Raw genomic sequence first — 222,946 nt, forward strand, 5'->3', positions numbered from 1 at the left:
CTTGCCGATGCCGCGCTGGAGGGTGTTGTCGATGTGCCGCGCTTCGCAGCGCCCGTTCGCCATCGGCTGACTGCGCCGCAGGCCCCCATCCGCAAGGCGCCGGAGGCGGATGCCGTCGCGGTGAGCGAGTTGCTTTCGGGCGAGGCGTTCGACGTTCTCGACGTGTCGGGCGGCGTCGCATGGGGCTACAGCGTTCACGACCATTATGTCGGCTATGTCGATGCCGCGCTTCTCGCCGAAACCGCTGAGGTCCAGACACACCGGATCGCCGCGCCGACCGCGCTCGTTTTCGCGAAGCCCGACATCAAGTCCACGGTTATCAGCGCGCTGCCGATGGGGGCGCTGACCCGCGCTGCGGCGCATGACGAGAAATTCGTGTCCGCCGCCGGGGGCTATGTTCACAGGCGCCACATCGCCGTGATCGAAGACTATGCCGCCGACCCGGTCGCGGTCGCCGAACTGTTTCTCGGCACGCCCTACAAATGGGGCGGACGCACGCGCGGCGGGCTCGACTGTTCGGGGCTGGTACAGGTCGCGCTCGGCGCCTGCGGCATCGGCTGCCCGCGCGACAGCGACATTCAGGCCGCGCTTGGGCGGGAAGTCGAGGATCGGCGCTATCGGCGCGGCGACCTCGTGTTCTTCCCCGGCCATGTCGGTTTCATGTTCGACGAGACGCGGCTGCTCCACGCCAACGCCTTCTTCATGTCCACGGTGATCGAGCCGCTCGACGACGTGGTGGGCCGCCTGCTGCCGCAGTACGACGCGCCGGTGACGGCGGTGCGGAGGCTATAGCTCGCCGCGTTCCCGACGGATCGCGCGCCACTTCACGACATTGGCATTGTGCTCGGCAAGCGTGCGCGCAAACACGTGGCCGCCGGTGCCGTCCGCCACGAAATAGAGCGCGTCGGTGGTTTCGGGATCGAGCACGGCTTCGATCGACGCGCGCCCCGGATTGGCGATCGGCCCCGTCGGAAGTCCCGCCTTCGCATAGGTGTTGTAGCCGTTGTCAGCACGCAGTTCGGACTGGCGGATGCGGCGGCCGAGCGGCTTGCCCTTCGTGATCGGGTAGATGACCGTGGGATCGGCCTGCAGCATCATGCCGATACGCAGCCGGTTCGAATAGACGCCCGCGATCGTACGGCGTTCCTCCGCCTTCGCGGTTTCCTTCTCGACGATGGCGGCGAGGTTCACGGCTTCCTCGGGCGTCTTGACGACTGACGAGGATTTGCGCGCCGGCCAAAGCTCGGCGAGCGTCTTCGCCATCGCGTCCTGCATTCGCCTCAGCACGGCGGCGCGCGGCTCGCCACGTTCGAAGCTGTATCCGCCGGGCAGCACCGAGCCTTCCGCCGGAACCTCCACATCGCCGGTGAGCAGGTCTTCGGCCATCAGTTTTTCATGGACGAAGATCGACGGCAGGCCTTCGGGCACGACGATGAGCCGCTGGAGCGGCTCGCCATGCTGGAGAATACGCAGGATCGCCGCCGCGCTGCTGCCCGCCGGGATACGGAACTCGCCCGCCTTGACCGGCGCACCGGAGCCGAGAACGCGCGCCATCAGCCGGAACGCGTCCGACGAACGGATCGCGCCTGCCTTTTCGAGCTGAACGGCTGTGGCGGCGAGCGACGCTCCGCGCGGCACGATGATGTCCGCGTCCTTCGCGAGCGGACCGCTGGCGGTCCACTGGAAAGCAAGCACGGCAGCAGCCGCCAGCGCCGCGATGACGATGGCGACCAGCAGCTTTTTCATACGGTCAGAGTGCCTTGACGATCAGCGAGGCGTTGGTGCCGCCGAAACCGAAGCTGTTGTTGAGCGCGGCCTTGATCTTGCGCTCGCGCGCGACGAGCGGGACGAGATCGACACCCGCGCAGCCGTCGCTCGGGTTTTCGAGGTTGATCGTCGGCGGCGCGATCTGGTCGCGGATGGCGAGCAGACAGAAGATCGTCTCGACCGCGCCGGCGCCGCCGAGCAGGTGCCCGATCGCGCTCTTGGTCGAGGACATCGACACCGTATCCATCGCGCTGCCGAACAGGCGGCGAACCGCACCGAGTTCGATCTCGTCGCCGAGCGGCGTCGAGGTGCCGTGGGCGTTGATGTAATCGATGTCGGCGGGGTTCATGCCCGCCTTCTTCAGCGCCATCTGCATCGAGCGGAATCCGCCGAAGCCTTCCGGGTGCGGGGCGGTGACGTGGTAGGCGTCGCCGGTAAGGCCATAGCCGACGACCTCGCCATAGATCATTGCGCCGCGCTTCTTCGCGTGCTCATACTCCTCGAGCACAACGACGCCCGCGCCTTCGCCCATGACGAAACCGTCGCGGTCCTTGTCGTAGGGGCGGCTGGCACGTTCCGGCTGGTCGTTGAAGGCTGTGGAGAGAGCGCGCGCCTGTGCGAAACCAGCGATGCCGAGCGGACAGATCGCGCTTTCGGCGCCGCCCGCGAGCATGATGTCCGCATCATCGAGCGCGATCATGCGCGCGGCGTCGCCGATCGAATGCGCGCCCGTGGAGCAGGCGGTGACGACGGCGTGGTTCGGACCCATCAGGCCGTACTTGATCGAGACCTGACCCGACACGAGGTTGATGAGGCGGCCGTGCACGAAGTGCGGGCTGACGCGGCGCGGGCCCTTTTCATGGAGCACGATCGATTCGGATTCGATGCCCGGCAGACCCCCGATGCCCGAGCCGATCGAGCAGCCTGCACGCAGCTTCTGCTCATCGGTGAGGTTGGCGAGGCCCGCGTCCTCGATTGCCTGGCCGGCGGCATCGATGCCGAACTGGATGAACAGGTCGACCTGGCGCTGGACCTTGTGATCGACGCGCTTCGAGACGTCCCAGCCGTCCTCGCGGCCGTCCATCTTCACCTCGCACGCGATGGTGCAGGCCTGATCCGACGGGTCGAACCGGGTGATGCGCGCAGCGCCCGACTTCGAGGCAAGGATATTGCGCCAGCTGGATTCAACGTCCCCGCCAAGCGGTGTGACAAGACCCAGTCCGGTGACGACGACGCGGCGCATTCGGTTCTCCCGTGTCCTGATAACAAGCGAGCGGCCCTCCGGCTTTTCCGGGGAGCCGCTCGCGATTCCGTGCCGTTTGGTCCGGCAAGCGTCCCCGTGTCAGGCGGCGCTGTTTTCCTCGATGTAGCCGATCGCGTCCTTCACGGTGAGGATCTTCTCGGCGGCATCGTCAGGGATCTCGACGCCGAACTCTTCCTCGAACGCCATCACCAGCTCGACCGTGTCGAGGCTGTCCGCGCCGAGATCGTCGATGAAGCTCGCGTCCTCGGTCACCTTGTCCGGCTCGACGCCGAGGTGTTCGACGACGATCTTCTTCACGCGTTCTGCGACATCGCTCATATAATGGTCCCCTCAGAAGAACAGGATTACGTTTGATTTGGCAGTAGCCGGGTGGCCGTGGCCTTGCAAGTCCCCGTGTAGCTCAGATCATCGCCATTCCGCCATTCACATGAAGTGTCTGGCCGGTCACATAGCCCGCTTCACGGCTGGCGAGATAAACGACGGCGCCCGCCACATCCCCGCCTTCGCCGAGGCGACCGGCCGGAATCCGGCCCGTGAGCGCCTCTTTCTGGGCATCGGGGAGCGCATCCGTCATCGCCGATTTGATGAAGCCGGGCGCGACGCAGTTCACGGTGATGTTGCGGCTGGCGACTTCCTGAGCAAGCGCTTTCGACATGCCGACAAGGCCCGCCTTCGACGCGGCGTAGTTCATCTGCCCGGGGTTGCCGGTCGCCCCGACCACCGACGTGATCGAGATGATGCGCCCGAAACGCGCCTTCATCATGGGCTTCAATGCCGCGCGCGACAGGCGGAAGGCGGCTTCGAGGTTGATGCGGATCACGTCCGACCATTCCTCGTCCTTCATGCGCATCGCAAGATTGTCGCGCGTGACACCCGCGTTGTTGACGAGGATATCGATGCCGCCCATCGCCTCGACCGCCTGCCCGACGAGCGCATCAACCGCCGCGCTATCGGAAAGATTGCAGGGGAGGATGTGCGTCGTGCCGCCGATTTCGGCCGCGACCGCCTTCAAGGCCTCCTCGCGGGTGCCCGAAAGCGCAACCGTCGCACCCTGCTCGCCAAGCGCCTTCGCGATCGCCGAGCCGATGCCGCCGCTCGCGCCCGTGACGAGCGCCTTCATGCCGGTGAGATCGAACATGCCTTGCCTCCCCTAGAGTGTCTTCGCCGCCGCTTCGATGTCGTCCATCGAAACGAGGCTCTGCGTTGCCGCGTCGGGCGTGATGCGCTTTATCATCGGACCGAGCACCTTGCCGCCGAACTCGACGAAGCTGTCGACCCCGAGCCCGGTCATGGCAATCACGCTTTCGCGCCAGCGCACAGTACCGGTGACCTGCTCCACCAGAAGACGGCGGATTTCGGCGGGATCGGTGACGGGCGCCGCGGTGACGTTGGCGACGACGGGCACGAAGGGCGCCGCAATGTTCGCGCCTGCCAGCGCTTCCGCCATCTTTTCGGCAGCGGGTGCCATCAGCGAACAGTGGAACGGCGCGGACACCGGCAGCAACATGCCGCGCTTTGCGCCGAGCCCCTTGGCGATCTCGATGGCGCGCTCGACAGCGGCCTTGTGGCCCGAAATGACGACCTGCCCCGGCGCATTGTCGTTCGCAGCCTGGCAGACTTCACCCTGAGCGCCTTCCGCGGCCGCCTTCACGGCAGCGTCGAAGTCGAGACCGAGCAGCGCGGCCATCGCGCCCTCGCCCACCGGCACCGCCGCCTGCATCGCCTGCCCGCGCAGCTTCAGGAGCCGCGCCGTCTCGGCAAGCCCAAGGCTGCCGGCCGCGCACAGCGCCGTGTATTCGCCAAGGCTGTGACCCGCCACGTAGGCGGCCTTGTCCGCAAGCAGCAGCCCGCCTTCCTTCTCGAGCACGCGAAGCGCTGCGATGGCGTTCGCCATGATCGCGGGCTGGGCGTTCTCGGTGAGCGTGAGATCGGCCTCGGGGCCTTCGAACATCAGCTTCGAGAGGTTCTGCCCGAGTGCCTCGTCGACCTCCTGAAACACCTCGCGCGCAGCCGCGCTCGCAAGGCTGAGCGCCTGCCCCATGCCGACCGACTGGCTGCCCTGCCCCGGAAAAATGAATGCGCGTGCCATAGGGGCCGCCCCTTCTTCGTTGGTTACGATGCCTGCGGCAGGCGCTTAGTGATGTCCGTGCGCACGCGCAAGCGACAGAGGAATGTTGCGATTCGGCTCCGAATCGTTAAGGTTCGCGCGGTTTTCATTCACCGTGATGAATGGCCCGTTCAGATGCAGGCCATCATTGCCGTGTAATAAAGCATGGTCAAAGGCTTGGAGCGGAGGGCCCTCTTCAGGCGTTAATGGTGCCTTGATTCGGCACGCTGGACCCGAAACTGGGAGTGGAAGGATTACGATGACGTTTGTTTCCCGCTTGACGATGGCTGCCGCGTTGGCGCTCGCGGTTCCCGCAGCCCTTTCGGCCCCCGCCGTGGCACAGGCGCTCTCACCGAGCGTCGGCAAACCGCTGCAGGAAGCCTCGAACCTCGCGAAAGCCGGCAACCTCGCCGCCGCAACGGCGCGCGTGAACGCCGCCCGCAGCGCCGCGAGCACGGCGACCGAACGCCGCAAGGTCGCCGAAATGGCCGCCTTCGTGCACACCAAGGGTGGCCGCTGGGCCGCCGCCGCGCAGGAACTGGAGGGCATCGGGGCGCCCGCCTCGCAGCTGGCGCCGCTTTATTATCGCGCCGGCCAGCTCGACAAGGCTATCGCGCTCGGCAAGAAGACCGGCGGCGTGCAGGGCCAGACGATCGTCGCCCAATCCTACTTCCGTCAGGGCAACTTCAAGGGCGCTGCAGGCGTTTACCAGAACCTCATCAAGCAGCACGGCGCGCGCGAGGGCTGGCTGCAGAGCCTCGCCAACGCGCAGTACAAGATGGACGACAAGAAGGGCTACCTCGCCACGACCGAGCGGCTCATCAAGATCGATCCGTCGCCCGCGCGCTGGCGTGCGCTCCTCGTCGACATGAAGAACGGGCAGATGCCCCGCGAAGCGAAGCTCGCACTCTTCGAGCTGATGGAGCAGACGGGCAACATCACGAAACCTGAAGATTATCAGGAATATGCGAAGCTCGCGATCGTCGCGAACCAGCCTGCCGTCGCCAAGCGTGCGCTTGAAGCCGGCATGAAGTCGGGCGCGGTGGCCTCGACCGACACGATGAACGTCAAGCTGCTCGAAGCGGCTTCCAAGCGGGCCGCGGCTGCTGCGGCCGGCGCTTCGAAGCTGCCGAAGAATGCAGCGGGCCAGCTCCAGGCCGCGAACATCGCGTTCGGTGCCGGCGATTATGCCAAGGCCTCGTCGCTTTACAGCGCTGCCGCGAAAGCGGGCGGCGCCACGGCGGACCAGGCGAAGGTGCTGGGCGGCATCAGCCAGCTGCGTGCGGGCAACCGCTCGGCGGCAGCGGCGACGTTCAAGAGCGTTCCCGAGGCAAGCGGCTTCAACGGCGTCGCGGCGCTCTGGGCGCTCTACGCATCGACCAGCGCAGCTTAAGCTGCACTTGCCTTTCCGGCGCTTTTGCGCCATAGGGCCGTCACCAGCGGCGGGGAGCCCAGCTTCCCGCCGCTTGTTTTTGTATCCCGTAGCCAGCCGGAGGGGCGGCGGATTGCCCGTCGTCAGCGATCGGTATTTGAGGAGAAGATAGGACCATGCCCTCTTACGAGCATGTTTTCCTGGCGCGCCAGGACCTGTCCACCGCGCAGGTGGATAGCCTTGCCGAAACGTTCACGAAGATCATCGAGGACGGTGCGGGCAAGGTTGCAAAGACCGAATACTGGGGCCTGAAGAGCCTCGCCTACCGCATCAAGAAGAATCGCAAGGCGCACTACGTGCTGCTCAACATCGAGGCCCCGGCCCCGGCGGTGCACGAGCTGGAGCGCAACATCGCGATCAACGAAGATGTGATCCGCTACCAGACGATCCGCGTCGACGAGCTTGAAAAAGAGCCTTCGGCGATGATGCGCAAGAGCGATCGTGGCGACCGCGACTCGCGTGGACCGCGCGGTGATCGTGGGGATCGCGGCGACCGAGGAGATCGCGGTGGCGATCGTGACCGCGGCCCGCGCCGCGAGCGTGAAGGAGAATAACGATGGCACGCCCGTTTTTCCGTCGCCGCAAGACCTGCCCGTTCAGCCGGGCCGATGCGCCGAAGATCGATTACAAGGACGTGCGCCTGCTGCAGGGCTTCGTCTCCGAGCGCGGCAAGATCGTGCCGAGCCGCATCACCGCGGTTTCGGCCAAGAAGCAGCGTGAGCTGGCCAAGGCGATCAAGCGCGCCCGCCACCTCGGCCTGCTGCCGTTCCTCGTTCGCTAAGGAAGGATAAGACCCATGGCTATGGACATCATCCTGCTTGAGCGCGTCGAGAACCTCGGCGGCATCGGCGACGTGGTTTCGGTGAAGCCCGGCTACGCCCGCAACTTCCTGCTGCCGCGCGGCAAGGCGCTTCGCGCCAACGACGCCAACAAGGCGAAGTTCGAAGCGAACCGCGAGCGCATCGAGAAGGAAAACGCCGAGAAGCGTTCCGGCGCTGAAACCGACTCGAAGAAGCTGAATGGCGCGAAGATCGTGCTGATTCGCGCTGCTTCGGACGCCGGTCACCTCTACGGCTCCGTCGCCGCGCGCGACATCGCCGACGCGCTGACCGAAGCAAACGGCATCGCCGTTCACAAGAACCAGGTGGTGCTGAACACGCCGATCAAGGCGCTCGGCATTCACAAGGTCCGCGTGGCGCTGCACCCGGAAGTCAGCATCGAGATCGAGGCGAACGTCGCTCGCTCGAACGACGAGGCCGATCTGCAGGCGCAGGGCGTCGACGTGCTGGCCGACATGTTCGAAAAGGACGTGAGCGGCTTCACCGAAGAGCGCGACCCGAACCTCGAGCCGGGCGAGTTCGCCGCCGAGGCCGAGGCTGAAGGCGAAGCGAACGCCTGACATCGGGCTTCGTGACGAAAAAGGAGCGGCGCGGGGGCAACCTGCGCCGCTCTTTTTTTGTGGTCAGCGTTTGCGGAAGATGAGCGACAGGTTGTTTGCGGGCATTTCCACGAACGCTTCGAAGACGAGCCCGTGCGATTCGGCCTCAGCCTGCACGTCCTCCAGCATTCTGAGGCCCCAGCGCGCGTCGCGGCTTTTCAGTTCGGCATCGAAGGCTTCGTTGCTGGGCGCGGTCGGCGCATCAGCGCGGCGGAACGGCCCGTAGATGTAAAGGAGGCCGCCACAGGCAAGACGCTTGCCCACGCCCCGCATCAGGCCCTGCGTGGCCTCCCACGGGCTGATGTGCAGCATATTGATGCAGACCGCGGCATCAAAATCGTCCACGGGCCAGTCTTCCGCCGCCGCATCGAGCGCAAGCGGTGCGCGCACGTTCGGCAGGCCCTCGGCCTCAGCCCATGCGGCGATCGATTCGCGCGCTTCCGGCGACGGATCGCTCGGCTGCCAGACGAGATCGGGTCGCGCCTGCGCGAAGTGCACGACATGCTCGCCCGTTCCGCTCGCGACTTCGAGCACCAGCCCCGCTTCGGGCAGCAGCGGCCCCAGCACCTCCAGAATCGGATCGCGGTTGCGCGCGGTTGCGGGGGCGAAGCGGCGGCGTGGCGGCGACATGTTCGGCATCGCCTGCTGATAACAGAAAAAGCGGATCAGCGCCGCGCGGCGTTTTCCTCTGCGAGGCGCAGGACGCGGAGCACGTTGCCGCTCCAGATTTTCTCGATGTCCGCATCCGAGAAGCCCTCGGCGCGCAGGCGCTCGGTGACCTTGGGAAGGCCGCCGATATCCTCGAGGCCCTTGACGCCGCCGCCGCCGTCCCAGTCCGCGCCGATGCCGACATGGTCGACGCCCGCCACCTTGATGATGTGGAGCAGGCTTTTCATGAAGGCTTCGAAATCGGTGTTCTGGATCGGCATCACCGCATCAAGCGCGCGCGTTTCGCGCGTCAGCTTCGCCTGTTCCTCCGGCGTCATCGTGCCGATGTGTTCGAGCTGCGCGAAGAGCGCATTGCGTTCCGGCGTGAAGTTCATCGTCGCGAGGAACACGGTGGTGACGCAGATCACGCCGCCCGCTTCGGCAAGCTTGCGAATGCGCGCGTCATCAAGATTGCGGGGCTGATCCGAGATCGTCTTCGAACCCGAGTGCGACAGAATGAGCGGCGTCTTCGACAGCGCCAGCATCTGATCGAAGGCGGCATCCGACGAGTGGCTGCCATCGATCACGATGCCGAGCCGATTCATCTCCGCCACCCACTGACGCCCGAGCGGGCTGAGGCCGTTCCACTGCGGCGTGTCGGTGGCGGAATCAGCGAACTGGTTGTTCTTGCTATGCACCGGCCCCGCCAGACGCACGCCGAGATCGTAGAACGTCTTCAGCAGCGAAAGGTCTTCGCCGATCGGGTAAGAATTCTCGATGCTGAGCCAACCGAAGCGCTTGCCCGCGGCATCCATGCGCTTCGCATCCGCCGCGGTCGAAATGAGCGCGATACGATCCGGGAACTTCGCCAGCGTCGTGCGGATGAGATCGGCGCGGCCGAGCGCGAATGCTTTCGCCTTGGCAAAACCCTCCGGCGTCACCGGGCCCTGCTCCGTGTAAATCACGAAGAAGCCGCCATCGAGATCGCCTTCGTCCATGCGGCCCAAATCGACCTGAACGAGATCGGTATCGTAGCTGTGCTTGTCGCCGAAGCTCCAGCCCTGGCGCGCGAAGTGCATCGGCGTATCGAGGTGCGTATCGAGCGTCAGCGTGCGCTGGTGCAGCGTTTCGGCATGCGCCGGCACCGCGGCGGCGAGGAGGACGGAGGCAAGAATACGCTTCATTTCAAATCTCCCTTTTCACCGCAGCGAACGGCTTGCCGGTCGATCGGATCCGATAACATCGTCCCGGATCGACCGGCACACGCTCGCCGAGTTTCGAATCCCGAGGCCCTGGGACAGCGACGGGTTATCGCCCTCGGCGATCGCGATGGATGCAGCAGTGTTCACGCCGTCACGGTTCGGTTCCCGAGAACACGCACGATGCCGAGCGTCAGCAGCGGAACGACGAACACTGCAAGCATGATGTAACCAAACGCGCTGTAGCCCGAGGCGATCAGATCGATGAGGCCGATGCGTGCCGCCACGAACGCGCAGCCTACGAGGACGGCGACCGAAATGCCAAGGCGGGCGACCGGTGAGAAGCTGCTGCCGCGCGCTTCAACGACGCCCGCGATACGCTCGTTGAGCGCATTCACGATGCCGACGCCGGTTTCAAGCAGTGCGCAAAAGATCATCAGCTGGAACACGATCTGCAACCAGGGCGCATCCATGCGGCGCAAAAGGAAATCGGACGGCAAGGCCACGGAAGAAATCTCGGGATAGAAGGCGACCATACAGAGGAAGAAAGCGATTGCCGGAATCATGGCAAGCGGACCGGCAACGGTACCTGCGATCACCGCGTCGCGCGGACGCGTGAAATTCGGCACGAACGAGAGCACGGCAACCGCGCCGATCACGTTGTAGCTGGCGTAGGTGAGACCGCCCGTGACCCAGCCCGTCGTCGGCACATCGAGCGCCAGCGCCGGCATGATCTGGTTTCCGAACGTCGAGAGCGCGAGGACGAGGAATATGGCATACGTGACGTAGATGAAGGTCGAGGCATATTTGAACACATGCTCGATACCCGCATTGCCGAAGCTCGCCGTCGCCGCGATCGAAACGACGAGGAACAGCGTGCCCACAATTTGCGGCAAACCGAATACCTCCGCACCGATCGTGCCCGCCGCCGCCGCGACCACGGCAAGCACGAGCACCAGCAGCATCAGATAGGCGATCTCGAACACGACCCAGCCGGGGCCGAGCAGCGCCTTGAAGAAAGTGCGGTAGTCATAGACCGCGAAACGATACGAAAACAGGAACGTCACCGCGCACACGGCGCTCCAGACGAACATGGCGAGCAGGATGCCCATGAGCCCGCCGAACGGGCCGCTGCCCAGAAAGAATTCGGCAAGCTCGCGGCCCGTTGCATAGCCGCCGCCGATGACAACGCCCTTGAAGACGAGACCCGGAAGCAGAAAACGCTGGAACCACGACGGCTGTGTGGTTGTCGTGGTTGTCATCAATTTTATCCCAGGCAGTTGTCGACAAGTTTCTGGAAAGCGGCTCCACCGCGGATGGGGTCCGCGACCGGAAGGCCGAGACGCTTGCTTTCGGCTTCCATGAGCGCGTCAGCCTCGGCGGCGTCCATGCCGCTGGTGTTGAATGCGATACCCGCGCAGCGGATCGCCGGATTGGTGCGACGCCCCAGCAGCAGGTTGAGCTCGATCGTCTCTTCAAGGCTCGGGATCGCATAACCCGGCGCGCCGATGATCTCCGCGCGCCCCGGCTGGTGACACACGACGATCACGTCGGGCTGGCTGCCATGCAGAAGGCCGAGCGAGACCGCCGCATAGGCCGGGTGGAACAGCGAGCCCTGCCCTTCGATCACGTCCCAATGGTCCGACGCCGCATCCGGGCTCAGCACCTCGGCCGCGCCCGCCTCGAAGTCCGAAACCACCGCGTCCATCGGGATGCCGCCGCCCGCGATCATGATGCCGGTCTGGCCGGTGGCGCGGAAATCGGCGTCGACGCCGCGCTCCGCGAATGCGTTTGCGAGTGACAGCGCCGTGTATTTCTTGCCGAGCGCGCAGTCCGTTCCCACCGTCAGCAGGCGCTTGCCCGTCCGCTTGCGGCCGGTGCCCACCGGCAGACCCGCCGGCGGGACGCGCACGTCGATCAGGCGCCGTCCGTGCTTCGCCGCCGCCTCTGCAAGCTCAGGGACATCCCCGAGCCGAACGTGCATCCCGCTGATAAGATCGAGGCCGGCCTCCAGCGCTTCCACGAGCGCGGGCACCCACGACGGCGCAATGCCGCCGCCGCCCGGCGCAACGCCGATCACCATCGAGCGGGCGCCCCGCGCATAGCCTTCCGCAGGCGTCAGCTCAGCCAGACCCGCCGTCACCGTTCCCGCCGCAAGCCGGTACTCCCCCACGCACTTGTCGCCCGCCCAGTCGCGAAGACCAAACGCCGTCTTCGCGTAACCACTTTCTACAGTGTCCCCGAGAAACAGCAAATACGGGGTCGGAAGCCGAAGCTGGGCATTACCGGGGAAAGACGACATGTGCATGGGGACCAGTCTGTTCTCTTGGCTAGAATGAAAGATCGAGCGCAACACCGATGGTTCGGGGCTGCAGCGGGATCATGTTTTGATAAGCGGGGACGTTGAAGGCGTTGCGCGTATACCCACGCGAGGTAGCAGCCTCCTTGTCCAGAAGGTTGCGTGCATAGAGACGCACAGTCCAGTGCTCATCGACGGTAACGGCGGCGTTGAGATCAACCGCCGTATAGGCATCCGACCAGAGGGCATCCGGAGCACTGCTCGCTGCCGAAAGAATCTTGCCCATGCGGCGGACACCACCGCCGATCTTGCCTTCCAGACGATCGCTGATCGCGAAATTATAGTCGGCAGAGAAGGAACCGCTGAACTTCGGCACATTCTGCAACCGGTCGCCGTCGACAGCATTGATTTCCGGAGCATCGGCTTCAAATGTCGCATCGGTGTACGCACCATTCAGGCCGAGCGTAAGACCGGCCACCGGACGCCACGAGAGCGAACCTTCAATACCCTTACTCAAAGCCTTCGGGCCATTGGTTTGGCCGGTAACACCGCCGAAGTCCTGAATGATCTGGATATCCTTCCAGTCCATGTAAAACGCGGCAACATCGACCGAAAGCGAACGAGCAAACAGGTTGGCCTTGAAACCGACCTCGTAGTTGACGAGCGTATCGGCATCGACCTGCGGCGGCACGCCCGGGAACGTGACGTTCGGACCACCCGGGCGATAGCCGTTGGCGACGCGCGCGTAGATCATCGCATCGTCGTTCAGGTGGAACTGCGGGCTGATGCTGTAGATGAACACATCTTCCTTCGACGAGCCCGGATCATCCGCAAAGCCAATGAACGGGCCATCGCTGATCTGACGGAACTTCTGCTTGTTCTGCGCCCAGCGAACGCCGGCCGAGAGATCAAAGCTGCCGAAACGGAGCGTCGCGTTACCGAAGATCGCGTATTCCTTGAACGTCGACGGTAGCGAGACCACGGCGCCGGGATCGAAATCGTTCGGGGTGCCATCGAAATTCAGCGTGCGCACGAGCTGATGGTTCGAGCTGTCTTCCTTGGTGTAGAAGCCCCCGATCATCCATTCGAACGCGCCGCCGGACGGCGACGACAGCCGGATTTCCTGGGTGAACTTTTCAAGACCGAGGTCAAGGATGAACGGGGCAAGTCCCGCCGGGACGTCGGGATCGAGAAATGGGTAGATAATTCCGAAGACCAGCGATGCATCCTGCACACTGTGCGTATTCGTTTCGCTGTATGTCGTCGCCGAACTCAGCGTCGCGAAATCGAGATCATAGTCGATCGACGCAGAGTAATAATCGATGCTCTTGCGGAAGGGCTCATGAACGAAATTGTTGTTTGACCAGCCGTTTCCGTCTGGCACCCCGTCAACGTCGGCCGTGAGCGTGTTCGTCCCTTCGGCACGAATCGACTGCCAGATACCACCGAGGCGCACCGAAAGAACATCGCTCGGTTCCCAGAGCAGGCTCAGACGCCCGCCGGTCTGCTCGACATCGTTCTGATCCTTGAGATCGGCATTGTTGATCGTGTCCGTGTAACCCGGCGTCTTGCGCCACGCGAAGCTCGCCGTCATTCCGAGCTTACCTTCGACGATCGGGATGTTGGCCATCGCCTGCGTCGCCCAGCCCGGATTGCCGGCGTGGTTGATCGCGAACAATTCGCCGCCCGCCTTGAAGCTGAACTTCTCGAGGCTCGGCTTCACGGTGACGTACTTCAGAAGGCCGCCGATCGAGCTGGCGCCGTAGAACGTACCCTGCGGACCGCGCAGCACTTCGATACCCTGAATGTCATAAGGCATCAGATCGAGCGAATAGGTTGCGCTCCGCGCGTAGAGGCTGCTCGAACCTACCGGCGCGTCATCGAGATAAATGCCCACGGACTGCGCAGAACCCACGGGCGCAATACCGCGCAGCGAGATCGTCGAGGTGCCTGGCTGACTCGAGAGCACCGTGAGGCCGGGCACATAACCACCGTATTCGACAAGCGATGCCGCGCCCTGCGCCCGCAGGTCTTCGCCCGAAAGAACGCTGATCGAGATCGGCACGTCCTGCAGGTTTTCCGTGCGCTTCTGCGCGGTCACGATGATTTCACCGGCCTCGACATCCGCTTCCTGCGCCGATGCGAACGATGCTGAAAATACAAGTCCAATCGCTGTTGTGACGGCGAGTGCGCCGCGCGTATGTTTTTTCATTATCCCAGTCCTCTCCCTGCTTTTTTCGCCCGGGCTTTATGCCCAGGTCGCACCCAACAGCCGCCTGAAATTCCCCCCCAGGACGGCAGTGATGTTCTCGTTCGAATATTTGCGGCGAATGAGTTCCTCGACGAGATCGTAGGTCTTCATCGGGTGGTCGAAGCCGTCCGTGTCGATCTTGTCGCGGAACGCGTAGCTCGACTTGTAGCCGGCCTTCAGCATCGCATACTGATCGGCGGGCATGTCGTCGTAGCCGTTGAGATCGGCATCCGATCCGACGCCGACATGATCGATGCCGATCAGCTTCACGACGTGATCGATGTGATCAACCATGTTTGCGATCGTCGTCGGCTCCTTTTCGCTTACGAACATGCGCACGCCGGTGATGCCCATCACGCCGCCCTTGGCGCCGAGCGCCTTGATCGCCTCGTCCGTCTTCACGCGCGGGTGATTGACGAGCGCGCGGCAATTGCTGTGCGTGATCGCGATCGGCTTCGGTGAAATGGCGATGGCGTCGAGCGTCGTGCGATCGCCGCAGTGCGAGACATCGACAAGCATCCCGACCTTGTTCATCGCCTCGATGATCGCGGCGCCGAAATCGGTGACGCCGCCGTCGACACGCTCCGTACTGCCCGAGCCGAGCAGGTTCTGGCTGTTGTAGGTGAGCTGCGAGCAGCGCTGGCCGATCTCGTAGAACGCCTTCACGTCCTCCACTTTGCGGAAGTGCTCGGAATTCTGGACGCCCATGATGACGGCGCATTTGCCCTCGCGCTTGGCGCGATCGAGATCCTCGGCCTTGCCGACGAGCGAGAACACGTGCGCGTTGCGTCCTGCAAAGCCCTGCCACGCGGCAATCCAGCCCAGCGTTTCCGAATAGGCTTCTGGCCCGCCCGTGCCGACGGCATTGTGGAAGCCGGTGATGCCGCTCGCGCGGAAATCGGCGGCGTCCTTCTCGCTCAGCGGGTTTGCGTAATATTCGGAGCGGAAATCGATCTTGAGCGGCGCAAGCATATCGATGACGAGCGACTGCTTGACGAGATCGACGGCCCGCTTCGAATAAGCCTTCGTTGCCGCGGCGTGAGCGCGGAACATGCCTGTGTTGATCATCGGAAAACCCGTCACGGCTGCTGCCGCAACTGCGCCGCCCATCAGCTGACGCCGCGAAACCCCGGGCAATGACGCCATCGCCGCTCTCCCTGTCCGAACATGTTTTATCCCAATCAGGATTATCAATCCTGATTGGAAAATTGTCAATCAGCTAACGCCAAACCTTCACTGCGCGAGCTTGGCCACCGTGCCGCCCTTCATCACGAAGCTCGTGGTTTCAAGCGCGCGAATGTTGGTGAGCGGATCGCCTTTCACGGCGACGATATCCGCTGCCTTGCCCGGCGTAAGTGTGCCGATCTCGCTGGTGAGACCGGCATGGTCCGCCGCCGAGACCGTCGCCGCGCGGATCGCCTCGAGCGGGGTCATGCCCGCTTCCACCATCAGCGCGAACTCCTGCGCGTTGTCGCCGTGCGCGGAGACGCCGGAATCGGTGCCGAACGCGATCTTCACGCCCGCCTTGTGCGCGCGGCGCAGCGCATCGACCATGAGCGGCCCGACCTGACGCGCCTTGGCGCGCACCGGCGCGGGCATCCATTCCGCCGTTTCGGCGCGCTTCTTCACCGTGTCGCCGGCAAGCAGCGTCGGCACGAGATAGCTGCCCTTCGCCTTGAAGAGCTTGATGGATTCAGCGTCGAGGTAGGTGCCGTGCTCGATCGAATCGACACCCGCACGGAGCGCGGCGTTGACGCCGTCCGTGCCGTGCGCGTGGGACGCGACCTTGCGCCCAAGCCGGTGCGCGGTTTCCACGATCGAAGTGAGTTCCGCGTCGCTCATCTGCTGGCCGAGGCCGGCAGCGGTGTTGGACATGACGCCGCCCGTGGACGCCGTCTTGATGACATCGGCGCCGCTCTGAATGGCCTGACGCACGGCGCGCGCGCAATCGTCCGCGCCCGAGCACAAGGTCGGCGAGCGGTAGAGATCGAGAATTTCCTGACGATAGCCGTGGATATCGCCGTGGCCGCCGTGTGCCGCGACGCCGCCCGCCGCAATGATGCGCGGACCTTCGACCTTGCCCGCCGCGATGGCATTGCGAAGTCCGTATATGGCCTGAGGCTCGCCGCCGAGATCGATCACGGTCGTGAACCCGGCACGCAGCGTGCGCCCGGCGAAGACGACGCCGTCGAACGCCGAATCCGTCGCGGATTTGCTGAGCGCTTCGCTGCGTTCGTTGGGGTTGGATTCGCCCGTGATGTGAACATGGCTGTCGATGAAGCCCGGCATCACGAACGCGTCGCGCAGATCGACGACCTTGCCCTCACCCACATAGCCGTCGCGGATTTCGGCGATGCGGCCATCCTTGACGACGATGGTCTTCGCCGTCTCGACACGGCCGGTGCCGGGATCGGCGAGCAGACGCCCAGCCTGAACGTAGGTGACAGGACTATCGGCCGCGGCCAGCGCCGGAGCCGTCGCGGCCGCAAGCAGCAGCCCGCAAAGAACAGACTTCATGATCTTCCCCTTTTCGATCCGATTGGCTCAGGCGTCCCGGCCCCAGACATTGTCCGGGCAGCGCACATATCCGTCCTCGTAAACGATGCTGGGTTCGCGATCCTTCGCAAGGAAGATCGGCCCGTCGAGATCGACGACATCGCAAAGCTGGCCGACGACATAGGCAGGCGCCATCGCGAGGCTGGTGCTCACCATGTTGCCGACCATGACGCCGAGCCCGAGTTCGCGGGCCTTGCGCGCCATTGCCAGCCCTTCGGTCAGCCCGCCGCACTTGTCGAGCTTGATGTTGACGACATTGAAGCGCCCGACGAGGCCGGGGACGTCGGCGAGCGTCAGCACGCTTTCATCCGCTGCGATCGGGATCGGGCACGAGAAGCCGTCGAGATCGGCTTCCGCGCCCCGGCGGAGCGGCTGCTCGAGCAGCTTCACGTCGGCTTCGACGAGCACCTCGACGAGCGCCGGGAGATCGGCAATGCCGTAGCCCTGATTGGCATCAACGCCGATCCAGCAATCGGGCCGCGCCGCACGCACCGCGCGAACGCGGGCGATATCGTCTTCAAGATCGCCGGTGAGCTTCAGTTTCAGGGCGCGCGCCTGCGCGTATCCAACCGTGGCGCCCTCCGCCATAACTTCGGGCGTATCCGCGCCAAGCGTCATGGTGGTGAGCAGCGGACGCGAGGTTTCGAACCCGGCGATATCCCACACGCTGCGGCCCGTCTGCTTGGCTTCGAGCTCCCAGAGCGCGCAGTCGAGCGCATTGCGCGCGCCGCCAGCGGGCATCAGCGTCTGGAGACCGGTGCGGTCGATGCCGCGTTCGATCTCCGGACGGACGGCTTCGATGGCCTGCAGCATCTCAGGCACATTATCACCCAGATAGTAGACGCCGGAAGCCTCTCCCCGCCCCGAATGGACGCCGTCGGAAAGCGTGACGACGACCAGATCGGAGTGGGTGAAGACGTGCCCCGAGATCCTGAACGGCTTCGCCAGGGGCAGGGATTCGACAGCAACTTCAAGAGAAAGGCTTCCGGCAACCGACATTAGAACTGAACTCCAAAGCTGATGAGATGGAAGGCGAACGCGGCCCATAGGATCACGACCGCAGCGACAAGGACGAGAATGCTCCACAGCTTGGAGAACCAGCCGCGACGACCCGTCCAGACGAGGAGCAGGTTCCATGCCGCGACGGCGACCATGCCGATGAAGCCAATCGTGCCGACGATCTGCAGCAGATAGACCGCCCAGTCCATAGCGCCGCCAAGCAGACTGAAGTCCGACATCATCGAGGCGATCGTTGCCGCCCAGCCGATGAGCACCAGCGTCACCACCGCGGCGAAGCCGCGAACGAGACGGAAGGCCTTCAGCTCCTTGCCGGCAAGGGCCAGCTTTGCGCCGTAACGGCGGCGCGCAATGGCGCCGATCGGCCAAGACAGCGCGGTGAGGCCGAGGATCACGAGACCCGCGATCACACCGGGTGTCAGCCAGCCGGGCGAGGCGTACCACACCGGTCGCTGCAGCATCATAATGGCCGAGATGGCATCGATGCTGACCCAGTCGACCTTGCCGTCCTTGAGCTTGGCGGCGAGACGGCCGTGGCCGCCGACCTCTTCCCAGACGAAGGGCGCTGTTTCCACCCACTTCGAATCCTCGCCGCCGATGTTCTTGAACGGCAGGACGAGATTGCCCTTGTCGTCGACGCCGATCTTCATGCCGCCCGCAAGGTCGAGCGCCTTCATGAAGCTCGATTCCGGCCGGCGCGAGCTGATGTAGGTACCCGCCAGCATCTTGGCGTGCTCGGCCGCAGTCTTTTCATCGACGCCAGCCTTGATCGTGCGCTCCATCGGGAAATACCGATCGGCGAAACCTTCGAACAGCGTGCTGCGGATGGGGCTCGTCACCCCCTCCTTGCCCGAGCTGTTCATCGAAATGTAGATGCCCACGTTCTCTTTCGGGAACAGCATCAAATCGGAATGGAACCACTGCGTATCGCCGCCGTGGCCGATCGCCATCTGCCCATTGATCTGCTGTTCGTAGAAGCCGAGCGCCATGCGGTTGAGCGGCGGCAGGATGGTGAGCGTCGTGGTGTGCATCAGCTTCGCGGTCTCTGGCGAAAGCAGCGGCCCGCCGTTCGCGAGGTGCGCGATCATGAACTTGCCCATGTCCGCGCCGGTCGAAGCGAGGCTGCCAGCCGGTGCGGCATCGATGACTTCGTACGGCTTCGGATCGCCAGAGGCGGTCGCGTAGCCTTTCGACATCAGCGGCTTCAGCTTTTCCGGAAGCGGCTGGCGGAAGCTGGAATGCTCCATGCCGAGCCGGCCGAAGATGTTCTGGTCGATGTAGTCATCGAACGACATGCCCGACGTGCGCTCCACAATGTACCCGGCAAGCGCGGTGGCATAGTTGGAATAGGCGGGCGTCGTGCCGGGTGCGAAGATGCGGTGCGGCGTCCACCGCTTTAGCGTCTCGCCGAGAGGCGCGCCTTTCTCTTTGGCGGATATCAACCCACGCACCGACTCTTCGAAGCCGGCCGTATGCGTCATGATGTTGCGCAGCGTCACCGGCTTGCCTTCATATGCCGGGATCTTGAAATCGAGGTAGGTGTTGACGTCCTTGTCGAGATCGAGCTTGCCTTCCTGGACGAGCTGCATCACCGCCGTCCAAGTAAACAGCTTCGACACCGAACCGGGTCGGAACATCGTCTTTTCCGGGTCAACCGGCGTGCGCTTGGCGACATCCGAATAGCCGTAACCGCGCTGCGTCAGCACCTGGCCGTCCTTCACGACGACGACGACGGCACCCGCGACGGCACCCCGTGCCAGCGCATAAGGCATGTAGCCGTCGAGCCATGCATCGACATCGGCCTTGGTAAGCGCCGGTGCGCCCGGCACCGGGATCGGCACGGCGGGCGCCGAAGCCGTTACCGGCAAGGGATTGACGGGTACGGGCGCAGGCGCGGGCTGGGCCAGCGCGGGCTGGGCGATCAGGGCGACCGCTCCTGCAAACAGAGATTTCAGTGAACCTCGCATATTCCCCCTCCAGAACTCATGTTGCCGCAGAGCAGCATGTTGGATTGCGTGTTTAACGCGGACGAGATACCGTGCGCGCGAACACGTTGTTTTGTCCCATGCAGGCAATAATGATCCTATTTAGAAAATTGTCAAACAGCATGATGCGAGAAAAGCCGTCGCGCGGCATGGGAGAGCCGGCATGAAACCGGACAAACCGACCCTCGGCACGCTGCTGCGCGGGCTTCGCACCCGCAACGACTGGACGCTCAAGGAAATGAGCGAACGGAGCGGCATCCCCGTCTCCACGCTCTCCAAGGTCGAGCACGACCGCCTGACGCTGACCTACGACAAGCTGCTGCAACTCAGCCAGCGCCTCAACATACGCATGTCGGAACTGTTTGCCGAGGAAGACCCGCAGGAGGCCGCCGCAGTCACCGGGCGCCGCAGCATCGGCAGCCAGGACCGCGCGATTCGCGTGAAAACGAACAACTACGACTACTTCTATCTGTGCACCGAGCTCAGGCGGAAGCGGATGATCCCGCTGGTGACGCGCATCCGCGCCAAATCCGTGAAGGAGTTCGGCGAGCTGGTACGGCACCCGGGCGAAGAGTTCGTCTACGTCATCGAAGGCCGCATGGTCGTTCATACCGAATATTATGACCCGATCGTGATCGAGGCAGGCGAATCGATCTACCTCGATTCGAGCATGGGCCACGCCTATGTCGTGGGCGAAGGCTTCGACGAGGCGCTGACCATCGGTGTCTGTTCGGCTGCGGAGGGCGACCTCATGGATTCGTTGATGAGCCTGCACGGCGAGGAACCGGGCGGTATCCACGAGCTCTGAGGCGCGACGGAACTTTCCGGCGCCTTCACCTATATAGCGGGTATGGCCCCGCGCTTTTCATGGATCGAAGCCCACCCGACCGGCATCTACCTGCCGTCGGCGGGTGCCTGGATCGATCCCGTCGTCCCGGCCGATCGGGCGATCATCACCCACGGCCACTCGGATCACGCGCGCGGCGGCCACCGCGCCGTGCTCGCGACACGCGAGACGCTCGCGATCATGGAATGCCGCTATGGCCCCCAATCGGGCCAGGCGCTCGGCTACGGTGAAGTCATTCGCATCGGCGACGTCGATCTGCGGCTCGTGCCCGCCGGACACGTGCTGGGATCGGCGCAGGCCGTGCTGGAACGCGGCGGGGAACGTGTGGTCGTCTCGGGCGACTACAAGCGCCGCCCCGACCCGACATGCGCGCCTTTCGAGCCCGTGCCCTGCGACGTGTTCGTCACCGAGGCGACCTTCGCGCTGCCCGTGTTCCGGCATCCGCCGATCGGCGAGGAGATCGCCAGGCTGCTCGCCGCGCAGCAGGCGCAGCCCGACCGAGCAATCCTGATCGGCGCCTATGCGCTCGGCAAGGCGCAGCGCGTGATCGCGGAGCTGAGGCGCCACGGTTACGATCGGCCGCTGTTCATCCACGGCGCGCTCCAGCGCCTGTGCGACCTCTACCGGGAACTCGGCGTCGCGCTGGGCGCGCTTCTGCCCATCTCCGACCTGAAGCCCGCCGCGCTTGCGGGGGAGATCGTCCTCGCGCCGCCCTCCGCGCTGAACGACCGCTGGTCACGCCGGCTGCCCGATCCCATCACGGCGATGGCGAGCGGCTGGATGCGCGTGCGCCAGCGCGCGCGGCAGCGCGGTGTGGAGATGCCGCTCATCATTTCCGACCATGCCGACTGGGATGAGCTTACGGAAACGATCCGTGAAATCGCGCCCGGCGAGGTCTGGGTGACGCACGGCCGCGAGGATGCGCTCGTGCATTGGTGCCGCGAGCGGCAAATCACGGCACGCGAACTCGCGCTCATCGGGCGCGAGGATGAAGACGACTGATGAAGGCGTTCTCGGACCTGCTCGACAGCCTCATCTACACGCGTTCGCGAAACGCCAAACTCGATCTGATCGGTGCATATCTCAAAACGGCTCCGGACCCGGATCGCGGCTGGGCACTCGCCGCGCTCACGGGCGACCTCTCGCTCCCCGCCGTGCAGCCGAGCATCATCCGCGCGCTGATCGCCGAGCGCGTCGACCCGGTGCTCTTCGGGCTCAGCTACGATTATGTCGGCGATCTCGCCGAAACCGTGGCGCTCATCTGGCCGGGCGCGGACCAGTCGGACGCCGCGCCGCCGCGTCTTTCGGAAGTGGTGAGCGAACTGCAGCTTCTGACACGCGCGCAGGCCCCCGCGGTGATGACGCGGCTGCTTGATCGCCTCGATGCGAACGCACGCTTCGCGCTGCTCAAGCTCGCGACCGGCGGAATGCGCGTCGGCGTATCGGCACGGCTTGCCAAGACCGCGTTTGCCGAAGCCTTCGCGCTCGATCCCAACGATGTCGAGGAGGTTTGGCACGCCGTCTCACCACCCTACACGGCACTCTTCGCCTGGGCGGAAGGCAGCGGCCCGCGCCCCGCGCCCGAAGACGCTCCGGTGTTCCGTCCGTTCATGCTCGCCCACCCGCTCGAAGACCGGGACGTCGACCTCTCGGACTACGCCGCGGAATGGAAGTGGGACGGTATCCGCGTGCAGCTCGTGCACGTCGGCGGAGAAACGCGGCTCTACAGCAGGGCGGGCGACGATATCACGCGAAGCTTCCCCGATGTCGCGGAGAGTTACCGGACGCCGGGAGTACTCGACGGCGAACTGCTCGTGCGCGGAGACGTACAGGGCGGCGAGGCCGCAAGCTTCAACGCGCTGCAGCAACGCCTCGGCCGCAAGACCGTGTCGCCCGCGATGCTGAGGGACTTCCCTGCCTTCGTACGGCTCTACGATATCCTCTTCGACGGCCCCGAAGACCAGCGCCCGCAGCCGTGGACGCAGCGGCGCATCCGGCTGGAAACCTTCATGTCGCGGCTGGACCGCGACCGTTTCGATCTGTCGCCGCTCGTCGACGTCCCCGATTTCGCGGCCCTCGAAGAGCTGCGCCTCGGCGCCCGCGATGCGTCGATCGAGGGCCTGATGCTGAAGCGGCGGGATAGCCCCTATGTCTCCGGCCGCCGAGTCGGGCTCTGGTACAAGTGGAAGCGCGATCCGCTCGTGGCGGACTGCGTGATGATGTACGCGCAGCGGGGGCACGGAAAGCGATCGAGCTATTATTCCGACTATACGTTCGGCTGCTGGACTGAGACCGGCGAACTGCTCCCGGTGGGCAAGGCCTATTCCGGCTTCACCGACGAGGAGCTGATGATGCTCGACCGCTTCGTGCGGAACCACACCGTTGCCCGCTTCGGCCCTGTGCGCGAAGTGGAAAAGACGCTGGTGCTGGAGGTTGCCTTCGATTCAGTCCACGCTTCGAAACGCCACAAGTCCGGCCTCGCGATGCGGTTCCCCCGCATCAGCCGTATCCGCACCGACAAGCCAGCGGCCGAAGCCGACCGCATCGAAACGCTGCGCCGCATGGTGCGCTGAACCGTGTTTACACCGGCGGCAGGATCGCGGGGCGCAGGCTCCGGGCCCGCCACATATCCCGGAGCATCAGGCGCCATTCGCCGAAAGCAAGCGTCAGCGGGTTCGCGGTCGGCGCGCGGTGGGCAAGGCCGTAACGGATCGCCTCGCCGTCCATCTCTCTCGCAAGTGTGCCGAACAGTCGGTCGAACACGATGAGCACACCGCCGTAGTTGCGATCGATATAGGCCGGGTTCGAGGCGTGATGCAGCCGGTGGTGTGCGGGCGTATTGAACACCCACTCGATGGGGCCGAGCCGCCCGACCGCTTCTGTGTGCAGGAAGAACTGGTAGCGCAGGTTGAACGCCAGCAGCGTGAAGACGAGCAGCGGATCGAACCCTGCCATCATCAGCGGCACGTAAACGATCCAGCCCGCCGAGAAAAGATTGGTCCAACCGAGTCGGAGCGAAGACAGGAGCGTCATCTGCTCCGCCGAATGGTGTACCGAATGCGTTGCCCACATCCAGCGGATGCGATGGCTGGCGCGGTGGAACCAGTAGTAGGCGAACTCGACCGCGAGAAACCCGGCCGCCCACGTCCGCCAATCGGCAAGCGGCCAGCGGACGAGCGCATGGTCCCATGCCAGGCCGAATACACCGGCAAGCACGAGGCCGTTGAGCAGGCCGAAGGGAATGTTGCCGAGGACGATGCCGAGCGTTGTCAGCGCCGTGCGGGGGTCGTAGCCGCGCCCGCTCCGCAGGCGCCAGAGCGCCTCGGCGACGACGAGCGCGGCGATGAACCCCAACCAGAGCGGTGAGCGCTGGGGCAGGTCCACGTTACTGCCTCCCGGCCTTCATCATCTCGGCCTTGTTGCGGAAGGTTTCGCGCTCGGCCTTGTCCACCTTGCCGTCCCTGTTCGTATCGGCAAGGTCGAACACCGGGGTTGGTGCGGCATCCATCTCGGCGCGGGTCACCTTGCCGTCGCGGTTCGCGTCCGCCTCCGCAATCAGGCGTTCAAGACGTTCGCTGGCTTCCGGGCGAAACTTCAGTATTCGCCCGAAATCATCCTCGCTGACGACGCCGTCATCATTGCGATCGAGGGTATCGAAGCGTGCACTGCGGTTCTTCTGGAACTCGCTGCGGGTGACGACGCCGTCGCCGTTGGCATCGGCCTTGTCGAATGCGGCGCCGCCGTCACCACCGCCCCAGCGCTGCGCGGCAACGGGGGGCGCTATGAGTGTCGCAGCAGCAAGGGCGATCAGAAATCTGCGGGTCATTGAGGCATATCCTGCGAAAAGGGTGGCCGCGCCCCCGGCGGGGGTTGGGGTGAAGGGGGCGCGGCCAGTCGGTCGGAGGGAGAGGTACGGGTCAGGTTCCTCAATCGTCGCGGGTTACGGTCCCGCTCTTGGTTGTCGTTGAACCGTCGCGGTGCGTGCGCGTCGTCGAATAATCGGCACTGCCGTCGCCGTTCGCGGTCGCGGTGGTGCTGCGGCCGAAGGTGGTGCCGCTGTTGGTCGTCGTCGTGCGGCCGCCCGTGTAGGTGCCGTCTTCGACCGATCTGCTGCGCGTGGACGCGTAGCCGCGACCTTCGCCGCCCTGCACCGAACGCGTTACCGCGCTGTTACCCGGCTCGCGCGAGACGCTGCGCTGCTTCACGACGCTGCCGTTTGCGCCCTGCACATTGACGACACGGGTGCGGTCGCGCGCTTCGGCGGGAAGCGCGGCGGCGGTGAGCACGGTCGTGCCGATCGCCGCGAAAACGAGGAGATGTTTCATCATGGGTCTTGCTCCGGTTCTTCAATCGATGCCGACGGCTCATGTCCGTCTGTGCTCGGTGTAGAAGGCTCGCGTAAGCGGCGTGCTGCGGCAAGGTAACGGACGGTAACAAAGTGTAACGGCGCTGCCGTGACCCGTTCCCCTCACCGCGCGGCTGCGGCACAAACGGGCGCATGGGCAGCAGCTTTATCGCCGTCGTCGAGGACGACAACGAAATCCGCGCACTCGTGACCGGGCTTCTCGCGCGCGAGGGCTTCGAGGTTTCGGGTTGCCGGTCCGGCGCGGAGCTCGACCGGCTGATCGAACGCCAGCGCGTCGACCTTGCCGTGCTCGACATCATGCTGCCGGGGGAGGACGGGCTTTCGATCTGCCGCCGCCTGCGCGCCCGGGGTGACGTCGCCGTGCTGATGGTGACGGCGAAGGGCGAGGACATCGACCGCATCATCGGGCTCGAGATCGGCGCCGACGACTATCTCGCAAAGCCCTTCAACCCGCGCGAGCTGGTGGCGCGCGTCCGTGCCGTCCTGCGCCGCACGCGCGAGACGAACCGCGTTTCGGTCGCCGCCCAGCCATCGGAGCGCTACCGGTTCGACGGCTGGGCGCTCGACGTCGGCGCCCGCGGTCTGGCATCGCCCGCTGGAGACTCTGTCGACCTCACCGGCGGCGAATTCGACCTGCTGCTCGCGCTCGTCACGCACCCCCAGCGCGTGCTAAACCGCGACCAGCTTCTAGACTGGACGCGCGGGCGCAGCGCCGGCCCGTTCGACCGCGCTATCGACGTGCAGCTGAGCCGCCTGCGCCGCAAGCTCGGCGATCGCGGCGGCGAGGCGCTTATCAAGACCGTGCGCGGCGGTGGATACCTGTTCGCGGCGAGCGTTGAGCGGGGCTGAGCGGCATGTCCAATCTCGGGCTTCGAATCATCGCAATCCTGCTGTCGGGGTTCGTAATCATTCAGCTTTTGCTGGTGACGGTGACGGCGCTGCCGACACGCGGTGACGACCGGCGGCCCTACAACCTGCCCCGACCCACGGATGTGCGTGTCCTTGCCGAGACACTCGAAACCGCGACGCCCGCACGGCGCACAGAGCTGCTCGATGTGTTCAACGGATCGCTTTACACGCTGAGGCTCGCGCCCGGCATTCCCGCCGGATACGAAGGCGGCCTTCCGGAGCTTCGCGCGAGCTATGCGGCTGCGCTGCCGCACCGCACGGTGACACTCACCTCGCGGCGTCCGCTCATCGGCCGGGCGCTTCGCGAGCAGCCGTGGGCGGGCCGGCTGTTCGCGCCGGTGCAACTGACGGTGGGCCTTTCCAGCGGCGAAACGCTCGTTATCGAAAGCCGCCCCTCGTCCGTCGTTCGCACCTACCTGCGCCGCCGTGCCGTGATGGGTGCGCTCGGCGGGCTGCTGCTGCTCGCGATCCTGACCGCAGCCGTGCGCCGAGCAACCAAGCCGCTCGTCCGCCTCTCGGCCGGGGTCCGCCGCTTCGGCAGCGAACTCGATGCGCCCGACGTACCCGTGGAAGGCGCGCGCGAAATGCGCGAACTCGCCAGCGCCTACAACGACATGAAACGGCGCATCGCCGACCTCGTCGGCGAGCGCACACGCATCCTTGCCGCCGTCGCGCACGACATGCGTACCTACATCACGCGGCTACGGCTGCGCGCCGATTTCATCGACGATCCCGAACAGCGCCGGAAGGCCGCCGCCGATCTTCAGGAAATGTCGGCGATGCTCGACGACACGCTGCTTTTCGCGCGGCAGGACGCCAGCGACGGGCCCGAGCCCCGGCGCCTCGACATCGACGCCGAGATCGAGGCCGTGGTCGCGGTGCGCCGCGAGATGGAGGACACGGTCTGGTTCGACGCAGGCGCAAAGGGCACGGCGGTGCAGCTCTCTCCGCTCGCGTTGCGGCGCATCCTCGCCAATCTCATCGACAACGGCCTGCGCCACGGCACGGCGGTTTCGCTGAGCACGACGCGCGAGGGTGAAACGGTCGAGATCCGCGTCTCCGACAACGGCCCCGGCGTGCCTTCGGCCGCGCTTGCCCGACTCGGCGAACCGTTCGGGCGGCTTGACCCCTCGCGCGACCGCACGACAGGCGGCGTCGGTCTCGGGCTTGCCATCGTCCGCGCACTCGCCGAGCGGAGCGGCGGCACCGTGCGCTTCGCGAACCAGGACGGCGGCGGCCTCCTCGTCTGCCTCAGTTTTCCAGCAGAGCCTCAAGCGCACGAATAGTCTCGTCGCACCATTCGATCTGCGCACGGGCGCCGAGAATGCCGAAATCGAGCGGCGCAAGCAGGTAGATCAGCGTCTTGCTGGTGCGCCCGGCACGGATCGCATCGTCGTAGCCCGCGCGGAACGCCTCGAAGGTCGCGAGTTCCCGGGCGAGCTGGCGCCGGTAGTCCGCAAGGTGGGCGATGCTCACTTCGGGCGAGACATGGCGGCCGAAGAACAGCTTCAGCAGATACTCGTTGCGGATGCCCGCGCTTGAAACAGGCGCGGCGAGCCAGTCCCTCAAGGCTTCCTGGCCGGTTTCGGTAATCGCGTACTTGCGGCTCTGGCGACGTCCATGCCCCTCCACACCCACGCAGGCCACCAGCCCCTCGGCCTCCAGTTTCTGCAGGATCGGATAGATCTGGCCGAAGCTCTCGTTCCAGAAATAGCTGGTGCTGCGCCCGATCGCCTTCTTGATGTCGTAGCCCGAGCGCGGCCCGCCCGCGAGGAAACCGAGCACGGCGAAGGCCGATCGATTCTTGCCCAGGCGCTTGGCGGCGTTCGTCATCTTGTGGGGCGTCTCCGGTTATTTGACGCAGGTCAAGGTCTTGCCGCTCGAAGAGGACCATGTCAGCCTCAGAACTGCGGCATTCATGCCGACAAAACGGCGGGGACCGGTTATGGAATCACTTACTTTCAAGGCCTTCGGCTGGCTGGGCGCTGCGCTCGTCGCGATCATCGCGATCGCGCTTTCAGCCGATCAGGGATTTGCGATCCACATGGCGATCGTCGCGGCGGCGGCACTGCTTGCGCTCGCGGCGACGCTCTCGGGCGCGGACTATGCGTCCGTCGCGCGCGGCATCCTGAAGGCACCCGTGGACACGGGTCGGTACGATGACGATCCCGTCCGTTGGGGCGTGATCGCGACGGTGTTCTGGGGCGTGGTCGGCTTCCTCGCCGGCCTCTACATCGCGCTCCAGCTCGCCTTCCCGGTCCTCAATCTCGGTTTTGAATACACCACATTTGGACGGCTGCGGCCGCTACACACGTCGGCTGTGATCTTCGCATTCGGCGGCAATGCCCTGATCGCGACGAGCTTCTACGTCGTGCAGCGCACCTGCCGCGCCCGGCTCGCCCTTCCCGGCCTCGCCCGCTTCGTGTTCTGGGGCTACCAGCTCTTCATCGTGCTCGCCGCCACCGGCTACGTGCTCGGCATCACCGAGGCACGCGAGTACGCAGAACCCGAATGGTACGTCGACCTGTGGCTCACGATCGTCTGGGTGGCCTATCTGGCAGTCTTCGTCGGCACGATCCTGAGGCGCCGCGAACCGCACATCTACGTGGCGAACTGGTTCTACCTGTCGTTCATCCTGACGATCGCGATGCTGCACATCGTCAACAACCTGTCGATGCCGGTCAGCCTCCTCGGCTCCAAGAGCTACAGCGCCTTCGCGGGCGTGCAGGATGCGCTCACCCAGTGGTGGTACGGCCACAACGCAGTGGGCTTCTTCCTCACCGCCGGCTTCCTCGCGATGATGTATTACTTCGTGCCAAAGCAGGCGGAGCGACCGGTTTATTCCTACCGGCTCTCGATCATCCACTTCTGGTCGCTCATTTTCCTCTACATCTGGGCGGGTCCGCACCACCTGCATTACACCGCGCTGCCCGACTGGGCGCAGACGCTCGGCATGGTCTTCTCTATCATGCTGTGGATGCCGAGCTGGGGCGGCATGATCAACGGCCTGATGACGCTGAACGGCGCCTGGGACAAGATCCGCACCGACCCGATCATCCGCATGATGGTGATGGCGCTTGCTTTCTACGGCATGAGCACCTTCGAAGGGCCGATGCTCTCCATCAAAGCGGTGAACAGCCTCTCGCACTACACCGACTGGACCATCGGCCACGTCCATTCCGGCGCGCTCGGCTGGAACGGCATGATCACTTTCGCGGCGATCTACTACCTGACCCCGCGCCTGTGGAACCGCCAGCGCCTCTATTCGCTGCGGATGGTCAACTGGCACTTCTGGCTCGCGACGGTGGGTATCGTGCTCTACGCCTCGTCGATGTGGGTCGCGGGCATCATGCAGGGCCTGATGTGGCGGGAGTACGGGGACGACGGCTACCTCGTGTACGCCTTCTCCGAGGTCACCGCGGCGATGCTGCCGATGTACCTGATCCGCGCCGCCGGCGGCGTGCTCTACCTCGCCGGTGCGCTGGTCATGGTCTGGAACGTCTGGCTGACCATCGCCGGCAAGCTCCGCGAGGAGAAGCCGATGACCGAAACCCCGTATGACGCCGCGGCGGACCGTCCGCTCGCCCCGCAGCCCGCAGAGTAAGGACGCGCGCAATGGCATCCCGTTTCTTCGATCACAAACGCATTGAAAAGAACGTCACCCTGCTCGGCGTCGCCGCGCTCGTCGTCGTCGCCATCGGCGGCATCGTCGAGATCGCTCCGCTCTTCTGGATCGACTCAACGATCGAGAAGGTGGAGGGCGTGCGTCCCTACACGCCGCTCGAGCTTGCGGGCCGCAACATCTACATGCGCGAGGGCTGCTACAACTGCCACAGCCAGATGGTGCGCCCGTTCCGCGACGAGGTGGAGCGCTACGGCCACTACAGCCTGGCGGCGGAAAGCATGTACGACCACCCGTTCCAGTGGGGCTCCAAGCGCACGGGGCCGGACCTCGCGCGCGTCGGCGGTCGCTATTCGGACGAATGGCACGTGCAGCACCTCACGGACCCGCGCTCGGTTGTGCCGGAATCGATCATGCCGCCCTATGCGTTCCTGAAGGAGCGCCCGCTGAAGGCCGGCGACATGACGAAGCACCTCACCGCGCTCAGCCGCGTCGGCGTTCCCTACAGCGACGAGGCGATCAAGGCCGCGAACGACGACCTCAAGCTCCAGACGGACGAGTTCGGCGATCTCGAAGCCTTCAACAAGCGCTATCCCAAGGCGCAGGTCCGCGATTTCGACGGCAATCCCAAGCAGATCACCGAGATGGACGCGCTCGTCGCCTATCTCCAGATGCTCGGCACGCTCGTCGACTTCCAGGCCGCCGCGCCGCAGGAGCAGCCGCGATGAGCTACGACACGCTTCGTCATCTGGCCGACAGCTGGGGCCTCGTCTTCATGGGCGTGACGTTCCTGGTTCTCGTCGGCTGGACCTTCCGCCCGAAGGCGCAGGACGATCACAAGCGCGCCGCCAACATGATTTTCGATCAGGACGACCACAATGGCTGAAAACAAGCGCATCGACGAGCCGACCGGCACCGAAACCGTCGGCCATGAATGGGACGGTATCGAGGAACTCGACACGCCGCTTCCCCGCTGGTGGCTGTGGACCTTCTACATCACGATCGTGTGGGCGCTGATCTACACGATCCTATTCCCGGCATGGCCGCTGGTGGAACGCGCGACGGCCGGCGTACTCGGCTGGTCGAGTCACGGCGAACTCGACAAGCAGCTCGCCGCTGCCGATGCGAAGCTGCTGCCGATCCGCGAAGCGATCGGCAGCACACCGGTCGAGAACATCCCAAACGACCCCAAGTTGCTGCAGGCGGCGGTCGCTGGCGGGCAATCGACCTTCAAGGTCTACTGCGTGCAGTGCCACGGCTCCGGCGCGGCGGGCGGCAAGGGCTACCCGAACCTCAACGACGACGACTGGCTGTGGGGCGGCGACATCAACGCCATCCACTATACGATCGAACACGGCATCCGGAACCCGGACCACGATGAAACGCGGCTTTCGATGATGCCCGCGTTCGGCCGCGACGGCATCCTGACCCCCGCGCAGATCAGCAACGTCGTCAGCTACGTTCAGCTCATCTCCGGGCAGGGCAAGGCGTCGAAGGCGACCGAACGCGGCGCGCAGATCTACGCCGAAAACTGCGTATCCTGCCATGGGGCCGAGGGTAAGGGCGACCGTGCGCAGGGCGCGCCGAACCTCACCGATGGGATCTGGCTCTATGGCGGCGATCGCGACACGCTCATCGCCACCGTCACCAACAGCCGCCAGGGCGTCATGCCGCGCTGGGGCAACCGCCTCGACCCGGCGACCGTGAAGATGCTCGCCACCTACGTGCATTCGCTGGGCGGCGGCGAAGCGACTGTGGTCGCGGCGGCGGACCCTGCGCCGGCCGCGGGCGGAGCGGAAAATGTCGCACCCTGAAGACCTGAAGAGCCTCAAGCCCTCACTCTACGAGGCCCGGAAGGGCGTCTACCCGAAAGCGGTGGACGGCACCTTCCGGCGCCTCAAGTGGGCGATCATGGCGATCACGCTCACGATCTATTACGTGACGCCGTGGATTCGCTGGGATCGTGGCCCATACGCGCCCGATCAGGCCGTGCTCGTTGATCTCGCACACCGCCGCTTCTACATGTTCTCGATCGAGATCTGGCCGCACGAATTCTACTACGTCGCGGGCCTTCTCATCATGGCCGGCATCGGCCTGTTCCTCGTGACCTCCACGGTCGGCCGCGCCTGGTGCGGCTACGCCTGCCCGCAGACGGTGTGGACCGATCTTTTCCTCCACGTCGAGCGCTTCATCGACGGTGATCGCAACGCGCAGATCCGCCTGAAGAAGGCGCCGATGGGCGCGACCAAGCTCGGCAAGCGCACCGCGAAATACGCGATCTGGCTGGGAATCGCGATGGCGACCGGCGGCGCGTGGATTTTCTATTTCGCCGATGCGCCGACGCTGCTGCACGACTTGTTCACCGGCAAGGCCGCCTTCGTGGCCTACGCAACCGTCGGCGTGCTTACCGCCACCACCTTCATCTTCGGCGGCTTCATGCGCGAGCAGGTGTGCATCTACATGTGCCCGTGGCCGCGCATCCAGACCGCGCTGATGGACGAGAAATCGCTTACCGTCACCTACAAGGACTGGCGCGGCGAGCCGCGCACGCACGGGATCAAGAAGGCGCAGGCCGAGATCGCCGATTTCGACAAGGTCGGCGATTGCATCGATTGCGACCAGTGCGTCTCCGTGTGCCCCACGGGCATCGATATTCGCGAGGGGCCACAGATCGGGTGCATCACCTGTGCGCTCTGCATCGACGCGTGCGACAAGGTGATGACGCAGATCGGGCGGCCGCGCGGCCTCATCGACTACGTCACCGAGGAAAGCGCCGATCTGGAGAAGGCGGGCAAGCCGCCCAAGCCGGTAATCCGCACACTGCTTCGACCGCGTACGATCGCCTATTTCATGCTGTGGGGCAGCATCGGCCTCGCCATGCTGTTCGTGCTCGGCCAGCGCACGCGCATCGACATCAGCGCGCAGCAGGATCGCAACCCGCTGTTCGTGCGCCTCTCCGACGGGCACATCCGCAATGCCTATACGGTGAAGGTCCGCAACATGGAAAACCGGCCGCGCGAGGTCGAGATCGGCCTTGAAGGCCTGCCAGACGCGATCATGTGGACGGCGGAAGGCACGCGCGATACCGGCGGCCGCACGGTGACGGTTGCGACGCCCGCCGATGCTGTCGCGAAGACCCGCATCTTCGTCGCCGCGCCCGCCGCGGGCGAGCCGCGCAAGGACATCGTGTTCACCGTTCGCGGCCTCGACGCCAAGGGCGGCGAGGACAAGACGCAGGTGTTCTTCGACCGGGAGGCCACACAATGAACGATCGCCCCGCCCGACGCTTCACCGGCCGCCACATGTGGCTGATCATGATCGCCTTCTTCGGTACGGTGATCGCCGTGAACGTGACGATGGCGATGTTCGCGACGGGCACATTCGGGGGCACGGTCGTCGACAATTCCTATGTCGCAAGCCAGAAGTTCAACGGCTGGCTGGAAGAGGCCCGCGCGCAGGAAAAGCTCGGCTGGTCGCTGGGGCTGACGATGGCTGACGATCGCCATCCGATGATCGTGGCCGCCGCCGGCGAGACCCCGCTTACAGGCGCGGTCATCACCGCAACGGCAAAGCACCCCGTGGGCCGCGCGCCCGATATCGCCCTCAGCTTCACGGAAGTGGCACCCGGGCAGTTCCGCGCGGCGCGGCCGCTCCCCGCCGGACGCTGGAACATCCACATGGAAGCCGCGCGCGACGGCGCCGTACTGCGCCGGATCGCCAGCCTTTCATGAAGCATGAAACGCCCGTTCCGGCCGCCGGTGCGGCGATGCAGATGAAGACCTCGGTCTTCGCCGTGCCGGGTATGCGCTGCGCGGGCTGCATCTCGAAGCTGGAGAAGGGACTTTCGGGCGTCGAGGGCATTGCCGCCGCACGTGTCAATTTCGGCGCCAAGCGCGTCACGCTCACACATGATCCGGCGTTCGACGAACCGGCGCTCAAAGCCGTGATCGGCAAGGTCGGCTTCGATGCCGAGCCGCTGCCCAACGATCTCGTCGAAACCGGAGACAGCGAAAGCCGCATGTTGCTGCGCGCGATGGCGGTCGCCGGGTTCGCGGCGATGAACATCATGCTGCTGTCGGTATCGGTATGGTCGGGCGCCGAAGGCGCCACGCGCGACATGTTCCACTGGCTGTCGGCACTGATCGCGATCCCCACGATCGCCTATTCGGGCCGACCCTTCTTCCGTTCCGCACTCGGCGCACTTCGGCGCGGGCGCACCAACATGGACGTGCCGATCTCGATCGGCGTGCTGCTCGCCACCGGGCTCAGCCTGTTCGAAACCGCGATGAGCGGCCCCCACGCCTATTTCGACGGCGCGGTGATGCTGCTGTTCTTCCTGCTCACCGGCCGCTGGCTCGACAGTGTGATGCGCGACCGCGCACGCGGCGGTGTCACGCAGCTTCTCCGGCAGACGGCACGCGGCGCCTATGTGATCGGCGAGGACGGCCGCCATCGCTGGTGCGAGGCGCGGTTACTCGCGCCCGGGATGCGGATGCACGTCGCCGCCGGCGAACGCCTCGCCGCGGACGGCATCATCGAAGACGGCACCAGCGCATTCGACCTCTCACTGTTGACGGGCGAGAGCGCGCCGCAGACGCGCAGCACGGGCGACGCCGTGCTTGCGGGCACGCTCAATCTCGGCGCGCCGGTGGTGGTCCGTGCGAGCGCCGTGGGCGCGGACACCGCCATCGCCGACATCGCGCGGCTGATGGAAAGCGCGGGCCAGTCCAGATCGCGCTACGTGCGCGTCGCGGACCGTGCCGCCCGCTGGTACGCCCCCGCCGTGCACACGCTCGCCGCGCTCTCCTTCGCGGGCTGGATGCTTGCGGGTGCGGGCTGGCACCATTCGCTCGTCATCGCGGTTGCCGTGCTCATCATCACCTGCCCCTGCGCGCTCGGCCTTGCCGTGCCCGCCGCGCAGATCGTCGCGTCCGGCGCGTTGATGCGGCGCGGCGTGCTGGTGAAGGACGGCAGCGCGCTCGAACGCCTGTCCGAAGTCACCACGGCCGCCTTCGACAAAACGGGCACGCTGACGCTGGGCCGCCCGGTGCTGGTCAACCCGGATGTCGTGCGCGAGGCCGATGCGCCCGTGCTGCTTGCACTCGCCTCCGCAAGCCGCCACCCGCTCGCCGACGCCGTCCGCCGACATTTCGAGGGCACCGGCATCGTTCCTGCCGTGCTCACCGAGGTGACAGAAACGCCGGGCGAAGGCGTCACCGGCCGCTATCGCGGACACGAGGCACGGCTCGTCCGCCCCTCGGCCTCCGGCGACACCGGCATGGCGAGCCGTTTCGCTATCGGGGCCGGCACCGACGTGCTGCTGCGCTTCGAGGATGCGCTGCGCCCCGATGCGCGCGCCACGATCCATCAGCTCGGTGCGCTCGGCATCGATTCCTCGATCCTTTCGGGCGACCGCACCGAAGCCGTCGCGGACACGGCGGCGGCGATCGGGATCGGCGCCGTGGCGGCGCTGACACCGGCAGGCAAGCTCGGCCTCATCCGCGCGATGACCGAGGAAGGCGACAAGGTGCTGATGGTCGGCGACGGCCTCAACGACGGCCCCGCGCTCGCCGCCGGGCATGTCTCGATGGCACCGGGCTCTGCGAGCGATGTCGGCCAGAACGCCGCCGACGCCGTGTTCCTGGGGGACAGCCTCGCCCCTGTCGCCGCCGCGATCCGCGCCGCGCGTCGGACGATGGCGGTCGTCCGGCAGAATTTCGCGCTCGCCATCGGCTACAACGTCATCGCCGTGCCGCTCGCCGTGATGGGCCATGTGACGCCGCTGATCGCCGCACTCGCCATGTCGGGATCGTCGGTCATCGTCATCGCCAATGCACTCAGGCTTCGGAACGCGGCGGAATGAACGGCCTCGTCGTCCTCATCCCCGTCGCGCTCGGGCTCGGACTTGCCGGACTCGCGGCTTTCTTCTGGTCGGTGCGCTCCGGACAGTTCGAGGATCTGGACGGCGCCGCCGTCCGCGTGCTGCTGGATGACGACGAAGAGGAGAAGGCAGAGTGATGCGCGGCCTCATGCCCATGCTGCTCGCCGCGTTCGCAATGGCCGTGCCCGACGCTGCGCTCGGCTCGCAGCGGATGATGGAAATCTGCAGCAGCAATGGCGCGCGCAAGATCATCGTCGTCGAGGGCGATCCATCCGCGCCGCAGGATACGCCGCATTGCGACCGCAAGGCCTGCCACGCAGCGTGTCAGAGAAAGCTCTTCGGGCAGCGCTGATTGCCGGTGGCGCCCACCGCAGCCCCAGCCTATCGTGCGGCCGTCGTTCGCATCCATCATGACAGCGAGGACAAATGCCACTCGCGCGCCTGCTTGCTCTCGTCATCTGCCTCGCCGCCTGCATCGGCATCGGCATCGAATTCCAGAACCTCCTCGGCAAGGGCCAGTCGCTTATTGGCGCAGTCTGGTCGCTTGCGGGTTACTTCACGATCCTGACGAACGCGATCGTCGCAGGTGTGTTCGGCGCGATTGCCGCCGCAGCGGGCCGCACGCAAAAGCCGCGCACGGTTGCGGGCATCAGCGCTGCGATCGCGCTCGTTGGCGTCGTGTTCGCATTGCTGCTTGAAGGGACAAGGCCGCTCGGCGGCTCCGTCGCCGTGTCGGACTTCCTGCTGCACAGGTTCACGCCTGTCGCCGTCCCGCTCTACTGGCTGCTGTTCACGCGCAAGGGCGCGCTCACCTGGCGCGATCCACTGCTGTGGGCACTCTATCCGCTCGCCTATCTCGGCTATGCGATCGCACGCGGGTTGTCCGAGGGGCGGTTCGCCTATCCGTTTATCGATGTTGGTGCGATCGGCTGGATGCAGGCCGCGATCAATGCGGCGGCCATCGGCGCTGCCTTCATCGCCGCGGGGCAGGTCATGGTCTTCGTCGACCGGCTGCTCGCCCGGCGCTGAACGCAAAAGAAGACCCCTCCCCGGCATGATACCGGGAAGGGGTTTTCGTACCTGTCAAGCGGATCAGAAGCGGAAGCCGACGCCTGCGCCGACGACGATCGGATCGATATTGATCTTCACGCGCTGGGTTCCCGCCGCGGTCGTATCGAGGCGCGCGGTGGTATCCATGTCGATGTATTTGACGTCGAGGTTCAGGAACATCTTCTCATTGAGATCGATGTCGAGGCCGGCCTGAACGGCCCAGCCGAAGCTGTCCTTCAACCTTACGCGCGTCTCGCCGACGGCGCCTTCGAGCGCGTTCGATGCCTTGTCGTTGTAGAACATCGTGTAGTTGACGCCCGCGCCGACATACGGTCGCACCTTGCCTTCGGGCAGGAAGTGGTACTGCGCCGTCAGCGTCGGGGGCAGCACCCACGTCGAGGCGAGCTTGCCGATGGTTCCGGTCGTGCCCGTCTTGCCGCTCGCCGTGTGCTTGGTCGTGGCGGCGATTAGCTCGAAGCCGATGTTGTTCGTCGCCATATAGGTGAAATCCACCTCGGGCGTCACGGCATTGTCTAGGCTGACTTCCTCACCCGGGAACGCGGGCAGAACGCTGCCGCTCTTCTCGTTCGGCGCGACGACGATGCCGCGCAGGCGCACAAGGAAATCACCCGCCGCGGCGTGAGCCAAATTCGGCGAAATTGTGGCCGCTGCGGCAATGCCCATCAGCATGGCGGCCTTGATACGGGTCATCATGAATCCCCTTCAACGTGTTTGACCTCTTGGCCATACGCCCACAGCGATCCATCACTTTGATCTGCCGCAAACATCAGAGATTTCTGGAACCGATGTGGTTATATTGCGCTGCTGAACCGCTGGGCATCGGGGTGCCGGTAAATATCGAAGCACGCAGCGATCGCCCGTGCGTAAGGCAGCGCGCCATCCTTCAGCGAAATCGCGTTTTCGCCCACGCTGCAAAGCCCCCGATCGACGAACGGCTGCAGGCGCCCGCGCGTGTCGGCATCCGGCGGGTGCCCCTCGAAGGGTGCCCAGCCGCCGCACAGGATCGCTTCGATGATCGCGCCTCGCCGCCTGTCGTCTTCGGTACGGCAAACGCCGAGCGCGCCGGGAAGCTTCCCGTCACCGGCAAGCCCGCGGTAGCGGCCGACGTTCTTCTCGTTCTGCACGAAGCGATCGGGAAAGCTGCTGATCGCGGTAGCGCCGAGGCCGAGAAGGACTGCGCTCTCATCGTCGGTGAAGCCTTGGAAGTTCCGCCGCAGCCGGCCGCTTGCCGCCGCACGCGCCATGCTGTCGTCCGGCAGCGCGAAATGATCGAAGCCGATCGGCTGATACCCGGCGGCGACGAGCATCTCATACCCCCGCTCCGCCATGCGGAAGCGCGCCTCGGCGCCGGGCAGATGCGTGCCGTCGATCCGCCGCTGGCGCGGAATGCGCGAGGGCAGATGCGCGTAGCCGAACAGCGCGATGCGATCGGGTGCGAGCCGGATCGCATCCTCCAGCGTCGCGGCGAGGTCGTCGTCGGTCTGTTCGGGCAGTCCGTACATCAGATCGAAGTTCAGCGAGCGGACGCCCGCGCCGCGCAGCGAATCCACGGTGCGCTCTATCTCGTCCAGCGGCTGCACGCGGCCGATCGCCGCCTGCACGTGCGGCGCGAACGTCTGCACGCCAAGACTGACGCGGCGAAACGGCGCCATCGCGACGATGCGCTCCCACTCCGGCGTATAGCTGCGCGGATCGAGCTCGATCGCCATCTCGGCGTCGAGTGCGCGGAAGGCGAGCGTCAACCGCTCCAGCAGGCGCACGAACGCGATCGGCGGCACCGCGTTGGGGCTGCCGCCCCCGAACGCGATACTCCGCACGCGTCCGCGCCCCTGCAGCGTTCGCGCCACCGTGCCGATCTCCCGGTCCAGCGCCTGCATATAGGCGCCGAGCCGCTGGCGGTGCCCCGCCGCGCCCGTATTGCATCCGCAATACCAGCAGATCGCATCGCAGTAGGGGATATGGAGATAGAGCGAGAGCGGCGTCTCCGCCCCCACGCCTGCGAATCCCGCCGCATGGAAGCCCGCATCCACCGGGCGGAATTCCGCCGCGGTCGGATAGCTCGTGTAGCGCGGTACGGCGCTGCTCAGCAGTTCGGGGTAATACCTCCACATGCTGGCACTTTTCCCTCGTGCGCGCCGGGGGTCATTGACGCAGGTCAATCGACGCTGCGCGCAACAAAGCCGAATTGAAATTGTTCATAAGGCCCGGCGGCGCTACACCGCCCGGCATGAGGGACGATCGCCTGGCCGACATCATCGCGGCACATAGCCACCGCGAGGGCGCGCTGCTGCCCATTCTGAACGACGTGCAGGCGACGTTCGGCTGTGTGGACGAGGACGCGGTACGCAGCATTGCCGCCGCGCTGAACCTAAGCCGCGCCGAAGTGCACGGCGTGGTCAGCTTCTACCACGACTACAAGGCGAAGGCCGATCCGCGCCCCGTCCTGAAGCTCTGCCGCGCCGAGGCGTGTCAGGCGCGCGGCGTGGAAGCTCTGGCGGCGCTAGCGGAAAAAGCGGCGGGTGAGCGTGTGCACATCGAAACCGTCTATTGCCTCGGCCTCTGCTCCGTCGGCCCGGCCGCGATGACGAACGGCGACGTGCACGCAAGGCTGGATGCTGCCCGTCTCAGCACACTGATCGAGGCACTCTAGGCCATGCAGATACGCATTTCCGACGATGCGGCGGCGCTTGCCTGCGGTGCGGACGCGGTCGCTGAAGCCTTCGCTAAGGCAGGTCATGCGTCCGTGCGCGTGTCGAGCTGGGGGATGCACTGGCTGGAACCACTCGTCGAGGTGGACGGCATCGGCTACGGCCCCGTGACGCCGGGCCGCGTGTCCAACATCCTTGCCGGGACCGCCGACGACCTCCTCATCGGCGCGGTTGCCGAGCATCCGTTCATCAAGGGCCAGCAGCGCCTGACCTTTGCGCGCTTCGGCAAGACGCGCCCGCTCAGCCTCGAAGACTATGCCGCGACCGGCGGCTGGAAGGGCCTGGAGCGCGCCCGCGAGCTCGGACCGGACGAGACGATCGCTGAAGTGCTCGCTTCCGGCCTGCGCGGTCGCGGCGGCGCGGGCTTCCCGGCGGGTATCAAGTGGCGCACGGTCGCCGACGCGCCAGGCGCGCGCAAATTCATCGTCTGCAACGCCGACGAAGGCGACAGCGGCACCTTCGCCGACCGCATGGTGATGGAGGGCGACCCCTTCATGCTCATCGAAGGCATGGCCATCGCGGGTCTCGCCGTGGGGGCAGGCAAGGCCTACGTCTACATCCGCAGCGAATATCCGCACGCCATCGCGAAGATGGAAGCCGCCGCCGCACTCGCCGCGCCCTCAATCGCGCCGTTCGAGGTCGAAATCCGCACCGGGGCGGGCGCTTATGTGTGCGGCGAGGAAACCTCGCTGCTGAACAGCCTGGAAGGGAAGCGCGGCGAGGTTCGCGCCAAGCCGCCGCTGCCCGCGCACGAAGGCCTGTTCGGCTGCCCCACGGTCATCAACAACGTGCTGACGCTCGCCGCCGTGCCGTTCGTGCTCAGCGAAGGCGCGAAGGCCTACGCCGACTACGGCATGGGCCGCTCGCGCGGCACCATGCCCGTGCAGCTCGCTGGGAACATCAAGTGCGGCGGCCTCTACGAAACCGCGTTCGGCATCACGCTCGGCACGCTCGTGAACGAGATCGGCGGCGGCACCGCGTCCGGCCGCCCGGTGCGCGCAGTGCAGGTGGGCGGCCCACTCGGCGCCTATATTCCGCCCGCGCAGTTCGATCTGCCTTTCGACTACGAAGCGTTCGCGGTGGCGGACGGTCTCATCGGCCACGGCGGCATCGTCGTGTTCGACGACACGGTTGATATGCTGCGGCAAGCCCGCTTCGCCATGCAGTTCTGCGCGGCGGAAAGCTGCGGCAAGTGCACACCCTGCCGCATCGGCGCGGTACGCGGCGTCGAGACCATCGATCGTATCAGGGCCGGCGGACGCCGCGCCGACGGCGTCGAGACCCTGCCGCAAATCCACAACGCCCCGCGCCGCAAGCGCGCGGCGGAAGACGAGGTCGCGCTGCTGCGCGACCTCTGCGAAACTATGAAGTTCGGCTCGCTCTGCGCGCTCGGCGGCTTCACGCCCTACCCCGTGCTTTCGGCGCTCAATCACTTTCCCGAGGATTTTGTGGTAGAGTCCGCCGCTGAAGGAAACGCAGCATGACCTACGTTCGCCAGAGCGATTTCGGCACGCCCGCCTCGTCCGCGGACGAAACCGTCACGCTGAGCATCGACGGGCGCAGCGTCACCGTGCCCGCCGGCACCACCGTGATGCGCGCCGCCGCCGAGATCGGCACCGCCATCCCGAAGCTCTGCGCGACCGACAATCTCAAGCAGTTCGGCTCCTGCCGCCTCTGCCTCGTCGAGATCGACGGCGCGCGCGGCACCCCCGCCTCCTGCACCACGCCGGTCGCGAGCGGCATGGTCGTCCACACCGAAACGCCCCGCCTGCAGAAACTGCGCCGCGGTGTGATGGAACTCTACATCTCCGATCACCCGCTCGATTGCCTCACCTGCAGCGCCAACAACGACTGCGAGCTTCAGGATCAGGCCGCCGCCGTGGGCCTGCGCGACGTGCGCTACGGCTACGAGGGCGACAACCACCTCGCGCTCGATCTCGATACGTCGAACCCCTATTTCGACTTCGATCCCAGCAAGTGCATCGCCTGCTCGCGCTGCGTGCGCGCCTGCGACGAGGTGCAGGGCACGTTCGCGCTCACCATCGAAGGCCGCGGCTTCGAATCGAAGGTCTCGGCAGGCCTTGGTTCGGACGACTTCCTCGGCTCCGAATGCGTCTCCTGCGGCGCCTGCGTGCAGGCCTGCCCGACCGCGACCTTGCAGGAAAAGTCGGTGAAGGAGATCGGCCTTCCCGACCGCAGCGTCGTCACCACCTGCGCCTATTGCGGCGTCGGCTGCACCTTCCGCGCCGAGATGCGCGGCGAGCAGCTCGTCCGCATGGTGCCGTGGAAGGACGGCAAGGCCAATCGCGGCCACAGCTGCGTCAAGGGTCGCTTCGCGTGGGGCTATGCGCAGCACGCCGACCGCATCCTGAAGCCGATGATCCGCACCAGCATCGATCAGCCGTGGCGCGAGGTGGAATGGGACGAGGCCTTCGCCTACGCCGCCTCCGAACTGAAGCGCATTGCCGCGAAATACGGGCGAAACGCGCTCGGCGGCATCACCTCGTCGCGCTGCACGAACGAGGAAACCTTCCTCGTCCAGAAGCTGGTCCGCGCCGGCTTCGGCAACAACAATGTCGATACCTGCGCGCGCGTCTGCCACTCGCCCACCGGCTACGGCCTCAAGACGACTTTCGGAACATCGGCGGGCACGCAGGATTTCGACAGCGTCGAGCACAGCGACGTCATGCTCGTCATCGGCGCGAACCCCACAGACGGGCACCCGGTCTTCGCCAGCCGCATGAAGCGGCGCCTCAGGCAGGGCGCGAAACTGATCGTCATCGATCCGCGCCGTACCGATCTCGTGCGCTCGCCCCACATCGAGGCCGAGCACCACCTGCCGCTGCGCCCCGGCACGAACGTCGCGGTGTTGACGGCGATGGCGCACGTCATCGTCACCGAAGGCCTCGCCGATGAAGCGTTCATCCGCGAACGCTGCGACTGGGACGAGTATCAGGACTGGGCGGCGTTCGTATCAGACGCGAAGCATTCACCCGAAACGCTTGCCCCCGTCACCGGTGTCGACCCTGCTGAACTCCGCGCCGCCGCGCGCCTCTATGCGACCGGCGGCAATGCCGCGATCTATTACGGCCTCGGCGTCACCGAACATTCGCAGGGCTCCTCCACCGTCATGGCAATCGCCAACCTCGCGATGGTCACGGGCAACATCGGGCGGCCCGGCGTCGGCGTAAATCCCCTGCGCGGGCAGAACAATGTGCAGGGCGCCTGCGACATGGGCAGCTTCCCGCACGAGCTTTCCGGCTACCGCCACATCTCGGACGCCAATGCCCGGAAACTCTTCGAGGACGATTGGGGCGTCAGCCTCGATCCCGAGCCCGGCCTGCGCATCCCCAACATGCTCGACGCCGCCGTCGATGGCGTGTTCAAGGCGCTCTACGTGCAGGGCGAGGACATTCTCCAGTCGGATCCGGACACGAAGCACGTCGCCGCCGGCCTCGCCGCGATGGAATGCGTGATCGTCCACGACCTGTTCCTGAACGAGACCGCGAACTACGCGCACATCTTCCTGCCCGGCTCCACCTTCCTCGAAAAGGACGGCACGTTCACCAACGCCGAGCGCCGCATCCAGCCGGTGCGCAAGGTGATGTCGCCCCTGAACGGCCTGTCGGACTGGGAGGTGACACAGCGCCTCGCGCAAGCCCTCGGCCTCGACTGGAACTATACGCACCCGTCCGAGATCATGGACGAGATCGCCCGTCTCACCCCCAGCTTCGCGGGCGTCAGCTTTGATCGCCTCGACGCGGAAGGCTCGATGCAATGGCCGGTGAACGATGCCGCGCCGGACGGAACGCCCGTGATGCACATCGATGGCTTCGTGCGCGGCAAGGGCAAGTTCGTCGTCACCGACTATGTGCCGACCGACGAGAAGACAGGCCCGCGCTTCCCGTTGCTTCTCACCACCGGCCGCATCCTGTCGCACTACAACGTCGGCGCGCAGACGCGCCGCACCGCGAACGTCGCGTGGCACCCGGAAGATCTTCTGGAAATTCACCCGACGGACGCCGAGAATCGCGGCCTCAAGGACGGCGACTGGGTGAAGCTCGCCAGCCGTTCGGGCGAAACCACGCTGCGCGCGCTGGTGACGGACCGGGTGGCGCCGGGCGTTGTCTACACGACCTTCCACCACCCGGCGACACAGGCGAACGTGGTGACGACCGACTATTCGGACTGGGCCACCAACTGCCCCGAATACAAGGTCACCGCCGTGCAGATCAGTGCATCGAACGGGCCGACCGACTGGCAGGAGGATTATTCCCGCCACAGCGACCGCGCCCGCCGCATCGAAGGCATCGCTGCCGAATGAACAGCCTCGAAAAGCTCGTCTACATGGCAAACCAGATCGCGCGGAATCTGGAAACCGAAGGCGACAAGGCGGCAGAGATGACAGCTGCGCACATCGTCGCCTTCTGGGATCCGCGCATGAAGAGTATGATCCTCAGCCATCTCGATGCTGGCGGCGAAGGCCTCTCTCCCGCCACGCGTGCGGCGCTCGGCAAGGTCCGCGCCGCCGCTCATGCCTGATCCCGCCGCGCGTCAGGCGCTTTTCATGGAGGTTTTCGCAAAAGGCGGCAGCGCCGGGATCACACGTGAAATTCCCGTAGAGGCGCCCGTCGCGCTCGAATTCAACGGCATCGCCTATGCGGTGATGATGGCGACACCCACGGACCTTGCCGATTTCGTCACCGGCTTTGCAATCACCGAAGGGCTTATAAAGCGCGCGAACGAGATCGGCATCGACATCGCCGAGACGGACAAAGGCTGGATCGTCCGCGCCCAGCTTTCCGCGGAGGCCGCCGAACCGGTGATGGAACGCGCGCGCCGCCGCGTGTCCGAAAGCAGTTGCGGGCTTTGCGGCATCGAGAATCTCGAACAGATTGCCCGCCCCCTGCCGCACATCGCCGTGCCGCTCGCCGTAGAGGCGCAGGCGATCTTCGCTGCGCTCGGCGCACTCCGTAATCGCCAAGCGCTCGGCCGCCGCACTGCCGCCGTCCACGCCGCCGCCTTCTGCGATCTCTCCGGCGCCATCCTCGCAGTGCGCGAGGACGTCGGCCGCCACAACGCGCTCGACAAGCTGATCGGCGCGCTCGCCGTTTCCGGCATCGCCGCAGGCGAGGGCTTCTTCCTGCTCACCGCCCGGTGCAGCTATGAACTCGTCGAGAAGACCGTCGTCGCTGGCGGCCGTGCGCTCGCCACCATCTCTGCGCCGACAACGCTCGCCATAGACCGCGCAAAAGCAGCCGGGCTCGCGCTCTATGTGCTGACAAGGGAAGATTCACTCTTGCGCGTCATGTAGCGATTGGTTCTCAGGGGGATATGTCGATGGAATCCAGCAACATCTGCACGCTGACGCTGTCGTGCGCCGACAAGCCGGGCCTCGTCGCGGCCGTCGCCACGCTGCTTGCCGAAAGCGGCGGCAACATCCTCGATGCGCAGCAGTTCAATGATCAGCTTACCGATCGCTTCTTCATGCGCGTCGTCTTCGATCTCGACGCATCGGCACAGGCCGGCTTCAAGGCACGTTTCGCCACACTCGCCGCCATGCACGGCATGGACTGGCGCGTGCGTTCCGCCGCCGAGAAGATGCGCGTGCTGCTGCTCGTCTCGAAGTTCGATCACTGCCTCGCCGATCTGCTCTACCGCCAGCGCATCGGCGAGCTTGAGATGGACGTGGTCGGCATCGTCTCCAACCACCCGAAAGACCCGATCGCGGCGATCAACGGCGGCATCCCCTTCCATCACCTGCCGATCACGAAGGACACGAAGGCCGCGCAGGAAGCCGCGATCAAGCGCATCGTGGACGAAAGCGGCGCCGAACTCGTCGTCCTCGCGCGCTACATGCAGATCCTGTCGGACGACCTCGCGGCGTTCCTCACGGGACGCTGCATCAACATCCACCACAGCTTCCTGCCCGGCTTCAAGGGCGCCAAGCCCTATCATCAGGCGCACGCGCGCGGCGTGAAGATCATCGGCGCAACCGCGCACTACGTCACCGCCGATCTCGATGAAGGCCCGATCATCGCGCAGGACGTCGAGCACATCAGTCACACCGACACGCCCGACGATCTCGTTCGCAAGGGCCGCGACATCGAGCGCCGCGTGCTCGCCCGTGCCGTCCGCTATCATCTGCAGGATCGCGTGCTGCTGAACGGCGCCACCACGGTGGTTTTCCGGGACTAGGCCCCGTGGACTCACCGCCCGAATCTGCATAGCCTCGCGGCCTTTCCGTCAACAGGAGCAGGCCATGAAGATCGATCGCAAGGGTTCCGCGCACTGGGAAGGCGGCCTCAAGGATGGCCGCGGCAGCATCTCTACGCAGAGCGGCGCTCTCGATAAGCGTCCTTATGGCTTTGCGATGCGCTTCGAAGGCGTGCCCGGCACCAACCCCGAGGAACTGATCGGCGCGGCGCACGCGGGCTGCTTCACGATGGCGCTGTCGCTCATCCTCGGCGAGGCCGGGCTGACCGCCGACAGCCTCGACACCACGGCCACGGTAACGCTGGAGAAGCTCGAGACCGGCTTTACGATCACCGCGATCCACCTGAAGCTGGAAGCGAGTATCCCCGGCACGGATGATGCCGCTTTCCAGGAGCTTGCCGCCAAGGCCAAAGCGAACTGCCCTGTCTCGAAGCTGCTGAACGCGAACATCACGCTCGACGCGGCGCTCGTCTGACTTTTAAAGGGCAGGCGTGAGCGACAGCCTGCCCATCCACGCCGTTCTGCCCGCGCTGCTCGCGGCGCTGCGCGAACGCGCGCCCGCCGTGCTTGTCGCCCCGCCGGGCGCGGGCAAAACGACAGCGGTCGCGCCCGCACTGCTCGGCGAAGCGTGGTGCACCGGACAAATCCTGCTGCTCTCCCCACGCCGCCTTGCCGCGCGTGCCGCCGCAGAACGCATGGCGGAGCTTGCGGGCGAGCCCGTCGGCAAGACGATCGGCTACGCAACACGGCTCGACAGCAAGCACGGCAAGGACACGCGTATCCTCGTGCTCACCGAGGGCATTTTTCGCAATCGCATCCAGGCCGACCCCGAACTCCCCGGCGTCTCCGCCGTGCTGTTCGACGAAATCCACGAGCGCAGCCTCGACAGCGATTTCGGCCTCGCGCTCGCGCTCGACGCACAAGAGGCCTTGCGCCCCGACCTCCGCATCCTGCCTATGTCGGCAACGCTCGACGGCGCACGCTTCTCGAAGCTTCTGGACGGCGCGCCTGTCATCGAAAGCGAGGGCCGCAGCCATCCGCTCGATATCCGCTATCTCGGCCGCAGCGCCGAGCAGCGTATCGAAGATGCGATGGCCCCGGCCATTCGCCGCGCGCTCGGCGAGGCGGAGGGCGACCTGCTCGCTTTCCTCCCCGGCGTCGCCGAGATCGAGCGCACCGCCGAGCGGCTGGAAGGACTTCCCGGCATCCAGCTCCACCGCCTGCACGGCAGCCTCGATCCCGCCGCGCAGCGCGCTGCGATCCGCAAGGGCGCACCGGCCGTGCGCAAGGTCGTACTCGCCACGTCGATCGCCGAGACCAGCCTCACCATCGACGGCGTCCGCATCGTCGTCGATTCGGGTCTCGCCCGCCGCGCCCGCTACGATCGCGGCGGCGGCATGACCCGCCTCGTCACCGAACGCGCCAGCCAGGCCGCCGTCACGCAGCGCGCGGGCCGCGCCGCGCGGCAGGCGCCGGGCGCATGTTACCGGCTGTGGGAAGAGGCCGCGACGGCGGGGATGCCGCCGTTCGATCCACCCGAAATCCTCGAAGCCGATCTCTCCGCGCTGGTCCTCGACTGTGCGATCTGGGGCGCCGCCGATCCCGGAACGCTGCGCTGGCTGGACCCGCCGCCCGCCGCCGCCGTGGCGGAAGCACGCGAGCGGCTACAGTTGCTGGACGCGCTCGACGCGGAGAACCGCCCGACGCCGCACGGCCGCCGCATCGCCGAGCTGCCGCTGCCCCCGCGCCTCGCGCATATGATCCTCGCGGCGTCCGCGCGCGGCTGGGGCCACACTGCTGCCGAGGTCGCCGTGCTGCTTTCGGAGCGCGGCCTCGGCGGGAATGACGCCGATCTCGAACAGCGCCTCGCCCGCTGGCGCCGCGAGCGCGGCACGCGCGCCGACGCCGCACGCAGCCTTGCCGGGCGGTGGCAGCGCATGGCGGGCGGTGAAGGCGAAGGCCCCGTCGCCGCCTGCATCGCACTCGCCTTCCCCGACCGCATCGCGAAACGGCGCGGAAACAACGGCGAGGACTGGGCCTCGTCAGGCGGGCGCGGCTTCCGGCTCGATCCCGCCTCGCCACTTGCCGCGAAACCCTATCTCGCGGTCGCCGAAGTGCAGGGCGCGGCCTCCGGCGCGCGCATCCTCGCCGCCGCCGCCATCGCCCCCGACCTCATCGAATCGCTGTTCGCGGACCACATCGAAACCGTGCGCCGCGTCCGCGCCGACGGCGCGGGCGGCATCCTCGCGACGCGCGAACGCCGCCTCGGCAACCTTGCCCTGTCATCGGGCCAAGACGACAGCCCCGACCCCGCAGCCATCGCCGCCGCGCTTCTCGAAGCCGCGCGCAAAGCCGGCGTCGCGGCGCTGCCCTTTTCCGACCACGCCCGCGCGCTGCAACGCCGCGCCGGCTTCGCCCGCCGCGTCGATCCTTCGATCCCGGACATCGGCGACGAGGCGCTCGCCGCCGACATGGACGACTGGCTGCCCCCGCTGCTCGAAGGCAAACGCGCGCTCAGCGCCGTCAGCGCGTCCGCGCTCACGCAGATGCTGGAAACGCGCCTCGGCTGGGCGGGCAAGACCGCCGTCGACCGCCTCGCTCCCGAAGCCTTCGTGTCACCGCTCGGCAGCCACCACGCCATCGATTACGCGGCGGAGGGCGGCCCGGCGGTCGAGCTTCGCGTGCAGGCGCTGTTCGGCCTCGCTACGCATCCCGTAGTCGCCGGAGGCGTGCCGCTCGTGCTCCGCCTCACCTCTCCCGCAGGTCGCCCGATCCAGACCACGAAGGATCTGCCCGGTTTCTGGTCGGGAAGCTGGGCCGGCGTCGCCAAGGAGATGCGCGGCCGCTATCCGAGGCACCCGTGGCCCGATGACCCGGCCGCCGCGGCACCGACGCTTCGCACGAAGCGCGCCGACGCCCGTTAGAAGGCCGCCGTCGTCCCGAGGCCCTGCTTTTTCGCCTGCTCGAAGACGTGCCAGCCCGCAACGAGATCCTGCACGATGTGACCGAGCGACTTGTAGATGGTGATTTCCTCGTCGCTGGTGCGCCCCGCGAGCGTCCCGCCGAACACCTCGCCGATCTCGCCCACGACATGCGCGTCGTCCACCACGCCTGCCGCCTTCGCGTTCAGGAATTCCGAGCCCTGCGCGAGCACGCCCGGCCGATAGTCGGCGATGAAGCGCGACGCCGCGACAAGATCGTTCGCAATCTCCGTAGGCCCGGCGCGGCTCGACCCCACGACGTTGATGTGCGTGCCCGGCTTCACGTCGGCAAGCGCCAGGATCGGCTCCGCCGCCGCCGTCGTCGTGCAGATGATGTCCGCGTCGCGAACGGCGCTCGCCACGTCCGCCGCCGCTTCGGCATCAAGGCCAAGCTCCTCGCGCACGCGCAGCGCGAACCGCTCGGCCTGTTCCACCGAACGCCCCCACACACTGACGCCGGTGATCGGCCGCACATAGCGCACCGCCGCCGCGTGTCGCCACGCCTGCTCGCCGTAGCCGAGGATCGCGAGCCGCGCCGGGCCCGGCCGCGCCAGCGCATCGGTCGCCGCGGCGGATGCCGCCGCCGTACGGATCGCCGTGACGATGCTGCCGTCGATGATCGCAACCGGCGCGCCGCCTTCCGGCTCGAACAGCACGACGATGCCCTGATGCGAATGCTTGCCGAGCGCGAAATTGCCCGGATAGACGCTGACGACCTTCGCGCCGAACGTCCCGCCGAGTATCGCGCCCGGCATCACGCCGAACGCGTTACCGCCGTTCAGGTCAACGATGTTCCTGAGCGGCTGTCGCGTTTCCCCGCGCGAGAGCGCCGCCATCGCCTCGCGCACCAGACGGATGCAGTCCTCATAGCCGAGCAGGCGTTCGGTGTCGGCCGCGCCGACGATCACCAGCGGCGCGCTCATGCGGCCTTCCCGCCGACACGGGCGCGGAACCAGCGGACGAGAAGCAGGGCATTCACGATCATGGCAACTCCATAGATGTTCTGGGTAACGGCAAGCGACAGGCTGTCGAGCACCGTCAGCGTCAGGAAAGTGGCGAGGGTCACATTGTGCACGCCGACCTCGATGGAGAGCGTCATCGCATCCCGCGGCTTCGCGCCGATCCCCGCCGCGAGCAGCAGCCCCGCCGCCATCGCGACGACGTTCAGCACCCAGATCGCGGGACCGGCGCTCACGATGTTCGCCAGCACCATTTCGAGGCTGACACCGACCGCGAAAGCGATGACGCCGATCAGCACGATCATCGATACGGGCCGCAGGCGGCGGCTGAGCGGCTCTGCCACATCCGGCCAGAAGCGGCGCACGATCATGCCGATGCCAAGCGGCAGGATGGTCATCTTCACGAGCTGGAGCATCGTGTCCGGCACCGAAAGCGTGGGCACCGTGCCTTCCAGCCCGAAATGCCGCAGCCCCCACTGAAGCAGCAGCGGGATCGAGAACACGGTGATGAGGCTGGAAAGCGCCGTCAGGATCACCGCGAGCGCGACGTTGCCGCGCCCGATAAAAGTGATCGCGTTCGACGTCGTACCGGCCGGGCAAATGCCGAGGATGAAGAGGCCGAAGGCAAGCTCCGGCGGCAGGCCGAACAGGATGCCGATGGCGAGCGCCAGAAACGGCATGATGATGAGCTGGCCGAAAAGCCCGGTCAGCACGGTCTTCCGGTTCGAAAGCACCATGCCGAAATCGCCGAGCTTCAAGGTCAGCCCCATGCTGAACATGATCAGCATCAGGCCCACGGGCACGAAGGCCGTGTTGACGAAAGCGATCATCGCGTCGGACATGGAACTCCCCCTCGCGCCTCTTTATGCGCCCCAGACGCGCTTTGCATAGGCGACGAAATTCGCGCCGAGGATCTTCTCGATGCGCGCATCCGAATGTCCGCGCCGCCGCAGCCGGTCGGCAAGGTCGTGGAACTGCGACGGCCCGCGCAGATCGAGCACGAAGGGCAGCGTATCGGGGTTCTCGCCCTTCGCGCCGATGCCCGCCGCGCGCCGGTCCGCGATCTCCTTGGCGATCTTGGCCCTGTAGGCGCCGAGATCGTCGATCGTCGTGATACCGCCATCGGTGCCGATGCCGACATGATCCTCGCCGCACACGTTCACGGCGTGCTCGATGTGCGCCACCACGTCGTCGGCGGTCGCCTTGCTGGTGGGGTTGAGGAAGGGCATGAAATAGATGCCGACGAACCCGCCCCGTTCCGCGACCAGCCGCAGCTCCGCGTCGGTCTTGTTGCGCGGCAGATCGGTGAGCGCGCGGCAGCCGGTGTGGTTGATCGAGATCGGCTGCTTCGAAAGCCTCGCAGCTTCAAGGCAGGTCTTCTCGCCGCTGTGCGACAGGTCGACCATCACACGGTTCGCGTTCAACCGCTCCACGACCTCGCGCCCGTACGGTGTCAGGCCCCGGTTTTCCGGTGCCATCGACCCATCGCCGACAGCATTTGCAGGATTGTAGGTAAGCTGAATGATCCGCACGCCGAGATCCGCGAACACATCGGCGCGGCTGGCATCGCTGCCCAGCATCGTCGTATTCTGGAAACCGTAGATGAGGCCGATGCGGTTTTCGCGTTTCGCGCGCAGCATGTCGCCTGCGCTTTCGATCTTCAGAAGATCGTTCGGATAGCGGCGCGCCACCGCGTCCCAGTGCGCGATCTCGCGCACGGTCTGCTCGAACGGTTCGTTCGGGCCGAACACATGGCCGATGGTGATATTGACGGCGGTGAGCCCCGAAGCCCGCGCGTCGTCGATCACGCGCCGATCGATCACCGCATCGGTCGATGTCCAGCCGGACGCCTCCTTGCGCTCAGGCGGTTCGACATTGGGATTGTAAAGTCCGCCGAGCGCGTTCACGACGATTGCGCCTGAAGGCACGCCCTTCTGCGCGGCAAACGCCGGACCGGCGGCGAGCAGCGCGGCGCCTGCACCACCGAGCGCGAGCAGTTCGCGCCGGTTGAAATTCGAAACCATGCCCCGCTCCCGCTTTACGCCCGCCGCCGATAGAGCATGGCGGGCACAGCGCGTAAAGCGTTACGGGGTCAATAGGCAGGCGGATCGCTGGCCGGGAAGGACTCGTCAACCGCCTGATCGACCTTGTCCCACGCGCGCTTCGGCTTGTCGCGCATCGCTTCGTGCCCGGCAGAGCGTGTCTGGTCCAGGTTCTCGGGATCGGCCTCGCCGGGGGCAAAGGCAGGAGCAGCGGCGGGCGCCGTCTTGCCGTTGCGGAAGAAGCGCCATCCGGCGAAAGCCGCCGCAGCGGCGCCAAGGCCGGCTGCAAGTCCGATCAGTCCAGCCCTGTTTCGCGAACCTTCGCGTATCGCCGTTCCGTACATGGCTCATGGTCCTCCATTTGCGGGTATGCACCCAACAAACGCGCGCGCGCGAAAGGCGTTCCCGAACCGCTCAGGATGCGAGCGCGGAGGGCGCGAGCAGGCCGCGTTCGGTGATGAAGCCCGTCACGAGTCGCGCGGGCGTCACGTCGAAGGCCGGGTTGTAGGCAGGCGACGCCGTCACGCGCACGGTGGCGTGTCCATCTCCGCCGGGTCCGGTGAGCAGCGCAAGCTCGTCGGGGTGGCGCTCCTCGATGGCCACGTCCGCGCCGGTGGGCGTCGCGGGGTCGAAGGTCGTGTAGGGCAGCGCCACGTAGAACGGCACCCCATTGTCGTGCGCGGCGAGCGCTTTCAGATACGTGCCGATCTTGTTGCAGACGTCGCCGTTCGCCGTCACGCGGTCGGTGCCGACGATCACGAGATCCACCTCGCCGCGCTGCATCAGGAGCCCGCCGGTATTGTCCGCGATCACCGTGTGCGGCACCCCGTGCCCGGCGAGTTCGAACGCGGTGAGCAACGCGCCCTGGTTGCGCGGACGTGTCTCGTCCACCCACACATGCACGGGCAGCCCCTCATCCTGCGCCAGATAGATGGGCGCGGTCGCGGTGCCATAATCCACGGTGGCGAGCCAGCCCGGATTGCAGTGCGTCAGGATATTGAGCGTCCGGCCGGGGTTCCGCGCATGGAGATCGCGCAGCAGCTGCAGCCCGTGCGCGCCGATCGCGCGGTTCAGCGCCACATCCTCGTCGCAGATCGCATCGGCGCGGAGGAACGCCGCCGCGCCGCGCGCGGACGCGGGAAGCGCGCGCACCGCCTTCGCCACTTCATCGAGCGCCCAGCGCAGGTTCACCGCCGTCGGCCGTGCCTCGGCAAGCAGATGGTAAGCCGCGCCCAGCGCGGCGTCCGATCCGTCCTCGGCAAGCGCCATCGCAAGGCCGTAAGCCGCGGTCGCGCCAATCAGCGGCGCCCCGCGCGTCCACATCTCGCGGATGGCGCGTTCGGCATCGGTGGCGCTGCGCAACTCCACCCACACGATCTCCCACGGCAGGCGGCGCTGATCGAGGATACGCGCGCCCTTCCCGTCCGCCGTGCGCGCGATCGATCGGCGGTGCTCGCCTTCCAGCCTCACAGCGCGATCTCCGCGAACGAGGCGACGTCGCCCTTTCCGGTTTCCCGATCGACGAGACAGGTTTGCAGACCCGCCGCGCGCGCAGCCTCGATTTCGGGCACGCTGTCGGAGAGGAACAGGATATCCTGCACCGGCAGGCCGATTTCAGCCGCGATACGGCTGTACGACTCGGCCTCCTTCTTCGGCCCGGTCGTGGTATCGAAATAGCCCGAAAACAGCGGCGTCAGATCGCCCGCATTGCTGTGCCCGAAGATCAGCTTCTGCGCGGCCACCGATCCCGAGGAATAGACGTAGAGGCGCAGCCCATCCGCGTGCCAGCGCCGCAGCGCCTCGGCCGCGTCGGGATAGACGTGCCCTTTCAGTGTGCCGTCCGCATAGCCTTCCGCCCAGATCAGCCCCTGCAGCGTCTTGAGCGCGGTTTCCTTGCGATCCTCATCGATCCAGCGTGTGAGCGTCTCTACCGGGTTGCCGGGCACGTCCTTCAGGATCGGCGCGGCGTCCTCGGGGTGCGCCGCAATCCAGTCCGCCAGCCGCGCCCGCGCATAGGGGAACAGCGTGTCGGTCACGAAGGCGATGCTGCTCGTCGTGCCTTCGATGTCGGTGAGGACGGCTTTCACCATTCAGGCGAGCGCCGGTTCGTGGCGCGGGAAGCGGTCGGCGATGTCGTCGCCCGTGAATTGCGCCACCCAGCCATCGGGATTGATGAACAGGCGGATCGCCGTGAAGCGCGGTGTGGGGCCCATGTCGAACCAGTGCCGCATCCCGGCGGGCACGGCGATGAGGTCACCTTTCGTGCAGAGCATGTTGAAAACGCGGCCGTCTTCGTGGAGCGTGAACAGCCCTTCGCCGTCCACGAAGAAGCGCACCTCGTCCTCCATGTGGCGATGCTCGGAAAGGAACTTCTGCCGGAACACGGCGCGATCCGGGTGGTCAGGCACCATGCTCACCACGTCGACCGCCTGATAGCCGCCGATCACCTTCAGCCGCTCGATCTCCTCCGCATAGGCCGCGAGCGTATCGCCGCCCGGCACGTCGCGAGTCGGCCAGCGCTCGAAGCGCACGCCGATCTCTTCCAGCGCGTCCGCGATCTCGGCGGCATCCTTGGTTTCCAGAAGCGGCCGCTCCGGCGCGTTCTCTGCGTAGACGGCAAGGTGGCTCATGCTTCCCTCCTCATGCTGCGTTCGGCGACCTCGCACGCGGCGAGCCATTCCGCCGCCTCGATCACGCGCTCGGCCTCCGCGATGTCGCGGCCCCAGCCGTAGAGCCCGTGCCCGCGAATGAGATAGGCGGGCGGCGGCGTTTCGCGGGCCAAATGCGGCGCGATTGCCGCCTCGATCTCGCGCATGTCCTGACTGTTCTCGACGACCGGGAGGACGATTTCCGCCGCGTGCGTGGTCACGCCCGGAAACGCCTTCACAAGCTCATGGCCCCGGATCGCCCAGTCCCCGCCAAGCACGCGCGACAGCGCGACCGCCTGCGCCGAATGGCTGTGCAGCACCGCGCCTGCTTCGGGAAAGCAGCGATAAAGCGACAAATGCAGCGCCGTCTCCGCGCTCGGGCGCTTGCCGTCCAGCGATGCCCCGTTCGCATCCACGCGCATCACCCCGTCCGGTGTCAGGCGCCCCTTGTGCCACCCAGAAACCGTCACGGCGAAGCTGCCGTCGCTGAGCCGCACCGAATAGTTCCCGCTCGTCGCGGGCGCCCAGTCGCGCGCGTCGAATGCGCGTCCCACGGCAACGATGGCTTCCGCAGCCTCGGCGAATGTGCTTGCAACCATGATGTTTCCTTAACCATCACCGTGACGCTGGCGAAGCGGTTTCCGCTCTCCTATGACTCCTTCTCATGAATCCGCTCTACGCCAACCTGCCGACCACGATCTTCGAGAAGATGTCGGCGCTTGCCCGCGAAACGGGCGCGATCAACCTTGGGCAAGGCTTCCCCGACGCGGGCTGGCCGCGCGACGTTCTGGAAGAAGGCGCCCGCGCGCTCACCGAAGGCTATAACCAGTATCCGCCGATGCCCGGCATCCCAGCGCTGCGGCAGGCGATCACCGATCATTACCGCCGCCATCAAGGCATCGATCTCGATTGGCAGACCGAAATCACCGTCACCTCGGGCGCGACCGAGGCGCTGGCCGCCGCGATCATGGCGCTCGTCAGCCCCGGCGACGAGGTGCTGATGATCCAGCCGATGTACGACGCCTATCTGCCCATGGTTCGCCAGGCGGGCGGCGTCCCTCGACTGATCCGCCTTGAACCGCCCGAATGGCGTCTCACCGCAGAGTCTCTGTCGTCTGCCTTCACGCCCCGCACGCGCGTCGTCCTCCTCAACAACCCGCTCAATCCCACAGCAACGATGTTCTCCGACGAGGAGCTCGCGCTCCTCGCTCGCTTCGTGGTCGCGCACGACGCCGTCGTCATCAGCGACGAGGTGTGGGAGCATGTCGTGTTCGATGGCCGCACCCATTCGCCGATCATGGCGCAGCCGGGAATGCGCGAGCGGACGGTGAAGATCGGATCGGGCGGCAAGATCTTCTCGCTCACCGGCTGGAAGGTCGGCTGGATGTGCGCCGCGCCGAAGCTCACGCACGCGCTTGCCCGCGCGCACCAGTTCCTCACCTTCACGACACCGCCGAACCTGCAGGCAGCCGTCGCCTACGGGCTCGGCAAGGCGGAGGATTATTTCACCACGATGCGCGCCGATTTCGCCCGCTCGCGTGACCGACTGGCAAGCGGCCTCGAAGCCGCGGGCTGGAAGACACTGCCGAGCGCGGGCACCTACTTCCTCTCGGTCGATCTCGCCGCCACGGGCATCGCGCTGGACGATGTGAGCTTCTGCGATCGGCTGGCGCGCGAGGGCGATGTCGTCGCGATTCCGGTGTCAGCGTTCTATGCCGAAACACCCGTCACATCGGTGGTACGCTTCTGCTTCGCGAAGGCCGACACGACGATCGACGCAGCGCTGGAACGCATGGCCCGCGCGCGGTCGCTGTTCGGCTAAGGCCTAGCTCCCGAGCTCCGCGATCATCGTCTCGCGCATCACGAACTTCTGCACCTTGCCCGTCACCGTCATCGGGAAGGTTTCCACGATCCGCACATAGCGCGGCACCTTGTAGTGCGCGATGCGGCCCCGGCAGTGATCGCGCACGTCCTCTTCCGAAAGCGCCGCGCCGCCGCGCGTCATCACCCACGCGCACAGTTCCTCGCCGAACCGATCGTCGGGAACGCCGATCACCTGCGCGTCGGCGATGTGCGGATGCGTCAGCAGGAACTCCTCAATCTCGCGCGGGTAGATGTTCTCGCCGCCACGGATCACCATGTCCTTGATGCGGCCCGTAATGCGGCAATAGCCCTTCTCGTCGATCGTCGCGATGTCGCCGGTGTGCATCCAGCCGTCTTCGTCGATCGCTTCGGCCGTGCGCGCGGCATCGTCCCAATAGCCCTGCATCACCGAATAACCGCGCGTGCACAGCTCGCCCGCCTCGCCCCGTGGCAGCGTCTCGCCGTCCGGCCCGACGATCTTCACCTCAAGGTGCGGCTGCACGCGGCCCACCGTGGAGACACGCTCCTCGATGGGATCGTCCATCCCGCTCTGGAAGCTCACCGGACTCGTCTCGGTCATGCCGTAGGCGATCGTCACCTGATGCATCCCGAGCCGGTCGATCACCTCGCGCATCGTCGCGATCGGGCACGGCGATCCCGCCATGATGCCCGTGCGCAGCGACGACACATCGAAGCTCTCGAATTCCGGCCGTCCGAGCACGGCGATAAACATCGTCGGCACACCGTACAGCGCCGTGCAACGTTCAGCCGCCACCGTCTCCAGCACCGCCATCGGATCGAAGGCCTCCGCCGGGTAGACCATCGTCGCCCCATGCGCGAGGCAGGCAAGGTTGCCCATCACCATGCCGAAGCAGTGGTAAAGCGGCACCGGAATGCACACGCGGTCTGCCTTCGAAAGCCCGATACCCGCGCCGACGAAATAGCCGTTGTTGAGGATGTTCCGGTGCGTCAGCGTCGCGCCCTTGGGGAAGCCCGTGGTGCCGCTGGTGAACTGGATGTTCACGGCATCGTTCGCGTCGATGGGGATCGCATCCAGCAGCGCCGTATCCGCCGCGCCCTCCAGATCGCCAAAGCGCAGACAGCCCGCGTGCGCCTCCTCGCCGATCGTCGCGACAAGCCTGAGGTCCGGCAGTGCCCGGGCACGCAGTGTTCCGGGCGTCGCTTCTGCAAGCTCCGGCATCAGCTCGCGCAGCATGGCGACATAGTCGCTCGTCTTGTGCCGCACCGCCGTCACCAGGGCGCGGCAGCCGACCTTCTTCAGCGCGTACTCGACCTCGCTCGTCCGGTACGCGGGATTGATCGTCACGAGGATCATGCCGGCCGTCGCGGTTGCGAACTGCAGGATCGTCCATTCCGCGCAGTTGGGCGCCCAGATGCCGACACGGTCGCCGGGCCGCACCCCCGCATCCAGCAGCCCGCAGGCCACGGCTTCGCTGCGCCGTTTCAGCTCCGCCCACGTCAGCCGCACGCCCTGATGCCGGACGACAAGCGCCTCGCCATCCGGATCGCGCGCAGCAGCAGCCGCAAGCATCGCGCCGATCGGCTTCTCGATCAGCGGCGGTTCGCTTAAACCAACAACGTGGCTCAGCTCTTGCGATTCTCCCCGGACCATTCCTGCTCCCTCAATTCCTTGCGCCGGATTTTGCCGCTCACTGTCTTGGGCAGCGATGCGACGAATTCGATCTTGCGCGGATACTTATAGGGCGCCGTCGTGGATTTCACATGCGTTTGCAAAGCCTCGACGAGCGCATCCGAAGCGGCGTGTCCCGCCGCGAGCACCACGAACGCCTTCACCACCTCACCGCGGGTCGGATCGGGACTCGCCACAACAGCGCTTTCGGCGACCGCCGGATGCTCGAACAGCGCGCTTTCCACCTCGAACGGGCCGATCCGGTATCCGGCGGAGAGGATCACGTCGTCGGCGCGGCCGACGAACCAGAAGAAACCGTCATCGTCCACAAAGGCGCGATCGCCGGTCAAATACCACCCATCGCGGAACACGCTTGCCGTGCGCTCGTCATCGTCGCGATAGCCAAGGAAGAGCCCCGGCGGCCGTCCCTCCGCAACGCGCAGCGCGATGTCGCCTTCCTCGCCCGGCGGCAGGCGCTCGCCGCCCTCGCCGATCACGGCAAGGTCAATGCCGGGCGCGGGCCTTCCCATCGCGCCCTGTCGCTCTGCGCCCTCGCGGTTGCAGCACAGCATCACCGTTTCGGTCTGGCCGTAGCCGTCGTGGATCGAAAGCCCGGTCGCGGCGCGCCACAGGTCGATCACCTCGGGATTGAGCGGTTCGCCCGCGCTCACGCAGCGCCGCAGTGTCTCGAAGCGCCGCGTGCCGAGATCGGAACGCACGAACATGCGGTACGCGGTCGGCGGCGCGCACAGCGTTGTCACCGGATATTTGGCAAGGAGGCCAAGCACCGCCTCCGCGTCGAAGCCCGGCGCGTGATAGGCGAAGATGCCCGCACCCATCATCCACGGTGCGAACAGGCTGGACCACGCCGCCTTCGCCCAGCCCGTGTCGGACACGTTCCACATCAGGTCGCCGGGGCCGAGATCGAGCCAATAGCGCGCCGTGATCTCGTGCGCGAGCGGATAGCCCGCGCCGTGGATCGTCATCTTCGGGTTTCCGGTGGTACCGCTGGTGAAATAGCAGAGCGCCGGATCATCGAATGCCGTGTCGGCGATCTCCGCGAGCGGCTCCGCCTTCGCGGCCAGTGCCGAATAGTCGCCCCAGCCATCGCGTGGCCCACCGATATGGAGCTTCGCGATTGCGTCGTCGCCAAGCGCGGCATCGACGCGATCGGCGATATCCGCACCCGCGATCACGCACACGGCCTTCGCCGCCGTGCGGCGGTAGGCGATGTCCTTGGGCATCAGCTGCACCGTGCCGGGCGAGGCGATGGCGCCAAGCCTCAAACAGCCGAGCATCAGCTCCCACCATTCGAGTTCGCGCGCCAGCAGGATCAGCACGGTATCGCCGCGCTTTACCCCCGCGTTTTTCAGAACGGCAGCGGCCCGCGCCGCCCGTTCGTCAAGCGCGGCAAAGCTGATGTCCTCGACGCGGCCGACCGCATCGACCCAAAGCAGGGCACGATCGGTTCCACGCTCGCGCGCAAGACGCTGCATCCGGTCCCGCGCGAAATTGGTTCGCGCGGGCGGATTCCACTCGAAAGGCACGGTCATCGCGCTTCGTTGATGATCTGCACCTGCGTGAACTCATGCAGGCCTTCCTCGGCGAATTCCACGCCGATGCCGGATTGCTTGGCGCCGCCGAAGGGGATGTTCGGCCCGAAATCGAGGTGCTTGTTGATCCACACCGTGCCCGAATCCATCCGCGTCGCGATGTCGTAGGCGGTGTCGCGGTCCTTGCCCCACACGGAACCGCCGAGACCCCACGGCGAGGCATTGGCGCGCTCGAGCGCTTCTTCCGCATCATCGTAGCGAATGACCGGCAGAATGGGTCCGAACTGTTCCTCGTCCACGATGCGTGTGCCGTCCGAAACGTCGCGCACGATCGTCGGCCGGATGAAATAGCCAGGCCGATCCACGGTCTCGCCGCCCGCGATGATATTGCCGGACGCGCGCGCGTCGTCGAGGAAGCCCTTCACCTTCTCGTACTGCATCTTGTTCTGCAGCGGGCCGATCTGCGCGCCCTGCGCGAGCCCATCGTCCACGATCGCCGCGTCCGCCAGCTTCGCCAGTTCGGCGCAAAGATCCTCATAGATGGAAGAATGGGCGTAGACGCGCTTGACGGCGAGGCACACCTGCCCCGCGTTCATCATCGCCGCGCCGAAGATGCCGGGCGCGATCGTCTTGGGGTCGGCATCGGGCAGCACGATCGCCGCGTCGTTGCCGCCGAGTTCGAGCGTGATGCGCTTGATGCTGGAAGCGGCGCTCGCCATCACCTTCTTGCCCGTCTCGGTGGAGCCGGTGAACGAAATCTTGGCGATATCCGGGTGCGTCGTCAGCTTACCGCCGAGATCGTTCTGGTCGGTCACGATATTGATGACGCCCGCCGGGAAAATCTCCGCGCAAAGCTCGCCGAGCTTCAGCGTGGTGAGCGGCGTAGTCGGCGCGGGCTTGATGACGATGGTGTTGCCGGCAAGCAGCGCCATCGGCATCTTGAAAGCGACAATCAGCACCGGGAAATTCCACGGAATGATCGCGCCGACCACACCCAGCGGCTTCCGCCGCATCTCGACGCGGCGGGTATCGTTGTCCTCGATCAGTTTGCTTTCGAGTTCCAGCGACGCGAGGTAACGCATGAATGCCGCCGTATAGGCGATTTCCGCCGTCGATTCACTGAGCGGCTTGCCCTGTTCCTGCGTCAGCAGTCGGGCGAAGCTATCCACCTTCGCCTCGATGGCGTCGGCGAGTTTCAGGAGCAGATCACGGCGTTCCTGCATGGAACGCCGCGACCATGCGGGGAAGGCGGCCTTCGCGGCGGCGACCGCAGCATCAAGCTGGGCCTCCGATCCGCGCGGACAAACGGCGAGTACCTCTTCCGTCGCCGGGTTGATGACATTCATTGTCATATCGCCCGGCACCAGCGCGCCGCCGATCAGCAGCCGATAGTCGTCCATAACCAATCCTTCCCCAGTATCGTCGTCTTTAGAACTTGTAACCCACAGTCACGCCGTAGGTGCGCGGTGCGGAGATGTGATTATAATCGAAACCGAAGCCGGCGAGCAGATCGACGCGCGAGGTGAAATAGAACTTGTTGCCAAGGTTCTTGCCCCAGATCGACGCGTTCCAGCGTCCGTCCGCGGTCTCGTAGTCGATGTGTGCGCCAAGGATCGCGTAGCTGCCCTGCTGCAACCGCGGCACGTTCAGCACTTCGAAATACTGGCTCGACGAATAGCTCACGTCGCCGTGAAGGCTCAGCTTGCCGCTATCCGAATCCATGGCTGTCACATCCACGCCGCCGTTGAAGGTCAGCGACGGCGCATTCGACAGTTCATTGCCCGATACGTCGACACCGCTCACCGTGCCCTTCTTGATCTTGGAATCGAGAAGACCGACGCCGGCACGGAGACTGAGCATGTCGTTCGCGCGAACGCTGAGTTCAGCCTCGCCGCCCATGATCCGCGATTTATCGATGTTCAGCAGCGTCTGCGCTGCGGTTACAGGATCGACGTTGATGAACTGCTGATTGCGATAATCATAATAGAAGGCCGCGAGGTTGAGCGTAACTGTGCGCCCCGCGAACTGTGTTTTGGCACCGATCTCGTATGCATTCACTTTTTCCGGTTTCGCGATCGAAAGCTCGGATGGATCGAAGAATGCCTGAGCGTTGAAACTGCTCGCGCGGTACCCCCGGCTGTAATGCGCATACAGAAGATTACCGTCTGCAAGTTTGTAATCGAAGCCGATCTTCCCGGAGATATTGTCGGTGCTGTATTTCAGGTTCGATGGCGGGATCAGGTTTACTACCAGCACGCCATTCGGGCCGAGCGCATTCGATTCGAAATCGGTCTGCCGTCCCGTGTCGTGCGTGTAGCGCAGGCCGCCGCGCAGCGTGATCGAGTCGGTGATGTCGTAGTTCATGTCGGTGTAGAGCGCGAAGCTCTTCTTCACCTGGTTGAAGCTGTTCGCGAACAAACAGCCGAGCGGAAGGCCGATCGCGCAGTCCGCATCCGTCACGCCGGGCACGCCGTCTGAATCGACATCCTTGGCGATTTCGAAGGTCGTGCTGTTGAACACCTTTTCGCGATTGTAATAGGCACCGAGGATGAAATCGAACGGACCACCCGTGTCGCTCGTCAGCCGCAAATCCTGCGCGAACTGTTTCGCCTTGTCATAATAGGGAATTTCAAGGAGCTCGGTCGCCGTCCCGTCGGTATCTTCATAGAACGAGAGCTTGCCCTTGTCCCAAGAGGTGATGCTTGTGACGGTAAGCGTATCCGAAACGTCGATATTGCCGGTCAGCGCGAGCGAATACGTGCGCGCGCGGCGACGTTCGGTAACGTTCGCTTCGATCTCGCGCTTGCCGAGGCCGGGCCGGTTCACGGCTTCAGGCTGCGCGTAGATGCCGTAGTTGCGCGGGTTCTGATAGCTCGTCGAACCGCGCAGCACGAACCGCACCCCGTCCGAAGGCTCCAGCAGCACGGAAGCGCGAACCGCATATTCGCGAACGCTCGCAAGGTCGGGCTCGCCCGGCAGCTGGTTCTTGAACCAGCCGTCCGCGCGCGCGAAGGTGAAAGCGACGCGCGCCGCGGCCTTGTCGCCCATGGGCATATTGATGGCACCGCTCGCATCCATGCGGTTGTAATTGCCGTAGCCGAGATTGAGATAGCCGCTCGTCTCGCCGAGTTCCGGCGCGCGGCTGATGAGGTTCACGGCACCGCCCGTGGTGTTCTTGCCATAGAGCGTGCCCTGCGGGCCGCGCAGCACCTCGACGCGTTCAAGATCGTACATCGCAACGCCGAGGAACGCGAAATTCCCCTTGTAGACTTCGTCGTAGTAGGTCGCGACCGGGCTCGACTGATTGAGGCTGTAGTCCGACATCGAAACGCCGCGCAGCGCGAAGATGGGCGTGTTGTCGCCGACGATGCTGGTCAGCTGCAGGTTCGCAACCTTGGTGACGAGATCGTCGGCGTTCGTCACGCGCGATTTCGAAAGCTGGTCGCCGCCGATCGCGGAGACCGAGATCGGCACGTCCTGAAGCCGCTCGGCCCGCTTCGTCGCGGTGATGACGATTTCCGTATCGGCAGGCGCCGCCTCGGTATTTTCCTGCGCGTGCGCAATTCCGGCGGTGCCTGCAAGCAGAGCCGGCAAGATGGTGGCGGACAGTGCCGCGCGTCCTGAAATCTTCATAGTCAAACCTTCCCCTTTTGTTTCCCCGAATTATGTGTCGCCGCCCTCCGCAAGAGCATTGATCTTTTCGACCAGTTCCGCCCGCACGGCAGGCGCTTCGGTGCGGAGCGGCGCCTTGCGCAGCTTGCCGATCTCGCTTGCCGTATAGGGTTTGAAATCCGCCGGAACATGCGCGTTGTCGAAGCGGTAAAGCGTCCAGTTCAGAAGGTCCGCGAGTTCCGTGTCGCTGATCGGCGCGGTCGCGACTCCCGGAACGCGTCCCAGATATTCGCGCCCGCCCGGCACCTGCAGGAACTTCGCCACCACCCCCGCCATCGCGGGCGTCGTCTCGGCGCTGCCGGTCGCATCCGGCCGGTGGCAGCCCTGGCATTTCAGGATCCAGTTCTGCCGCGCGAGCGCCGGATTGGAAACGCCGGTCTCGCGGGTGACACCCTGCGCAGCCAGTCCCGCACCGGCGACGCCGGCGAGAGCGGCAAGCGCGAGGATGCCGCGCAGTATCACTTGATCGCGGCCTTCAGTTCGGCAACCTGCCGCGGGGTCAGCGCCGCGCCGCCCTTGCGGATACCGCCCACCTCATCGGCACTGAAGCGCGTGACCTTCTTGTCGGCCGCAGCGATCGTGTCGAGCACGTGGTTCAGAACCGCTGCAACCTCGTCGTCCTTCATCGGCTGCGCAGGCATCACGCCGCGATAGGTCTTGCCGTCGACAACGATCGGCCCGGAGAGGCCGCGCGTCAGCGCCAGCACCAGGAAGCGCCGCCCGTCCGGCTTGGCCGCGAGCGCCGCGGGTTCCACCTTCAGCGAAGGGAACGCGCCCGGCACACCCGCGCCGGTCGCGAGATGGCACGCCGCGCAGCGCTTGTAGAGCGCCGGGCCGTCCGCGGCCTCGGCCGCCGCAGGCAACGCCATCAGCAGCATCGCGGCCGCGATACGCAGCATCGTCATTTCTCCAGTGCCACGCCGAGGATAACCGCGGTCGAGCAGTTGTAGATCGCGCTCGACGTGCCGAGGCACCAGTTGATGTCGTTGTTCTCCTGAGGCCGCACCATCGGCCGGTCGCCCTCGTTGCGGTTGCACAGGCACCGCCCGCACGAGGATTTGCCGCAGCAGTCGTTGTAGCTGATGATGTAGGAGCGATTGTCCGCCGGGTTGAGGCAGGTGCCGATCCACGTGATCGGCGACATCTCCGTGCCCGGCGGGCAGGTGCTCGCCGTGCCGCCGCAGCATGAGCAGAGGAATCCGTCGATCGCACAGTAGCGCCAGTAGTCGCAGCTCGCCTGATCGCCCGGATCCTGCGGATTGCGCGTCGGCTGCGGCGCGATGCCGCCGCCGGCGCCGCCGTGCGCAGGGTTCGCCGCGGCATAGGCGCGCGACACGGGCAGCACGGGGAACGCCGCGGCGCCGGTGATCGCACCGCCGATCAGCGTCAACAGGCTACGGCGCGAGGTGGTTTTGGCTACCCGGCGGGTGAGCGCTTCGGTGATCTTGTCGATGGCCATGGCTGCGTCCCCCTATCGTTTCGCAAGAAAGTCCTGGAGCGAGGCGACGCCGCGCTCCTTGGCTTCGAACAGGCTTTCGAGATGCTCGCGCGTGTTGACGAGGCCGAGCGAGGCGATCTTGCCATCCTCGCCGATCAGCACGGCGTACGGCAGCTTCGACACGCCGAAGCGGCGCCCGAGATCCTCGGAGAGGACGTAGGGGAAGCCCGCCAGCCCTTCGGCCATCATCAGGCGCCGGTGCGCAGCTTCATCCCCGTCGCTCGCCAGGATCGCGTCGAGCCAGCCGCGCTCGGCAGCGGCAGCCGACTTGAACACCGGCAGCAGCGTCTTGCAGATCGGGCAGTCCGGCGAAAGGAAGAAGACCAGCTGGCTACGGCCCCGCGCGCCGCCGATCACGACAGCATTGCCGCTCAGCGACTTCACATGCATTTCCGGGGCGGCGTCACCGACCTTCACGCCCTGATGCAGCGTCAGCGCGCCCGCAGGCGCGATCCGTTCGTGGAGAACGCCCACCTGCCGCGCCAGCGCCGCGATGAGCACGCCCAGCACGGCAACGGTGATCCAGAGCAGCACCTGCGAGACGACGATCAGGCTCATGCGTGCCTCCAATGAGGTTGAGGGATGGCCGCCAGTTCACCGGCGGCGGACTGCAGGCTGAAAAGCGCAAGCGCCGCGAACAATGGTTCGGGCGACCATGCGCCCGCCGGTAGAAACGCAGCGGCGAGCGCGAGAGCGGCGAAAAAGATGGCGCGCGCCGGAGCAAAGACCCGGGGAGCCGCGGCATGCGCGCCGAAAGTGCAACCGCAATCGAACGCCTCACCGCGCCGCCGCACAAGCAGCACGGCGTAGACAAGCCAGAGCCCCGCGGCGATGGCGGCACCTGCCGGCCGCGTCGCGGCGAACAGCAGTGCGATCGCCGCAAGCAGCTCCACCGCACCCGCCGTCGCGGCGAGCACCCTGCCGAAACCGGCGTTCACGCCTGCAAGTCGCGCCGCCGCACCCGCAAGGCGGTCGGCCTGGAACGCCTTGTGCGCGGCCGCCGACAGCAGCACGAGCGCCAGGAACAGCGCGATGCTGTCGCCAGCGAAGCTCATTTGCCCGCCGCCGTCATGGTCATCGGGTCGTGGACGACCTCTGCGACCGTGTGCAGGAATTCGCCGCTGTTCGCGTCGTAGACGTCGAGATTGCCGTCCGGTCGCGATGCGACGAGATAGGGTTTCGCCCCCGCCGTCACCTCGATCGAAAGCGTGTGGTTCTTCATCGCGACCTTGCGCGCGACGGCCTTCTTCGCGGTATCCGCGACCCAGACCTCGGTGCCGCCGTTCTTGTGGCTACCGTCCGTGCCGTTCGGGTCCATCAGCACGTAGACGTGCCCCGCCGCGTCGGCGGACGTCACCTGCCAGCCGCCGGGGCGATATCCCTTCGCGGCATCGCCCGGCACCATCGCGAATCCGCCGAGATCACGCGGCTTGTCTCCGGAAAGATCGAAGCCGCGCAGCTTGCCCTTGAAGCTGACGAACCACGCCGTCCGGCCCGCCATCGCCGGCATCATGAACCAGGGATCATTGTCGATGTCGTTCACGGCCTTGGTCGCCGTCGTCGATTTCGGTTTGCCCGTCTCGTCGAGCAGCACGGTCATCATCGTGCCGTCCGCACACAGCGAGGAGAATCCGCGCGCGCCGGTGGGATACATCAGTGAACAGCCCGGCAGATCGATGTCGCCGAGGATCTTCCGCGCTTCAAGATCGACGACCGTGACGGATGCGCCCGGCGTGAAGTTGAAGACGAGCATCCACTTCTCGCCGTTCGTGAACTGCATGGCGTTCTTCAGCGTCACAAACATGCCGCGCTTGCCGCCCGGCAGCACGATCTCACCTTTCGGCGCCAGTGTCGCCTTGTCCCAGATCGAGATCACATCGGTGCGCTCGCCGCGCGTCAGGCGCGAGAAGAAGGTCTCGCCCGTGTAAATCTCGCTGCCGGTCGTCGACGGCAGCAGCGTGCCGAACTGCGCGACCGGAACCTGCCCTTTCACCGAGGAAACGGGGCTCGACACGTCGACGATGGCGGCGCGCCCGTCGAGGATGCTCTTGAAGTGCAGGTCGTGCACGAAAACATAGCTGTCGGGATAGCGTTCGGGCAGCGTCGCGACCGCCGGAATCGGCTCCTCGGGTAGCGGCTGCGGAAAGGACTGCTGTGTCTGTGCATTGCTCGTGGCGACATTGCCTGCGGCAAGCAGCAGCGTGGCGGCCAGAAGCCCGGCGCGTCGTGACATGAAACCCCTCCCTCGCATCGCCCTTCGACGAGTCGCACTTCCCTAAAGCGCGAAAATGATTTAGGTCTTGTGTCCAATTTTTGTCAAGCGTACTAATTTGTCGGTGCAAAATCAGCGCGCTAGAGCATCGCGCGGAAAAGCGGGAACCGGTTTTCCGCAAAAGCGATGCGGGCAAAAGAGATAGAGCAACCTGCGCGATTACGGAATCGCGCAGGTTGCTCTAGACGCTCCGGCGAGAGTCGAAGGAGTTCCGTGTTGCCTGAGTTCATTGTTCCGGACCTGAAAGTTGTCCCCCGCGAGGGCGGTTACGCGCGCGGGCAGGACGGCGTGGAGCAGATCCTGCGCGCGGCACTCACCATCCTTGTCGAGCAGGGCTACCGCGCCGTGACGATGCGCGCGATCGCCAAGGCCTGCGACATGAAGCTCGGCAACATCACCTACTATTTTCCAACGCGCGACGAACTCGTCCGCGCGCTGTTCGATGCCGTCATCAGCAGCTACGAGGAAGCGTTCGATGCGATCAGCCACGACGAAGGCACCAGCGTGGAGGAGCGCTTCGAAAGCCTGATCAGGCTGATCCTGGAGGACATCACCACCAAGAAGACGACGCGCTTCTTCCCGGAAATCTGGGCGCTCGCCAATCACGATCCGTTCGTGTCCGAGCGGGTCGACGAGGTCTATCGCCGCGCCCGCGCCGTGCTCAACGAACTGATCGCGGAACTCAACCCGTCGCTGCCCGAAGACGAGCGCGAAACGGTCGCCCTGTTCATTTCCGCCTCGCTTAAGGGCACTACGATGTTCGCGGGCCACGACAAGCCGTGGCGGCATCGCATGGGCTGGCTCGAAACCATCGCCTGCCGCGCTTACGTGCCGCTCGTCAAATCGCTGAAACCGGGCGACATCCGCAAGCCGCGTTGAAAGCGGGGCGCTCCGGTCGCACACCGGAACGCCCCTCATGCCTCACAGCGTGTAGAGAAACGCAACCAGATCCTTCTTTTCGTCCGCTGTCAGTTTCGTCTGCAGCACGATGTTGAAGAACTCGACCGTGTCGTCGAGCGTCATCAGCCGGTTGTCGTGCAGATAGGGCGGTGAATCCTTGATGCCGCGCAGCGGGAAGGTCTTGATCGGCCCGTCCATCGCCGCGTAGCGCCCGTTGATCATCTTCGGCTTGAAGAAGCGTTCGGTCTTCAGATTGTGCATCAGATTGTCCGTGAAATACGGGCCGGAATGACACACCGAACATTGCCCCTTGCCGTTGAACAGCGCCTCGCCGCGAAGCTCTGCCGCCGTCGCTTTCGCGGGATCGAGCTTGCCGAGCACAGTGAGCTTGGGCGCCGGCGGAAAGTCCAGAAGCTCCTGGAACTCCGCCATGGCGTGCACCTGATCGGCGCGATTGAGCGTGTTCACACCTTTCTTGGCCGCGGTCGTCGGATCACCGTCGAAATAGGCCGCGCGCTGTTCGAACTCCGTGAAGTCCTCCACCGTCTTCAGCGCGCGCTGTGATCCGAACAGCCGCTGGATGTTCACGCCGCGTAGCGAGGGCGTGTCGATGCGGTGGCGGAATTCGTTGGGCCTTATGTCGCCAACGGTATGCGTCGCATTGTTGGTGTGGCCGTTCGCATGGCAATCGAAGCAGGAAACGCCGAGGCTCGGCTCCAGGCTCCGGCGATCGTCGGTGTTGTTGAACTGCTGCTGCGGGAACGGTGTCACCAAGAGGCGCAGGCCATCGAGCTGCTTGGGATTGAGCGCATCCTTGAACAGATCGTAGTAGTTCTGCGTCGTCACGAGTTGCCCGCGCGACACATCGCCTAGGTCGGGCCGCGTCGTCAGATAGATCGGCGCGGGGAATTCCGCGAGCATGTGTTCGGGCAGGTCGAAATCGAGGTCGAAGCGCGAAATGTCGCGCCCGGCATCCTTCTTCGTCCGGTCGATCACGTGCTTGGGAAAGATCATGCCGCCCGCTTCGTGGTGCGGGTGCGGCAGCGGATAGAAGCCCTCGGGCCACAGCGCCTTGTCGCGAACTTCGTCCGGAGACATGGCCGCGAGCTGATCCCACGTCGTGCCGGCCGGCAGCTTCACGCGCACGCCCGCCTGCACGGGCTTGCCGCCCGACATGGTGACACCGGCTGCGGGACGGTTGGCAAGATCGTAGCGCGCTGAGAGCAAGTCCTGCTGTCGTTTTGCAAACTTGGGCTTTTCGGCCTGAAGTTGTTTCACCAGATCGGCGAATGTCATGGGATTGGCGGCAAATGTTGCAGCGCCGCAAAACAGGACCACGGCAGATGACAAGGCACCTGCGAGCAACCTCTTCTTCATGAAAACCTCCCCGTTTTTGAAGAATCGGACGTCAACGCTCACACTGTCCGGGAAACAACATACGCCCAGTGCCGCTTTTCCTTTCGGGCATAATTTCAATCAGCCAGATCGAATTTGTCGATAACACCCCCAGCCGCCCGCGTTATTCTCAAAATTGAAACTTGCTCATTTATATATCGTTCGTATATTGAGTATAAGAGATCAGAAACGGCGGGGAGACCGGCGGAGTGTCAGTTGCAAGCCTGGGCGTCCGCCGCGCCCCTGTCCGCTGCGATGCCAGCCTCGGTTTCGGCGAAGCCCCCCTGCGTCCCCGCGCCCTGCTCGTCGACTGGGACGGCTGCCTCGCGATCGGCAACCGCCTCCAGCCCGGCGCAGCGTCTCTATTGTCTTCCTGGCAGGGCCGCGTCGTCATCGTCTCGAACAACAGCACGCATCTCCCCCACCAGATCGCCCGCATCCTTGAAGACGCCGGTCTCGCCATTCCCGCGGATCGCATCCTCCTTGCCGGCTACGAGACGATCCGCATCGCCGCCGAGAGTTCATGGCGCCGCGCGATGATCCTCGGCGATCCGCGCCTGCGCGCCGCCGCCCGCGCGCTCGGCATCAGCGTGGCGCGCGAGGCGCCGGAGGTCGTCGTGCTGCTGCGCGACACACGCTTCACCTTTCGCCAGCTCGAACGTGCCGCGAACGCGATCCTGCGCGGCGCCGCGCTGCTGGTCTCGAACGCCGATCTCAATCACCCCGGCCCCGGCGGCGAGGTCGTGCCGGAAACCGGCGCCCTCCTCGCGGCTCTGCTCGCGGCGACAGGCAAGCGACCGCTCGATTACCAGATCGTCGGCAAGCCCTCCCCGCGCCTCTTCATGCGCGCGTGCGCCCTTCTTGATATCCCGCCCGAAGACGCGCTGATGATCGGCGACAATCCGGACACGGACGTCGCCGGCGCGGCCGCGGTCGGCATGCCCTGCGTCACCATCGGCGGCGCAGCGGGGCGCACGCTCGAATCGGTAGCGGCGAGCCTCAGAACCGCTTGATCGCGAGAATGTCGAACGTCCGCCGCAGCGTATCCGTCGCGCGGTCGTAGTCGGCGAGCGCGAGCGCGGCGATCAGCGCGTCGATCACGCACAGCTGCGCGATGCGGCTCGCCATCGCTTCGGTGCGGAAGCGTGTTTCGCGCGCCATCGTGTAAAGCAGGATGTCCGCGTGGCTCTGGATAGGCGAGCGCGCATAGTTGGTGATCACGACGGTTTTCGCACCCGCCTCGTGAGCAAGACGTGTTGCCGTGAGCGTTTCGTGCGTCGCACCCGTGTGCGAGATCGTCAGCACCGCCACGTCTGGCCCGGTGCGCGAGGCGCTGATCGCCTGGATATGGCTGTCCGTCATCGCACGCGCGTCGAGGCCGATTCGCAGCATCCGGTAGTGCGCATCCTCGGCGATCGGCGCCGAAGAGCCGATGCCGTAGATCTCGATCCGCTTCGCCGCGCGCATCGCCGCCACCGCCTGCCCGAGCGCCTGCGGATCGAGCACCGAATGCGTGTCGCGCAGCGCCTGGATACCGGAATGGAAAACCTTGCGGCACACGGTCTCGAGATCGTCGTCCTTCTCCAGATCCTCGTGGATGAACTGCACCGGGCGCACGATCTCCTGCGCGAGGCTCAGCTTCAGGTGCTGGAATCCCGTGAGGCCAAGGCTGCGGCAGAAATTGATGACACTGCCTTCGCTGGCGCCCGTCGCCTCCGAAAGCTCGGTCACCGACATGCGCACCACACGTTCGGGCTCGGCAAGCACGAAGTCGGCAATTCGCCCGGCGCCCTTGGGCATGGTGGGCCGCGCAATGCGGATTCGCGCCAGCGCATTTTCCACCGGCATCTGATCCCGCACACCGCCCTGCGTCATTGAACACCCTTCGCCTGCAACGATTCCATCCCCGCGACTGAGGAAAGCTCAGCCGAGCGGCAGCGTCAAGCAAAGCACCCTCTGAAAATTATGGCTCAATTTTTATTCATTCTTTAAATGAGTATTTTTCACAAAGCTGTCATCAGCGATCCCTATGGCCGTGGCGAGCGCCGCTGGGGTCTCGCGAATCGGATGGGGGGGAAACCCCTCACCGCTCACGGGCCGAGGCGCGCGTCAACGCGCTTCAACAAGGGGATTCTTCCGTGACGCCCACCCTCTCCCGTGCCGCCCTCCTTGGCCTCGTCCTTACCGGCTGCGCGCTGCCTGCGCTTGCCGCAGCGGACATGGCTGCCGCTGATCCGGGCGACGCTGCCGACAATGCCGAGATGATCGTCGTCACCGGCCGTCAGCTCGAACAGCCGAGCGAGCTCGCCGCGGGCGTCATCGAATTCGGCAACTCAGTGCAGATCGTCACTTCCGAACAGATCGCGATGAGCGGCGCCACCAACTTCGCCGAACTCGCGCAGTTCCTCATCAAGGGTGCCAACATCGGCTATTCGCCCGACGAGGGCGAATACACGATCCGCCTCGACGGCGGCGGCGATCGCGACACGCTCGTCGTGCTCGACGGCGTACCGCTTTACGACCGCGGCCCGGCGCTCGAAGACATCTGGGGCTCGACCACGATCGACCCGCACATGATCGAGCGCGCCGAGGTGTTCCGCGGCGGCAACAGCCTGTTCTTCGGATCGAACGGCGGCATCGGCGTCATCAGCCTCGTCACCAAGAAGCCGGACGGCACCAAGAAGTTCGAGCTCGGCGCCAACTACGGATCGTTCAACACGCGCGAGATCTGGGGCAACGCCTCCTTCCCGATCGATTCCGAAGGCCGCCACAGCATCATGGTCTACGGCGGCACCGTGCAGACCGACGGCCCGCGCATTTTCCATCCCGATTCCTATGTGGATAACGTCGCGGCGGCGGGCGGTGTCCAGGACTATCCGCTCAACCGCAGCAATATCGGCATCAAGTATCTCTGGAAGATCGACGACAAAACCGAATTCCGCCTGAACGGCCAGTATACGCAGATCGAATTCCACGATCCGTTCCCCGACAACGAAACCTATTCGCCGAACCGCGTGCGCTACCCGATCGTCGATTTCTCGCTCGATCGCCGCTGGTCCGACGCGCTCTACACCGAACTTACCGGTTACTGGAGCAATCCCAAGCTCAACAACACCGAAACCTACGCCGAGATCTGCCGTATCCCCACGGGCTGCATCAATCCCGACACGCGCACGCCGGTGGCGTTCGGCAAGGCGACCGGCCGCTCGATCCCCTATGCCAACAAGGGTTTCGGCGATGCGTCCAAGGTCGGCGGCTTCCGCGAGCTCGGCCTCAATTTCCGCAACACACTGACGCTGAAGGATATCGTCGAGGTCGTAGGCGGCGTGCAGGTCGTCTCCTACAAGAACGACTCCGATCCGGTGTTCCCGGTCGGCGACGCCTCCACCACGATCACCGGCCTCTACGCAGACCTGCGCCCGACGATCCCGTTCAGCCCCGATACGAAGATCTCGCTCGCCGCGCGTATCGATTTCGCGAAGGCATTCAGCTCGAAAACGATCTGGAAATTCGGTGTGCGCCAGCCGATCGGCGATTTCTACCTCCGCGCCAACGGCGGCACGTCCTACAGCACGCCGCGCAACACCGAACTCTTCAACGAAAGCCCCACGCTCGTCGGCAACCCCGATCTCAAGACCGAAGAAACGAAAACTTACAATGCCGCCGCCGGCTACAGCCACGCCTTCGGCAACCTGCAGGTGAGCGCCGAACTCGGCTGGTTCACCACCGATATCACCAACCGCATCCAGACCACTTCCGGCCTCACGCCGAACACCTATTTCAACAACGACCGCGTCACCGAAATTCGCGGCCTCACCGCCGAACTCAATCTCGCGCTCGGCCAGAGCTGGACGGCAAACGTCAGCTACACCAAGCAGCAGGCGCGGCTCGACGGCACCACGCTGCAGATCAACGAGACGCCCGAATACATGATCCAGGGCACGGCGGCATGGCACAGCCAGGACCAACGCTTCCACATCACGCTCTACCCGCGCTATCAGGGACCGGAATACGCGACCGGCGGCGTCGGCAATGCGCTTCGGCACAATTTCGGCAACTACTTCGTGATGAACGCCTCGCTCGGCCTCTGGCTCGGCGAGGAGCGCGACCACCGCTTCACGGTCCGCGTCGTCAACGTCTTCGATAAATATTATGCGGAGCGCTACGGCTACGGCAACATGCGCTTCAGCGAAGCCTTCGTCCGCGGCGAAATGACGACGAGCAGCCCCGGATATTACTACGGCTATCCGTTCGAGGGCAAACCGCGCAGCGTCTACGTCTCCTACAGCACGACGTTCTGATGGGAGGATGCGGGCCCGCTTCCCCGGGTCAGCGCGGGCCCGCATCACACACCTGTCATACGCGAATTCTAGGGACTCCGTTTTCAAAGACCCGATGGAGACTCGAATGAGACACTGGCTGACGGCGACACTCGCGACCCTCATCGGCATCGCATCGCCCGCACTCGCGCAGACGGCGGTGAAGCCGCTCACGGTCGTGCTCATCCCGGCCGACGGCGGCACCGAAAGCGGCACGATCGCGGACTATCAGCCGGTGTTCAACGCGATCACGCGCAGCACCGGGGTGCGCTTCGATCTCAAGGTCGCGCAGAGTTACGGCGCCGTCGTCGAGGCGATGTGCGGCGGCCGCGCCGATGTCGCCTTCATGGGGCCGGTCACTTACCTGCAGGCGCAGAAGCGCGGCTGCGCTAAGCTGCTCGCGGTCGGCGTGGAAAACGGCCAGTCCGTCTATTACGCGGGCTTCTTCGCACGGAAGGACGCGCCGTTCAAAAGCGTGAAGGATCTGCGCGGCAAGCGCGTCGCGTTCGGCGACGTGAATTCCGCCTCGTCCTTCGTGTTCCCGATGGCGATGGTCATCGAGGCTGGGCTCGATCCCGTCCGCGATCTCGGCGAGATTCGCATGGCGGGCAGCCACGTCAACAGCCTCGCTGCGCTCGTTCAAGGCCGCGTCGACGCCGCCGCACTCTCTTTCGATTCCTATGAGAAGGCCGTGCGGCAGGGCGCGGTCGATCCGAAGAAATTCCGGGTGATCGCGAAGAGCAGCCCGATTCCCTATCCGCCGATCGCGGTGAACAGCCGCATGGCGCCGAAGCTGCAGGCGAAGCTCCGCGCCGCCTTCGCCGACATCGCGCACGCACCGGGCATGACGCCCGAGATGATCCGCGGCTACGGCGGCAAACGCATTGACGGCTACGACGTGAAATTCCCGGCATCGAAGTTCAACGTCGCCGCATCGCGCATGGCGCTCGTCAACGATGATCTCAAAAGCCGTATCCTCACCAAATCGGCGAACCGCTGAGAATGGACGCGCCCGCGATCAGCTTCCGCAAGATCGGCAAGCGCTACCCGGACGGCACGCGCGCGCTCGATGATATCTCGCTCGATGTTCCGCGCGGCCAGTTCTGCGTGCTGCTCGGCCCATCGGGCGCGGGCAAGTCGACGCTGCTGCGCATGGCGAACCGCCTCGCCGAGCCAACCGAGGGCCGCGTCATCATCGAAGGCCGCGATCTCACGCCGCGCACGATGAAGCCCATCCGTCGCCGCATCGGCATGATCCATCAGAGCTTCAATCTCGTCGGCCGCCTCAGCGTCGCGGCGAACATCATGACCGGCGCACTCCCCGCGCTCGGCCCGGCGCGCGTGCTCGCCGGTCTCTTCCCGGACGCACTGAAGACGAAGGCGTGTATGCTCGCGGCTTCCGTCGGCCTCGACCCCGCGCACATGAGCCGCCGGGCGGACAGTCTTTCGGGCGGGCAGCAGCAACGCGTCGGCATCGCGCGCGCGTTCATGCTGGACCCCGCCATCGTGCTTGCCGACGAACCCGTCGCCAGCCTCGATCCGCGCATCAGCAGCGATATTCTCGCGCTCATCCGCGATCAGGCGCGTGTGCGCGGCGCGACCGTGCTGTGCAGTCTCCACCAGATCGAACTCGCGCGCACCTTCGCGGACCGCATCGTCGCACTGCGTCACGGGCGGCTGGTCTTCGACGGCACCCCCGCCGAACTCGACCGCAACGCGATCCGCGCGATCTACGGAGAGGCGGGGCCGGTCCCCATCGCCAGCGGAGGGCTCGCGGCATGAGCACCGCCGCCTGGACTTATCCGGCCCCGTTCGGAACCCGCACGGTCGCCATCGTCATCATGGCGTTCGCATTGCTCTGGATCACCGGCCAGCGCGTCGAAATGGGACGCATGATTTCGATGACCGGCGAGGCCGCGCTTGCCGCGGTCGGCATCGTGCCGGAATCGGAAGTCGCCGACGGCTTCGGCGCGGTCGCGGGTAAGCTCTTTCCACTGCAAATCTCCACGCGCACAGAAGTGAGCCGGATCGAGAATTTCGATCCCCGGCATCTGCCCCCGTTCGCACGCATCGAAACTGCGGAAACCACGACGCAGGCGCTCAATCCCGATACGCTTGAGATGGAGCCGCACACCGAACGCACCACGGTTCTCGTCGAGCCTGTGGGCTATCTCGTCCACGTCGCCGCGAAGATGCTGGAAACGCTCGAGATCGCACTGTGGGGCACGGTGATCGCGATCCTCGTCGGCTTTCCGCTCGCGCTCGGCGCAGCGCGCAACATCACGCATTCGCCCGCGCTGCGCGGCGTCGCGGGCGCGGCGATCAGCCTGCTGCGCTCGATCCCCGAGATGATCAGCGCGCTGTTCCTCGTCATCGCCTACGGCTTCGGGCCGATCGCGGGTATCCTCGCGCTCGCCTTTTACGGCGCGGGCTATCTCGGCAAGGTCTATGGCGAGGACATGGAGGGTCTGGATGCGCGCCCGCAGGAGGCGCTCGCGGCGGGCGGCGCCACCATGCTCGCGCAGCTTCGCTGGGCCGTGCTGCCGCAGGCGATGCCGCGCTTCATCGCCGCCGCGCTCTATGTGCTTGATCGCAACATGCGCATGGCGACCGTCATCGGTATCGTCGGCGCGGGCGGCATCGGGCAGGAACTCAAGGGGCGCTACGACATGTACGACTACGGCCATGTCGGCACGATCCTCGTTGTCATTTTTCTCGTGGTTTTCCTCCTCGACCGGGCGGCCGCGCACCTGCGCCGCGCGGCGCTCTAACCCCTCAAATGAAAGGCGCACGATGACCGACACCAGCCGCCGCAATTTCCTCCGCACCGCCGCAGCCGGCGCCGCGCTCTCCGCGCTTCCGGCCAGCATCGCGCGCGCTATGGCGATCGCCCCCGCGCGCGTCACGGGCACGATCAAGGACGTGCAGCACATCGTCATCCTGATGCAGGAGAACCGCTCGTTCGATCATTATTTCGGAACGATGCGCGGCGTGCGCGGCTTCGGCGATCGTCACCCGATCCCGATGCGCGGCGACCGCACCGTCTGGCAGCAATCGGACGGCAAGCGCGAGCTTCCGCCCTACCACCTCGACACGAAGACCACCGACGCGCTCAAGGTGCCCGGCACGCCGCACAGTTTCTCGGACGCGCAGGCCGCGTGGAGCCAGGGCCGCTTCGGCGAATGGCCGCGCTACAAGAACCCCTATTCGATGGGCTATTACCGGCGCGAGGACATTCCCTTCCAGTTCGCGCTCGCCGAGAATTTCACGATCTGCGACGCCTATCACTGCTCGGTGACATCAGGCACCGACCCGAACCGCATCGTGTTCTGGACCGGCTCCAGCTTCGATCCGCAAGCGGTCGCGAAGGGCGAGAATTGCACCGATGTGAATTCGGAGCCGAACAATCTCCGCTGCTGGGTGAAGGGCGCGCTCCCGTCGCCGGGCTACACCTATCAGGGCAATCCGCTCACCTGGCCGACGATCCCCGACGTGCTGCAGGATGCCGGCATCGATTGGCGCATCTATCAGGATCCGAACGACAACTGGACGGGCGCGATGCACGGCTGCCTCGGCTCGCAAAGCTTCCGCGAGGCGAAGCCGGGTTCCGAACTCTACAAGCGCGGCATGAGCGAATACACGCTGCTCCAGCTTGCGGACGATGTGAAGAACGGCACGCTCCCCGCCGTCTCGTGGGTGCTGCCGCCCAAGGAATGGTCCGAGCACCCGAGCGCATCGACGCCGCTGCAGGGCGCTGAATTCACTGCGATGGTCCTCGATGCGCTGACATCGAATCCCGAAGTCTGGGCGAAGACTGCCTTCTTCCTCACCTTCGACGAGAACGACGGCCAGTTCGATCACGTGCCGCCCGCCGCGCCGCCGTCCTACGATGTGGAGGGGAATCTCTGCGGCAAGACGACGATGCCGATCGCCGGACATTATTTCAACGATACCGCCGGCAAATACACCGATCCCACCGACGACATCAGCGGCAAGGTCCGCCCGTGGGCGATGGGGCCGCGCGTGCCGATGTACGTCGTCTCGCCGTGGAGCCGCGGCGGCTGGGTTTCGTCCGAGGTGATGGACCACACCTCGATCGGCCAGTTCCTCGAAAAGCGTTTCGACATCACGATCCCCGCGATCAGCCCGTGGCACCGCGCGGTGAGCGGCGATCTTACCTCCGCGTTCGATTTCGCCGCGCCGTCGGACCCGAGCTTCCCGCCGCTGCCGCCGGTGACGGGCGCGTCGGGCGTCGTCCTCGCGCACATGCAGCGCCCGAAGATCATGCCGCCGGAAACCCCGCAACCGCTCTGGCAGGAGGCGGGCACGCGCCCCTCGCGCGCGCTGCCTTATGAGCTTCACGCCGACATGCGCGTCGATGCGAAGCGCCGCGCCGTCACCATCGATTTCGCGAACACCGGCACGGCGGGCGCGGTGTTCCACGTCTACGACAAGCTGAACCTCGACCGCATTCCGCGTCGCTACACGGTGGAAGCCGGCAAGCGCCTTTCCGACGACTGGGCTGTGGAACAGGATGGAACATTCGATCTCTGGCTGATCGGCCCCAACGGTTTCGTGCGCGCGATCAAGGGCTCGCTCGCCAAAAACGACACGCCGCCCATCGTGACGGCCCGTTACGACCGCAAGGGTCCGGCGCTCAAACTCACGTCACGCGGCAATGCGGAAGTTCGCAGCGAGCATTACGGCACGCGCACGGAAACGCTGAAAGCCAGCCACATCTGGCCCGCGAAGGACAGCCAGGGCTGGTACGATCTCACCGTCAGCGCCCCCGGCTTCGAGCAGCGCTTCGCGGGCCGCATCGAAACCGGGCGCCACGGCATCAGTGATCCGGCCTAAAGGAAAAGCTCCGCCGCAGCCTCCACGATCGCATCGGCATCGAGGCGATACGCGCGGTAGAGATCGGGGAGGTTGCCGGTCTGTCCGAAGCGGTCGGTGCCGAGCGGGCTGACGCGGTGGCCGAGGACGCCGCCGAGCCACGACAGCGCCGCCGGAGACCCGTCGAGCACCGTCACCAGCCCCGCGCCGGGTGCCAGCGCGCCGAGCAGCGTTTCGATGTGCGACGTCTCCCGCGCCCGGCCCTGCCAGCGCGCGGCGCGCGCGGCGCTCCAGTCGCGGTGGAGCAGCGTCGGCGAGGTGACGGCGAGGAGGCCGAGACCGGGCAGGTCCGCCTCCAGCAGTTCCCACGCCGCGATCGCCTCAGGCATCACCGCGCCCATCGCGACGACCGCCGCCTCGCTGCCCTCTGCGGGCTTGCGCAGCCAGTAGGCGCCCTTCAGCGCATCCGCCTGCCACGCATCATCCTCGCGCCGCGCCTGCAGGATGCTGCGCGTGGTGAGGCGGAGGTAGATCGATCCGCCGTCCGCCGCCTGCATATGGCGGAAGCCGTGCTCCATCATCAGCGCGAGTTCGTCCGCGAACGCGGGTTCGTAGTGCGTGAGTCCCGGCTGCCCCATCGCGATCAGCGGCGGGTTGATCGACTGGTGCGCGCCGCCTTCCGGCCCGAGCGTCACGCCCGACGGCGTCGCCACCAGCATGAAGCGCGCATCCTGATAGCAGGCGTAGTTCAAAGCATCGAGTCCGCGCGCAATGAACGGATCGTACACGGTGCCGACCGGCATCAACTGCTCGCCGAAGAGATCGCCCGCCAGCCCCAGCGCCGCGAGCATCACGAACAGATTGTTCTCCGCAATGCCGAGTTCGATGTGCTGACCCGCGGGCGCGCCGGACCATTTCTGCGCCGAGGGAATCTTCGCCTTCTGGAACACGTCCGTCAGGTCCTGCCGCCGGAACAGCCCGCGCTGGTTCACCCAGCCGCCGAGGTTCGTCGACACCGTCACGTCCGGCGAGGTCGTCACGATCCGCGCGGCGAGCGGATGCCCGGACTTCGCCAGCTCGAACAGGATTTTGCCGAACGCCGCCTGCGTCGATTGCTCGGCATCGCGCGGCGCCTCCAGCGTCGGCACGGCAATCGAATCGACCGGCCGGTATTCCTTCTTCAGCCGGATCGGCGCGGCCTCCGCCATCGCCTTCGCGGCGGCGGCGGCATTGCTGCCGAGCCCCGCCCACGGCTCCCACTCCTCGCCTTCCGCGATACCGAGGCCGGTGCGCAGCTCGCTCACCTGCCCCGGCGTCATCAGCCCGGCGTGATTGTCCTTGTGCCCGGCGAGCGGCAGGCCGAAGCCCTTGATCGTGTAGGCGATGAACAGTGTCGGCCGATCGTCCTTCGCGCCCTCGAACGCCTCCGTCAGCGATTCGAGGCAATGCCCGCCGAGGTTGGTCATCAGTTCCGCGAGCGCCGCATCGTCGCGCTTGGCGAGCAGCGCCTTCACGCCGCGCACGCCGCCGATGTCCGCCTCCAGCCGCGCGCGCCACGCCGCGCCGCCCTGATAGGTGAGCGCCGCGTAGTCCGCGTTCGGGCAATTGTCGATCCAGTCCGCGAGCGCCTGCCCGCCCTGTTCCTTGAACGCCGCGCGCTGGTGCCGCCCGTGCTTCAACGTCACGACGCGCCAGCCGCAGGTTTCGAAGATGTCGTCGAAGCGGCGGAACATGCGATCGGCGGTGGTCGCGTCCAGCGACTGCCGGTTGTAGTCCACGATCCACCAGCAATTGCGGATGTCGTGCTTGTAGGCCTCGATCAGGCACTCGTAGATATTGCCCTCGTCGAGTTCCGCGTCGCCCATCAGCGCGATCATGCGGCCGGTGTCCGCGTCCGCCATCAGCCCGTGCGCGACCATGTAGTCCTGCACGAGGCTGGCGAACGCCGTGATCGCGACGCCGAGGCCCACCGATCCCGTCGAGAAATCCACCGGGATCACGTCCTTGGTGCGCGATGGGTAGGACTGCACGCCGCCGAGCCCCCGGAACGCCTTGAGCTTATCAAGGCTCTCGTTCCCCAGCATGTAGTGGATCGCGTGCAGCAGCGGCCCCGCGTGCGGCTTCACCGCCACGCGGTCGTTCGGTCCCAGCGCATGGAAATAGAGCGCCGCCATGATTGCGCTCATCGAGGCGCAGCTCGCCTGGTGACCGCCGACCTTCACCCCGTCCACGTTCTCGCGGATGTGATTGGCGTTGTGGATCGTCCACGCGGCAAGCCAGCGCAGCCGCGCCTCGAGGTCTTCGAGCGTGCTCACCGTATCGGGACTGGAAACCGTCACTGCCATCTGTCTGCTCCCCGCTTGTGCGAGCCGTCCATATATTACGCCTGCCTGCGCGCGGTCCTTGCGAAATGGGCTCGACAGAGCAGGCGTTTTGGCAGAAACGATTATCCGAAACCTTCAGGAAGCAATTTTATGCCAACCCAGCCGCTCGACGCGCTCGATGTCAAAATCCTTGAGTGCCTGCAGGCAGACGGCCGCATCACCAATCAGGAGCTTTCGGAGAAGGTCGGCCTGTCGCCGAGCCCGTGCCTGCGCCGCGTGCGCCAGCTGGAGGCGGACGGCATCATCACCGGCTATGTCGCGCTGGTCAGCCCCGATCAGGTCGGCCTCACGATCAGCGCCTTCGTGCGCGTGCGCCTCAACCAGCAGGACGAAAAGCACCTCGACATCTTCGAAACCGCCGTCGCTGATTTCCCGGAGGTGATGGAATGCTACCTGATGACCGGCGAGGCCGACTACCAGCTCCGCGTCCTCGTCCCTTCGCTCTCGGATTTCGAGGACGTGCTGCGACGGCTTACGCGCATCGAGGGGGTGGCGCAGGTGACGACGAGTTTTGCGCTGCGGCCGATCGTTTACAAGACAGCGGTGCCGGTTTGAGGCGATGTTCGCTCTGCGATGTCAGGTATGATAAGTTTTTGATTTTATAATGCTTATGCGCCACTTCTCCTTGGACATATTGTATGGCAATTTCGCAAAAATCGATCAAACTTCTTTGGGCGAATGCAGCGGGCCTTTGCTCATACCCCGAATGTCGCGAGCGTTTAGCGCTGAGCGAGGCCGGTGAGTTTGCCTCACACACAATAGGGGAAATGGCACACATCTGCGGAGACAAAGTCGGCTCGAACCGTCATGATCCCAAGCAATCGATGGAACAACGAGACGATTATCATAATCTAATACTCGTGTGCCCCACCCATCACGCAATGATCGATCGCAAAGAGAACGAGGCGCGTTTTACGGTCGAAATGCTTCAAAAATTTAAGGAAGATCATGAAGCATTCATTCAACAGAGCCTAATTTTCACGCCTAACGCGAGCAGACAAGCCGTCGCCAATGAAATTGCGCCACTGCTTGCACAGAACCATCAAGCTTGGCTCAGCTTCGGACCGTTCTCCGAAATCGCTCGAAGGAATCCGCATAGCGGCTCTGCCCATGCAGCATGGCTCTCTGAAAGGTTAGGCACAATTGTTCCGAATAACCGCCGCATCAACGAGATACTGCGTGCCAATGCAGGCGCATTTTCGGCAAATGACCATCCAGTTGTTGCCGCCTTTCAGCTACATGTACGCAGTTACGAACGCTGGGTGGCAGACGAGATTTCATATGAAGGCGTAACACGCTTTCCCGTAGCATTCGCTGAATTGATCAGGGAGGCTAGTGGTGCCAGCGTATAGCGACACATTCCCTTGGCCCAGTTACTATGGGGGGTTTCCGTTTTTTGAGCAGCGTATGCGCGCACATAGCCGCGTGGCTTCATTGGATGCCGTGGGCGATGGCCTCTACCACCTTAAAAAAAAGGATGGAAAGAGCCTCATCGTCTTCATCTGCGACTGCTATTCATATGGAATGGCACAGTATATAGAAACCACATCAAAAGTAGGAAAAGTTGACGTCGTCATCATCAACTCACAATGGTGCGGATATACTCGCGAACTGAAAATTCAGTGCCGAAAGGAAGCCATCGGCCTGTTCGACGTTCGAGATTTTATGGCAGCGCTAAACCATCGCGATTATTGGCTCTATCTCAATGAATGGGATACAGAACGTTTCAAAGCATGCGGGCTGATTTGAACGAAATCGTCTCCGTATTTGGATTCGGTTCTTTTTTCTGTGGAAAGAAAAACGCCAACGATATCGATCTGCTACTGCTGCACGAATCCACTCGTCCTGCATCTTGTCAGTTTGCAATTGATTGCAAATCCCATTTCCTTCGTTATCTCCCAAGGGCAGATGTGGTGATGCTTTCGAATGCTGAAGCATCACGGAATGGCTTTATAATGCGATCCGCGGCAATCGCCTTGGGCACTATCCACTTCGACAATTGTGAGATGCAGGTGCGTGATATGGTGCAAACGATTTTATCGCGGTCCCCTTATTGACGCTGGATGTTACGCTTGGAGTTGCCTCACCCCTCCCAAGGCGGCACCGGCCTATACAACCCCTCAAGAAAATCCGTAAACGCCCCTACCGCAGGCGCAATTCCGCTGCGCCGTGGCGAGACGGCGTAGATGCCGACGTCGGCCGATCCCTCGCAGTCCGGCAGAATGCGGACCAGTCGCCCGGCGGCGAGGTCGGCGCTCACGTCCCATAGCGATCTGAGCGCGATGCCGACCCCGGCGATGCACAGCTCGCGGACGACCTCGCTCGAATTGGTGCGCACGCGGCTGGTGCCGTCGATGGTCACCGTGCGCGCCTCTGCGCTCCCGCTCGCACCCGTCAATCGCCACGGGAACTGGCCGGTCGCCGCGAGCAGCCGGTGCCGCTGGGTATCGCCGAGCGCCGCCGTGTCCTCCGGCGCGCCGTGCTGCGCGATATAGGCGGGGGCCGCGCAGAGGATGCGGCGGTTGGTCGCCAGCCGCCGCGCGCTCACGCCGCCGCCGACCGTGGGCGTGATCCGCACGGCAACGTCGATGCGCGCCGCCATCAGGTCCACGAACCCGTCCGAAAGATCGAGATCGAGCGTGATACGCGGATAATCATCCAGAAACCGCTTTAGGTGCGGCGCGATGTGCAGCCGCCCGAACGATGTGGGCGCGGACACGCGCAGCAGCCCCGCCGGGCCGTCCTTCTCCCCGCCGACGCGCGCCTCCGCCTCCGCCACCGCCTTCAGGATCGCCAGCACGTCTGCGTGAAACCGCTCACCCGTTTCGGTGAGCGCGAGCCGCCGCGTCGTGCGGTTGACGAGCGCCGCGCCGAGCCGCGCCTCCAGCCGCGCCAGCCGCTTCGAAACCATCGCGGGCGAAAGCCCCACCGCGCGCCCCGCCGCCGAAAGGCTGCCGCTTTCGATGATCTTCGCGAACAGCGCATAGTCGGCATCCATCAGGCGGCGTCCATTCAATTTGTTCCTGTAGTGAAAAGCTGCTTTAATTTTCGTTCGTCTACCGCACGAGTTCGCGCTCGTCTATGAAGCCCGTAAACCCACGCACGGGCAGCAGACGGGATCACGCCATGACGACGACCAGGAACGGCCTCCAGATCGCGGACGAACTCGTCCGTTTCATCGAAGAGCAGGCGCTGCCCGGCACGGGCGTCGCCGCCCATGCCTTCTGGGCGGGCGTTGCGGAGATTTATGCCCGCTTCGCGCCCGAGAACGCCGCGCTCCTCAAGACACGCGACGATCTGCAGGCGCGCATCGACGCGTGGCACACGGCCCGCGCCGGAAAGCCCATCGACGCGGCCGAGTATCAGGCATTCCTGCGCGAAATCGGCTACCTCGCGCCCGAACCCGCGCCCTTCACCGTCACCACGCAGAATGTCGATGCCGAGCTGGCGACGCTCGCCGGGCCGCAGCTCGTCGTCCCCGTGCTCAATGCGCGTTTCGTGCTCAACGCCGCCAATGCGCGCTGGGGCAGCCTGTATGATGCGCTCTACGGCACCGATGCGATTCCGGGCACCCCGGCCGGCAAGGGCTATGATCCCGCGCGCGGCGCGGAGGTGATCGCGTGGGCGAAGGCGTTCCTCGATCGCGCCGTGCCGCTTGTCAGCGGGTCGTGGACGGGCTGGGCAGGCGGCACCCCCGCGCTCGCCGATCCGGCGCAGCTTGTCGGCCATGCAGGCGACAACATCCTGCTCCGCCACAACGGCATCCACATCGAACTCGTGATCGACCGCGCACATCCGATCGGCAAGGACGATCCGGCGGGCCTCGCCGACGTCGTGCTCGAGTCCGCGCTTTCCACGATCGTCGATCTCGAAGACTCGGTCGCCGCCGTGGACGCGGAGGACAAGGTCGCGGCCTATGCGAACTGGCTCGGCCTGATGAAGGGCGATCTCGAAGACACGTTCGAGAAGGGCGGCAAGCCGATGACGCGCCGCCTGAATGCCGACCGCGCCTATACCGCGCCCGATGGCACGGCGTTCACGCTCCCCGGCCGCAGTCTCCTCTTCGTCCGCAACGTCGGCCACCTGATGACGACGCCCGCCGTGCGTCTGCCGGGTGGTTCGGAAGCGCCCGAGGGCATTCTCGACGGTATCGTCACCAGCCTCATCGCCGTTCATGACCTCAAGCGTCAGGGCCGTTTCGTGAACAGCCGCGCGGGTTCGATCTATATCGTGAAGCCGAAGATGCACGGCCCCGAAGAGGCCGCGTTCACGAACCGCCTGTTCGACGCGATCGAGGATCTGCTCGGCCTTGCGCGCCACACGATCAAGGTCGGCGTGATGGACGAGGAGCGGCGCACCTCGGCAAACCTCGCGGCGTGCATCGCGGCGGTGAAGAACCGTATCGTTTTCATCAACACCGGCTTCCTCGACCGGACGGGCGACGAGATTCACACCTCGATGCGCGCGGGCGCGATGATCCGCAAGGGCGACATGAAGACCTCCGCGTGGATCACCGCCTACGAGAACCGCAACGTGCAGATCGGCCTCGCCTGCGGGCTTTCCGGGCGCGCGCAGATCGGCAAGGGCATGTGGGCGGCGCCGGACCGGATGGCGGACATGCTGGAGCAGAAAATCGGCCACCCCAAGACGGGCGCGAACACCGCGTGGGTGCCTTCGCCCACCGCCGCCACGCTGCACGCGACGCACTATCACGCTGTCGATGTGTTCGCGCGGCAGGCGGAGCGCCGCGCCGAGGGCATCGACGGTCTCGGCGCCCTCCTCACCATCCCGCTCGCCGCCGGGCACAACTGGTCGCCCGAGGAGATCGGGCAGGAGCTCGACAACAACGCGCAGGGCATTCTCGGCTACGTGGTGCGCTGGGTCGATCAGGGCGTCGGCTGCTCCAAGGTGCCGGACATTCACGACATCGGGCTGATGGAAGACCGCGCGACGCTGCGCATTTCCTCGCAGCACATGGCGAACTGGCTGCTGCACGGCGTCTGCACCGCGGCGGACGTCGACGCCGCCTTCGCGCGCATGGCCGCGAAGGTGGACGCGCAGAATGCAGGCGACCCGCTCTACCGGCCGATGTCCAGCCACGAAGCCACCAGCCTCGCCTACCAGGCCGCCCGCACGCTGGTGTTCGAGGGTGTGGCCCAGCCGAGCGGCTACACCGAGCCCCTCCTCCACGCCTTCCGCGCCAAGGTGAAGGCGGCAGACGTCCCCGCGCCGCACTGAGGCCGTTTCCCTTTCCCCTGCGACGAATCTGACACTTCGCTGACGACGCGCGTCAGCGACATGCCAGCGAAGGGCTGCTATGGGCAGCGTGCGGTGCCGGCTCCGGCGCCCCGGTTGCATACCCAAAAGGGGAATTTATGACGTACACGTCTCATTTTTTGCGTAGATGGCGCCTGCCCGTCTGCGCGTCGTTGCTGCTTGGAAGCGCGCTGGCGCCCGTGTCCGCGCAGGCCGCTCCGGCCGACGACATCGCCGAGCTGAAGGCCGCCGTCGAGGCGCTCCGTGCCGAACAGACGCGCGCGCAGGCGCGCATCGCCGAGCTTGAAGGCGCGCTCGCAAAGCAGCGCGAAACGCCGGTGGCCGTCGCGGCTGCGCCCGCCCCCGCACTGGGTGCCATCGTCACGACCGCCGCGCCCGTCAGCAGCACGCCTTCGCGCCTCAGCCTCTCGGGCGACATGCGCGTGCGCTACGAATCCAACTTCGGCATCGCCGGCGCGCGCGATCGTGATCGCGGCGTGCTCCGCGCCCGCCTGCGCGCCGCCTATGCGGTGAACGACTGGCTCACCGTCGGCGGCCAGCTCGCCACGGGCGACCCCGACGATCCCAACTCCACCGACATGACGCTGTCGAACTTCGATGACGATCTGCAGGTCAGCCTCGATCAGGCCTATATCCGCCTCACCCCCGGTGATCTCCAGGTCCACCTCGGCAAGATCCCGCAGCCGTTCGTGCGCACCGAGCTCGTGTGGGACGGCGACGTCTCCCCGCAGGGTGCATCCGCCGCGTACAGCGCCGATCTCGGCGGCGTGAAGGTGAAGGCGACCGGGCTTTATTTCCTCGTCGACGAATCCGTCGCCGGGCCGGACAGCCGCATGATCGGCGGCCAGCTCTCGGTGCAGACACCTTCCGCACCGATCCAGGCCGAGCTTGCGGTCGGATACTATGACTACGCCCTCCGCAGCCTCGCAGGCGGTGACGCCGGCGACTTCCGTTCAAACCTGTTCGCGGGCGGGCGCTACCTCTCCGACTTCAACCTGCTCGACGTGATCGCCGCGCTCACGTGGAACGGTCTCGGCGAGAAGTGGCCGGTGCGTATCGTCGGCGACTATGTGCACAACTACGGCGCGGCGACCGATGCCGACACCGGCTTCGGCGTCGACCTCCTCGTCGGCCGCGCCAGCAAGCCCGGCGACTGGCGCTTCACATACGGCTACGCCGAGGCAGAAACCGACGCGGTGCTGGCAGCGTTCAGCCAGGACAACACCAACATCGGCACGAACTACATGCAGCACACGCTCGCCATCGATTTCGTGCCCAAGCACAAACTCGTGCTCAACGCCACCTACTACCACTACCGGCAGAAGGACGGCGTCATCGGCCCGGTCGACTGGCAGAACCGCCTGCGCCTGAACTTCCTCGTGAACTTCTAGGATGCAGCAAGCACCGGCCACGCGAGGCGGACTTCAAGGCCGCCGAGCGGGCCGGTGCCGAGTGCCATGGTGCCGTCCGTCGCGCTCACCAGATCGCTGACGATCGCAAGCCCGAAACCGTGGCCCGGCCCGGCCTCGTCGAGACGCCCGCCGCGCACCAGCGCCGTCGCCGCGCGCGCATCGGCGATGCCGGGGCCATCGTCCCCGACGCTGATCCGAACCTCGTCACCCGCGACAACGCCGGAGACCGCTACCCGCCGCCGGGCGAAACGCGCGGCATTCTCCATCAGCGCGCCGAGGATTTCGGCCAGATCGGAAGCCGCGAACGGCAATTCCAGATCGTCCGGAACGTCGATCTCGAACACGATCCGCTCTCCCGCCTCGGTGCGCTCGATAACGGCAGCAACCGCCTCCGCCGCATCGAGCACGTTCGCGCGCGACGACGCCTGCGCCTCGCGCGCCACAGCGGAGCGCGAGCGCGCGAGCTCGGCCTCAAGCGCCGCACCCGCCGCCGCGATGGCGCGGTCGAGGCCGTCCGCAGCCTCATGCGCCCCCGCCTCGCGCGCGCGGCGGCTCTGCGCGGCGAGCGCGGCAAGCGGTGTCTTCAGGCTATGCGCGAGGTCGGCGGCGCGGCGGCGCGCACGGTCGACGTCTCCTGCGCGCGCATCGGCGAGCGAATTGATCGCGTTCGCCAGCGGATCGATTTCAGTCGGGTGGTCCGCCGATAGCCGCGCGCCCGGATTGCGACGCATCCGATCAAGCTCGGCGCGGATGCGCGCCAGCGGCTTCAACCCCAGCACTACCTGGCCGTATGCCGCACCGATCAGAACCAGCCAGAGCAGCACCAGCGAGCCGACCATTTCGCGGCCGAACTCTCGCTGCGCGTCAATAAGCGCGCTGTCGTCGGTCGCGACCTGCACCAGCACGGCGCGGCCGCTCTGGTCGGGCCGCACCATTCGCTCGATCACCAGAAGGCCCTGTTCAAACCGGCCGGGGATACGCCGGACGCGCCAGTGATCGCGGGGTGTTTCCTTTGCGGCAGGAAGCGACTGGTCCCAGAGCGAGGGCGAATGTTCCTGTCCGGTTGCGGTCGTGACCTGCCAGTAAAGCCCCCCTGCCGGTTCGTTGAAGCGGTTATCGGAAGGCAGTGTGTCAACAAACGGCTTGCCGTTCGTGTCGAGCCTTAAAGCACCCAGAAGCTCCCTCGCCTTTGCCTCCATCGACAGCGCTTCGCGGCGCTCGATATGGCGCTCGAACAGGAAGTTGAGCCCGAAGCCCGCGAGCGCGAGCGCCAGGAAGATCGCCGCAGCGGCGCTCGCCAGCAGCCGAAGCCGCAGCGAACGCAGCGGCATCAGCTCTCCTCCGAGAGGAAGTAGCCGAAGCCGCGCCGTGTCTCGACAACGCCGGGGCCAGTCTTGCGGCGCAGCCGGGTAACGAGCGCTTCGATGGCATTGGTGTCGCCAGAATCGGCGGTGCCGTAAAGATGCTCGGCGATGTCGTGCGCGGCAGCGACACTGCCCTGCTGATGCGCCAGGAATTCGAGGAAGCGGTATTCGAGCGGCGACAACCGGATCGCGCGGCCGTCGACATGCGCGGACATCCGGCTGGTATCGAGCGTCAGACGCCCGACGCGGATCAGCGGTGATCCGTGCCCGGCCGCGCGGCGCAGCAGCGCCCGTACCCGTGCCACGAGTTCGCCCATCGCGAAGGGCTTCGCGAGATAGTCGTCCGCACCGGCATCGATGCCCTCGACCTTTTCGGTCCATTCGCTGCGCGCGGTGAGGATCAGCACGGGGAAGTTGCGTCCGGCGCTCCGCCAGCGTCTCAGAACGCTGAGCCCATCAAGGCGCGGCAGGCCGAGGTCGAGGATGACGGCGGCATAGTTCTCGGTATCGCCGCGATACCACGCATCGTCGCCGGTCACGGCAAGATCGACGACGAAGCCCGCTTCACCCAGCGCGCGGACGAGATCGTCCCCGACATCGGGATCGTCCTCCACCACCAGCAGGCGCATCAATCATCCTCGATCTTGATGAGCGCGCCCGTGCGGGCATCGAGTTCGACCTCGCGTACGCGGCCCTTCTTGGTCAGGATCTTGACCTCATAGCTGAGCACGCCGTCGTCCTGCTCGAGTTCGATCTTCAGCACTTCCCCTTTTACGCGCGCCTGTGCAAGCGCGAGAATACGGGGCAGCGGCAGAATATCGCCGCGCTCGACGGCGGCGCGGATCGAAGTCGCCGCTTCGGCCTTCCTTGCCTGTTTGTCCTTTGCCGGAGCGCCGCCCGCGACGGTCAGCGCCGCCACGGCCGCGAGCGCAACCGGCAAGGCCCGGCGAAGGCGCAAGGATGAAAATGGAGTCATACGCATGTCCAGTAACTAACATCTCTCCGCTGACGCTTGGCTGACGACCCGCGCTGGGCGCGTGTCAGCGACGATTCGCTAGGCATCTCTCCACAAACCCAAGGAGACCCGACCGTGAAACGAATCATTCTGCCCACCGTCCTGCTCGTTGCCGCAGCAACGCCGTTCATCGCGAACGCAGCGGCGCCTGCCGCGAAGACCATGTCGCTCGATGCCGTCGAGAAGCGCGCCGCCGCGCTCGGCGTCCGCGCGCACGAGATCGAGGTGAAGGGCGCCGCAGTGAAGGTGGAAGGCCGCGACGCGCAGAACCGGGAAGTGGAACTGCTGATCGATCGCCGGACCGGCGAAGTGCTTGACCGGCGCTTCGACGACTGAGCGAACGGCGGGAACCGGTCATACCGGGTGTGTGGGGATCGAGGTCAGGGTGAGGCGAAAATGGTGGATTTCGAGAACCGGAGCGCAGCGTACTAAAGGTACGTGAGCACCGGAAGCGCAGAAAGCCGCCGTTTGCAGCCCGCCATGAGCTCGATCCCCGCATACCCGGCGTCCCCCCCTTTCAAATGACCGGTTCCCTGGCCGCTCGATGCAGCTAAGCATCCCCGAACTGGATACGGGGAGACGCACATGGCCTACGAACACATCCTGCTCGAAGAACAGGATGGCATTGCGACGCTGACGATCAATCGGCCGCAGGTGCTGAACGGTCTCAGCACGCACACGGTGGCCGAGATGATCCACGCGGTCGATGCCGTGCGCGATCGCGGCACCGCGCGCGTGCTGCTGATGACAGGCGCGGGCCGTGGCTTTTCCTCGGGCGCCGACCTCTCGGGCGGCAACGCAGGCGCCGCTCCGGACAGCGGATTGCCATCAGGCCCGATGGATGCGGGCAAAGTGCTCGAAACCCATTTCAATCCGCTCCTCGAACGGCTGATGGACCTGCCCCTTCCCTTCGTCACCGCGGTGAATGGCCCGGCGGCAGGTGCGGGCGCGTCGATCGCGCTGGCGGGCGACATCGTGATTGCCGCCCGTTCCGCCTATTTCCTGCAGGCCTTCGTCAACATCGGCCTCGTGCCCGATGTCGGCTCGACATGGATTCTGCCCCGCCTCGCGGGCCGCGCGCGGGCGCAGGCGATGATGATGCTCGGCGAAAAGGTGCCCGCCGCGCAGGCGCTCGATTGGGGCATGATCTACAAGGTGGTCGAAGACGACGCGCTGATGGCGGAAGCGCACGCGCTCGCCGCGCGGCTCGCGAAGGGGCCGACGCGCGCCTATGCACTCATCCGTCAGGGTCTGCGCCAGTGCCTCGACAAGCCGCTCAGCGAAGGGCTGATGGTGGAACGCCGCAACCAGCGGCTTGCGGGACTCACGGAAGATTTCGCCGAAGGCGTCACCGCCTTCCTGCAAAAGCGCCCCGCGAACTTCAAGGGGCGCTAATCAGCCCGTCTGCGAACGCCCCCGGTCGAGCACGGCCTTTCGCCGCGCTTCGACCGCCGCAGCGCCGATCGCACTATTGCCCGCAGATCGCTCCGTCTCCAGCGCCATCGCCTCGCCAAACGGCAGCGCGAAGCCATCGTCGATGAGCGCCTTCAGCGCCTTCAGCATCCCCGGATCGGCGGAGAGCATGTCTTCCGCGAAGCGCCGCGCCGTGGGCATCAGTTCGGCGGGCGCGACGACCCTGTTCACGAGGCCCCAGCGTTCCGCCGTCGCGGCGTCGATGAAATTGCCGGTCAGCGACATTTCCTTGGCGCGGAAGATGCCGATGGTGCGGCTCAGCCGCTGGCTCAGGCCCCAGCCGGGCATCACGCCGATGCGCGCGTGCGTGTCGGCGAAGCGCGCGGTTTCGGACGCGATCAGCACGTCGCAGGCGAGCGCCAGTTCGAAGCCGCCGGTGATGGCGACACCGTTGATCGCGCCGATCACAGGCCCCGAGAAGCGGCCGAGCGCGCTTACGGGGTCTTCTTTCTCCACAGCGTCGGCGAGGCTCGTCGCACCCGACCCCAGTTCCTTGAGGTCGAGCCCGGCGGTGAACGCCCGGTCGCCGGCGCCGGTCAGGATGATGACGCGAATGTCGGGGTCTGCCTCCAGCGTGTCGAAGGTGCGGGCGAGTTCGCTGCGAAGCGCAGTCGAAAGCGCGTTCATCGCCTCCGGGCGGTTCATCGTGACAACAGCGTAACCCCCAGAGCGCTCAACTTCGACAACCGCCATCAAGCTTCCTTCCGGTAGCGGCCGACGAACGCACGTGCGAACGCCTCCAGCCGCTCCTCCGCGATGGCCTGCCGGAGCCCTGCCATCAACTGCTGATAAAAAGAGAGGTTGTGCTCGGTCATCAGCATCGCGCCGAGGATTTCGCCCGATCGGATCAGGTGGTGGATATAGGCGCGGCTCCAACCGTGGCAGACCGCGCAGGCACAATCGGGATCGAGCGGTCCGGTATCCTCGGCGAAGCGCGCGTTCCGGAGGTTGATCGGCCCGTCGTGCGTGAACGCCTGCCCGTTGCGGCCCGATCGCGTCGGCAGCACGCAGTCGAACATGTCGATGCCGCGCTGAACCGCGCCCACGATGTCGTCGGGCTTGCCAACGCCCATCAGGTAGCGCGGCCGGTCCTCCGGCAGCAGCCCCGGCGCATAATCGAGCACCTCGAACATCTGCGGCTGACCTTCGCCGACGGCAAGACCGCCGATCGCGTAGCCGTCGAAGCCGATCTCCGTCAGAGCCTGTGAAGAGGCGCGACGCAGGTCTTCAAACATCGAGCCCTGCTGGATGCCGAACAGCGCCGCGCGGCCCGCGTGCTCATGCCCGTCGAAGCCGTCCCGCGAGCGTTTCGCCCAGCGCATCGACATTTCCATCGACTTCGCGGCAACGCCGTGCGGCGCGGGAAACGCGGTGCACTCGTCGAACGCCATCACGATGTCGCTGCCGAGGTTGCGCTGGATTTCCATCGAGCGTTCTGGCGTCAGCAGGTGCCGCGAGCCGTCGAGGTGCGAGGCGAAGCGCACGCCCTCCTCGGTCACCTTCGTGAGGTCGGAAAGGCTCATCACCTGATAGCCGCCCGAATCGGTCAGGATGGGCCGGTCCCAGCCCATGAAGCGGTGCAGCCCGCCAAGGCGCGCCATGCGCTCGTCGCCGGGGCGCAGCATCAGGTGATACGTGTTGCCGAGGATGATGTCGGCGCCCGTGGCGCGCACGTCCGCGGGCTTCATCGCCTTCACGGTCGCGGCGGTGCCGACCGGCATGAACGCGGGCGTGCGAATCTCGCCGCGCATCATGCGGATCGTACCGGTGCGCGCGCTGCCATCGCGCGCGTGGATGGAAAAGTCGAAACGCGTCATGGCGCGCCGCATAGAGCGAAGCGCGCGTGCAGGAAACCTCTATCCGCTGACGATGTGGATGCTGCCCTTCGCCCCCGCCGCGCCGTTCACCGTCTCGTCGACGAGTTCGACGACGAAGGCGTCGCCGTCCCCGGTCTCGCCGGTCAGCGTGTCGCCCTCGCGTTCGAAGGCGATACCCTTCTGCGTGAAGCGCCGCGCGAACCACCCCGCAACGGTCTTCGCGTCGGCAGGCGCCGTGAAACCGACATCCACCGCGGCGTCGCCCTTCTTGTCCTTGGCGCCGGCATCCACCCGGATATCCCCGATCGTCGAGCCGGGGTAAAGTTTCACGCCGTCGATATCGAAATCATCCGCACCGAGCGCCACCTTGGGCAGCTTCAGGTTGAGGTCGAACCCCGGCGTCGTCACCGTCACCGCCCCCGTCTTGCCGTCCGCCGCAGCTTCGAACACGCGCTTGCCCTGTTCGTTCGCCGCAACGATGGCGACGTCCGCGCCCTTCTCGGGTTGATCGGCGGGCTCGTCGCACGCGGCAAGGCCAAGCAGGGCGAGAGCGGGAATCATCAGCGTCTTCATGACCACCTCATTAACCGTATTATGTATATAATACAGCAGAGGCCAGATCACGGCAAGAGCAGGCTCGAATCGCCGTAGGAGTAGAAGCGATATCCGCCCCCGATCGCGTGCGCATAGGCGCCGCGCATCGTCTCCAGCCCCATCAATGCGCTCACCAGCATGAACAGCGTCGAGCGCGGCAGATGGAAGTTGGTCATCAGGCCCTGCACCGCACGAAAGCGGTAGCCGGGCGTGATGAAAATGTCGGTATCGCCGCTGAACGGCATGATCACCCCATCCTCGCGCGCCGCGCTTTCAAGAAGACGCAGCGAGGTGGTGCCGACGGCGATGATGCGCCCGCCCGCCGCGCGCACGGCATTGAGCCGCGCCGCCGCCTCCGCGCTCACCTCGCCCCATTCGGCGTGCATCCGGTGGTCGCGCGTGTCGTCCACCTTCACCGGCAGGAACGTCCCCGCACCGACATGCAGCGTCAACGTCTCGCGCCCCACGCCCCGCGCGTCCAGCGCCGCGATCAGCTCGGGCGTGAAGTGCAGCGCGGCCGTGGGCGCGGCGACCGCACCCTCCCGCGCCGCGAACATCGTCTGATAGTCTTCTGCATCGCGCGCATCCGCCGGTCGCTTGCCCGCAATGTACGGCGGCAGCGGCATCGTGCCCGCCGCGTGGAGCGCCGCCTCCAGCGCCCCCTCGCATTCGAAGCGCCACAGGATGCTGCCGTCCGCCGCTTTCTCGGTAACGACACCCTCCAGCCCCGCCCCGAAATCGACGCGGTCGCCGGTCTTCAGCCGCTTCGCATTGCGGACGAACGCCCGCCATTCATACGCCCCTTCGCGCTTGTGGAGCGTAACGCCGATCTTCGCCTCGCCCTTGCGGCCGAAAAGCTGCGCGGGGATGACGCGCGTGTCGTTGAAGACGAGCACATCGCCGGGCGCGAGCATCCCCGGCAGATCGCGCACGATGCGATCTTCCAGACCCTGCGGGCGCACGACGAGCATCCGCGCCGCGTCGCGCGGGCTGGCCGGGCGAAGCGCGATCAGGTCCTGCGGCAGCTCGAAATCGAAATCGTCGACGCGCAAGTCAGTTCTGCGGCGGCGGTGCCCGCACGCCCGCCTGCTGCACGGCGGGCGCGGCTTCAGGCGCAGCGATCGCAGGCGGGGGCGGCGGCACGTTGTCGGCCGCGATCGAAGCCTTGAGGATGCGGGAAGGGTTCGCGGGCGGCTCGCCGCGCGCGATCTTGTCCACGAATTCCATGCCGGAGATCACGCGGCCCCAGCCGGTGTAGTTGCCGTCCATCGTGCCGGTCATCGGCATGAACATGATGAAGAACTGGCTGTTCGCGCTGTCCGGCGCCTGCGTGCGCGCCATCGATGCGGTGCCGCGCAGATGCGGCAGCGAATTGAACTCGGCCTTGAGGTCGGGAAGGTCCGATCCGCCCTGCCCGGTGCCCTGCGGGTCGCCGGTCTGCGCCATGAAGCCTTCGATCACGCGGTGAAAGATGATCCCGTCGTAGAAGCCGCGCCGCACCAGCGTCTTGATACGCTCGATATGGTTCGGGGCCATGTCCGGCCGCATCAGGATGGCGACGCGCCCGCCTGTCGAAAGGTCGAGATAGAGGATGTTTTCGGGGTCCTGCGCGGTTGGCGCAGCGACCGGTACCGCAGCCGGAGCCGCCGTTGCCGCCTCCTGCACCTTCATCGCCTGTTCGGGCGACATCTTGCTCGCCTCCTGCGCGGATGCGGGCGACGCCATCGCGACCGCCAGCATTGCAAACAGCGCAGTCCATACTCGTTTCATGCCGAACCCTCGATTTCCAACGTGCTGCACGCCATAGCCCGCAAAAGCTGCATCCGTGCTGAATATCATGATTTGTTCGCGGCAACTTTCGTCTTCACCGCCGCCGCCACTGCCGGCGTCACGAACTTGCCGATCTCGCCACCGAATATGGCGATTTCCTTCACCAGCCGCGAAGCGATCGGCTGCAGCGCCACGTCCGCCATCAGGAACACGGTCTCGATCTCGCTGTTCAGCTGCTGGTTCATGCCCGCCATCTGGTACTCGTATTCGAAATCGGCGACCGCGCGCAGGCCGCGCACGATCATGCTCGCGCCCTGGCTCGCAGCGAAATCCATGAGCAGCGCATTGAACGAGACGACTTCGATCGTGCCGTTCGCGATGCCTGCGGTTTCGCGGCGCACTTGCTCGAGCCGTTCCTCCAGTGTGAACATCGGCGACTTCGACGGGTTCGTCGAAACACCGATGATCAGCTTGTCGACGAGCTTGGCACCGCGCCGAATGATATCGATATGGCCGAGCGTGATCGGGTCGAACGTCCCCGGATAAACGCCGATGCGCATGACGTGTCCCCCTGTTTGCTGGTCTAGCGGTCGCGTTCGATCGCGAAGCGCGCGATGGCGCGCAAGAGATCGCCGGACTGCCCGAAGCCGTGCAGATGCCCGATCGCCTGATCGATCAGCATCTCCGCCTGCTTGCGCGCGCGTTCGATGCCGAGCAGCGACACGAAGGTCGCCTTACCTGCGCCCGCGTCCTTGCGCACGGCCTTGCCCGTGCGGCTGCTGTCGCCCTCCACGTCGAGCAGGTCGTCGGCGATCTGGAACGCAAGGCCGAGGTCGCGGGCGTAGCCGCGCAGCTTCACGCGATTGTCCGCGCTCGCCTTGCCCATGATCGCGCCCGCCTCGACAGCGAAGCCGATGAGGGCGCCCGTCTTCAATTGCTGAAGCCGCGTCGTCGTTGGAAGGTCGAACGTCTCTTCTTCGGCGACGAGATCCATCATCTGCCCGCCCGCCATGCCCGCCGGGCCACTGGCGCGCGCGAGTTCGAGCACCAGCTCGGCGCGCACATAGGGGTCTTCGTGCGTGGCCTCGTCGGCGAGCACTTCGAAGGCGAGCGCCTGCAGCGCATCGCCAGCGAGCACCGCCGTCGCCTCGTCGAACGCCTTGTGCAGCGTCGGCTTGCCGCGCCGCGTGTCGTCGTCGTCCATGCACGGCAGATCATCGTGGACGAGGCTGTAAACGTGCACGCATTCGGTTGCGATCGCGGTGCGCAGCGCGCGCTCCTTGTCGACATGGAACAGGTCGCACGAAGCGACCGCGAGCAGCGGCCGCATACGCTTGCCACCGCCCATCGCCGCATAGCGCATTGCCTCGACCAACTTGCGGCGGGGGTCGCCCGGAATCGGGAGCAGCTTGTCGAAACGCTGGTCGATCGCGGTTCCGATGGCGTCGAGCGCGGGCTTCAGGCTGAGCGAAGCGTGCACCGCGGCGCCTATTCCGCGTCGAAGGGCCGTGCGCCCTTCGGTTCGCCGTCGGGGTCGAGCTGAATGAGCTCGATGCGCGCCTGCGCCGCCTTCAGCTTCGATTCGCAGAAGGCTTTCAATTGCTGGCCCTGCTCGTAGAGCCCGATCGAGGCTTCGAGATCGACTTCACCGGCCTCGAGCTGGTGCACGATCTTCTCAAGCCGCGCGAGCGCAGCCTCGAAGCTCAGCCCATCCAGCGATGCCGTGTCCGCGCCGGTCATCTCACTCCCCATGCACTTTCAGTGTAAGGCGTTTTGGACGGGCGATGCGTGGCGGTCAACAGGGGTTTCGGCTGGCGGCTTGCGCGGCGCACCGAAACACCGCAGCATCCGGCGAAAGGGTGCGGGGCAGGCACGACACGATGATGCAGACGGTCTTCGACATCGCGCACACGCGCTACGAGGAATGGGTCTTCTTCGCGATCCCGCTCGCACTGTTCGCGCTGGCCGCCATCGGGCGCTGGCGGAGCAAGACGCAGCGCTGGTCGAAAGTGCTGCTGGTGTTCGCCGCGCTCACCTTCCTGATCATGCTCATCCCGCTGTGGGACTATCACGCCATGCGGCGCGTGATGGAGGAGGGCCGCGAGATCAAGGTCGCCGAGGGCATCGTCAGCGATGCGTGGACACGGGAGCGCCGCGAAGCCCGCAGCCCGGGCGACATCGGCTATCGTTACCGCACGTGGGAGGGCTTCACCGTCGGCGGCGTCACCTTCGGCTACTGGCGCGGCTTCCAGCCTTCGGGCGCCAGCTTCACGAACCGCGGCGATCCGCCCATTCCCATCCAGAACGGGATGCGCGCCCGCGTCACCTACCACGAACAGTGGGACGACAAGCGCATCCTCAAGTTCGAACTTGGCCCGGCCGGAGGTGCGGGCGGCATCGCCCCCGGCGCCGTCGCCGCGTTCGCACCGGACTGGACCCGCTTCGCCACCGCCGCCGCCACAGGCGACGCCGCGACCGTCAAGGCGCTGACCCGCTTCCCGTTCCTCTTCGAAGGCCGGGAACTCGCTGCCGATCGCTTCGATTCGATCTGGATGGGCCTGTTCACGCCTGCGGTGCGCGAATGCATGGGCAGGGCGCAGCCGCAGACCGAAAAGAATCGCTTCGTCGTGTTCTGTGCGCCCTATGTCTTCTACTTCGATCAAGCCGCTGAAGGCTGGCAGTTCAGCGAGTTCACCGCCGACCCCGAAGGTTAGACGAGCAAGGTCAAGAAAGCGCGTCCGCGCTCGGTCGACGCCGCGACAAGAAGCACGATCTGCACGGCCAAAAGCACGTGGAAGCTTGTCTGAAAGGAAGCCTTGCGCGTCTTGTGGCGTACCAGCCGCATCGCCGCCCACGCGCCGGGCGAACCGCCGAGACAGGCAAGGCCGAGCAGCGTGCTTTCCGAAATCCGGCGTCCGCCCGTCTCGGCCAGATGCTTGTCCCAGACATAGGCGGCGAAGGCGGCGAGGTTCACCGCGATCAGATAGTAAGCGATCGTTCCCATCGCCATCGTCTTGCCATGCCCGCGCTTAACAGGCCGTGCGCCTACTCCGCCGCGATGCTTTCCGGCACCCAGCTCAGCACGGGCTTCCGCGCCGCCAGTGTTTCGTCGAGGCGGCGGCGCGGTGCGAGGTGCGGCGCGGCCTTGAAGTGCTCCACTTCACCCGCCTTCGCACGCGCCACGAGATGGCGCAGCGTCGCGATGAACTGGTCGAGCGTCGCCTTGCTCTCGGTTTCCGTCGGCTCGATCAGCATCGCGCCGTGAACGACAAGCGGGAAGTACATCGTCATCGGATGATAGCCCTCGTCGATCAGCGCTTTGGCGATGTCGATCGTGGTGACGCCGGTGCCTTCGAGGAAATGATCGTCGAACAGCGCTTCGTGCATACAGGGGCCCGACGTGCCGAACGGCGCGGTCATCACGTCGTCGAGGCTGCGCAGCACGTAGTTCGCGTTCAGCACCGCATCTTCGGCAACCTGCCGCAGGCCGTCGGCGCCGTGGCTCATGATGTAGCTGAGCGCGCGCACGAACATGCCCATCTGGCCGTGGAAGGCGACCATGCGGCCGAAGCTGCTCGCGTGCGCGTCGCCGCTGCCATGCGACTGTTCTTCCTCGACCAACTCATAGTGCGTGCCCGTGTGGCGAACGAACGGCAGCGGCGCGAACGGCGCCAGCGCCGCCGAGAACACCACCGGCCCCGCCCCCGGCCCACCGCCGCCGTGCGGTGTCGAGAAGGTCTTGTGGAGGTTGATGTGCATCGCGTCGACGCCGAGGTCGCCGGGGCGGACCCGCCCCACGATGGCGTTGAAGTTGGCGCCGTCGCAATAGACGTAGGCGCCCGCCGCGTGCGTCGCTTCGGAAATCGCGATCATGTCCGGCTCGAAGAGGCCGCAGGTGTTCGGATTGGTGATCATCACCGCCGCGACATCGGCGCCGAGGCGCGCCTTCAATGCCGCAAGATCGACACGGCCCGCCGGCGTCGCCGGGATGTTCTCCACCTCATAGCCGCAGAAGGCGGCGGTCGCCGGGTTGGTGCCGTGCGCCGATTCGGGCACCAGAACCACCTTGCGCGTCTCGCCGCGCGCTTCGTGCGCCGCGCGGATCGCGAGCATCCCGCAAAGCTCGCCGTGTGCGCCCGCCTTCGGGCTCATGGCGACTTCGGGCATCCCGGTCAGCGTCTTCAGCCAGTGCGCGAGGCTGTCGATCAGTTCGAGCGCGCCCTGCACGCTGTCCACGGGCTGCAGCGGGTGAATGTCCGAAAAGCCGGGCAGGCGCGCCATCTTCTCATTGAGGCGCGGGTTGTGCTTCATCGTACACGAGCCGAGCGGGAACAGCCCCATGTCGATCGCGAAGTTCTGGCGGCTGAGGCGCGTGTAGTGACGCACCGCTTCCGGCTCCGACAGGCCGGGAAGCCCGATCGGCTCACGCTCCAGCCCACCGAGGCGGGAGGTGACCTTCGGCGGCGCGGGCAGGTCGACGCCGGTCCGTTCGCTGTCGCCGATCTCGAAGATCAAGGGTTCTTCGAGCGCAAGGCCCCGGTTGCCGGTGAAGGTCTCGATATCGCCGGTCTCGATGGCGCCCGGCGCCGTCTCGCGTCCCTGACGGTTCAGCATGACACGGCCTCCTCATACGCTGCGACAAGTCTGTCGATGTCCTCGTCCGTCTGCGTTTCCGTCACGGCAACCACGACACCGTTCGCGAGGCTCGCCTCGCCCGGATAGAGCCGCCCAAGCGCGACACCGCCCAGCACGCCCGCGTCCGCCATGCGCCGGATCGCGGGCCGCGCCTCAACGGGAAGCCGCAGGGTGAACTCGTTGAAGAACGGCCCGTTCAGCAGGTCGACGTCCGGTATCGCCGCCAGCCGCTCCGCCACCTGCACCGCACGCGCGTGGTTCAGCGCCGCAAGGTCGCGCAGGCCCTTTTCGCCGAGCAGGCTCATGTGGATCGTGAACGCAAGGCTGATCAGCCCGGAGTTGGTGCAGATGTTCGAGGTCGCCTTCTCGCGGCGAATGTGCTGCTCGCGTGTCGAAAGCGTCAGCACGAAGCCGCGCCGCCCTTCCGCGTCCACCGTCTCGCCGCAGAGCCGCCCCGGCATCTGGCGCACGTGCTTGTGGTTGCAGGCGAAGAGGCCAAGGTACGGCCCGCCGAAGCTGAGCCCGCCGCCGATCGACTGGCCCTCGCCCACCACGATATCCGCGCCCATCGCGCCCGGCGAACGGACCGCGCCGAAAGCGACGGCTTCCGTCACCACCGCGATCAGCAGCGCGCCCTTCTCGTGGCAGCGCGCGGCAAGCTCCGAAAGGTCGGCGACATGGCCGAAGAGGTTCGGGTTCTGCACGACGACGCAGCTCGTCTCGTCGTCGATCGCCGCGATCAGTGCCGCGATATCATCGCCCGGCGCGCCGTCCGTCAGCACCGGCACCGCCGTCACCACCTCGTCATCGGTGAAGTGCGTCAGCGTCTTCGCGACCGACACATAGTGCGGATGCAGCCCCGCCGAGAGCAACGCCTTCGCCCTGCGGGTCACGCGCCGCGCCATGAAGATCGCTTCCACGCACGCCGTGGAGCCGTCGTACATCGAGGCGTTCGCCACATCCATGCCGGTCAGGCGCGCGACCTGCGTCTGGAATTCGAACAGGTACTGCAGCGTCCCCTGCGCGATTTCCGGCTGATAGGGCGTGTAGCTCGTCAGGAACTCGCCACGCTGGATCAGGTGATCGACACTCGCCGGCACATGGTGCTTGTAGGCCCCGCAGCCGAGGAAGAAGGGCACGTGCGTGGCGGTGAGATTCTTCCGTGCCATCGCGGAAAGCGCGCGCTCTACCTCCATCTCGCTCATGTGGAGCGGCAGGCCTTCCACCGGGCCGGAAAGCCGCGCCGCGGCGGGCACGTCACGGAACAGGTCGTCAACGCTCGGCGCGCCGATCTTGCCGAGCATCGCGGCGCGGTCGTCGGCAGTGAGGGGCAGGTATCGCATTCGCTACTCCGGTTTTGTGGCCGCGAAGCGCAGCCGCACGTAATCCGCCATCCAGTTGCCGTCCGCATCGCAGAGGATGGGACGGAGAAGCTCGACGGTCTCGTCGATCACCGCCTGCCGATCACTGTCCGTGACCTTGAGCGCATCGAGAAAGCCCGAGCGAAACGTCGTGAGCCACGCCGCCATGCCGCTGGCGAGCGGCGTCTGGCGCGGGATGATGTCGCAAGCCTCGACCGCGAACCCCGCGGCCTCCAGCGCAGCACGTGCCTGCGAGGCAGTCATGTAGACCTGGTCCTCGCGCCCCGGCACGGCATAACCACGCGCCTTCAGCACACCGCGCAGCCCCGCACGGATCGCGGCGATGTTGCCAAAGCCGCCGCACTCCGCAACGAAGCGCCCACCCGGCCTCAAGGCGCGGTAGACGCCCGCGAACACCGCCGCCGTATCGGGCATCCAGTGCAGCGCGGCGTTCGAGAACACGGCATCGAAGCCGCCATCGAACGTCAGGCGCTGGCCGTCCATCACCTCGGCGTCGAGGCCCTTGGCGCGCGCGGCCGCCACCATCGCCGGATCGGCATCGGTGCCGAGCACGCTCGCCCCGGCCTCGACCAGCTTCAGCGTCAGCACGCCGTCGCCGCAGCCAAGGTCAAGGATGCGCTCGCCGGATTTCGGCGCGAGCAGACCCAGCACGGCAGCCCCGAGCGCAGGCACGAACGCCGCGTGGGCGGCGTACTTAGCCGGATCGAAATTGTGCTGCCGTGCCACGCGCTAAGCCTTAGAGGTCCGCGCAGAACGCCGCGTAGGCGTCCGCGTCCATCAGGCCGGAAAGCTCGGCGGCATTGCCGATGCTCATCTTGAAGAACCAGCCATCGGTTTCCGCCGCGCTGTTGACGAGCGAGGGGTCGGCTTCAAGCGCGTCGTTCACTTCGCTGACGCTGCCCGAGATCGGCGCATAGACCTCGCTCGCGGCCTTCACCGATTCGACGACGGCGGCATCCTTGCCCTGCACCAGCGCCTTGCCGGCCGCGGGAAGCTCCACGAACACCACGTCGCCAAGCTGGCTCTGCGCATAGTCGGTGATGCCCACGGTGGCGGTGTCGCCCTCGACACGAACCCACTCATGCTCTTTCGAATAATAGACGGTCATCACTGGCCTCCCTGTCTGACATAACGGTGCGGAACGAACGGCATGGGCGCGACGACGGCAGCGATTCGCCGTCCGCGAACATCGATTTCAAGCGCAGTGCCGTCCGCGGCGTGGCTCGCCGAAACGAAGCCCATCGCGATCGGCGCGCCCACCGTGGGCGCGAACCCGCCCGAGGTGACGACGCCGACCTTCTCGGTCCCTGCGAAAATCTCGGCGCCCTCGCGCGCGGGCAGCTTGCCCTCGATGCGAAGCCCGATGCGCTTCACCGGCGCACCGTTCAGAAGCTGCCCGAGTACGCGCTCGGCGCCCGGAAACCCGCCTTCGAGCTTCCGGCGCTTGGAAATCGCGAAACCGAGGTCCGCCTCGATCGGCGTCGAGGCCGTGGAAAGGTCATGCCCATAAAGCGGCAACCCCGCCTCCAGCCGCAGCGAATCGCGCGCGCCGAGCCCGATCGGCTTCACCTCCGGCTGCGCGAGCAGCGCGCTGGCAACGGTTTCGGCCTTGTCGGCGGGCACGGAAATCTCGAACCCATCCTCGCCCGTATAGCCCGAGCGGCTCACCCACACGTCGACGCCCTCGATGCGGAATGCCCCCGCCTTCATGAACACCAATGTCGAGACCTCGCCCGCGACACGCACTAGCGCATCCGCCGCCTTCGGCCCCTGCAGCGCGAGCAGCGCGAGGTCGGTGCGGTGAACGAGCGAAACGCCGCCCGCAAGCCGCGCCGCGATGTGCGCGATGTCGCCGTGCTTGGTCGCGCCGTTCACGACGACGTAGAAGTGATCGCCCCGGTTCGTCACCATCAGATCGTCGATGATGCCGCCGTTGTCGTCGAGCAGCAGCGAATAGCGCATCCGGTTCTCGCGCAGCGCCAGGAAATCGCCGGGCATCAGACTTTCAAGCGCCTCCGCGACGCCCGGCCCGCGGAATTCGAGCTGGCCCATGTGGCTCACGTCGAACAGGCCCGCGCTCTCCCGCGTCCAGCTGTGCTCGGCCATGATGCCTTCGAACTGCACGGGCATGGCATAGCCCGCGAACGGCACCATGCGGCCGCCGAGGGCGCGGTGCAGGGCATCCAGCGGCAACGCCAGCGCGGTTTCATCAGCTTCAGACATCGAGGCTCCGTTCGTGACACAGATTCCCGACGCAAAGCCGCGCCGGGCCGCCCCCATCTGTCACGGAACCTGAGAGTTTCGCGCCGGTCGAGACTGCTCGAACCCGTGCTTACCCCGTCGGTGGGATGCGCCCGAAGCCGCATCCGCTTTCCAGAGCGCCGTACGAGGTGGCCGCGCGGTCCTTGGGCCTGAGAGATTCCGGGGGCGGTTGCTCCTTCGGCGCCGCATCCCAAAGAATGCGGACTCTCCCGCGCGTCACCGGTGCCGGGGCACCGACGGCCCGGCCTCCATGCGGGGCGGCAGGGATTCTGTCAACGGGAGATAGGGCCCGCGTCCGCCAAACGCCGTTACTTCCCGACGTTGTAGGCGAGCGCCGCGTCGTCGAGCTGGAAGCCGACCAGAAGTTCGAAGCTGGCGTTCTTCAACGCGCTGCGCGCTTCTGGGGCGGCGAGCGGGTCGATCGCGGCGTCGGCGTCGCCCGGCTTGCGCTCGCGGGTCAGCTCGCGCGCGATGTTTTCAGGCAGCGCGGCGGCAGCGCGGCTGATGTCGCTGCGCGCGTAGCCGGTCGTGCGCGCGCGCAGCTGGCCGTCCTCGAAGCGCAGCGTCACGCTGCCGAGCTGCTTCGAGAGAAGCTGATCGCCCGCGCGCAGCACAACCGCGAAATAGGGCAGCGTCACGTCGCGCGCGCCGCTGGCGTTCGCGCGCTGAGCGACGACATCGAACGAAAGCTGGCTGTTCAGCCGCTCCGCCGATTCGGCGCAGGTGGCGCGCACATTGGTGATCGCGGCGGTCACGTCTATCGCGTTCGCGTCGCGGCTCGTTTCCGGCGAGAACAGCGTCACCTCGCTCGCGTACTGGAGCGTGCCGGCCGCGGGGCATGGGCTGCGCGTGATTTTCAGCGGGTTGCCGCCGCCGCAGGCCGCCAGCATGAGGAGCGCAGGCACAACAACGAAAAACTGGCGCACGTGTGACGGTCCTTCCCGCATCGGGCTCAAGACGCCCTATGGCGCCCCTGTCGCCCGTCTCTATAGGAAGCGGCTTTTGAAGCGGCAAGCAATCGCGTAGAGGGGGCGCCGTCATGGCCGACATCGATCCAGAACTGAAGCGTCCGCTCCGGGTGCTCGTCGCAGGCCCGCGCGGCTTCTGCGCGGGCGTCGACCGTGCCATCCGCATCGTTGAGCTTGCGATCGAAAAATGGGGGGCGCCCGTCTACGTGCGCCACGAAATCGTCCACAACCGTTTCGTCGTCGATAGCCTCCGCGCCAAGGGCGCCGTGTTCGTCGAGGAGCTGGACGAAGTGCCGGAAGACGTGCCGGTGATCTTCTCGGCGCACGGCGTTCCGAAAAGCGTGCCGAAGGCCGCCGAGGCGCGCAAGATGGTCTATGTCGATGCGACCTGTCCGCTGGTGTCGAAGGTGCACCGGCAGGCCGAGCGGCTGATCGAGCAGGGGCGGCACATCATCTTCGTCGGCCATGCCGGGCACCCGGAGGTGATCGGCACGTTCGGGCAGGTGCCGCTGGGTGCGATGACGCTGGTGGAAACGGTCGAAGACGCCGAAACCATAGAAGTTGCCGATCCTTCGGGCATCGCCTTCCTCACCCAGACGACGCTATCGGTGGACGACACGCACGAGATCGTCGAAACGCTGCGCCGCCGCTTCCCGGCGATCCAGGCGCCGCGCGGCGAGGATATCTGCTACGCCACCTCGAACCGGCAGGATGCCGTGAAGGCGATCGCTTCCAAATGCGATGTCGTGTTCGTGATCGGCGCGCCAAACTCGTCGAACTCGCTGCGGCTGCGCGAGGTCGCTGAACGCTGCGGCGCCCGCGCCTATCTGGTGCAGCGCGCCGCCGAACTGGACTGGGCATGGGTGGCCGATGCTGAAACCGTCGGCATCACCGCCGGCGCCTCCGCCCCCGAAGTGCTGGTGCAGGAACTCGTGGATGCGCTCGCCGCACGCCGCCAGCTCAGCGTCGAGCAGATCACGACCGCGGTCGAGGATGTCGCCTTCAAACTGCCGCGCGTGCTCACGGAATAACCCAATGGCCGTCTACACCCATGTTCCCGCGGAGGATCTGTCCGCGTTCGTCGCGCGCTACGATATCGGCGAACTCGTCGCCGCCAAGGGCATCGCCGAGGGCGTCGAGAATTCGAACTACCTGATCGATACGACACGCGGGCGCTACATCCTGACGCTCTACGAAAAGCGCGTGGACACTGCGGACCTCCCCTATTTCCTCGCGCTGATGCGCCATGCGGCAGACAAGGGCCTGCCCATACCGCGTCCGGTCGAGGACCGCGCGGGGGAGGCCTTGCAGGAGCTCGCGGGCCGTCCGGCGTGCGTGATCGAGTTCCTCACAGGCATTTCGGTGACGGAACCCACGCCCGCGCTTTGCCATGCCGCCGGGGAAGCGCTCGGGCGCCTGCACGCAGCGACCGCCGATTTCACGGGAACCCGCCCCAATGCGCTCGGCCACAAGGGGCGGCTGGAGCTTGCCGCGCGCTGTCTGCCGCGCGCCGGCGAGATCGACCCCGCCCTCGCGGCGCTGATCGAGACCGAGATGGCGTTCCAGAAGGCGCACTGGCCCACCGACCTGCCGCAGGGGACGATCCACGCCGATCTGTTCCCGGACAATGTGCTTGCGCTGGGCGACACCGTCACCGGCATCATCGATTTCTATTTCGCCTGCACCGATGCGCGGGCCTACGACCTTGCCGTGATGCACGGCGCGTGGTGCTTCAGCAACGATGGCGCGGTTTTCTATTCGCAGCGCGCCGAAGCGCTGGAGGCGGGCTACCGCGCCACGCACCCGATCACGGATGCCGAGGCGGCAGCCATGCCTGTGCTGCGCCGCGCCTCTGCGCTGCGCTTCCTGCTGACGCGCGCGTGGGATTGGCTGAACACGCCTCCGGGCGCGCTCGTCACCCGCAAGGACCCGATGGCGTTCGCACGGCGGCTCCTGCACTACCGCGAGGCCGAATGAGCGCGCCGACCGGTGCCTCCGACGTCGAGGTGTTCACCGATGGCGCCTGCAAGGGCAATCCCGGCCCCGGCGGCTGGGGCGCCATCCTCCGCGCGAAGGGCCAGGAGCGGGAATTGCGGGGCGCGGAGGCGCTGACCACCAACAACCGCATGGAGCTCACGGCGGCGATCGAAGCGCTGAAGGCGCTCAAACGTCCTTGCAGCGTGAAGCTCACCACCGATTCGGTCTACGTGCGAGACGGCATCACCAAATGGGTGCATGGCTGGCAGCGGAACGGCTGGCGCACCGCCGACAAGAAGCCGGTGAAAAACGCCGATCTGTGGCAGGCGCTGATCGCCGCGGCCGCGCAGCACCGTGTCGAATGGCACTGGGTAAAGGGCCACAACGGCCATGCCGAAAACGAGCGTGCCGACGAACTCGCCAATCTTGCGGTCGCAGAGCTTTCCGCGCGCGCATAACGTCGGCAGATTTTACATACGCAGCCGCAACGATCGCGGCGTGTATTGAATCCAAAGCCTTTTTCTCGTCTGGTACATAAATTGCTTGGGAACGTGCAGGTGTGCTTCGGCGCAGGGCGTTTTGTACAGGGGATTGATTGTGAGCAGGTCGAATTCAAGCCGCGCAGTGCTGGGCGCGCTCGCGCTTTCCGCTGCGGCGCTGGCTTCATCGCCCGCCTTCGCTGTCGCCATCGGCAGCCTCGATCTCAGCGGCGGCTGCTCGGTCAACTGCGGCATCGACGGCCCTGACGGCAACGTCCGCACCTTCACCACCACCGCGTCGGACGGCAGCATCGTCAACGTTCGCGCCACGGCATGGACCATCAAGGGCGGCACCTGGAACAGCGGCGATCACGAGCAGGCGTTCCTCGGCTACTATGACGGCGGCCTTGGCGTCACGGCGGCAGGTTCGGTCGGCAGCGGCGGTGACGGCAACGGCACCGGCAACTATGCAGGCGGGGCGCAGGGACGTCACACGACGGACAACGCCGGCTCCAAGGACTATATCGTCCTGCAGTTCGACCAGCTCGTCTCGCCCTCGGCGGTCGTCCTCAACGCCTATGACATGTACAGCAGCGGCAACTGGACCAAGGATAACGACGCGACGATCCTGATCGGCACCGTCGGCACCGGCTGGAACCAGTTCCTCGATGTCGAGGCGGCGTTCCCGGACCTCTCCACCGACCTCCACGAGATCCAGATCAAGACGTCGCCCTCCAGCCCCAATGTCGGCTTCGATGCCGGTGGGCACTACGGCAACGTCATCATCATTGCGGCCGATCTCTACTACGCCGGCGCGTACAAGGATTATCCGGACTCGTTCAAGCTCGCGCAGATGAACTTCTACACGAGCGACGTTCCCGAACCGGCGATGCTCGGCCTCTTCGGCCTCGGCCTCCTCGGCATCGGCGCCGCACGCCGCCGCCGCCAGGCCTGATTTTCAACTGAACCGCTTGGGGGAATAGCGTTCGGGGTCGACCCCGGGCGCGCTCCACGCCGCGCCCGTGATCAGCGCCGCCGCCATCGCCCCCGCCGCGGGCGATGTCTGCACCCCGAACCCGCCCTGCCCCGCACACCAGAAGAAGCCGGGTGCGTCGTGCGCAAAACCATACACCGGAAGCCGATCCGGCGCGAAGCTCCGCAGCCCCGCCCAGGATCGCACCACCCGACGCACCGTCGCGGTCGTCGCGGTCTCGAACCGGTCCACGGCAATCGCAATGTCCAGCTCCTCAGGCTGCACATCACTCGCCGGCACAGGCGTTTCATCATGGGGGCTCACCCACATCATCCCGGCATCGGGCTTGAAGTAAAAGCTGCCCGCCGCATCCAGCACGACCGGCAGATCAGGCTCCACGGCACCGCCGAGATCAGCCACGATCATCGTCCGCCTGAGCGGCTGCACACCCAGCGGCCGCACGCCCGCCAGCACGGCGACCTGGTCGGCCCACGCCCCCGCCGCATTCACCACGACATCGGCTTCAAAGCGCCCCGCCCCGGTTTCGACCCGCCAACGCCCACCGCTGCGATCAAGGCCGCGTGCGCGGGCATCGGTAACAAGCACGGCCCCACGCCGCCGCGCGCCGGCGAGGAACGCCTGATGCAACCGCGCGACCTCGATATCGCTACACCCCGGCTCCCAGAGCCCGCACTGCCGCCACGCGGCGGAGAGCAGCGGCGCCCGCGCGGCCGTCCCATCGGCATCGAGGCGTTCGATCGCAACACCCGAGGCCCGGAACGCGCTTTCCATATGATCGAGCGCACCGTGCGCATCCGGCTCGGCGATATGCAGCGCGCCGCGCGGCGTCACCAGAGGGCCATCCGCGAAAGCCTCCGGCGGCTGGAGCAGGAAGGCCTTCGACGCGGTGGTCAGCGGCTGTACGCCTGGCCCACCGTAGGTTTCGGCAAAGAAGGCGGCCGAGCGGCCGGTGCTGTGCAGGCCCGGATGCGCTTCGGCCTCGATGAGCAGTACGGAGGCCCGTTCGCTCAAAAACCATGCGAGACTCGCGCCGCCGATGCCCGCCCCCACGACAACAACGTCGTACCGACCCGTCATAACGCCACCAACCCGTCAACCGCCGCGAGCACGCCGTCCTGCACCGCGCTCCGCTCGCGCAGCAATTCGTGCGCGGCGCCCGCAATGACGTGCAGACGCCCATCGGGCAACCGCTGAACGAGCCGCCGCGCCGCCGCTGCGCCCACCAAGCGCTCGTTGTCGCCGATGAACACGTCAATCGGCAGCGTGATCGCCTCGGGCACGCCAGGCGCACCCAGTGCGGCGCACGATGTCGATGCCTCGAACACCCAGCGCCAGCTTGCCCCTCCAAAGGCAAGCGCGGCATTTCCGTCGATCCACCAGGCTTCGTCTGCAAACCGCTCCGGATCGCCGGTCAGGATGCGCTGGCGGTGCACACTGCGCGAGCGCTCCCCGTACGGCCCCTGCAACGGCGGATAGGTATCGCCCGCGCCCGCCTTCACGTAGGCCCGCGCCAGCCACGATAGCACGCGCGGCGGCACTCCCTGTGCGGCGATGCCCGCCATCGGTGCGAACAGCGCGGCGCGGCTGTAGCGGGATGTGCCACCGGCCGCGAGATGCCGGAGCGCGAGATGCCCGCCCATGCTGTGTCCCGCCAGCACCATCGGCCCGCCAAGCAATGTCGCCGTATGGGTGCTAAGCCCTTCCAGATCGGTGAGCCATGCGCCGAAATATCCCTCGGCACCGGCCGGGAAGCGTCCCGAAGCCCCCTGCCCGCGCCAATCGAAGGTGAAGAGACCATAGCCCTGGTCCCGCCAGTGCCAGTAGCTCTCCGAATACTTCTCGATGAAATCCGCGCGCCCGTTCAGGAACAGGATCGACGGCCTGCCTGGCATCGGCGCCCAGCTCACCGCACGGATGCGCCAGCCGTCGGCGGCGATCCAGTCCGTCCAGCGGGCGTCCGGGGGCAGCGAGCGGCGGCGGGTCAGGGTATCGTCGGAGAGCGGGTCGGGCGTCACGGCCGCATGGTTACGTTTTTTTCAGTCATGACGTCTAGGACCGGTCGACATGGCCGGGGCTCTTCAGATCATCAGCGTCGCAGTGCTTTTCGCACTGCTTGCCTATGTCATTTACAGTGACGTAACCCGGCGTATCATTCCGAACATCGTCAATGCCGCCGTCGCGCTGCTCGCCGTTCCCTTCTGGCTGGGATCGGGCGAGGCGCTGTGGCCGCTTGTTGGCTGGCAGCTCTTGCTGGCCGTTGGCGTGTTCGCTGTTTTCGCCGGAATCTTCGCATTGGGTGCCATGGGCGGCGGTGACGTCAAGCTGCTCACCGCGCTCGCGCTCTGGCTGCCCGCCATCCCATATCTGCGGATGCTCGTGCTCATGTCGATCATCGGCGGCGTCCTCACGCTCGCCTACCTCGTCTGGCACCGCAAGCGCGGAAAAGCGGGCAATCCGGAGATTCCATACGGGTGCGCAATCTGCCTCGCGACCTTCGTCGCGCTTGGCGAACCGATTGTTAAGCAATTGGCTGGATAGTGCACGCAGGGGTTTTCGCCTGGAGGCTACAGGGGTCATGGACGTAAAGAAGATCATATTGCTGGTCGGCGCGCTCGTTATAGCGGGTATCTCGGCCTTCTTCGTGCGCGCGCTTGTCAGCGACAGCGGCACACAGCAGGTGCAGGCCGGCGAGGTCGAGCAGAAGGGCCCGAAGGTGCTCGTCGCCACCAAGCCGCTGCCGCTCGGCACCATCCTCAACGCCGAGATGTTCAAGCTGCAGCCGTGGCCCAAAGATCTCGTAGAGAACGTCTACTTCCTTGAAGGCGAGACCAATCTCGAAAGCCTGAACGGCAAGGTCGTGCGCGTTTCGGTTCCGGCCGGACAGCCGCTCACCAAGGGGTCCATCGTCGGGCCGGGCGAGCGTGGCTTCCTTGCCGCGGCGCTGACCCCCGGGATGCGCGCCGTGACGGTTTCGATCAATGCCGAAAGCGGTGTCGCGGGCTTTGTCTTCCCGGGCGACCGCGTCGACATGGTGCTGACGCACGGCGTCAGCTATCAGGGCGATACCGAGGAAGGCACGCCCGCCCCGGCGCTGCGCGTTTCCGAGACGATCATGCGCAACGTGCGCGTGCTCGCCATCGACCAGCGCACCAACGAGCTTGGCGGCGAAGGCTCCGGTCCGAAGACCGGCCGCACCGTGACGTTCGAAGTGCCGCCGAAGTTCGTCGAGAAGATCGCAGTCGCGCAGACGCTCGGCCAGATCTCGCTCAGCCTGCGTCCGCTTGCGGAAAACACGCAGGAGCTGGAGCAGATGATCGCCACTGGCGAAGTCCAGGTGAGCGACGATCTGAACGCCTCGCAGGAAAAGCACCTGCAGATCGCGCTCCAAACGCAGCCGAATGATCGCAACCCGTCGTTCACGACTGGCGGCGAGGTCTCGCGCTTCGCATCCAACCTCGATCCGCGCCCGGTGGCGGTGAAGTCCGGCAAGCCGGCGGGTCCGAGCGTCCGCGTGTTCCGCGGCAACAAGACCACCGAAGTTTCCGTGGGGGCAGAATAACATGAAGCTCAAGGCAATCCTGTGCGGCTGCGCCGCCGCACTGTCGCTGGCCGCCATGGCCACGCCGGCGACACAGGCGCAGGACACGACGATCACGTCGGCATCGTCCTCGCTCAACGTGGGCGTCAACAAGGGCACGCTGATCCGGCTGGAACGGTCGATGAGCGATGTGTTCGTCGCCAACCAGAAGATCGCTGACGTGCAGGTCCGGTCCGACCGCCTGCTCTACGTCTACGGCGTCGGCGCCGGTGAAACGACGATCTACGCGACGGACGGCGCCGGGCGCATCGTCTATTCCGCGAACGTCCGCGTCGCACAGAACATCGATCAGATCCGCACGATGCTCGGCCTTGCGATGCCGGGCGCCGCGATCACGGTCAATTCGATGAACGGCATGACGCTGCTCACGGGCACCGTCGCTAATCCCGAAGAGGTCGAGGAGGCCACCCGCCTCGTCAAGACTTTCGTCGGCGAAGGCCAGGCCATCGTCAACAAGCTGCAGACCGCAACGCCTGCGCAGGTGAACCTCCGCGTGAAATTCGCCGAGGTCAGCCGCAGCCTGGTGAAGGAACTGGGCATCAACCTGACCACGATCGACAACACCGGCGGCTTCCTGTTCGGCATGGCGCGCGGCCGGGGAACTGGAGCGCTCAGTTATGATGCGATCGAGGGAACGTGGACGCTGAATCAAAACCCGGGGTCAACGACAATCGGCGGCGTCGCTTCGCTCTTCGGGCTGGACGTGGGTGCCGCCATCGACGCGCTTGAACAAGATGGTCTCGTCTCCCTCCTTGCGGAGCCGAACCTCACGGCACTTTCGGGCGAAACGGCCAGCTTCCTCGCGGGCGGCGAGTTCCCCATCGCGGTCAGCGACGGCAACGGCGGTATCAGCGTCGAATTCAAGGAATATGGTGTGGGCATCGCGTTCACGCCAACCGTGCTCGACGGCGGAAGGATCAGCCTGCGCGTTCGTCCGGAAGTCTCCGAGCTTTCCGAAGCCGGCGCGATCCGCCTCGATAACATCTCCATCCCGGCGCTCACGACACGCCGAGCCGAGACCTCGATCGAACTTGGCTCGGGCCAGAGCTTCATGATCGCCGGGCTCCTGCGCAATCGCGTGGGCACCACGCAAGAGAAGACGCCGCTGCTCGGCAACCTGCCGATCCTTGGCGCGCTGTTCAAATCGGATCGCTTCGCACGGGACGAATCGGAACTCGTAATCGTGGTGACGCCTTATCTCGTGAAGCCGACCAACACCCGCCTTGCGCTGCCGACGGACGGCCTTGCCGTTCCGAACGACGCGGAACGCTGGCTGCTGGGCAAGACGTTCAAGGGCGCCAAGGCGCCGGTCGCCGAAGCGAAAACGGCCGGACCGCCGACGGTGGCCAGCACAGCCGCTCCCGGCTTCTCGAATAATTGATGGAGAGGGGCACAATGACCATGAACACGATCCCGATGCGCCGCCTCGCAACGGCCACCCTTCTCGCTTCATCGCTCGCGCTCGGCGCCTGCGGCGGCGGCACACCCAATCCGGGGATGGCGTCCGCGAAAGCTGCGGTCGTCGCGCAGACGATCCTCGTTCACGACCTCGGCTATGCCGGAACGGACGGGCTTTCGAGCGATCAGCGCAAATCGCTTGCGGAATGGTTCGAGGGCATCGGCATTCGCTACGGCGACCGCGTCAGCGTTGACGACAGCGGCAGCGGCTCGGGCGCTCGCCGTGCAGCGATTGCGTCAGTGCTTTCTGGATATGGGCTTCTCTTGAACGATCAGGTGCCGGTCACGGCCGGCGCAGGCAGTGCCGGCGCGCGCGTGGTCGTGATGCGCGCAACGGCCAGCGTTCCGGGCTGCCCGGATTGGTCGCGTTCGTCGCAGCTCGAATTCGAAGCCTCGACGATGAGCAACTACGGTTGCGCCAGCGAGAGCAACCTCGCCGCGATGGTCGTCGATGCGAACGACCTCGTGTCGGGCAAGCCCCACACGGGCACTGATGCGCTCACCACCGTGAAGGCGATCGAAACCTATCGAGGCAAGGCCGGCGAAGGCACCAGCAAGGTGAAGAGCACCGTCGGCCAGGCCGGCAGCAATTAAACGAGGGGATGCAGGTATGAACGCGCCTTGGAATCCGAAAACCGGCGTCGGTGCACGCGACGCCTTCAACGCCTTCGTCTGCGACGACGAAACTGCTGATGCCGTCAAGGTCGTAGCGGCCGAACTCGGCTGGGCGGTCGAGAAGGTCAACAAGGGCGGCCTTCGCAACGCCGTGCAGACGCTCTCGGTCTCGTCGAGCCCGATGGTGCTGCTCGTCGATCTGTCGGAATCGGGCGATCCGCTGAACGACATCAACGCGCTTGCCGAAGTCTGCGAGCCGGGCACGATCGTGATCGCGGTCGGCATGATCAACGACGTGAAGCTCTACCGCGATCTCGTGGCGAGCGGTCTGCAGGACTATCTGCTGAAGCCGCTGTCCGCCGACGCGATGCGCGAAGCCTTCATGCACGCGCAGGTCACGCTGCAAGGGCCGAAGCATGTGGAGCTCGATACCAGCGACCGCCCGCGCACGACGATCGCGGTGATCGGTACACGCGGCGGTGTCGGCGCATCGACCGTGGCGAGTTCGCTCGCATGGCTGTCGGCGGAGAGCCAGGGCCGTTCGACAGCGCTTCTCGATCTCGATGTCCAGTTTGGTACGGGCGCACTTTCGTTCGATCTCGAACCGGGCCGCGGCCTCACCGACGCTCTCGAGAACCCGAGCCGTATCGATGGCCTTTTCATCGAACGCGCGATGGTACGCGTGGGTGAAAAGCTCGCCGTGCTTTCGGCCGAAGCGCCGATCAGCCAGCCGCTGATCGCAGACGGCAGCGCGCTGTTCCAGCTTCAGGAAGAGATGCGCAACGCCTTCGAAACGGTGATCGTGGATCTGCCGCGCACCGTTGCCGTGCAGCACCCGCACTTGCTCAGCGACGTCAACCATGTCGTCGTCGTGACGGAACAGACGCTGGCCTCGACGCGCGATGCGATCCGCCTGCTCGGCTTCCTGAAGGCGAACGCGCCGCACGCCAGGGTGACGATGGTCGCCAACCGCGTCGGCACGAATCCGCCGCCGGAAGTCGCGCGCAAGGATTTCGAAGCATCGATCGAACGCAAGCTCGACATCGTCATTCCGCTCGATGTCAAGCAGGCCGTGGGCGCTGCAAAGCAGGGCCGTGCCCTCTCCGCGGTCGCGACCGGCAAGGTCGGCGGCGCTCTTCATGCGCTCGCCGTCCAGCTCGCCGGCGAAATCGCCGCCGAGGTCGAGGCGAAAACGCTGATGAGCAAAGTTCGCAGCCTGTTGCCCCAGAAGGGCACCGCCAAGGCTTCAGGCAAGAAGTAATGCTTCCCGGCCGGGTGAACCGGCCGGGCGCACGTGCGTAAACGGGGTAAGGTATGCAGCCCAAGGGGTTCGGAAAACGAAGCGGCGCAGGATTGCAGGTTGTTGGCGACGGTTTCGGACAGAATTCCGCCGCCAGCACCGGCAGGCGGCCGCTTGTTGCCGATTCCGGGGATTTCGGCCTTTCGAAGCCCGTTGAAACGCCGCGCGGGCGCAGCACCGAAAACTGCGTGTGGGAACTGCACGCGATCCTTTCGCCGCAGCTTTCCGAACTGTTTCCGCCTGCAAAGACGCGCACGCGCCGCCGTGGCGAACTCGCCGCGCAGATGGAAGACACCGTCAAGCGTCTTGCCGACATTCAGGGCATGGCAATTGACGACGGGCAGGTGCGCGATACTGTCACCGTTCTTCTCAACGAACTCATCAACCTCGTCGGAGGCCTGAAACCGTCGGGCAGCACGGATACGGCCGAGCGGACCGCACGTGCCGCGAGCGCGAGCACCCAGAGCGTGCTCGCAGCCAAGGAACGTGTCCATCCGATCCTGATGGAGCGGATCGACGCGAGCGTCATCGCAGACCTCTCGCGCGGCGAGCTTGCCGAGCAGATTTCCGACGTCATCTCCGAGATTCTCGTTCAGGAGAAGATCGGCCTCAACCAGCGCGAGCAGCGCGATCTCGTCACGCTGCTCCTCAACGACATGCTCGGCCTCGGGCCGCTCGAACCCCTGCTGAACGACGACGAAGTCAGCGAAATCATGGTGAACGGACCGAACGTTGTCTATGCTGAGCGCAAGGGCAAGCTCGCGCAGACCGAGGTCAAGTTCCGCGACGACGCACACCTGCTCAACATCGCGCAGCGCATCGTCAGTGCCGTCGGCCGCCGCGTTGACGAAACCTCGCCGATCTGCGACGCGCGCCTTCTCGACGGCAGCCGCGTCAACGTCGTGATCCCGCCGCTCGCCATCGACGGCACCTCGATCTCGATTCGTAAATTCTCGAAGATCAAGCTGACGCTCGACCGCATGATGGAAGGCGGATCGATGTCGCCGGCCATGTGCAAGTTCCTCAACATCGCCGGCCGCTGCCGTCTCAACATCCTGATCTCGGGCGGTACCGGCTCAGGCAAGACGACGATGCTGAACGCGATTTCGCGCAACATCGATCCGGGCGAGCGCATCGTCACCATCGAGGACGCGGCCGAGCTGCAATTGCAGCAGCCGCACGTCGTGCGTCTCGAAACACGCCCCGCGAACCTCGAAGGCAACGGCCAGGTCACGATGCGCGATCTCGTGAAGAACGCACTGCGTATGCGTCCCGATCGCATCATCCTCGGCGAGGTTCGCGGACCCGAGGCGTTCGATCTGCTCGCCGCCATGAACACGGGCCACGACGGCTCATTCGGCACACTGCACGCGAACCGCCCGCGCGAGGCGCTGACACGTCTTGAAAACATGATCAATATGGCCGGGCTCAATCTCAGCCCGAACGCCATCCGCCAGCAGATTTCCGACGCGCTCAATCTCGTCGTGCAGATCAGCCGTATGCGCGACGGCGGCCGCCGCATCACGCACATCTCGGAAGTGGTCGGCATGGAAGGCGACGTCATCACCATGCAGGACCTGTTTCTCTACCGCTACAACGGCGAGGACGAGACCGGAAAGCTGAAGGGCGAATACATCAGCACGGGCCTGCGCCCGAATTGCTACGAACGCGCGGAATACTTCGGCCTTGGCCGCGCCTTGATGGAGTGTATGGGATGAGCCGTGACCTGATGATCGCCGTGATCTTCGGCTGTGTCTTCGTGGCGCTGGCGCTGATCATTCTTATGACCGGCGACGGCAATGCGAAGCGCGGCGCGAAGCGGCTGGAGCAGCTCCGCGAGCGGCATTCCTCCTCTCGCGAAGTGCTTGCGCAGGTGCAGATGCGCCGCATCCTCGCCTCGCGCGAGAGCCGGCTCGACAACATGTTCCAGGGCCTGATCCCGAACCGCGCGCTGCTTCGCCAGCGGCTGGACCGCACCGGCAAATCCTGGTCGCTTGGGCAGTATGCGGTTGCGAGCCTCGGCATTCTCGCACTCACCTTCATCGCCATTTCAGGCGCGGGCGCGCCGATGGCGCTCGCAGCCCTCGCCGGGCTGTTCTTCGGCCTGTTCCTGCCGCACATGGTGGTCAGCTTCTTCATCAAGAAGCGTATCAAGAATTTCAACGACCGCTTCCCGGATGCGATCGATCTTCTCGTGCGCGGTCTCCGGTCCGGTCTGCCGATCTCCGAATCGATCGGTGTCGTCGGCAAGGAAATCCTGGACCCGGTTGGATACGAATTCCGCCAAGTCTCCGACAAGATCCGCATCGGCCGCACGATGGAGCAGGCACTTCAGGAAACGGCGAACCGCCTGACGACCCCCGAATTCCAGTTCTTCGTCATCACGCTGTCGATCCAGCGCGAGACCGGCGGCAACCTTGCAGAAACGCTGAACAATCTTGCCGAGGTGCTGCGCAAGCGCGCGCAGATGAAGCTGAAGATCCGGGCGATGTCGTCTGAATCGAAAGCCTCGGCCTACATCGTCGGTTCATTGCCGTTCATCGTGTTCACGTTGGTGTACATGATGAACCCCTCCTACCTTAATCCGTTCTTCACGGATCCGCGCCTGATGGTGGCGGGCGTCGGCGGTCTTATCTGGATGTCAATCGGCGCCTTTATCATGGCCAAGATGGTGAGCTTCGAAATCTGATGGAAGAGAAAACCCTCCTTCTCGGCATGACCGGGACCGATCTCGCCACGCTGCTCGCAGCGCTCGGTGTCTTCGCCATGATGGTTGCGATCTGGTCGGTGGCGACCGTCCGCGATCCGATGCGCGGCCGCGTGAAAGCGCTGCAGGACCGCCGCGAACAGCTGAAGGCGGGCATCGTCGCGCCGCGGCGGCGTTCCAGCCTTGCAGCGAAGACCGAAGCCACCGATTTCATGCGCGGCATCCTCAAGAAGATGTCGGTCATGCAGGACGAGCAGACGAAGCTCGCCGAAACGAAGCTCGTGCAGGCCGGCATTCGTTCCAAGGACGCGGTCGTGGTGTTCATGTTCGGCCGCCTGATCGCCCCGTTCGCGCTCGGCGCCATCGCCGCCTTCTACATCTACGGTCTCGGCATGTTCCCGGATTACGCCTCGTCGACGAAGGCGATGATCGTGGGCGGCGCGCTGCTGATCGGCTACAAGGCGCCCGACATTTATGTGAAGAACCTGATCACGAAGCGTTCGGACGCGATCCGCAAGGGCCTTCCTGATGCGCTCGATCTGCTCGTGATCTGCGCCGAGGCCGGCCTCACCGTCGATGCCGCGTTCAACCGCGTCGCGAAGGAACTCGGCAACGGCTATCCCGAACTCGCCGACGAATTCGCGCTCACCGCGATCGAACTCGGCTTCCTCACCGATCGCCGCCAGGCGTTCGAGAACCTCGCAAACCGCGTCGATCTCGAAGCGCTGCGCGGCGTCGTGACGACCATGATCCAGACCGAGAAATACGGTACGCCGCTCGCCTCCAGCTTGCGCGTGCTCTCGGCCGAATTCCGCAACGAGCGCATGATGCGCGCCGAGGAAAAGGCCGCACGGCTTCCGGCGATCATGACCGTGCCGCTCATCCTGTTCATTCTGCCGGTGCTGTTCGTCGTGATCCTCGGGCCGGCGGCCTGCGCGATCGCCGATAACTTCACGAGCTGAAGGTTCAGCGGCGGGCGTTCGTTTCGACGACCCCCGCCGCCACCAGCGCCGCAATCTCCGCATCGGAAAGCCCGGCGGCGCGCAGCACATCCGCACTGTCCGCACCGAGCTCCGGCGGCGCCTTCGCATAGTCGGGCGGGGTCTTCGAAAAGCGCATCGGCTGCGCCATCGTCCGCACCGTACCCGCAAGCGGGTGCGCTTGCTCGATGACGAGGCCCCGCGTCTTTGTCTGTTCCTCGGCAAAGGCCTGCGCGAGATCGTTGACCGGCCCGGCGGGAACCCCCGCCGCGTCGAGCGCGGCAAGCCAGTGCTCGGCAGGCTCTCGAACGAGCGCAGCCTCGATCTCCCCAACGAGCGCCTCGCGATTGGCGACGCGGCCCGGGGAAGACGCATAACGTTCGTCCGTGCCCCATTCGGGCCGCCCCAGCACCTTCGCGAACGCCCGGAACTGGCCGTTGTTGCCTACGGCAACCGCGATGCGGCGCGTCGCCGTGGGGAAATCCTGATAGGGCACGATATTGGGATGCGCGTTCCCCATCGGCCGCGGCACCTTGCCCGAGACGAGATAGTTCATCGCCTGGTTCGCCATCCAGCCGAGCGTCGTGTCGAACAGCGCCATGTCGATATGCTGGCCCTCGCCCGTCGCATCGCGGTGACGGATCGCAGCGAGGATCGCGATCGTCGCGTACAGTCCCGTCGTGATGTCGGCGATGGCGACTCCCGCCTTGGTCGGCTGGCCGCCGGCGGCGCCGGTGATGCTCATCAGTCCCGCCATCGCCTGGATGACGAAGTCGTAGCCGGGGCGTTCGGCATTCGGCCCGTCCTGCCCGAAGCCGGTGATCGAGCAATAGACGATGTCGGGCTTAAGGGCGGCGAGCCCCGCGTAGTCGAGCCCGTAGCGCGCGAGCCCGCCCGCCTTGAAGTTTTCGACGACCACGTCCGCGCTTTCCGCGAGCGTCCGGACGAGCGCCGCACCGCGCGGATCGGCGATGTCGATGGCGAGGCTCTTCTTGTTGCGGTTCGCCGCGAGGTAATAGGCGGCGTCGCCCTGCGTCCCGTCCGCGCCCGCGATGAACGGCGGTCCCCAGCTTCGTGTGTCGTCGCCCGCGCCGGGCCGCTCCACCTTCACCACCTCGGCACCGAGATCGGCGAGAATCTGTGTCGCCCATGGCCCCGCGAGCACGCGCGAGAGATCGAGAACCTTGAGCCCGGAAAGCGGTCCCATCGCGATTGTCTCCTTGGATTCGGCGGCGACCGCGCTATCAGTTTGGAAGAGCGACGCCAAGCAAGGACAGGATCATGGCTATCGACATCACCGCGCTGCTGACATTCGGCCTGCCCGGCCTTGTCATCGGGCTCGCGCTCGGCTGGGCACTGTTCCGCGGCACGGCGAAGCTGGAACTGCTGCAGGCCGAACACGATCAGACCGCATCGCGGCTCGCAAGCGCCGGCGCGGAGATCGCGCGGCTGGAAAAGGATCTGGCATCCGCCCGCGATCAGGTGAAGCCGCTTGCCGACGAGGTTGATCGGCTGCGCCGCGAGAAGGCCGCGCGCAAGGCCGAAAGCGCAGGTGCCCCGCCGCCCGCCGACAGTGCACCGAGCGCGGCACCGCTCCCCGGAATCGGCTGGAAACCGGGCCGCAAGCTGCCCACCTTCCTCGAAGCGCCGATCGGCCCGACCGACGATCTCTCGCTCCTGAAAGGTGTCGGACCGCGCCTCGCTGCGCGGCTTCGCGAGATTGGAATTTTCTATTTCGCGCAGATCGCGGACTGGAGCCCCGAAGAGGTGAAGCTCGTCGATGCGAAACTCGACAACTTCCGCGGCCGCATCGAAAAGGACCACCTGATCGAGCAGGCGAAGCTGCTCGCGAGCGGCCGTCTCACCGAATACGAAGCCCGTTTCGGCAAGCTCGGCAGCGACTGATGCGCACCGCTCTCATAGCATTTCTCACCACCCTCGCCGCGTGCGGCAGCGCGCCTGAATCCGCGCCCGCGGAAAAGGCGGTCGCGGCAACGGAAGCGCCGCAGGCCCCGGCCGAGCCCACCGTGCAGTTGCCACCGCCGCCGCGCTACGTGGGTCGCTGGGCGGAAACCGCCGATCAGTGCACCGAGGGCTGGTGGCGTTTCTGGAACGATGAACTGCTCACCAAGGCCAGCCTGCGCTGCGACATTCTTCCGCCCGACGCGGCGAGCACAGACGAGAAGCGCCGCATGGTCTGCCAGTCGCAAGGCAAGTGGTCGCGCGAGGAATGGGCCCTCGCCTATCCGGCAGTAGACACGATGACCGTGTCGCGCGATGGCGGCGCTCCGATCACCCTCAAAAAATGCTGATCGCATGAAGCTGTGGCACTGCGCGGGCGCGCGTTCCTTCCGGCCGCTCTGGTGCCTGGAGGAGATGGGGCTTGCCTACGACCTCCGCCTGATGGCGTTCCCACCGCGCTTCACCGAGCCCGATTACCTCGAACTCAACCCCTTCGGCACCGTGCCGACCTTCACCGACGGCGATACGCTGATGACCGAGTCCACCGGCATCTGCCACTATCTCGCGGAGCGCTACGGCCCCACGTCGCTCGCGGTGCGGCCGGATGAGCCCGGTTACGGCCGCTATCTCAACTGGCTCTACCAGTCCGACGCGACGCTCACCTTTCCGCAGACGCTCGTGCTCCGCTACGGCGTGTTCGAGCCCGAAGAGCGCCGGTTGCCACAGGCCGTGGAGGACTACACGCGCTGGTTCTTCTCGCGCCTCAAGGGCACCGCGAAGCTGCTGGGCGACAGCGACTACGTTGCCGCCGAGCGCTTCACGATCGCCGACATCGGCTTCGCCTATGCGCTGCGGCTTGCCGACATCCTGAAGCTCGGCGCCTTCCCCGAAAACGTCGCGGCCTACTGGGCGCGGATGCAGGCGCGGGACGGCTATCAGCGCGCGATCGCGAAGGAAGCCGGCGCGGCGCTCTTCATTTCCTGATTACGCGGGCGCGCAGGTGCTGCGGCGGCGGAGCCCATCGATGCTCGCGAGGTCTTGCGCGTCGGTGACGAGGATGCGGATGAGGGCGATGCCCTTGCCGCCGGGGACGGCGAGCGAGCCGCCTGCGCCGTCTCTCGAAAGCGTGAGCGCGTAGCGATCCGATACGGCGCGGTCGTTTATCGAGAAGATGTTGTCGGTGTTCGCATCGAAGACCGAGAGCGACCAGTAGCGCCGTGGCGGCACGAATGCGTCGATTTTGACCGGCCCCATCGAGAGATCGAACACGCAGATGCTGTAGGCGAGATCAGGGCTGGGGCGGACGATCCAGCGGTTCTCCGCGGTCGGCAGCCCCTGGTGCCGCATCACGTTGATGCCGCCCGTACCGAGCTTCTCCATCGCCTTCGCCATGATGACATGCGGTGTCGCCCAGAGCGCCCCCACGTACGTGACCACGGCAACGAGCGCGGCAAGCAGGGTGGGGCCGAGCCACCTCATGCGCACGAGACCTTCTCGATGCTCGGCAGGTGCGCGCGGTCCGGGCGGCCGATGATCGCGGGATCGGGATTATAGGCGCGCAGCGTGAGGGCGAAGTGCGCCTGCCCGCCCGTCGGCAGCCAGCCCTCCCCTTCGCCCGACGGCGCGACATCGAAGGCAAACGCGCCCTCACCCGTGCGCGGCACATTCCGGATGTGAAAGCTGAACCGCTGCGCGGGGTTCGCGACGAGAAAATGGTCCGCACCGTAGAGCGTGATACTCCACCAGCGCGCCTTCGGGTCCGCGCCGCTCACGCGGTAATGGCACCGCCCGTCAAGCGGCGCGCCGGCGCTGTCTTCCTCCGCGTTGAAATAGATCGCTTCCTTCGCGGAAAGCGCGAGCAACCCCGCGATGGCGACGGTCGCGCGCGTGCGGAGGTCCGCATCGGCAGAGCCGGTGACCGCGGACGTGACCCACGGTCCCGATTTCGCGGACCCGGCGCCGAGCCCCCCACGCACGGAGAGCCAAGCGCCGCCGGACCCGATCCCGATGCCCGCGATAACCGCCAGCAGCCATTTGCCCCACCGCTTCATGCCGCGAAGCATGACATGCGGCGGGGCGATGCCAACTCGCTTATTTGCTGGCCCGAAGCGCCGCCTGCGCCGCCGCGAGGCGCGCGATCGGCACGCGATAGGGCGAGCAGCTCACGTAATCGAGCCCGGTCTTTTCGCAGAACGCGATCGAGGCTGGGTCACCGCCATGCTCGCCGCAGATGCCGAGCTTGAGGCCGTCGCGTGCCGCGCGGCCACGCTCGGCCGCCATGCTCACGAGCTGGCCGACGCCATCCACGTCGATGCTGACGAACGGGTCCTTCGGCAGCACGCCCTTGTCGACATAGGCCGAAAGGAACTTGCCCGCGTCGTCGCGGCTGATGCCGAGCGTCGTCTGCGTGAGGTCGTTGGTGCCGAACGAGAAGAATTCGGCTTGCCCCGCGATCTCGCCCGCCATCAGCGCCGCACGCGGCAGCTCGATCATCGTGCCGACGAGATAATCGAGCCGCTTGCCGCTCGCCGCGAACACGGCCTCGGCAGCCTTGTCGACAACGGCCTTCATCAGCTCGAACTCGCGCGTCGTCATCACGAGCGGAATCATGATTTCCGGCACCACCGCTTCGCCCGTCTCGTCGGCGACGGCGAGCGCCGCCTCGATGATGGCGCGCGCCTGCATCTCATAGATCTCGGGGTAGGTGATACCGAGGCGGCAACCGCGATGGCCGAGCATCGGGTTGAACTCGTGCAGCTCGCCCACGCGCCGCTTCAGCACGTCGATCGAGACACCGGAAGCCTGCGCGACCTCCTGATAATCCTCCTCGCGGTGCGGCAGGAACTCGTGGAGCGGCGGATCGAGCAGACGGATCGTGACCGGCAGGCCGGACATGATGCGGAAGATTTCCACGAAATCGCTGCGCTGTTCGGGGAGCAGGCGTTCAAGCGCGGCGCGGCGGCCCTTTTCGTTTTCCGACAGGATCATCTGGCGCACCGCCGTGATGCGCGCGGGATCGAAGAACATGTGCTCGGTGCGGCAAAGTCCGATGCCCTCCGCGCCGAACTCGCGCGCCACGGCGCAGTCCGCCGGGGTTTCGGCGTTGGTGCGCACCTTCATGCGGCGGCCTTTGTCCGCCCACACCATCAGCGTGCCGAAATCACCCGCGAGCTGCGGCTGGATGGTGGCGACCTTGCCCGCCATCACCTCGCCGGTGCCGCCATCGATGGTGAGCGTGTCGCCTTCGTTGAAGCTGCGCCCACCGATGCGCATCACGCGCTCTTCCATGTTGATGCTGAGCGAGCCCGCGCCGGAAACGCAGGGCCGGCCCATGCCGCGCGCGACCACAGCCGCGTGGCTGGTCATGCCGCCGCGCGCCGTCAGAATCCCGCGCGCCGCGTGCATCCCGTGAATATCCTCAGGCGACGTCTCGACGCGCACGAGGATCACGTCCTCGCCGAGAGCGGCGAGCCGCTCCGCCTCGTCGGCATCGAACGCGATGATACCGGAAGCCGCGCCGGGGCTCGCCGGAAGACCCGTCGTCACCACGTCGCGTACCGCGGCGGGGTCGAGCGTCGGGTGCAGAAGCTGATCGAGCGCGCCCGGCTCGACGCGAAGGATCGCCTCTTCCTGCGTGATGAGGCCCTCTTCGGCCATGTCGACCGCGATCTTCAGCGCCGCCTTCGCGGTGCGCTTGCCGCTCCGCGTCTGCAGCATCCACAGCTTGCCGCGCTCCACGGTGAACTCGATGTCCTGCATGTCGCGGTAGTGCGTTTCGAGGAGATCGAAGACGCGCGCGAGCTCGGTGTATGTCTCCGGCATCGCCTCTTCCATCGAGGCCGCCGTCGCGCCCGCCGCTTCACGCGCGGCTTTCGTCAGGTACTGCGGCGTGCGGATGCCCGCGACGACATCCTCGCCCTGCGCGTTGATCAGGTACTCGCCGTAGTAGGCGCGCGTGCCGATCGCCGGATCGCGCGTGAAGGCGACGCCCGTTGCCGAGGTGTCGCCCATGTTGCCGAACACCATCGCCTGCACGTTCACCGCCGTGCCCCAATCGGCCGGGATATCGTTCAAGCGCCTGTAAACCTTGGCACGCTCGGATTGCCACGAGCCGAACACTGCCGCGATCGCGCCCCACAGCTGGTCCATCGGGTCCTGCGGGAACGGGCGACCGAGCGCCTCCTCCACCTTCGCCTTGTAGGTGCCGACAAGCCGCTGCCAGTCCTCGGCGCCGAGGTCGGTGTCGAGGTTGACGCCCTTATCCTCCTTGGCGATCTCCAGCGCGTCTTCGAAAATGTAGTGATCGATGCCGAGCACCACGTCCGAATACATCTGGATGAAGCGGCGGTAGCTGTCCCACGCGAAGCGCGCGTCGCCCGACGAGGCGGCGAGGCCTTCCACGGTCATGTCGTTGAGCCCGAGGTTTAGCACCGTATCCATCATGCCCGGCATCGAAACGCGCGCGCCCGAGCGGACCGAGACGAGCAGCGGATCGCCGCTATCCCCGAAGCGCTTGCCGGTGATGCCCTCGATATGCGCGAGGCCCTTCGCGACCTGTTCGCGCAGCGAATCCGGAAAGCTCTCGCCCGCCTCGTAATAATGCGTGCACATCGGCGTGGAGATGGTGAAGCCCGGCGGCACCGGCAGGCCGATCGAGGCCATGCCATCCAGATTTGCGCCTTTGCCGCCCAGCAGGTTCTTGTCGCCCTTTCCGCCATCGGAAACGCCGCCGCCGAACCTGTAAACCCACTGCGTCATGTCGCTCGCTTCCTTCAGTTTTTTTCGTCAGCGGATGAACTGCCCGCCGCTACCCCTCAATCCTTGAGAAATCGGCAACGCGGTGCACCGCATCGCGCACGCGCACCAGCAGCGCCAGCCGGAACGCCCGCTTTTCGGGATCGCTGTCGTTGACGGTCACGTCCTCGAAAAACCCGTCGATCGGCGCGCGAAGCGACGCCAGCGCGGCCATCGCCCCCTCGAAATCCTCCACCGCGACGGCCGTTTCAGCCTTCGGCGCAGCCGCGCCGAGCGCGGCGATGAGCGCGGCCTCGGCAGGCTCAGGTGTGTACGCTGGGGCATCCGGCGCAGAAGGAAGCTCGCCCTTCTTCGCCTCGGCCTTCAGGATATTCGCCGCACGCTTGTAGCCTGCAAGCAGGTTCGCGCCGTCGTCCGTCCCGATGAACGCCTGCAATGCCTTCACGCGCGCGAGCAGGCGGACGAGATCGTCCTCCCCGCCGAGCGCGAACACCGCATCGATCAGGTCATGGCGGACCCCCGCCTCGCGCTGCTGGACCTTGAGGCGGTCTGCGAAGAAGTCGAGAAGCACGGGCGGAATGGCGTAGCGCAATCCGTTGTCGGTCAGCAGCCGAATGACACCGAACGCCGAACGGCGAAGCGCGAAGGGGTCTTTCGAGCCGGTCGGTGTTTCGCCAATGCCGAAGAACTGCTGCAAACTGTCCAGCTTGTCCGCAAGGGCAACAGCCACCGTTACTGGCGTGGTCGGCACATCATCGCCCTGCCCAACGGGCTTGTAATGGTCGCGGATCGCGTCGGCGACTTGCGGGTCCAACCCCTCGGCACGGGCGTAGTAACCACCCATCAAACCCTGCAACTCAGGGAACTCGCCGACCATGCCGGTCGTGAGGTCGGCCTTGCAGAGCCGCGCCGCCTGTTCGGCGAGGTCTGCATCCGCACCTTTGACGATGCCTTCTTCGACCAGCCAGCGCGCGAGCTTCGCTACGCGCTCCACCTTGTCCGCAACCGTGCCGAGCTTTTCGTGGAACACAATCTCGGAAAGCTTCTCCGCGTGGCTTTCCAGCGTCTTCTTCTTGTCCTGCTCCCAGAAGAAGCGCGCGTCTGAAAGCCGCGCTGCAAGCACCTTCTGGTTGCCTGCGACGATCGATGCGCCGGCGTCGCTCGCGACGATGTTCGCGGTGCAGACGAACGCCGGGGCGAGCTTGCCCGCCTTGTCGCGGCAGACGAAATACTTCTGGTTCTTGGCGGCGGTGAGCTGGATCACTTCGGGCGGCACGTCGAGGAACGCCGGGTCGAAGCGGCCGAGCAGCGGCACCGGCCATTCGGTGAGGCCGGCGTTTTCCTCGGCGAGCGCCGCGTCCACTACCAGGGTAAGCCCCGCGTCCGCCGCAAGGCGCTCGGCGGTGTCCGCGATGATGCCCGCACGCTCTTCCGACGACACGATCACGTGCGCGGCGCGCAGCTTCGGCGCATAATCGTCCGCGCCCGCGATCTCGATGAGGCCGGAGGACATGAACCGGTGGCCGAGCGTCGTGCGTCCCGATGCGACTCCCGCGATCTCGAACGGCACCACCTCGCCGCCCAGAAGCGCGACGATGCCCTTCAGCGGCCGCACCCAGCGCAGCGATTCGGTGGAAAGGCTCGCCTCGCCCCAGCGCATCGATTTCGGCCACGGGAAGGCGCGCACCACGGCGGGGACGGCCTCGGCGAGCACGTCCGCCGTCTTGCGGCCGGGCTTGCTGATGACGGCGAAGAACACGCCGTCGCGCTCTTCAAGCTGATCCTGCGTCAGGCCGGTCTTGCGGAGGAAGCCTTCGAGCGCCTGCGGCGGCGCGGAGGTGCGCGGGCCTTTCAGCTCTTCGGAAACCGCTTCGGTCTCGGCGGGGAGGCCGCGCGCGATGAGCGCGAGGCGGCGCGGCGTCACGAACGTCTCGACGGCGTTCGCCTTCAGCCCCGCGCCCGCGATTTCAGCGGCGAGCAGGCGCGCGAGGTCCGCGGCGGCCTGCCGCTGCATCCGCGCCGGGATTTCCTCGCTGAAGAGTTCGAGCAGGAAGTCGGCCATCATGCCGTCTCCAGCCAGTTGTTGACCTTCATCCAGCTTTCGCACGCCCCCTTCGCAAGGTCGCGCACGCGGCCGATGTAGGCCTGACGCTCGGCGACCGAGATCACGCCGCGTGCATTCAGAAGGTTGAAGATGTGGCTCGCCTTGATCGCCTGTTCATAGGCGGGGAGCGGCAGATCATTATCGAGCAGCGTCCTGCACATGGCCTGCGCGTCCTTGAACTGGCGCAGCAGCGCCTCCGTATCCGCATGTTCGAAGTTGTAGGCGCTCTGCTGCTGTTCGTTCGCGAGGAACACATCGCCGTAGGTCACGCCGCGCCCGTTGAAATCCAGGTCGTAGACGTTGTCGACGCCCTGAATGTACATGGCGAGGCGTTCGAGCCCGTAGGTGATCTCGCCCGCCACCGGCTTGCAGTCATAACCGCCGACCTGCTGGAAATAGGTGAACTGCGTCACCTCCATACCGTCGCACCAGACCTCCCAGCCGAGGCCCCAAGCGCCGAGCGTCGGGCTCTCCCAGTCGTCTTCCACGAAGCGGATGTCGTGCTTGGCGAGGTCGACGCCGATCTCGCGCAAACTATCGAGGTATGCCTCCTGAATGTCGGGCGGGCTCGGCTTCAGGATCACCTGAAACTGGTAATAATGCTGCAGCCGGTTCGGATTCTCGCCGTAGCGCCCATCGGTGGGCCGGCGCGAGGGCTGCACATAAGCGGCGTTCCACGGCTTCGGCCCCAGCGCGCGCAGCGTCGTCGCCGGGTGGAAGGTGCCCGCACCCATTTCCATGTCGTAGGGCTGCAGGATCACGCAGCCCCGGTCACCCCAGAAACGCTGAAGCGTAAGGATGATTTCCTGAAAACTGAGTGCCACGCGCGTCCGCCCTTCGCAGGTGCAAAAAAGTCGGGTCGCGTCTAACGGCCGCGGGCCGTCCCCGCAAGCGCGCGGTGGCTCAGAGGAGGGTCGCAAAGCCCGAAAGGTGCCGCCGTTTCGCTCAGGCCGGAGCGAAAATGGTGGATTTCGAGAACCCGATACCGCCTTCTGCGTAACATGGCGAGGCCTCGCGCCGCCCGGTCCATCGTCGCCGACGAAGTCGAGGATGCCCATGAGCTCACCGTGAAGCGCGGCATGGACCTCGCCGCGCTTGTCACCGGGGAACAGCACGATCTTGCCGACAAGCGACCGGATATCGGCCGCAGCCTCGGCGCGCGTGGCAGGGTCTTCAAGCGTTTCGACGAGTCGCTCGACCTTGCGCCGGTAAACGTCGGCAATGCCGGGATGGATGTCGGGCACGCTGGCGGGCGCCTCTGACAGCTTTTCATTGAGACTGGCCTTCTGCCGCTCAAGCTCGGCCATCCGCGCCTTCATGGCAGGCTGGTACATGCCGTCCTCGATCGCCGCCATGAGCCCGGCAATGGCCCGCTCGACCTTGCCGAGCGCCTGCCGGTCAGCCTCGGCCTGTGCCCGGCGCTCGCGATTCGCATCGTTGATCTGCTGTGCGTAGGCTTTGACGGCGGCCTCGACCTTCTCCGGCGAGACGAGCCGGTCGCGGATACCGGCAAGCGCGCGTTCCTCAAGATGCGGGCGTCGGATCGAGCGCGGGTTGGTGCAGGTGCCGTGCCGGTTGCGATTGATGCAGCCGTAGCGGTCCTTGACCACGATGCCGTAGACGCCGCCGCACACGCCGCACTCCAGAAGACCGGAGAGCAGATGCACAGGGCGGCGGAGTTCATTGAACTTCCGCGCGCGCGCCGCAACCATCCCCGCCGTCGCCGCCTCGAACCGCTGCGTCAGGACCGCTTGCTGCGCGCGCACCGCCTGCCACAGCGCATCGTCAACAATGCGGAGGTGCGGAACTTCGACCTCGACCCACTCTGCTTCGGGGTTGAGCCGGGCCACCTTCCGGCCCGTGGCCGGGTCCTTGAGGTAGCGCTTCCGGTTCCACGACAGGACGCCGGCATAAAGCGCATTGTTGAGGATGCCGGTACCGCAGCTGGCGTGACCGCGGATTGTCGTGTCGCGCCATGTCCTGCCGCCCGGACCAGGAATGCCCTCGGCATTGAGATCGCGCGCAATCGCGCGCGGGCTCGTCCCGCAGGCGAACGCCTTGAAGATACGGCGTACCACCTCGGCCTCAGCCGGATCGATGGTCCGCTCGCCGCGCACGAGCCCACCCTCTGCCGTCAGGCGGCGCACGATCCTGTAGCCGTAAGCGGCACGGCTCGCGGACAGTCCCTTCTCGATGCGCCCGCGCAGGCCGCGATGCGTCTTCTTTGCAAGGTCCTTGAGGAACAGCGCGTTCATCGTGCCCTTGAGCCCGACATGAAGCTCACTGATCTCGCCTTCGGCGAGCGTGACGAGGGTCACGCCTGCGAACTGCAGGCGCTTGTAGAGCGTCGCGACATCGGCCTGATCGCGCGACACGCGGTCGAGCGCCTCGGCGAGGACGACATCGAACGCACCGCGTTCGGCGTCTCGCAGGAGCTGTCGGATGCCGGGGCGCAGCGTGACGCTGGCGCCGGAGATGGCGGCATCCTCATAGGCCTGTACCTCTGTCCAGCCTTCGCGGCCCGCGCGTTCGCGGCAGATGCGAAGCTGGTCCTCGATTGAGGCCGCGCTCTGCTGGTCGGAGGAATAGCGTGCATAGAGGGCAACGCGGGTCATGCGTCATCACCTTCGGAAAAGAATGAGGCCCGGGCCGGGAGACGCCGTCGCAAGGGGACGGGGACATATGATTGGCGGGCCGCTGCGTGCATCCTACTTGCTGTTACCGTCATTGTCATTGGCGGCCTTGCGGGCGCGGAGATGCTCACGGGCGATATGACGCCCGATCGCCTCGGCGATGCGCGTGAGCGCGGCGTCAACACCGGCAGGGTCGAGAGAAACGGCATTGTCGTTCGCCACGGCAGGCGCTGGTCCCGGCGCGTCATCCCCGGCCATGGCCGGCACCGCAGATATCCTCATTGTCGTTCCCCGCCTCGTAGAACATGGGGTTCTTCATCCATGCGTTGACGGCGGACTCGCGCCAGCCGGTACAGCGCGTGGCGATGCGGACCTGCTTCGGGAAGCTGCCTGCCTGCATCTTCCGGTAGAGCGTCGAGCGACTGAGCCCGGTGCGGTCGAGGACGGCGTGCAAACGTAAGATACGGTCGTGGGACATGGCTGGTCTTCCCAAAAGTGGTTGTCAGCATCCCCTACGCCGCCCACGATGTCGCAAGCTTGGGCGTCGTCAAGAGTGCCGGAAACGGTGCCAGCTCAGCGCAAACAGCCTGGGGGACGGCTTGGGACGTCACCGAACGTCAGCGCACGTCCGTTCGCCGCCAAAGATTTTTTTGCAGCGGAGCGCAGCGATACGGGTCTAACGTCCCATTATGTCTCGTGCGCCTGGTCAGCGCGCGAATCAGGCACCAGGCTTCTGCCCGGCGGCGTGTTTGACCCGTCTGTTCCGGTCGGGAGCGGGCGTCACGGGGCTTAGGCGGACCGCGCCGGCCTGCAACCTGCCTGCGGCAGGTCTTCCACATGCGTTCCAGCCCGTCGGGTGCAGGCCGTCTCATGCGGCCCGCCTGATCCCGTTCCTGCCGCCCGCCCCCGCCCTCCGGCCGGGGCCGCGGCTTTGGCAGGAGAAGGATGATGAACGGCAAATCTGTACCTCAACCCGGCGTGCCGCTGGAGCGCGATCGTCACGCGGTGATGCGGGCATGGCTCAGGAAACTGCCCGAACGGACGCTGCTGGTGTTCATAGCCCACAGGGTCGAAGGCCAGTCTTACGCCGAGATCGCTAAGGACATGCGCATCGGTGAATGGCGCGTACGCTGGCACATGCGCAGGGCCATCCGGCACATACTTAAGATCGGAAAGCCCTACCGGGAGGCGTTCGCGGCACTTGATCCTATAACGCAGCAGGTCATGGAGCTCGCCTGGGACGGGCTCCTCAACGACCGCATCGCGCAACGGCTCGGCCTCACCACCCAAGAGGTGGAAAACCGCATGGCGGCGGCGCTGGTGGCGCTGCATAAGGCCGCAACCCTCTGATCAGGGGGTTGTGATCCTAGCGCCCTGTTCTTGCAGTGCAAAGTCATGCCTCAGTTGCTAGGAAGGTCTCATATGCGCACCGACCTCGATCATCTGCCACCAGCCAAGCAGCGCGAGCTTGAGCGCGTGCTGGAGGTGCTGTTCGCGGGGTTCGAGGAAGCGACTGCACTTGCCACGCAGGCGTGGAAGAAGAAGGGCCGCATCCTCAAGGTCGTGCTCTACGGCAGCTATGCGCGCGGCGGCTGGGTCGACGAGCCGCACACCGCCAAGGGCTACAAGTCCGACTTCGACCTGCTCGTCGTCGTCAACGACAAGCGGCTCACCGACCGCATCCCGTACTGGGAGAAGGCCGAGGACCAGCTGATGCGCGAGTACGGCATCACCAAGACGCTGAAGACCCCGGTCAACTTCATCGTGCACACGCTGCAGGAGGTGAACGACGGGCTTGCGCATGGCCGGTACTTCTTCATGGACGTCGCCAAGGACGGCATCGCGCTCTACCAGAGCGATGACACGCCGTTCCATACGCCGAAGCCCAAGACGCCTAAACAGGCGCTCACCATGGCCAAGGAGTACTTCGACGAATGGCTTCCCAGTGCCCAGGATTTTTACGGTAGTGCCACCGATGCCGTAGCGAAGGGCAAGGGCAAGTTAGCCGCTTTTCTGTTCCACCAAGCCACCGAACGCCTCTACCATTGCGTCCTTCTGGTCTGCACCTTCTATACTCCGCACGTCCACAATTTGGGCTTCCTTCGCACGCAGGCGGAGCGTCTGGACCGGCGCCTTTTCCATGTCTGGCCCCGTGATACGAAGAAGGAACGCGCCCTGTTCGAGAAGCTGAAGGAGGCCTATGTGAAGGCCCGCTACTCGAAGCACTACCGCATCAGCGCCGAGGAACTGGAGTGGCTTGGCGCGCAGGTCGAAGAGCTTGGCCGCGTCGTCCATGCCGTCTGCAGCGAGCGGATTGCTGAGCTCGAAGCCGCCGCAAAAGTTTGAGAAAAGCACCGTCTTTGAGCTACACACCTTGACCGGGTTCAGGTTAACTTGTCAGCTCACCTGGACACCACTGGTATGGCATAAATCGTTATATGAAGGCTTTGTCCGAAATACAGAAGCGGGTACTTGTTTCGCTTATCGAGGGAGCCGGCACAACGCAGCGGTTCGGTCGATGGCCTCGTATTACAGTGGACGCACTTCAACGCCTTGGATTAGTAACCGTAACAATCCTGGATACGCCACCTGATTGCTACCGGTTGGCCCGCGTTGATCTTACATCTCATGGCAGGGCTTTACGCGATGTTCTCTCCCGCGACGTTGAGCCTATCCCATTCCCTGATTACCGGAAGCGTGCGCTGCATGAAATGTGTTGGCATGACCCGCATTACCCAGTGGGTGAATGGCGCTGTCCACTGAAGAAGCATCACGCTGATTTTCATCGCTACATGCCGGTTGATTTGATCACTTGGAAAAAGGAAAGCGAATAAGATCATCTGTGCCGTTCCTAGTAGCAGGTGAATTTCTCGTCTGCTCCCGGCTTCGTGCTCACCAATTAAAGTTTGAAGTCTTACAACTCTGTGTTCTTGGATCGTATGGCCCGCTGCACATGCTCTTTGATCATACTGATTCCATCGCTACGAAGTGATCGTGGAGAACCGATTGACCGCAGATACGCCATCCGCCGAAATGACTGCATGCAGGCTTTGCCAAGAGCGCATTTCAGTCAAAGCAGAGCTTTGTCGCCACTGCCATTCCTATCAGGACTGGCGCCGACATTTGAATTTTTCGGGTACAGTTCTGGCACTTTTAGTCGCACTTGTGTCGGTACTTGGATGGATGCTTCCAGCTGTTGCGACGGCTCTCAGGCCAAGCCACTCGCGCATCACGCTTTCCAATCCCGTTGTTCGTGGTGAGGCGATTTACTTGATCGCGACAAATGTTGGCAGTCAGCCCGGCGTCATCAAGCGCGGACTACTACGCTCTCCCTACATCGATTTGGGTGCTGACCTGTTGATGATCCACCCAGCTGATGCGTTGATCCCACCAGGGGCAAAACAGATCGGACTCAAAGTTCATCTCCAGCTTAGCACCATGGATGCCCATCTCGGTCTGCTAAAAGCGGTTGCAGATAGTTCACGGCGAAATTCGCAGAGGCTAGCCGGTCATGTCGTAGTTTGGTCGCAAGGTTCGAATGGACAGGACGCAGAAGCGCGCTTGGCGATATCCTATCAAGACATAGCCACTCTTCTCGAAGCGCATGCATCACGTTGCAAGAATTCGGCGGCACCTCCAACAATGGAAAATGGTTGCCGCGGAATCCGTGAATTGGAAGCAGACAACAGGCGCTTTTCTCAACAAATTCAAGAATCGCTTACCAAGGCAGCCGACCAATCATCCAAATGAGTTTTGGCCTCGGCTTCAAACGCCCGTTTCCCTTTGCGCCGCCACAGCGCGATGATCTCGTTGCGCTGCTCGCCGTCCACCTGTTGCACGAGCCCGAGCAGCGCCCCGTAGATCGCTGCCCGGTCATCTTCGACAAGCACATCGAGCCTGGCCTTGACGATGAGCCCGCCGAGCTCAATGAGCCGGCGCGTCCGCTCGCGGCGTTTCACGACCCAGTCCCTTGTATCAGCCCGCGCCCGCTGCGCCTGCAACCGATGCCGCAGAGCCTGCATCCGCTGCTCTGCCCTTGCCGTCTTTCGCAGTGCCTGCCGGAGCGTGTTTCCCGCGCAGAAAGAACGCAGTGCCCGCAGTGCGCCATTCCTCCTTCTGCACCATGTCGGTGGTCGCGGCGGCGTTGACCAGCACACCTGCAAGCACATCGACCCCGAGGCTATCTGCGCCAGTCGTCGTGACGAGTTGCCCAAGCTCACGAAGCTTCCGGTCCTGAAGCGCCTTCGCCTTGTCGGCGAGCAGCTTCATCTCGGCATCATAGTCACGGGGCCTGCGCATGGGATGGGGTCCTTCCGTTTGCGGTGATGTGCCCGACGCTACGAGTCGTTCTGGCGGGCGGTAAAGAGGCCGAACCTTGCTGAGATCACCCGGTCCCTCGCGAGATTCGATCTTGTGAGGGCGCGCTTATACGTCGTGCCGACGTGGCTTTCGGGGTGTAGATCGTGTGCCGCCATGGCAATCTATCACTTCAGCGCGAAGGTCATCAGCCGGAGTACCGGCGCCAGCGCGCTTGCGTCCGCCGCGTACCGTTCCGCCTCACGGCTGCACGACCAGCGGCTGGATCGCCATCACGACTTCACGAACAAGGCCGGCGTCATCCACTCCGAGGTGATGCTGCCGGAGAATGCACCCGAGCATCTCTGCGACCGCGAAGCGCTCTGGAACGCCGTCGAGGCGGCGGAGGTGCGCAAGGACGCACAGCTCGCCCGCGAGGTCGAGTTCGCGCTGCCAAGGGAACTGGAACAGGCCGACGCGATTGAAGTGGCGCGCGACTTCGTGCGAACCGAGTTCGTCGAACGCGGCATGTGCGCTGATCTGAACGTCCACTGGGACATCGGCGCCGACGGCATGGCAAAGCCCCATGCCCATGTCATGCTCACCATGCGTGAGGTGGATGAGAACGGCTTCGGCGCGAAGGTGCGCGATTGGAATAGCACAGCGCTTCTCGAACACTGGCGCGAAGCCTGGGCAGAGCACCTCAACCGCGCGCTCGCCGAGCGCGACATCGACGTCGCCGTCGACCACCGCAGCCTCGAGGCGCAGGGCATCGACCTCGAACCCCAGAACAAGATCGGCCCGGCGGCATCGCGCATGGCGGATGTGGGGCTTACCGGGGAACGCCTCGACGAGCACCGCGCCATCGCGCGCGCCAACGGCGAGCGGATCCTCGCGAACCCCGAGGTGGCACTCGATGCGCTGACGCACAGCCAGGCGACGTTCACGCGGCGCGAGCTTGCGATGTTCGTGCACCGGCACAGCGACGGCAGGGACCAGTTCGACCGCGTGCTCGCCGCCGTCGAAGTCTCGCCGGCGCTCGTCGCAATCGGCAAGGACGGCCGCGAGCAGGAGCGCTTTACCAGCCGCGCGATGCTGGGGACCGAGCAGCGGCTCGAAAAGGCCACGGAGCGGCTGCACGCGCAGCAAAAGCACAGTGTCCGCGATGTCTTCCGCGACCATGCCGTTGCGCGCGCAGAGCGGCATGGGCTCGTGCTCTCGTCCGAGCAGCGCGCGGCGCTCGATCATGTCACCCAAGCCAAAGGCCTCGGTGTCATCGTCGGCTACGCTGGAACGGGGAAGTCCGCGCTGCTCGGCGTTGCCCGCGAAGCCTGGGAAGATGCCGGCTACCGTGTACGCGGGCTCGCGCTCTCCGGCATTGCAGCCGAGAACCTCGAAGCGGGATCGCGCATCGCATCGCGTACGATCGCGGCGCAGGAGCACGCCTGGGCGAACGGCACCGATCGTCTGACGCCCCGTGATGTGCTTGTCATCGACGAGGCCGGGATGATCGGAACGCGGCAGATGGAGCGTGTGCTGTCACATGCCAGTGAGGTCGGTGCCAAGGTGGTGCTCGTCGGCGATCCCGAGCAGCTGCAGGCGATCGAGGCGGGCGCCGCGTTCCGCAGCATCCATGAGCGCCATGGCGGGGTCGAGGTCACCGAGATCCGCCGTCAGCATGAAGCCTGGCAGAGGGATGCCGTGCGGCAGCTCGCAACGGGGAGAACATCAGAAGCGATCCACACCCTCCGCGAGCATGATCGAATCCACGCAGCGCCGACCGAAGCCGACGCAAAGAAACAGCTCATCGACCGCTGGGACAGGGACCGGAAAGCGCAGCCGCAGAAGAGCCGGCTGATCCTCGCGCACACGCGTGCCGACGTTGCGGAGCTCAATGCACTTGCGCGGCAGCGCCTGCGGCTCGGCAAACAGCTCGGCGACGATGTCCGTGTGGACACAACGAAAGGTCCAAAGCCATTCGCGCGCGGCGACCGGGTGATGTTCCTGCGGAACGAGAAGAGCCTGGGGGTGAAGAATGGCTCGCTTGGGCGCGTCGAGAACGTGAGTCCGGCCCGCATGGCGGTGATGCTCGATGATGGTAGAGCCATCAGCTTCGACACGAAGCTCTACACCGACATCGACCATGGCTATGCCGCCACGATCCACAAGGCGCAGGGGGTCACCGTGGACCGGACCTATGTCCTCGCCACAGGCGGCATGGACCGGCACGGCGCCTATGTGGCGCTGTCGCGTCACCGCGAGCGGGTGGACCTCTACTACGGCAAGGAGACGTTCAAAAACGAGCAGCAGCTGATCCGCACACTCGGCCGTGACCGCGGCAAGGACATGGTCGGGGATTACGGTCCCATCGCAGACAGGGCAGAGGCATTCGCCGCGCGGCGCGGCATCACGCTTAGGGAGCGGGTCAAGGAAATCGCGGTCAAGGTCCGTGACATGTTCGAGGGGCTGCAACTGAAAAGTACCCCCATCCAGGCGCCGAAGCCGCAGCTGGAGCCTGCGGTCGAGCAGTACGCGCGCACGGTGCACAAGGTCCGCGAGATGGGGCTTGCACGCGTGCCGATGAGCGAACCCTTGCGCGCCCTGCACGAACGCGACGAGGCCGCGCTCGATGCAATCCGGCCCGGTGCGGCGCGCGACCTTCGGAACGCGTGGCGCGCGGACCTGAAACTGCTCGACACGATGGCACGCGGCGACGTGCGGCAGGCGCGTGCGCTCCTCGACGAGGCGGAGCGTTATCGCAGCGACCCCGCCTACCGCGCCGACCGGTTCGTCGCGGAATGGACCCGGCTCAGGAAGCAGCAGGAGCATGCCAGGTTCTGGGGCGAAGAGCACAAGCTCCCGAAGATCAACGCGGGCATGGCCGGCCTTGCGAAGAGCCTCGAACGCGATGCGCAGATGGAATCACTGCTTCGACCACGCGCTCGTGAGCTCGGGCTCGGCATCGGCATGGAACCGGCGCGCGGGCTGTCCCGGGAGCTCTCAGACTGGTTCGGCCTCTCGCGTGGGCGAGGACTCAGCCGTTAGGCTCATGCTCATGATGACCGACTCATCCCCGGCAGAGGCGTTCGAAACACTCAGACGCGAGGTGGCGTTGCTCCGCCGTGCACTCGAAGGGCTTGCCGCAGAGCAGAAGGCGCAGCCCGACTACAGCGGCGTGCTCGCCGGCATCGGGACAAGGATCAAGGAGCAGAACGCGACGCTCGGCGCCATGGCCAAAACGCCGGCGCTTCAGCTGACACCCGAGGCCATGGGGCAGCAGTTCGTGCGCGCCAGCCAGCAGGTGCGGGCCGAGGATGCCAAGCTACTCGGCCATGCGCAGAACGGGATGACCACGGCGGCACGTCAGGTGGTCGAGGCGCTTGCCACCGCGCGGACAGCGCATGAACAGCAAAAGGTTGTCAGGTGGTACGCAGCGGCAGGCGCTCTCATTGGCGCGGTCCTGATGCTGATCGCGTCGCTGATTACGCCGGTCCTGAAAACACAAATTCAAGAGGTCGCAGTCACCAACGCGCCATAACCACACCATCGCAGCGCCCGGAGCGAGACTGCAAACAGCGAGGTCGGATTGCAGGGGGCAGTCAAATGTCTGCCCCCTGCTCCGTTATTAGAACAGACGCGCGAACCCGATACCGCCTTCGGCGATGCGAAGGTGCGGAACCGGGCCTCGATCCACTCCGACTCCGGGTTGAGCTAGCCCACCTTCCTATCGCGAGGTAAGGAGATGCACAAAGTCCTGGAGATAGTCTCGACCCACGAACAATGACCTCACCTCGATCCGTTCGTTCAAGCCGTGCAGACCATTTCCGTCGGGGTTTGCCCACAGGCCGGGTGCGCCGTAGGTCGGAATACCGGCGACGCTGAGGAAGATCGTATCGGTCGCCCCGATCGTCATCGCCGGAATGATCGGTACGCCCGGGAAATATTTGCGGCCGATTTCCTCCGCAGCCTTGATGATACGTGTATCCAGCGGCGGCATTTTGCCTGCAGGCCAAACAGGCGCGACCGTGCTCACGTTCACCATCGGATCGGCGATAACGCGCGCCAGTTCCGTCTGCACCTCCTCCGCGCTGTGGCCCGGCAGGATGCGACAATTCACATTCGCGGCGGCCCGCTGCGGCAGGGCATTATTGGCATGACCCGCTTCGACCAGCGTGACCACACAGGTGGTGCGAAGCATTGCGCGCATCATTGGTTCGTGGTCGATAACGCTTCGCGCGCTCACATCGCCCGCATTGACAGCAATCGCCTGCATGGCCTCGCCCAGAAGCCCCCCTCGCGCCTTACCGGCCCTTTCGAAGAAGGCTCTGGTCGTCGGGTTGAGTTCCAGCGGAAAGTCATGATCGCGCAGTTTCAGCATCGCCTCGGCGAGCCGATACGCGGCATTGTCAGGTACGGGCATCATGGCGTGCCCTCCGGGACTGATCGCTTCGAGACGAAAATTCTGGACGGCTTTCTCCCCCACCTGAATCGTCTGGACAACGAGCCGGCCGCCATCGACGATGCCCTTGCCATCCGTGCGGCCACCGCCGCCTTCGTTCAGCGCGAACTCCGCGTCAATGAGATCACGCCGGTTCTTGACCAGCCATTCCGCACCGTTGAAGGCCCAGGTCGTTTCCTCCCCGCAGGTCAGAGCGATCTTGATTCCGCGCTTCGGTCGGCGCTTTTCCGCAAGGTGTTGAACCAGGAGGTCCACCCAGATCGCCGCCTGCGCCTTGTCGTCATAGGCGCCGCGCGCATAGAAATAGCCGCCATCCTCGACGAGCTCGAAGGGATCGCGCACCCAATCCTCGCGCTTCGCTTCGACGACGTCGATGTGCGCGAGAAGCAGGATCGGCTTTAGGCCCGGCGCGCTCCCCGGCAGCGAAGCGACCAGCCCGCCTTCCTTGGGATGATCGGGCACGGAAAACGGCACGAGGTTTTCCTCCGGCAACCCTGCGGCGCGCAGACGGTTGGCCATGCGGCTCGCGGCAAGCGTGCAGTCTCCGTTCGATAGCGTTGTATCGGTTTCGACAAGCTCCGCATACAGCGCGCGAAACGCCTGCTGATCCGGTCGCAGCGGCTGCGCTGCCGCCGGCGCCGTGAGCAACAACGTTCCCAGGATGAAGCCCTTCGGTTTAAGCATCTTGTCGGTTTTCCTTGATGAAATGCAGTTGAACCCGGATCAATCGTCGCGGCGGATGACACGGCCGGGCAATCGGCCGGTAGCCGCGTCGTTTACAAAGACGAGCGTGCCGTTGACCCAAACGCGGCTTATGCCTTTGGGCATCGCCTGCGGATGCTCGATCGTGGCGCGGTCGGCGACCGTTTCCGGATCGAACAGCAGCAGGTCCGCGAAATTACCGCGCCGAATTTCGCCGCGACCACGGATGCCCATGTGCTTGGCTGCAAGCCCGGACATTTTGTGGACGGCCTCCTCCAGACTGAGCACGCCGTCCTCGCGAACGTAGACGCGCAGCACGCGGGGAAAGCTCCCCGCCCCGCGCGGATGCGGGCTTTCCATAAAGCCGTCGGAGGCGATGTTCGCATGGCGCCATTCGATGAGTCTCGCGACGTCCCGGGCGTCCATTGCCCGGCACACGATCCTGGCGCTGACGCCTGCGGCCTCTGCCCGTTCGGCGAGATCGATGAGCGCGTCTGCCGGGTCGATCTGCCGCGCGCGCGCAATCTCGGCGAGGGTTCGTCCCTCGAGCGCTTTTTCGGGCGGATAGCCGACAAGGCGCAGCGCGTCGGGCGGAGCGATATTCTGGATGATGTAGTCCGCCGTCGCACGATTGCTGAAATCGCGGTTCGGCCAAAGCACGTCGAGCAGGCCGTACCAATAATCGTAGGGATATACATCGGCTGAAACCTCGATGCCTCCCGATCTTGCCTTTTCGAGCACGCCGATCAGGCGATCGGCCTGCCCCCAGAGAGCCGGCATCGCAAGCTTGGCGTGGCTCAGCTGAATGGGCATCCCCGTATCGCGGCCGATCGCCAGCAGTTCATCGACCGCCGGCCAGATATCCCGGTCTTCGCTGCGGATATGGCTGATGTAACGCCCTCCCTCCGCTGCGGCGACGCGCGCGAGCGCGAGCAGTTCGTCGGGTGTCGCATGACGACCCGGTTCGTATTCAAGGCCTGACGAGAGACCAAGCGCTCCTGCCCGCATGTCCGTGTGCACGAGCGCGCGCATCTCCTCGATCTCTCCGGGCGTGGCGGGGCGCGAGGCATCATCCTTCATGACCCGGGCACGGATATAGTTGTGGCCTGAGAACGCCGCGATATTGACCGCGACGGGCGACGCCGTAAATGCCGCGAAGACATCCTCCAGTGGCGCGCTTCCGAAACCGTCCTGATTGATGACGATCGTCGTCACGCCCTGCGCGATAACAGGCAATGCCTCCGGCCGCGCCTCCAGCCCCTGTTCGTGATGACTGTGCGTGTCGATGAAGCCCGGCGCGAGGACCAGCCCGACGGCATCGACGACGGCTTCACCGCGGCGCGGTGCGAGCTTTCCGATCGCGGCGATCCGATCGCTGCGTATCCGAACGTCCGCCGAATAGGCAGGTGCGCCGGTGCCGTCCACGATACGCGCATTGCGGATGAGCCAGGCTTCGCCCGCGGTCGCGGGCAAGGCCGAGAAAAGACAGGTCGCCAGCGCACCGAGCGCGAACGCGCGAACGGTCATGGCGCACGTCGTGCATAAACATCGGCAAGCTCGCGCTTGAGCAGTTTGCCGATCGCCGAGCGGGGAAGCCTGTCGACGATGACGAGGTCGGAGATGCGCTGGAGCTTGCCGAGTCTCGCATTCGCCCAATCGCTGATCGCGTCCGCATCGCTGCCCGGGCGGGCTTCAACGAAGGCGACGGGCGTTTCCCCCCATCGTTCCGATTCCACCCCGACGACTCCGCATTCCGTTACATCCGGGTGTTCGCGCACGACGGCCTCGATATCGGACGGGTAGATATTGAAACCGCCGCTGATGATGAGATCCTTCGTGCGGCCGAGAAGAATGAGGAAGCCGTCGGCATCGAAGCGCCCGATATCGCCGTGACGAATGAAGCGGCGACCCGCTTCATCAAACCATTCCGCGTCGCGCGTTGCTTCGGGCCTGCCGTGATAGCCGTTCATCATCGCGCCGGAGCGTCCGACCACTTCGCCCGCCTCGCCCGGCCCGACCTCGCGGCCCTCCGCATCGATCAGCCGTATATCGCTGCCGGGCGCGGGCCGCCCCACGGTGTGCAGCTTGTCGGGGTTGCCCGTCGCATCGAGGATGCAGGTGCCGCCGCCTTCGGTCATGCCATAGAATTCGACGAGCCGCCCCGGCCAGCGCGTCAGAACGTCCCGCTTAAGTTCGGCATGGAAAGGCGCGCTCGTGCAGAACTTGTGCCGAAAGCTGGACAGATCGAACTGATCGAAATCCTCCAGCGCCATGATGCGCTGATACTGCACCGGCACGAGCATCCCGTGCGTGGCGCCGACGGACTGCGCCGTGGCAAGGTAGGCGCGCGCATCGAACTTGCGCATCAGAACGACCGTGCCGCCCCACGCGAGCGTGGGCAGAAAACTGACCAGCGTCGTGTTCGAATAAAGCGGGGTCGCAATGAGCGTGACCGCCTCGCCGTATTCGAGGTCCGCCATGCGCTGGAAATGTTGCCACCGCATCGCATGGCTTTGCACGATGCCTTTCGGCAGGCCGGTCGTGCCTGACGAATAGATGATGTTGAACGGCGCCTCCGCCTGCGGATGCGCCACGCCGAGCGGTGCGGCGCGCCCAGGCATCCATACTTCCAGCGCGTCGAGTTCGACAACGCGGCCGCCGAAGTCACGCAGTGCGGACACCGATTCACCATCCACGAAAACAACAGGCGCGGCACAATCGCGCAGCATCGCGCATATCTGTTCGGGCGTGCCCGACGGCGCGATGGGCGCCGGTACACACCCTGCACGCAGCGCCCCGAGGAAAACCACCGCATAAGCGATCGTGGGCACCCCGACGATGCCGATCGCGCTCTCCGGCCCGATCCCTTCCTGCCGAAGTCCGCTCGCAAAACGGTCCATCGCCTGGTCAAGCGCGGCATAACTCAGTTGCTCGCCGCCTTGACACAGGGCGGTCTTGTCCGGTCGCGCGCTCGCGTGGTGGGCGATCAGCGCACTTAGTGTGCCATGCTCGCGTGCAAGCAACTCTTCAACGCCGTTCATACGTCACACCTTCTCTTCTTTCACTGCGTCAACGGCATGAAAAACTCTCGGGTCGCGTGACATCGCCGACCCCGTCCCACCGCGCGTGTCGGGGGAAGCGACAGATCGGTCGCGCCGCCTTGCGCGGTCCAGACGGAAGATCGAGCATCGCGGCAAGCGGCGGACCCTCGTGCCATTCGCCGAGAGTGCTTTCAGGCACGATGCCTTCGTTACGCCACCCGTCGAGCGCGTCCAGCATCTGAAAATTGTCGGGGCCGGGGCCATCCGCGCAATGTGAAAGCCCGGGCACCATGAACAACGCCACAGTGTCTTCGGTGCGTGCCGCGCCCATCGTCTTTACGACGCGATCATACCAGTCGAGTGTGAAATACGGATTGATCCCCGCGTCGGCCCAGCCGTGGTACACGACCATCTTGCCGCCGTGCGCGCGGAAGGCCGAAAGGTCGTCTTTATCGGCGTCGAAATCGGCGAACCATTCGCGCATTGCCGGAAAGTCCCGATGGAGATCAAAGCGCGCAGGCGTCCAGCTCGGATCCTGCAGCATCATCGCGCCGATCGTCCCGCGCGCAAATGTTGCGTGGCGCGCGTCCGCCTTCGCGATCCAATGATGCCAGCCGCCGCGCATGGCTTCGGCGCCGACAAGCATTCCCGGCACAACCGTGCGCCCCTGTGCATCGCGAACGCCGTTATAGACGGTCTTGAAGAAGGCCGCTTTGTTCGGGGTCAGGCAGGCTTTATCCTGCCCGGGCGCGCATATCAGTTTGGACGGATCAAAGCGGCAGGCCCGTGGATCGCCGATCAATCCATCGGTGAGACCGTCCGCGGAATCGCATTGTGCCAGCGCTGCATCGCCGACCAGTTTCAGATCATCGGGCGTAGGCCGCGTCGCGGGATCGGCGAGAAGGCTCTGCATCCACGCGCCTGCAGCCATCATGCGCGAATAAGAGGCCGCAGGCGCGCCCGCGACGATCCCGTCATAGTCGCGCGGGAACCGTGTCGCAGCCATCAGCGCCTGACGCCCTCCGCTCGAACAGCCTTCGAAATAGTGCAGGCGCGCAGCTTCACCATAAAAGGCGGCGATGATCTTGCGGGCAGCAAGCGATGTCAGACGGTCGGCACGCCAGGCGTAGTCAATCAAGGCCTCCTTCCGCTGAAACCATCCCGTATCTTCTGCATGGTGACCCATGTCGTTCCCTGCCGCCGCATAACCGCGCAGCACGGCATGGCGCATCGTCACCATGGGATCGGCAAGCGACCCGCCGAAGCCGCCGTTACCCGCCTCAACGAGCTTGCCGTTCCATCGCCCTTCCGTCGGGAGCCACAGCTCCGCGTGGACGCCGGAGCCCGGACCCGCCGAAAGGGAAAGCTCCACACGGCAGAGAGGGGTTGGAAACGGCAGTCGTTCGGCGCCCGGAAACAGCGGCAATCCACTGTCGAAAGTCGTTCCGGCCGCCGGAATGCCCGCCGCGATGACCTTGCCTTCGGTAAGCGACATACCTTCGAGCGCCGCGCAGCGGGCTTCGCTTTCCGGCGTATCCGCCGCGACACGCGCATATGCCGGAGACATGCCGAGCATGGCGACCGCGAGGCAGGCCAGCACGCGTGGTGCGACGAACGCGTGCCGCATCAGCGTGCCTCCGGCGCGGGCGGGCGCTGCCCGCCGATGACCCAGCTACGGAGCAATCCAAGCGCCTCAGCCATCTGCGGCTTCGTGAAACCGCAATGCGCGAGCCCTTCGACACCGAATCGAAGCGGTTCGCGCACATCGGGCAAAGCATACTGAAGCAGAAGCTTTTCTGTGCCGCTCTCGCGCGCGTGGCGCGTCAAGGCCTCTGCCTGCGCATAAGCGACGAGCGGATCGAGCCGATTGTGCACTGCCACCAGAGGCTTGCGGAAGGTGCCGCTTACCTGATGAAAGCGCCGGGCACGCGCAAGCGCATCGATGTCGCCATCGAACCGCTGAACCGCGGCATTGAACGCGGCCGCCTCCGCGTCGTTCATCTCGACCGGGCGATAGGCTTTCTCCCGATTGCCGTAGAATTGCCCGCCGAACGTCGCGCGCATATCATCCGTCCCGAGCGAGATGATGACCAGCGGATAGAGCAGCGAGGCGACATCCTCCGGAAAACCTGCGATTGCCACGAGCTGTCGCACGATGCGCGCTTCCGGCCCTTGCGGCGCTTTGACGGCCGCCGACCAAAGCGCCAGAATCGGCATGGCGATGCGCGCCGACTGCTGTTGCACGAACTGATCGGCGGTGCCCTGAAAATCGGCAGGCGGCGACATCGGCAATGCAGATGCCGTCACGTCCTGGATTCCAGGCAGTGCGTAAGGCGTGCCGGAAGTCAGCACATTATAGGCCGCGCGCATGTCGAAAATCGGCCCCATCTGCGTTTCCCATCCGTCGGTGACGCCGCATCCGGAAAACGCGCCGTCGAACGCATCGGGGTGCTGTTCGATCACCGTCATCACGATGTTGCCGCCCATCGAAAAGCCTGCGGCAAAGATATGCCTGGCACCGATCTGCACAAGAAGATCGCGCAGGCGAAGGCTCGCCGCAGCGCCGCTTTCAACCCCCATTCCTGCCTTGTCGTAGGCGCTGTGCGCAGCCGCATATCCTTCGCCGAACGCTGCCTGAAGAACCATCGGCGCATCGGGTGCGGATGGATTCTCGGCAACCGCCGTGGGCGTGCCGGGCAGCGTGTAGCCGTGCGCATAGACAACCGCATCGCCGTTCCAATCGCCGGGAACGGCGATCGAGAACGGACGACCATCGAGTTTGCCTGTGACGAGCAGGCCCGCTTCTCCCAGACGTCGCGCCTCGACCCCCTCGACACCAAATGCGCCGGCGCGCGCGATCACAGCGGCAGGGGTCGGGCTGGACCCGGCTGCTGCCGGAAACGCAGCGCTTACCATTGCAGCCGTCAACGCGAACATGATGGTCAGCAGACGATGCCGGGCGGCACTTGGGGACATTTCAATCTCTCCGAAGAACGTGAAAATCAGGCCACCGCCTCGAGAAAGCGGTTCAGCAGGATGTTCCGGCCGCACAGGACGATCGCGACGGTCTTGCCGCGCAGGCGGGGCGCAAGCGGTTCGAGCGCCGCAAGCGCAAGCGCCGCCGCGCCTTCGACGATCCAGCGCTCTTCCTCGGCAAGCAGCCGCATGGCCGCCCCGATCCGCGCTTCGGCCACCTCCACTGTTGTCGGCGCCAATTCCATGGCAAGCGGCAGGGTTACGGTATCAGGCTCAAGCGCGCCCGCAGTCGCATCCGCAAGCGTCGGTTTCTCGGCAACGGAAATGATCCGCCCGGCTTCCAGAGCGCGCAGCAATGGAGTCGAATGATCCGACCAGGCGCCGACAAGTTCGGTTTCAGGGCTGCGGGTCGCAAGGACCGCGCCGATCCCGCACAGAAGCCCGCCGCCACCCACAGACGCGACCACGGCGTCGATCGTCCCGCACTGTTCGAGCATTTCGACCGCAGCGCCCCCCTGGCCCGCGATGACTGTGAGGTCGTTATATGGAGATATATAACAGCCCCCCGCCTTCGCGGCGGCCGCGCGCGCCGCGCTCTCCGCGACGAGACAATCGCCATCGTGAAGCACAAGCGCAGCGCCCAGCCGTTCAATGGCATCAAGCTTGGCGCGCGACGCGCCGGCGGGCGCATGAACGGTTGCTGCGATTCCCCGCAACCGCGCAGCCTGCGCGACCCCCAGGCCGTGATTTCCCGAGGACGCCGCCACCACGCCTGCCCCCGCCTGATCCGCGCTGAGCGCCGAAATCCTGGCATAGGCGCCGCGCAATTTGAACGATCCGGTGGGCAGCAGATGTTCGCATTTGAGCAGGATGCGGCAATCGAACCGCCTGGAAAGCCCTGCACTTTCGATAAGAGGCGAAGGCGGTGTGACCATCCGCAGGCCCTCAGCGGCGCGTTCGGATGCGGTGGCCAGATCCGCAAACATCGACCTCGCGGCGACGTTCGTGATTGCCGATTCCCCGCCTGCAACTCTCATCGCGGCTGCTCCCCATCTTGCGGCACTAAGACATTGCCCTTCCTGTCACTTCATGCTATTTCTAATTTAGATTAATTGTCAATCTCTCCAGAATCGGAGCTGGAAATCATGCGAGATCTCACCGATGCTGATCCCTGGACCCCGGCCCTGGAGCCGAGTTTCGCGATCGCGGACGGCATTGCGCTGCTCTTCGCACCTTATGTCGAGGTTGTTGTCCACGACCTCGGGACCGAAGCAATCGCCTATATCGCGAATTCGCAATCACGGCGCACACCGGGCGACCCGTCGCAGCTCGACGATCTTCAGTTCACGCCGAACCAGCGTGTCATCGGACCGTATGAAAAGACGAACTGGGATGGGCGGCGCATGAAATGCCTGTCGATCGTGCTTCGCGACGGCGAAGCTGCAATCGGGCTGCTGTGCATCAATGTCGATGTCTCGAGCTTCGATCAGGTCAGACGCGCACTCGACAGTTTCCTCACCGCACCGCAACAGGACGACGATAATGTTCGCGCACTCTTCGTCCATGACTGGCACGAGCGCATAAACCGGTTCGTGACGGACTGGTGCAGCGAACGCAATACGTTCGTCGGCGCGATCGATCGCTCCAGCCGCCGGGAACTCATCGGCGCATTGCATTCCATCGGGGCATTCGAAGCACGCCGTGCACCGGCATATGTCGCCCGCATTCTGGGGGTGAGCCGCGCGACGGTCTACAACGAGCTTTCCGCACTCAAGCAAGACGACAAAACCGCGTGAGGTCGTTTGACAAGGCGAGCATCGTCGCCGCAATCAATGAAGACGACGCCGTGTCGGCTATCGAACACGCGTTTCGCGATCATTCGAACGGCCGCGTCCACTCATTTCCGTCAGGGCATTTGCGTTTTGACCGACCGCCCGGCGATTTCCACGTCAAGGGCGCGCATATCATCGGCCACCCCTATTTCACCATCAAGATGGCGAGCAGCTTCTTCGACAATCCGAAACGCGGCCTGCCTTCAAGCAACGGGTTGATGTTGGTCTTCAACGCGGAGAGCGGCGAACCGGTCGCCACGCTTCTCGACGAAGGGCTTCTCACCGATTTGAGAACCGCCATCGCGGGTTCGATCGCGGCGCGCCTGATCGCACCAGAGAGCGCGCGGCGGATCGGTATCGTCGGAGCCGGCACGCAAGGTGCGATGCAGGCTCGTTGGGTTTCACGACTCCTCGGCAGTGCAGAGATCGGCATTTGGGCGCGCGATGCCGCGCGTGCGGAGGCGCTCGCGGCGTCGCTGCGCAGCGAAGGCCACGAGGCGAAGGCCGTAAGCGAATTAAACACGCTCTGCGCACAAAACGATGTGATCGTGACCACGACACCGTCAAACACGCCGCTGATAGGCATGGAGCAACTGCGACCGGGATTACGCATTGTCGCGATCGGCGCGGATGCCACGGGCAAGCGAGAGTTGTCGCTCGATCTCGTCGAGGCGGCCGACGTCCTGCTCGTCGATTCCCGCTCTCAGTGTCTGGCCTATGGAGATTGCGCGGGAATCTCGGATCCGACGCGGCTCATCGAGATCGGTGAAGCGCTTTCACGCGGCTCCACATTGGCGCTCTCCGCGGAGTCCATCGCCATCGCGGACCTGACCGGGATCGGCGTACAGGACGCCGCCATCGCCGAACTCGCCTGGCAGCACCTCACCACAAAATTATAGAGTGACTTGGCGGCAGGCTGCACCATAGCCATCGCGTCCGCTACCCTGGGGAAATAAAAAAGGACCGGCACCAACCTCTTTCCGAGGCTGGCACCGATCCCTGCGGGACAATCAGCAACCGAAGTTTAGAAACTCCACCCGAGTTTGATACCGAAGTTACGCGGCTGCACCGGAACCTCGTAGACTTTCGAGCAGACCGAAGGCGTGCACGAGGTAAGGCGCGTCATCTCGCCGCGCTCATCGAACAGATTGCGCACGTAGAACGAAGCGCGCCAGTCACCTCGGCTGATCCCCGCACTCAGATCGACGGTCGTGAAGCCGGGGATCCGTCCGACGACCATACGATCGCGCGCGCGCAGGCTTGGCCACATCGAAGCCTGATATGCGCCCGCCGCCTCGACGAACAGGTCGGAGTCGCCCATCGTCCAGTCATAGCGAACCGACAGGGTTCCCTTGTAGCGGGATGAGAACGGAAGGCGCGTTCCCGCCGCTGCGATCGGTGTCGCGCAATCGGTAATCGGATCGCCGTCGGCATCGATACGACCGCAATAATTCTCCCTGAGCTTGGGATCGAGGATCGAGCCGGCGGCCGAGATGGAAAGACCTCCGGAAAGTGCCGCCCCGAGATCGAATTCAAGACCCCGTACACGGCCGCGACCAACGTTGCGAATCTGCCCGCTTCCGTTTGCGCCCTGCACCGCAATCTGGAATCCATCCCAATTGCTGTTGAACAGCGCGCCGTTGAAGCGGAACCGCCCGCCATCCCAGCTCGTCTTCCAGCCGAATTCATAATTGTCGAGATAGTCCGGCTGATAAGGTTCGACGCGCGGATCGCGGTTGATGCCGCCCGAGCGGAAACCCCGCGAATAGGTCGCATAGATCATGCGATCCGCATCGATCTTCCAGGTCACGTTAAGTTTGCCGATGGCGCCTTCGTTCTTGGCGTCTGCATCCACGTTGGTGCATGGCCCGGTCCCGACCCGCGTGGGGCCGACACACAATGCTTCGTAGGCGCGAATGCCGAACCAGCCGACCAGGCTCTGTTTCGACTTGAAGAGGCGACCGCCGCCGGTGATCGAAAGATTCGGCAGAAGATCGTAGGTCACTTCGCCGAACAGCGCGAGATCGCGATCGCGGCGGCGCTGATCGGTCAGCCAGACAACGCCCGGAAAATTGCGAACCGATACGGCCTCGCCAAGGCCCGCGATCTGATATTCGTTGTGCAGACTATCCTGCTGGAACTGGTAGAATCCGCCGAGCGTGACGCGAAGCGGCTTGTCGGCCGGCGAAGAGACACGCAATTCATGGCTCGTCTTTTTGAATCCGGTCCGCGCGTGCGTGTATTGCGACGGATCGATCGGAACGCCGCCATCGTCAACCCACGTCGAACCCAGGCCGTAGAGTTGATCGTAGTAATAGGAATAATCCGAATAATCGAAATGACTTTCCAGCTTCCGATCAAGATAGGCGCCCGCATAGGTGATATCGAAATCCGCGATCTTGCCTTCGATCGTAAGCGCGGCCTGCCAGTAGCGATCCTTGCGCCTGTCATCGAAAAACCGGCTGACGTTGAGATCGCCGTCCGCAGCCACCTGATAAGGCACGCCGTGCGAATTGGTCTGCTGTCCCATCAGGCTCGTCGTGACGGTCCAGTCTTCATCGAGATCGATGCGCAGCGCCGCACGCGCGCCCGTGACATCGACATCGTTGAAATCGTCCCCCGCGACCGTTGCGTTTGTGCGGGTCACGCCCGACGTCGGGTAGAAGCGCGATGCGGGAACATTGTCGATATAGCCGGCATCATGGCGGCGCCAGGCGACCGTGCGCAAGGTGATGTTGTCGGCGAGCGGAACGTTCAGCATGGCACCGAACGAATAGCCGAGCCCACCGTGAGAGATGGCGTTGCCGTTCACATCGATGCGCCCGGAGAACACGCCCGGTTCCGGCTTGTTGGTGATGATGCGCAGTGTTCCCGATTGGGAACTCGCGCCGTAAAGCGTGCCCTGCGGACCCGCGAGCGCTTCAACGCGGGCTATGTCGTACATGTGGATGTCTAGCGTACCCTGGATCGTGGTCACGGGCTGCTCGTCGAGATAGACGCCCACGCTTGGAAGCGAACCGGAAGCGCCGCCATCGGGTCCGCTCGAAATGCCGCGCATGAAGATGTTGCCGACGCCGGGCGCGACGTGGCGGAACGACACGCTCGGCAGCTGCCGGGCAACGTCCACGAAATCCTTGGCGTTCAAGCGCTCGAGCTTTTCTTCTCCGAGTGCTTGAATGCTGAAGGGAACGCTCTGCAGGCTCTCCTTCCGCTTCTGCGCCGTCACGATAATCTCTTCGAGACCGTTGGCCTCGGCGCCGGCGGTATCCTGCGCATAAGCCGTTCCTACCATCGCCAACAGCGACACGAACCCAAGCGCTGCTTCCAACTGCCTACGGCGATTCCGAGTCATTTTTTGCCCTCCCTGCAACCAAATGTTACATTTCTACTTAATTAAGTATAATGTTACTTTTATTTAAATTTCAAAGCTTACTCTTACATTTTTCTAATTTAGACTATTTGTCAATATCAAGATTGGAGGGAAGGCTCGGCCTAAAAGAAAGTTCATTTAAAACAACGATTAGAAGAGTCAGTGAGGGGAAGGTTCGACTTACCCACGGCCGCGTATTGATGTCGCCTTATCCGTGGCGGCGCGCAAGCAACGGCCAGGCGATGACCGCAGCCACCAACGTGCCCGCCGTCGCGACAAGAACTTCCAAAGGCTGAGTCGCTATGATTGTGATCGCCACCGACGCCCCGGCAGCGCCGAGTGCGACGGAGACATCCGGCCCCTGCGTATTGCCGCTCCGGCGCAGTCGGAAAAGCGCCGCAGCAGCGATGGCATAAACGCACAACATCACTATCACCGCCGCATTGATGACCACCGTGAATTGCCTGGCGAGAGACGCATCCGCGATCAGGAGCGCGATGACAGTCAGAAGCGCGCCGTTTGCCAGGATGTTCGCCGGAGACGGACCGTGTTCGCGTGCTGTGCCCGGCCGCCGGACCATCACCGCAAGCCGGCCCGATTCAGCGGTGAGAAGGATCCAGCCGCCGAGCGTGCCGCAGGCTCGAAGCGCGGCGCAGAGGGCTACGAAAGCGCCAAGCCCGGCACCGAACAGCCGATTTGCGGCGTCGGCGAACGGCGCATCAGAACCTGCGAGCACAGACGCAGGCAATATGCCCGTAATCATCGTGCAGGCCGACAGATAGACGACTGCGGCGCCGAGAACGCCGAGAATGGTCGCCCGGGGCACCGTGACGGCTGGATTGTGAACCATCGCCGCCGCCAGCCCGGCGCTTTCCAGACCGAGAAACGCCCAGAGGATAGTGACCACCGTCGGCGGCAACGCCGCAGACAGCGACGTGCCGGTTACATTCCACGAATCCCGAAAAACGGCCGGATCGAACCAGAACCAGCCGACCGTCGCCGCGATCAACACGGGGATCAACCCCAGTGCCAGCGTCCAGCCCTCCAGCCGTGCCACGAGCCGCGGCCCGAAAAGAGCAAGCAAGGAGAAGCTCCACAATATGCCGAGCGTCACGACGGTCGTGACCTTGCCTGTGATCGCCGGAAAGATGGCCGAAAGATAACCCGTCGTCGCGACCGCGAGCGCGATGTTGCCGAGCACGCCTTGTAGCCAGTAAAACGCGGCGGCGACGAATGCCGTCCGCGACCCGAACGCCTCGCCGATCCGGCTGATGAAATCCGCCCCGCGGCCGTCCGACGCGAGCCGCGCGAAAACCGAGGCGAAAAGCAGTGCCACCGCGATGGCTGTGAACCATGCCAGCAGGCTTGATGACCCTACGGCGCCAAGACTCGCCGGAAGCAGATACACGCCTGAACCCATCATCGATCCCGCGACGAAGAGCGTTGCGAGCCCAAGACCCAACTTGGCGTCCTTCATGCGGTGCCTCCCACGGTAAGGGGTCCGGTGTTCCGCCGTCCCCCTTCCCGGACCAGCGCGCGCGCGACTGCCAGATGGAGACAGATCGTGATGACGATCATCGGAATGAGTGCGACATAGGCGGCAAGCAACGACCGTTCACCGAGCATGGGCCGCGTGAGATCGCTGACCCACCCCATGAACAAGGGGCCGCCGCCGAGGCCGAGAATATTGACGACGAAAAGCAGAGTTGCCCCGGCGAGGGTTCGCCCTTCCGCCGGTGAGCGATTTTGCACGATCGCCAGCGCAGGCGCGAGATAGGTCTTGTGAAGCAGCGCCGGCATGGCCACGCACACAAGAGCGAGCGGCCATGATTCGACCAGGATCAGACCGACATGCCCCGGAATCGAAAGTGCGAAGGCAAGCGCGGGCACCCATGCATACCAGCGCACATCCCGCACCGCGAGGCGATCGACCAGCCATCCTGCACCGAAAATGCCGATGACCCCGGCAATGCCCAGAACCAAGCTGTAGTAGGTTGCGATCTCGGTCAGGCTCATGCCCTTCACCCGGGCGAGAAGCGAGGGATTCCAGTTGAGCATGGCATATCCCACGAAGGAGGACATGCCTCCGGCAAGCGCTGTCAATCTCAGGGTCGGGTCGGCGAAAAAGGCAAGCATCGCGCGCCCGATCGTCGGCATCGGCGTATCGTCCCAGGGTGGCCGGGCGGGGTCGTTTCCGCCGCGCACCGGCTCGCGAACGACAAGCAGCAGGATGAGCGCAAGAAGCACACCCGGCGCACCGATCACGATAAACGCAGTCCGCCAACCGTAATGCGCGGCAATCCAGCCGCCGAGCGCAGTGCCTGCAGCTGCCCCAAGCGGAACCCCGAGCGAAAAGAGCCCGAACGCCCCCGCACGGCGCTCGGGCGGAAAATAATCGGCAAGCAGACTGTAGGACGGCGGCGCTCCGCCCGCTTCCCCTACCCCCACCATCATTCTCGCCAGCGCGAGTTGGACGAAGGACTGGGCATAACCGCAAGCGACGGTGAAAAGGCTCCAGATCGCGCAGGCTGCCGCCATGATTGATACACGCCGATAGCGGTCGCAGAGCCGCGCGACGGGCAATCCGCATATCGTGTAGAAGAGTGCGAAGCCGAGGCCGGACACCAGGCCAAGCTGGGCGTCCGAGAGATCCATTTCGGCACGGATCGGCTCCTGCAGGATCGACACCAATTGCCGATCCATGAAGTTGAACATGTAGATCAGCGCCAGGTAGCAGGTCACGAAATAGGGGTATCGGTCCCGATCCATCATTTTTGCCTCCCCGCCTCGCCGTGCGCGAAAAACAAAAATGTCTAGTTTAGAAATTTTGTCAATTCATTCCATCCGTAGCTCGTGAAGAATGCGTTGGAGCCACCTTGGGCGACCTGGTTGAGGACGCTGAGCCGGCGGCGACCAAGCGGCAACGTTTCCTGGCCCCGGGTTGCTAACAGCGAGGGGCGCCGCCGCACGAATCCTTCGTGGCACCCGCGACTAAATCGGGGTGTTGATATGACAAAAGTGTTCCCGAGAACCGGCGCGCAGCGTACCTAAGGGTACGTGAGCCAAGGCAAGCGGAGAAAGCCGCCGTTTGCAGCCCGGTCTGGGCGAAACGGCGGCACCTTTCCCTAGAAGTGCATCGCCAATGACATGGTCAGCGCATCGTTGGCGTAGCCCGAGCCGCCTTCGCGGTCGTAGTTCACGCCAAGCGCCGTGCGCCCGCCGATGTAGTTCGCGCTCGCGCCCGCGCGCCAGCCGCTGTCGAGCGAGGACTTCGATTCGAGGTAGAAGGCCGCGCCCGTCGCCACGAACTGGCCCTTCGTGCCGATCACCTGATCGCCTGCGAGGCGGTAGATGTAGGCGCCGCGCATCTCCAGCCACAGCTCGCCGTCGCCGAGCGGGATGCCGTAGCCGAGTGCCAGCTTCGATGTGCCGCGCACGAGATCGAATGACACGCTGTCGATATCGAGGTTGAGCGCGTCGGCGCCATCCTCGGTGTAGCCGTCCTGCTTCACCTTCAGGAAATTGATGTTGTTGCTGGGCGTGACCCGCAGCCGCTTGCCGAGCGGCATCTCGTAGCCGACGGTGAGGTTGCCCGAAAGCTGCGAGCCGTCGAACTTCGCCTCTGCTTCACGGTCCAGCCCGCCGAACGTAATGACGCGGCGGCTGCGATAGTTGTTCATCGCGTAGCCCGCGGTCGCATCCACGAACACGCGCCCGAACCGGATCGTCGTGTAGATGTCGCCCTGCAGGTTCTTCACGACGAGCGGGCTGTCCGCAAGCCCGTCCGGATCGATCTCGCTCGAAATGTAGCTGAGACCAACGCCGACCGCCGCCTTTTCGCCCATGAGAAGGTCGCCGCCAACGGTGAGGCCGTAGGAGTTGCCGTCGAAGGCCGGATCGTTGTCCCGCTCCTTCTTGCTGAAGAAGTTGCCGGTCTGCTGGATCCACACGCCGAAGCGGGCGCGCTCCACCGCGTCGATGCCGCCGCCGTGGAACGACTGGCGGATCGTCTGCATCCGGTGGCCGAGCACGCCGAAACCGGCGTCCTGATTGGCGATCAGCACGCGCGCCGCGGCGCTGCCGAACGTCGTCGGCGTCATCTGGCGCACGGCGGCCTGCACCGAGGCTTCGTCGCGAAGCGCATTCACCGCGCTCGTCAGCGCCTGCTCCTCGGCAAGCGCGCCGATCGAAGCTTCGTAGATCTTGCTGTATTCGCTGCTGAGGCCCAGCTCGCTGCCGCCCTTGCGCCGCAGATCGATGCTGATCGAGTCCGCGTCCACGGTCACGTCGTCGACGGCGTAGATATAGGGCACGCTGTCGGCGGTGAGAATCGTGCCCGGGTGGTCGGTGGTGAGGCCGCCGCCGGCACTGACAACATTGATCGTCCGCTCGCCCGCCAGAAGATCGGTGATGTTGAGCTGGATCGTGCTCGTGCCCGTGAAGCTCGCCGCGCCCGCAACGTCGATGCCGGTGAAATCCGTGCCGACGTCGAGGATGATCTTCGAGGCGCCGGACGCGTTCAGGCTCTGGAGCGCAAGGCTGTCCTGCCCCGTAAGGTCGAGCGTGCCGCCGGTCATGCCGAGCGCAAGCGTGCCGCCGGTCGCGGACAGGCCGCCGGAAATCGTGCCGCCGCTGATGTTGAGCGCGTTGGTGCCGCCGCCGAAGCTGATGGCGCCGGTGATCGTCCCGCCCGTGACGTTCATCGTGTCGCTGCCCGCCCCGAGGCGCACCGCGCCGTCGATCGTGCCCGAGTTGTTCAGCGTGACGGCCGTGGCGCTCGCCGAGGTATCGATCGCGTAAGCGGCGACGTTCTCGCCGCTGAAGCCTGTCGCATCGATCGTGCCGCTGTTGGTGATCGTGGAAACGTTCCCGGCCGAATAGATGCCGTAGGCGGTCCGGTTGTTGCCGTTCGCGATTACCTGGATCGTGCCGCTGTTCGTCACCGAATTCACCGCCGCGCCCGAAGCGACGCGGATGCCGTATGCGTTGCCGCCCACGCCGAAGGTGCCGTCGCTGTTCGCGGTGCGGTTGCCGCGCACGGTGATGCGGCCGCCGTTCACGATATCGGGGGCGATGCCGCCGTCGCCGACGCGGATGCCGCTTGCCGACGCATCGATCGCGGAGGCGCTGATGCTGCCGCTCGACTGGTTGTTGATGCCGCCGCCGACGCTCGCCGTGAAGCCGTTGCCGCCCACCACACGAATCGCGTCGGTCTCGCGGCCCGCGGTGCTGCCGCTCACCGTGACCACCGAGCGGTTGACGATGCCGTAGGCGTCCGCGCCCGTGCCGACATTGCCGACGACGGTGTTCGCCGTGCCGGTGGCGCCGGGCGACACGAGGATCGCCGGCGCGCCGCCGAGCGCCGCCACGGTGCCCGCAACGAGCGTGTGCTTGGTGGTATCGACATCCGCCGGTGCGACGCGGTTGCCGTCGGCATCCACATAGTAGCGGTCGTTGACGAAGCCGCCGCCGACCGTGCCCGAGATGAGCACGCTCGCCTTGCCCGCCACGGCGGGAACGACAGTTCCGTCCGAACTCGTCGTCTGCGACACGCCGGTGGCGATGGTGCCCGCGTTCGCGATGCCGCCGCCGACCGCGCCAGTAACCGCGAGCGCAGCGCCGTCCGCGCCGGTCGAAGAAACCCCGCCCGTCACCTTCACGTTGCCGGTAACCTCGCCGGACATGGAAACAGCGGTGGAGCGCGCGCCCGTCACCGAAACGCCGTTCACGCCGAGATTGCCGTTGAGCCGCGAGGTCACGGAAACGCCGTAGGAGTCCGTGCCGCCTACCGTGATCGAGCTGGCTGCGCCGCTCACCACGTTGCCGGTGAACGTGCCAGTGCCGCCGATCAGCAGGCCGACGTTGTTGGTGCCGACCGCGTCGCTCGCGCCGGTGCCCGTCACCTGGATCGTGCCATTGTTGGTGATCGTTCCCGAAAGCCCGCCCCCGGGCGTCACCACAGCGACGCCGGTGCCGTTCGACTGCGTCGTCGTCTTCACCGTGCGCGAGGCGTTCACCGTCACGCTATTGCTGGAATCGACCGTGATCGCCGTGCCGCTCGAAACATCGACGGTACCGTCGACGATGACGTTGCCGGGGCCGCTGTTCGCGTTCGATGTGGTGATCGCCGTATTGCGTGTGCCCGTAACGGTCAAATCCGCCGCGGCGGCCGGCCCGGCGGCAAGCGCGATCAGGGAAACGCTGGCGATAAACGACGAGGTGACGCGGAACGTGCTCATGGGGCCCTTTCAGATACTGCCAACGGCACCGCGCATGACCAGAAGCCCACCCCACTCGGGCCACCGGAACGCCGCACGATACCGCCTCCCTGGCGCTTCGAAACGCTATGTGGCGGATAGGGCCAAGCCCCGCCGCCGTCAATGGTCCGGCCCCTGCCCGCCTACCTGACGAAGCCGCCAGCGTGTCTTTGTGCAACAGCTTTTGATAGCGTTGGCAGCGGGAGGACTAAAATCACCATGCATCCACATGTTTTTGCCGAAAAGACCCCCGACAAGACCGCGATCATCATCGCCGAGACAGCCGAAACGCTCACCTACGGGGGACTTGAAGCTCTATCCAACCGCGTCGCGCAGCTCATCCGCGCGCACGATCTGAAGCGCGGCGACGTGGTCGCACTGATGATGGAAAACAGCCTGGAGTTCATCCCGATCTGCTGGGGCGCGCAGCGGTCCGGCATCGTGTTCACGGCGATGTCGACCAAGCTCGGGCTGGATGAGGCCCAGTATATCCTCACCGATTCCGGTGCGAAGATGCTGTTCGCGAGCCCCGGCCTCGCCGACGTTGCAGCGGGGCTCGAAGTGCCCGGCCCGCGCTTTGCCGTGGGCGGCGCGATTCCGGGTTTCGAGGATTTCGGTGCGGCCATCGCCGCGATGCCGGACACGCGCATCGCCGACGAATCGCAGGGCCGCGACATGCTCTATTCGTCGGGCACCACCGGCCGCCCCAAGGGCGTGATCGGACCGCTTCCCGAAGGCCCGCTCGACGAACCCAGCCCGCTCTTCATGCTGACGAAGATGCTCTACGGCTTCGACGCCGACATGATCTATCTGTCGCCAGCGCCGCTCTATCATGCGGCGCCGCTGCGCTATTCGATGTCGGTGCACCGCGCGGGCGGAACGCTCGTCGTGATGAAGAAATTCGACCCGGAGCGCTATCTCGCGCTCGTCGAGCAATACCGCATCACGCACACGCAGGTGGTCCCGACGATGTTCGTGCGGATGCTGAAGCTGCCCGACGACATCCGCGCGCGCCACGATCTTTCGAGCCTCAAGGTGGCGATCCATGCCGCCGCGCCCTGCCCGGTCGAGGTGAAGCGCCGCATGATCGACTGGTGGGGCGAGACGATCTACGAATATTACGCCTCCACCGAAGGCACCGGCTTCTGCGCGGTGAGCCCGCAGGAATGGCTGAAAAAGCCCGGCACGGTCGGCCGCTCGCTCGTCGGCGAAATCCGCATCCTCGACGAGGAGGACAATGCATTGCCGCCCGGCCGCGAGGGCCGCATCTATTTCGCGGGCGGCGGCGAGTTCGCCTATCACAACGACCCCGAAAAGACGAAAGGCGCCCAGCACCCGGAGCACGGCGCCACGTTCGGCGACATCGGCTACCTCGATGAGGACGGCTATCTCTTCCTCACCGACCGCGCCGCCTACATGATCATCACCGGCGGCGTGAACGTCTATCCGCAGGAAGCCGAAAACGTGCTCGTCATGCACCCAAAGGTGTCGGACGTCGCGGTGTTCGGCATCCCCCACGAGGAGATGGGCGAGGAGGTGAAGGCCGTCGTGCAACCGCGCGACTGGGCGGACGCCGGCCCGGCGCTGGAAGCCGAGCTCATCGCCTTCGCCCGCGCCCAGCTCAGCCATGTCAAATGCCCGCGCTCGATCGATTTCGAGGTGGAACTGCCGCGGCACGACACCGGCAAGCTTTACAAGCGCCTGCTCAAGGACCGTTACAAGGCGGCCGACACGCGTTAATCCCTCCGACAGACGGCTTGTCCTACGGCAGAGCCACGAGAACCGGACGGGAAAGACATGATGGGTCGCATATTGGGAGCGCTCGCGGCGGCGGCGATGCTGGTCGCGTGCACGGGCGAAGCACCGGGCACCGCGAAGGAAAAAGCGGCAGCGCCCGCCACCGGCGCCGCGGTCTCTGCCGCATCGGGCAAGGGCCCGGCGCTGTGGGCGGTGAAGGACGCCGACACGACGATCTACCTGTTCGGCACGATCCACATGCTGCCCGAGGGCACGCAGTGGCTGATGCCGCCGATCGCGAAGGCGTTCGACGCCTCCGACACGCTCGTGCTCGAAGTGCTCGGTACCAACGACGCGAAGGTGACGACGCCGATCATCCTCAAGATGGGCTACACGCCCGGCCTGCCGCCGCTCGCCGAGCGCGTGCCCGCGGACGATCGCGCCGAGCTTGCCGCCGCGATCACGCACGCCGGCGTTCCGGGGCCCGCGCTCGATGCGATGGAAACCTGGCTCGCCACCATGTCGCTCTCCACCGCACGCATCCAGAAGCTCGGCTACGGCATCGAGGGCGGCGTCGAATATCAGCTCTCCACGCGCGCCGCCGCGCAGCGCAAGCGGATCGAAGGGCTGGAGACGATGACCGAGCAGCTCGGCTTCTTCGATACGCTGCCCGAGGCCGAGCAGCGCACGCTCCTCGTCAACTCGCTCGACGACATCACGGACATCGACGCCGTCATCAAAAGCGCGGTGAAAAGCTGGCAGGCAGGCGATGTCGATGCCGTCGCCGAGCTGCTGGAGGACGACACGCGCGATTCGCCCGGCCTCGCCAAGCGCCTGCTCACCGACCGCAATCTCAATTGGGCGAACTGGATCGAAAAGCGCCTCGAAACCACGCCCGGCATCGTGTTCATGGCCGTCGGCACGGGGCACCTTGCAGGGAAGGACAGCGTGCAGTCGATGCTGGAGGCCAAGGGCCTGAAGGTCGAACGGCTGAACTAACCCCGAATCCCTTGCATTTCCGCGCTTCGGCGTGTAGGGGCACCGCTTCCCGAGCGGCTGGTCATCCCTGGAGGCGGCCGCGGGGATTGAGAAAATGGAGAGATACAGATGAGTGAAGCGCTGAAGCTCGCGGCTGAAGCGCGCGACCGGGCAGGCAAGGGAGCCTCCCGTGCAATCCGTCGCGAAGGCCGCGTACCCGCCGTGATTTACGGCGACAAGAAGGAACCGGTGCAGGTCCATGTCGAGGCGAAAGCCCTCGTCAAGATGCTGCAGACGGGCCATTTCCTGAACTCGGTGGTCGAGATCGAGATCGGCGGCAAGGCCGAACGCACGCTGCCCCGCGACGTGCAGTTCCACCCCGTCACCGACCGTCCGATCCACGTCGACTTCCTGCGCCTGTCCAAGAATGCGCGCGTCACGGTCGCGGTTCCGGTGCGCTTCACCGATGAAGAAGAGTCGCCCGGCATCAAGCGCGGCGCGGTGCTCAACATCGTCCGCCACGAGGTCGAGCTGATCTGCCCGGCCGACGCGATCCCCGACGATCTCGTTGCCTCGCTGAAGGGCCTCGATGTGGGCGAATCGATCCACATCTCGGCTTTCAAGCTGCCGGCCGGCGCGAAGCCTGTGATCGACGACCGTGACTTCACGGTTGCGACCATCGTTGCCCCGTCGGCGCTGCGCTCGACCGAGGACAGCGAAGCGGCCGCCGCCGAAGGCGCCGCCTGACTCTAGGACGCCCGGCCTTCGCGCCGGGCGTTTCTACGCGCGATGCAGCTGTTCGTCGGCCTCGGCAATCCGGGGAGCGAGTATGCGCTTCACCGGCACAACGTCGGCTTCATGGCTGCCGACACCATCGCCGATGTCCATCGCTTCGGCCCCTGGACGAAGAAGTTCAAGGGATTGATCGCGGATGGCCGCATCGGCACCGAGCGCGTGCTGATCTTGAAACCGCAGACCTTCATGAACGACAGCGGCCGCAGCGTCGGCGAGGCGATACGCTTCTACAAGCTGTCGACCGGCGACGTGACGGTGTTCTACGACGAACTCGACCTCGCGCCCATGAAGGTGAAGGTGAAGACGGGCGGCGGCGCGGCGGGCCACAACGGCATCCGCTCCATCGCCGCGCATATCGGCGAGGATTTTCGCCGCGTCCGCATCGGCATCGGCCACCCGGGCGAGAAGGCGCGGGTGACGGGCCATGTGCTCGGCAACTACGCGAAGACGGAAATAGAGCCGCTCGCTGACCTCCTCGGCGCCATCGCGCGCGAGGCGAGGTGGCTGGCGGCGGGCGACGATGCGCGCTTCATGAGCGACGTGGCGCTCGCCCTGCAAACGAACGGAAAGGCCTGATCTGATGGGTTTCAAGTGCGGTATCGTGGGCCTGCCCAATGTCGGCAAGTCGACGCTTTTCAATGCGCTCACCGAAACGGCGGCCGCCGCCGCGGCGAACTTCCCGTTCTGCACGATCGAGCCCAACGTCGGGCAGGTGCCCGTCCCCGATCCCCGGCTCTACAAGCTCGCCGAGATCGCCGGCTCGCAGAAGATCATCGAAACGCAGCTCGCCTTCGTGGACATTGCCGGCCTCGTGCGCGGCGCCTCGAAGGGCGAAGGCCTCGGCAACCAGTTCCTCGGCAACATCCGCGAGGTGGACGCCATCGTCCACGTGCTGCGCTGCTTCGAGAATGGGGACATCACGCACGTCGATGGCCGCGTCGATCCGATCGCGGACGCCGAAACCGTCGAGACCGAACTGATGCTCTCCGACATCGAGAGCCTCGAGCGGCGCGTGCCCGCGCTCGTCAAGAAGGGCCAGGGCGGCGACAAGGAGGCGAAGATCGCGGGTGCCGTGCTCGGCCGCGCGCTCGAGGTGCTGAAAGAGGGCAAGCCCGCGCGCATGGTCGAAGCGAAGGACGAAGAGGAAGCCCGCGTGCTCGCGCAGGCGCAGCTCCTCACCGCCAAGCCCGTGCTCTACGTCTGCAACGTCGGCGAAGACGAAGCCGCGACCGGCAACGCGCTTTCCGAGAAGGTCGCCGCGAAGGCGAAGGCGGAAGGCGCGGCGAGCGTCGTTATTTCCGCCGCCATCGAGGCCGAGATCAGCCAGATGGACCCGGCCGACCGCCCCGATTTCCTCTCTGACCTCGGGCTCACGGAAACCGGCCTCGCCCGCGTCATCCGCGCCGGCTACGACCTCCTGCACCTCATCACCTTCTTCACCGTCGGCCCCAAGGAAGCCCGCGCGTGGACGGTCGAAAAGGGCGCCACCGCCCCGAATGCCGCTGGTGTCATCCATACCGATTTCGAAAAGGGCTTCATCCGCGCCGAAACCATCGCCTACGATGATTTCACCAGCCTCGGCGGCGAGCACGGCGCGAAGGAAGCGGGCAAGCTTCGCCTCGAAGGCAAGGAGTATTTGGTGAAGGACGGCGACGTCCTCCACTTCCGCTTCAACGTCTAGTCATCCGCCGGTCACGGGGATCACGCAGGGAGATGAGCATGATGCACAATCGCCTCCGCGCCCTGCTTGCCGCCTTCTCCGTCCTCATCCTGTCCGCCTGCGCGGGCACGCAGCGCCCCGCCGCAGCGGTTGCGGTGGAAGCGCGCGCGCCGGTCACGATCCTCATCTCGATCGACGGGCTGCGGCCCGACTATCTGGACCGGGGCGTCTCGCCCAACATCAACGCGCTCGCCGCCTCCGGCGTGAAGGCGTCGATGCGCCCGTCGTTTCCCTCGCTCACCTTCCCGAACCACCACAGCCTCGTCACCGGGCTTCGCCCCGACCGCCACGGCATTGTCGACAACACGATGGTCGACGCGCGCCGTCCCGACGTGCGCTTCACGCTCGGCGATCCACGCCAGTCGCTCGATCCGTTCTGGTGGGACGAGGCTGAGCCGATCTGGGTGACGGCCGAGAAGGCAGGCGTCCGCACCGGCACGATGTTCTGGCCGGGCTCGGAAGTCGCCATCCACGGCACCCGCCCGCAGGACTGGCTGCGCTACGACAAGGCGGTGAGCGGCACGCAGCGCATCAACACCGTGCTCGACTGGATGCGCCGCCCCGCCGCGATCCGCCCGCGCTTCGTCACGCTCTATTTCGACACGGTGGACACGGCCGGCCATGAGCTCGGCCCCGACGCGCCCGAAACCACCGCCGCATTCGCTGAAGTCGACCGCCACGTCGGTGATCTCGTCGCCGGGTTGAAGGCGCTCGGCCAGCCCGCGAACATCATCCTCGTCTCCGATCACGGCATGGGCGCCACGGCTGACGAGCGCGTCATCCGCATCGACCGCATGATTGCCCCGGATGTCGGCACCATCGTCACCGAAGGGCCGCTCTCCGGCGTCAATGCCCTGCCCGGCAAGGACGGCGCTGTGGCCGCGACGCTGCTCGCGCCGCACGGCCATATGCAGTGCTGGCGCAAAGGCACGCTTCCCGCGCACTTCGCCTACGGCAAGAACCCGCGCGTCCCCGAATTCCTGTGCCTTGCGGCGAACGGCTGGGCGATCCAGGCACGCGACCGCGAACATATCCTGAAGGGTATGCACGGCTACGATCCCGCGGCGCCCGACATGGCGGCGCTCTTCATCGCGGCCGGCCCCGCGATTGCGCCCGGTACGACGCTCCCGGTCTTCGACAACATCGATGTCTACCCATTGCTCGCCCGCCTCATCGGCATCGCACCCATTGCGGACACCGATGGGCGCGCCGAAACGCTGGCCCCCGTGCTGGGGACCGCGAATTGACCCCTCCAAATGTGAATTTGTCGGAAGGACGTGCGCGTTATGACGGTTGTCGTGAAATATCTTGAAGACATGAACGTTGGCGATCACGCGGCTTTCGGAAGCTATGCTGTGACGCGCGAGGAGGTTATCAACTTCGCCTCGAAATATGATCCTCAGCCTTTCCATCTCGACGACGAAGCGGCAGCGGCAACCTATTTCGGGCGCCTCTCTGCCAGCGGCTGGCACACGTGCGCGATGACGATGCGTATGATGGTGGAAAACCTAACCGTCGGTGGCCAGGCGTCGCTCGGCTCGCCGGGTATCGACCAGATCCGCTGGCTGAAGCCGGTCTATCCCGGCGACACGCTGCGCGTGGAAACGGTCATCACCGAAATCCGCCCCTCGCGCAGCAAACCCGACATCGGAACGGTGCACAACGACATCACCGTGTTCAACCAGTCGGGCGAGCCGGTGATGACCATGAAATCGATCGGACTGCTGAAGCGCCGTCCAGCCTGACGGTCAGTGGCCTTCGAACGCCATCAGCGTAAGCGGCTCCACGCCCGCAGCGCGTAGCCGGTCTGCGCCACCAAGGTCGGGCAGGTCGATCACGAACGCCGCTTGGGCGACGACACCGCCTGCGCGGCGGATGAGTTCGGCGCCGGCAATGGCCGTGCCGCCCGTAGCGATGAGATCGTCAACCAGAAGGACACGCGCGCCGGGCGCGCAGGCATCCGCGTGCATCTCCACCCGGTCCTCGCCGTATTCGAGCGCGTAGTTGACGCCGATCACGGCGCCGGGGAGCTTGTTGCGCTTGCGGATGAGCAGCACGCCCGCGTTCAGCCGGTGTGCGAGCGCGGCGGCGAACACGAACCCGCGCGCCTCGATGCCGGCGATGAGATCGAACGGCCCCGCCACCGCGTCTGCCATCCGGTCGATCGTGGCTGCGAAGCCCGCCGGATCGAGCAGCAGCGTGGTGATGTCGCGGAACAGAATCCCCGGCTTCGGGTGATCGGGAATCGTGCGGACGAGCGCGCGAAGGTCTACATTGCGCTCGCTCATTTGAGGACCCGGCCCGCCACGCCGCGCAGCCTCTCCACCACCGGCGGCCGCCAGAGCGCCGGATCGGTGATGATGGCATGGTCGAGCGCATGGTCGCAGCCCTGCGGGCACGCCGATGGCGCCCATGCCGCTGCGACCGCCGCGACAAGCGCGCGGGCGTTTGCGCTGTTGCCGTGCATCACCTCAAGAATGTCGGCGACGTTCGCGCCCTCTTCTGCCGGACGCCAGCTGTCGTAGTCCGTCACCATCGCGACGCTCGCGTAGCAAAGCTCCGCCTCGCGGGCGAGCGCGGCCTCGGGCATGTTGGTCATGCCGATCACGTCGAAGCCCGCCGCCACGTAGGCGCGCGATTCGGCGCGTGTGGAGAATTGCGGACCTTCCATCGCAAGGTACGTGCCGCCCGAAACGAACGGGATGCCGAGCGCCTTCGCCGCCGCCGCGACGCGCGCGCCGAGCGGGCCGCAGACGGGATCGGCAAGGCTCACATGCGCGACGATGCCATCGCCGAAGAATGATTTCGCGCGCCCGCGCGTACGATCGACGAACTGATCGACGAGCACGAACGTACCGGGGCTGAGCGCTTCCTTGAAGGATCCGCAGGCCGAGAGCGACAGCACATGCGTGCAGCCCGCCGCCTTCAACGCGGCGATGTTCGCGCGGTAGGGAACTTCTGACGGCGTCAGCCGGTGGCCGCGGCCGTGGCGGGGCAGGAAGACGAGGTCCGCCTGCCCAAGCCGCCCGAACAGCAGTTCATCGGATGGCGCGCCGAAAGGCGTATCGACGGCGCGCCACGCGACATCGGTGAGCGAGCCCAAGGCATAGAGCCCGCTGCCGCCGATGATGCCGAGCTTGCCCCCCATCGCCCGGTGCCGGGCCTAGTGCTTGATGCCCGCCCAGACCCTGCGATAGCTGAGGTAGGCCAGCGTCGTCAGGATCAGCAGGAAGGCGATCACGCCCACGCCCGCGCGCTTGCGCGCTTCGAGCTTCGGCTCGGCCGCCCAGGTAAGGAACGCCGCGACGTCCTGCGACATCTGGTCGACGGTCGCTTCCGGCTGGCCTTCCGCGTAGGTCACCTGGCCCGCGCTGAGCGGCGGTGCCATCGCGATCGCGAGGCTGTGGAAGTAGGGGTTGTAGTGGAGCGGCGCCTCGGGGCGGCGGTCCGCCGGGTAGTTGGCGGGCACGTCCTGGAAGCCGCTGATCAGCGAGTAGACGTAGTTCGAACCGTCGTGACGCGCCTTGGTGATCAGCGAGAGGTCGGGCGGCAGCGCGTTGTTGTTCGCGGCGCGCGCAGCGATCTCGTTCGCGTAAACGAGCGGGATCTTGTCCGACGGGATCGCCGTGCGCGTCGACGCTTCGCCCGTATCCGGGTTGATCGTCGGCACTTCGTGCGTCCAGTTCTTGGCGATCGCCTTCACCTCGGCCTCGGAGAAGCCGATTTCGCCGAGGTTGCGGAACGCGATGCGGTTCAGGCTGTGGCAGGCCGAGCAGACCTCCTTGTAGACCTGAAAGCCGCGCTGCAGCTGAACGCGGTCGTAGCCGCCGAACACGCCGAGCCCGATCGGGCCGTCCCACGACCAATGCACCTGCTTGGGGTGCTCGTGGAACGCAAGCGTCGGGTCGACCTCCGTTGCTTCACGGGGCGCAAGCGCCGCAATCAGCAGGACGAGGCAGAAAACGGCGCCGATGGCGATTCCGAAAAGACGAACCATGACGTCGTGTCCCTTATTCGGCCGGCTGCGCCGCCGCCGTGGCGGGCGCGGGTTCAGACTTGCCGAGCACGGCTTCGGCGATCGAGTTGGGCAGCGGGAGCGGCCGCTCGATGCGCGAGACGATCGGCAGGATGATGAGGAAGTGCGCGAAGTAGTACATCGCCGCGATCTGGCTGATCCGCACGTACGGCTCTTCGGCCGGCGCGCCGCCGACCCAGCCGAGGATGGCGAGATCGAGCATCAGCACCCAGAACAGCTGCTTCGAGACCGGCTTGTAGCGGTTCGACTTCACGTTCGAGCCATCGAGCCACGGCAGGAAGAACAGCAGCAGGATCGCCGCGAACATCGCGAGCACGCCCCACAGCTTCGCCGGCAGGATGAAGTCCACCGTGAAGGCGCGCAGGATCGCGTAGAACGGCCAGAAGTACCATTCGGGAACAATGTGCGCCGGGGTCGAGATCGGGTTCGCCGGAATGTAGTTGTCCGGGTGGCCGAGGAAGTTCGGCAGGAAAAACACGAACACCGAGAAGAGGATCAGGTAGACGCCCGCGCCGAACAGGTCCTTCACCGTGAAATACGGGTGGAACGGCAGCGTGTCCGCCGGGCCCTTCACGTCGATGCCGGCCGGGTTGTTCGAACCCGGGATGTGCAGCGACCATATCTTCAGGATCACGACGCCCGCAATCACGAACGGCAGCAGGTAGTGCAGGCTGAAGAAGCGGTTGAGCGCGGCGTTATCGACCGCAAAGCCGCCGAGCAGCAGCGTCACGATGCTGTCGCCGACCACGGGGATGGCCGAGAACAGGTTGGTGATCACGGTGGCGCCCCAGAAGCTCATCTGGCCCCACGGCAGCACGTAGCCCATGAAACCCGTGGCCATCATGAGGAGCAGGATGACGACGCCGAGCATCCACACGAGCTCGCGCGGCGCCTTGTAGCTGCCGTAGTAGAGCCCGCGGAAAATGTGGATGTAGACCACGATGAAGAAGAAGCTCGCCCCGTTGGCGTGCGCGTAGCGCAGCAGCCAGCCGTAGTTCACGTCGCGCATGATGTGCTCGACCGAATCGAAGGCGACGAGCGTGTTCGCGCCGAAGTGCATCGCAAGCACGATGCCCGTGACGATCTGGATCAGCAGCGCGAGGCCCGAAAGCACGCCGAAGTTCCACCAGTAGTTGATGTTGCGCGGCACCGGATAGCCCGCACCTACGCTGTTGTAGACGAGGCGCGGCAGCGGCAGGCGCGAATCCAGCCACTGCATGAACGGGTGCTTCGGCTGATAGTGGTTTGCCCAGGGAAAGCTCATCGCCGGTTATCCAATCTGAACGCGCGTGTCGGACGTGAAGGCGTACTCGGGCACTTCGAGGTTCTTCGGTGCCGGGCCTTTGCGGATACGCGCCGCGGTGTCGTAGTGCGAACCGTGGCAGGGGCAGAAGTAGCCGCCGTAGTCGCCGCGATTCTCGCCTTCGGCAGCGCCGAGCGGCACGCAGCCGAGGTGGGTGCAGACGCCGAGCGTGATCAGCCAGTTCGCCTTGCCTTCCTTGGTGCGCTCGGCGAGCGTCTGCGGGTCGCGTAGGTCCGAAACCGGCACCTTGTTCGCCTCGGCGATCTCCGCTGGCGTCAGGTTGCGCACGAACACGGGCTTGCCGCGCCAGTTGAGCTTGATCGCCTGCCCGACCGCGACCGGCGCGAGATCGACCTCGACCGAGGCGAGCGCCAGCACGTCGGCGGACGGATTCATCTGGTCCACGAGCGGCCAGGCGGCCGCCGCAGCGCCAACGCCCACAAAGGCGCCGGTTGCGACATGGATGAAGTCGCGGCGGCGCACGCCTTCATCGGTGATCGGATGACCGGTGGTGTCTTCGACTGTCGTCATTCACTAACCCCGCGCGCGGGAGATATTCGGGCAAGCTCCGCCCGAACGCCCCCTTAGGTTCGATGCTTGGGCGCCTGATAGCCGCCGATGCCCCTTGGCCGCAATGGTCAAAATTGGCGCATTGCTGTCGAGGCATGGCTGGGCTAGCGCAAGGCGCCATGCGCATCGCCCTTTTCCAGCCCGATCTGCCGCCCAACGTCGGCACGCTGGTGCGGATGGGCGCGTGTCTCGGCCTTCCTGTCGACATCATCCGTCCGTGCGGCTTTCCGCTGGGACGTGAGGCGCTTCGCCGCAGTGCGATGGACTATTTCGAGCAGGCGGAAATCCATATCCATGCCGATTGGGCCGCGTTTCAGGATGGCGTGCCCGGCCGCCGCGTGCTGCTGACCACCAAGGCCTCGGTGCCCTACACGGATGCCGCCTATTTGCCGGACGATGTGCTAGTGGTGGGGCAGGAATCGGTCGGCGCCCCCGATTTCGTGCATGATGCCGCCGCGCTTCGTGTCCGTATCCCGATGAAGCCGGGTCTCCGCTCGCTGAACGTCGCGCTTGCTGCCGCGATGGTGGCGGGCGAGGCCCTCAGACAAACAGGATTCTCCCATCAATGACGACTTTCGACGCCCGCCAGACCGCCGCAGCCGATTGGTTCCGAACCCTTCGCGACCGCATCTGCGCGGCTTTCGAAGCACTCGAGGACGATCTTGGCGGCGATGCCGCGCCCGGCCGATTCGAACGCAAGAGCTGGGAACGCGCCGATCATTCGGGTGCCCCCGGGGGGGGCGGCACGATGTCGGTGATGAAGGGCCGCGTGTTCGAGAAGGTCGGGGTCAACATCTCCACCGTCCACGGCGCGTTCGATCCCGAGTTCGCGAAAACGATCCCCGGCGCCGCCGAAGACCCGCGCTTTTTTGCCACAGGCATCAGCCTCGTCGCGCACATGGTGAACCCGCATGTGCCCGCCGTTCACATGAACACGCGCTACCTCGTCACCACGAAAGCCTGGTTCGGCGGCGGCGCGGACCTCAACCCGCCGATTCCCGTGGAGGCGGACACCGCCGACTGGCACGCCGCCTTCAAGGCCAGCTGCGACCGTCACGACCCCGAATATTTCCCGCGCTTCAAGGCGTGGTGCGACGAGTATTTCTTCATCAAGCACCGGAACGTCGCGCGCGGTGTAGGCGGCATCTTCTACGACCAGCTCGCAAGCGGCGACTGGGACGCGGACTTCGCATTCACGCGCGACGTCGGCGAAACCTTCCTCGGCACCTACCCGGAACTTGTCCGCCGCCACATGCACGAGGACTGGACAGCGGAAGACCGTGCCCGGCAGCTCGCCTATCGGGGGCTCTATACGGAGTTCAACCTCGTCTACGACCGCGGCACATTGTTCGGCCTCAAGACCGGCGGCAACATCGACGCGATCCTGATGAGCCTGCCGCCGGTGGCAACGTGGGCCTGAAGCCGGTGCGCTAAGCCGCCAGCTGGCGGTAGATATTCGCGGAGAGCACCGAGACGAAGACGCTGAACACGGCGCCGACGATCGAGATCAGAAGCTCGGTGACGAAGGACGGGTCTTCCGCCGTGCCCCCCGTGGCGGCAAGCCCGATCGCGCCGACGAGCCCGCTCAGGATCGCGAAGATCAGCACGAAAACGGCGAAAATCGCAAAAATGCGCCCGACATTGCCGGCAGTCATCGCCCAGCTTCGGCGCAGCGCCTCGACAGCGCGCGCATCTTCGCCGGCGATGATTGCCGCCAGCAGCGACAGGCGCAGGGCAAAATAAACGGCGACACCCGTAAGCAGCAGCAGAAGCGTGCTCGCCGCCACCGACGCCTGCTGCGCACCCGCCAGATACATGACCCCGACCGGCATGAAGACCACGACAACGGCAAGGCTCGCCAGGACAATGCGGGGCGTCAGACCCACGGCGCGGCGAATCGCCGATCCGGCGTCGATGCTCGGGAACAGCACCAGCAGCACGATGGCGGCCTGTCCGATCACGCCGATGAGCCCGCCCACGGCCTGCGCGAGCTGAGCATTCTGCTCGCCGAGCGCCTTTTCATCGGCGAAGCGCGCAATCAGAAGCGAGGGCATGAACACGAAGGCGGCAGCGGGCAGCGCGAACTCGCCGAAGCGGCGCTGCACGTCAGCGATCGTGTCGGTCCAGGCCTTGCCGATCGCCAGTGCCACGCCTCATCCCCTCTTACTGAAAAACGCCGGTTCAGGCGGCGTGCGGAACGCCCTTTTCGGCGAGCAGGTCGTGCAGCTCACCCGATTCGAACATTTCCATCATGATGTCGCTGCCGCCCACGAACTCGCCCTTCACATAGAGCTGCGGGATCGTCGGCCAGTCGCTGAACGCCTTGATGCCCTGCCGAAGCTCGGCATCCTGCAGCACGTCGGCACTGTCGTATTCGACGCCGAGGTGCTCGAGGATGGCGATGGCGCGGCTCGAAAAGCCGCACTGCGGAAACAGCGGCGTGCCTTTCATGAACAGCACGACGTCGCTGCCGTTCACCTTTTCGGCGATTCGGGTGTTGATATCGGTCATGTGTTGCTCCTCGTCCGGCTCAGGCCGGAACCTCGGTGGTCAGCTGCAAGGCGTGCAGTTCGCCGCCCATGCGGCCGCCGAGCGCCGCATAGACCATCTGGTGCTGACGAACGCGCGGCAGGCCCCGGAAGGCCTCCGAAACCACGCGCGCCGCATAATGATCGCCGTCGCCGGCAAGATCGGTGATCTCCACCACCGCATCCGGCAGCGCCGTGCGGATCATCCCTTCGATCGCGCCTGCGTCCATCGGCATCGCGCGGCCCTCAGACTTCCTCGATGAACTGGCGGCGCGCCTCGACGAGCTTTTCCTCCATCGCGCGGCGCACCTCGTGCTCGGAAACCTCAACGCCCTTGGCGGTGAGGTCGCCGTAAACCTTGCGGAACACGTCGTCGTCGCCGGCTTCCTCGAAGTCCGCTGCCACAACCTCACGCGCATAGGCCTCGGCCTCGGCAGTGGTCAGCCCCAGCTTTTCCGCCGCCCAGTTGCCGAGCAGGCGGTTGCGCCGCGCCGTGACCTTGAACTGCAGCTCGGCATCGCGCGCGAAGCGATTCTCGAAAGCCTTTTCGCGGTCGTTGAGATTGGTCATGACGGGCGTGTGTCCTTCCTTGGCTGGCAAGCCGGGTTATCGGGGCCTAGATAGAGAGGCACCGCACCCGGTTCAACTGCAAGCAGCACGCTTGATCGTCACAGCTTTTGCGCCGAAACTTGGGCGGCGGACATTCAGGCAGGCGGGGCGGGAAGCGATGAGCGGCGAGATCGATGCGGCGGGCACCCTGATCGCGGGCGGCCTCGTGGCCTCCGCGCTCGATGGAGAGGACGGCAAGGCGGGCGACGTACAGACGATCTGCCCGAACTGCGACACCCCCATCGTCGGCCACTACTGCCACGAATGCGGGCAAAGCGCGCATCTGCCGCGATCGATCGGGCATATCTTTCACGACATCATGCACGGCGTGCTGCACTTCGACAGCAAGGGCTGGCGCACCCTGCCTATGCTGGTGACGCGCCCCGGCACGCTGACCCGCGACTATGTGGAAGGGAAGCGCGCCCGCTACGTCGCGCCCTTCTCGATGTTCCTGTTCACCGTATTCGTGATGTATTTCACCTTCGCCATGGTCGGCGGCCCGAACGTCAATCTGGCGGACGCGGTGCAGCTCGATCCCAAAAGCGTCGAGGCGGCGCAGCAGGAGCTCGTCGCCGAAACCGCAAAATTGAAAACGCTCGAAGCGAAGCTGGCCGCTGCAAGGGCAAAGCCGGTGCCGGTGCCCGGCGAGGCGGCGGAGCTCAAAGGCCAGGTCAACGAACTGCGCACCGAGATCGGCATCATGAAAGCGACGCTCGGCACCATGGGCGTCGTGCCGCGCGACCCGGAAAACCCCGATGCGCCGCAGCCGCCGGACTGGCGAGAAGCGCTCACGAAGGTTGTCGACAAGGAGCCCCCGACCGTCAACACCGGCAACCCCGGCCTCGATGCGAAGCTCAGGAAGGCGCTCAAGAATCCCGAGCTGCTGTTCTACAAAATGCAGCAGTCCGCCTATAAATTCTCGTTCCTGCTGGTGCCGCTGTCGCTGCCGTTCGTGTGGCTGCTGTTTCCGTTCCGGCGGAGCACGCGCCTTTATGATCACGCGGTGTTCACGCTCTATTCGCTGTCGTTCATGTCGCTTTTGTTCGTGTTCGCCGTGCTGCTCGCGCGCATCGGTCTCATCAGCTTCGGCAGCGCCATGGCGATCAGCATGTTCGTGCCGCCGGTCCACATGTTCGTGCAGCTGAAGGGCGCCTACGGCCTCAGCGTCGGCGGCGCGCTTGCGCGGACGGTCCTGCTCTCGATGTTCGCGATCGTCGTGCTCACCCTGTTCATGCTCATTATCATGGCGCTTGGCGCGGTCTGAGCCGCTTCCCCCGAGCGCTTCCCCCTGCGTGCTTGCATTGTCAGCCCGGCAGGCTTCCGCTATGGCGGGTGGTGTGTTTCCCCGCCTCGGGCACGCGCCAGTCAGCCGGTGCGAACCGGGGCGGTGCTTTTTTCAGACTCCGAATCGAGAAGGTCCGCCGATGTCCCGCCGCCGCCAGATTTACGAAGGCAAGGCCAAGATCCTGTACGAAGGGCCGGAACCCGGCACCATCATCCAGTATTTCAAGGACGACGCGACCGCGTTCAACGCCCAGAAGAAGGGCACGATCAGCGGCAAGGGCGTGCTCAACAATCGGATTTCCGAGCATATCTTCACGCTGCTCGGCCAGATCGGCATCCCCACGCACTTCATTCGCCGCCTCAACATGCGCGAGCAGCTCGTGCGGCAGGTGGAGATCATTCCGGTCGAGGTCGTGGTGCGCAACGTCGCCGCCGGCTCGATCTCGAAGCGCCTCGGCATCGAAGAGGGCACGCCGCTCCCCCGCACGATCCTTGAATATTACTACAAGGACGACGCGCTCGGCGATCCGATGATCACCGACGAGCACATCGCCTGCTTCGGCTGGGCGACGCAGGAAGAGATGCACGACGTCGCCGACATGGCGATCCGCATCAACGACTTCATGTCGGGGCTCTTCGCGGGCGTCGGCATCCGCCTCATCGATTTCAAGCTGGAGTTCGGCCGCCTGTGGGACGGCGACTACAGCCGCATCATCCTTGCCGACGAGATCAGCCCGGACGGCTGTCGCCTGTGGGATAGCACCACGAACGAGAAGCTGGACAAGGACCGCTTCCGCCGCGATCTCGGCGGCGAGGTGGAAGCCTATCAGGAAGTCGCGCGCCGCTTCGGCCTGCTCCCCGAAGGCTCGGTCTCGACCGTTCTCGACCTCGACGAGCACCGCAAGGCCCGCGGCAAGAAAGACAGCTGAGGGGTCAACCTCGTCTGAAGACTATCCCTGAACGGGTCGAGATGCCGTCCAGGCCGTGGCGAAAATGGTGGATTTCGAGAACCGGCGCGCAGCGGACTGTCTGTCCGTGAGCACCGGAAGCGCAGAAAGCCGCCGTTTGCAGCCCGCCTTGGGCGGCATCTCGGCCCGTTCAGGCGTTCAGCGGCGCTTGGCGCGCTTCTTCTTGACCTGATACCCGCAGATGATGCCGAAGAGGAACGCGCAGAACAGCGCGATGTGCAGGTTCGAGCCGCGCATCTGGCCGAGGATATCCTCGTAGTAGACGAACAGCGCCACGAACATGGAGGCGGCGATAAGGCCCATCAGCCGTCCTTTCGCCAGGCGGAAATAATGCCGAACAGGAACGACGCGACCAGCGCGAGCTGTACCTCCTGATCGTGTGTCAGCCACGGAAAGATATACCCGCCGACGAAACTCTCGGCGGTCGCGAACAGCACCACGAACAAGGCAATGGCGAGATAGTCCACGCGCCCCAGACCCCGAACTCAGAATGACCCCGCCATAACCATAGGCGCACAGGCTTAACAAAACCCTCACATGGGCCCACGCGCCTGCGATTTTGGGCGTTGCGGCGCGGCGCGGGGAGCGCCATAAGGCGCGCCATGAAAGCCAAAGTCTATGTCACGCTGAAAAACGGCGTCCTCGATCCGCAGGGCAAGGCAATCTGCCACGCGCTCGAATCCCTCGGGTTCGGGGAAGCGCAGGACGTGCGGCAGGGCAAGTTCATCGAACTCGAGCTCGCCGAGGGCACCAGCGAGGCGCGCATCGAGGAGATGTGCCGCAAGCTGCTCGCCAACACCGTGATCGAAAACTACCGGATCGAGATCGCCTGAGATGAAAAGCGCGGTCATCGTCTTCCCCGGCAGCAACTGCGACCGTGACATGGCGGTCGCGCTCCGCGAGGTGACGGGGCTTGCGCCCGCGATGGTCTGGCACCGCGAAACCGTGCTGCCCGACGTGGACGTGATCGCGCTTCCGGGCGGCTTCTCCTACGGCGACTATCTGCGCACCGGCGCGATTTCGGCGCAGTCGCCGATCATGGCCGCAGTGAAGCGCGCCGCCGAGCAGGGCCGCTTCGTGCTCGGCGTCTGCAACGGCTTTCAGGTGCTCACCGAAACCGGGCTGCTGCCGGGCGCGCTGATGCGCAACGCCGGGCTCGATTTCGTGTGCCGCGACGTGCCGCTGACGGTCGAGAACACGCAGACGGCATTCACGTCGGCCTACAAGGCGGGCGAGACGATCCGCATTCCGGTCGCGCACCACGACGGCAACTATTTCGCCGATGCCGCCACGCTCGACCGGATCGAGGGCGAGGGCCGCGTCGTCTTCCGCTATGCCGAGGACGTGAACGGCGCGCAGCGCCGCATCGCGGGCATCGTCAATGAAACCGGCAACGTGCTCGGCATGATGCCGCACCCGGAGCGCGCCATCGATGCGGCGCAGGGCGGCACCGACGGCCGCCGCCTGTTCGAAGGCCTCGTGCGGGCCTTCGTCGACGCGTGAGCGCGGCGGGCAACATGGCCGGCCCGCTGATGATCTTCGGCAGCCCGCGATCGGGCACGACCTGGGTCGGCTCGCTGTTCGATTCGCATCCGCAGACGCTCTACCTCCACGAGCCGGACGTCATCGAGAAGGAACCGCGGCTTCCGTTCGTGCCTTATGGCGCGCTTCCGGCCGACATCGACCGGATCACAAGGGACTACTTCGAGCGGCTGGCGCACAATCGCTCGCTGCGCACGGTCCACACCCCGACGCTGTTTCCCAAGAGCTACCGGGGCGGCATCGCCGATCAGGCACGCGCCGCGATCGTCCGCGCGCTGCGCGCGGTCGATGCCGTGCTTCCCGCCGTGGGCCGCAGCCGCAACCTTCAGGTGCCCGACTTCGCGAACGAGGGCGAAACGCCCTGCCTCGTCATGAAGTCGGTCGATTCGATCCCGCGCCTCCCCGTGTTCGCGCGCGCGCTCCCCGGCGTGAAGTTCATCTACATCGTGCGCCACCCCTGCGGCGTCGTCTCCTCGAAGCTGCGCGGCGCGGAGCTCGGCAAGATGGGTGCCGCGACGCTCTATTCGGATGTGCTGGCGCTGCCGCCCGCCCGCGCCGCCGGGCTCGACAAGGCGCGCGCGGATGCGATGACGAACATCGAGAAGCTGGCGTGGGATTGGCTCATCACGAACGAGTGGGTCTACAGCGAGGTCGCCGACCTCCCCAACGTCTACACGCTCGTCTACGATCGGCTCGCGGCGAACCTCGATCCCGAGGCCGCATCGCTGTTCGACTGGGCGGGGCTCGACCGCCCGGCGCAGGTGCAGGCCTATTTCAATCGTCTGCGCGGCTTCGACGGCACCGGCGACCGCTATTTCAGCCTCAACCAGAACCCCGCGAAGTCCGCAGCGAAATGGCGGCAGGAACTGAGCGCCGAGGCGCAGGAAACGGTCGGCTCCATCGTCGCGGGTTCCGGCGTCGGCAAGCTCTTCGGCTACTGATCGCCGTTCGGGCCGCCATCCCGCCAAGCGCCGATCAGCGTCTCCAGTCCCGCATACAGATCTGCGTCTGATCCCGTCAGCAAACGCCCCGCGCGCGTGCGAATCTCGGTGCGATCCGCCGCGTCCGTCAGATACGGCGCAGGTGATTTGCCGTCGACGCGCGCCAGCAGCAGCGCCGCCGTGAGCGCACCTGCGCGCCGCATCAGCGCATCGGCATCCTCCCACGCGATACCCGCGCGATACGCCTCCGCCATTTGGGTCGCGGACGCTGCCAACTCCGCCGCGTGCGGCCTCAGCCACACCGCCTTCAGCAGAAGATGCGTGGTGCAGAACGCAAGGTCGAATGCAGGATCGCCATACACAGCGCATTCGGCATCGAGGAACACGGGGCCGCCGGGGCCGACGAGGATGTTCTTCGGGCTGACATCGCCGTGGACGAGCGCGACATGCCGCGCTTCGAGATCGGCCGCGAGCGCCCCCAGGCGCGGCGCGACGTCCGCATCATGCTGCGCGACATGGAGCAGGAACGGCTCCACGCGCAGCGCATGAAACATCGCGCCGGTATCGAAATCGCGTGCGATGGCCGGATCGTTTGCCGTCGCGGCGTGAATCCCGACGAGCGCTGCGCCGACCTTCGCAGCGAAGCCCGGATCGACACGCCCGGCGATGAGTTCGTCCTTCCAGACCGGGTGCTGCGCCGGGTCCAGAAAGCGCATCGCGAACAGATGCTCTTCGGGCGCTTCGGCAACGATCGTGGGAACGATTGCGGGCGCGAACGCGCCGACGCGCCGCAGCCAGCGCACCTCGCTCTCGGCGCGCTCGACAGGCGCGAACCAGTCCGCCTCAACGCGCAGCCTGGGCAGCGCGCGCTTCACCGCGAGCCCCCCCTTCGCCGTATCGACGCGCCACACGTCGCACGATACGCCGCCCGACAGCGGCGTCATGCGCGGCACCTCTCCGGGCGCCACGAGACCGCAGGCGCGAAGGTGTTCGATAACGGCTTCGTCCTGCACCCCTGCCACGCCCGCATCCTTCAGAACATTTCGCGAAACCAGCCCGCCATCAGGCGTAAGGCAGCATCACGATGTTTCGCCGTTTCCTGAAAATAGTGCACGCCGGGAAGCATCTCCAGTCGCTTGTCCGTTACAGCCATGAAATCGGAGATATTCTGTACGTCCATCGGGGCACGCCCGTTGCGGCGAAGCCTTGCACACCCAAACGATCATGGTCGACGCAGCGCCAATTCTGTTTGAAATCACGCGCCTGCCCAGCGCCACCCTATGGGCGACCATCAAGCAGCAGACCGAACCCGGCCACTCATTTTCATAGCCTACGTCGAGATCTTTATTCAGCGAATTTTCACAAATATTTTAGCGAACGAAAACGACGCCTACTACTTTCATTTTTAGTTATAATTATTTTTGTATGCAAATTTGCAAGTCAGGGAGAAAAAAATGCGAATTGCAGAATTTTCACAAAAAATGTTTGAAAAAATTCACAAATCAATTAAAAAATTGAATTTTGTAACATTATTAACAACTATAATTATAGCCAATCCCGCATTTTCTTCTGTAGATCTTGAAATTCTTCAAGATTATGCGAATTCATCTTCGGATGAATATAGGGTCAATTTTCAGATAATTGAAAACAACTCTCTAAGTTTAATGCAAGAACACAAGGAAAAATGCGAAAAATTTGGCCTAACACGTTGCCGAGTTCTGCAATTCATACCGGGGAGTGATCTTGATGGCCGACAGGGAACGATCAGATTCCTGCTTTCGGAAGGAACGGCCCCATCATTCATATCAGAAATATCAAAATCGACGAAAAATGGATTCTCATTCAGCTATGAAGACCGCAGAGCATCACAACAGAAAGATGACTTGATTATTGAAAAGAAACTTCTTCTTGCGCAAAGAAAAGAAATTTTATCTATAGAAGAATCAGATTCAGAACAATTTAATATGATTGTTCAAAATAAAAGATCTGAAATTGAATCGAGAATATCAAGAATTGAACAAGAATTGAAAAATAGTCGCAAAACTCAATCTGTTGATACATTAAACATAAGTTATGATAAGAGAGATTTCATAAAATCCCACTGGCAACGAAATATTGAAGAATATAGCGGAATTTTCGTCATGTCGATACTTGCTGTATCTGGAATCGCACTCCTCACTGGCATATATCTTGGTATTATTTTTCTTGTTTTCCTGTGGCTGAAGAAATTTTCAGTCAAGCGCGGGCTACTTAAGGGCTAACCGCTTCGAACGACGAGCGGTTGCGGCCAGCGCACTGCGCCATCTGATATGTAAGCGTTGCGGGAATCGGCGCTCCAAGTGCAACGTCCCGCAACGAAAACGCGGTCGACGAGGGACGTGACTGCATCCTCGTCAGACCCTGAGATCGCTGAGAACCGGCGTGTCCTGTGACTCCTCGGCAAGGTTCGCGATGGCGCTGCGGAGCAGAGACTGGAGTGTTTCCACCTCCTCATCCGAAAAGCCGCGCGTCGCCAGATCGTGCACCTCCGCGTTCATCGGCACGAGAACGCCTTCGAGCGCCTTTGCATGATCGGTGAGGTGAATATAGATCTTGCGGCGATCGATCTTGCTCTTCTCGCGCCGCACCAGCCCTGCCGCTTCAAGACCTTTCAGCGCAACCACCGTGGTCGGTTCGCGCATCCCGACGCGCGTGCTGAGTTCGCGCTGCGTGATGCCGTCCTCACGCCAAAGCTGGCGCAGGAAGCGCCACTGCCCCGCGGAAACGCCGTGCTCCAGCGTGCGCCGTTCGAGCGCGCGCGAAAACGAACGGAACATCAAGCGGGAAAGATAGCCGATACTGTTCTCGGGGAGCCTGTAATACTCCGCGGGCTGACGCGCGGCCTTGGGTTTCGACACCGTACAACTCTCCCTGTGCCGGCCGTGCTTGCAATCCGAAAAACGGCCTTTCCGCCGGTTAGCAGACCTGGAAGCGGTCGTCCCGCTCCAATAGCTACACGCTCGCCTTGAACGGCGTGAAATCGGTCTTGCGGTCGTAGACGTCGAGGCCTTCGCGCCGCTTCAGGAAACCGACGACCGCATAGGTCACCGGCGTCAGGATCGCTTCCCAGCTCACTTTTAGCACCCACTGCGTGATGAGCACCTTCAGCACAAGGTCGTTCGTCCACCCCGCCGCGCCGAGGAACGCCAGCGGATAGAAGATCAGGCTGTCGACGCCCTGCCCCGCCACCGTGCTGCCGATCGTGCGCATCCAGAGGTGCCTGCCCTGCGACCACACCTTCATCTTCGCCATCACGTAGGAGTTGGTGAACTCGCCCGCCCAGAACGCGACGATGCTGGCGAAGACGATGCGCGGCACCTGACCGAATACCGCCTCGTAGCTCGCCTGCCCCGTCCAGTCCGCGGCGGGCGGCAGCGCCACCACCACCCACGCCATGAACGCCATGAAGATGAGCGCGGCAAACCCCGCCCAGATGCAGCGCCGCGCCCGCGCGTAGCCGTAGACCTCGGTGAGCACGTCGCCGAGCACGTAGCCCACGGGGAAGAACAAAATGCCCGCACCGAACGGCCAATCGCCGATACCCGGCAGGTCCACGACCGCCACCTTGCCCGCGCCCAGCACGTTCGAAAGCAGCAGGATGGTGACGAATGCCGCCATTACGAAATCGAAGTAGCGCAGCGGCCGGCCGTGGAGTGCGTCCGCCTCTACGGCGCGGGGCGTATGCGCGTTGTTCACAATTTGTTCTCCATGCGCTACACTCCCGCTTATGCGCCCCGATTCGCCGCTCCGCTGGCTGTTTCTCGATCTGAACAGCTATTTCGCCAGTGTCGAGCAGCAGTTGCAACCGCACCTGCGCGGGAAGCCCGTGGTCGTCTCGCCCGTCGATACCGACACGACGAGCGCCATCGCCGCGAGCTACGAAGCGAAGGCCTTCGGCATCCGCACCGGCACGCCGATCTGGGAAGCGAAGCGCCTGTGCCGCGACCTCATCGTCACCCCCGCGCGCCATGGCGCCTATGTCGACTATCACAACCGCATCGTCGCGGAGGTGGATCGGCACATCCCCGTCACCAAGGTCTGCTCGATCGACGAAGTCGCCTGCCGCCTGATGGACAACGAAAACGACCCGGCGTTCGTCCGCGACCTCGCGCGGCGCATCAAGGCGGGCATCGCCGCGAACGTCGGCGAATATCTGAAATGCTCGATCGGCGTCGCGCCGACGCGCCTCGTCGCCAAGATCGCCTGCGACATGCAGAAGCCCGATGGCCTCACCGTCATCGAAGCGCACGAGCTGCCCGAGCGCCTCTATGTCCTGAAGCTCACCGACATCCCCGGCATCGGCCGCAAGATGGAGCGGCGTCTTGCGGCGAAAGGCATCCTCACCATCCGCGACCTCATCGCGCGCGGCCCGAAGCGCGCGGGCGAAGCGTGGGGCGCGGTGAACGGCGACCGCCTGTGGTGGTCGCTCACCGGCCACGAGGTGCCCGAGGTCGAAACCCAGCACCGCTCGATCGGCCACAGCCAGGTGCTCTCGCCTTCGAAGCGCGACCCCGCCGCCGCGCTCGCCACCGCCCGCCGCCTGTGCCTGAAGGCCGCGAGCCGCCTGCGCCGCGAAGGCTACGCCGCGCGCAGCCTCCTCCTCCACGCCCGGCTGGATGACGGCGGCAAGTTCGCCGCGCACCAGCGCCTGCCGCTGACGCAGGACAGCTTCAGCTTCTTGGCCCAGCTGAACGCACTCTGGCCCCGCCTCGCGGCACAGAAGTCGCGCATCCGCATGGTCGGCGTCACGCTCGCCGAGATCGCGCCCGCCGGCCACGAGCAAGGCGCCCTCTTCGACCGCGACGACATCGACCACGCCCTCGCCCGCGAAGCGCGCGGCCTCCGTCTCAGCGAGGCGATGGACAAGGCGAACGCGAAGTTCGGCCGCAACGCCGTCACGCTCGGGCCACTGATGGGCGGCCGCATCGACCATGTCGGCGCGAAGATCGCGTTCCACCGCATCCCCGACATGGCGGAGTTCCACGAATAGGCGCTGGAACCGCGCGCCCGGCGCCGCTATGAGCGCGCGCATGACCGACATCATCACGCCCGAGATCGTCGCCGAGCACGGCCTCACACCGCAAGAGTACGAAACCATCCTCGCCGCGATGGGCCGCACGCCCAATCTCACCGAGCTTGGCATCTTCTCGGTGATGTGGTCGGAGCACTGCTCCTACAAATCGAGCCGCATCCACCTGAAGACGCTGCCGACCGAAGCGCCGTGGGTGATCTGCGGCCCCGGCGAGAACGCGGGCATCATCGACATCGGCGACGGCGACGCCGCCATCTTCAAGATGGAAAGCCACAACCACCCCTCGTTCATCGAGCCCTATCAGGGCGCGGCGACGGGCGTCGGCGGCATCCTGCGCGACGTGTTCACGATGGGCGCGCGCCCGGTCGCCAACCTGAATGCGCTTCGCTTCGGCGCGCCGGACCATGCGAAGACGCGCCACCTCGTCGCGGGCGTCGTCCACGGCATCGGCGGCTACGGCAACTGCGTGGGCGTCCCCACCGTGGGCGGCGAGGTCAACTTCCACCCGGCCTACAACGGCAACATCCTCGTCAACGCCATGACCGTGGGCGTCGCGAAGACCGACAAGATCTTCTATTCGGCCGCCGCGGGCATCGGCAATCCGGTGGTCTACGTCGGCTCCAAGACGGGCCGCGACGGCATCCACGGCGCCACGATGGCGTCCGCCGAGTTCACCGACGATTCGGAGGAGAAGCGCCCCACCGTTCAGGTCGGCGACCCCTTCACCGAAAAGCTCCTCATCGAAGCCTGCCTCGAACTCATGGCGTCGGACGCCATCGTCGCGATTCAGGACATGGGCGCTGCGGGCCTCACCTCCTCGTCGGTCGAGATGGCCTCGAAGGGCGGCGTCGGCCTCGAGCTCAACCTCGACGCCGTGCCCTGCCGCGAAACCGGCATGGTGCCCTATGAGATGATGCTCTCCGAAAGCCAGGAGCGCATGCTGATGATCCTGAAGCCGGGCCGCGAGGCCGAGGCCGAGGCGATCTTCCGCAAGTGGGAGCTCGATTTCGCGGTGATCGGCACGGTGACGGAAACCGGCCGCCTCGTCCTCAAATTCAAGGGCGAAACCGCCGCCGACATCCCGCTCGCCCCGCTTGCGGACAAGGCCCCGCTCTACGACCGCCCGCATGTCGAGACGCCGAAGCGCGCGCCGCTCGCTGACGTGCCCGAAAGCACCGACCTCGCCGCCGATCTCGTGAAGCTCATCGGCTCGGCGGACATCGCCAGCCGCCGCTGGGTGTGGGAGCAGTACGACCACATGGTCGGCGCCGACACCGTGCAGCGCCCCGGCGGCGACAGCGCGGTCGTGCGCGTCCACGGCACCCAAAAAGGCCTCGCCATCACCACGGACTGCACGCCGCGCTACTGCTTCGCGGACCCGTTCGAGGGCGGCAAGCAGGCGGTCGCCGAAGCCTATCGCAACCTCTCGGCAGTGGGCGCGACGCCGCTCGCCATCACCAACTGCCTCAACTTCGGCAACCCGCAGCGCCCCGAGATCATGGGCCAGTTCGTCGGCTGCGTCTCCGGCATGGGCGCGGCGTCGAAGGCGCTCGACTTCCCCGTCGTCTCGGGCAACGTCAGCCTCTACAACGAGACGAACGGCGTCGGCATCCTCCCCACCCCCGCCATCGGCGGCGTCGGCCTGCTGAAGGACTACACAAAAAGCGCCACCATCGCCTTCAAGGCCGCAGGCGAGCCGATCTGGCTCATCGGCACGCGCGCCGAAGGCCACCTCGGCCAGTCGATCTGGCTCCGCGAAATCCACGGCCGCGAAGACGGCCCGCCGCCCCCGGTCGATCTCGCTGCCGAGCGCAAGGCCGGCGAATACGTCCGCACGCTGATCGCAGAGGGCAAGGCGAGCGCCGTCCACGACATCTCCGACGGCGGCCTCCTCGTCACCATCGCCGAAATGGCGCTTGCGGGCGGCACCGGCGCGAAGCTCGATGCCCTCACGACAGCCGAAGCCTTCGGCGAGGATCAGGGCCTCTACGTCGTCACCGCCCCCGAAGGTGCGCTGGAGGGCGCGACGGTGGCGGTGAAGCGCATCGGCACCACGGGCGGCGATGCCGTCACCGTAGGCGGCGCCTCCGTCACGCTCGCGACACTCCGGGATGCCTACGAAGGCTTCTTCCCGACGTTGATGGGGCGGGACGTCTAAACTCTCTATGCGAAACGGTCTATAACGTTCGCCAAATAGGGCAAAATATCTAACCGACTGCGGAAGTTCCAATGCGTCGATTCGTACCCCTTAAACTCCGGATCACGTTCATCGATGTCCGGATCGCTGTAGTATCGAACGATATTCAGTAGCCGCTCACCTGAAAATTCGGCGGGCCAATCGCCCTTATTGATAAAGTCCTGTAGGTGAGCAGTGTTCACCCGCTCTCTTTTGATATCGGCAAACATCGCGGGATTTTGTGCCTTTATGACTGCCAGTAATGCAACAAGGCTCCCAGGTCTGAAACTATTTTGACTGAAATCGATTTGCGCAAGAACGACATTAGTCGCCACCCGTTCAGCCTGCCGGAGCGACAAGTCGTAGGCGATTACAATTTGGGCCACACAATTGATGAGGTTGGTCCCGTCCGAAGTATTCGCCCCGGTCAACATCGTCTGCAGCAGGCGTGAAACATGGAGGCTGGCGTTCGTCGCTCTTCCATGTTGTGGGCGTTCTTCGAAGGGAATGAGGAAGTCGTAAAACTTCTGGATGTACTCCCCGGCCGCCTCGCCAACGCCATACCGCTTTTGGACAGACAATAGCAGGTGATTGAGATTCGTGACGAGAAGGAAATGGACTCGCTCGGCTCGGAAGAAGTGCTTTAGGGTCTCCAGAACACCGAGCGCAAAGTCAGGGCGGCAGCGGTCAAGCTCATCGATGATGACAACAAGGGATGGTGAAACTTCCTCTTTGTCCTTCTGAGTGGCTCCCTGATCGCCATCGAGTCTTTTTGCGAGTAGGCTCGGCAATTCCGCGAGGCTTGTACGAAGTGCTTCGAAATTAGCTTCGTCATCCGCTTGCTCCTCAAGCATAGCCTTCACGGCTGCCTCGGACATGTCGCCCAAGTCAGATACCACGGCCTCAGCAGCCGCGCTCAACTCTTTGAACTCTGCCGAGCCAATCAAACCTAGAGTTCCGGCTTTCACAGCAAGCTTTGCGGCAGGTGCGGCGATGATCTTCGTCGCGCGGGATGTAGCAGTGAGAAAACGATTATAAATACCCATATCGTGCGCCCGAGCTTCCTTCGCTGCCCGCACAAAAGCTGATGCTACCGCTCGGAAGGGGCTGTCCACGTAGTCAGCCGCAAAAGCGTCAAAATAGATGCAAGGGACACCGTGGCTTTCAAGGTGGCTATTCCACTGACGCACAAAGATGGATTTTCCACTTCCCCAACGGCCATCGAGAATCGAAACAGTGCCCTGCTCGAGATTGCCGTAGAGTTTCGTTAGCCGCTCGGCCAAATCACTCTTACTGAATGGATCGGTTTCGGCGTTGAAACCTAGCGCACAGAAATCGCTTGTCAGATCCACTCTGATCTTCACTTAAATCTCCAGCTTCAAGGTTTCATTTTTTTAAGGTCAACAGGTTATCTCTTCAATACTGAGCTTAATCGACCCACTCCCCCTCAATTCGCAACCAACCGCCCGTACTTCTTCAAAATCGCCCGCAGTTCCGCGTGCGGCAGGCGCTGCACGGTGTAGCCGTTCGCTCCGGTCAGCGTTTCCGCCGCCACCAGCACGTTGGTGATCGCCTCTTCGGTCGCCTGCGTCGCGGCTTCGAAGATCACCGTCAGCTTGTCGTTGGGCATCGTTTCGACGCTGATCACAGTGCCGCCCACGCTCTGCACATTTGGGTTCGCAGTGGAGAAGGCGACGAAGATGTCGCCCGAGCCATTGCTGCCCGCATCGCCCATGCGGCCCATGCCCGCCGCCGCGCGCTTGGCGAGGCGTTTCAGTTGATGCGGCAGCATCGGCGCGTCCGTCGCCATCACCACGATGATCGAGCCGTCGCCCGGCGCGACGGCGTTGTTATTCGCCGCCGCCGTCTTCACCCCGCGCGTTTCGGGGAGATACTTGCCCGCGAGTTCCTCGCCCACCGGCGCACCCGCCACGCGCAGCCAAGGCCGCATACCGAAGTTGCACTGCACGAGCACCCCGACCGTGTAGCTCTTGCCGTCCATCTCGACCACGCGCGACGCCGTGCCCGTGCCGCCCTTGAAGCCGAAGCACTGCATCCCGACGCCGCCGCCGACATTGCCCTCGGCCACTGGCCCGGTCGCGGCGGTCTGGATCGCGCGCATCGCGTGCTCGGGCTTCACGTGGAAGCCGTTGATGTCGTTCAGCATCCCGTCGTAGGTCTCGGCCACCACCGGCGTGAACCACGCCCCCGGCCATTTCACGTCCGCAAGCCACCCCACCACCGCGTCGCGCACCACGCCCACGCTGTGCGTGTTGGTGATCATTACCGGGCCGTCGAAATAGCCGCGCTCCTCCAGCCACACCGTGCCGGTCATCTCCCCGGCGGCGTTGCTGGTTTCCCAGCCCGCGTACACCGGCGTGCGCGAATCCTTGCCGCGTGGCAGCACGGCGGTCACGCCCGTGCGCACCGGCCCCTTGCCGCGTTCGAGCTTGCCGTCGCCCGAGATCAGGCTGACGTAGCCGACCTCCACCCCCGCAACGTCGGTGATCGCGTTGTTCGCCCCCGGCTTCCCCGCGAACGGCACGCCAAGGTCACGCGCGCGCGGACCGTCCGCACTTGCCGCACCCGCCAGAACCATGCTTGCCGCGATGATCGCCGCAAAACGCCGATAGTGCATGTCGTCTCCCCTGCCCTGAATATCGGCAGAGCATAATGCCTTGATCGCGGAAGAAAACCTTGGCGGCTAGCTGCCGTTCACACACGCCCGCCGCACCTTCTCGTGCTGCGCGCGCGTCGCGCTCTCGCGGCGGGAGAATTCGGTGCGCAGGGCGTCGGCGCGGCCGGGGGGCTGGCACTGGCGGGCATAGTTCACGGCGGCGTCCATGAACGTGGGCAGCACGGCGTTCAGCGTTTCGAAGTTCGCCAGCATTTCGGTGCAGGCGGTCTGCTTGTCGGACCAGGCCTTGCGCGTATCGAAATCGGCGACCGCCGCCGCGCGCTGCTGCGCCGCCACCGCTGCTTCGCGCAGGGTCTTGCAGGCCATCGTCTCGCGGCCACCCTCGGGGGGCTTGCCGATCACGCTCGCGTCGCTGGTGCCGAATTCGCGCGCCGCGACGCCGCGCAGGTCTTTCACGATGCCGCACTGTTTGAGTACGGCCGTGCCCGCCGGAGCACCGATATCGATCTTCGCCTCGCCGTCCGTCACCACCGTGGAGCGGGGCGCGCCGTCCAGCGTCCAGTCCACCACAGAGCATTGGTCGGTCGACGTGCGGATGGTGACGGTGTTTCCTTCCGTCAGCAGTTCGGCGCGGCAACCGCGCACGCGGATGGATGTGTCGCACGATGGCCCCTCCGCCATCGCGGGCGCAGCCACGAGCAAAAGCGCAGCGAAGAGCAGCGACGACCGGATCATGCCCTGTTTCCCCATCGCTTGCAGATTAGCACGCGCAATATGGTGCGTCTCGCGGGTCAGATGCGCCCGAAGCTCTGGTTGCCTGCCGCGCTGCGCACTTCGCCGCGGCGCTGAACGAGCGGGTTCGTCTCGCGCTCCAGCACTTCCATGGTGCGGCGGAACAGCGGCTTCAGCCGCGCGACGAGCACGAGCAGTTCGTCGGGCGTCTCCTGATGCTCCACACAGCGGCGCGCGCCCATTTCGATGCGCTCGGTGAGCTCGCCGAGCGTCATTGCGCCGAACTGGCGGGCTTCCGATTTCATCGTGTGCGCGGGCATCACCATGCGTGTGGCATTGCCTTCGCGCTGCGCGGCCTCGATCTCGGCGACGGCCTTGGCGCCGTCCTCCCCGAAATAGGTGATAATCTTGATGAACCCGGCGCCCATGGTGGCGCGCGTCTTCTCGAAGACCTCGATGTCGACCACCGGCAAACCGGGGTCGGTGATGTCCAGCTTTTCCACGCGCGCGATCCTTACCTTATTCTGCGCGAGGATCATCGGGCACGCGGGTAAAGTTTTGGTTTCCGCCGATGCTTGCCGAGGGGTTACGATCGCTATGGCAGGGCGAGGCCGAAGGTGGCGGGTGGTGGCTCGAAAAGGCCGGTAAAGCGCTGAAGTTGCGCCGCATCCCCATCGATGCGGAGGATGCCCTTCTGCACGGCGTCCGCCGCCTTCACCTGCCCGCCGACGAGGCCGAGGAACACGCGGCGCGGGCTGGTGAGCGTCACCGCCGGGGCCGCGCCCTCCGTCCACGGCTGATGCACAAGCACGCGGTTCCGCACGCTCACGAGGCGGCGCTCGCCGCTGTCGGCAAGCACGATGCCGATCGAAAGGTCCGCGCCGGCCGCCTTTTCGGGCGACAGGCGCACCGCCATCAGGTCGAGGAGGTCGGCAAGCGGCGTCGACATCGCAATTTCGGAGGTGTTCGCGCCGCCGCCGCTCGTCGAGAGGCCGCGCAGCTCGCGCGCGCCGGACAGGTAGATGTTGCGCCACGGCGCGGTTTCGGTGGCCCATGCCATCTGTTCGAAACTGGCGGCGAGCATTTCGCGTGCGCGCATGTTCTCCGGTTCCGTCATCACGAGGTGGGAGAGGAGTTCCGCCGCCCAGCGCTCGTCGCCGGTTTTGCGCGCTTTCGCGGCCTCGGCGAGCACCTTCTTCGCGCCGCCCATCGCCGCGACAATGCGCTTGCCGCGTTCCACGTCGGGCAGCGGATCGAGGTGCGCGGGGTTGCCGTCGTAGTGGCCCATGTAGCGCTGGTACACGGCGCGGGCGTTGAACTTCAGCGAGCCGTAGTTGGGCCGGTTGAACCACGCGGCGCCCAGCTCCGGCGGAAGCTGGATCGCCTCGGCGATCTCGTTGCCGTTCAGCCCGGCGTTCATCATGCGCACGCTCTGGTCGTGCAGGTATTTATAGGCGTCGCGGTGCAGCGCCATGTAGCGGCGCAGCGTCTCGCCGCCCCAGCGCGGCCAGAAGTGCGAGGTGAACACAACGTCGCTCTTGGGCCCGAAGCGCGTGAGCGCCTCCGTCAGATAGTCCGCCCACACCTTGGCATCGCGCACAAGCGCGCCGCGCGGAGTCAGCACATTGTGCATCGCGCCGTTCGCGTTCTCGGCAAGGCAGAGTGCGCGGAAGTCCGGCAAATAGAAGTTCATCTCGGCGGGTGCCTCGGTGCCGGGCGTCAGCTGGAACTCGAACCTCAACCCATCCACCTGCGTCGTCTCGGCCCCCGCCCGCACCGTATCGGTCGGCGCGATCAGGCTGTACGTCCCCCCCGCCACCACCGGCCCGATCCCCGCCGAAACGATCCCCTCCGGCCCGCGCTCCAGCATGTTCCCGAACATGAAGATGGCCCGCCGGCTCATCGCCGCCCCGGCGATCACGTTCTCCGAGGTCGCGTGCGCCATGAACCCGTCAGGCGCGTAAATCCGCACCTTCCCCGCCTTCACGTCCGCCTCGTCCACGATCCCACGCACGCCGCCGAAGTGGTCGATGTGGCTGTGCGTATAGATCACCGCTGAAACCGGCAGGTCGCCGATGTGCTTCCGGGCGAGCGCCATAGCGGCGCGCGCGGTCTCCACCGTCGTCAGCGGGTCGACGACGATGAGGCCGCTCTTGCCCCGGATCAGCGTCATGTTCGAAAGATCGAAACCGCGCACCTGCCAGATGCCGGGCACCACTTCGAACAGCCCGGATTCGCTTACCAGCTGCGCGTTCCGCCACAGGCTGGGGTTCACCGTATCGGGCGCCGCGCCTGCGATCTTCGCGTCGTCGGCGAACGACCGGATCACACGGCCATCCGCCCCAAGCACATCTGCGTCCGGCCGGGCGAGAAGGCCGCGCCGCGCAAAATCGAAGTCCTCGGTATCGCCAAAGGGCAAGGCCGCCGCTGCCGCGCTGTTCGCAGCCTTCGTCGCCGCACTCGGTGCTTCCGCCACCGCAGGATGCGCTGCCGCAAGCGCCACCACGATCCAAAGGCGCATCATCCCATCCTCCCTGTTTTGCGTCATGCTGCATGAATCAGGGGACGGCGCAAATGGCGAAGGTGACAGTGTCTAGGGAGTGCCCCGCTTGATGCGCCAGCGGAGCGTCCCCGTTTCCTCGGCGAAGACGCCCTGCTCACCCGCGAACGCCGGCACATCGCGCGCCGCGGCGGGATCATCGGCGACAAGCTCGAACTCGGCCGCCTCGGGATGCTCGCGGAGCGCACGCGCCAGCCGCAGCACGGGGAGCGGGCAACGCATTCCGCGCGCATCCACCCGCACCGTCACGCTCAGCGGATCTCGAACAGCTTGATGCTCCGGCTCGCGTACAGATAGGCGAGCACGAGCGAGGAAAACAGCCGGCGCTTGCCCCGCCGCCCGCGCGCGATGAACACCCCTTCGGGATGCCGGTAGAGGTTGGGATAAACCTCCTCTGACTCCTCGACGAGTTGGTCCTTCGCGGCTGTGTCGAGGCCGCGCCAGCGCGAATAGGTGCGTCGCTGCCGCCGCCGCTCGCGCACCACCAGCCAGAGCACGGCCCCACCTGCCGCAAGACCGACACCCATCGCGAGGCCCGCGAGCCACTGACGGCCCTCGTGCGTTTCCACCTCGCGCGGCGTGGCGATCGCCTCATCCGGCAGCGCCTCGTCCTCATCCTCCGGGCTTTGCGCGTCTCGCGCTTCGGCCTGTTCGTGCGCCAGATACTCCTCGACGCGAAGCCCCATCACCGCCTTGATAGGGCCGTCCGCAAGGCGCATCTGATCGATCGTACCATCGCCGCCCGAAACGAAGCCCTCGCCCGATGCGCCCACCGTGATCGCATAGAGCGGCCGTTCGGTGCATTTCACCTTCAGCGTGCGCGCGCGCGCAGAGGAGCGGAACACCTGATATTCGCGAACGCGCGGGCAGTTCACATCAAGCTCGATCACGGCCGCCGAAACGAGCTTTTCCAGTTCCTCGTCCGCGGCCCCGCTTTTCAGCGCATGGAAAAGCCGCGTCGTTGCAGGCTGCAGCGCCAGGAGGCTGGGGTCCGGCTCGGTTTCAGCGGCAGGCCCCGCAGACTGCGCGGGTTCCAGCGTCTCCGGGTCACCATCGAGCACGGCTTCGGGAACGACCGGAGGCTCGCCCGTCGCCACAGTCGGCGCGAGCATCAGCGCAATCGTCAAAAGAGCCGCGGATGGCATGGTGCTGATTGATACCGATGCCGCGGCGCTCTGTCAGCACGGAACAGCAACGATGGAGATAGCAGGGCCCCGCCTAAGCCGCTTTCGCTCGCAGGACGTTGCACAGCGCCCGGTCGAGCACAGACGTGGTGATGTGCCCATGCCGCGCGAGCCCGACGAGCCGTGCCTCGGTTACCGGGCCGAGAAGGGGGCGCAGGCCCGTGCGTAACATATCGACAAAGGCGGGTGCCCGTTCGGAAAGCACGCGCAGCTGATCTTCCGACAGCTGCCCCTCGGAAACCGCCTTCACTGCGGCATTGAAGGCTTCAGGGTCGGTGACGTGTGCCCGCGCCGCTGCCTCCAGTATCACATCCGCGCGTCTGGTGAGGAGTGTTCCTGCCTGCACCATGGCATTGATCTGGTTCGCAAACTCTTCCGGACCCATACACGACCCCCGATTGATACCCAGCCAGCTAGGCATCTCCGCGCGCGCGGATAAGCCTCTCTCCGACCTTCCGGGCGAGAAACGCGGCAGACCGTTCGGGGCGATGGCGGACGAAAAAGGACCGCCGCTGCAAATCCTGCAACGGCGGCCAGGGACGGTGATGACACTGGCGACTTAGAATTTCGCTGTTGTACCGATGTAGAAGTAACGGCCGATGTTGTCGTACGGCGAGCTTCCCGTCGGCGTCACTTGGTCACCCGTCACCATGTTGTAGGGCGGCAGGCGATCGAAGGCGTTGTCCACGCCCGCATAGAGGTTGAACCGCTCGTCCACGTCGAAACCCAGACGGAAGCTGTGGTAAAGACCTCGGGGAACCAGATCACCGGGAAGGCATCCGGGTTCGTGGGAGCCCGGCCCTGATGCGACAGCTGCGTCTCGTATTCCGTCGCAATCGTCTGACGACCGATATACTGGAGCTGGTAGCCGAAATCCCAGCGCCCGAAATCGAGCGTCATCGATAGGCGGCCGCGCCATGTCGGATCTCCGAGTTCACTCTTCTGCCGGTTCGAGAATGTCGGATCGTTGATGTTGGTGAAATTGTTCCGCTTGATCACGTAGCTCGCCACGGCACGAAGGCTAAGATCCACCGAGGGGGAAACCGAGGTACGGTATGAAACGTCGAAATCGATGCCCGACGTTTCCGTCTTCGCGAAGTTGAAGGGCTGCTGGACGAACGAATTGCCGGTCGTCGCAAGCGTTACCGTCGAACCGGCGTGGTTGACGTTCGATTGTCCGAGGAAGGTGCCGTTGGGTTGCGATTGATCAGCGCACAATACTGATTATCGATCCCGCGCTGCCACCGCGTGGGGCTTCCATCATTCTCGTTGAAAACGGGCGCATCACCGCGATCGGCGACGACATCGCGGTGCCAAAGGATGCGCGCACAATCGATCTTTCCGGCTACACGGTGATGCCGGGTCTGATCGACACGCATGTGCACCTCACCTTCGACCCCAACGTTCGCTGGAACCCGGTCACCGAAACTCGCGAATACGCCGTGGCGATCACGCTGCATCATGCCGAAACGCTGGCGCGTGCCGGCTTCACAACAGTGCGCGATCTCGGCCCTGACCAGTTCTTCAGTCAGGCGGCGCGCGACGCCGTTGCAGCAGGCCTGCACCCCGGCCCGCGCATCATCACGGCTGCGAAGCTCTCCATCATCGGCGGTCACGGCGAGCCCGCACGCATGAATCCGCGGCGCTCGGTTTGCCCGAGAGTCGTACGTGCTGGGGTCGGTCAGGACCGTTCGACCCAGTATCATTCTGCCCATACACAATGCTGTGAGCACTGCCTGACACCCGCTATTTACCCGGCCTTCCATTTTTCAACGAACCAGAGCCTTGGTAACGCTGTTCTTCGACGAGCGTGTTATGAACTATCGGTCTTTACGCTTGCCCTGTTTCCGCGCGAGGGCGATCCAGATTTCGACTTCCTTCCGGTCACGATTGACGAGGCGGGCGGCGAGTTTTCCGTCACCGCGCTCGATAGCCGCGACGAGGTCGTCGTGCAGTGACTGGAGCGCGAGGGTCGACGTGCCGGGTGCTGCGGGGCCGGTGAAATGCAGAAGCGCCTTGAAGGCCTGCTCGATGCGCGCGCGGTTCGTGCGATAGAGCTCGGCGGCAAAGCGGCTTCCGCCGGCTTCGAGGATGGCGATGTGGAGATCGGTATCCACGGCTGCCACGGCACTCATATCCTGCGCCTCAAGGTGCTTCTTGGCGCTCTCGAGCAGCTGTCGGATCGCCTTCATCTGGCGGCCGGTACGCCGGAGCGCCGCCTGCTCGGCCGCTGGCGTCTCAACGGTATAGCGGAACGCATAGATATCTGCGGCTTCGTCGAGGCTCATCGTGCTTTGCGCATGTGCCTTCGTACGGCGATGATCCACCACATAGGAGCCCGAGCCAGTACGCGTTTCCACCCGATTGAGGTGACTGAGGACCCGCAGCGCTTCCCGGATGGTCGAACGGCCGACGCCGAACTGACCGGCGAGCTTCATCTCAGGCGGAAGCCTGTCTCCTACCTTGTAGACGCCCTTGTCCATGGCGTCCTGAAGCGCTTCGATGACCTGGTCGACCAGGTAGTGCGGCCGAACCTGTCCGCCCTCTGGAGGCCCCTTGTCCTTGCTCATTCGATCCCCGGCGATGTCGTCGTCAGCATCCCTTAACAAGCGCGCGGCATCTGTAAAGCTGTCATACAGCCGGGATGAGCTTTCGCGGTGAAGTCCGCTCAGTATAGCTCGTGCGTCAGGCCGTGTTCGTAGAAGGCATTGAGCTGATCGACACTGAGTTCGGTGATCTTCGCCATGTCGGCGAGAACCTTGCCGACGGTCGGGAAGCCGCTAACATCGGGCCAATTTTCCGGTTTCCAAAGATGCGAGCGGCGGAAGGCCTTGCCGCAGTGGAAATAGGCCTCGCGCACGCTGACCTTTACCGCTGCTTTCGGTACCTTGCCTTGCTCGGCCAGCCGTTCGAGAACGGCCGGGTCGCGCGTCACGATGGCGTCGCCGTTGATACGCAGGAACGTATCAAGCCTCGGCGCCATGAAGAGGAGGCCGACGCGACCGTTCTCGATCACGTTGGAGAACGTTTCCATCTTGTTGTTGCCAGGCCAGTCGGCAAAGCCCACGCTTCGACGATCCAAAGCCTTGACGAAACCGGGCTCCCCACCGCGCGGTGACGCATCAAGCCCGGCCTCCGTTTCGGAGGCCACGCAAACAATGGGCGCCAGTTTCATATACTGGATCATGTAATCGTGGATGAAATCGAACTTCGATCTCACGATCAACGGGCTCGGCGTATCGTAGTGCTGCCGCAGTTCCTCAAGGGTCGAGATTTTGTAGGGATCAGTCTCGGTCATCGCACGCTCCTCGGCTAATCGATGAACTCGGCGGAAGGGTGTGCCCGCGGGAAACGACGTATGTAATCAAGGAAGCGCGCCAGAGTCGCATCCGAACGTGTGAGTGAGCCGACGCGGAAATGGATCGTCTGACCGATTGCCGAATCTTCCATCGCGATCGCAATTTCGTGAAGGCGGGCTTCCTCCAGAAAAGCGCGAACCTCCGCCTCATCCTCGGTGCGCTCCGCCGCGAAAACGGAAAACATGCGGCTCTGTGACGGGGTGGGGAGGCCCATACCGGTCATGAAGCCGAACCAGCGACCGTCCAGCGTGCCTGTCTGGAAAAAGATCGACGTGCCCACGATACCGGCGCGGATCGTCATGCGCCGGCCGCCCCAGAGGCCATCCATATCATAGAACATGCTGTGGTCTGTCCAGGCCACGTTTCCTTCGGGATTGGGGCCTTTCAGATCGAACTTGTGCAGGTACAGGAGGTGCTGGATATCAGGCGTCTGCGCGCAGATGATCCAGGGATCGATGTTCATCGGTACCGGGAATTCCTGCGTGTCGGTGAGGACGTCCGCGTCGGAAAAGGGCCAGTCCGGAATTTCGAACCACGGTTCTTCTCCGTTGAATGCCCAGATGAGTCCGTGCTTTTCCTGCGTAGGAAAGGCGAACAGCGACGCTCGTCGGGGCGCGGGGTCGCCGCTGCCGGTTTTCTGGCAAATGCCGTCCCTGTTGAATTCCCACATGTGATACGGACACTGCACGTGGTTGCCGACAACCTTGCCGACGGAAATATCGGCTCCGAGGTGCGGGCAATAGGCACTGGTCACCTGAGCGGCGCCGTCAGCGCCCCGGAAGGTAATGACACGCCCACCGAGGAAGGGAAAGCCCTTTACCTCCCCGGCACCGATATCCGAGGACATGCAGATCGGGAACCAGCTTTGCGTATACAGGCCGTTCTCGCCTTCCATGGGTACATGTTCGCCCAGCAGGCGGCGTCTACGCGGCTGCGCCGTATCGGTTTGGATGACAGTCGCCATTCTTAATGCCTTTCGATCAGTTTCGTTGGCCGGGCAGAAGCGCATCGACCTGAATTTCCACCAGAAGCTCAGGAAACAGCAGGCGCCGGACTTCAATGCCCGTGGAGGCCGGGAAAGGGCCGTTGCCGTAGAAAGTCTTGCGCAGGGGGATAGCAGCGGCGAGCGCATCCATGTCTGTCACGTACATGATCTCCCGCACCACATTGGCGAAGCTCAGCCCGAACTCGGTAAGTGTGCGGCCAATCTGGCGGTAGACAAACTCGAACTGGGCATTGAAATCGCCGACATGGAGCGGCTTGAAATCGGCATCCAGACTGGTCGTGCCCGAGATATGCAGCAGCCTTCCGTCGCTTACCGCCTGCGCAAAGCCGATTTCCCGCTGTGCAGCCTGCCATTCGGGAAGGAAGAAGTGATCACAATCCGGCATCTTGGGCCTCCATTGGTCTGGCTGTCTGACAGATTTAAATATCTGCGTCAATGGCGACATCGGCGTGGATCCGCGATGAAATATCATTGCCAACACATTCGCCTTCTGTCATCTGTCTGACAGCCTGACAAAAGATTGGGTCATCTCAAGAATGAAGGGAGAGTGTTTATGCGAAGCAAAAAGGGAATGCTCCGTCTAGCCTGCTGCACTGCCGCTGTTGGAGCCTTGACGGGTGGCTTCGGAGCCCACGCCGAGACGACGGCCAACGAAAACGGCGTAGCGAGCGGTGACGAGATCGTCATCAGCGCCCGCCGCCGCAATGAGGCGCTTCAGGACGTGCCGATTGCGGTGACGGTCCTGACGTCCGAAGAGATTGCAAAATCGGGTGTTCAGGGCGTCGGCGACATTGCCAACCTCACGCCGAACGTCAGCTTCGACAATGCACTCAATCTCGGCACGAACTTCCTCACGATTCGTGGGCAGGGCCAGAGCCAGTATGCACCGCCTCCGGCCGCGATCGTGGTCGATGGTGTGCTCACGATCTCGCCGCTTCAGTTCAACGTCGATGAATTCGACCTGCAGCAGGTTGAAGTCCTGAAAGGGCCGCAGGGCGCCATTTATGGGCGGAACGCCATTGCCGGTGCTGTCAACATCACCAGCCGCAAACCGGGTGACACGTTTGAAGCGCGAATGCTTGCGGGCTACGGCCGCGGCGAAGAATGGCGTGCAAAAGCCAGCATAAGTGGCCCCGTGGTTCCCGGGCTGCTTTCGGTTTTGGCCGGTGTCTCGTTCACTGATCGGCGCGGTCAGGTAGAGAACGTCACGACCGGCGCCTATTCGGACAAGATGAAAGACCTGACCGGCCGGCTACGGGCCATCGTGACACCTGCAGATGCCGTCGAGATCGACGTCAAGTATACCTACTCCGACGCGAAGGGGCGCGATCCTGCATATATCACCAGTCGCTCAGGCGACCCTTCGGTGAGTTCGGACCCTCTCGATGCCAACCGTGAGGGCCGCAACCCGAGGACGCTCCACGACCTGTCGGGCAAGCTCAGTGTCGAATCCGGCTTCGGCACGGCGACACTGACGCTAGCCTATGTGCATGTTTCGGAAAATGTCGAGGCGGACTTCGACTTTTCGCCGCTCGATATCTTCGCGGTGAAGCAGAAGCAGAGCGAAAGCGGCTTCTCCCAGGAGCTTCGCTTCACATCCACTGACGGCGGCCCCCTGCGCTGGCTGGTCGGCGGCTATCACGTGCGCTCGAAACGGCGTATCGGCGCCGATATTTTCGTCGATCCGTTCTACTTCGGGCTGACGCCGGAACCGACGCAGGCAGATTTCCTGATCAGCCAGAGCAACGATCTCAACCGCTACGAAACCTGGTCCGGTTTCGCGAACGTCGAATACGATATCCTGCCCAATCTGGAGGCTGCCGTCGCCATTCGCTATGACGACGATGATCTCACCCAGCATCCGGGCGCGGGAGGTACACGCCGCGCCGGCTTTTCGAAGTGGCAGCCGAAGGGTACGCTGACGTTCAAACCCACGCAGGAGCTCATGTTCTACTCCTCTGTAGGAAAGGGCTTCCGCAGCGGCGATTTCAACGCCAGCGGATCGAGCTTCGGCGATCCGGTGATCGCCGCCGAAACCGCAATCAACTATGAAATCGGCACCAAGGGGCGCCTGTTCGATGGACGCGCGATGCTCGATGCTGCCGTTTTCCGAACCGACCTTGATAATGGACAGTTCAAGCTGTTCGATGCGGTCGGCGCGACCAATGTCGGTATCAACATCGATAAAACACGCATCGAAGGCTTCGAAGTCGCGGGCGCCTTCCGGTTGACGCCAGGCTTCACGCTCAGTGCAAGCCTTGGTTATGCGGACCCGAAGATACGCGGCTTCACACCACCGCCCGGCTTCGGCGGCTCGACAGCCGACTATATCGGCAACCGTCCCCCGCGTATTTCACGCTACACCGCCAACGTCGGCCTCGACATCGACCTGCCCGTTGCTGATGATCTGAACTTCTACGTACGCCCGGAATTTCGCCACACGAGTGGTTTCTACTGGGATCTGGAGAACGACTACCGCCGCCCATCGGCGAACCTCGTCAACCTGCGCACGGGCCTCAGCGATGCCAACGGACGCTGGACCATCGCCGGCTGGATAAAGAACGCGCTCTCGGAAAAGGTGACGGGAGAGTACCAGCCCTTCACCAACTCCGGCCATCCGCTCGGCATCGACGTCTACTATCCCGCCGTGGGCGCCACATATGGAATCGAACTGACCTACAGCTTCTGAGGAGACCGGGCGCTCGATCAAGGGTCGGGCGCCCGGTTATCGCCGATCAGCGTCGGAGAATTTCATGTAGGCGCGCTGCAACCGCGCCGGCATGAGTCATGATCGCCATATGCCCGGCCTCGATCTCGCTCACGCCCCACCCTTCGGCCTCAACCTCCGCCGCCGTTGTGCCGAAGAACGGAAACCCCGTGAAACGCACATAGTCGCGACTGCAGTGCACAGGCGCATCAAATTGTGCCGCATCCGCGAATCCTCTCAGCGGCATCGGGCGCAGTCGCTCCACGACCTTCTGCGTATCCGCCGTTTCAGGGAGCCCCAAAAATGCCGCGCTCGGCGGCTGGATGAATCCTTCGCCGATCAACGGCGAGAAGACATCACGAAGCTCCGGATGCTTACCGAAGAGCGATTGGCCGTGCCGAAGCGTGAAACCGTCAAGGACGATCAGATGGCGAACAAGGTCGGGCCTCGCGGCAGCGACTTCGGCCGCGACCACCGCTCCATAACTATGGCCGACGAGCGCGATACCGTCGCTATCCAGAAACGTCAGAGTCTCCAGAACGTCAGTGACATGTGTGGAAAGGCCCGTCCTTTCCGTACCCAGATGCACGCGCTCGGCGAGTCCCGTCAGGGTGAGGGCATGAGTTTCGAAACCGAGCTCCAGGAGTTCAGCTTGCAGCGGATACCAGCACCAGCCGCCTAACCAGGCTCCGTGAATCAGGACAATAGGGGGTAAGGTCATTGGCAAAGTCTAAACGCATTATCTATCTGCGCACAACATTTGTCTGACAGATTTTCGACTCATTACATTGTTGTGGTTAGCATCTCCCTAGCAACAACAGCTCCCGCCAACTTAGCGCCATTCGAAGCCTAACCGAGAAGGCTGGTTCGGTGCCTCATTTTTCATTTGCCTCGATACATACGGGCCTCTGGCCCCATCGCCATCATTCGAAGATATGGTCAGGCTGCAGAGCTATCACCGTATCTACATGTGGAAGCCGGAAGCTTGCGAAGGCGTACCATTGCAGCGTGAAAGCCTGCATCGAAGCAGTAAAATCAAAACGGCACCGGCGAGCGCATCGCCGGTGCGACGCGGCACAGTCACCTCACCCGCCTTGCCCGGCTGCGCTTTCTCGCGCCGGACATCGTGTCGGCTATCATCGGGCGGCAGCAGCCGGTCGGCTTACCGCCCGAACCCTGCTGCGCATCGCAGACCTGCCGCTCGCGTGGGGTGAGCAGCGCCGCATGCTCGGCTTCCGCTGAGCCGCGCCAGTACCATCTCAGGACACCAATCTGTCCAACAGAGATAATGTGCGAGAAGTGACGATGATCGCCGCCGCTCGTCAGCGTCTCTGTCCTCAAATCGCGAAGTCGGCCTCAAAAATGGCGCGGAAACGTGGGATTCTCTCAGGCTCAGAGCGGAACCCGCTCTCAGAACAAGGAGTCTAAGACTGAATGGTGCTGCCGGAGAGGATTGAACTCTCGACCTCAGCCTTACCAAGGATGCGCTCTACCACTGAGCTACGGCAGCCTGCCATTCATGCGGGCGGCGTCCTATGGGCGAGCAGGCGGCGCCTTGTCAAGCAAGGTGCTTGGCGAAAGTGCATGAAACCCGGTAGACACTGGCCGATGACCAGCACGCCCGCCGACGACCGCAAAGCCCGCCTCGCCGCGGCGCTGCGGCAGAATCTGCATCGCCGGAAGGCGGCCTCCCGGGCAGCACCGGAACAGGTGACCGGCTGTGTCGCGCAGGAGCGGGAGCCGGACCCAACCTAGATCGCGTGTGTCGCTTCGGCGAGCCAGCCGCGCACGTCCTCGGGAACCATGGGCGTCAGCGTCTCGCGGACGCGGGCGTGATAGGCGTTTAGCCAGGCCCGCTCCGTATCGCTGAGCAGTGTTGCGTCGATGAGGCGGAGGTCGATCGGTGCCAGCGTCAGCGTTTCGAAGCCGAGCATGGTTTGCTCGGCGCCTTCCACCTCGACAGGGACGACCAGCACGAGGTTTTCGATGCGGATGCCGTATTCGCCGGTCTTGTAGTAGCCGGGCTCGTCCGAGAGGATCATGCCCGCCGCAAGCGGCTCGTCGCCGCCGCCGAAGGTGGCGATGCGCTGCGGGCCTTCGTGTACCGAGAGGAAGCTGCCGACGCCGTGGCCGGTGCCGTGCGCGTAGTCGAGCCCTGCCTGCCAGAGGAACTGGCGCGCCAGCACATCGAGCTGGCTGCCGCGCGTGCCGACCGGGAAGCGCGCCGTGGCGAGCGCGATATGGCCCTTGAGCACACGCGTGAAGCGGTCCTTCATCTCCGCCGTCGGCGTGCCGACGATCATCGTGCGCGTCACGTCGGTGGTGCCGTCGAGGTACTGCCCCCCCGAATCGAGCAGGAAGATGCTGTCCTGCTCGACCTTGCGGTTCGTCTCCGGCGAGACGCGGTAGTGGACGATCGCGCCGTTCGGCCCCGCCCCCGAGATCGTGTCGAACGACAGATCCTTCAGCAGGTTGGATTCGCGGCGGAAATCCTCCAGCTTCGCCGCGACGGTGATCTCGTCGAGCGTGCCTTTCGGCGCCTCGCGGTCGAACCAATCGAGGAAACGGGAGAGTGCCGCGCCGTCGCGCACGTGCGCGGCCTTCGTGCCTGCGATCTCGACCGGGTTCTTGATCGCCTTTGCAAGGATGCAGGGGTCGCGGGCCTCGACGATGCGCGCACCCCCGGCCTCCAACGCCTGGAAGATCGCGGCCACACACGTTGCCGGGTCGGCCGCGACGGTCTTGCCCGCCTTGCCGAGCGCCGTAAGCGCCTCCACGAACGCCTCCGGGGGCTGGAGCGCGACATCCGGCCCCAGATGCGCGGTGACTTCGGGGGTGATCTTCGCGGGCGCGGTGAACAGCTGCGCCTTGCCGTCCGCCGAAACGATCGCGAAGGCCAGCGCCACGGGTGTGCGGGAGACGTCACGACCGCGCACGTTGAACAGCCAGGCGATCGAATCGAGCGCGGCGATCACCACGCAGTCCGCCTTCTTCTCGCCGAGCCATCGCGCAATGTCGGCGCGCTTTTCCGCAGATGCCTGCCCCGCCAGTTCCTCGCCATGCACCTCGAAGCGCTCGGTGGAGGGGGCGGGGCGGTCGGTCCAGACGCGGTCGACGGGGTTGTCCGGCACCGGCACGAGTTCGGCGCCCTTCGCCGCGAGCCGCTTGCCCGTCGCCTCCGCCCAGCCGCGCGTGTGCAGCCACGGATCGAAGGCGATGCGCTGCCCCGGCCCGACCTTCTCCTCCAGCCAGTCGGCGATCTGCACCTTGGGCACGCCAAGGTACTGGTAGAGCGTGCCATCCACCTGATCGCGGACCTGCAGCGTGTAGCGTCCGTCGACGAAGATGCCTGCCTCGCCGCTGAGCACCACCGCGGACCCCGCAGAGCCCTCGAAACCCGTGAGCCATGCCAGCCGCTGCGCGTAGCTGCCGACATATTCGCTCATATGCTCGTCGGTGAGCGGCACGACGAAGCCGTCGTAGCGGTTTTCCGCCAGCGTGCGGCGCAGCGCAGCCAGCCGGTCGCGGTAAGTCGACATCGAAAACTCCTCAAAAGGCGGTCCGTGCGGCCGCTTCTCAGCCGCAGCGCCAAGGCTTTGTTAAATTTCGCGTGCCAATATGGCGCGAGATCGAGACTGGAACAATCGCAATGATGGACCGCATACTGGCGCTGGGCGGCCAGTTCGACCCGAATTTCACGGCGCTTGCCGTCATCATTTGCGTGATGTCGATGCTCACGGCCGTGCGGCTTTTTTCCCGCGGCTTCGTGGCGCGCGGCGAGGCCCGCCCGACCTGGCTGCTCCTTGCCGGCATCTCCGCCGGTTTCGGCGCGTGGGCGATGCATTTCCTTGCGATGCTGGCCTATCATCCGGGCGTGCCGACCGGGCACGGTCCGGTCGGGCTGCTCACCTCGCTGATTCTCGTGCTGCCGATGGCGATCGCGGCCTTTTACGCCGCCGCGAACCTCGACGGCTGGGTACGTCCGGCCTTCGGCGGCATCATCCTGACCTTCGCGGTCACGGTAATGCACTTCTCCAGCCTCAAGGACTTCCGCGTCGACGGCGTGTTCAACGTCGATCGCGATCTCGTGGCCGTCGCCTTCGTCGCCTGCGCGCTGCTCGCGGGCGCTGGCTTCGCGATTACCGGCCCGGCGCGCACAGTGCGGCGCCAAGCCATCGGCGGCATCGTCCTCGGCCTTGCGGTTTCGGCCTTCCATTTCATCGCCATGGCCGCGCTCAACATCGTTCCGGGCAAGGGCGAAACGGGCGGCCTCATCATCTCGGAGTTCGCCATCGCGGGCGCCATTGCCGCCGTCACGCTGATCGTCATCGCCACCGGCCTCGGCGCGGCGCTTGTCGACGCCAAGGGTGCTGAGCGCGCGGTCGAGCGCCTGCGGCGGCTTGCGAACGGCGCCTTCGAGGGCATCGTGATCACCGCGCACGGCAAGATCGTCGACGCGAACACCAGCTTTCTCAACCTCGTCCGCGCCGATCACGACGATGTCGTCGGCCGCGCGGTCGACAGGAACCTCCTCGAACGCGGCTACAGCCAGACCGGTAACGAAGATGCGCTGCTCAGCCCCTTCGACCACGGCGAGGCGATCCCGGTCGAGGTCCGCACGCGCAGCCTCTCCGACGACAAGGCCGAGGCGGTCTACGCGATCCGCGACCTTCGCGCACAGCGCAAGGCGGAGGAGGAAATCCGCTACCTCGCGCAGCACGACAGCGCCACGCGCCTTCTCAACCGCAATGCGTTCATGGCGCGCCTCGACGCGCTGCTGGAGCGCGCCGCGCAGGAGGGCGAGCCGGTCGCGCTGCTGTTCATGGATCTCGATCTCTTCAAGCATATCAACGACGTCCACGGCCACCGTGCCGGCGATCTCGTGATCACAGAGGTCGCCAACCGCCTGCGCGGCATGGCCAAGGGATCGAGCCTTCTGGGACGCATCGGTGGCGACGAGTTCGTCATCGCGCTCTACGGCGGCACACAGCCGACCGAAGCGGCGCAGTGCGCGCACAGCCTGCTCGAGAAGCTGCTGGAGCCGGTGCCGTACGAGGAGCACAAGGTCGAGATTTCCGGCAGCGTCGGCATCAGCCTGTATCCGGCGGATGCGGGCAACGCCTCCGACCTCGTCGCCTTCGCCGACATGGCGCTCTACCGGGCGAAGCGCGGCGGGCGTAACGCCGCCTGCTTCTTCAGCCGCGACATGGACGAGGCGATCCGCGACCGCCGCCGCCTCGCGCGCGATCTCAAGAAGGGGATCGATGCGGGCGAACTGCGGCTCAGCTACCAGCCGCTCGCCGCGATGGCGGATGGCCGGATCGTCGGCTTCGAGGCGCTCGTGCGCTGGCAGCATCCGGTGCGCGGGCTGCTGCAGCCCGACGATTTCATCCTCGTCGCCGAGGAGAACGGCCTCATCATCGCGCTCGGCAACTGGGTTCTGAAGCAGGCGTGTTTCGAAGCCGCGAAGTGGGAACGCCCGTTCCGCGTGGCTGTGAACCTCTCGGCATTGCATCTGCAGGACAATTCGCTCGTCAGCCGCGTGCATGAAATCCTCGTCAACAGTGGGCTTTCGCCGGCACGGCTTGAAATCGAGATCACCGAATCGGCGCTGTTCCTCGATCAGGCGCGCGCGCTTTCGAACCTGCGCCGCCTGAAGGCGCTCGGCGTCCGCATCGCGATGGACGACTTCGGCACCGGCTATTCGTCGCTTTCGACGCTGAACGCCTTCCCGTTCGACCGCATCAAGATCGACCGTAGCTTCGTCGACGAGATCAGCCGTTCACCGCAGGCCGAAAAGATCGTCCGCGCCATCGTCAGCCTTGGCCACAGCCTCGGCGTGCCGATCACCGCCGAAGGTGTCGAGACCGAAACGCAGCTCGAATTCCTGCGCCGCGAAGGCTGCGATCAGGTCCAGGGCTTCCTGATCGGCCGCCCCGAGCACATCGACATGCACGCCGGGCTGGTGACCCCGTCGAACCCCGGTGTGCCGAACACGGATGAAGACAAGGTCGCGCAGGCCTCCTGAACGGTTGACCGCGGCGCTGCCGCTCGCGCAAACACACCGGACCTTCCCTGCGGCCGCCCGCGGCCCAGATCGACCGGAGTGCCATGACCGAGATTTCGAAGCCGCCCGTTGCTGCCCTGAGGCCGCACAGTTTCACGCACCACGGCATCACGGTCGAAGACCCGTATGCGTGGCTTCGTGATCCGGGCTATCCCGAGGTGACCGATACCGACGTCCTCGCCTACCTCAATGCCGAGAACGCCTATTTCGAGGCGGTGATGGCCCCGCAGAAGGGCCTGATCGAAACGATCTTCAATGAGATGAAGGGCCGCGTGAAGGACGACGATGCGAGCGTCCCGCAGCGCGATGGCGACTTCCTCTACTGGTACGCCTTCGATGCGGGCGCGGAGTACCGCACATGGTATCGCAGGCCGGTCGCCGGAGGCAGCGACACCGTGATCCTCGCCGAGCCGAAGCTCGCCGAAGGCCACGCCTATTTCCGGCTCGGCGGCCTCGCCGTCAGCCCGAACGGACGCCTGCTCGCCTATGCGGTCGATACGAACGGCTCCGAACGCTACGTGCTGCGCGTGCGCGATCTCGAAACCGGCGCCGAGCTGCCCGACGTGATCGAGAACTGGCGCTATGGCCTCGTCTGGGGCGCTGATTCGCAGAGCTTCCTCTACACGGATGCCGACGAGAACTGGCGCTCCAAGGTGATCTGGCACCACCGTCTCGGCGACGCGCAGTCCATCGACCGCGCCGTCTACACCGAAGAGGCCGAGGAGTTCGGTGTCCAGATCGGCCGCACGCAATCGCGCAAATACGCCGTGCTCCAAACCGGCGACCACGCGACGAGCGAAGTCCGCCTGTTGCCGACGGACGATTTCGCGGGCGCGCCGGTGCTCGTGTCGCCGCGCAAGGCCGATCGGCAATACGACGTCGATGAGCGGGAAGGCACGCTCTACATCCGCGTGAACGACACACACCCGAACTTCCGCATCGTCACCGCACCCGTTTCCGCGCCAGACCAGTGGAGCGAACTCGTCGCGGGCAGTGACCGGCACTATCTCCAGTCCGTCACCAGCTTCGAGAACCTCCTCGCCATCGAGGAACGCGTCGACGGTCTCTCGCAGATCCGGCTGCACAGCTATGAAGACGGCAGCGAGCGCTACATCGCCTTCCCCGAAGCCAGCTTCGTCGCGAACCTCTCCACCAACCCGGAGTACCGCGCCGAGCGGCTGCGCATCGACTACCAGTCGATGGTCACCCCCAACACGGTTTACGACTACCACCTCGCCGACGACCGCCTGGAAACCCTGAAAGTCCGCGAGATTCCGAGCGGCTACGACCCTTCGCAATACGCGACCGAGCGGCTGATGGCACCCGCGCGCGACGGCACGCTGGTTCCCGTTTCCGTCGTCTATCGCCGCGATTTCGTGAAGGACGGGCGTGGGCCGCTGCACGTCTATGCCTACGGCGCCTACGGCTTCGCCTTCCCGCCGGGCTTCTCGGCGAACCGCCTGTCGCTGCTCGATCGCGGCTTTGCCTACGCCATCGCGCACATCCGCGGCGGTGACGATCTCGGCTACCAGTGGTATCTGGACGGCAAGCTCCAGAAGCGCGCCAACACCTTCAACGACTTCGTCGATGTCACGCGCTTCCTGATCGATCAGGGCTTCGCGTCGCCCGGCCGCGTCACGGCGTCCGGCGGATCGGCGGGCGGCGAACTGATGGGCGCGATCGTCAATCAGGCGCCGGAGCTTTACGGCGCGGTCGCCGCGCACGTGCCGTTCGTCGACGTGCTGAACACGATGCTCGACGACACGCTGCCGCTCACCCCCGGCGAATGGCCCGAATGGGGCAATCCCATCGCGGACAAGGCCGCGTTCGATCTCATCCGCAGCTACAGCCCCTACGACAACGTAAAGGCGCAGGCCTATCCCGCCCTCCTCATCACCGGCGGCCTCAACGATCCGCGCGTCACCTATTGGGAGCCCGCCAAGTGGGCGGCGAAGCTGCGCGCCGCCAAGACCGACGACAACGTCCTCCTCCTCAAGACCAACATGGGCGCGGGCCACGGCGGCAAATCGGGGCGCTATGTCTCGCTGGAGGAAGACGCCGAGGAATATGCGTTCCTGATCGGTCAGATCGGCCGATGAGCGAGGATGCGCAGGTTTCCGTCTTCACGCAGCAGAAGACCCCGGCGCCGGAGGATATCGACGAGCTCGGCCATGTGAACAACGCCGTCTACGTGCGCTGGATTCAGGATATCGCGGTCGCGCATTGGTATTCCGTCGCGCCCGCCGAGCTTTCCGAAAACGTCGTGTGGGTCGTCGTCCGCCACGAGATCGATTACCGCGCACCGAGCCACCTCGGCGAGACGCTGACGCTCCGGACATGGGTGGGCGACGCGCCCAAGGGCGCCCGCTACGACCGCTTTGTCGAAGTCACCGGCCCGGACGGCAAGGTGCGGGTGCGCGCGCTCACGACATGGGCACTGCTCGACCGCGAAAGCCGCCGTCCGATGCGCGTCACGGCGGAAATCACTGCGCCTTTCGTTCCGAAAAAGTCGGTATAGTTAGGAGTTTGCTAAGCTTGCCGCGCTAGTTTCCCTCAGCGGCCGACGGTTTCGGCCGAGGGGATCATGATGAGCGCATTCGGCAAAAAAGCTGGAATTGGAGCGGCACTGAGCGCGCCGCGTCGGGGCTTTGGCAACGCGGCGCCCATGCGCGGATCGCGCAGCACGCCGATCGTGGAGCCGCTTCCCGACGTTGAAGACGCACCGGAAAGCGCCGAGCCCGCGCTCGAGCTCACCGGCGACCGCGTTCAGGATGCGATGCAGCGCCTCAGCGCGCGCGAGCGCGGCGCGGCCGGTTCGGTAAATTCGCAACAGGAAGGCTTCGAAGCCTCGATCCACAAGATCAAGGAGCAGGTGCTCCCGCGCCTTCTGGAACGCGTCGATCCGGAAGCCGCCGCATCGCTTTCCAAGGACGAGCTCAGCGAGGAGTTTCGTCCGATCATCGGCGAAGTGCTCGCCGAGCTGAAACTGACGCTCAACCGCCGCGAGCAGATCGCGCTTGAAAAGGTGCTGGTCGACGAACTGCTGGGGCTCGGGCCGCTCGAAGTGCTGCTCGCCGACCCGGCCGTGTCCGATATCATGGTCAACGGACCCGCGCAGACGTTCATCGAGCGCAAGGGCAAGCTCGAACTCGCCAGCATCGTGTTCCGCGACGAGGAGCATCTGTTCCAGATCGCGCAGCGCATCGTGAACCGAGTCGGTCGCCGCATCGACCAGACGACACCGCTCGCCGACGCCCGCCTGCCCGATGGCAGCCGCGTCAACGTGATCGTGCCGCCGCTCAGCTTGCGCGGCACCGCCATCTCCATTCGTAAATTCTCCGCCAAGCCCATCACCATCGACATGATGCAAAAGGGCGATTCGATGTCGGAGAAGATGGCGACGGCGCTGAAGATCGCAGGCGCCTGCCGCTTCAACGTCGTCATCTCGGGCGGTACGGGCTCGGGCAAAACGACGATGCTCAATGCCATGTCGAAGATGATCGACCCCGGCGAGCGCGTCATCACCATCGAGGACGCGGCCGAGCTTCAGCTCCAGCAGCCGCACGTGCTGACGCTCGAAACGCGCCCCGCGAACCTTGAAGGCAAGGGCGCGATCACCATTCGCGATCTCGTCATCAACGCGCTGCGTATGCGCCCGGATCGCATCATCCTCGGCGAAATTCGCGGGCAGGAGTGTTTCGACCTCCTCGCCGCGATGAACACCGGCCACGACGGATCGATGGCGACGCTCCACTCCAACTCCCCGCGCGAATGTCTCGCGCGTATGGAGAACATGGTGATGATGGGCGACATCAAGATTCCGAAGGAAGCCATCAGCCGTCAGATCGCCGATTCGGTGGACATGATCGTGCAGGTGAAACGCCTGCGCGACGGTTCGCGCCGCGTGACGAACATCACCGAAGTCGTGGGCATGGAAGGCCCGGTGATCGTGACGCAGGAACTGTTCAAGTTCGAATATCTCGACGAGGCCGAGGACGGCCGCATCATCGGCGAATACCGTTCGATGGGCCTGCGCCCGCACACGTTCGAAAAAGCCAAGGCCTTCGGCTTCGACCAGGCCCTGCTGGAGGCCTGCCTGTGACCGTGGAAGCTCTCATTCCCGTGACGCCGCCACTCGTGAAATCGCGTCTGCGCACCAAGCGCAAGGCAGCGGTGGAACTCGTGCTGGAAGACGGCACCAGTCTTGCCGGCCACATGTTCGTGGGGCCTGACGAGCGCGTGCTCGAATGCCTGAACGACGCGCGGCCATTCATCCCGTTCCTGCAGTCAGACGGCACCATGCTGATCGTCGCCAAGCTGAAGATCGCCGCCTGCCGCCCGCTCGAAGACTAATCGCCTTCTAACGCGGCCAGACCGCAGGCAGGTGCGCCGCACCTGCGACGAGCGCGAGCAGCGCCAGAAACATCACACCGTGCCAGGGCACCCAGGGCAGCGCTCCGGGCTTGCGTTTGCGGCGTACTTGCCAGAGGCTGAGAAGGCCGAACGCGAGTGCGACCAGCATCATCTTCAGCGTGATCTCGAATGTCATGCGAGGCAGATAGTGCGTCGCCCGCGTATAGAACAGGTCCATGTAGGCCAACGAGGGAGAATCCGATGATCCGCACCATTCTTGCCGCCGCGCTCGTATCGGCAGCAGCCGCACCCGCCGCCGCGCAGCACGACCACAGCCACCAGGCCGCCCCCGCCGCGCCGGACTATGCCGCCGCACTCGCGGGCGCACACCGCAGCGAGGCGAACCGCGCGCGCGATCAATATCGCCACCCGGCCGAAACGCTGGCGTTCTTCGGCCTCACGCCGGGCATGACGGTGGTCGAGGTTGCGCCCGGCGGCGGCTGGTACACGGAGGTGCTAGCACCGATCCTCTCGGAGCACGGCAAGCTCTACGCCGCTCATGGCATTCCTGAGGCAAGCGAATACGCCGCGAAGTCGCTGGCGGCGTATCAGACAAAATTGGGCTCGAATCCGGTTTACAAGGCCGTGGAGGTCACGAAGTTCGGCAAGGACCACTACGACAGCCTCGCCCCTGCAGGCAGCGCCGACATGGTGCTGACCTTCCGCAACGTCCACAACTGGTACATGGCCGATTTCGCAGGCGATGCCTTCAAGGCGTTCTACAAGGCGCTGAAGCCGGGCGGCGTGCTCGGCGTCGTCGAGCATCGCCTGCCGGAAGATCGGCCAGACGAGACGATGAAGTCCTCTGGCTACATGAAGCGTTCGACCATCGTCGCGCTCGCCGAGGCGGCGGGCTTCAAACTCGCTGGCGAATCCGATGTGAACGCCAACCCGAAGGACACCGCCGACTGGCCGAAGGGCGTGTGGACGCTGCCGCCCAATTTCCGCGAGGGCGACACCGACCGCGCCAAATACACCGCGATCGGCGAATCCGACCGCATGACGTTGAAGTTCGTGAAGCCCGCCTCCTAAGCGAGGCTTTTCGACGCCATCTCGAACGTGTCGCGGGAGACGCCAGGTGCCCCGACGATGCGTTCGAGTTCGGCGCGCATCAGCGTCGCGCGCGCGTCTTCCATGCGCCGCCAGCGGCCGAACGGCGCAATGAAGCGCGCCGCCGTCTGTGGATTGATCGCGTCCACCTCCAGCAATTTGTCCGCGACGAAGCGGTAACCGGCGCCGTCCTTCCGGTGGAACACGAACTGGTTCATCGCGAGCGCACCGACGAGCGCGCGGAAGCGGTTCGGGTTGCGGATCGTGAAGTCGGGATGCGCGGCAAGCGCGATCGCCTTTTCGAGCGCGTCTTCCCCCGTCGCCATCGCCTGCGCGGTGAACCACTTGTCGAGCACCAGGGCATCGCCTCTGAAGCGGTCATAGAAGTCCTGCAGCACACGTTCGCGCGCCGGGGCATCCGCATCGACGAGCAGGCCGAGCGCAGCGATGCGGTCGGTCATGTTCGTCGCCGCGTGATACTGCGCCTCCGCCGCCGCGACTGCCGCTTCGTCCGCATCCGCGAACAGATAGCCGAGCGCGACGTTCTTGAGCCGTCGTCGTCCCTTGGCGTCCGGCGTCAATTCATAAGGCCCGCCGTCCGACAGGCTGGCGTGGAGCGCCGTCCACGTCTCCCGGCCCACGCCCTTCAGCAGCGCGCGCCGCAATCCTTCGCGCGCGGTGTGCACCGCATCGGGGGCGACGTTTGCGCCGAGACGTTCGGCAACCATCGTTTCGGTCGGCAGCAGGATCGATTCGCCGATGAAGGCATGGTCGAGCGCCTGGTTCTTCAGCGTGCGGCTCACCGCCTCGACGAGCGGCGCGGCATCGGTGGCGCCGTTTTTCACGGCGTCGACCAGCCGGTCCATCATCAATTGCTGCATCGCCTCGTAGCGCGCGAACGGATCGTCGTCGTGCGCGGAGAGGAACGCGAAATCTGCGGCACTGCGCTTCGTCTCGACGGTCACGGGCGCCGAGAAACCGCGGTTGATCGACAGCACCGGCGGCTCGGCGACATTCTCGAACGTCATCGTCGCGCTCGCCGAGCGAAGCTGGAAGAGCTGTTCCGGCCCGAGCAGCGACCCCGACTCCCGCCCGAACAATGCAATCCTGAGCGGAATGTGCATCGGCGCCTTCTTCGACTGGCCGGGCGTGTCGGGCACCGCCTGCACCAGCGTCAGCGTCGCGGATTTCGCTGCCGCATCATAGGCGAGGTCCGCCGTCACGGTCGGTGTCCCGGCCTGCGAATACCACAGGCGGAACTGACCGAAATCGGCGCCGCCCCCGTCTTCCAGCGCCTTCACCCAGTCTTCGACCGTCGCAGCCTCGCCGTCGTGGCGCGCGAAATAAAGGTCGGTGCCTTTCCGGTAATTCTCCGGCCCCAGCAGCGTCGCCGCCATGCGGATCACCTCGGCGCCCTTGTTGTAGACGGTCGCCGTGTAGAAGTTCGAAATCTCGATGTAGCTCTCCGGCCGCACCGGATGCGCGAGCGGACCCGCGTCTTCCTGGAACTGCGCCGCGCGCAGCGCGCGCACATCCTCGATGCGCTTCACGGCGGGGCTGCCCATGTCGGCGCTGAAGCTCTGGTCGCGGAAGACAGTGAGGCCTTCCTTGAGGCTGAGCTGAAACCAGTCGCGGCAGGTGATGCGGTTGCCCGTCCAGTTGTGGAAATACTCGTGCGCCACCACCGCCGCCACCGCGTCGAAATCCGCGTCGGTCGCGGTTTCCGCGTCGGCGAGGATGTATTTCGAATTGAAGACGTTGAGGCCCTTGTTCTCCATCGCGCCAAAATTGAAGTCGTCGACGGCGACGATGTTGAACACGTCGAGGTCGTATTCGCGCCCGTAGTGCACCTCGTCCCAGCGCATCGAGTCCTTCAGCGCCTGCATGGCGTGGCGGCACTTCTCCACGTCGGCGGCGCGCACCCAGATGCCGAGCTTCACGTGTCGGCCAGACATCGTCTCGAAACTGTCTTCGAGCGCGCGGAGATCGCCCGCGACGACTGCGAACAAATAACAGGGCTTGGGGAACGGATCGTCCCAGCGCGCGAAGTGGCGGCCATCGGCAAGATCGCCCGACGCAACGGGGTTGCCGTTCGAAAGCAGCACGGGATAGCGCGCCTTGTCCGCCCGCAGTTCCACCGAATAGCGGCTGAGCACGTCGGGTCGATCCGGGAAGAAGGTGATGCGGCGGAAGCCTTCGGCCTCGCACTGCGTGCAGAGATTGCCGCCCGAGGCATAGAGCCCCATCAGCTTTGTGTTCGCGGCGGGTGCGACCTCCACGATCGTTTCCACGCTTGCGGCATCCGCCGAAAGCGGAATCACGAGCTTGCCGTCCGCAAGCGTATAATCGCCTTCGCCAAGCACCCGCCCATCCACGGCAACGGATTTCAGCGCGAGATCGTCGCCGTCGAGCACAAGCGGTCCTTCGCCCGCACGCTCCACCTTCAGCAGCGCGCGAACGCGCGTGCGGTCCGCATCGAGATCGAAGGCGAGGCTGATGTCGGGGATGCGCCATGCCGGCGGCGCATAGTCCTCGCGGCGGGTGATCGTTGGGGTTTCGCTGCGTGCTTCCATAGACAGGGACATAGTGAGCGATCAGCCGAATCGCCAGCGGCTTCCGCGCACGCTAGGAGAGTGCGATGCCTCATCTGCTGATCCTCGGTCAGGGCTACACCGGCACGCGCCTACGCGCGGCGATGGAGCGCGAGGGCTGGACCGTGACCGGCACGGGACGCACCGCGCGGCAAGGCGTCCTCGCGGCGGATGACCCCGCCGTGGCGGACGCCATCGCGGCCGCGACGCACATTCTGTCCTCCGTCCCTCCGGATGCCGATCACGACCCCGTACTCGCGCGGCACAACGCCGCGCTCGCTGCCTCCGGCGCATGGCTCGGCTATCTCTCCTCCACCGGCGTCTACGGCGACACCGGCGGCGCATGGGTGGACGAGACCGCGCCCGTCGGACATGGCCGCCGCAGCGCGCGCACCGCAGCCGATCTCGCATGGCAGAAGATCGGCGCGCGCGTGCTGCGCCTGCCCGGCATCTACGGCCCCGGCCGCTCCGCGCTCGATCGCGTGCGCGAGGGGAAAGCCCAACGCATCGATGCCGGCGCGCAGGTGTTCAGCCGCATCCATGTCGACGACATCGCCGCCGCCGTGATCGCCGCGTTCGCCGCGCCGCCCGGCGTCTGGAACATTGCCGACGATCTCCCCGCGCCCGGCCACGCCGTCACCGCGTTCGCCTGCCGCCTCGCAGGCGCGGCGCTGCCGCCGCTCGTTCCGCTCGCCGAAGCTGCGCTGTCGCCGCAGGCACGCGCCTTCTATGCGGAGAACCGCCGCGTCGCGAACGGCAAGATGAAGCGCGACCTCGGCATCCGGCTTCGCTATCCTGACTATCGATCCGGCCTTCGCGCCTGTCTTCGGGAGGAGTGCCTATGAAATTCGGCGTCGGCCAGTCGCCCCGCAGGGTGGAAGACGAACGGCTGCTCACCGGACGCGGCCGCTACACCGACGATTTCCAGCCCGAGGGTACGGCTTACGGCGTGACCGTACGATCGCCCTACGGCCACGCGCGCATCCTCGGCATCGACACGGCGGACGCGCGCGCCATGCCCGGCGTACTTGCCGTCTACACGGCGGAGGACATCGCGCATTATGGCCCGATCCCCTGCCTCGTGCCGCTCCCCGGCCGGATCGAAACGCACCGCGCGCTGCTGACCAAGGACATCGTGCGCTTCGTCGGCGACGGCGTTGCGTTCGTGGTCGCCGAAACGCGCATCGCCGCGCGCGCGGCCTCCGAGGCCGTCATCGTCGACTACGAAGAGCTGCCCGCCGCCGCGACGCTCGATGCCGCACTCGCGCCCGGCGCGCCGGCGATCTGGGAAAGCGCCCCGGACAATCGCGTTTTCGACTGGAACGTCGGCGATGAAAGCGCCACCCGCGCGGCCATCGCCGGGGCCTCCCACGTCACCCGCCTGCGTATCGTGCAGAACCGCGTCGCGCCCACCTCGATGGAGGTCCGCGCTGCGCTCGCCGAATGGTCGGACGATACCGGCCTCACGCTCACCGTCGGCAGCCAGGGCGTCGCGGCCATGCACAAGACGCTCAGCCGCGAGATTCTAAAGTGCCCGCCGGAGCGGCTGCGCGTCGTCACCGGCGATGTCGGCGGCGGCTTCGGCATGAAGGTGTTCCTCTACCCCGAATACGGCCTCGTCCTCCATGCCGCCGAGTGTCTGAAGCGCCCCGTGAAGTGGACCGGCGAGCGCTCCGACGCCTTTCAGACCGACTCGCATGGCCGCGCCGTCGTGTCGGAGGCGACGCTGGCGCTCGACGCCGATGGCAATATCCTCGCGCTCGCGGTCGAAAGCTGGGCCGATCTCGGCGCCTATCAGGCCCAGTTCGGCCCGGCGATCCAGACGATGGCGGGCGGGCGTATCATCGGCGGCGTCTACCGCATCCCGGCGATCCACAATCATGTGCACGGCGTCGTCACCAACACCGCACCCGTCGATGCCTATCGCGGCGCCGGGCGCCCGGAGGCGACCTACCTCGTCGAGCGGCTCATCGAAACGGCGGCGCGCGAAACCGGCCGCGACGCGGGCGACCTCCGCCGCCGCAACCTGCTGCGCCCGGACGAGCTTCCCCACGCCAACGGCCTCGGCCTCACCTTCGATGTCGGCAACTTCCCGGCGCTGCTCGATGCCGCGCTCGAAAAGGCCGACTGGACCGGCTTTCCCGCGCGCCGTGCAGCGGCGGAGGCGCGCGGGCTGCGCTACGGGCGCGGCGCAGCTTTCTATGTCGAGATCGCGGGCGGCGGCGATCTCGACGAATTCGCGGACGTGCGCTTTCTCGCCGACGGCACGATCGAGGCGGCGGTCGGCACGCAGTCCAACGGGCAGGGCCACGAAACGTCCTACGCACAGGTACTCGCCGAACGGCTCGGCGTACCGATGGGGCAGGTGCGTATCGTGCAGGGCGACACGGCGCGCCTCGAGGTCGGGCGCGGCACCGGCGGCTCGCGCTCGATGGTGTGGGGCGGCGGCGCGCTGATCGAGGCCGCGACCACGATCATCGACAAGGCGCTGGACCTCGCCCGCGCCGATCTCGGCGAGGATGTCGATTTCGGTGACGGCCTACTGCGCGCGCGCGGTTCGAACACGACGATGAGCCTCACCGAACTCGCCGCGCGCCACCCGCAGGCGCTCGACACGCGCGCACGCTACGCGAAGGAGAAGCCGACGCCGACCTTCCCCAACGGCTGCCATGTCGCCGAGGTGGAGGTCGATCCCGAAACCGGCCGCGTGCGCGTCGCGCGCTACAGCATCGTCGATGATTTCGGCACGCTGGTGAACCCGCTGCTTGTCGAGGGCCAGGTACACGGCGGCATCGCGCAGGGGCTGGGGCAGGCGCTTCTCGAAAACGTCGTCTACGACGAAAGCGCCCAGCTCCTCACCGGCAGCTTCATGGACTACGGCATCCCCCGCGCCGACGACATGCCCCGCAGCATCGCCTTCGCCTCCCGGCCCGTGCCGAACCCGAACAACCCGCTCGGCGCCAAGGGCTGCGGCGAGGCCGGCACGATCGGCGCCATGCCCTCGATCATGAATGCCATCGTCGACGCGCTCGACGGCACGCACGTCGACATGCCCGCCACCCCCGAAACGCTCTGGCGCATCTGCCGCGATCTCGGCCACCGCACAGCAGCCTGATCCCGCACTTAGACATTGTCGGGACATGCGTTAGGCGTCCATAGTGGCCGCGTTCCGCATTATGCCCGACAGTCTCGACGATCCCGCCGCCACGCGCCCCTTCGCCATCCCGATCTTCCGAACGGTGTGGATCGCCAGCATCGTTTCAAACTTCGGCGGCATGATCCAGTCGGTCGGCGCGTCGTGGATGATGACGACGCTCACCACCTCACCCGCGCTCGTCGCACTCGTGCAATCGTCGGTGACGCTACCGATCATGCTGCTGTCGCTCGCGGCAGGCGCGATCGCCGACAACCGCGACCGGCGGCTGGTGATGCTGGCCGCGCAGGGCTTCATGCTCGCGGTGTCCGTGGGGCTTGCCGTGTGCACGTGGGCGGGTCTCATCACGCCGTGGCTGCTCCTCGCCTTCACCTTCCTCATTGGCTGCGGCACAGCGCTCAACGGCCCGGCATGGCAGGCCTCCGTGGGGGACATGGTGCCCCGCGCCGCGCTTCCGGGGGCGGTCGCGCTCAATTCGATGAACTTCAACATCGCGCGCAGCCTCGGCCCCGCGATCGGCGGTGCGATCGTGTCGGCCGCCGGCGCGGCAGCCGCATTCGCCGTGAACGCGGTAAGCTACATCGGCCTCATCACCGTGCTGTCCCGCTGGCGGCCCGAACGCCCGCCGCGAACGCTGCCGCGCGAAGGCCTGCTCGATGCGATGGCGGCAGGTATCCGATACGTCGCCATGTCGCCGACGCTGCGCGCCGTGCTGCTGCGCTCGGCCGTGTTCGGCCTCGCCGCGAGTGCCGTACCCGCGCTGATGCCGGTCGTCGCGCGTCACCTGATTTCGGGCGGCGCCTTCACCTACGGGCTTCTGCTCGGCGCATTCGGCATCGGCGCGATCGGCGGCGCGCTTTCGAGCGGACGGCTGCGCAGCACGCATTCGAGCGAATGGATTGTCCGCATCGCCATCGCAGCGTTCGCGGCCGGAACGGCGATCACTGCGTTCAGCCCCGCGATGCCGCTCACCATGGTGGGGCTGTTCCTCGCGGGCGGTGGATGGGTGCTCGCGCTATCGACATTCAACGTCACCGTGCAGATGTCGGCGCCGCGCTGGGTCGTGGCGCGCGCGCTCGCGCTCTATCAGATGTGGGCGTTCGGCGGCATGGCGATCGGCAGCTGGGTGTTCGGTGAGCTCGCGGGGATGGCGGACGTGCGCACCTCGCTGATGGTCTCGGCCGTGCTCCTCCTCCTCGGCCTCCTCCTCGGCTGGGCGCGCCCGCTGCCGGAGGTGAAGGACCTCGATCTCGATCCGATCGCGCGCTGGACGGAGCCGGAAGTCGCCGTCCCGGTCGAGCCCCGCACCGGCCCGGTGGTGGTGACGATCGACTACCGCATTCCCGAGGCGAGCATCCGCGAGTTTCTGACCGTGATGAACGAGCGGCGGCGCATTCGTATGCGCGACGGTGCCCGGCACTGGACTCTGCTGCGCGATCTCGGCGATCCCGAACTCTGGGTCGAACGCTATCACGTGCCCACATGGCTCGATTACATCCGCCACAACCAGCGCCGCACGAAGGCGGATGCTGAAAATATCCACCGCCTGCGCGCGCTGCACACGGGCGCGGAACCGCCGCGCGTGCACCGCATGGTGGAGCGGCAGACCGCCGTTCTGCCCGGCCTTCGCCTACCCACCGCGCGTGAACTCGCCGGCCCGATCACGGACCCGTCGCAGTCGGGCTAGCTGCGTCCCGTCGTGCCGCCCGCCGCGGCGGTTCCCGCAGGTACGCTGCGTGCCCGGAGCGCGATGAGGAGACCGACGATGGTGAGCACCGCCCCCGCCGCGGCGATCGGTGTCCAGCGATAGCCTTCCAGAAACGTCGAGATCGTCATCGCGATAAACGGAATGAGCACGTTCGTATAACCGGCCCACGCGGGCCCGATGATGCGGATGACGTTGAAATAGAGCAGGAAGGCGAGCGCCGAGGCGAAGGCGGCGAGATAGAAGACGCCGCCGACATAGACCGGCGTCCATTCCACGACGGGCGGCCCGCTCGTCACCCAGGCGATGCCCGCATCGATGATCGTGCCATAGGCCATCGCGAAGGCGAGCATTCCGAACATGTCATAGCTGCGTGCGCGTGCGGTCCCCTGCATGACGTTCGAAATCGAAGCGAGGATAACGGCGCAGCCGGTGAGCGCGAGGCCGGTCGTGAACGCACTGCTCCACCCCGTCTCCGTCAGTTCCCGCTCGAACAGCAGCGCGACGCCGACGATGCCAAGCCCCGCGCCGACCATGAAGCGGCCGCTGATCGGCTGTTTCAGGAACAGGCGTGCAAAGAGCGTGTTCGGCACCACGAGCAGCGCGAACACCACTGCGATCAGCCCCGAAGTGACGCTGCGGCTCGCCTGGTAGACGAAGTTGAAATTGCCGGCGAACTGCAAGAGCCCGAGCAGCAGGAAAAATCCGTGCGCGGACAGCGGGAAGCGCAGGGTTCGCCGCATGACGAGGCACGCCCCGAACATCAGCAGGCTGGCAACGGCAAACCGATAGGTGACGGACCACTGCGGCGGCACGACGCCAAGCTGCGTCTTGATCACATACCAGGTCGTCCCCCAGATCAGCGTGACTGCCGCGAACGGCAGGACGACGCGGGAAACGCTGGCGCGCATCACAGCCCGGTGAGCGCGGCGGTAAGCGCCTGCACATGCGCCTCGGGCGTGTCCCACGCGGTCACCAGCCGGATCTCGCCCGGCGCCCAGTCATAGAATTCGAAGCCTTTCGCGCGCAGCGCGGCGGAGTCCTCCGGCGAAGCGCGCACGAACACCTCGTTCGCCTGTACCGGATAGATCAGCCTGTCACCGGCGGCCGCGCCGATGCGGGCGGCGGCGACGTTCGCGGCGCGGGCGTTGCGTTCCCACGCGCCCGTTTCGATCATTGCCAGAAGCTGCGCGGCGGCATAGCGGCCCTTGGAGGGCATCTGGCCAGCGCGTTTCTTCCTGTGCGGCAGCGTTTCGGCGAGCGCCGGATCGAACACCACGATCGCCTCCGTCGACATGCCGCCGTTCTTGATGAAACCGAAGCTCAGCATCTCGACGCCTGCCCGCCACGTGATGTCGGCGGGCGCGCAGCCGAGGTGAACGAGCGCGTTCGCGAAGCGTGCGCCGTCCATATGAAGCCGCCAGCCCTGCCGCTTCGCCTCGTCGCCAAGCGCCGCAACCTCGTCGGGCGTGTAGACGCAGCCGTACTCGGTCGCCTGCGTCATCGAAAGCACGGAGGGGACCACCTGATGCACGTCGCCGCGCATCCCGGCCACCGCCGCGCGCACGCCCTCGACCGAGAGCTTGGCGGCATCGCCTTCGGCAAGGATCAGCGCCGCACCGCCGCTGAAGAAGGCCGGCGCCCCGGCCTCATCGACCTGAATATGCGCCTCGCGATTGCACACGATCGCGCCCCACGGCGGCACCATCGCGGCAAGCCCAAGGCAGTTCGCCGCGGTTCCCGACCCCACGGCAAAGACGCGGCATTCGCGCCCGAAGAAAGCGCTGAACACGCGATCGAGGCGCTGCGTCAGCGTGTCGTTGTCATACGTGCCCGCGATGCCGCTGTTCGCGGCGAGGACGGCTTCGATCACCTCGGGGCAGGCGGCGGCGGCGTTGTCGGAGACGAAATACATGCTCCGAGCGGCTAGGCCGCTCTTTGCCCCCGGTCAACACTGGCGCTCGCCTCACAGTCGATTATGGTCGCGCTCGGCAATCAAAAATGAAATAGAATATGAATTCAAAATCTAAATCCGATCAGAGCAAAAAGAATCAGGGCCAGAGAAGGGAACTCATGCTGAAATCGATCCTCGCCGCCGCGCTGCTCGCCGCCGCCCCGAGCGCCGCTGCTGCCGCCGCCGAAGCCAATGCCGCACTCGCCCGCATCGATGCCGACCGCGCCGCGAACGAAGCGGCCGCGAAAGCCATCTGGGGCTTTGCCGAGGTCGGCTATCAGGAGACGCGTTCGTCGGCGCTGCTGCAGAAGCGGCTGAAGGACGCGGGCTTCACGGTGAAGGCGGGTGTCGCGGGCGCACCCACGGCGTTCACCGCCACCTGGTCGAACGGCGCGGGTCCCGTCATCGGCATCATGGGCGAATATGATGCGCTCCCCGGCCTCAGCCAGACCGCCGACCCCACGAAGACCATACGCAGTGACGTATCCGCCGGGCACGGCTGCGGGCACCACCTGTTCGGCGTCGCCTCCGCCTCCGCCGCCATCGCGGTCCGGGACTGGATGAAGGCGAGCGGCACGAAGGGCACGATCCGCTTCTACGGCACGCCCGCCGAGGAAGGCGGCGCGGGCAAGGTCTACATGGTGCGCGAAGGCTTGTTCAACGATGTCGACATCGCGCTGCACTGGCATCCGTCGTCGGAGAACAGCGCCAATGTTCAGACCTCGAACAGCAACAAGTCCGCCAAGTTCCGCTTCCACGGCATTTCGGCGCACGCCGCGGGCGCGCCGGAGCGCGGCCGCTCCGCGCTCGACGGCGTCGAGGCGATGAACGTGATGGCGAACATGATGCACGAGCACATGCCCGAGAAATCGCGCATGCATTATGTCATCACGGCGGGCGGCAACGCCCCGAACGTGGTGCCGGATTTCGCCGAATCCTTCTATTACGTGCGCAACCCGGATGCCGAAGTGGTCCGCGAGACATTCGAACGGCTGGTGAAGACGGCTGAAGGCGCCGCGCTCGGCACGGGCACCACCGTGGACTACGAAGTGATCCACGGCGCGCTGCCGCTGCTCCCGAACCGCACGCTGCAAACGCTGGTCCATTCGAAGCTGACCGAAGTCGGCGGCGTACTCTATACCCCCGAAGACGTCGCGTTCGCGCAGAAGATCACGCCCACGCTCGGACAGACGAAGGCGAAACTCTCCGACGCCGCCCTCGTCGAGCCGATGACGGAAAGCCACGAAGCGGGCTCCACCGATGTTGGCGACGTGTCATGGACGGTCCCCACCGCAGGCTTCTCCACCGCGACATGGGTGCCCGGCACGCCCGCCCACAGCTGGCAGGCCGTGGCGGCAGGCGGCACCTCAATCGGCATGAAGGGAATGCAGAACGCCGCCAAAGTGCTGGCGCTCACCGCGATCGACCTGTTCCAGAAACCCAACCTGATCGCCGCCGCAAAAGCCGAATTCCAGGACCGGCGCGGCCCCGATTTCGTCTACCGCTCCCTCGTCGGCGACCGCACCCCGCCGCTCGATTACAGGAATGCACCGGGGAAGTAAGAGCCGTTCTCGTTAGCCCCTCCCTGAAAGGGAGGGGTTGGGGAGGGTCACGGCCACAGCGTTCGCCATCGACCCCCACCCAACCTCCCCCTTACAGGGGGAGGAGCATCAGAGCCCGCCCATCTTCGAGATGATACTCCACGTCGTCTCGTCGATCGGCATCACCGAAAGCCGCGACTGGCGGATGAGCGCGATATCCTTCAGCCGCTCATCGGCCTTCAACGCCGCGAGCGTCACCGGCGTCTTCAGCGGCTTCACCGCTTCGAGGTCGACGAGGCCGGACTTCTCATCGTCGGGATCGGGGTAGAACTCCGCCGCCACCTTCGTGATGCCCACGATCTCCTTGCCCTCCACCGAATGGTAGAAGAGCACGAGATCGCCCTTTTTCATCGCGCGCATGTTGCCGAGCGCCTGCGCGTTGCGCACGCCGTTCCAGTGCGTGCGTTTCGCCTTCACCTGATCGTCCCAGCTCCACTTCGTGGGCTCGGTCTTCACCAGCCAATATGCCATGCTCAGCTATCCGCGTCCGGTTGCGCCTCTGGGCGAGCGTTAAGAAACGCGGGCAGTTTCATCAAGGCCTTGTCGATCTCCACCAGCGTCGGAAAGCGCGAAAGGTCGGTGCGCTGCCGCCGCGCGTTGTACATCTGCGGCACGAGGCACACGTCGGCGAGCGTCACCTGATCGCCCAGCAGATACGGCCCGGGCGATCCTTCCGCGATCTCCTCGAGCGGCTGGAAACCTTCTTCGATCCAGTGGCGATACCAGTCGTCGATCGCCTCCTGCTCCTGCCCCATCTGGTTCTTGAGGTATTTCAGCACGCGAAGATTATCGATCGGGTGGATATCGCACGCGATGATCTGCGCGGCGGCGCGGATGCGCGCGCGCTTCACGGGATCGTCGGAGAGCAGCGCGGGTTCGGGATACGTCTCGTCCAGATATTCGATGATGGCGAGGCTCTGGTTGAGCCCGACGTCGCCGTCGATGAAATAGGGCACGAAGCCCTGCGGGTTCAGCAGCTTGAAGCCGACGCCGCCCTGCGCGCCCGTGCGCAGATCGATGCCCTTGCTCTCGTAATCGAGTCCCTTGAGGTTCAGCGCGATACGGACCCGATAGGATGCCGACGAGCGCCAGTATCCATAAAGCGTGCGCGACATGCTTTCTCCCTTCAACTGGCCCCCTTCAGCTGGCCATCCGGGCTGCTTCGTAGCGGGCACGCTCCTCGGCGACCAGTTCCTTTCTGGAAAGCTTGCCGATCATCGTCTTGGGAAGGCTCTCGCGGATCTCGACCGCGACCGCGCGTTCATGCTTGCCGACGTGCCCATTGAGGTAATCGAGCAGCGCCTTCTCCGTCACGTCCGCGCCGGGCATCAGCGTCACGAACGCCTTCGGCCGCTCGCCGAGATAGGGATCGGGCACGCCGATCACGAGCGCTTCCTTCACCGCCTCGTGCTTGTAGAGCACGGCTTCGAGCTGGCTCGGGAACGCCTTGAAGCCGCCCACGACGATCATGTCCTTCAGGCGGTCGACGACATAGACGTAGCCGTCCGCGTCGATGTAGCCGACGTCGCCGGTGCGCAGCCGGCCATCGATGAACGCCTCGGCGGTCGCCGCGTCCTTCTTCCAGTAGCCGCGCATGATCTGCGGGCCCGCCACGGTGATCTCGCCGGGTTCGCCCTCCGCCGGCGGCTTCGAAGGGTCTTCTTTGTCGACGATGACGATGCGCGTGCCGGGCAGCGGCTGGCCGATCGATCCGGGCTTGCCGCCCGTCTCGTAGGGGTTCACCGAAACGACGCCCGAGCTTTCGGTGAGCCCGTAGCCCTCCACCAGCTTCGCCTGCGTCTTCGCCTCGAACCGCGCCTTGAGTTCGGCGGGCATCGGCGCCCCGCCCGAAATGCACGCCCGCACGGAGGTCAGGTCGAACTTTTCGATCTTCGGGCTGTCGAGGAACGCCTGGTACATCGTCGGCACGCCGGGCAGCGCGGTGATGCGGCGGCTCTGGATCGTCTTCAGCGCAAGGACCAGTTCGAACTTCGGCAGCAGCACCATCTCGCCGCCGCGCAGCACGGTGCGATTGAGGACGCAGGTGTTCGCGAACACGTGGAACAGCGGCAGCGCGCCGAGGATGCGGTCCTCGATGTCGGGCTCGGGGTCGATCGCCTGCACCTGCTGCGCGTTCATCGAAAGGTTCGCGTGGGTGAGCACCGCGCCCTTCGGCGTTCCCGTCGTGCCGCCCGTATATTGCAGCAGCGCGATATCGGCGTGCACGTCGATCTCGGGCGCGTCCTCCAGCCCTTCGTTTTCGAGCAGGCTGGAAAAACGGATATGGCGCAGGTCCGCCTTCACCTTCGAGCGCTCGCGGCTTTTGAACACGCGGTAGAGCAGCGCCTTGCCGGCGGGCAGCACGTCGGCGAGCGAACCGACGACGAGGCAGCGCAGGCGAGAGCTTTCCAGCACCTCCGCGATCGTCGGGTAAAGCTGCGCGACGTCGAGGCAGACCATGATGTCGGTCTCGCTGTCCTCCACCTGATGGCGAAGCTCGTCCGCCGTGTAGAGCGGCGAGAAGTTCACCACCGTGCCACCCGCCTTCATGATCGCATAGTAAGCGATCACGTATTGCGGGCAGTTCGGCAGGAAGAGCCCCACCTTGATGCCGCGCCGCACGCCGAGGATCTGGAAGCCCCGCGCCGCCTTGTTCACCGCCTCCGCGATCTCGGCATAGGTATAGATGCGCCCCAGGAAATCGATGCAGGCGGCGTCCGGCGTGCGCGCCGCGGCATCTTCCAGAATCCGGTGTACAGGCATCGGCTCCAGCTTCAGATCCCACGGCACCGGGTGGCCGTATGCCTGCATCCAATCCATGCCGCCGGGCATCGTCCTCTCCCGCAGTGCGTTTGGCGCGACTATAGCGCCTGTGTCTGAACTTTCGCTGAAAATCCCGGGAATTCGAGGCCGGTGAGCCGCGCGAGGTCGGCAAGCGCCTGCGCTT

Annotated in this window: 216 protein-coding genes, 1 tRNA gene, 2 pseudogenes and 2 riboswitches (2 of these 221 cut by a window edge); of the genes and pseudogenes, 97 read left to right on the top strand and 122 right to left on the bottom strand. The window is 65.3% G+C overall.

Annotation, left to right across the window (positions count from 1 at the left end):
- Positions 1-792, top strand: partial view of an NlpC/P60 family protein gene (locus tag ACE3TJ_RS08095; protein ID WP_374595602.1) — the 3' portion only. It extends 54 nt beyond the left edge of the window; 792 of the gene's 846 nt are visible here — the last part of the coding sequence; the start codon falls outside the window, past its left edge; it ends in the stop codon at positions 790-792.
- Here the strand turns inward: ACE3TJ_RS08095 and mltG are convergent.
- From mltG to fabD, 5 genes are all read right to left on the bottom strand, one after another.
- A complete protein-coding gene (gene mltG, locus ACE3TJ_RS08100; RefSeq protein ID WP_374595603.1) occupies positions 787-1,746 on the bottom strand; it encodes an endolytic transglycosylase MltG in 960 nt (319 codons plus the stop codon). The two genes, ACE3TJ_RS08095 and mltG, sit on opposite strands and share 6 nt — an antisense overlap.
- 4 nt (positions 1,747-1,750) lie before the next feature.
- A complete protein-coding gene (gene fabF, locus ACE3TJ_RS08105) occupies positions 1,751-3,010 on the bottom strand; it encodes a beta-ketoacyl-ACP synthase II (protein WP_374595604.1) in 1,260 nt (419 codons plus the stop codon).
- A 99-nt stretch (positions 3,011-3,109) separates the two neighbouring features.
- Positions 3,110-3,349 (bottom strand): acyl carrier protein, encoded by a 240-nt coding sequence (locus ACE3TJ_RS08110; RefSeq protein WP_121050812.1) that lies wholly within the window; start codon positions 3,347-3,349, stop codon positions 3,110-3,112.
- 82 nt (positions 3,350-3,431) lie between these two features.
- Positions 3,432-4,169, bottom strand: a complete 738-nt coding sequence (gene fabG / locus ACE3TJ_RS08115; protein WP_374595605.1) for a 3-oxoacyl-[acyl-carrier-protein] reductase — start codon at positions 4,167-4,169, stop codon at positions 3,432-3,434.
- A 12-nt stretch (positions 4,170-4,181) separates the two neighbouring features.
- A complete protein-coding gene (gene fabD / locus ACE3TJ_RS08120) occupies positions 4,182-5,120 on the bottom strand; it encodes an ACP S-malonyltransferase (protein ID WP_374595606.1) in 939 nt (312 codons plus the stop codon).
- A 277-nt stretch (positions 5,121-5,397) separates the two neighbouring features.
- Here fabD and ACE3TJ_RS08125 point away from each other — a divergent pair, with 277 nt between their 5' ends.
- The 4 genes from ACE3TJ_RS08125 to rplI all read left to right on the top strand — a co-directional run bounded on the left by ACE3TJ_RS08125 (position 5,398) and on the right by rplI (position 7,969).
- Entirely contained in the window at positions 5,398-6,531 is a 1,134-nt protein-coding gene (locus tag ACE3TJ_RS08125) for a tetratricopeptide repeat protein (protein ID WP_374595607.1), read from the top strand.
- Positions 6,532-6,686: 155 nt separating this feature from the next.
- Positions 6,687-7,124, top strand: a complete 438-nt coding sequence (rpsF, locus tag ACE3TJ_RS08130) for a 30S ribosomal protein S6 (protein ID WP_293780472.1) — start codon at positions 6,687-6,689, stop codon at positions 7,122-7,124.
- Between the two features lie 2 nt (positions 7,125-7,126).
- The gene (gene rpsR, locus ACE3TJ_RS08135; protein WP_121050826.1) at positions 7,127-7,351 is read left to right on the top strand and encodes a 30S ribosomal protein S18; all 225 of its coding nucleotides are present in this window, start codon (positions 7,127-7,129) and stop codon (positions 7,349-7,351) included.
- Positions 7,352-7,372: 21 nt separating this feature from the next.
- A complete protein-coding gene (rplI, locus tag ACE3TJ_RS08140; RefSeq protein WP_374599350.1) occupies positions 7,373-7,969 on the top strand; it encodes a 50S ribosomal protein L9 in 597 nt (198 codons plus the stop codon).
- 63 nt (positions 7,970-8,032) lie between these two features.
- Here rplI and ACE3TJ_RS08145 read toward each other — a convergent pair whose 3' ends face one another.
- The 9 genes from ACE3TJ_RS08145 to ACE3TJ_RS08185 form a co-directional block, all read right to left on the bottom strand.
- Positions 8,033-8,638 carry a DUF938 domain-containing protein gene (locus tag ACE3TJ_RS08145; protein WP_374595608.1) on the bottom strand — a complete coding sequence of 202 codons (606 nt, stop codon included), beginning with the start codon at positions 8,636-8,638 and terminating at the stop codon, positions 8,033-8,035.
- 35 nt (positions 8,639-8,673) lie between these two features.
- Positions 8,674-9,840: a dipeptidase gene (locus ACE3TJ_RS08150; RefSeq protein WP_374595609.1), complete on the bottom strand. Its 1,167-nt coding sequence runs from the start codon at positions 9,838-9,840 to the stop codon at positions 8,674-8,676.
- 161 nt (positions 9,841-10,001) lie between these two features.
- Entirely contained in the window at positions 10,002-11,117 is a 1,116-nt protein-coding gene (locus ACE3TJ_RS08155) for a hypothetical protein (protein ID WP_374595610.1), read from the bottom strand.
- Between the two features lie 5 nt (positions 11,118-11,122).
- A complete protein-coding gene (locus ACE3TJ_RS08160) occupies positions 11,123-12,163 on the bottom strand; it encodes a DUF1611 domain-containing protein (protein ID WP_374595611.1) in 1,041 nt (346 codons plus the stop codon).
- A 22-nt stretch (positions 12,164-12,185) separates the two neighbouring features.
- Entirely contained in the window at positions 12,186-14,366 is a 2,181-nt protein-coding gene (locus ACE3TJ_RS08165; protein ID WP_374595612.1) for a TonB-dependent receptor, read from the bottom strand.
- Between the two features lie 36 nt (positions 14,367-14,402).
- Positions 14,403-15,551, bottom strand: coding sequence for a dipeptidase (locus ACE3TJ_RS08170; protein WP_374595613.1), 1,149 nt, complete (start codon positions 15,549-15,551; stop codon positions 14,403-14,405).
- A gap of 87 nt (positions 15,552-15,638) precedes the next feature.
- The gene (locus ACE3TJ_RS08175; RefSeq protein ID WP_374595614.1) at positions 15,639-16,922 is read right to left on the bottom strand and encodes an amidohydrolase family protein; all 1,284 of its coding nucleotides are present in this window, start codon (positions 16,920-16,922) and stop codon (positions 15,639-15,641) included.
- A gap of 27 nt (positions 16,923-16,949) precedes the next feature.
- Complete coding sequence (locus ACE3TJ_RS08180) at positions 16,950-17,960, bottom strand: dipeptide epimerase (RefSeq protein WP_374595615.1); 1,011 nt, start codon at positions 17,958-17,960, stop codon at positions 16,950-16,952.
- Positions 17,960-19,945, bottom strand: a complete 1,986-nt coding sequence (locus tag ACE3TJ_RS08185) for a serine hydrolase domain-containing protein (protein WP_374595616.1) — start codon at positions 19,943-19,945, stop codon at positions 17,960-17,962. Before ACE3TJ_RS08185 ends, ACE3TJ_RS08180 begins: the two co-directional genes overlap by 1 nt.
- A 181-nt stretch (positions 19,946-20,126) precedes the next feature.
- Here ACE3TJ_RS08185 and ACE3TJ_RS08190 point away from each other — a divergent pair, with 181 nt between their 5' ends.
- From ACE3TJ_RS08190 to ACE3TJ_RS08200, 3 genes are read left to right on the top strand one after another with little or no spacing between them, the layout of a single operon-like run.
- Positions 20,127-20,771 carry a helix-turn-helix domain-containing protein gene (locus tag ACE3TJ_RS08190; protein WP_374595617.1) on the top strand — a complete coding sequence of 215 codons (645 nt, stop codon included), beginning with the start codon at positions 20,127-20,129 and terminating at the stop codon, positions 20,769-20,771.
- A 42-nt stretch (positions 20,772-20,813) separates the two neighbouring features.
- Complete coding sequence (locus ACE3TJ_RS08195) at positions 20,814-21,812, top strand: ligase-associated DNA damage response exonuclease (RefSeq protein WP_374595618.1); 999 nt, start codon at positions 20,814-20,816, stop codon at positions 21,810-21,812.
- A complete protein-coding gene (locus ACE3TJ_RS08200; RefSeq protein ID WP_374595619.1) occupies positions 21,812-23,383 on the top strand; it encodes a cisplatin damage response ATP-dependent DNA ligase in 1,572 nt (523 codons plus the stop codon). The genes ACE3TJ_RS08195 and ACE3TJ_RS08200 overlap by 1 nt, the downstream gene beginning before the upstream one ends.
- 7 nt (positions 23,384-23,390) lie before the next feature.
- Here the strand turns inward: ACE3TJ_RS08200 and ACE3TJ_RS08205 are convergent, their stop codons facing one another.
- The 3 genes from ACE3TJ_RS08205 to ACE3TJ_RS08215 form a co-directional block, all read right to left on the bottom strand.
- Positions 23,391-24,194 (bottom strand): sterol desaturase family protein, encoded by an 804-nt coding sequence (locus ACE3TJ_RS08205; protein WP_374595620.1) that lies wholly within the window; start codon positions 24,192-24,194, stop codon positions 23,391-23,393.
- Position 24,195: 1 nt separating this feature from the next.
- The gene (locus tag ACE3TJ_RS08210; protein ID WP_374595621.1) at positions 24,196-24,636 is read right to left on the bottom strand and encodes an EF-hand domain-containing protein; all 441 of its coding nucleotides are present in this window, start codon (positions 24,634-24,636) and stop codon (positions 24,196-24,198) included.
- A 100-nt stretch (positions 24,637-24,736) separates the two neighbouring features.
- Complete coding sequence (locus ACE3TJ_RS08215) at positions 24,737-25,138, bottom strand: hypothetical protein (protein ID WP_374595622.1); 402 nt, start codon at positions 25,136-25,138, stop codon at positions 24,737-24,739.
- Positions 25,139-25,308: 170 nt separating this feature from the next.
- Here ACE3TJ_RS08215 and ACE3TJ_RS08220 point away from each other — a divergent pair, with 170 nt between their 5' ends.
- Positions 25,309-26,025, top strand: coding sequence for a response regulator (locus ACE3TJ_RS08220; RefSeq protein ID WP_374595623.1), 717 nt, complete (start codon positions 25,309-25,311; stop codon positions 26,023-26,025).
- Positions 26,026-26,030: 5 nt separating this feature from the next.
- Positions 26,031-27,371 (top strand): sensor histidine kinase, encoded by a 1,341-nt coding sequence (locus tag ACE3TJ_RS08225; protein WP_374595624.1) that lies wholly within the window; start codon positions 26,031-26,033, stop codon positions 27,369-27,371.
- On the opposite strand, the gene ACE3TJ_RS08230 is transcribed toward ACE3TJ_RS08225, so the two are convergent.
- Complete coding sequence (locus ACE3TJ_RS08230) at positions 27,337-27,918, bottom strand: PadR family transcriptional regulator (protein WP_374595625.1); 582 nt, start codon at positions 27,916-27,918, stop codon at positions 27,337-27,339. The genes ACE3TJ_RS08225 and ACE3TJ_RS08230 overlap by 35 nt on opposite strands.
- Before the next feature lie 112 nt (positions 27,919-28,030).
- Here ACE3TJ_RS08230 and ccoN point away from each other — a divergent pair, with 112 nt between their 5' ends.
- The 10 genes from ccoN to ACE3TJ_RS08280 all read left to right on the top strand — a co-directional run bounded on the left by ccoN (position 28,031) and on the right by ACE3TJ_RS08280 (position 36,617).
- Positions 28,031-29,689, top strand: coding sequence for a cytochrome-c oxidase, cbb3-type subunit I (gene ccoN, locus ACE3TJ_RS08235; RefSeq protein ID WP_374595626.1), 1,659 nt, complete (start codon positions 28,031-28,033; stop codon positions 29,687-29,689).
- Between the two features lie 11 nt (positions 29,690-29,700).
- Entirely contained in the window at positions 29,701-30,435 is a 735-nt protein-coding gene (gene ccoO / locus ACE3TJ_RS08240; RefSeq protein WP_374595627.1) for a cytochrome-c oxidase, cbb3-type subunit II, read from the top strand.
- Positions 30,432-30,593: a cbb3-type cytochrome c oxidase subunit 3 gene (locus ACE3TJ_RS08245; protein WP_374595628.1), complete on the top strand. Its 162-nt coding sequence runs from the start codon at positions 30,432-30,434 to the stop codon at positions 30,591-30,593. Before ccoO ends, ACE3TJ_RS08245 begins: the two co-directional genes overlap by 4 nt.
- On the top strand, positions 30,586-31,521 hold the full coding sequence (gene ccoP / locus ACE3TJ_RS08250) for a cytochrome-c oxidase, cbb3-type subunit III (protein WP_374595629.1): 936 nt from the start codon (positions 30,586-30,588) through the stop codon (positions 31,519-31,521). Before ACE3TJ_RS08245 ends, ccoP begins: the two co-directional genes overlap by 8 nt.
- On the top strand, positions 31,508-32,974 hold the full coding sequence (gene ccoG / locus ACE3TJ_RS08255) for a cytochrome c oxidase accessory protein CcoG (protein WP_374595630.1): 1,467 nt from the start codon (positions 31,508-31,510) through the stop codon (positions 32,972-32,974). The genes ccoP and ccoG overlap by 14 nt, the downstream gene beginning before the upstream one ends.
- Positions 32,971-33,438, top strand: coding sequence for a FixH family protein (locus tag ACE3TJ_RS08260; RefSeq protein WP_374595631.1), 468 nt, complete (start codon positions 32,971-32,973; stop codon positions 33,436-33,438). Before ccoG ends, ACE3TJ_RS08260 begins: the two co-directional genes overlap by 4 nt.
- Positions 33,435-35,570, top strand: a complete 2,136-nt coding sequence (locus tag ACE3TJ_RS08265; RefSeq protein WP_374595632.1) for a heavy metal translocating P-type ATPase — start codon at positions 33,435-33,437, stop codon at positions 35,568-35,570. Before ACE3TJ_RS08260 ends, ACE3TJ_RS08265 begins: the two co-directional genes overlap by 4 nt.
- Positions 35,567-35,725: a cbb3-type cytochrome oxidase assembly protein CcoS gene (ccoS, locus tag ACE3TJ_RS08270; RefSeq protein WP_374595633.1), complete on the top strand. Its 159-nt coding sequence runs from the start codon at positions 35,567-35,569 to the stop codon at positions 35,723-35,725. Before ACE3TJ_RS08265 ends, ccoS begins: the two co-directional genes overlap by 4 nt.
- A complete protein-coding gene (locus ACE3TJ_RS08275; protein ID WP_374595634.1) occupies positions 35,725-35,940 on the top strand; it encodes a hypothetical protein in 216 nt (71 codons plus the stop codon). The genes ccoS and ACE3TJ_RS08275 overlap by 1 nt, the downstream gene beginning before the upstream one ends.
- 74 nt (positions 35,941-36,014) lie before the next feature.
- Positions 36,015-36,617: a Pr6Pr family membrane protein gene (locus ACE3TJ_RS08280; RefSeq protein ID WP_374595635.1), complete on the top strand. Its 603-nt coding sequence runs from the start codon at positions 36,015-36,017 to the stop codon at positions 36,615-36,617.
- Between the two features lie 63 nt (positions 36,618-36,680).
- On the opposite strand, the gene ACE3TJ_RS08285 is transcribed toward ACE3TJ_RS08280, so the two are convergent.
- Together ACE3TJ_RS08285 and hemN are read right to left on the bottom strand one after the other, a co-directional pair.
- Positions 36,681-37,349 carry an OmpW family protein gene (locus ACE3TJ_RS08285; protein WP_374595636.1) on the bottom strand — a complete coding sequence of 223 codons (669 nt, stop codon included), beginning with the start codon at positions 37,347-37,349 and terminating at the stop codon, positions 36,681-36,683.
- A gap of 101 nt (positions 37,350-37,450) precedes the next feature.
- The gene (gene hemN / locus ACE3TJ_RS08290) at positions 37,451-38,770 is read right to left on the bottom strand and encodes an oxygen-independent coproporphyrinogen III oxidase (protein WP_374595637.1); all 1,320 of its coding nucleotides are present in this window, start codon (positions 38,768-38,770) and stop codon (positions 37,451-37,453) included.
- A 116-nt stretch (positions 38,771-38,886) separates the two neighbouring features.
- On the opposite strand from hemN, the gene ACE3TJ_RS08295 reads away from it, so the two are divergent.
- The 8 genes from ACE3TJ_RS08295 to hrpB all read left to right on the top strand — a co-directional run bounded on the left by ACE3TJ_RS08295 (position 38,887) and on the right by hrpB (position 48,507).
- Positions 38,887-39,309 carry an NAD(P)H-dependent oxidoreductase subunit E gene (locus tag ACE3TJ_RS08295; protein WP_374595638.1) on the top strand — a complete coding sequence of 141 codons (423 nt, stop codon included), beginning with the start codon at positions 38,887-38,889 and terminating at the stop codon, positions 39,307-39,309.
- A 3-nt stretch (positions 39,310-39,312) separates the two neighbouring features.
- Positions 39,313-40,851 (top strand): NADH-ubiquinone oxidoreductase-F iron-sulfur binding region domain-containing protein, encoded by a 1,539-nt coding sequence (locus tag ACE3TJ_RS08300; protein WP_374595639.1) that lies wholly within the window; start codon positions 39,313-39,315, stop codon positions 40,849-40,851.
- The gene (fdhF, locus tag ACE3TJ_RS08305) at positions 40,848-43,691 is read left to right on the top strand and encodes a formate dehydrogenase subunit alpha (protein WP_374595640.1); all 2,844 of its coding nucleotides are present in this window, start codon (positions 40,848-40,850) and stop codon (positions 43,689-43,691) included. The genes ACE3TJ_RS08300 and fdhF overlap by 4 nt, the downstream gene beginning before the upstream one ends.
- Positions 43,688-43,909, top strand: coding sequence for a formate dehydrogenase subunit delta (locus ACE3TJ_RS08310; protein WP_374595641.1), 222 nt, complete (start codon positions 43,688-43,690; stop codon positions 43,907-43,909). Before fdhF ends, ACE3TJ_RS08310 begins: the two co-directional genes overlap by 4 nt.
- Before the next feature lie 25 nt (positions 43,910-43,934).
- Positions 43,935-44,681 carry a formate dehydrogenase accessory sulfurtransferase FdhD gene (gene fdhD / locus ACE3TJ_RS08315; protein WP_374595642.1) on the top strand — a complete coding sequence of 249 codons (747 nt, stop codon included), beginning with the start codon at positions 43,935-43,937 and terminating at the stop codon, positions 44,679-44,681.
- Positions 44,682-44,707: 26 nt separating this feature from the next.
- Entirely contained in the window at positions 44,708-45,565 is an 858-nt protein-coding gene (gene purU / locus ACE3TJ_RS08320; RefSeq protein WP_374595643.1) for a formyltetrahydrofolate deformylase, read from the top strand.
- 64 nt (positions 45,566-45,629) lie between these two features.
- Positions 45,630-46,058 carry an OsmC family protein gene (locus ACE3TJ_RS08325; RefSeq protein ID WP_374595644.1) on the top strand — a complete coding sequence of 143 codons (429 nt, stop codon included), beginning with the start codon at positions 45,630-45,632 and terminating at the stop codon, positions 46,056-46,058.
- A gap of 16 nt (positions 46,059-46,074) precedes the next feature.
- Entirely contained in the window at positions 46,075-48,507 is a 2,433-nt protein-coding gene (hrpB, locus tag ACE3TJ_RS08330) for an ATP-dependent helicase HrpB (RefSeq protein WP_374595645.1), read from the top strand.
- Here hrpB and ACE3TJ_RS08335 read toward each other — a convergent pair.
- The 8 genes from ACE3TJ_RS08335 to mtnB all read right to left on the bottom strand — a co-directional run bounded on the left by ACE3TJ_RS08335 (position 48,504) and on the right by mtnB (position 54,812).
- Entirely contained in the window at positions 48,504-49,487 is a 984-nt protein-coding gene (locus ACE3TJ_RS08335) for an ornithine cyclodeaminase family protein (protein ID WP_374595646.1), read from the bottom strand. The genes hrpB and ACE3TJ_RS08335 overlap by 4 nt on opposite strands.
- Positions 49,484-50,365, bottom strand: a complete 882-nt coding sequence (locus tag ACE3TJ_RS08340; RefSeq protein ID WP_374595647.1) for a bile acid:sodium symporter family protein — start codon at positions 50,363-50,365, stop codon at positions 49,484-49,486. The genes ACE3TJ_RS08335 and ACE3TJ_RS08340 overlap by 4 nt, the downstream gene beginning before the upstream one ends.
- A gap of 21 nt (positions 50,366-50,386) precedes the next feature.
- On the bottom strand, positions 50,387-51,547 hold the full coding sequence (locus tag ACE3TJ_RS08345) for a dipeptidase (protein ID WP_374595648.1): 1,161 nt from the start codon (positions 51,545-51,547) through the stop codon (positions 50,387-50,389).
- Positions 51,548-51,615: 68 nt separating this feature from the next.
- Entirely contained in the window at positions 51,616-51,909 is a 294-nt protein-coding gene (locus tag ACE3TJ_RS08350) for a hypothetical protein (RefSeq protein WP_374595649.1), read from the bottom strand.
- 70 nt (positions 51,910-51,979) lie between these two features.
- Positions 51,980-53,035: an S-methyl-5-thioribose-1-phosphate isomerase gene (gene mtnA / locus ACE3TJ_RS08355; protein WP_374595650.1), complete on the bottom strand. Its 1,056-nt coding sequence runs from the start codon at positions 53,033-53,035 to the stop codon at positions 51,980-51,982.
- Positions 53,032-53,655 carry an acireductone synthase gene (mtnC, locus tag ACE3TJ_RS08360; protein WP_374595651.1) on the bottom strand — a complete coding sequence of 208 codons (624 nt, stop codon included), beginning with the start codon at positions 53,653-53,655 and terminating at the stop codon, positions 53,032-53,034. Before mtnC ends, mtnA begins: the two co-directional genes overlap by 4 nt.
- Positions 53,656-54,195, bottom strand: a complete 540-nt coding sequence (locus ACE3TJ_RS08365; protein ID WP_374595652.1) for an acireductone dioxygenase — start codon at positions 54,193-54,195, stop codon at positions 53,656-53,658.
- The gene (gene mtnB, locus ACE3TJ_RS08370; RefSeq protein WP_374595653.1) at positions 54,192-54,812 is read right to left on the bottom strand and encodes a methylthioribulose 1-phosphate dehydratase; all 621 of its coding nucleotides are present in this window, start codon (positions 54,810-54,812) and stop codon (positions 54,192-54,194) included. Before mtnB ends, ACE3TJ_RS08365 begins: the two co-directional genes overlap by 4 nt.
- A gap of 65 nt (positions 54,813-54,877) precedes the next feature.
- On the opposite strand from mtnB, the gene ACE3TJ_RS08375 reads away from it, so the two are divergent.
- Positions 54,878-56,035 carry an aminotransferase gene (locus ACE3TJ_RS08375; protein WP_374595654.1) on the top strand — a complete coding sequence of 386 codons (1,158 nt, stop codon included), beginning with the start codon at positions 54,878-54,880 and terminating at the stop codon, positions 56,033-56,035.
- 3 nt (positions 56,036-56,038) lie between these two features.
- On the opposite strand, the gene ACE3TJ_RS08380 is transcribed toward ACE3TJ_RS08375, so the two are convergent.
- Genes ACE3TJ_RS08380 through ACE3TJ_RS08425 form a run of 10 tightly spaced genes read right to left on the bottom strand, consistent with a single transcriptional unit; the run spans position 56,039 to position 66,683 of the window.
- Entirely contained in the window at positions 56,039-57,709 is a 1,671-nt protein-coding gene (locus ACE3TJ_RS08380) for an AMP-binding protein (RefSeq protein ID WP_374595655.1), read from the bottom strand.
- Positions 57,682-59,280 carry an AMP-binding protein gene (locus ACE3TJ_RS08385; protein WP_374595656.1) on the bottom strand — a complete coding sequence of 533 codons (1,599 nt, stop codon included), beginning with the start codon at positions 59,278-59,280 and terminating at the stop codon, positions 57,682-57,684. Before ACE3TJ_RS08385 ends, ACE3TJ_RS08380 begins: the two co-directional genes overlap by 28 nt.
- Positions 59,277-60,680: an aldehyde dehydrogenase family protein gene (locus ACE3TJ_RS08390; protein WP_374595657.1), complete on the bottom strand. Its 1,404-nt coding sequence runs from the start codon at positions 60,678-60,680 to the stop codon at positions 59,277-59,279. The genes ACE3TJ_RS08385 and ACE3TJ_RS08390 overlap by 4 nt, the downstream gene beginning before the upstream one ends.
- A gap of 28 nt (positions 60,681-60,708) precedes the next feature.
- On the bottom strand, positions 60,709-62,913 hold the full coding sequence (locus ACE3TJ_RS08395; protein ID WP_374595658.1) for a TonB-dependent receptor: 2,205 nt from the start codon (positions 62,911-62,913) through the stop codon (positions 60,709-60,711).
- Positions 62,914-62,943: 30 nt separating this feature from the next.
- Entirely contained in the window at positions 62,944-63,414 is a 471-nt protein-coding gene (locus ACE3TJ_RS08400; RefSeq protein WP_374595659.1) for a cytochrome C, read from the bottom strand.
- Complete coding sequence (locus ACE3TJ_RS08405) at positions 63,411-63,851, bottom strand: cytochrome c (RefSeq protein WP_374595660.1); 441 nt, start codon at positions 63,849-63,851, stop codon at positions 63,411-63,413. The genes ACE3TJ_RS08400 and ACE3TJ_RS08405 overlap by 4 nt, the downstream gene beginning before the upstream one ends.
- 2 nt (positions 63,852-63,853) lie before the next feature.
- Positions 63,854-64,411: a methylamine dehydrogenase light chain gene (locus ACE3TJ_RS08410; protein ID WP_374595661.1), complete on the bottom strand. Its 558-nt coding sequence runs from the start codon at positions 64,409-64,411 to the stop codon at positions 63,854-63,856.
- Between the two features lie 12 nt (positions 64,412-64,423).
- Entirely contained in the window at positions 64,424-65,008 is a 585-nt protein-coding gene (gene mauD, locus ACE3TJ_RS08415) for a methylamine dehydrogenase accessory protein MauD (protein ID WP_374595662.1), read from the bottom strand.
- Positions 65,005-65,505 carry a MauE/DoxX family redox-associated membrane protein gene (locus ACE3TJ_RS08420; protein ID WP_374595663.1) on the bottom strand — a complete coding sequence of 167 codons (501 nt, stop codon included), beginning with the start codon at positions 65,503-65,505 and terminating at the stop codon, positions 65,005-65,007. Before ACE3TJ_RS08420 ends, mauD begins: the two co-directional genes overlap by 4 nt.
- Entirely contained in the window at positions 65,502-66,683 is a 1,182-nt protein-coding gene (locus tag ACE3TJ_RS08425) for an amine dehydrogenase large subunit (RefSeq protein WP_374595664.1), read from the bottom strand. The genes ACE3TJ_RS08420 and ACE3TJ_RS08425 overlap by 4 nt, the downstream gene beginning before the upstream one ends.
- Positions 66,684-66,938: 255 nt before the next feature.
- Between ACE3TJ_RS08425 and ACE3TJ_RS08430 the strand changes: the two genes are divergently transcribed.
- Positions 66,939-67,601 (top strand): TetR/AcrR family transcriptional regulator, encoded by a 663-nt coding sequence (locus tag ACE3TJ_RS08430; RefSeq protein ID WP_374595665.1) that lies wholly within the window; start codon positions 66,939-66,941, stop codon positions 67,599-67,601.
- A 42-nt stretch (positions 67,602-67,643) separates the two neighbouring features.
- On the opposite strand, the gene ACE3TJ_RS08435 is transcribed toward ACE3TJ_RS08430, so the two are convergent.
- Complete coding sequence (locus ACE3TJ_RS08435) at positions 67,644-68,999, bottom strand: cytochrome B6 (RefSeq protein ID WP_374595666.1); 1,356 nt, start codon at positions 68,997-68,999, stop codon at positions 67,644-67,646.
- Positions 69,000-69,226: 227 nt separating this feature from the next.
- Here ACE3TJ_RS08435 and ACE3TJ_RS08440 point away from each other — a divergent pair, with 227 nt between their 5' ends.
- Positions 69,227-70,030 (top strand): HAD-IIA family hydrolase, encoded by an 804-nt coding sequence (locus ACE3TJ_RS08440; RefSeq protein WP_374595667.1) that lies wholly within the window; start codon positions 69,227-69,229, stop codon positions 70,028-70,030.
- On the opposite strand, the gene ACE3TJ_RS08445 is transcribed toward ACE3TJ_RS08440, so the two are convergent.
- Positions 70,017-70,892 carry a MurR/RpiR family transcriptional regulator gene (locus ACE3TJ_RS08445; protein ID WP_374595668.1) on the bottom strand — a complete coding sequence of 292 codons (876 nt, stop codon included), beginning with the start codon at positions 70,890-70,892 and terminating at the stop codon, positions 70,017-70,019. The two genes, ACE3TJ_RS08440 and ACE3TJ_RS08445, sit on opposite strands and share 14 nt — an antisense overlap.
- Before the next feature lie 263 nt (positions 70,893-71,155).
- Here ACE3TJ_RS08445 and ACE3TJ_RS08450 point away from each other — a divergent pair, with 263 nt between their 5' ends.
- The 5 genes from ACE3TJ_RS08450 (at position 71,156) to ACE3TJ_RS08470 (ending at position 78,193) form a co-directional block, all read left to right on the top strand.
- Complete coding sequence (locus ACE3TJ_RS08450; RefSeq protein ID WP_374595669.1) at positions 71,156-73,318, top strand: TonB-dependent receptor plug domain-containing protein; 2,163 nt, start codon at positions 71,156-71,158, stop codon at positions 73,316-73,318.
- Positions 73,319-73,424: 106 nt separating this feature from the next.
- Positions 73,425-74,336 (top strand): phosphate/phosphite/phosphonate ABC transporter substrate-binding protein, encoded by a 912-nt coding sequence (locus ACE3TJ_RS08455; protein ID WP_374595670.1) that lies wholly within the window; start codon positions 73,425-73,427, stop codon positions 74,334-74,336.
- Between the two features lie 2 nt (positions 74,337-74,338).
- Complete coding sequence (locus tag ACE3TJ_RS08460; RefSeq protein ID WP_374595671.1) at positions 74,339-75,118, top strand: phosphonate ABC transporter ATP-binding protein; 780 nt, start codon at positions 74,339-74,341, stop codon at positions 75,116-75,118.
- A complete protein-coding gene (phnE, locus tag ACE3TJ_RS08465) occupies positions 75,115-76,107 on the top strand; it encodes a phosphonate ABC transporter, permease protein PhnE (RefSeq protein ID WP_374595672.1) in 993 nt (330 codons plus the stop codon). The genes ACE3TJ_RS08460 and phnE overlap by 4 nt, the downstream gene beginning before the upstream one ends.
- A 22-nt stretch (positions 76,108-76,129) precedes the next feature.
- Complete coding sequence (locus ACE3TJ_RS08470; protein ID WP_374595673.1) at positions 76,130-78,193, top strand: phosphocholine-specific phospholipase C; 2,064 nt, start codon at positions 76,130-76,132, stop codon at positions 78,191-78,193.
- On the opposite strand, the gene ACE3TJ_RS08475 is transcribed toward ACE3TJ_RS08470, so the two are convergent.
- Positions 78,190-80,517 (bottom strand): transketolase, encoded by a 2,328-nt coding sequence (locus tag ACE3TJ_RS08475; protein ID WP_374595674.1) that lies wholly within the window; start codon positions 80,515-80,517, stop codon positions 78,190-78,192. The genes ACE3TJ_RS08470 and ACE3TJ_RS08475 overlap by 4 nt on opposite strands.
- A gap of 129 nt (positions 80,518-80,646) precedes the next feature.
- Between ACE3TJ_RS08475 and ACE3TJ_RS08480 the strand changes: the two genes are divergently transcribed.
- The 4 genes from ACE3TJ_RS08480 (at position 80,647) to ACE3TJ_RS08495 (ending at position 82,613) form a co-directional block, all read left to right on the top strand.
- A complete protein-coding gene (locus ACE3TJ_RS08480) occupies positions 80,647-81,111 on the top strand; it encodes an Lrp/AsnC family transcriptional regulator (protein WP_374595675.1) in 465 nt (154 codons plus the stop codon).
- Positions 81,112-81,194: 83 nt separating this feature from the next.
- On the top strand, positions 81,195-81,908 hold the full coding sequence (locus ACE3TJ_RS08485; RefSeq protein ID WP_374595676.1) for an HNH endonuclease: 714 nt from the start codon (positions 81,195-81,197) through the stop codon (positions 81,906-81,908).
- 55 nt (positions 81,909-81,963) lie between these two features.
- Positions 81,964-82,305, top strand: a complete 342-nt coding sequence (locus tag ACE3TJ_RS08490; RefSeq protein WP_374595677.1) for a hypothetical protein — start codon at positions 81,964-81,966, stop codon at positions 82,303-82,305.
- On the top strand, positions 82,302-82,613 hold the full coding sequence (locus ACE3TJ_RS08495) for a hypothetical protein (RefSeq protein WP_374595678.1): 312 nt from the start codon (positions 82,302-82,304) through the stop codon (positions 82,611-82,613). Before ACE3TJ_RS08490 ends, ACE3TJ_RS08495 begins: the two co-directional genes overlap by 4 nt.
- Before the next feature lie 26 nt (positions 82,614-82,639).
- Here ACE3TJ_RS08495 and ACE3TJ_RS08500 read toward each other — a convergent pair whose 3' ends face one another.
- On the bottom strand, positions 82,640-83,554 hold the full coding sequence (locus tag ACE3TJ_RS08500) for a LysR family transcriptional regulator (RefSeq protein WP_374595679.1): 915 nt from the start codon (positions 83,552-83,554) through the stop codon (positions 82,640-82,642).
- A gap of 128 nt (positions 83,555-83,682) precedes the next feature.
- Between ACE3TJ_RS08500 and ACE3TJ_RS08505 the strand changes: the two genes are divergently transcribed.
- Both ACE3TJ_RS08505 and ACE3TJ_RS08510 read left to right on the top strand, forming a co-directional pair.
- On the top strand, positions 83,683-85,794 hold the full coding sequence (locus ACE3TJ_RS08505; RefSeq protein WP_374595680.1) for a malate synthase G: 2,112 nt from the start codon (positions 83,683-83,685) through the stop codon (positions 85,792-85,794).
- 137 nt (positions 85,795-85,931) lie between these two features.
- Positions 85,932-87,224 (top strand): putative porin, encoded by a 1,293-nt coding sequence (locus ACE3TJ_RS08510; RefSeq protein WP_374595681.1) that lies wholly within the window; start codon positions 85,932-85,934, stop codon positions 87,222-87,224.
- On the opposite strand, the gene ACE3TJ_RS08515 is transcribed toward ACE3TJ_RS08510, so the two are convergent.
- Genes ACE3TJ_RS08515 through ACE3TJ_RS08525 form a run of 3 tightly spaced genes read right to left on the bottom strand, consistent with a single transcriptional unit; the run spans position 87,221 to position 89,585 of the window.
- Positions 87,221-88,576, bottom strand: coding sequence for an ATP-binding protein (locus ACE3TJ_RS08515; protein ID WP_374595682.1), 1,356 nt, complete (start codon positions 88,574-88,576; stop codon positions 87,221-87,223). The two genes, ACE3TJ_RS08510 and ACE3TJ_RS08515, sit on opposite strands and share 4 nt — an antisense overlap.
- On the bottom strand, positions 88,576-89,238 hold the full coding sequence (locus ACE3TJ_RS08520) for a response regulator transcription factor (RefSeq protein WP_374595683.1): 663 nt from the start codon (positions 89,236-89,238) through the stop codon (positions 88,576-88,578). Before ACE3TJ_RS08520 ends, ACE3TJ_RS08515 begins: the two co-directional genes overlap by 1 nt.
- Positions 89,238-89,585 carry a PepSY domain-containing protein gene (locus ACE3TJ_RS08525; RefSeq protein ID WP_374595684.1) on the bottom strand — a complete coding sequence of 116 codons (348 nt, stop codon included), beginning with the start codon at positions 89,583-89,585 and terminating at the stop codon, positions 89,238-89,240. Before ACE3TJ_RS08525 ends, ACE3TJ_RS08520 begins: the two co-directional genes overlap by 1 nt.
- Positions 89,586-89,699: 114 nt before the next feature.
- On the opposite strand from ACE3TJ_RS08525, the gene ACE3TJ_RS08530 reads away from it, so the two are divergent.
- Both ACE3TJ_RS08530 and ACE3TJ_RS08535 read left to right on the top strand, forming a co-directional pair.
- Positions 89,700-89,960, top strand: coding sequence for a PepSY domain-containing protein (locus ACE3TJ_RS08530; RefSeq protein WP_374595685.1), 261 nt, complete (start codon positions 89,700-89,702; stop codon positions 89,958-89,960).
- A gap of 249 nt (positions 89,961-90,209) precedes the next feature.
- Positions 90,210-91,019 (top strand): enoyl-CoA hydratase-related protein, encoded by an 810-nt coding sequence (locus ACE3TJ_RS08535; protein WP_374595686.1) that lies wholly within the window; start codon positions 90,210-90,212, stop codon positions 91,017-91,019.
- Here ACE3TJ_RS08535 and ACE3TJ_RS08540 read toward each other — a convergent pair whose 3' ends face one another.
- The 8 genes from ACE3TJ_RS08540 to ACE3TJ_RS08575 all read right to left on the bottom strand — a co-directional run bounded on the left by ACE3TJ_RS08540 (position 91,020) and on the right by ACE3TJ_RS08575 (position 97,018).
- Positions 91,020-91,790 carry an enoyl-CoA hydratase gene (locus ACE3TJ_RS08540; protein ID WP_374595687.1) on the bottom strand — a complete coding sequence of 257 codons (771 nt, stop codon included), beginning with the start codon at positions 91,788-91,790 and terminating at the stop codon, positions 91,020-91,022.
- The gene (gene tgt / locus ACE3TJ_RS08545; protein ID WP_374595688.1) at positions 91,790-92,914 is read right to left on the bottom strand and encodes a tRNA guanosine(34) transglycosylase Tgt; all 1,125 of its coding nucleotides are present in this window, start codon (positions 92,912-92,914) and stop codon (positions 91,790-91,792) included. Before tgt ends, ACE3TJ_RS08540 begins: the two co-directional genes overlap by 1 nt.
- A 39-nt stretch (positions 92,915-92,953) precedes the next feature.
- Positions 92,954-93,487, bottom strand: coding sequence for a hypothetical protein (locus ACE3TJ_RS08550; RefSeq protein ID WP_374595689.1), 534 nt, complete (start codon positions 93,485-93,487; stop codon positions 92,954-92,956).
- Positions 93,488-93,534: 47 nt separating this feature from the next.
- Complete coding sequence (gene queA / locus ACE3TJ_RS08555) at positions 93,535-94,560, bottom strand: tRNA preQ1(34) S-adenosylmethionine ribosyltransferase-isomerase QueA (RefSeq protein WP_374595690.1); 1,026 nt, start codon at positions 94,558-94,560, stop codon at positions 93,535-93,537.
- A gap of 1 nt (position 94,561) precedes the next feature.
- Positions 94,562-95,278, bottom strand: a complete 717-nt coding sequence (locus tag ACE3TJ_RS08560) for a peptidylprolyl isomerase (RefSeq protein WP_374595691.1) — start codon at positions 95,276-95,278, stop codon at positions 94,562-94,564.
- Between the two features lie 65 nt (positions 95,279-95,343).
- Positions 95,344-95,838 (bottom strand): pantetheine-phosphate adenylyltransferase, encoded by a 495-nt coding sequence (gene coaD / locus ACE3TJ_RS08565; protein WP_374595692.1) that lies wholly within the window; start codon positions 95,836-95,838, stop codon positions 95,344-95,346.
- A 23-nt stretch (positions 95,839-95,861) separates the two neighbouring features.
- On the bottom strand, positions 95,862-96,758 hold the full coding sequence (locus tag ACE3TJ_RS08570; RefSeq protein WP_374595693.1) for a polyprenyl synthetase family protein: 897 nt from the start codon (positions 96,756-96,758) through the stop codon (positions 95,862-95,864).
- Positions 96,759-96,766: 8 nt separating this feature from the next.
- Complete coding sequence (locus ACE3TJ_RS08575; protein ID WP_374595694.1) at positions 96,767-97,018, bottom strand: exodeoxyribonuclease VII small subunit; 252 nt, start codon at positions 97,016-97,018, stop codon at positions 96,767-96,769.
- Between the two features lie 140 nt (positions 97,019-97,158).
- On the opposite strand from ACE3TJ_RS08575, the gene ACE3TJ_RS08580 reads away from it, so the two are divergent.
- Positions 97,159-97,992 carry a hypothetical protein gene (locus ACE3TJ_RS08580; protein ID WP_374595695.1) on the top strand — a complete coding sequence of 278 codons (834 nt, stop codon included), beginning with the start codon at positions 97,159-97,161 and terminating at the stop codon, positions 97,990-97,992.
- Here the strand turns inward: ACE3TJ_RS08580 and ACE3TJ_RS08585 are convergent.
- The 7 genes from ACE3TJ_RS08585 to ACE3TJ_RS08615 form a co-directional block, all read right to left on the bottom strand.
- Complete coding sequence (locus ACE3TJ_RS08585; RefSeq protein ID WP_374595696.1) at positions 97,989-98,288, bottom strand: DUF1294 domain-containing protein; 300 nt, start codon at positions 98,286-98,288, stop codon at positions 97,989-97,991. The two genes, ACE3TJ_RS08580 and ACE3TJ_RS08585, sit on opposite strands and share 4 nt — an antisense overlap.
- 35 nt (positions 98,289-98,323) lie before the next feature.
- On the bottom strand, positions 98,324-99,892 hold the full coding sequence (gcvPB, locus tag ACE3TJ_RS08590) for an aminomethyl-transferring glycine dehydrogenase subunit GcvPB (protein ID WP_374595697.1): 1,569 nt from the start codon (positions 99,890-99,892) through the stop codon (positions 98,324-98,326).
- Positions 99,886-101,256, bottom strand: coding sequence for an aminomethyl-transferring glycine dehydrogenase subunit GcvPA (gene gcvPA, locus ACE3TJ_RS08595; protein ID WP_374595698.1), 1,371 nt, complete (start codon positions 101,254-101,256; stop codon positions 99,886-99,888). The genes gcvPB and gcvPA overlap by 7 nt, the downstream gene beginning before the upstream one ends.
- A 3-nt stretch (positions 101,257-101,259) precedes the next feature.
- Complete coding sequence (locus ACE3TJ_RS08600) at positions 101,260-102,021, bottom strand: methyltransferase domain-containing protein (protein WP_374595699.1); 762 nt, start codon at positions 102,019-102,021, stop codon at positions 101,260-101,262.
- Between the two features lie 10 nt (positions 102,022-102,031).
- Positions 102,032-102,403, bottom strand: coding sequence for a glycine cleavage system protein GcvH (gene gcvH / locus ACE3TJ_RS08605; protein WP_374595700.1), 372 nt, complete (start codon positions 102,401-102,403; stop codon positions 102,032-102,034).
- The gene (gcvT, locus tag ACE3TJ_RS08610; protein WP_374595701.1) at positions 102,403-103,518 is read right to left on the bottom strand and encodes a glycine cleavage system aminomethyltransferase GcvT; all 1,116 of its coding nucleotides are present in this window, start codon (positions 103,516-103,518) and stop codon (positions 102,403-102,405) included. Before gcvT ends, gcvH begins: the two co-directional genes overlap by 1 nt.
- A gap of 47 nt (positions 103,519-103,565) precedes the next feature.
- Positions 103,566-103,682, bottom strand: a riboswitch (glycine riboswitch).
- Positions 103,683-103,684: 2 nt separating this feature from the next.
- A riboswitch (glycine riboswitch) is annotated at positions 103,685-103,779 on the bottom strand.
- An 86-nt stretch (positions 103,780-103,865) separates the two neighbouring features.
- Positions 103,866-104,483, bottom strand: coding sequence for a hypothetical protein (locus ACE3TJ_RS08615; protein ID WP_374595702.1), 618 nt, complete (start codon positions 104,481-104,483; stop codon positions 103,866-103,868).
- Between the two features lie 113 nt (positions 104,484-104,596).
- On the opposite strand from ACE3TJ_RS08615, the gene ispH reads away from it, so the two are divergent.
- The 4 genes from ispH to ACE3TJ_RS08635 all read left to right on the top strand — a co-directional run bounded on the left by ispH (position 104,597) and on the right by ACE3TJ_RS08635 (position 107,936).
- Positions 104,597-105,556: a 4-hydroxy-3-methylbut-2-enyl diphosphate reductase gene (ispH, locus tag ACE3TJ_RS08620; RefSeq protein WP_374595703.1), complete on the top strand. Its 960-nt coding sequence runs from the start codon at positions 104,597-104,599 to the stop codon at positions 105,554-105,556.
- Positions 105,557-105,560: 4 nt separating this feature from the next.
- Positions 105,561-106,502 (top strand): homoserine kinase, encoded by a 942-nt coding sequence (gene thrB / locus ACE3TJ_RS08625; RefSeq protein ID WP_374595704.1) that lies wholly within the window; start codon positions 105,561-105,563, stop codon positions 106,500-106,502.
- Positions 106,499-106,960, top strand: coding sequence for a ribonuclease HI (gene rnhA, locus ACE3TJ_RS08630; RefSeq protein WP_374595705.1), 462 nt, complete (start codon positions 106,499-106,501; stop codon positions 106,958-106,960). Before thrB ends, rnhA begins: the two co-directional genes overlap by 4 nt.
- 139 nt (positions 106,961-107,099) lie before the next feature.
- Entirely contained in the window at positions 107,100-107,936 is an 837-nt protein-coding gene (locus tag ACE3TJ_RS08635; protein ID WP_374595706.1) for a PEP-CTERM sorting domain-containing protein, read from the top strand.
- Positions 107,937-107,939: 3 nt separating this feature from the next.
- Here the strand turns inward: ACE3TJ_RS08635 and ACE3TJ_RS08640 are convergent, their stop codons facing one another.
- Together ACE3TJ_RS08640 and ACE3TJ_RS08645 are read right to left on the bottom strand one after the other, a co-directional pair.
- A complete protein-coding gene (locus tag ACE3TJ_RS08640) occupies positions 107,940-109,052 on the bottom strand; it encodes an NAD(P)/FAD-dependent oxidoreductase (protein WP_374595707.1) in 1,113 nt (370 codons plus the stop codon).
- Complete coding sequence (locus tag ACE3TJ_RS08645) at positions 109,049-109,990, bottom strand: alpha/beta fold hydrolase (protein WP_374595708.1); 942 nt, start codon at positions 109,988-109,990, stop codon at positions 109,049-109,051. Before ACE3TJ_RS08645 ends, ACE3TJ_RS08640 begins: the two co-directional genes overlap by 4 nt.
- 49 nt (positions 109,991-110,039) lie before the next feature.
- Between ACE3TJ_RS08645 and ACE3TJ_RS08650 the strand changes: the two genes are divergently transcribed.
- The 8 genes from ACE3TJ_RS08650 to ACE3TJ_RS08685 are packed head-to-tail and all read left to right on the top strand — an operon-like array spanning position 110,040 to position 118,615.
- Positions 110,040-110,513: a prepilin peptidase gene (locus ACE3TJ_RS08650; protein ID WP_374595709.1), complete on the top strand. Its 474-nt coding sequence runs from the start codon at positions 110,040-110,042 to the stop codon at positions 110,511-110,513.
- Positions 110,514-110,550: 37 nt separating this feature from the next.
- On the top strand, positions 110,551-111,534 hold the full coding sequence (gene cpaB, locus ACE3TJ_RS08655; RefSeq protein WP_374595710.1) for a Flp pilus assembly protein CpaB: 984 nt from the start codon (positions 110,551-110,553) through the stop codon (positions 111,532-111,534).
- Between the two features lies 1 nt (position 111,535).
- Positions 111,536-112,954: a type II and III secretion system protein family protein gene (locus ACE3TJ_RS08660; RefSeq protein WP_374595711.1), complete on the top strand. Its 1,419-nt coding sequence runs from the start codon at positions 111,536-111,538 to the stop codon at positions 112,952-112,954.
- 14 nt (positions 112,955-112,968) lie between these two features.
- A complete protein-coding gene (locus ACE3TJ_RS08665; RefSeq protein WP_374595712.1) occupies positions 112,969-113,625 on the top strand; it encodes a CpaD family pilus assembly protein in 657 nt (218 codons plus the stop codon).
- 16 nt (positions 113,626-113,641) lie between these two features.
- On the top strand, positions 113,642-114,907 hold the full coding sequence (locus ACE3TJ_RS08670) for a CpaE family protein (RefSeq protein ID WP_374595713.1): 1,266 nt from the start codon (positions 113,642-113,644) through the stop codon (positions 114,905-114,907).
- Between the two features lie 53 nt (positions 114,908-114,960).
- Positions 114,961-116,664, top strand: coding sequence for a CpaF family protein (locus tag ACE3TJ_RS08675; protein WP_374595714.1), 1,704 nt, complete (start codon positions 114,961-114,963; stop codon positions 116,662-116,664).
- On the top strand, positions 116,661-117,635 hold the full coding sequence (locus ACE3TJ_RS08680; RefSeq protein WP_374595715.1) for a type II secretion system F family protein: 975 nt from the start codon (positions 116,661-116,663) through the stop codon (positions 117,633-117,635). The genes ACE3TJ_RS08675 and ACE3TJ_RS08680 overlap by 4 nt, the downstream gene beginning before the upstream one ends.
- Positions 117,635-118,615, top strand: a complete 981-nt coding sequence (locus ACE3TJ_RS08685) for a type II secretion system F family protein (protein ID WP_374595716.1) — start codon at positions 117,635-117,637, stop codon at positions 118,613-118,615. The genes ACE3TJ_RS08680 and ACE3TJ_RS08685 overlap by 1 nt, the downstream gene beginning before the upstream one ends.
- A 4-nt stretch (positions 118,616-118,619) precedes the next feature.
- Here ACE3TJ_RS08685 and ACE3TJ_RS08690 read toward each other — a convergent pair whose 3' ends face one another.
- The gene (locus tag ACE3TJ_RS08690; protein WP_374595717.1) at positions 118,620-119,840 is read right to left on the bottom strand and encodes a CaiB/BaiF CoA transferase family protein; all 1,221 of its coding nucleotides are present in this window, start codon (positions 119,838-119,840) and stop codon (positions 118,620-118,622) included.
- Between the two features lie 74 nt (positions 119,841-119,914).
- Between ACE3TJ_RS08690 and ACE3TJ_RS08695 the strand changes: the two genes are divergently transcribed.
- Genes ACE3TJ_RS08695 through ACE3TJ_RS08705 form a run of 3 tightly spaced genes read left to right on the top strand, consistent with a single transcriptional unit; the run spans position 119,915 to position 121,579 of the window.
- Positions 119,915-120,538 carry a hypothetical protein gene (locus tag ACE3TJ_RS08695; protein WP_374595718.1) on the top strand — a complete coding sequence of 208 codons (624 nt, stop codon included), beginning with the start codon at positions 119,915-119,917 and terminating at the stop codon, positions 120,536-120,538.
- A complete protein-coding gene (locus tag ACE3TJ_RS08700; protein WP_374595719.1) occupies positions 120,538-120,945 on the top strand; it encodes a hypothetical protein in 408 nt (135 codons plus the stop codon). The genes ACE3TJ_RS08695 and ACE3TJ_RS08700 overlap by 1 nt, the downstream gene beginning before the upstream one ends.
- A 4-nt stretch (positions 120,946-120,949) precedes the next feature.
- A complete protein-coding gene (locus tag ACE3TJ_RS08705; protein WP_374595720.1) occupies positions 120,950-121,579 on the top strand; it encodes a glutathione S-transferase family protein in 630 nt (209 codons plus the stop codon).
- Here the strand turns inward: ACE3TJ_RS08705 and ACE3TJ_RS08710 are convergent, their stop codons facing one another.
- The 8 genes and pseudogenes from ACE3TJ_RS08710 to ACE3TJ_RS08745 form a co-directional block, all read right to left on the bottom strand.
- Positions 121,580-122,074, bottom strand: coding sequence for a DUF1254 domain-containing protein (locus ACE3TJ_RS08710; protein ID WP_374595721.1), 495 nt, complete (start codon positions 122,072-122,074; stop codon positions 121,580-121,582). It abuts the gene before it with no gap.
- Complete coding sequence (locus ACE3TJ_RS08715; RefSeq protein ID WP_374595722.1) at positions 122,071-122,646, bottom strand: DUF1214 domain-containing protein; 576 nt, start codon at positions 122,644-122,646, stop codon at positions 122,071-122,073. Before ACE3TJ_RS08715 ends, ACE3TJ_RS08710 begins: the two co-directional genes overlap by 4 nt.
- Positions 122,647-122,686: 40 nt before the next feature.
- The gene (gene ppdK / locus ACE3TJ_RS08720) at positions 122,687-125,353 is read right to left on the bottom strand and encodes a pyruvate, phosphate dikinase (protein ID WP_374595723.1); all 2,667 of its coding nucleotides are present in this window, start codon (positions 125,351-125,353) and stop codon (positions 122,687-122,689) included.
- Between the two features lie 49 nt (positions 125,354-125,402).
- Entirely contained in the window at positions 125,403-127,412 is a 2,010-nt protein-coding gene (glyS, locus tag ACE3TJ_RS08725) for a glycine--tRNA ligase subunit beta (protein ID WP_374599352.1), read from the bottom strand.
- Positions 127,412-128,278, bottom strand: coding sequence for a glycine--tRNA ligase subunit alpha (locus ACE3TJ_RS08730; protein WP_374599354.1), 867 nt, complete (start codon positions 128,276-128,278; stop codon positions 127,412-127,414). Before ACE3TJ_RS08730 ends, glyS begins: the two co-directional genes overlap by 1 nt.
- Positions 128,279-128,968: 690 nt before the next feature.
- A pseudogene (locus tag ACE3TJ_RS08735) lies at positions 128,969-130,069 on the bottom strand (recombinase family protein); the annotation flags it as partial.
- Between the two features lie 93 nt (positions 130,070-130,162).
- A complete protein-coding gene (locus tag ACE3TJ_RS08740; RefSeq protein WP_374595724.1) occupies positions 130,163-130,345 on the bottom strand; it encodes a hypothetical protein in 183 nt (60 codons plus the stop codon).
- Positions 130,332-130,565, bottom strand: a complete 234-nt coding sequence (locus tag ACE3TJ_RS08745; RefSeq protein WP_374595725.1) for a helix-turn-helix transcriptional regulator — start codon at positions 130,563-130,565, stop codon at positions 130,332-130,334. The genes ACE3TJ_RS08740 and ACE3TJ_RS08745 overlap by 14 nt, the downstream gene beginning before the upstream one ends.
- A 470-nt stretch (positions 130,566-131,035) precedes the next feature.
- On the opposite strand from ACE3TJ_RS08745, the gene ACE3TJ_RS08750 reads away from it, so the two are divergent.
- The 3 genes from ACE3TJ_RS08750 to ACE3TJ_RS08760 all read left to right on the top strand — a co-directional run bounded on the left by ACE3TJ_RS08750 (position 131,036) and on the right by ACE3TJ_RS08760 (position 133,837).
- Positions 131,036-131,437 carry a sigma-70 family RNA polymerase sigma factor gene (locus ACE3TJ_RS08750; protein WP_374595726.1) on the top strand — a complete coding sequence of 134 codons (402 nt, stop codon included), beginning with the start codon at positions 131,036-131,038 and terminating at the stop codon, positions 131,435-131,437.
- A gap of 72 nt (positions 131,438-131,509) precedes the next feature.
- Positions 131,510-132,433, top strand: coding sequence for a HEPN domain-containing protein (locus ACE3TJ_RS08755; RefSeq protein ID WP_374595727.1), 924 nt, complete (start codon positions 131,510-131,512; stop codon positions 132,431-132,433).
- Positions 132,434-133,093: 660 nt separating this feature from the next.
- Positions 133,094-133,837, top strand: coding sequence for a hypothetical protein (locus ACE3TJ_RS08760; RefSeq protein ID WP_374595728.1), 744 nt, complete (start codon positions 133,094-133,096; stop codon positions 133,835-133,837).
- Here the strand turns inward: ACE3TJ_RS08760 and ACE3TJ_RS08765 are convergent.
- The gene (locus ACE3TJ_RS08765) at positions 133,795-134,046 is read right to left on the bottom strand and encodes a conjugal transfer protein TraD (RefSeq protein WP_374595729.1); all 252 of its coding nucleotides are present in this window, start codon (positions 134,044-134,046) and stop codon (positions 133,795-133,797) included. The genes ACE3TJ_RS08760 and ACE3TJ_RS08765 overlap by 43 nt on opposite strands.
- A 16-nt stretch (positions 134,047-134,062) precedes the next feature.
- Positions 134,063-134,386 carry a conjugal transfer protein TraD gene (locus tag ACE3TJ_RS08770; protein ID WP_374595730.1) on the bottom strand — a complete coding sequence of 108 codons (324 nt, stop codon included), beginning with the start codon at positions 134,384-134,386 and terminating at the stop codon, positions 134,063-134,065.
- 174 nt (positions 134,387-134,560) lie between these two features.
- Here ACE3TJ_RS08770 and traA point away from each other — a divergent pair, with 174 nt between their 5' ends.
- The gene (traA, locus tag ACE3TJ_RS08775) at positions 134,561-137,428 is read left to right on the top strand and encodes a Ti-type conjugative transfer relaxase TraA (RefSeq protein ID WP_374595731.1); all 2,868 of its coding nucleotides are present in this window, start codon (positions 134,561-134,563) and stop codon (positions 137,426-137,428) included.
- Between the two features lie 10 nt (positions 137,429-137,438).
- Positions 137,439-137,921: a hypothetical protein gene (locus tag ACE3TJ_RS08780; RefSeq protein WP_374595732.1), complete on the top strand. Its 483-nt coding sequence runs from the start codon at positions 137,439-137,441 to the stop codon at positions 137,919-137,921.
- A gap of 186 nt (positions 137,922-138,107) precedes the next feature.
- On the opposite strand, the gene ACE3TJ_RS08785 is transcribed toward ACE3TJ_RS08780, so the two are convergent.
- Genes ACE3TJ_RS08785 through ACE3TJ_RS08810 form a run of 6 tightly spaced genes read right to left on the bottom strand, consistent with a single transcriptional unit; the run spans position 138,108 to position 146,547 of the window.
- Positions 138,108-139,526: a M20/M25/M40 family metallo-hydrolase gene (locus ACE3TJ_RS08785; protein WP_374595733.1), complete on the bottom strand. Its 1,419-nt coding sequence runs from the start codon at positions 139,524-139,526 to the stop codon at positions 138,108-138,110.
- A 39-nt stretch (positions 139,527-139,565) separates the two neighbouring features.
- Entirely contained in the window at positions 139,566-141,071 is a 1,506-nt protein-coding gene (locus ACE3TJ_RS08790) for an amidohydrolase family protein (protein ID WP_374595734.1), read from the bottom strand.
- A complete protein-coding gene (locus ACE3TJ_RS08795) occupies positions 141,068-142,585 on the bottom strand; it encodes a class I adenylate-forming enzyme family protein (RefSeq protein ID WP_374595735.1) in 1,518 nt (505 codons plus the stop codon). Before ACE3TJ_RS08795 ends, ACE3TJ_RS08790 begins: the two co-directional genes overlap by 4 nt.
- Positions 142,586-142,613: 28 nt before the next feature.
- Complete coding sequence (locus tag ACE3TJ_RS08800; RefSeq protein ID WP_374595736.1) at positions 142,614-144,212, bottom strand: tannase/feruloyl esterase family alpha/beta hydrolase; 1,599 nt, start codon at positions 144,210-144,212, stop codon at positions 142,614-142,616.
- The gene (locus ACE3TJ_RS08805; protein ID WP_374595737.1) at positions 144,212-145,561 is read right to left on the bottom strand and encodes an alpha/beta hydrolase family protein; all 1,350 of its coding nucleotides are present in this window, start codon (positions 145,559-145,561) and stop codon (positions 144,212-144,214) included. Before ACE3TJ_RS08805 ends, ACE3TJ_RS08800 begins: the two co-directional genes overlap by 1 nt.
- 26 nt (positions 145,562-145,587) lie before the next feature.
- Positions 145,588-146,547, bottom strand: a complete 960-nt coding sequence (locus ACE3TJ_RS08810) for a threonine/serine dehydratase (RefSeq protein ID WP_374595738.1) — start codon at positions 146,545-146,547, stop codon at positions 145,588-145,590.
- 159 nt (positions 146,548-146,706) lie between these two features.
- On the opposite strand from ACE3TJ_RS08810, the gene ACE3TJ_RS08815 reads away from it, so the two are divergent.
- Both ACE3TJ_RS08815 and ACE3TJ_RS08820 read left to right on the top strand, forming a co-directional pair.
- Positions 146,707-147,357 (top strand): transcriptional regulator, encoded by a 651-nt coding sequence (locus tag ACE3TJ_RS08815; protein WP_374595739.1) that lies wholly within the window; start codon positions 146,707-146,709, stop codon positions 147,355-147,357.
- Complete coding sequence (locus ACE3TJ_RS08820) at positions 147,354-148,292, top strand: hypothetical protein (RefSeq protein WP_374595740.1); 939 nt, start codon at positions 147,354-147,356, stop codon at positions 148,290-148,292. The genes ACE3TJ_RS08815 and ACE3TJ_RS08820 overlap by 4 nt, the downstream gene beginning before the upstream one ends.
- 125 nt (positions 148,293-148,417) lie before the next feature.
- Here the strand turns inward: ACE3TJ_RS08820 and ACE3TJ_RS08825 are convergent, their stop codons facing one another.
- The 4 genes from ACE3TJ_RS08825 to ACE3TJ_RS08840 form a co-directional block, all read right to left on the bottom strand.
- Positions 148,418-150,745 carry a TonB-dependent receptor gene (locus ACE3TJ_RS08825; protein ID WP_374595741.1) on the bottom strand — a complete coding sequence of 776 codons (2,328 nt, stop codon included), beginning with the start codon at positions 150,743-150,745 and terminating at the stop codon, positions 148,418-148,420.
- A gap of 226 nt (positions 150,746-150,971) precedes the next feature.
- Positions 150,972-152,240 (bottom strand): amino acid permease, encoded by a 1,269-nt coding sequence (locus tag ACE3TJ_RS08830; protein WP_374595742.1) that lies wholly within the window; start codon positions 152,238-152,240, stop codon positions 150,972-150,974.
- Complete coding sequence (locus ACE3TJ_RS08835; protein WP_374595743.1) at positions 152,237-153,535, bottom strand: spinster family MFS transporter; 1,299 nt, start codon at positions 153,533-153,535, stop codon at positions 152,237-152,239. Before ACE3TJ_RS08835 ends, ACE3TJ_RS08830 begins: the two co-directional genes overlap by 4 nt.
- A gap of 353 nt (positions 153,536-153,888) precedes the next feature.
- Entirely contained in the window at positions 153,889-157,002 is a 3,114-nt protein-coding gene (locus ACE3TJ_RS08840; RefSeq protein WP_374595744.1) for an autotransporter domain-containing protein, read from the bottom strand.
- 237 nt (positions 157,003-157,239) lie between these two features.
- Between ACE3TJ_RS08840 and ACE3TJ_RS08845 the strand changes: the two genes are divergently transcribed.
- From ACE3TJ_RS08845 to ACE3TJ_RS08875, 7 genes are all read left to right on the top strand, one after another.
- Positions 157,240-158,760, top strand: a complete 1,521-nt coding sequence (locus ACE3TJ_RS08845) for an AMP-binding protein (protein ID WP_374595745.1) — start codon at positions 157,240-157,242, stop codon at positions 158,758-158,760.
- 60 nt (positions 158,761-158,820) lie between these two features.
- Positions 158,821-159,756 carry a TraB/GumN family protein gene (locus ACE3TJ_RS08850; protein ID WP_374595746.1) on the top strand — a complete coding sequence of 312 codons (936 nt, stop codon included), beginning with the start codon at positions 158,821-158,823 and terminating at the stop codon, positions 159,754-159,756.
- A 108-nt stretch (positions 159,757-159,864) separates the two neighbouring features.
- Positions 159,865-160,482 (top strand): 50S ribosomal protein L25/general stress protein Ctc, encoded by a 618-nt coding sequence (locus ACE3TJ_RS08855; RefSeq protein ID WP_374595747.1) that lies wholly within the window; start codon positions 159,865-159,867, stop codon positions 160,480-160,482.
- 42 nt (positions 160,483-160,524) lie between these two features.
- Entirely contained in the window at positions 160,525-161,106 is a 582-nt protein-coding gene (gene pth, locus ACE3TJ_RS08860; protein WP_374595748.1) for an aminoacyl-tRNA hydrolase, read from the top strand.
- A gap of 4 nt (positions 161,107-161,110) precedes the next feature.
- Positions 161,111-162,211 carry a redox-regulated ATPase YchF gene (ychF, locus tag ACE3TJ_RS08865; protein ID WP_374595749.1) on the top strand — a complete coding sequence of 367 codons (1,101 nt, stop codon included), beginning with the start codon at positions 161,111-161,113 and terminating at the stop codon, positions 162,209-162,211.
- 41 nt (positions 162,212-162,252) lie between these two features.
- Positions 162,253-163,497, top strand: a complete 1,245-nt coding sequence (locus tag ACE3TJ_RS08870) for an ectonucleotide pyrophosphatase/phosphodiesterase (protein WP_374599356.1) — start codon at positions 162,253-162,255, stop codon at positions 163,495-163,497.
- Positions 163,498-163,548: 51 nt separating this feature from the next.
- The gene (locus ACE3TJ_RS08875; RefSeq protein ID WP_374599358.1) at positions 163,549-163,995 is read left to right on the top strand and encodes a MaoC family dehydratase; all 447 of its coding nucleotides are present in this window, start codon (positions 163,549-163,551) and stop codon (positions 163,993-163,995) included.
- Between the two features lie 3 nt (positions 163,996-163,998).
- Here the strand turns inward: ACE3TJ_RS08875 and ACE3TJ_RS08880 are convergent, their stop codons facing one another.
- From ACE3TJ_RS08880 to petA, 5 genes are read right to left on the bottom strand one after another with little or no spacing between them, the layout of a single operon-like run.
- Complete coding sequence (locus tag ACE3TJ_RS08880; RefSeq protein WP_374595750.1) at positions 163,999-164,538, bottom strand: adenine phosphoribosyltransferase; 540 nt, start codon at positions 164,536-164,538, stop codon at positions 163,999-164,001.
- Entirely contained in the window at positions 164,535-165,398 is an 864-nt protein-coding gene (locus ACE3TJ_RS08885) for an S-methyl-5'-thioadenosine phosphorylase (RefSeq protein WP_374595751.1), read from the bottom strand. Before ACE3TJ_RS08885 ends, ACE3TJ_RS08880 begins: the two co-directional genes overlap by 4 nt.
- 15 nt (positions 165,399-165,413) lie before the next feature.
- Complete coding sequence (locus ACE3TJ_RS08890; RefSeq protein WP_374595752.1) at positions 165,414-166,247, bottom strand: cytochrome c1; 834 nt, start codon at positions 166,245-166,247, stop codon at positions 165,414-165,416.
- Between the two features lie 13 nt (positions 166,248-166,260).
- Entirely contained in the window at positions 166,261-167,550 is a 1,290-nt protein-coding gene (locus tag ACE3TJ_RS08895; protein ID WP_374595753.1) for a cytochrome bc complex cytochrome b subunit, read from the bottom strand.
- A 6-nt stretch (positions 167,551-167,556) separates the two neighbouring features.
- Entirely contained in the window at positions 167,557-168,120 is a 564-nt protein-coding gene (gene petA, locus ACE3TJ_RS08900) for a ubiquinol-cytochrome c reductase iron-sulfur subunit (protein ID WP_374595754.1), read from the bottom strand.
- 158 nt (positions 168,121-168,278) lie between these two features.
- Between petA and ACE3TJ_RS08905 the strand changes: the two genes are divergently transcribed.
- A complete protein-coding gene (locus ACE3TJ_RS08905) occupies positions 168,279-168,728 on the top strand; it encodes a tRNA (cytidine(34)-2'-O)-methyltransferase (RefSeq protein WP_374595755.1) in 450 nt (149 codons plus the stop codon).
- Positions 168,725-169,579 carry an oxygen-dependent coproporphyrinogen oxidase gene (gene hemF, locus ACE3TJ_RS08910; RefSeq protein ID WP_374595756.1) on the top strand — a complete coding sequence of 285 codons (855 nt, stop codon included), beginning with the start codon at positions 168,725-168,727 and terminating at the stop codon, positions 169,577-169,579. The genes ACE3TJ_RS08905 and hemF overlap by 4 nt, the downstream gene beginning before the upstream one ends.
- A gap of 10 nt (positions 169,580-169,589) precedes the next feature.
- Here hemF and ACE3TJ_RS08915 read toward each other — a convergent pair whose 3' ends face one another.
- From ACE3TJ_RS08915 to ACE3TJ_RS08930, 4 genes are read right to left on the bottom strand one after another with little or no spacing between them, the layout of a single operon-like run.
- Complete coding sequence (locus ACE3TJ_RS08915) at positions 169,590-170,309, bottom strand: hypothetical protein (protein WP_374595757.1); 720 nt, start codon at positions 170,307-170,309, stop codon at positions 169,590-169,592.
- A gap of 31 nt (positions 170,310-170,340) precedes the next feature.
- Positions 170,341-170,670, bottom strand: a complete 330-nt coding sequence (gene grxD / locus ACE3TJ_RS08920) for a Grx4 family monothiol glutaredoxin (RefSeq protein WP_374595758.1) — start codon at positions 170,668-170,670, stop codon at positions 170,341-170,343.
- A 19-nt stretch (positions 170,671-170,689) separates the two neighbouring features.
- Positions 170,690-170,923, bottom strand: a complete 234-nt coding sequence (locus tag ACE3TJ_RS08925; RefSeq protein ID WP_374595759.1) for a BolA family protein — start codon at positions 170,921-170,923, stop codon at positions 170,690-170,692.
- A gap of 10 nt (positions 170,924-170,933) precedes the next feature.
- Complete coding sequence (locus tag ACE3TJ_RS08930) at positions 170,934-171,257, bottom strand: DUF1476 domain-containing protein (protein WP_374595760.1); 324 nt, start codon at positions 171,255-171,257, stop codon at positions 170,934-170,936.
- Between the two features lie 157 nt (positions 171,258-171,414).
- Between ACE3TJ_RS08930 and ACE3TJ_RS08935 the strand changes: the two genes are divergently transcribed.
- Both ACE3TJ_RS08935 and purC read left to right on the top strand, forming a co-directional pair.
- Complete coding sequence (locus ACE3TJ_RS08935) at positions 171,415-172,560, top strand: DUF3667 domain-containing protein (protein ID WP_374595761.1); 1,146 nt, start codon at positions 171,415-171,417, stop codon at positions 172,558-172,560.
- 160 nt (positions 172,561-172,720) lie between these two features.
- Positions 172,721-173,509, top strand: coding sequence for a phosphoribosylaminoimidazolesuccinocarboxamide synthase (purC, locus tag ACE3TJ_RS08940; RefSeq protein ID WP_374595762.1), 789 nt, complete (start codon positions 172,721-172,723; stop codon positions 173,507-173,509).
- Between the two features lie 177 nt (positions 173,510-173,686).
- Here the strand turns inward: purC and ACE3TJ_RS08945 are convergent, their stop codons facing one another.
- On the bottom strand, positions 173,687-173,851 hold the full coding sequence (locus ACE3TJ_RS08945; protein ID WP_293779319.1) for a hypothetical protein: 165 nt from the start codon (positions 173,849-173,851) through the stop codon (positions 173,687-173,689).
- A complete protein-coding gene (locus ACE3TJ_RS08950) occupies positions 173,851-174,015 on the bottom strand; it encodes a hypothetical protein (RefSeq protein ID WP_374595763.1) in 165 nt (54 codons plus the stop codon). The genes ACE3TJ_RS08945 and ACE3TJ_RS08950 overlap by 1 nt, the downstream gene beginning before the upstream one ends.
- Before the next feature lie 135 nt (positions 174,016-174,150).
- Here ACE3TJ_RS08950 and purS point away from each other — a divergent pair, with 135 nt between their 5' ends.
- The 3 genes from purS to ACE3TJ_RS08965 are packed head-to-tail and all read left to right on the top strand — an operon-like array spanning position 174,151 to position 176,031.
- On the top strand, positions 174,151-174,381 hold the full coding sequence (gene purS, locus ACE3TJ_RS08955; RefSeq protein ID WP_374595764.1) for a phosphoribosylformylglycinamidine synthase subunit PurS: 231 nt from the start codon (positions 174,151-174,153) through the stop codon (positions 174,379-174,381).
- 1 nt (position 174,382) lies between these two features.
- Positions 174,383-175,051 carry a phosphoribosylformylglycinamidine synthase subunit PurQ gene (purQ, locus tag ACE3TJ_RS08960; RefSeq protein ID WP_374595765.1) on the top strand — a complete coding sequence of 223 codons (669 nt, stop codon included), beginning with the start codon at positions 174,383-174,385 and terminating at the stop codon, positions 175,049-175,051.
- A gap of 14 nt (positions 175,052-175,065) precedes the next feature.
- Positions 175,066-176,031, top strand: coding sequence for a sulfotransferase (locus tag ACE3TJ_RS08965; protein ID WP_374595766.1), 966 nt, complete (start codon positions 175,066-175,068; stop codon positions 176,029-176,031).
- Here the strand turns inward: ACE3TJ_RS08965 and ACE3TJ_RS08970 are convergent.
- Together ACE3TJ_RS08970 and ACE3TJ_RS08975 are read right to left on the bottom strand one after the other, a co-directional pair.
- Positions 176,025-177,053 (bottom strand): phosphotransferase family protein, encoded by a 1,029-nt coding sequence (locus ACE3TJ_RS08970; protein WP_374595767.1) that lies wholly within the window; start codon positions 177,051-177,053, stop codon positions 176,025-176,027. The genes ACE3TJ_RS08965 and ACE3TJ_RS08970 overlap by 7 nt on opposite strands.
- Positions 177,054-177,064: 11 nt before the next feature.
- Entirely contained in the window at positions 177,065-177,211 is a 147-nt protein-coding gene (locus tag ACE3TJ_RS08975) for a hypothetical protein (protein WP_374595768.1), read from the bottom strand.
- A gap of 274 nt (positions 177,212-177,485) precedes the next feature.
- On the opposite strand from ACE3TJ_RS08975, the gene ACE3TJ_RS08980 reads away from it, so the two are divergent.
- Positions 177,486-178,292, top strand: a complete 807-nt coding sequence (locus ACE3TJ_RS08980; RefSeq protein WP_374595769.1) for a hypothetical protein — start codon at positions 177,486-177,488, stop codon at positions 178,290-178,292.
- 132 nt (positions 178,293-178,424) lie between these two features.
- On the opposite strand, the gene ACE3TJ_RS08985 is transcribed toward ACE3TJ_RS08980, so the two are convergent.
- Together ACE3TJ_RS08985 and ACE3TJ_RS08990 are read right to left on the bottom strand one after the other, a co-directional pair.
- Complete coding sequence (locus ACE3TJ_RS08985; protein ID WP_374595770.1) at positions 178,425-178,928, bottom strand: MarR family winged helix-turn-helix transcriptional regulator; 504 nt, start codon at positions 178,926-178,928, stop codon at positions 178,425-178,427.
- Between the two features lie 94 nt (positions 178,929-179,022).
- Positions 179,023-179,766, bottom strand: coding sequence for a queuosine precursor transporter (locus ACE3TJ_RS08990; RefSeq protein ID WP_374595771.1), 744 nt, complete (start codon positions 179,764-179,766; stop codon positions 179,023-179,025).
- A gap of 31 nt (positions 179,767-179,797) precedes the next feature.
- Between ACE3TJ_RS08990 and ACE3TJ_RS08995 the strand changes: the two genes are divergently transcribed.
- Positions 179,798-181,060 carry a type VI secretion protein ImpB gene (locus ACE3TJ_RS08995; protein ID WP_374595772.1) on the top strand — a complete coding sequence of 421 codons (1,263 nt, stop codon included), beginning with the start codon at positions 179,798-179,800 and terminating at the stop codon, positions 181,058-181,060.
- A gap of 40 nt (positions 181,061-181,100) precedes the next feature.
- Positions 181,101-183,260, top strand: a complete 2,160-nt coding sequence (gene purL, locus ACE3TJ_RS09000) for a phosphoribosylformylglycinamidine synthase subunit PurL (RefSeq protein WP_374595773.1) — start codon at positions 181,101-181,103, stop codon at positions 183,258-183,260.
- 5 nt (positions 183,261-183,265) lie between these two features.
- Here the strand turns inward: purL and ACE3TJ_RS09005 are convergent, their stop codons facing one another.
- The 9 genes from ACE3TJ_RS09005 to ACE3TJ_RS09045 form a co-directional block, all read right to left on the bottom strand.
- Entirely contained in the window at positions 183,266-184,642 is a 1,377-nt protein-coding gene (locus tag ACE3TJ_RS09005; protein WP_374595774.1) for a P-loop NTPase fold protein, read from the bottom strand.
- An 83-nt stretch (positions 184,643-184,725) separates the two neighbouring features.
- Entirely contained in the window at positions 184,726-185,916 is a 1,191-nt protein-coding gene (locus tag ACE3TJ_RS09010; protein ID WP_374595775.1) for a P1 family peptidase, read from the bottom strand.
- Positions 185,917-185,982: 66 nt separating this feature from the next.
- Complete coding sequence (locus ACE3TJ_RS09015) at positions 185,983-186,651, bottom strand: hypothetical protein (protein WP_374595776.1); 669 nt, start codon at positions 186,649-186,651, stop codon at positions 185,983-185,985.
- A gap of 56 nt (positions 186,652-186,707) precedes the next feature.
- Positions 186,708-187,151, bottom strand: coding sequence for an Hpt domain-containing protein (locus ACE3TJ_RS09020; RefSeq protein WP_374595777.1), 444 nt, complete (start codon positions 187,149-187,151; stop codon positions 186,708-186,710).
- Positions 187,152-187,243: 92 nt separating this feature from the next.
- On the bottom strand, positions 187,244-189,172 hold the full coding sequence (locus ACE3TJ_RS09025; protein WP_374595778.1) for an alkyl/aryl-sulfatase: 1,929 nt from the start codon (positions 189,170-189,172) through the stop codon (positions 187,244-187,246).
- 69 nt (positions 189,173-189,241) lie between these two features.
- Positions 189,242-189,457, bottom strand: a complete 216-nt coding sequence (locus tag ACE3TJ_RS09030; protein WP_374595779.1) for a sulfurtransferase TusA family protein — start codon at positions 189,455-189,457, stop codon at positions 189,242-189,244.
- A 2-nt stretch (positions 189,458-189,459) separates the two neighbouring features.
- Complete coding sequence (locus tag ACE3TJ_RS09035; protein ID WP_374595780.1) at positions 189,460-190,353, bottom strand: hypothetical protein; 894 nt, start codon at positions 190,351-190,353, stop codon at positions 189,460-189,462.
- A gap of 73 nt (positions 190,354-190,426) precedes the next feature.
- A complete protein-coding gene (locus ACE3TJ_RS09040; protein ID WP_374595781.1) occupies positions 190,427-190,777 on the bottom strand; it encodes a hypothetical protein in 351 nt (116 codons plus the stop codon).
- A 260-nt stretch (positions 190,778-191,037) separates the two neighbouring features.
- Entirely contained in the window at positions 191,038-191,610 is a 573-nt protein-coding gene (locus ACE3TJ_RS09045) for a hypothetical protein (protein WP_374595782.1), read from the bottom strand.
- A 137-nt stretch (positions 191,611-191,747) separates the two neighbouring features.
- Here ACE3TJ_RS09045 and ACE3TJ_RS09050 point away from each other — a divergent pair.
- Positions 191,748-191,969: pseudogene (locus ACE3TJ_RS09050) on the top strand (amidohydrolase family protein); the annotation flags it as partial.
- Positions 191,970-192,212: 243 nt separating this feature from the next.
- Here the strand turns inward: ACE3TJ_RS09050 and ACE3TJ_RS09055 are convergent.
- The 4 genes from ACE3TJ_RS09055 to ACE3TJ_RS09070 form a co-directional block, all read right to left on the bottom strand.
- Positions 192,213-192,962, bottom strand: a complete 750-nt coding sequence (locus tag ACE3TJ_RS09055) for a FadR/GntR family transcriptional regulator (protein WP_374595783.1) — start codon at positions 192,960-192,962, stop codon at positions 192,213-192,215.
- 98 nt (positions 192,963-193,060) lie between these two features.
- Positions 193,061-193,690 carry an MSMEG_1061 family FMN-dependent PPOX-type flavoprotein gene (locus ACE3TJ_RS09060; RefSeq protein WP_374595784.1) on the bottom strand — a complete coding sequence of 210 codons (630 nt, stop codon included), beginning with the start codon at positions 193,688-193,690 and terminating at the stop codon, positions 193,061-193,063.
- A 14-nt stretch (positions 193,691-193,704) separates the two neighbouring features.
- Positions 193,705-194,715, bottom strand: coding sequence for a Rieske 2Fe-2S domain-containing protein (locus tag ACE3TJ_RS09065; protein WP_374595785.1), 1,011 nt, complete (start codon positions 194,713-194,715; stop codon positions 193,705-193,707).
- A 16-nt stretch (positions 194,716-194,731) separates the two neighbouring features.
- The gene (locus ACE3TJ_RS09070; RefSeq protein WP_374599360.1) at positions 194,732-195,229 is read right to left on the bottom strand and encodes a RidA family protein; all 498 of its coding nucleotides are present in this window, start codon (positions 195,227-195,229) and stop codon (positions 194,732-194,734) included.
- 81 nt (positions 195,230-195,310) lie between these two features.
- On the opposite strand from ACE3TJ_RS09070, the gene ACE3TJ_RS09075 reads away from it, so the two are divergent.
- Positions 195,311-197,446 carry a TonB-dependent receptor gene (locus ACE3TJ_RS09075; RefSeq protein WP_374595786.1) on the top strand — a complete coding sequence of 712 codons (2,136 nt, stop codon included), beginning with the start codon at positions 195,311-195,313 and terminating at the stop codon, positions 197,444-197,446.
- Positions 197,447-197,492: 46 nt separating this feature from the next.
- On the opposite strand, the gene ACE3TJ_RS09080 is transcribed toward ACE3TJ_RS09075, so the two are convergent.
- Both ACE3TJ_RS09080 and ACE3TJ_RS09085 read right to left on the bottom strand, forming a co-directional pair.
- Positions 197,493-198,185, bottom strand: coding sequence for an alpha/beta fold hydrolase (locus tag ACE3TJ_RS09080; protein ID WP_374599362.1), 693 nt, complete (start codon positions 198,183-198,185; stop codon positions 197,493-197,495).
- Positions 198,186-198,899: 714 nt separating this feature from the next.
- Positions 198,900-198,974: transfer RNA gene (locus ACE3TJ_RS09085), tRNA-Thr, on the bottom strand.
- Between the two features lie 74 nt (positions 198,975-199,048).
- Here ACE3TJ_RS09085 and ACE3TJ_RS09090 point away from each other — a divergent pair.
- On the top strand, positions 199,049-199,219 hold the full coding sequence (locus tag ACE3TJ_RS09090; protein WP_374595787.1) for a hypothetical protein: 171 nt from the start codon (positions 199,049-199,051) through the stop codon (positions 199,217-199,219).
- Here ACE3TJ_RS09090 and ACE3TJ_RS09095 read toward each other — a convergent pair.
- A complete protein-coding gene (locus ACE3TJ_RS09095; protein ID WP_374595788.1) occupies positions 199,216-201,003 on the bottom strand; it encodes an aminopeptidase P family protein in 1,788 nt (595 codons plus the stop codon). The genes ACE3TJ_RS09090 and ACE3TJ_RS09095 overlap by 4 nt on opposite strands.
- Before the next feature lie 110 nt (positions 201,004-201,113).
- Here ACE3TJ_RS09095 and ACE3TJ_RS09100 point away from each other — a divergent pair, with 110 nt between their 5' ends.
- The 5 genes from ACE3TJ_RS09100 to ACE3TJ_RS09120 all read left to right on the top strand — a co-directional run bounded on the left by ACE3TJ_RS09100 (position 201,114) and on the right by ACE3TJ_RS09120 (position 207,884).
- The gene (locus ACE3TJ_RS09100; RefSeq protein ID WP_374595789.1) at positions 201,114-203,492 is read left to right on the top strand and encodes an EAL domain-containing protein; all 2,379 of its coding nucleotides are present in this window, start codon (positions 201,114-201,116) and stop codon (positions 203,490-203,492) included.
- 83 nt (positions 203,493-203,575) lie between these two features.
- Positions 203,576-205,630 (top strand): S9 family peptidase, encoded by a 2,055-nt coding sequence (locus ACE3TJ_RS09105; RefSeq protein WP_374595790.1) that lies wholly within the window; start codon positions 203,576-203,578, stop codon positions 205,628-205,630.
- A complete protein-coding gene (locus ACE3TJ_RS09110; RefSeq protein ID WP_374595791.1) occupies positions 205,627-206,049 on the top strand; it encodes an acyl-CoA thioesterase in 423 nt (140 codons plus the stop codon). The genes ACE3TJ_RS09105 and ACE3TJ_RS09110 overlap by 4 nt, the downstream gene beginning before the upstream one ends.
- A gap of 69 nt (positions 206,050-206,118) precedes the next feature.
- A complete protein-coding gene (locus tag ACE3TJ_RS09115; RefSeq protein ID WP_374595792.1) occupies positions 206,119-207,633 on the top strand; it encodes a CpaF family protein in 1,515 nt (504 codons plus the stop codon).
- Positions 207,630-207,884 (top strand): hypothetical protein, encoded by a 255-nt coding sequence (locus ACE3TJ_RS09120; RefSeq protein ID WP_034910431.1) that lies wholly within the window; start codon positions 207,630-207,632, stop codon positions 207,882-207,884. Before ACE3TJ_RS09115 ends, ACE3TJ_RS09120 begins: the two co-directional genes overlap by 4 nt.
- 7 nt (positions 207,885-207,891) lie before the next feature.
- On the opposite strand, the gene ACE3TJ_RS09125 is transcribed toward ACE3TJ_RS09120, so the two are convergent.
- Positions 207,892-208,131 (bottom strand): hypothetical protein, encoded by a 240-nt coding sequence (locus ACE3TJ_RS09125; protein ID WP_374595793.1) that lies wholly within the window; start codon positions 208,129-208,131, stop codon positions 207,892-207,894.
- 14 nt (positions 208,132-208,145) lie between these two features.
- Here ACE3TJ_RS09125 and ACE3TJ_RS09130 point away from each other — a divergent pair, with 14 nt between their 5' ends.
- A complete protein-coding gene (locus tag ACE3TJ_RS09130) occupies positions 208,146-208,976 on the top strand; it encodes a class I SAM-dependent methyltransferase (RefSeq protein ID WP_374595794.1) in 831 nt (276 codons plus the stop codon).
- On the opposite strand, the gene pepN is transcribed toward ACE3TJ_RS09130, so the two are convergent.
- Entirely contained in the window at positions 208,973-211,579 is a 2,607-nt protein-coding gene (gene pepN / locus ACE3TJ_RS09135; protein WP_374595795.1) for an aminopeptidase N, read from the bottom strand. The genes ACE3TJ_RS09130 and pepN overlap by 4 nt on opposite strands.
- A gap of 53 nt (positions 211,580-211,632) precedes the next feature.
- On the opposite strand from pepN, the gene ACE3TJ_RS09140 reads away from it, so the two are divergent.
- The 3 genes from ACE3TJ_RS09140 (at position 211,633) to ACE3TJ_RS09150 (ending at position 216,426) form a co-directional block, all read left to right on the top strand.
- Positions 211,633-212,430 (top strand): SDR family NAD(P)-dependent oxidoreductase, encoded by a 798-nt coding sequence (locus tag ACE3TJ_RS09140; RefSeq protein ID WP_374595796.1) that lies wholly within the window; start codon positions 211,633-211,635, stop codon positions 212,428-212,430.
- Positions 212,427-214,700, top strand: a complete 2,274-nt coding sequence (locus ACE3TJ_RS09145; RefSeq protein ID WP_374595797.1) for a xanthine dehydrogenase family protein molybdopterin-binding subunit — start codon at positions 212,427-212,429, stop codon at positions 214,698-214,700. The genes ACE3TJ_RS09140 and ACE3TJ_RS09145 overlap by 4 nt, the downstream gene beginning before the upstream one ends.
- Before the next feature lie 61 nt (positions 214,701-214,761).
- Positions 214,762-216,426: an MFS transporter gene (locus ACE3TJ_RS09150; protein WP_374599364.1), complete on the top strand. Its 1,665-nt coding sequence runs from the start codon at positions 214,762-214,764 to the stop codon at positions 216,424-216,426.
- Here ACE3TJ_RS09150 and ACE3TJ_RS09155 read toward each other — a convergent pair.
- Positions 216,423-217,355 carry a DMT family transporter gene (locus ACE3TJ_RS09155; protein WP_374595798.1) on the bottom strand — a complete coding sequence of 311 codons (933 nt, stop codon included), beginning with the start codon at positions 217,353-217,355 and terminating at the stop codon, positions 216,423-216,425. The genes ACE3TJ_RS09150 and ACE3TJ_RS09155 overlap by 4 nt on opposite strands.
- Positions 217,355-218,359 carry a low specificity L-threonine aldolase gene (locus tag ACE3TJ_RS09160; protein ID WP_374595799.1) on the bottom strand — a complete coding sequence of 335 codons (1,005 nt, stop codon included), beginning with the start codon at positions 218,357-218,359 and terminating at the stop codon, positions 217,355-217,357. Before ACE3TJ_RS09160 ends, ACE3TJ_RS09155 begins: the two co-directional genes overlap by 1 nt.
- A gap of 158 nt (positions 218,360-218,517) precedes the next feature.
- Between ACE3TJ_RS09160 and ACE3TJ_RS09165 the strand changes: the two genes are divergently transcribed.
- Complete coding sequence (locus ACE3TJ_RS09165) at positions 218,518-219,960, top strand: amidohydrolase (RefSeq protein WP_374595800.1); 1,443 nt, start codon at positions 218,518-218,520, stop codon at positions 219,958-219,960.
- Positions 219,961-220,068: 108 nt separating this feature from the next.
- Here ACE3TJ_RS09165 and ACE3TJ_RS09170 read toward each other — a convergent pair whose 3' ends face one another.
- The 4 genes in view from ACE3TJ_RS09170 to ACE3TJ_RS09185 are tightly spaced (at most 29 nt apart) and all read right to left on the bottom strand, a layout consistent with a single transcriptional unit that may run on beyond the window.
- The gene (locus ACE3TJ_RS09170) at positions 220,069-220,470 is read right to left on the bottom strand and encodes an EVE domain-containing protein (protein WP_374595801.1); all 402 of its coding nucleotides are present in this window, start codon (positions 220,468-220,470) and stop codon (positions 220,069-220,071) included.
- A gap of 2 nt (positions 220,471-220,472) precedes the next feature.
- Entirely contained in the window at positions 220,473-221,114 is a 642-nt protein-coding gene (maiA, locus tag ACE3TJ_RS09175) for a maleylacetoacetate isomerase (RefSeq protein WP_374595802.1), read from the bottom strand.
- 25 nt (positions 221,115-221,139) lie between these two features.
- Positions 221,140-222,831: a long-chain fatty acid--CoA ligase gene (locus ACE3TJ_RS09180; protein WP_374595803.1), complete on the bottom strand. Its 1,692-nt coding sequence runs from the start codon at positions 222,829-222,831 to the stop codon at positions 221,140-221,142.
- Between the two features lie 29 nt (positions 222,832-222,860).
- Positions 222,861-222,946 carry the 3' end of an HAD-IA family hydrolase gene (locus ACE3TJ_RS09185; RefSeq protein ID WP_374599366.1) on the bottom strand. 589 nt of this gene lie beyond the right edge of the window, so 86 of the gene's 675 nt are visible here — the last part of the coding sequence; its start codon lies off the right edge, out of view — the gene reads right to left on this strand; the stop codon is at positions 222,861-222,863.

The organism is Sphingosinicella sp., from assembly GCF_041916975.1.
Classification (GTDB): domain Bacteria; phylum Pseudomonadota; class Alphaproteobacteria; order Sphingomonadales; family Sphingomonadaceae; genus Sphingosinicella.

What these genes read in the sequence shown, in the direction of transcription:
- ACE3TJ_RS08980 (WP_374595769.1), top strand. Translation starts at nt 177,486, where the DNA reads ATGCGAATTGCAGAATTTTCACAAAAAATGTTTGAAAAAATTCACAAA.
- fabG (WP_374595605.1), bottom strand. Translation starts at nt 4,169, where the DNA reads ATGTTCGATCTCACCGGCATGAAGGCGCTCGTCACGGGCGCGAGCGGC.
- ACE3TJ_RS09170 (WP_374595801.1), bottom strand. Translation starts at nt 220,470, where the DNA reads ATGGCATATTGGCTGGTGAAGACCGAGCCCACGAAGTGGAGCTGGGAC.
- ACE3TJ_RS08505 (WP_374595680.1), top strand. Translation starts at nt 83,683, where the DNA reads ATGACGACGACCAGGAACGGCCTCCAGATCGCGGACGAACTCGTCCGT.
- purS (WP_374595764.1), top strand. Translation starts at nt 174,151, where the DNA reads ATGAAAGCCAAAGTCTATGTCACGCTGAAAAACGGCGTCCTCGATCCG.
- ACE3TJ_RS08230 (WP_374595625.1), bottom strand. Translation starts at nt 27,918, where the DNA reads ATGACGAACGCCGCCAAGCGCCTGGGCAAGAATCGATCGGCCTTCGCC.
- ACE3TJ_RS08480 (WP_374595675.1), top strand. Translation starts at nt 80,647, where the DNA reads ATGCCAACCCAGCCGCTCGACGCGCTCGATGTCAAAATCCTTGAGTGC.
- rnhA (WP_374595705.1), top strand. Translation starts at nt 106,499, where the DNA reads ATGAGCGCGCCGACCGGTGCCTCCGACGTCGAGGTGTTCACCGATGGC.
- ACE3TJ_RS08560 (WP_374595691.1), bottom strand. Translation starts at nt 95,278, where the DNA reads ATGAAACGAGTATGGACTGCGCTGTTTGCAATGCTGGCGGTCGCGATG.
- ACE3TJ_RS08195 (WP_374595618.1), top strand. Translation starts at nt 20,814, where the DNA reads ATGGCCCCGCGCTTTTCATGGATCGAAGCCCACCCGACCGGCATCTAC.
- gcvPA (WP_374595698.1), bottom strand. Translation starts at nt 101,256, where the DNA reads ATGCGATACCTGCCCCTCACTGCCGACGACCGCGCCGCGATGCTCGGC.
- ACE3TJ_RS09105 (WP_374595790.1), top strand. Translation starts at nt 203,576, where the DNA reads ATGACCGAGATTTCGAAGCCGCCCGTTGCTGCCCTGAGGCCGCACAGT.
- ACE3TJ_RS08410 (WP_374595661.1), bottom strand. Translation starts at nt 64,411, where the DNA reads ATGGCCATCGACAAGATCACCGAAGCGCTCACCCGCCGGGTAGCCAAA.
- fdhD (WP_374595642.1), top strand. Translation starts at nt 43,935, where the DNA reads ATGGAGGTTTTCGCAAAAGGCGGCAGCGCCGGGATCACACGTGAAATT.
- ACE3TJ_RS08220 (WP_374595623.1), top strand. Translation starts at nt 25,309, where the DNA reads ATGGGCAGCAGCTTTATCGCCGTCGTCGAGGACGACAACGAAATCCGC.
- ACE3TJ_RS08650 (WP_374595709.1), top strand. Translation starts at nt 110,040, where the DNA reads ATGGCCGGGGCTCTTCAGATCATCAGCGTCGCAGTGCTTTTCGCACTG.
- ispH (WP_374595703.1), top strand. Translation starts at nt 104,597, where the DNA reads ATGGCCGACATCGATCCAGAACTGAAGCGTCCGCTCCGGGTGCTCGTC.
- ACE3TJ_RS09080 (WP_374599362.1), bottom strand. Translation starts at nt 198,185, where the DNA reads ATGACCTTACCCCCTATTGTCCTGATTCACGGAGCCTGGTTAGGCGGC.
- ACE3TJ_RS08675 (WP_374595714.1), top strand. Translation starts at nt 114,961, where the DNA reads ATGCAGCCCAAGGGGTTCGGAAAACGAAGCGGCGCAGGATTGCAGGTT.
- ACE3TJ_RS08460 (WP_374595671.1), top strand. Translation starts at nt 74,339, where the DNA reads ATGGACGCGCCCGCGATCAGCTTCCGCAAGATCGGCAAGCGCTACCCG.
- ccoG (WP_374595630.1), top strand. Translation starts at nt 31,508, where the DNA reads ATGTCGCACCCTGAAGACCTGAAGAGCCTCAAGCCCTCACTCTACGAG.
- ACE3TJ_RS09010 (WP_374595775.1), bottom strand. Translation starts at nt 185,916, where the DNA reads ATGCACTATCGGCGTTTTGCGGCGATCATCGCGGCAAGCATGGTTCTG.
- coaD (WP_374595692.1), bottom strand. Translation starts at nt 95,838, where the DNA reads ATGCGCATCGGCGTTTATCCGGGGACGTTCGACCCGATCACGCTCGGC.
- ACE3TJ_RS08325 (WP_374595644.1), top strand. Translation starts at nt 45,630, where the DNA reads ATGAAGATCGATCGCAAGGGTTCCGCGCACTGGGAAGGCGGCCTCAAG.
- ACE3TJ_RS08155 (WP_374595610.1), bottom strand. Translation starts at nt 11,117, where the DNA reads ATGACAACCACGACAACCACACAGCCGTCGTGGTTCCAGCGTTTTCTG.
- ACE3TJ_RS09165 (WP_374595800.1), top strand. Translation starts at nt 218,518, where the DNA reads ATGCTGAAATCGATCCTCGCCGCCGCGCTGCTCGCCGCCGCCCCGAGC.
- ACE3TJ_RS08185 (WP_374595616.1), bottom strand. Translation starts at nt 19,945, where the DNA reads ATGCGAGGTTCACTGAAATCTCTGTTTGCAGGAGCGGTCGCCCTGATC.
- fdhF (WP_374595640.1), top strand. Translation starts at nt 40,848, where the DNA reads ATGACCTACGTTCGCCAGAGCGATTTCGGCACGCCCGCCTCGTCCGCG.
- ACE3TJ_RS08405 (WP_374595660.1), bottom strand. Translation starts at nt 63,851, where the DNA reads ATGCTGCGTATCGCGGCCGCGATGCTGCTGATGGCGTTGCCTGCGGCG.
- ACE3TJ_RS08445 (WP_374595668.1), bottom strand. Translation starts at nt 70,892, where the DNA reads ATGACGCAGGGCGGTGTGCGGGATCAGATGCCGGTGGAAAATGCGCTG.
- ACE3TJ_RS08975 (WP_374595768.1), bottom strand. Translation starts at nt 177,211, where the DNA reads ATGGACGTACAGAATATCTCCGATTTCATGGCTGTAACGGACAAGCGA.
- ACE3TJ_RS09035 (WP_374595780.1), bottom strand. Translation starts at nt 190,353, where the DNA reads ATGCCATCCGCGGCTCTTTTGACGATTGCGCTGATGCTCGCGCCGACT.
- ACE3TJ_RS08825 (WP_374595741.1), bottom strand. Translation starts at nt 150,745, where the DNA reads ATGACTCGGAATCGCCGTAGGCAGTTGGAAGCAGCGCTTGGGTTCGTG.
- ACE3TJ_RS08800 (WP_374595736.1), bottom strand. Translation starts at nt 144,212, where the DNA reads ATGCGGCACGCGTTCGTCGCACCACGCGTGCTGGCCTGCCTCGCGGTC.
- ACE3TJ_RS08260 (WP_374595631.1), top strand. Translation starts at nt 32,971, where the DNA reads ATGAACGATCGCCCCGCCCGACGCTTCACCGGCCGCCACATGTGGCTG.
- ACE3TJ_RS09115 (WP_374595792.1), top strand. Translation starts at nt 206,119, where the DNA reads ATGAGCGCATTCGGCAAAAAAGCTGGAATTGGAGCGGCACTGAGCGCG.
- ACE3TJ_RS08390 (WP_374595657.1), bottom strand. Translation starts at nt 60,680, where the DNA reads ATGGACGACTATCGGCTGCTGATCGGCGGCGCGCTGGTGCCGGGCGAT.
- pth (WP_374595748.1), top strand. Translation starts at nt 160,525, where the DNA reads ATGCAGCTGTTCGTCGGCCTCGGCAATCCGGGGAGCGAGTATGCGCTT.
- ACE3TJ_RS08485 (WP_374595676.1), top strand. Translation starts at nt 81,195, where the DNA reads ATGGCAATTTCGCAAAAATCGATCAAACTTCTTTGGGCGAATGCAGCG.
- ACE3TJ_RS08455 (WP_374595670.1), top strand. Translation starts at nt 73,425, where the DNA reads ATGAGACACTGGCTGACGGCGACACTCGCGACCCTCATCGGCATCGCA.
- ACE3TJ_RS08690 (WP_374595717.1), bottom strand. Translation starts at nt 119,840, where the DNA reads ATGGGACCGCTTTCCGGGCTCAAGGTTCTCGATCTCTCGCGCGTGCTC.
- phnE (WP_374595672.1), top strand. Translation starts at nt 75,115, where the DNA reads ATGAGCACCGCCGCCTGGACTTATCCGGCCCCGTTCGGAACCCGCACG.
- gcvH (WP_374595700.1), bottom strand. Translation starts at nt 102,403, where the DNA reads ATGACCGTCTATTATTCGAAAGAGCATGAGTGGGTTCGTGTCGAGGGC.
- traA (WP_374595731.1), top strand. Translation starts at nt 134,561, where the DNA reads ATGGCAATCTATCACTTCAGCGCGAAGGTCATCAGCCGGAGTACCGGC.
- ACE3TJ_RS08880 (WP_374595750.1), bottom strand. Translation starts at nt 164,538, where the DNA reads ATGAGCGAGCGCAATGTAGACCTTCGCGCGCTCGTCCGCACGATTCCC.
- ACE3TJ_RS08215 (WP_374595622.1), bottom strand. Translation starts at nt 25,138, where the DNA reads ATGATGAAACATCTCCTCGTTTTCGCGGCGATCGGCACGACCGTGCTC.
- ACE3TJ_RS09095 (WP_374595788.1), bottom strand. Translation starts at nt 201,003, where the DNA reads ATGTCGACTTACCGCGACCGGCTGGCTGCGCTGCGCCGCACGCTGGCG.
- ACE3TJ_RS08295 (WP_374595638.1), top strand. Translation starts at nt 38,887, where the DNA reads ATGAGGGACGATCGCCTGGCCGACATCATCGCGGCACATAGCCACCGC.
- ACE3TJ_RS08840 (WP_374595744.1), bottom strand. Translation starts at nt 157,002, where the DNA reads ATGAGCACGTTCCGCGTCACCTCGTCGTTTATCGCCAGCGTTTCCCTG.
- mtnC (WP_374595651.1), bottom strand. Translation starts at nt 53,655, where the DNA reads ATGGTGAAAGCCGTCCTCACCGACATCGAAGGCACGACGAGCAGCATC.
- ACE3TJ_RS08375 (WP_374595654.1), top strand. Translation starts at nt 54,878, where the DNA reads ATGAATCCGCTCTACGCCAACCTGCCGACCACGATCTTCGAGAAGATG.
- ACE3TJ_RS09160 (WP_374595799.1), bottom strand. Translation starts at nt 218,359, where the DNA reads ATGTATTTCGTCTCCGACAACGCCGCCGCCGCCTGCCCCGAGGTGATC.
- ACE3TJ_RS08310 (WP_374595641.1), top strand. Translation starts at nt 43,688, where the DNA reads ATGAACAGCCTCGAAAAGCTCGTCTACATGGCAAACCAGATCGCGCGG.
- ccoN (WP_374595626.1), top strand. Translation starts at nt 28,031, where the DNA reads ATGGAATCACTTACTTTCAAGGCCTTCGGCTGGCTGGGCGCTGCGCTC.
- ACE3TJ_RS08520 (WP_374595683.1), bottom strand. Translation starts at nt 89,238, where the DNA reads ATGCGCCTGCTGGTGGTGGAGGACGATCCCGATGTCGGGGACGATCTC.
- purC (WP_374595762.1), top strand. Translation starts at nt 172,721, where the DNA reads ATGTCCCGCCGCCGCCAGATTTACGAAGGCAAGGCCAAGATCCTGTAC.
- ACE3TJ_RS08175 (WP_374595614.1), bottom strand. Translation starts at nt 16,922, where the DNA reads ATGAAGTCTGTTCTTTGCGGGCTGCTGCTTGCGGCCGCGACGGCTCCG.
- ccoS (WP_374595633.1), top strand. Translation starts at nt 35,567, where the DNA reads ATGAACGGCCTCGTCGTCCTCATCCCCGTCGCGCTCGGGCTCGGACTT.
- ACE3TJ_RS08935 (WP_374595761.1), top strand. Translation starts at nt 171,415, where the DNA reads ATGAGCGGCGAGATCGATGCGGCGGGCACCCTGATCGCGGGCGGCCTC.
- ACE3TJ_RS09145 (WP_374595797.1), top strand. Translation starts at nt 212,427, where the DNA reads ATGAAATTCGGCGTCGGCCAGTCGCCCCGCAGGGTGGAAGACGAACGG.
- ACE3TJ_RS08575 (WP_374595694.1), bottom strand. Translation starts at nt 97,018, where the DNA reads ATGACCGGCGCGGACACGGCATCGCTGGATGGGCTGAGCTTCGAGGCT.
- hemF (WP_374595756.1), top strand. Translation starts at nt 168,725, where the DNA reads ATGACGACTTTCGACGCCCGCCAGACCGCCGCAGCCGATTGGTTCCGA.
- ACE3TJ_RS08380 (WP_374595655.1), bottom strand. Translation starts at nt 57,709, where the DNA reads ATGGTCCGGGGAGAATCGCAAGAGCTGAGCCACGTTGTTGGTTTAAGC.
- ACE3TJ_RS08340 (WP_374595647.1), bottom strand. Translation starts at nt 50,365, where the DNA reads ATGTCCGACGCGATGATCGCTTTCGTCAACACGGCCTTCGTGCCCGTG.
- ACE3TJ_RS08795 (WP_374595735.1), bottom strand. Translation starts at nt 142,585, where the DNA reads ATGAACGGCGTTGAAGAGTTGCTTGCACGCGAGCATGGCACACTAAGT.
- fabD (WP_374595606.1), bottom strand. Translation starts at nt 5,120, where the DNA reads ATGGCACGCGCATTCATTTTTCCGGGGCAGGGCAGCCAGTCGGTCGGC.
- ACE3TJ_RS09110 (WP_374595791.1), top strand. Translation starts at nt 205,627, where the DNA reads ATGAGCGAGGATGCGCAGGTTTCCGTCTTCACGCAGCAGAAGACCCCG.
- ACE3TJ_RS08225 (WP_374595624.1), top strand. Translation starts at nt 26,031, where the DNA reads ATGTCCAATCTCGGGCTTCGAATCATCGCAATCCTGCTGTCGGGGTTC.
- ACE3TJ_RS08785 (WP_374595733.1), bottom strand. Translation starts at nt 139,526, where the DNA reads ATGCTTAAACCGAAGGGCTTCATCCTGGGAACGTTGTTGCTCACGGCG.
- ACE3TJ_RS09090 (WP_374595787.1), top strand. Translation starts at nt 199,049, where the DNA reads ATGAAACCCGGTAGACACTGGCCGATGACCAGCACGCCCGCCGACGAC.
- gcvPB (WP_374595697.1), bottom strand. Translation starts at nt 99,892, where the DNA reads ATGCTGAACCGTCAGGGACGCGAGACGGCGCCGGGCGCCATCGAGACC.
- mtnB (WP_374595653.1), bottom strand. Translation starts at nt 54,812, where the DNA reads ATGGTTGCAAGCACATTCGCCGAGGCTGCGGAAGCCATCGTTGCCGTG.
- ACE3TJ_RS08640 (WP_374595707.1), bottom strand. Translation starts at nt 109,052, where the DNA reads ATGACGGGTCGGTACGACGTTGTTGTCGTGGGGGCGGGCATCGGCGGC.
- ACE3TJ_RS08965 (WP_374595766.1), top strand. Translation starts at nt 175,066, where the DNA reads ATGGCCGGCCCGCTGATGATCTTCGGCAGCCCGCGATCGGGCACGACC.
- ACE3TJ_RS08515 (WP_374595682.1), bottom strand. Translation starts at nt 88,576, where the DNA reads ATGCCGCTGCGTTCGCTGCGGCTTCGGCTGCTGGCGAGCGCCGCTGCG.
- ACE3TJ_RS08700 (WP_374595719.1), top strand. Translation starts at nt 120,538, where the DNA reads ATGCGCACCGCTCTCATAGCATTTCTCACCACCCTCGCCGCGTGCGGC.
- ACE3TJ_RS08500 (WP_374595679.1), bottom strand. Translation starts at nt 83,554, where the DNA reads ATGGATGCCGACTATGCGCTGTTCGCGAAGATCATCGAAAGCGGCAGC.
- ACE3TJ_RS08580 (WP_374595695.1), top strand. Translation starts at nt 97,159, where the DNA reads ATGATGCAGACGGTCTTCGACATCGCGCACACGCGCTACGAGGAATGG.
- purL (WP_374595773.1), top strand. Translation starts at nt 181,101, where the DNA reads ATGACCGACATCATCACGCCCGAGATCGTCGCCGAGCACGGCCTCACA.
- rpsF (WP_293780472.1), top strand. Translation starts at nt 6,687, where the DNA reads ATGCCCTCTTACGAGCATGTTTTCCTGGCGCGCCAGGACCTGTCCACC.
- ACE3TJ_RS08835 (WP_374595743.1), bottom strand. Translation starts at nt 153,535, where the DNA reads ATGATGGATCGGGACCGATACCCCTATTTCGTGACCTGCTACCTGGCG.
- ACE3TJ_RS08200 (WP_374595619.1), top strand. Translation starts at nt 21,812, where the DNA reads ATGAAGGCGTTCTCGGACCTGCTCGACAGCCTCATCTACACGCGTTCG.
- ACE3TJ_RS08425 (WP_374595664.1), bottom strand. Translation starts at nt 66,683, where the DNA reads ATGTCACGACGCGCCGGGCTTCTGGCCGCCACGCTGCTGCTTGCCGCA.
- ychF (WP_374595749.1), top strand. Translation starts at nt 161,111, where the DNA reads ATGGGTTTCAAGTGCGGTATCGTGGGCCTGCCCAATGTCGGCAAGTCG.
- ACE3TJ_RS08790 (WP_374595734.1), bottom strand. Translation starts at nt 141,071, where the DNA reads ATGACCGTTCGCGCGTTCGCGCTCGGTGCGCTGGCGACCTGTCTTTTC.
- ACE3TJ_RS08345 (WP_374595648.1), bottom strand. Translation starts at nt 51,547, where the DNA reads ATGGTTTCGAATTTCAACCGGCGCGAACTGCTCGCGCTCGGTGGTGCA.
- ACE3TJ_RS08770 (WP_374595730.1), bottom strand. Translation starts at nt 134,386, where the DNA reads ATGCGCAGGCCCCGTGACTATGATGCCGAGATGAAGCTGCTCGCCGAC.
- ACE3TJ_RS08930 (WP_374595760.1), bottom strand. Translation starts at nt 171,257, where the DNA reads ATGACCAATCTCAACGACCGCGAAAAGGCTTTCGAGAATCGCTTCGCG.
- gcvT (WP_374595701.1), bottom strand. Translation starts at nt 103,518, where the DNA reads ATGTCTGAAGCTGATGAAACCGCGCTGGCGTTGCCGCTGGATGCCCTG.
- ACE3TJ_RS08245 (WP_374595628.1), top strand. Translation starts at nt 30,432, where the DNA reads ATGAGCTACGACACGCTTCGTCATCTGGCCGACAGCTGGGGCCTCGTC.
- ACE3TJ_RS09060 (WP_374595784.1), bottom strand. Translation starts at nt 193,690, where the DNA reads ATGACCGAGACTGATCCCTACAAAATCTCGACCCTTGAGGAACTGCGG.
- ppdK (WP_374595723.1), bottom strand. Translation starts at nt 125,353, where the DNA reads ATGACGCAGTGGGTTTACAGGTTCGGCGGCGGCGTTTCCGATGGCGGA.
- ACE3TJ_RS08695 (WP_374595718.1), top strand. Translation starts at nt 119,915, where the DNA reads ATGGCTATCGACATCACCGCGCTGCTGACATTCGGCCTGCCCGGCCTT.
- grxD (WP_374595758.1), bottom strand. Translation starts at nt 170,670, where the DNA reads ATGACCGATATCAACACCCGAATCGCCGAAAAGGTGAACGGCAGCGAC.
- ACE3TJ_RS08435 (WP_374595666.1), bottom strand. Translation starts at nt 68,999, where the DNA reads ATGAAGAAGAGGTTGCTCGCAGGTGCCTTGTCATCTGCCGTGGTCCTG.
- ACE3TJ_RS09180 (WP_374595803.1), bottom strand. Translation starts at nt 222,831, where the DNA reads ATGCCCGGCGGCATGGATTGGATGCAGGCATACGGCCACCCGGTGCCG.
- ACE3TJ_RS08905 (WP_374595755.1), top strand. Translation starts at nt 168,279, where the DNA reads ATGCGCATCGCCCTTTTCCAGCCCGATCTGCCGCCCAACGTCGGCACG.
- maiA (WP_374595802.1), bottom strand. Translation starts at nt 221,114, where the DNA reads ATGTCGCGCACGCTTTATGGATACTGGCGCTCGTCGGCATCCTATCGG.
- ACE3TJ_RS09070 (WP_374599360.1), bottom strand. Translation starts at nt 195,229, where the DNA reads ATGATATTTCATCGCGGATCCACGCCGATGTCGCCATTGACGCAGATA.
- ACE3TJ_RS08540 (WP_374595687.1), bottom strand. Translation starts at nt 91,790, where the DNA reads ATGGCGGTTGTCGAAGTTGAGCGCTCTGGGGGTTACGCTGTTGTCACG.
- ACE3TJ_RS08300 (WP_374595639.1), top strand. Translation starts at nt 39,313, where the DNA reads ATGCAGATACGCATTTCCGACGATGCGGCGGCGCTTGCCTGCGGTGCG.
- ACE3TJ_RS08535 (WP_374595686.1), top strand. Translation starts at nt 90,210, where the DNA reads ATGGCCTACGAACACATCCTGCTCGAAGAACAGGATGGCATTGCGACG.
- ACE3TJ_RS09055 (WP_374595783.1), bottom strand. Translation starts at nt 192,962, where the DNA reads ATGAGCAAGGACAAGGGGCCTCCAGAGGGCGGACAGGTTCGGCCGCAC.
- thrB (WP_374595704.1), top strand. Translation starts at nt 105,561, where the DNA reads ATGGCCGTCTACACCCATGTTCCCGCGGAGGATCTGTCCGCGTTCGTC.
- ACE3TJ_RS09040 (WP_374595781.1), bottom strand. Translation starts at nt 190,777, where the DNA reads ATGGGTCCGGAAGAGTTTGCGAACCAGATCAATGCCATGGTGCAGGCA.
- ACE3TJ_RS08385 (WP_374595656.1), bottom strand. Translation starts at nt 59,280, where the DNA reads ATGACCGTGCCTTTCGAGTGGAATCCGCCCGCGCGAACCAATTTCGCG.
- ACE3TJ_RS08180 (WP_374595615.1), bottom strand. Translation starts at nt 17,960, where the DNA reads ATGTCGGTTGCCGGAAGCCTTTCTCTTGAAGTTGCTGTCGAATCCCTG.
- ACE3TJ_RS08395 (WP_374595658.1), bottom strand. Translation starts at nt 62,913, where the DNA reads ATGAAGATTTCAGGACGCGCGGCACTGTCCGCCACCATCTTGCCGGCT.
- ACE3TJ_RS08150 (WP_374595609.1), bottom strand. Translation starts at nt 9,840, where the DNA reads ATGAAGCGTATTCTTGCCTCCGTCCTCCTCGCCGCCGCGGTGCCGGCG.
- ACE3TJ_RS08190 (WP_374595617.1), top strand. Translation starts at nt 20,127, where the DNA reads ATGAAACCGGACAAACCGACCCTCGGCACGCTGCTGCGCGGGCTTCGC.
- ACE3TJ_RS08855 (WP_374595747.1), top strand. Translation starts at nt 159,865, where the DNA reads ATGAGTGAAGCGCTGAAGCTCGCGGCTGAAGCGCGCGACCGGGCAGGC.
- ACE3TJ_RS08780 (WP_374595732.1), top strand. Translation starts at nt 137,439, where the DNA reads ATGATGACCGACTCATCCCCGGCAGAGGCGTTCGAAACACTCAGACGC.
- ACE3TJ_RS08755 (WP_374595727.1), top strand. Translation starts at nt 131,510, where the DNA reads ATGCGCACCGACCTCGATCATCTGCCACCAGCCAAGCAGCGCGAGCTT.
- ACE3TJ_RS08890 (WP_374595752.1), bottom strand. Translation starts at nt 166,247, where the DNA reads ATGGTTCGTCTTTTCGGAATCGCCATCGGCGCCGTTTTCTGCCTCGTC.
- ACE3TJ_RS08660 (WP_374595711.1), top strand. Translation starts at nt 111,536, where the DNA reads ATGAAGCTCAAGGCAATCCTGTGCGGCTGCGCCGCCGCACTGTCGCTG.
- rpsR (WP_121050826.1), top strand. Translation starts at nt 7,127, where the DNA reads ATGGCACGCCCGTTTTTCCGTCGCCGCAAGACCTGCCCGTTCAGCCGG.
- ACE3TJ_RS09150 (WP_374599364.1), top strand. Translation starts at nt 214,762, where the DNA reads ATGCCCGACAGTCTCGACGATCCCGCCGCCACGCGCCCCTTCGCCATC.
- ACE3TJ_RS08285 (WP_374595636.1), bottom strand. Translation starts at nt 37,349, where the DNA reads ATGACCCGTATCAAGGCCGCCATGCTGATGGGCATTGCCGCAGCGGCC.
- ACE3TJ_RS08685 (WP_374595716.1), top strand. Translation starts at nt 117,635, where the DNA reads ATGGAAGAGAAAACCCTCCTTCTCGGCATGACCGGGACCGATCTCGCC.
- ACE3TJ_RS08550 (WP_374595689.1), bottom strand. Translation starts at nt 93,487, where the DNA reads ATGAAGACGCTGATGATTCCCGCTCTCGCCCTGCTTGGCCTTGCCGCG.
- ACE3TJ_RS08810 (WP_374595738.1), bottom strand. Translation starts at nt 146,547, where the DNA reads ATGTTTGCGGATCTGGCCACCGCATCCGAACGCGCCGCTGAGGGCCTG.
- ACE3TJ_RS08110 (WP_121050812.1), bottom strand. Translation starts at nt 3,349, where the DNA reads ATGAGCGATGTCGCAGAACGCGTGAAGAAGATCGTCGTCGAACACCTC.
- ACE3TJ_RS08335 (WP_374595646.1), bottom strand. Translation starts at nt 49,487, where the DNA reads ATGAGCGCGCCGCTGGTGATCGTCGGCGCGGCCGACACCGAACGCCTG.
- ACE3TJ_RS08210 (WP_374595621.1), bottom strand. Translation starts at nt 24,636, where the DNA reads ATGACCCGCAGATTTCTGATCGCCCTTGCTGCTGCGACACTCATAGCG.
- mltG (WP_374595603.1), bottom strand. Translation starts at nt 1,746, where the DNA reads ATGAAAAAGCTGCTGGTCGCCATCGTCATCGCGGCGCTGGCGGCTGCT.
- ACE3TJ_RS09075 (WP_374595786.1), top strand. Translation starts at nt 195,311, where the DNA reads ATGCGAAGCAAAAAGGGAATGCTCCGTCTAGCCTGCTGCACTGCCGCT.
- ACE3TJ_RS08170 (WP_374595613.1), bottom strand. Translation starts at nt 15,551, where the DNA reads ATGGCGTCATTGCCCGGGGTTTCGCGGCGTCAGCTGATGGGCGGCGCA.
- ACE3TJ_RS08265 (WP_374595632.1), top strand. Translation starts at nt 33,435, where the DNA reads ATGAAGCATGAAACGCCCGTTCCGGCCGCCGGTGCGGCGATGCAGATG.
- ACE3TJ_RS08740 (WP_374595724.1), bottom strand. Translation starts at nt 130,345, where the DNA reads ATGGCCGGGGATGACGCGCCGGGACCAGCGCCTGCCGTGGCGAACGAC.
- purU (WP_374595643.1), top strand. Translation starts at nt 44,708, where the DNA reads ATGGAATCCAGCAACATCTGCACGCTGACGCTGTCGTGCGCCGACAAG.
- ACE3TJ_RS08995 (WP_374595772.1), top strand. Translation starts at nt 179,798, where the DNA reads ATGCGCCCCGATTCGCCGCTCCGCTGGCTGTTTCTCGATCTGAACAGC.
- hemN (WP_374595637.1), bottom strand. Translation starts at nt 38,770, where the DNA reads ATGTGGAGGTATTACCCCGAACTGCTGAGCAGCGCCGTACCGCGCTAC.
- petA (WP_374595754.1), bottom strand. Translation starts at nt 168,120, where the DNA reads ATGACGACAGTCGAAGACACCACCGGTCATCCGATCACCGATGAAGGC.
- glyS (WP_374599352.1), bottom strand. Translation starts at nt 127,412, where the DNA reads ATGGCCGACTTCCTGCTCGAACTCTTCAGCGAGGAAATCCCGGCGCGG.
- ACE3TJ_RS08350 (WP_374595649.1), bottom strand. Translation starts at nt 51,909, where the DNA reads ATGTACGGAACGGCGATACGCGAAGGTTCGCGAAACAGGGCTGGACTG.
- ACE3TJ_RS09025 (WP_374595778.1), bottom strand. Translation starts at nt 189,172, where the DNA reads ATGATGCGCCTTTGGATCGTGGTGGCGCTTGCGGCAGCGCATCCTGCG.
- ACE3TJ_RS08745 (WP_374595725.1), bottom strand. Translation starts at nt 130,565, where the DNA reads ATGTCCCACGACCGTATCTTACGTTTGCACGCCGTCCTCGACCGCACC.
- ACE3TJ_RS08670 (WP_374595713.1), top strand. Translation starts at nt 113,642, where the DNA reads ATGAACGCGCCTTGGAATCCGAAAACCGGCGTCGGTGCACGCGACGCC.
- ACE3TJ_RS09140 (WP_374595796.1), top strand. Translation starts at nt 211,633, where the DNA reads ATGCCTCATCTGCTGATCCTCGGTCAGGGCTACACCGGCACGCGCCTA.
- ACE3TJ_RS09155 (WP_374595798.1), bottom strand. Translation starts at nt 217,355, where the DNA reads ATGCGCGCCAGCGTTTCCCGCGTCGTCCTGCCGTTCGCGGCAGTCACG.
- ACE3TJ_RS08705 (WP_374595720.1), top strand. Translation starts at nt 120,950, where the DNA reads ATGAAGCTGTGGCACTGCGCGGGCGCGCGTTCCTTCCGGCCGCTCTGG.
- ACE3TJ_RS08475 (WP_374595674.1), bottom strand. Translation starts at nt 80,517, where the DNA reads ATGGCAGTGACGGTTTCCAGTCCCGATACGGTGAGCACGCTCGAAGAC.
- cpaB (WP_374595710.1), top strand. Translation starts at nt 110,551, where the DNA reads ATGGACGTAAAGAAGATCATATTGCTGGTCGGCGCGCTCGTTATAGCG.
- ACE3TJ_RS08470 (WP_374595673.1), top strand. Translation starts at nt 76,130, where the DNA reads ATGACCGACACCAGCCGCCGCAATTTCCTCCGCACCGCCGCAGCCGGC.
- pepN (WP_374595795.1), bottom strand. Translation starts at nt 211,579, where the DNA reads ATGTCCCTGTCTATGGAAGCACGCAGCGAAACCCCAACGATCACCCGC.
- ACE3TJ_RS08850 (WP_374595746.1), top strand. Translation starts at nt 158,821, where the DNA reads ATGGGTCGCATATTGGGAGCGCTCGCGGCGGCGGCGATGCTGGTCGCG.
- ACE3TJ_RS08925 (WP_374595759.1), bottom strand. Translation starts at nt 170,923, where the DNA reads ATGCCGATGGACGCAGGCGCGATCGAAGGGATGATCCGCACGGCGCTG.
- ACE3TJ_RS08815 (WP_374595739.1), top strand. Translation starts at nt 146,707, where the DNA reads ATGCGAGATCTCACCGATGCTGATCCCTGGACCCCGGCCCTGGAGCCG.
- ACE3TJ_RS08895 (WP_374595753.1), bottom strand. Translation starts at nt 167,550, where the DNA reads ATGAGCTTTCCCTGGGCAAACCACTATCAGCCGAAGCACCCGTTCATG.
- ACE3TJ_RS08830 (WP_374595742.1), bottom strand. Translation starts at nt 152,240, where the DNA reads ATGAAGGACGCCAAGTTGGGTCTTGGGCTCGCAACGCTCTTCGTCGCG.
- ACE3TJ_RS08275 (WP_374595634.1), top strand. Translation starts at nt 35,725, where the DNA reads ATGCGCGGCCTCATGCCCATGCTGCTCGCCGCGTTCGCAATGGCCGTG.
- ACE3TJ_RS08945 (WP_293779319.1), bottom strand. Translation starts at nt 173,851, where the DNA reads ATGGGCCTTATCGCCGCCTCCATGTTCGTGGCGCTGTTCGTCTACTAC.
- fabF (WP_374595604.1), bottom strand. Translation starts at nt 3,010, where the DNA reads ATGCGCCGCGTCGTCGTCACCGGACTGGGTCTTGTCACACCGCTTGGC.
- ACE3TJ_RS09015 (WP_374595776.1), bottom strand. Translation starts at nt 186,651, where the DNA reads ATGATCCGGTCGTCGCTGCTCTTCGCTGCGCTTTTGCTCGTGGCTGCG.
- ccoO (WP_374595627.1), top strand. Translation starts at nt 29,701, where the DNA reads ATGGCATCCCGTTTCTTCGATCACAAACGCATTGAAAAGAACGTCACC.
- ACE3TJ_RS08870 (WP_374599356.1), top strand. Translation starts at nt 162,253, where the DNA reads ATGCACAATCGCCTCCGCGCCCTGCTTGCCGCCTTCTCCGTCCTCATC.
- ACE3TJ_RS08490 (WP_374595677.1), top strand. Translation starts at nt 81,964, where the DNA reads ATGCGCGCACATAGCCGCGTGGCTTCATTGGATGCCGTGGGCGATGGC.
- ACE3TJ_RS08585 (WP_374595696.1), bottom strand. Translation starts at nt 98,288, where the DNA reads ATGGCGATGGGAACGATCGCTTACTATCTGATCGCGGTGAACCTCGCC.
- ACE3TJ_RS08365 (WP_374595652.1), bottom strand. Translation starts at nt 54,195, where the DNA reads ATGAGCCACCTTGCCGTCTACGCAGAGAACGCGCCGGAGCGGCCGCTT.
- ACE3TJ_RS08805 (WP_374595737.1), bottom strand. Translation starts at nt 145,561, where the DNA reads ATGTCCCCAAGTGCCGCCCGGCATCGTCTGCTGACCATCATGTTCGCG.
- mauD (WP_374595662.1), bottom strand. Translation starts at nt 65,008, where the DNA reads ATGAGCCTGATCGTCGTCTCGCAGGTGCTGCTCTGGATCACCGTTGCC.
- ACE3TJ_RS08125 (WP_374595607.1), top strand. Translation starts at nt 5,398, where the DNA reads ATGACGTTTGTTTCCCGCTTGACGATGGCTGCCGCGTTGGCGCTCGCG.
- ACE3TJ_RS08885 (WP_374595751.1), bottom strand. Translation starts at nt 165,398, where the DNA reads ATGGGGGGCAAGCTCGGCATCATCGGCGGCAGCGGGCTCTATGCCTTG.
- ACE3TJ_RS08280 (WP_374595635.1), top strand. Translation starts at nt 36,015, where the DNA reads ATGCCACTCGCGCGCCTGCTTGCTCTCGTCATCTGCCTCGCCGCCTGC.
- ACE3TJ_RS09065 (WP_374595785.1), bottom strand. Translation starts at nt 194,715, where the DNA reads ATGGCGACTGTCATCCAAACCGATACGGCGCAGCCGCGTAGACGCCGC.
- purQ (WP_374595765.1), top strand. Translation starts at nt 174,383, where the DNA reads ATGAAAAGCGCGGTCATCGTCTTCCCCGGCAGCAACTGCGACCGTGAC.
- ACE3TJ_RS08715 (WP_374595722.1), bottom strand. Translation starts at nt 122,646, where the DNA reads ATGAAGCGGTGGGGCAAATGGCTGCTGGCGGTTATCGCGGGCATCGGG.
- tgt (WP_374595688.1), bottom strand. Translation starts at nt 92,914, where the DNA reads ATGACGCGTTTCGACTTTTCCATCCACGCGCGCGATGGCAGCGCGCGC.
- ACE3TJ_RS08145 (WP_374595608.1), bottom strand. Translation starts at nt 8,638, where the DNA reads ATGTCGCCGCCACGCCGCCGCTTCGCCCCCGCAACCGCGCGCAACCGC.
- ACE3TJ_RS08160 (WP_374595611.1), bottom strand. Translation starts at nt 12,163, where the DNA reads ATGCACATGTCGTCTTTCCCCGGTAATGCCCAGCTTCGGCTTCCGACC.
- ACE3TJ_RS09100 (WP_374595789.1), top strand. Translation starts at nt 201,114, where the DNA reads ATGATGGACCGCATACTGGCGCTGGGCGGCCAGTTCGACCCGAATTTC.
- ACE3TJ_RS08510 (WP_374595681.1), top strand. Translation starts at nt 85,932, where the DNA reads ATGACGTACACGTCTCATTTTTTGCGTAGATGGCGCCTGCCCGTCTGC.
- ACE3TJ_RS09130 (WP_374595794.1), top strand. Translation starts at nt 208,146, where the DNA reads ATGATCCGCACCATTCTTGCCGCCGCGCTCGTATCGGCAGCAGCCGCA.
- ACE3TJ_RS08680 (WP_374595715.1), top strand. Translation starts at nt 116,661, where the DNA reads ATGAGCCGTGACCTGATGATCGCCGTGATCTTCGGCTGTGTCTTCGTG.
- ccoP (WP_374595629.1), top strand. Translation starts at nt 30,586, where the DNA reads ATGGCTGAAAACAAGCGCATCGACGAGCCGACCGGCACCGAAACCGTC.
- ACE3TJ_RS08665 (WP_374595712.1), top strand. Translation starts at nt 112,969, where the DNA reads ATGACCATGAACACGATCCCGATGCGCCGCCTCGCAACGGCCACCCTT.
- rplI (WP_374599350.1), top strand. Translation starts at nt 7,373, where the DNA reads ATGGACATCATCCTGCTTGAGCGCGTCGAGAACCTCGGCGGCATCGGC.
- ACE3TJ_RS08710 (WP_374595721.1), bottom strand. Translation starts at nt 122,074, where the DNA reads ATGAGGTGGCTCGGCCCCACCCTGCTTGCCGCGCTCGTTGCCGTGGTC.
- ACE3TJ_RS08165 (WP_374595612.1), bottom strand. Translation starts at nt 14,366, where the DNA reads ATGAAAAAACATACGCGCGGCGCACTCGCCGTCACAACAGCGATTGGA.
- ACE3TJ_RS08420 (WP_374595663.1), bottom strand. Translation starts at nt 65,505, where the DNA reads ATGAGCTTCGCTGGCGACAGCATCGCGCTGTTCCTGGCGCTCGTGCTG.
- ACE3TJ_RS08750 (WP_374595726.1), top strand. Translation starts at nt 131,036, where the DNA reads ATGAACGGCAAATCTGTACCTCAACCCGGCGTGCCGCTGGAGCGCGAT.
- ACE3TJ_RS08525 (WP_374595684.1), bottom strand. Translation starts at nt 89,585, where the DNA reads ATGACTCCATTTTCATCCTTGCGCCTTCGCCGGGCCTTGCCGGTTGCG.
- ACE3TJ_RS08845 (WP_374595745.1), top strand. Translation starts at nt 157,240, where the DNA reads ATGCATCCACATGTTTTTGCCGAAAAGACCCCCGACAAGACCGCGATC.